The organism is Nonomuraea sp. NPDC001699 (genome assembly GCF_053596455.1).
This window is the reverse complement of record NZ_JBSFGF010000009.1, coordinates 54,795-277,688: the sequence shown is the minus strand read 5'-3', so window position 1 is coordinate 277,688 and position 222,894 is coordinate 54,795. Positions and strand designations below refer to the sequence as shown.

Sequence of the window (222,894 nt, the reverse complement as noted above, 5' to 3'; positions counted from 1 at the left end):
CTGCGGCTACGACCCCGCCGCCACCCGCGTGGCCCCCCAGTGCACGCCGCTGGCCACCCAGACGATCCACGCGGTCGGCATGGCCGACGCCCTGCGCCGCAAGGGCGAGGACGGCGTCGTCATGGCCTTCATCGGCGACGGCGGCACCAGCGAGGGCGACTTCCACGAGGCGCTCAACTACGCCGCGGTCCTGCGCGCCCCCGTCGTGTTCCTCGTCCAGAACAACAAGTACGCCATCTCGGTGCCGCTGGCCAAGCAGAGCGCGGCCCCGGCGCTGGCCTACAAGGGCATCGGCTACGGCATCCCCTCCGAGCAGGTGGACGGCAACGACCTCGTCGCCGTGCTGTCGGTCCTGGACGCCGCCGTCGCGCACGCCAGGACCGGCGGCGGCCCCTTCCTCGTCGAGGCGCACACCTACCGCATGGACCCCCACACCAACGCCGACGACCCCACCCGCTACCGGGAGAGCCAGGAGGTCGAGCAGTGGGAGTCGGCCGACCCGCTGGCCCGGCTGGAGACGTACCTGCGCGGGCGCGGCCTGCTCGGCGCCGAGGACGTCGCCGCCGCGCACAAGGCCGCCGAGGAGTACGCCGCCCGCCTCCGCGACGCGATGAACGCCGACCCCGAGGCCGACCCCTTCGAGCTGTTCGACCACGTCTTCGCCGAGCCGACGCCCCAGCTGAACGAGCAGCGGGCCCTGCTGGCGTCCGAGCTGACCGCGCGGGAGGACTGAGATGACCGCGACCACCCCCAACGCCTCCATGAGCATGGCCCAGGCGCTGAACGCCGCCCTCCGGGACGCCCTGCGCGAGGACGAGCGCGTCCTCGTCTTCGGCGAGGACGTCGGCCCGCTCGGCGGCGTCTTCCGCGTCACCGACGGGCTCACCAAGGAGTTCGGCGAGGAGCGGTGCTTCGACACGCCGCTGGCCGAGGCGGGGATCGTGGGCCTGGCCGTGGGCCTGGCCATGGGCGGCTTCCGTCCGGTGATCGAGATGCAGTTCGACGCCTTCGCCTACCCGGCCTTCGAGCAGATCGCCTCGCACGTGGCCAAACTGCGCAACCGCACCCGCGGGCGGCTGTCGCTGCCGATCGTGATCCGGATCCCGTACGCGGGGGGCATCGGCGGCGTCGAGCACCACTGCGACTCCAGCGAGGCGTACTACGCCCACACACCGGGGCTGAAGGTCGTGACGCCCGCGACGGCCGACGACGCGTACTGGCTGCTGCGCGACGCCATCGCCGACCCCGACCCGGTGATCTTCATGGAGCCCAAGCGGCTGTACTGGTCGAAGGAGGAGACGTCCACCGCGGACCGGCGCGCCGCCGGGTTCGGCCGCGCGGCCGTCCGCCGCGAGGGACGCGACGCCACGCTCGTCGCCTACGGGCCCAGCGTGCCCGTGGCGCTCCAGGCCGCCGAGGCCGCGGCCCAGGACGGGCTCTCGCTGGAGGTGGTCGACCTGCGGACGATCGTCCCGTTCGACGACGAGACCGTGGTGGCCTCGGTGCGCAGGACCGGGCGCTGCGTGGTGATCCAGGAGGCGCAGGGGTTCGCCGGGGTGGGGGCGGAGATCGCCGCCCGCGTGCAGGAGCGGTGCTTCCACTCGCTGGCCGCTCCGGTGCTGCGCGTCACCGGGTTCGACATCCCGTACCCGCCGCCGATCCTGGAACACTCCCACCTGCCGGACGTGGACCGCGTCCTGGACGCCGTGGACCGGCTCCAGTTCGACGACGAGCCCGACCTCCTGCACCTCACCCGGGAGGCGTCATGACGGCGACCGCCGCGCGGCAGGTGTTCCGGCTGCCCGACCTGGGCGAGGGCCTGACGGAGGCCGAGATCGTCGAGTGGAAGGTGACCGTGGGGGACACGGTCGAGATCGACCAGATCGTGGTGGAGGTGGAGACGGCCAAGGCGGCGGTGGAGGTGCCGGTGCCGTACGCGGGGACCGTACTGCGGCTGCACGCCGAGGCGGGCGCGGTCGTGGCGGTGGGGGAGCCCCTCATCGAGGTCGGGGCCGGGTCGGACGGCCGTGCGGCCGGCCCGGCGGAGGACCCGGCGGCGGCGCGGTACCGGGAGGAGGAACGTGCCGGTTCGGGCAACGTCCTGATCGGCTACGGCACCACCGACACCCCGCCCAGGAGCCGCCGCCGCCCCCGCCCTGCCAAGCCCCTTCCCTTCCACCCCTCCACCCCGACCTCCAGGCCCGCACCCGTGCCCGCGCCTGGGCCCGGGCCCGCTTCCGGGCGTGTCCCGGCGCCCGTGGTCGCGGCCGGGCCTTCGTCGTCGGGCGGGGCGGAGGGCGCGCCTCGGGTGATCTCGCCGCTGGTCCGCCGGATGGCTCGCGATCATGATGTGGACCTCACCGCCGTCGTCCCCACCGGCCCCCACGGCGTGATCCTCCGCCGCGACGTCGAACAAGCCATCGCCGCCCCCATCCCCACCCCCGCACCCGCCCCTGACACCCCGTCCGCCGGGGCCGCGACGGGGCTGGTGGCCGAGCGCATCCCGCTGCGTGGCCTGCGCCGTACGGTGGCCGACAAGCTCACCCGCAGCCGCACCGAGATCCCCGACGCCACCACCTGGGTGGACGTGGACGCCACCGACCTGATCACCGTCCGCGACACCCTGCGGCGGACCAGCCCGGACCTGGGCGTCGGCCTGCTGGCACTCCTGGCCCGCGCCTGCGTTGCCGGCCTGCTGCGCTTCCCCGAGCTGAACGCCTCGGTCGACACCGACCGGGCCGAGATAGTCCGCCATGGCCACATCAACCTGGGCTTCGCCGCCCAGACCGACCGCGGCCTCGTCGTGCCGGTGGTCCGCGACGCGCACCTCATGACCACCGCCGGCCTGGCCGCCGAACTGACCCGGCTGACCGGCCTGGCCCGCTCGGGCGGCCTGCCTCCGGCCGCGCTGACGGGAGGCACGTTCACCCTCAACAACTACGGCGTCTTCGGCGTGGACGGCTCCACCCCCATCATCAACCACCCGGAGGCGGCGCTCCTGGGGGTGGGCCGCGTCATCGACCGCCCCTGGGTGCACGACGGCGCGGTCGTGCCCCGCAAGATCACTCAGCTGTCCCTCACCTTCGACCACCGCGTCTGCGACGGCGGCGCGGCGGGCGGCTTCCTGCGCTTCGTCGCCGACTGCGTGGAGAACCCTGCCGTGCTGCTGGCCCACGTCTAGCGGCACGCTCCCCACACCGGCGAACGCCACCCGGTGGACCCGAGGGCGACGCCCCTCGGGCCCACCGCACGCCGGGCACCCGGCGAGGAGCGCGAGCTGTCGCCTGCCACGGCCCCGTCAGAGGCGACGCGGACGACGGCAACCCTGCTTGGTGTACGCGCCGGTACCGCGCCCTCTCAGAGGCCGGCATGGAGGGAAGAGCCCGATGCCTGATCCCACCTCGACAGACCTGTGGTCCACGATCGGCGAGCTGGTGGCGTGGCTGGACCGTAACAACGGCCGGGACCCGCACGAACTCACGCTGCGTGTCATGAAGATCGGCGAGGAGTTCGGCGAGGGCGCTCGCCGCGCACGATGCAGGCGCCGACCGCGGATCGCTCCTCACCGCCGTGTCCAGCGGCTGCCTTCGCCGACATCCCGCGAGCCGAGGCACAGGCTTGCGCCTGCGTCTGCGCCTGGCTGTCACGCGCCAGGAGCCCGGTAAGCCACATTCATCCGCGTGGCTTCGTCGACCTCCTCCGCCGTCAGCAGGGCGACCGTTGTCGTCCGCACCGCCCCGGACGCCGACACCGCCAACCCCAACGCCGCCGACGCCGCATTGCTCGGCAGGTCGACGACCACGAACGTGTCCGTCTCGCCGAACGCGAAGTACATCTGCTCGACCCGCCCGCCCAGGCTTTCCACCAGGCGATCCACCGCTTGTCGGCGTCCGGTGCCACCGTCCCGCAGCACCCCGCGGAGACCCTCTGTGGTGTACGTGGACTGGATCAGATATTTGGGCATGGGCGAGTTCCTCTTCTCGTGCCGCCGCCCCGGTGCGAGGTGGCTGTCGCAGGTCACGAGGTCGGAATTCTCGGCCCGGGATGAAGGTAATCCCACCGGTGGTGCTGGGTTTTCCCTGCGGCCTCTCGACGCCGGCCGACGCCGCCGTCTAGGCCGAGACCGTCAGCGCCACGATCACCATCCCGAGCGTCAGGTCGAGTGCGGCGCAGAACTCGGCCATCGACCGGGCCACCACCTTGTTCCTGCGCCAGAGGACCACGTCCAGAACGGCATGCCCCACCAAGGCCGCGGCGACCAGGTAGCCCCCGGCCGCAGGCGACAGGGACAGCGCGGTCACCGACACCGCCCCGAAGACCAGCATCGCCGGAACCTGCGCCGCGACGAGCGTCGGCCTCCTCACCAGCCCGTCCGTCAGGCCGACGACGGCGACGCACACCGCACCCCCGACCAGCCCCGGCCACGGCTCCAGCGCGAGCAGCCGCAGCACCGCCACCGCCACCACGGACGCCCCGAACAACGGCCAGGCCACCCCCGGCCTGCCGGTCACCGCCGTGGCGAGGTAGACGAGCGCGGCGAGGAACACCACAAGGGCCGCGTCCCGCCCGTCCTCCAGCCCCAGGACGTTGAAGACCATGAAAGCCACGCCCAGCCCCGTGGGCCAGCGACGTGCCACGGCCATGAGCACCCGGCCGGTGGGGGAGCGCTTCTGCGAGCCGCCTTGCGCGGACGACATCTCAACCATGCCCCGACTCTCCCGCGCCACCTCCGCCCACCTTGTGGCCGAACACCCTGAACGTCCAGAATCCTGCGATCCCGGTCCACCCACCCCATGTTCACCGCCACCACGTGCGTGAAGCAGACGGCCCCGGGGTGACGGACGCCTGTGAGGGGGAGGCGGTCCGCCGTCAGGCCGGCGCGACCGACCGCAGCCAGACCGCCGCCGAGTACGGGCTGGTGAAGCGGAGCACGCGCAAGGGAGCGAAACGCGGATCACGGGTGCGCCGCCGGATCTCCGCCTGCCGCGCCGCGTGCTGCGACCAGGCCCACCACGCCGGATGATCACTCTGGAACCATCCGGCGACCGTCTCCCGATTGCCGTTGAAGACGGGTTCGCGCAGAACCGTCCTGCGCAGCGAACGCCGCAGGACCCGCGGCATGACGACCCGGCGCGGATAGTCGAGCCAGACGATGGTGTCGGCGCGTTCCCACAGCAGGTCGCGCACCTCCGGGTAGCCGAAGGAGTCGAAGATCCACGCCGGGGTCCCGGCGATCTCGGCGACCCGCTCCGGGAACGCCTCGTCCACGGCCCAACCTGGCCCCGCGAAGTACAGGCCGTCCATCTCGTGACAGGGCACGGCAAGCCGGTTGCTCAGTGCGCGCGCGAGCGTCGACTTGCCCGCCCCGCTGATGCCCGCCACCAGAATCCGCCGCATCCCCGGCAGGCTAGCGCAACCGTACCCGGCGAGCCCGCGACGCTGCCAGTCCATTCCAACGCCCCCCGCCCCTGCCTGGCGACCAACCGGAAGCCCCGCCAAACAGACCCGACCCGCCCCTCACCGAGCGTCCTGACCGGACAGACTCCTCGGCGGAGAGGTGACGAGACAGCCTGCACGAGCAGTAACACGGGCTCCAGATCGCGCGTGACTTCGGCTGGACCATGGGCCGTGCGTGACACCGGCTGGACTACGGATCGTGCGGGACACCGGCTGGACTACGGATCGTGCGGGACACCGGCCAGACCACGGGCCGTGCGGGACACCGGCTGGACCACGGGCCGTGCGTGACACCGGCCAGACCACAGAGCGTGCGTGACACCGGCCAGACCACGGTCTGACAACCCGTGGTAGGACTTCGCCGCTCCAAGATCAGACCCTGGTCCGACGCGTTCCCGACCCCCGCGCCGCAATCATGACCGCATGCTGAAACCCCTCGCCACGATCCTGGCCGCCCTGCTGGCGATCACCGGCCAACCCGCCATGGCCACCGCCACCCCAAGCGCCGAGACCCGACCCGGCAGCGAGAACACGGTCCGTCCCTCCTCGGCCACCCGATCCGCCATGACGGCCGGTTCCACATTGACCTGGCAGCCCTGCCCCAACGACAAGATCGGCATGGAGTGCGCCGACCTCCAGGTCCCGGTCGACTGGCGCAAGCCCGACGACCGCAAGATCACACTGAAGCTGGGCAGGCTGAAAGCGACCGGCACCTCCGAAGGGTCGGTCCTGGTCGCCTATGGCGGCCCAGGAGGCCCCGGCATCGCCACCACCGCAGCCGTCCCCGACTGGTGGGCCCGGCTGCGCGAGCGCATGGACATCGTCACCTGGGACACTCGCGGCTACGGCGAGCAGTTCGGCGGCCTGAGCACCGGCCTCGCGTGCGTCTGGACCCGCATCCCCATCCCGGAAGCCCCACGTGACGACGCCGGCTTCGGCCGACTGTCCGACACCAACCGCGGCTTCGCCGAGGCATGCCGCCACCAAGACCCCCAACTGTTCGCCAACATGAGCTCGGCCGACCAGGCCAGAGACATGGAGGCGATCAGAAAGGCCCTGGGCGGCGCGAAGCTCAACTACTACGGCGCCTCCTACGCGGGCTTCTACGGCCAGGACTACGCCCGCCTCTTCCCCGACCAGATCCGCACGATGGTCCTCGACGGCACCTGGAACCACAGTCCCGCCGACTGGTCGCGCGAACTGGAGGAGATGGCGAAATCCAACGAGCAGTCCATGCGGCGCTTCTTCACCTGGTGTGCCACCCATGACTGCCAAGACATACCCGGCCTCTGGCACAAGCTGACCGAACGAGCCCGCCGCAAGCCCATCGCCACCACGACGGTCAACATGGCCTACGACGCCCGCGACCTGCAGTCCCTCGCCGTCTTCATGGCCCGCCAAGGAGCCCCCGGCTGGCCCGCCCTGGCACGCGCGATCCGCAAGGCGGCCGGCCAGGGCGACGCCTCCGACTTCGTCCCAGCCCGCGGGGCCCGCTACCCCGACCAGACCACCCCCGTCACCGAATGCCTCGACTGGCCGCGCCCCGCGACCCTCAAGGAACTGGCCGGCACCGACGCCCGCCTCCGCAAGATCGCTCCTCTCACCGGCACCGCCAACACTCTGGCCTCGGCGACCCTCACCTGCATCGGCTGGCCCGTCCCGGTCACCAACCCACCCGCTCCCCTCCCGAAGGGCGTGCCTCCCGTCCTGGGAGCAGGCGCCTGGGGCGAGTCGGACGCGGTCGAACGTGCCCTGGCCGACGTCCCCGGCAGCTCCACCATCCGCCACGACGGCCCGGGTCACACCCTCTACGGCTTCAACCCCTGCGCCCGCGACCTGATGAACCGCTACTTCACCGACCTGACTCTGCCACCGCCGAACACCCAGTGCTGACCACCTCGACCCCTCCGGCAGCCAGCCATCCGGGCGAACGGGAACGTCCTCGTCCCACGCTTGCGCCGGAGCCGTTCGGCTCCCGAGCACGAGAAGCCGGAGCACGAGAGGAAGAACCCAGTCGTGCTGGGCTAGTACGCCAGGTGCAGTCGGCGATCTTCAACTCGGCCGGAGGGGGCTCTGCGGCGCCCGGTGGAACCCGATGCTCACGAATCGGCCGTCGGCGAAGCCGAGGCGCGCACCGTCGCAGTGCGCGAACGGCGTCCCCCAGGAGTCATGTGAAGCGTCCGGAAAGCACGCCGCCAACGCCAGCTCGATCGCCCCTCCATGCCTGACCAGGAGCGCCGAGCAGCCGTCAGCGACGTCGCGGACCGTGTCCACCCAGATCGCTCGGTGGGTCTCGGCCACGGTCGCCGCCTCCCGACCCTCCCGGATGATCTCCGCGAGACGCCGGTAGGGCTCGGTCCAGCCCGCGTGCCGAGCGATTTTTCCCGGCACATGACCTGACGGCATCTCCATGGCGTCGTCGACGGCGAAACCCATCGCAACAGCGGTCTCGACGGCCCGAGGAGACGAACTGGTGACCACACGCTCGTAAGGGCCGACTCCGGAGCCGACGAAGCGGGCGAGGGCCATCCCGTCAGCCGACAGGTGTGACCCACGGCCACGTGCCGCGCCCTTCTTGGTCAAGCTGTGTCGGCGCACGTCGAGCCGGCGCACTTGGCGTCCTCCTGCGACGGTGTTCCGGTGGGCAAGGGCAGAGACGCGTACGGCCACCGCGATGATCGAGCGGTGTGCCGACAACCAAAGATCACTTGGTGGCCGCAGGCCGAAGCGTAGCCGTGCTCTTCCGAGCAATCGACGGTGAAGACCCACCAGCGAAGGGCGTAGGGGAGATGGTGAGGGGCGGCTGTCACGCCGATCTCGGCCCGGCCCCGGCATGCCGACCAGGGGTGGACTCTGGCTGCCGCGGAAGTCGCACAAGGAGGCGCCGACCTCGTGCGGCCACGGTCTTGACTGGGCGGGTCAGATCGACTAGACCACAGGAAGCCCGGCGATCATCACGCAGTGGAGGACACGATGTCCGGCAGAGCGTTGGTACGACTCGCGGCCCGCGCCGCGTTATCCGCAGTCACGACGGGCGCGCTGGTCGCGGCCGCCGCCATGCCGGCCGCCGCGACGGCCCTGGACCGGCCGCCGCGGACGACCAAGGGGCCGTGCGCGTACACCGAGACCCCCGACGACCCGGCCGTGCGCAAGGTGCCGCTGCCGCCGGACCCTCGCCGCACCCCCGACCGTCCGGTCTCCGCGGTGCTCAGGACCAACCACGGCGACATCGGGCTCACCCTCGACCCGGCCAAGGCGCCGTGCACCGTGCAGAGCTTCGTGCACCTGATCCGTCACCGCTTCTACGACGTCACCTCCTGCCACCGGCTCACCGCGTACGACCGGCTGAAGGTGCTGCAGTGCGGCGACCCCAGCTTCACCGGCGAGGGCGGGCCGGGCTACCGCTACAAGGACGAGCTGCCGACCGACCTGCCGCCGTGGCCCGGCGACACGACCGGGGTGCGCAAGACGTACGCGCGGGGCGTGCTGGCCATGGCCAACGCCGGGCCCGACACCAACGGCAGCCAGTTCTTCTTGGTCTACGGTGACTCGGGTTTGGCGCCCAACTACACGGTCTTCGGTACGGTCGACGCCGCCGGGCTCGCCGCGCTCGACCGCATCGCCGCCGGCGGCATCCAGCCGGAGCCCGACGGGCCCACGCCGCCCGTCGACGGCAAGCCCGTCCTGCCGGTCGACATCCGGGACGCCAAGGTCTGCCGCAGGTAGGCGCCACTCTTGCCCCCGTCCCACCTGCCGGTGGAACGGGGGCGGGTTCAGCCGGGGGTGTCGGCGCCGCGCCGCGCCTGCCAGGGCAGGCGGTTCTCCAGCTCGATCTCCAGCGAGAAGCTGAGGAAGGTCCGTACGAGCACGATGAGCGCGAGCACGCCGACGCTCACGAACGTCGGCGCCACCGCCACGGTACGGATGATGTCCCCGGCCACCAGGAATTCGAGCCCCAGCAGGATCGCCCGCCCGAGGCCCTGCCGGTAGGCGCGGTAGACGTCGTTCGGGGACCGTCCCTCGCGCAGTCGCAGGACGAAGGACACGGTGGCGGCCAGCGCACCCAGCACGATGATCGCCACGCCCGCGAGATCGACAGCCTGGCCGATCGCCTCCACGATCCGCGCGAAGTTCATGACCACCCTCTTTGCCCCGCCTTCAGCAAGGATCGGCGGCCTCCGCCCGGCCCGCCTCCCCGACACGCCGCACCAGCCAGGCTCTTTGCCGGAGCCACCCGGCGGGATCTCGCCGGGTGGCCCCGGACGAGGGTCAGGACTCCTGTCCGCCGGTGGGGAGGGAGTCGAGCCACTGGGCCAGGCGGGCGCCCTGACGGGTCATGATCTCGGGATCGCGCAGGGCGTTGGCCAGCAGCGACATGCCCTGGTAGGCGCCGACGAAGGTGAGCGCGAGATCGTCGGCGTCGGGCAGGCCGAGGGCCCGGAACTGGCGTTCCGACCAGTCGAGGAGCAGCCGCATGACCCGGCCCGCCTCGACGTCGAGGCCGCCCTCGGCGCGTTTGTCCAGTTCGGCGGCGAGGGTGCCGGTGGGGCAGCCGTACCGGGCGGCGACGTCGCGCCGGCTCACCCAGGCGTCCACCATGGCCTTGAGCCGGGCGCGCGGGTCGGGTAGCCGGTCGAGTTCGGCGGTGAGCTCGGCCAGGTGCCCGGCGTGCTCGGACAGCGCGGCCAGGATCAGTTCGTCCTTGGTCTTGAAGTAGTAGTACACGTTCCCCACGGGCACGCCGGCGGCCTCGGCGATGTCGGCGATGGTCGTCCGCTCGACGCCCTGCTCGTGCAGGACGCGGGCGGCGGCGGCCATCAGCCTGCGCCGCTTGTCGGCCCCCCGGGACCGGGTCCTCGTTGAGTCAGTCACCCAACTCACTATACGTCCGGGACGGCTGTGACGAGCGCTCATCCGTCCGGACGACACCGGGCGCGGTTGTGGTGGCTGGGCCACATCGTGCTCACCTCGCGCGGTTGGAGGAGCGAGGACGCCGCCGAGGGGTAGGAGCGGCCGATGTCCGATGTCGCCGAGCTCTGGATTCTCCGTCATGACAGAGTTAGCGATCAACGTCCAGCGTCTGCCGGGCTGCCACGTCGTGCACCTCGACGGCGAGCTGGACCGCGTGACCCGGATGCCCCTGGCCCGTACGCTCGCCGCACTCCTCGAAGCGGACCGTCCGAAGGTCGTGATCGACGTCACCGACCTGGCCTTCTGCGACTCGTGCGGCCTCTGGGCCCTGCTCGTCGGCCAGCGGCAGGCCGAGCGGCGCGGCGGCACGGTCCGGCTGGTCGGGGTGCACGGGCCGCTGGCGCGCCTGCTGGACATCACCCGGCTGTCACGCCTGTTCCCGCCGGACGACGGCCCGGCCGAGGCCGCGACCTGGACCAGGCCGCGCGGCTGGCCGTCCTGAGGCCGCGGGAACGCGTGCCCCCCAGGACGGCCCGCGGACGCGCCCGTGGGGGCGCGCCCTCCTAGGACTCCAAGGACGGAGGCGAGGGTGCCGGGTCGGGGCCGTGGGGATGGGACTCGCCGACCACCTCGTAAAGCTGATCGTCGGGCCCCAGACGCCAGCCGAGCAGCGCCAGCAGTTCGCGCACCGTGGGCGAGGCGTTCTGGAGCACCAGCCGTCGCGGCGGCGGCAGGCCGGTGGCCGCGCTCATGATCAGCCGCAGCCCGCCGGCGTCGATGAAGGTAAGCTCGGACAGGTCCAGATGGAGGTCGGTCTCGCCGATGCGTAACGCCCACGCCAGCGCTCGGGCCAGCGCGGACCGTCCATGGTGGTCGATCTCGCCGCGCACGCGCAGGCCGAAGGGGTGCACCATGGGCAGCACGTCAGCAGGGCCGCCGGTTTGGTCGGTCATCGAAATCACACCTATTTGCGGTCGTCTCAGGGCAGAGCCGAGCCGCGCCACGTCCTCGATCACGGGAGGGTACGGGCGCCCCTGACAGATCGCCGAAAACAAGATCGCCCGGCGCGCCGCGCGTCCACACAGCGTCGGCACATCGGGCAGAGGGAGAAGCAGATGTCGGGCGATCAACCCTTTCCGCCAGGCACCGGCCAGGTCACCGCGGCGCGGGCCGCCGGTGAGCTGGACGGGGGCGCAGCCAGCGCGCCCGGCTCGGCTCGTTTACTCGGTCATCTCAGTCCCTGCCCTCGATCGAGCGCCTTACGCCGTCGCCACCCCCGCACGCGGTAGGGGCGGGCCATGCACGCCCCCTTCCACCTGCGGTGCACCATCACCAACAATCTCGCGCTCATCCGTGACCTGGTCCGCGTCTACGCCCGCCACGCGGGGCTGTCCGGCGCGCGGCTCGACCACCTGGTGCTCGCCGTCAACGAGGCCGCCGCGAACGTCCTGGAGCACGGCGGCGGGCGCGGCACGGTGACGGCCTACACCGACGCCGCCGTCCTCACGGTCGACGTCTGCGACACCGCCGGGCGTCTTCGGGCCGAGCATCTGGCCGACGCCCGCCTCACGCGTCCCACGGGCACGGGACGGCAGCTCGGCCTGTGGCTGATCCACCGGCTGTGCGACGAGGTCGGCATCGACCATCCGCAAGGAGGCAGCAGGCTGCGGCTGCGCATGCGCCTGCCCCTCGCCACCCATCTGCGCCCCTGGCAGGGCGGCGACTCCTCGCCCGCCGCGAGCTAGGCACGACGACCCGCCCCGACGGCGGTGAGCCGGCGGTGAGTACGCGGTGAGCCGCCCCCGCCACTGTTGACCTGTCTCCGCGACCGCGGAGCACAGGCCACACACGTGGGGAGCGAACAATGGGCATGCTGACGGGCAGGACGGCGCTGGTGACGGGCGGCTCTCGAGGCATCGGCCGGGCGGTGGCGCTGCGGCTGGCCGCCGAGGGCGCGCTGGTGGCCGTGCACTATGGCGGCGACGACGAGGCGGCCAAGCAGACCGTGGCCCTGATCGAGGACGCCGGCGGCCAGGCGTTCACCGTCCGCGCCCGCTTCGGCGCCGAGGGTGTCGAGGGGGCGGTGGACAGGCTGTTCGAGGGCCTGACGGCCGAGCTGGGCGGACGCGGGCTGGACATCCTGGTCAACAACGCGGGCATCGCCTCGACGGCCCCGATCGCCCACCTGACCCCGGAGGAGTTCGAGCGGGTGATGACCATCAACGTCACCACCCCGTTCTTCGTGATCCAGCGCGCCCTGCCGCTGCTCAACGACGGCGGACGCATCATCAACATGGGCTCGACGGCCAGCAGGTTCGCCGTCACCACGCAGATCGGCTACACGATCAGCAAGGCGGCGCTGGAGGCGATGGCCCCGACGCTCGCCAACGAGCTGGGCAGGCGCGGCATCACCGTGAACACGGTCGCCCCCGGCGCCGTGCGGACCGACATGACGGCGGGCTACACCTCCATCCCCGAGGTGGTGGCCGGGCTGGAGTCCATCACCGCGCTCGGCCGGCTCGGCGAGCCCGAGGACGTCGCCGACGTGGTCGGGTTCCTGGCCGGCCCCGCGGCGCGGTGGGTGACCGGTCAGACCATCGACGTCTCGGGCGGGACGTACCTCGGCCCGCTCGCCTGAGCAAGCGGCGGAACACTTTGCTCATCCCTTACGGAGAGTAAATATTTCCGGACATAGAGCTTGCATAGCCTGATTTCATGGGAGATATCCCCCACCAGCCGCCACCTCCCGACCCGCCGCACGGCCACGGCGCCGACGGCGGAGACGGTGAAGGCGGCGGCAGCAGCGACGGTGACGGTGGCAGTGGCGGTGGCGGCCTGATCCGCGACGCGCACCAGGACAGGCTGCTGCTCGGCGCGGCCATCAGCACGCAGGCGCACGTGTGCGTGCTCTTCGCCCTGGCCGAGGACGGGCGCCTGCTGATGATGGAGGCCGAGTCGGGGCTCCCCGAGCCCTTCTCGCGCTCGTGGGTCCTGATCAGATCCACCGACCAGTCGCCGATCGCGCTGGCGGTCCGGCAGCGGCGGCTGGTGTGGGTGCCCGACCGGGAGTCCATGGCCCGCGAGTTCCCGCTCGTGGCGCTGGCCTTCCCGTACGGGTTCGCGCTGGCCGCCGCGCCCCTGGTCGACCGCGACGGCGAGGTGCGGGGGGCCATGATGCTGCTCTGGCCGCCCGCCCCGGCGGGCCGGCCCACCCGGCGGCACCTCGACGTCCTGACCGCCACCTGCGCCGACCTGGCCGAGATCGTCCCACGCGGGGACCGGCCGGTGCCGCCGGGGCACCAGCCGCGCGTGCTGACCAGGGAGCCGCCCGGCGGCGACGACCTCCTGCTGACCTGCCTCAACCGGCTGCCCGAGGGCTACTGCATGCTCGACGTCGAGGGCCGGCTCGTCCTGCTCACCGCCCCCGCCGAGGAGCTGCTGCAGGCCGAGGCCGGCGAGCTGATCGGCAAGCGGCCCTGGGACGCCCTGACCTGGCTGGACGACCCTGCCTACGAGGACCGCTACCGCGCCGCGGTGGTCAGCCAGGAGGTCACCTACTTCACCACCCGCAACCCGGGCGGCCAGTGGCTGGCCTTCCACCTCTATCCGGGCCTGGCCGGCGTCACCGTGCGCGTCACGCCGAGCACGATGGCCCGCGACCCGCGTCCCGTCATGCCCGACCAGCTCGCCGCCGCCGACCGGCCGCCGCGCCTGGTCGCGCTGCACGAGATGCTGCACCTGGCCACCACCCTGGCGCGGGCCGTCACCGCCCAGGAGGTGATCAACCTGGTCGCCGACCACGTGATGCCCGCCTACCACGTGCAGGCCCTGGCCATCCTCACGTCAAGGGGCGGGCGCACGCACGTGGCCGCCTCCCGCGGATACAGCGAGCAGGCGGTCGAGGAGTACGAGGGACGGCCCATCGGGCAGCTCGCGCCCGATCACCCCCTCGCCGCCGGGGCGCCGGCCTTCTTCGGCACCTGGGCCGAGCTGCGCGCGACGTACCCGGACGCGATCAGGTCGGACGACCTGTCGGCCTGGGCGTTCCTGCCGCTGACCGTCGGCGGGCGTACGGCCGGCATGTGCATCCTGGCCTACGACCGTCCCCACCGGTTCACCACCGACGAGCGGGCCAGCCTGACGGCCCTCGGGGGGCTCATCGCCCAGGCGTTCGAGCGTGCCCGCCTCTACGACGTCAAGCACCAGTTCGCGCAGTCCCTGCAGGCGAGCCTGCTGCCGCGCACCCTGCCCGGCGTCCCCGGGCTGGAGGTGGTCGCCCGCTATCTGCCCGCCACGCCCGGCATGGACATCGGCGGCGACTTCTACGACCTCATCCGGCTGGAGGAGAGGGTGGCCGCCGCCGTCATCGGGGACGTCCAGGGGCACGACGTCACCGCCGCCGCGCTGATGGGCCAGGTGCGTACCGCCATCCACGCCCACGCGACGGCGGGCGCCAACCCCGGCGAGGTGCTCGCGCACACCAACCGCCTGCTCAACGAGCTGGCCCCCGACCGGTTCACGAGCTGCCTCTACATCAGCATCGACCTGGGCCGGGGGACGGCCTGCGTGGCCGGCGCGGGCCACCTGCCGGCGCTGCTGCGCCGGCCCGGGGAGCCCGCCCAGGTGGTGGAGACCGCCCCCGGGGTGCTGCTCGGCATCGACCCCGGCGCCGAGTACGCCACCACCCAGCTCGACCTGCCGCCCGGCTCGGTGCTGGCCCTCTACACCGACGGGCTCGTCGAGGTGCCCGGACGCGACCTCGGCGAGGCCATCGGCGGCCTGGCCGCAGGGTTCGCCCCGTCGCCGGACCAGCCGCTCACCGACGTGGCCGAGACCATGATCGGAACGGCGGCGTCCGTCGGCCACCGTGCCGACGACATCGCCATGATGCTGCTGCGCATCGGCCGCCCCTGACGCCGGCCCCTGACGCCGGCCCCTCACACCGGCTCCGGTCAGGCGCGCCACTCCGGGGTGCGTTCCTGCCGGGCCTGGGCCAGGGCCTCCCTGACGCCTTCGGCGTCCTTGTCGGTGGTGTAGACGGGGCTGCCCGGCTGCTGCCGCCACGACTCGTCGAGCCCGCCGGCGTCGACCGGGTCGAAGCCGAGCGCGTCCACCAGGGCCATCACGATCTTCTTGCCGCGCTCGTCGTCGGCGGCCACGGGCAGGGCGATGCGTCCGGGGCTGCCGGAGGGGCGGCCGCCGTGGCCCAGGTGGTCGGCGTAGATGTTGTTGAACGCCTTCACCACCGGGTGACCGAGCTGCTGCTCGACCCATCGGCTCTCCGGCATCCCGGCCTCGATCTCGTCGATCCTGCCGTCGCGCTGGGGGTAGTAGTTGCCGGTGTCCACGACGGTCAGGCCGCCGGTGACGTCGCCGAACAGGTCGTCGGGCAGCTCGGGCACCTTGCCCTGGGGGATCGTGACCACGACCACGTCGGCTCCCCGGGGCGCCTCCTCGACGGTCACCGGTGTGGCGCCGGTCTCGGCGGCCAGGTCGGCCAGGGTCTGCGGGCCGCGCGAGTTGGCCACCGCCACCTCGTGTCCCAGCTCGGTCAGGCGCCGGGTGAGCGTGCCGCCGATGTTCCCCGCGCCGATGATGCCGATCTTCATGCCCTGCCCCCGGATTGTCCGCCAGCTACTGTTCGCCAGGGTATCGTCACCTGCTGTTATCGCTGGTCAGAGGCCCGGTCGGCGCGCCGGAGCGCCCGGCGACCGGATTGCGGGCGGTAATTCCATCGGCGCCGTTGACATCAAGTGGTCAGCGGTACGCAACTTCCTGGTCGTTCCGTGGCGGAATCCGCGCACGGTGAACCCGCACACTGGATGCCATAGGCAGGCAAACGGACGTTGGAGGGCCGAATGGGAAATTCAGCATTACGATCCGTCTCGCGCGACGCCGAGCGGCGTGAATTCGTCAATCACGCGGGCGGGAATCGTCCGCATATCCAGCTGATATCCGACGAGCCCGGCATCCGGGGGTTGTTCCGCTACCGGCCCGAGGCGGCCGAACCGCTGACCCTGCTCTCCGAGGTGCTGCTGTGCGGGGAGAGCCCGTTGACCCGCGGCGAGCGCGAGCTGATCGCCGCGTACGTGTCGTCGCTGAACCGGTGCCGGTTCTGCTTCCACACCCACGCGGCCTTCGCCGCCGTGCGCGCGCCGGACGGCATGACGCTGGTCGACGAGACGTGCGCCGATCCGGCGGCGGCCCCCCTTTCCGGCAAGCTCAAGGCCCTGCTGGCCATCGCCGGCGCGGTCCAGCGGAGCGGGCGGGAGGTCGGCGACGAGCACGTGCGCGCGGCCCGCGAGGAGGGCGCCACGGACCTGGAGATCCACGACACGGTGCTGATCGCGGCGGCCTTCTGCATGTACAACCGGTACGTGGACGGCCTGGCCACGCTGGCCACCGACGACCCCGGCCACTACGCCGACAGGGCCCGCCTGACCAGCGGATACGTGAAGGTGTGGAACGACGAGTCGCTGGCGGAGGCACTGGACGAGGCCGGCTGAGCGGCCCCGTCCGGCGCCGTCGGGCGTCGTGCGGTCAGCCGAAGAACTCGTCCACCGAATAGGGGTCGAGCGGGAAGCTCCAGCGCTCGCTGATCTTCCCGTCGGTGATCCTGAACAACTGCATGCCGCGGTCGTTCAGCGAACGGCCTTCGCGCTCGCCGCGGATGCGCAGGACCGCGGCGACCTGGTCGCCGCCGACGAGATAGGACTCCGGCTCCAGGCGCAACGTGCCGGTGGTGGACTGCAGCAGCTCGGCCAGGTAGCCGAGCACGGCTTCCTTGCCGGAGTAGTCGCGGGCCATCGGGCCGCGACCGGGGACATGGAAGATCACGTCGTCGGCGAGCAGCCGGCGAAGGTCCTCCAGGTCGCCCTTGGCAATGGCGTCGTAGGTATTGCTGGCAACGGTGATGTGGGGATGCTCATCCATGACGACCGCCCAGTCACAAACGGGGTTTAGGTGGCGTCCGTGACATTACGCGCGTCAGTTGCAGGAGACAAGAAGGAGGCGGATTAAAGGAGATCTTGCGCAATTTGCAGGAGTGTGCAGACTAGGAGAAAACCGCATCGCTGGGAGCTTGCATGCCCCATATCGCCCTCGATTCCGACGAGCCAGGGATCCGCGGACTTTTCCAGTTCAGCCCGGAGACGGCCGCACCGATGAACGCGCTGGCCGAGGTCCTCCTGCGGGGCGACAGCACGCTGAGCCGCGGCGAACGGGAACTGATCGCGGCCTACGTGTCGGGGCTCAACGAGTGCCGGTTCTGCACGGCCTCGCACGCCGCGTTCGCCGCCGCCCAGCTCCCCGAAGGGATGACCCTGGTCGACCAGGTCCGCGCCGACCCCGACACGGCCCCCGTCCCGCCCAAGCTCCGCGCCCTGCTCGCCATCGCCGCCGCCGTGCAGCAGAGCGGCAGGGACGTCACCGACAAGCTGGTGGCCGCGGCCAGGGCCGAAGGGGCCACCGACAAGGAACTGCACCACACCGTGCTGATCGCGGCCGCGTTCTGCATGTTCAACCGGTACGTCGACGGCCTGGGCACGCGCGCCCCCGACGACCCCGCCGGCTACGACCTGGCCGCACAGCGCATCCTCGAACACGGCTACACGACCGTCCCACCGGCGGCGGGACAGCAGGGCTGATGACCGAGGAACACCACCGGTTCGTGATCATCGGCGCGGGACCCGGCGGGCTGCAGCTCAGCTACTTCCTGCAGCGCGCCGGGGCCGACTACCTCACCCTGGAACGCGAGGACGCGCCCGGCGGCTTCTTCCGCCGCTACCCGCGCCACCGGCGGCTCATCTCGCTGAACAAGGTGCACACCGGCGAGAAGGAGCGGGAGATCCAGCTCCGCTGGGACTGGAACTCCCTGCTCAACGACGAGCCCGACCTGATGTTCCCGCAGTACTCCCAGGAGTACTTCCCGCACGCCGACGACCTGGTCCGCTACCTGGCCGACTTCCAGCGCGTCCACGGGCTGCGGGTGCGGTACTCGACGGCCGTCGAGCGCGTGGAGAAGGACGGCGAGGGCTTCGTCGTCCGCGCCGGCGGGCAGGTCGTCCGCGCCGACTGCCTGATCGTCGCGACCGGCTGGGGTGGCCCTCACATCCCCGACATCCCGGGCATCGAGCTGGCCACCGGCTACGAGGACGTCCCCGTCGACGGCGAGGAGTTCGCCGACCGGCGCGTCCTGGTCATCGGCAAGGGCAACTCGGCCTTCGAGACCGCCCAGGCGCTGCTCCCGCACGCCGCGGTCATCCACCTGGCCAGCCCGAGCCCCGTACGGCTGGCCTGGACGAGCAAGCACCCCGGCCACGTCCGCGGCCAGTACGGCGCCTTCCTGGACAGCTACTGGTTCAAGACCCTGCACGGCGTGCTGGAGTGCACCGTGGACCGCCTCTGGCGCGAGGGCGGCGCGATCAGGGCCGCGATCACGTACACGCTGGCCGACGGCGAGCAGGCGCTGCTCGACTACGACGCCGTCCTGCGCTGCACCGGCTTCACCATGGACACCGGCCTGTTCGGCGACTCCTGCCGTCCCGCGCTGACGCCCAACGGCCGGATGCCGGCGATCCGTCCCGATTTCCAGTCGGCCGACGTCGAGGGCCTGTACTTCGCCGGCACCCTCATGCAGGCCCGCGACTTCAAACGGGCCTCCTCCGCGTTCATCGACGGCTTCCGCTACAACCTGCGCTCCCTGACCGCCCTGCTCCTCGAACGCTACGAGGGCAGGCCGCTGCCGGTCCGCGAGCTGCCCGCCGACGCCGGCGCGCTGACCACGTCGATGCTCGACCGGGTCAACCACAGCTCGGCGCTGTGGACCCAGTTCGAGTACCTGTCCGACGCGTACGTGCTGGGCCCCGGCGGCGTCGTGCGCCACTACGAGGACCTGCCGGAGGACTACGCCCGCGAACGCTTCGCCGCCGACGAGCTGTGCCTCACGCTGACCCTGCGCTGGGGGCCGCGCGACCGCGCCGACGTGTTCGCCATCCAGCGCCACCCCACCCCCGAGCGGGCCGACGAGTGCGCCTTCCTGCATCCCGTCGTCCGGGCCTGGCGGCACGGCGAGCCGGTCGCCGAGCAGCACCTCCTGGAGGACCTCCAGGCCCGCTGGCGCGACCCGGCCCGCCACGCCGAGCCCCTGCGCGCGTTCCTGGCCGCCCGGCTCCAGCCGTAGGCCGCCCGGCCTCAGGCGTCGGGGGAGAAGCGGGTCACGAGATCGTCGACCACGTCGGCGAGCGCCCCGCGCCGGGCGTGCGCGGCCCGCTGGCGGTCGGCGCCGCCCCCGCCCTCGCGCAGCGACCGCCATCCCCGCGCGGCCGCCTCCAGGTCGCCGGCGGCCGCCAGCGCGGGCCCGACGTGCTCCAGCAGCCCCTCCACCAGCTCGGCGACCGGCCGCGCCGCCCCCGTGAACGGATCGACGCCGGCCCCGCCGAGCCCGTCCCTGGCGGCCCGCCAGTAGGCCACGCGCAGCAGCTCGCCGGGCACCTCGGGGCCCGGGTCGCCGTCCTCCACCTTGCGCAGCGACACCGTGACCAGCGCCCGCACCACCAGCGCGAGGAACACCGACTCCTCGGTGGAGGCGGGCACGTCGGCCACCCGCACCTCCACCGTGGGCAGCCGGGCCGACGGGCGCACGTCCCAGAAGAGCGTCCCGGGGTCGACCAGGGCGCCGCTGTCGGTCAGCGCCGCGACCGTGCGCTCGAAGTGCTCCAGCGACCCGAAGTACGGCGGCGGCCCGGCCACCGGCCACTTGCCCCAGGCCAGCACCCGCCAGCCCGCGTAACCGGTGTCGCGACCGGCCCAGAAGGGCGAGTTGGCCATGAGCGCGAGCAGCACCGGCAGCCACGGCCGCACGTGGTTGCAGACCAGCACGGCCTGCTCCCGGTCCGGCACGTGGATGTGCACGTGACCGGCGCAGATGGCCTGCTCGTCGTGCAGGGCGCGGTAGTTGTCGATGCCGACGCCGTACCGGGGGTGCTCGGTGATCGGCGGCGGGACGACGTCGCCGATCACCGGTGTGCCGGAGGCGACCACGGCCAGGCCCTCGGCGCGCGCGGCGGCGGCCACGACCTCGCGCATCCGCCGCAGCTCGCCGTCCAGCTCGGTCCGGCTCGCGCAGGGCGCCGTCTTGGCCTCCACCTGGAACTGCGTGATCTCCGTGCAGACCCGGTCGCCCAGACCGGTCGCGGCGCGCTCGACGACGGCCGCCGCCCCCGGCGCCACCGCCCGGGTGGCCGGATCGACGACCAGGTACTCCTCCTCGACGCCCATCAGCCGGGCGGTCGCGCCGCCGGAGGCCTGCCGTAACGACTCGGCGGTAGCCGTCATGTCCACTCCACTCCACTGCTGCACTCGACTGCGGGGACGCTGCGTCCGATCTTGCCCTGCCGGGCCCGGCAGGAGGGCCGAATGACGCACTCGCTCCGGGGGAATGGCTCTCCTGGCCGCACTACCCCCGCATCGAGAGGAGGGCCCGCCCGTGACCGCGACCATGTCCGTGGAGGAGGCCGGGCACGTGTTCGCCACGCCCGCCGCGTACGCCGACGAGACCCGGCTGCACGAGGCCCTGGCACTGCTGCGCCGCGAGTCGCCCGTGCACCGCGTGGAGGTGCCCGGCTACAACCCCTTCTGGGCCGTCACCCGGCACGCGGACCTGCTGGAGATCGAGCGGAACCAGGCCCTGTGGCTGAGCGCCCCGCGTCCCGTGCTGAGAAGCGCGGAGATCGACGCGCGCCTGGCCGAGCAGCGGGCGCGCGGCACCGGCCTCAAGACGCTCGTCCACATGGACGAGCCCGAGCACCGCGTCGTGCGGGCCGTCGCCGCCGACTGGTTCAGGCCCAGGGCCATGCGCTCCCTGGAGGTGCGCGTGCGCGACCTGGCCCGCCGCTACGTCGACCGCATGACCGCCCACGGCGGCTCCTGCGACTTCGCCCGGCAGGTCGCCGTGCACTACCCGCTCTACGTCATCCTGTCGCTGCTGGGCCTGCCCGAGTCCGACTTCCCGCGCATGCTGCGGCTCACCCAGGAGCTGTTCGGCCAGGACGACAGCGACAACCGGCGCGGCGGCACCGCCCAGGACCACACCGCCGTGCTGGCCGACCTGCTGGCCTACTTCCGCGAACTGACCGCCGCCCGCCGGGCCAGGCCCACCGGCGACCTCGCCTCGGAGATCGCCAACGCCCGCGTGGACGGCCGCCCGCTGAGCGACCTCGACGCCGCCTCCTACTACGTGATCATCGCCACCGCCGGGCACGACACCACCAGCTCCACCATCGCCGGCGGCCTGGAGGCGCTCATCCGGCACCCCGGCGAGCTGCGGCGGCTGCGCCGCGACCCCGGGCTGCTGCCGCTGGCGGCCGAGGAGATGATCCGGTGGGTGAGCCCGGTGAAGGAGTTCATGCGCACCGCCGCCGCCGACACGGACGTGCGCGGCACGCCGGTCAGGCGGGGCGAGTCGGTGCTGCTGTCGTACCCGTCGGCCAACCGGGACGAGGACGTGTTCGCCGAGCCGTTCCGGTTCGACGCCGGCCGCGACCCCAACCGGCACCTGGCCTTCGGCTCCGGCGTGCACTTCTGCCTCGGGGCCGCGCTCGCCCGCATGGAGATCCGGGCCCTGTTCGCCGAGCTGCTGCCGCGGCTGGAGAGCGTCGAGTTCGACGGCGAGCCCGCCTGGGTGGCCACCACGTTCGTGGGCGGGCTCAAGCACCTGCCGATCCGCTACACGCTGCGCGAGCGGCCGGGCGGCCGGTGAGCGCGGCGGCCGGTCAGAACAGCGTGGGCGGCTCGGCGGGCATCGGCTCGGGCAGCGGCCGGAGCTCGGGCACCAGGGCGCGCACCTCGTCGTGGAAGCGGCGGGCGAGCATCGGCGCGTCGGCGTTGTCGGGCGTGTGGACGAACACGGTGGGGGAACGGCCCTCGCGCAGCCACCCGGCGACCGTGGCCACCCATCCCCGCCAGCCCTCCACCGTGGCCTCGACGGAGTCGCGGCCCAGGTAGCGGACGATCGGGTGGCCGGTGAGCGCGCGGGTGCGGCGCGGCACGCGCGGCTTCTTCGTCCACGCGTCACGCTCGGCGTCGCTGGTCGGCGGGCTGCGGAACAGCGTCACGGTGTCGAACGGCACCCACTCGGCGCCGGCCGCGGCCAGGACCCGCTCCAGTAGCCCGGCCTGGCGGGCGTCCTCGAAGAAGGCGCGGTGGCGCACCTCCACGGCGTAGCGGTGGGAGCGGGGGAGCCGCCGCAGGAAGGCCGCCAGCGTGCCGAGGTCGGCCGGTCCGAAGGCGGGCGGTAACTGCGCCCACAGGGCGTGCGCGCGCGGGCCGAGCGGCTCGATGGCGTCGAGGAAGGCGTGGAGGTCCTGCTCGGCGCCGGTCAGCCGGTGGTGGTGGGTGATGGACTTGGGCAGCTTGACCACGAAGCGGAAGTCGGGGTCGATCTGCCGGGCCCACGACTCCACCGTGGCGCGGGCGGGGGTGGCGTAGAACGTGGTGTTGCCCTCGACCGCGTCGCACCAGGTGGCGTAGGCGCGCAGGCGCTCTCCCGGCGGGAGCGGATGGGGCAGGAAACGTCCGTTCCACGGTGTGTGCGTCCACATCGCGCATCCCACATGAAGCCGCATGCCTCCGACGTTAGCGGAGCCGCCGGGTGCTCAGGGCCCGCCTGCGATGTACTGGAACGTCACCGTTTAGGCTGGTCGCATGGGCATGGTCGGGACGGTCGGGCTGGTGCTGCATCCCCAGCGCGACTCCAAGAAGGCGATCGACACCATCCTGCGCTGGGCCGCGGACAAGGGGGCCACCGTGCTCGGGCTGCCCGAGGAGGTCGGGCGCATCGACTGCAGCGCGGTGCCGGTCGACGCGGTCACCCTGGTCGAGCGGGCCGACCTGCTGGTGGGGCTCGGCGGCGACGGCACGATGCTGCGCACCATGCGGCTGCTGGCCGGCCGGCCCACGCCCATCCTGGGGGTGAACCTGGGCAAGCTCGGGTTCCTGGCCGAGATCGACGTCGACGAGCTGGCCGGCACGCTGTCGGCCATCGACCGCCACGAGTACACGATCGAGCCCCGGATGGCCATCAGGAGCGAGGTCGCCGGGGTCGGGGTGACGGCGTTCAACGACATCGCGCTGGTGCGCATCCCCGGCGAGGGGCTGGCCGGCGTGTCGGTGACGCCGTCGGGCAGCCCGTTCGTGAGCCTGTCCGCCGACGCCGTGATCGTGGCCACCTCCACCGGCTCCACCGCCTACAGCTTCTCGGCCGGCGGCCCGATCGTCTCGCCCCGGGTGGAGGCGATCCTCGTGGTGCCCGCCGCCGCCCACTCCTCCTTCAACCGGGCCCTGGTGCTGCCCGCCGACGAGGAGGTGACGCTGGAGGTGCTGCCCACCAGCGGCAGGCTCGCCGTCGAGGTGGACGGCCGGGTCGTCGGCCACCTGTGCCCCGGCGACACCGTGACGGTCACGGCCTGGCCCGGGGCGGCCAAGGTGGTCCGCGTCGGCACGACCTTCTACGAACGCGCCCGCCGCAAGCTGCGCGTGGACGGCAGCGCCGAGGTCGGCTGAGCCTCGATTCCGGCTCCAGCTCGGAGGAGGCCGCGCGGCCCGTTCAGCGGCGGTGCCGGGCGGGCCGGGTGAGCGGGCCCCCGGTGCGTACGGGCCTGGTGAACTGGTCGGCCGGCGGCGCCCCCTCCCGCCGCGCCCCGCGGGCGGCCACCAGGGCCGACAGCGCGGTCGTGATGGGCACGGCGGCGATCAGCCCGAGCGTGCCCACGACGCTGCGGACGATCTCCTGGGCCACGACCGGCGTGGTCAGCACGTCGCCGAGCGGCTGCCCGCCGATGCTGAACAACAGCAGCAGCGGCAGCGACGCCCCCGCGTACGCCAGGATGATCGTGTTGATCACCGAGGCGATGTGGGCCCGGCCGACGCGCCCCGCGGCCCGGTACAGGCGGGCGAAGCCGTAGGAGGGGTTGGCCGCGGCCAGCTCGCCCACCGTCACCGCCTGCGTGACGGTGACGTCGTCGAGCACGCCCAGCGCCCCGATGATGATGCTGGCCAGCAGCAGCCCCTCGGTGTCGATCGACAGGCTCATGCCCAGGGTCAGCGCGCTGTCGTCGGTGACGCCGTTGAGCCGGGCCAGGCCGAGCGCCCCGTACGACAGCAGCCCGGTCAGCAGGAGGCTGGCCAGCGTGCCGAGCACGGCCATCGACGTGGTCAGGGAGAAGCCGTGGGTGAGGTAGAGCACGGTCAGCATGATCGCGGCCGAGCCCACGACGGCGACCAGCATCGGCGGCTCGCCCGCCAGGATGGCCGGGATGACGAACGTCAGCAGCAGCCCGAACGTCACCGCCAGCCCCACCAACGCCGTCACCCCGCGCCACCGCCCGAACGCGATCACCGCCAGCGCGAACGCGCCCCCCAGCAGCCACAACGTCGTGGACCTGTCGTGGTCGGAGAGCTGGTAGGCCCCGTCGCCGGCCCGCAGCAGCAGCACGTCGTCGCCCGCGGTGAACCGCTGCGCCCCCGGCCCGCCCGGCAGCCGCAGGGTGACGTCGCGGCCGACGTCGGGCCCCGAGCCGACCCGCACGACGGCGTTGCCGCAGGTGGCCGGGTCGGGCACGGGCATCCCTTCCTGGACGGCCGGGCAGCGCCTGAGCGTGACCGACGTGACCGTGCCCTCGACCCGCTCGACCGCCCGCCCCTCCTGGCCGTCCCGGCCGTCCGGCGCGGCCTGCGCGGCGGGCCAGAGCCACACCAGGCAGGCCAGCGTCGCCAGGGCCAGCGGCACCAGCACGGCCAGGCTCGCCACGACCGCCCGGCGCGACGGCGGCGCGGCGGGCGGGCCGTGGGAGTGGCCGTGGCCGTGGGCGTGGAAATGATCGGCGCCCATCGCGTGAAAGATCCTCCTCGGCTTCCGGGACTGCGACAGTAACGCACCCGGCCCGGGGTAGGAGCCGGGTGTGGCGACGCTGGTGGGCACCTCCGGATGGCAGTACAAGGACTGGCGCGGCGTGCTGTACCCGGAGGGGGTGCCGCAGCGGCTGTGGCTGGAGACGTACGCGGCCGAGTTCCCCACCGTCGAGAGCAACAACGCCTTCTACCGCCTGCCCGCGCCGGAGACGTTCGCCGCCTGGCGGGAGCGCACGCCCGCCGGGTTCGTGATGGCCGTCAAGGCCAGCCGCTTCCTCACCCACATCAAGCGGCTGTCCGAGCCCGAGGAGCCGGTCGCCCGCCTGATGAGGGCCGCCGGGGAGCTCAAGGAGAAGCTGGGCCCGGTGCTGCTGCAACTGCCGCCCACGCTGCGGGCCGACCCCGCCCTGCTCGACCGCTGCCTGGCGTGCTTCCCCGGCGGCGTGCGGGTGGCGGTGGAGCCGCGGCACGACTCCTGGTGGACCGGCGAGGTGCGCGAGGTGCTGCTCGCCCGGGGCGCCGCGCTGTGCTGGGCCGACCGGCTCGGCCGGCCGCTGACGCCGCTGTGGCGCACCGCCGACTGGGGGTACGTGCGCCTGCACGAGGGCCTGGCCGCGCCCCGCCCCTCCTACGGCGACGCGGCGCTGCGGAGCTGGGCGAGAAGGGTGGCGGAGGCCGGATGGCGGGACGTCCACGTCTACTTCAACAACGATCCGGGGGGAGCGGCCGTGCGTGATGCCCGGCGATTTGCCACACTCGCCTGATGCGCACGCGTCTGTACAGGAACGGCGTCCTCGAAAAGGAGGGCTTCCCCGTCGAGGAGGTCTCCGACCACGTCGGCGACCCCGAGGCCACCGTCTGGTTCGATCTGTGCTCGCCCACCCCCGAACAGCTCAACCTGGTCGGCGAGGAGCTCGGCCTGCACGAGCTGGCCGTCGAGGACGTGCTCAGCGACCACCAGCGCCCCAAGGTGGACGTCTACGACAACCACCTGTTCATCACCGTGTACGGCATCCACCTCGACGAGGACCGTCTCGTCCCCGTCGAGGTGAACGTCTTCGTCACGCGCAACGCCCTGGTGACCGTTCGCGAGAACGACCGCTTCGACATCGACGAGGTGCTCAGGCGCTGGGACGCGTCCTCCCGCCTGGCCTCGCACGGCGTCCCCTTCCTGCTGCACGGCCTGCTCGACTACGTCGTGGACAGCCAGTTCGACCTGGTCCAGGACCTCGACGCGCAGGCCGAGGCCATGGAGGAGTCGCTGTTCGACGACGCGCCGCGCGACGGCAGGAAGCTCCAGCGCGCCATGTACGTCCTGCGCAAGAACACCGCCAGGCTCCGCAAGATCTCGATGCCGATGCGGGAGGTGCTCGGCACCCTGCTCCGCCGCGACCAGGAGCTCGTCGCCGACCCGGTGATGGCCCCCTACTACGAGGACGTCTACGACCACGTCCAGCGCGTCGCCGAGTGGGTGGAGGCGATCCGCGACATGCTCGCCAACGTCCGGGAGACCCGGCTGGCCCAGCAGGGCTTCCGCCTCAACGAGATCATGAAGCGGGTGACGAGCTGGGCCGCCATCATCGCGGTGCCCACCGCCATCACCGGCTTCTACGGCCAGAACGTGCCCTACCCCGGGGCCGGGGACATCTCGGGGTTCTGGGTGTCGTCGGTGCTGGTGGCGGTGGCGTCCGTGGCGCTGTACGTGATCTTCAAGAAGAAGGACTGGCTCTGAGCGGCAGGGCTCAGAAGCGCGGCCGGCAGTCCTCGGCCAGTCTCTCGACCGGCACCGGGCCCATCTGGCGGCCGTCCCTCGACCGGACGGCCGGCACGCCGTCGGCCACCTCGCGCGGCCCCACCACGAGCTGGTACGGCACCAGCCGGTGCGCCCTGATCCTGGCCCCCAGGCTGCCCCGGTCCGCCGGCGCCAGCTCGGCCCGCAGCCCGGCGGCCACGGCCCGTCGCAGCACGTCCCCGGCCGCCGGCAGCTCGGCGTCCGACAGCGGCAGCACGACCGCCTGAACGGGCGCCAGCCACGCGGGGAACGCGCCGCCGTGCACCTCGATCAGGTGCGCGACCAGCCGTTCGAGCCCGCCGACCACGCTGCGGTGCACCATGACGGGACGCCGCCCGCCCGCGTACGCCAGGTCGAAGCGCTCGGGCTGGTACAGGTCCACCTGGACGGTCGACAGGGTGCTCTCGCGGCCCGCCGGGTCGGCGATCTGGATGTCGATCTTCGGGCCGTAGAAGGCGCCCTCGCCGCGTTCCTCGTCATAGGCGCGGCCGCGCTCCCCGAGCACGTCACGCAGGATCGCCTCCGAGCGGGCCCACATCTCGGGGTGGTCCACGAACTTGTCGCCGTCGCCGCGCAGCGAGAGCCGGTAGCGGGCGGCCTCGATGCCGAGCTGGGCGTGCGCGGCCTCGATCAGGTCGAGCGCGGCCGACACCTCGGCCGCCGCCTGCTCCGGCGCGCAGAACACGTGACCGTCGTTGAGCTGGATGGCGCGCACCCGGGTCAGGCCGCCGAGCACGCCCGACAGCTCCGAGCGGTACATGCCGCCGAGCTCGGCCACGCGCAGCGGCAGGTCGCGGTGGCTGCGCCCGCGTGAGCGGTAGATCAGCGCGTGGTGCGGGCACAGGCTGGGACGCAGCACGAACTCCTCGCCGCCCACGTTCATGGGCGGGAACATGTCCTCGGCGTAGTGCGCCCAGTGGCCCGAACGTTCGTACAGCTCGCGTTTGCCGAGCACGGGGGAGTTGACGTGCAGGTAGCCGTGACGGCGTTCGAGCTCGTGGACGTAGTCCTCCACGGCCTTGCGCACGGCGGCCCCGGCGGGCAGCCAGTAGGGGAGGCCGGAGCCGATCAGCGGGTCGGTGCCGAAGATCTCCAGCTCGCGGCCGAGCCTGCGGTGGTCGTTCATGATCGTCCTTTTCGCGGAAAGGGCGAACGACCAGCTCCCGGGCGTCCGCCCGGGATGCATGGAATCAGCGCGCCGGGACCGTGTCCGGCGTCGTCGTGACGAGAGCGCGCTGCATGCCGGAGACTCTAACACCGCGGGCGGCGTGAAGAAAATCTTCAACAGCCGGTCAAGGAATGGCAAATGATATAAAAGAGCCGTGGCTGAGATCACCTTGAGTGTCCGCCAGTTGCAGGCGTTCGCCGAGGTCGGCTACCAGGTCGCGGGCGGTGGCGGCGCGCACGCGGCGATGGCGGCGCTGCGCCGGGTGGTCCCGCTCGACGCCTACGAGTTCGTCGCCTTCGACCCCGCCACCGGGCGTCACCACAGCGTCGTCTCCGACGGCCACCGGCGCATCGACCGCGACGCCGCCGAGGAGTACGCCGCCCTCGACGCCTGCCGCGCGGCCATCGCCGGACGGCGGCCGGTGCCCATGCCGCAGCCGGGCACCGAACGGTACTTCCGCCGCCACCTGGCCCCCTACGGCTGGCGGGCCGGGCTCACCGCGCCGCTGTTCCTCGCCGACGACGGCCGCTACACCGGCCTGCTGCACCTGGCCGCCAAGGACGCCTTCCCGCTGCTCACCAGCGCCCTGGTCGCCGCCGTGAGCCCGATGCTCGCGCACGTCACCGACCTCACCAGGTGCGTGATCGACCCCGCCGGGCTGCCGCCCGACTTCCGCGCGGTCGCCTTCGACCGGCTCGGCGAGCGCCGCGCGGTGCCCGGCCACGAGGTCTCGCGCGAGCTGTGGGACGACCCCGCCATGGCGGCCTTCGCGCGGGCGTTCATCGACTCGCGCGAGCTGAGCCGGCGCGGCCTGTGGCTCGACGGCGGCGGACGCTGGCACGAGGTGCGGCTGCTGCGGGCCGGCGTCGGCTACCAGGGGTCGTTGCAGGGCGCGGTCGCCGCCGAACGGCCCTGCCCGCTGCCCTACGACCTGACCGGCCGCGAGGTCGACGTGCTCACCCGGGTCGCGGCCGGCGACTCCAACCCGCAGATCGCGGCCTGCCTGGTGCTGAGCGTGCGGACGGTGACCACCCATCTGGAGCACATCTTCGCCAAGCTGGGCTGCGACAGCCGTACCCGGCTCACGACCAAGGCGCTGGCCGAAGGGTTGTGCCGGCTCGACCTCTGACGCCGCCCGCCCCGGCCCCCCCTCAGCGGGCCATCCCGGCGGGCACCCGTTCCCGCGTCAGCTCGAACCAGACGGTCGTCGAGCCCCCCTCGCGGACGAACCCCCAGCGGTGGCTGAGCGCCTCGATCAGCGGCAGCCCCCGGCCGCTGGTCGCCTGGGGAGCCGTCCGGCACACGCACGGAGGGCCGTCCGTGCCGCCGTCGGCGACGCACACCCGGACGGTCGTGTCCGAGCTGGACACCGACACCGTGAACGAGCCGCCGTCCCCGGACCTGGTGTGCAGGATCGCGTTCGTGGCCAGCTCGCTGGTGAGCAGCACCACGTCGTCATGGAAGGGATGATCGCGGCCGAGCGCGGCCGTCACGAGCCCCCTGGCCCGCGAGACCTGCGACGGAACCCCCGGGAGCCGCACCGCGAGGTCGCGGGCCCCGGGCGGTTCACCCCCGTCGGCATGGTGCGAGTCCGGTGACGCCACGGCGACCTCCCCCGAATCAGGTGACGTCATGAGACGCCCGAGAGGGGGCCCGGAGATTATCGCGAAAAGGTAGGAATGCTCTTTCCCAAGGTCGCCTGCACGACCGGGCGCGGCGACCGAGTACGCTGCGATCGACGAGTCGTCTAGGCCCGTGGGGGAGCAAAGCGTGCACAGCAGCCTACTCGCCCGGCCGTCGGAGGAGGTCGCGTGAGCAGCCTGGAGGCCGTCTGGGTGGAGCCGTACGACGGGCCCGGGGCGGCGGTCGTGACCGGCGTCTTCGACATCCTGCACGTGGGCCATGTGCGCTACCTGGGCGCCGTGGCCGCCCGCGGGCTGCCTCTGGTGGTCGGCGTGGAGGACGATCCGCGCGTGCGGGCGTGGAAGGGGCCCAGCCGGCCGTTCAACCCGGCGGCGGAGCGGGCCGAGGTGCTGGCCGCGCTGCGCTGCGTGTCCGGCGTCTTCGTGGTGACCGGGCCGCCCGACGCCCATGGCCCCGAGGACTACATCGACCTGCTCGCGCCGATGCGTCCCGGGGCGCTGGCCCACACGGCGGGCGACCCGCACGCGGGCGCGCGGGCCACGGCGGCGGCCATCCTGGGCGCGGAGTGCTGGGAGATGGCGGCCATCCCCGACCGGTCCACGACCCGCATCGTGAACGCGGCGGGCAAGGGCTGAGACACCCCGGCTCTCCGGGAACGGCCGGGGGCGTCGCTGAAACGGGCAGGCGCCATGATCGCGTAATCTTTCCTCTCATGATGGCCGACCTGGTGGCGAAGCGGGTGACGAACCTGCTGGCACCACAAGTGCTGGTGATCGTCATGCCGCCCGCCGTGGGCCTGCTCGCCCAGGGATGGGCCGGGGCCGCCTGGGGGCTGATGGCCTCGGCGTTCTGCGGCGGCGTGCCGGCGGCGGTGATCGCGATCGGCGTGCGTTCGGGGCGGCTCGACTCCCACCACATCGTCGACCGCGCCCGGCGCACCGGCCCGCTGCTGGCCGCCGTGGCCGCCGTGCTGGTCGCGCTCGCGCTGCTCGTCGTGCTGGGCGCGCCGCGGCTGCTGGTGGCCACCGTGACCGCGATGCTGGTCGCCCTGGCGGTGACCGTGCCGATCACCACCCGCTGGAAGATCTCCTTCCACGCCGCCGTCTCGGCGGGCACGGTGGTGGTGCTGGCGCACGTGCTGCCCGCCCTGCCCGTCGCGCTCGCCGGCGCGGCCGTGGTGGCGCTGGTGTGCTGGGCCAGGGTCCGCCTCGCCCATCACACGTGGGCGCAGGTCGCGGCGGGGGCGTTCACCGGCACGCTCACCACGTGGGCGACGCTGGCGCTGTTCGGGGTCTGAGGGGCCGGAACAGCCCGGAACAGTCCAGAACAGTCCAGAACAGTCCAGAACAGTCCAGAACAGTCCAGAATGGCCCGGAATAGCCCCGCCGCCGCGCGGGTTGGCGCGAACATGGATGCCACGAACCGGGGCCGGGTCCGCGTCGAGCGGTCGGCCAAGCGCGTGCGGACCTATCTGGGCGGCCGGCTGGTCGCCGACACGACCCGGGCCCTGCTGGTGTGGGAAGGCCCCTTCTACCCCACCTACTACTTCCCCCTCCAGGACGTCGAGGAGGCGGCGCTCAAGCCGACCGGCACGTCCAGGCACTCCCCGAGCAGGGGGGACGCCGCCGTCCACACGGTCACCTCGGGCACCGGCGAGGCTCCGGAGGCGGCGCTGGTCTACGACGACTCGCCGCTGGAGGAGATCCGCGGGCACGTCCGCTTCGACTGGGACGCGATGGACGCCTGGTTCGAGGAGGACGAGGAGGTCTACGTGCACGCGCGCGACCCGTACACGCGGGTGGACATCCTGCCGAGCTCGCGGCACATCCGGGTCGAGGTCGACGGGGTCACCGTGGCCGACTCGCGCAACGCCCGCATCCTGTTCGAGACGGGCCTGCCCGCCCGCTACTACCTGCCGAAGACGGACGTACGGCTCGACCTGCTGGAGCACACCGACACCGCGACGCACTGCCCGTACAAGGGGACGGCGGAGTACTGGACGGTCAACGGGAAGAAGGACCTGGCCTGGTCCTACCGCACGCCGCTGCCCGAGAGCGAGCGCGTGGCGGGGCTGATCGCCTTCTACAACGAGAAGCTGGACATCTTCGTCGACGGCGAGCGCGAGGAGCGTCCGGCGACCAAGTTCTCCTGAGCCCGTCGGGCGCCCCGCCGGGTGGCGGGGCGCCCGGGGATCAGGCGGCCGGGGTCCAGTGCGGGTCGCGGCCGAGGTAGCGCAGCAGGGCGGCGGCCGTGTCGCCGGAGGGGTCGCCGGAGGGGGCGTCCGGCAGGGCCTCGGCGTAGGCGCCCCACGGGCGCAGCGGGTCGACGATCTGCCGGGCGACCTCCAGCAGCGGCCCGGCCAGCTCGGGCGTCAGCGGCGAGGGCTGCCCGGTGGCCACGGCGAGGTCCCAGGCGTGCACGGCCGCGTCGAGCGCGCAGGCCGTCGAGCCCATCCACGGCGACATCCTGTTCGGCGGCACCGGCGTCGGCACCTCGGCGGCGTCGCGGTCGACCGCGGCCCACGCCCTGGCCGCGCGCGTCAGCGCGTCCTCAAGCTCGGCCGACGGGTCCGCGCCCGGCTCGGCGGGCGGGTCGAACGGGTTGAACGCCGGCCCGCCCTCGCCCGTGAGCGTGGCGGCGAAGCCGAGCTGGTCGCCGACCGCGTGCTTGAAGACCTTGGTGACGCTCCACTCCGAGCAGGGGGTGGGCAGGTCCCAGCCGCCGGCCGGGATGCCGCTGACGGCCTTGCGCAGCGCCTCGTGCGCGGCGTCCAGAACGTCCCAGCCGCTGATGTCGTCGCCCATGTGGAGCTCCTTTCGGTATGTCTCCACTATAGCAGAACGGAATAGTTTGTTCCACTAGTTGGCGACGGCCTTCTCGAGTCCGTCGATCAGCAGGTCCAGGGCCTGCTCGAAGTCGGCGGCCGGGTCGACGCCGCCGCGCGTCCAGCGCAGCAGCCTGGCGAAGTGCGGCAGGCGGTCGGGGGCGAGGGCGCGGATGTAGACGCCCACCTGCTCCTCGCCGGCGTGCCGGCCGGGGGCGCCGTCGAAGCCGCCGGTGGACAGCAGCAGGGTACCGAACACCAGGGCGTTCACGGCGGTCAGCGCCCGCCAGACGCCGAGGTCGTCGAAGCCCGCCGCGTACAGCGTGCCGACCAGGTCGTCGAGGGTCCTCAGGGCGTGCGGCGAGGTCGGGTTGGACCGGTCGGTCGCCAGCGCCAGCGGGACCACGGGATGGCGGCTGAACGCCCGGTGCATGTTGCGCGCCATGACGCGCAGCCGCTCCTGCCACGGCAGCTCCGGGTCGGCCGGCGCCACCTGGCCGAACACCCGCTCCACGATGCCGTCGACCAGGTCGGCCTTGTTCGAGACGTGGTTGTAGAGCGACATCGCCTCCACGCCGAGCGCCTTGGCCAGCCGCCGCATGGACAGCCCCTCCAGGCCCTCTCTGTCCGCCAGCTCCAGGGCCGCGTCGAGGACTTTCTCGCGGTTCAGCGGCTCGCGCCGTGCCATCGGCTCTCCCTTCGTGCTTGACGGAGCTTACGGTGTACGTGCTCTACTTACGACGTAAGCATACGCCGTAAGTAAGGAGCCGGGATGACCGACGTGATCATCGTGGGCGGCGGGCCGGTCGGGCTGCTGCTGGCCTGCGAGCTCAAACTGGGCGGCGCCGAGCCGCTGGTCCTGGAGGCGGCCACCGGCGGGGAACGCGTGACCCGCAGTTTGGGCCTGCGCTCGCTCAACGCGCGCACCCTGCACTCGCTGGAGTTGCGCGGGCTGGTGGAGCCGCTGACCGAGGCCCAGTGGAGGCTGCTCGAGGAGCTGGCCACCGGCTCGGCGCCCGACCGTTCGGACATGGTCGGCATGATGACCGAGCTGCTCAAGAAGGGCATGATGCGCGGCCACTTCGCCGGGCTGCCGCTGCTGGAGGAGCACGGCGGCGCCGAGTACGCCATGCTCAAGCAGCACCAGATCGAGGCCGTGCTCGCCGCGCGGGCCGCCGCGCTCGGCGTACCGGTCCGGCAGGGCCGCGCCGTCGTGGACGTCGCCCAGGACGCCGGCCACGCGGTGGCCACGCTGGCGGACGGCGAGCGCGTCGAGGCCCCCTACCTGGTGGGCTGCGACGGCGGCCGGAGCGTGGTGCGCAAGCGGTCCGGGTTCGCCTTCTCCGGCACGCCGGCGACCATGACCGGCAGGACGGCCGTGGCCACGCTGACCGGGCCGGGGTCGGTCACCTCGTCCCTGCGCTCACCCGGCGGGCTCGTCAACCTGTCGCTGGTGCCCGGGGAGATCGCGACCATCGAGTTCGACGGCGGCCCCGGCGACGGTTCCCCCGACAGGGACGCGCCGGTCACGGCCGAAGAACTGGCCGGCAGCCTGCGCCGGGTGACGGGGGAGGACGTCGGGGTCGCGCGGCTGGAGGCGGGCATCCGCTACAGCGACAACACCCGGCACGCCGACTCCTACCGCAAGGGACGCGTCCTGCTGGCCGGGGACGCCGCCCACGTGCACTCGCCCATCGGCGGCCAGGGGCTCAACCTGGGCCTCCAGGACGCCGTCAACCTGGGGTGGAAGCTGGCGCTGGTGGCCCGGGGCGCGGCTCCGGAGAGCCTGCTCGACACCTACACCGCCGAGCGTCACCCGGTGGCGGCCCGCGTGCTGCGCAACACCCGGGCCCAGGTGGCGGCGATGCGTCCGGGGGCGCAGGTGGACGCGCTGCGGGAGGTGCTGTCGGAGGTGATGGCGCTGCCGGACGCCGAGCGGCACTTCACCGGCATGGTCGAGGGCACCGACGTCGACTACGCGCCCACCGCCCCCGACCCCCGCACCGGCCGCTTCACCCCACCCCTGACCGCCACCCCGCCCGAGGGCCCGCGCCATCCCGGCTCTCAGGTTGCGGGGGCGGCGGATTCCGGTGTTCCCGGCGGCGGTCGGCGGGGGAGCGAGAGCCCGGCGGCGGACGGGACCGGGCGGCCGGTCGCGGAGTTGCTGCGGGACGGGCGGGGGTTGCTGCTCGACCTGTCCGGCGGCGCGGACGCGGCCGAACTGACGGCCGCCCTGGCGGGCCACCACGACCGCGTGAGCCTGGCCGTGGCCGCCCCGCCCCAGGCAGGCGGTGGTGCGCTGCTCGTCCGGCCCGACGGGTACGTGGCCTGGGCGGGCGCGCCAGGAGGGGCGCTCATGGACGCGCTCACCACCTGGTTCGGCCCGGCGTCATGAACGTCCCCCGGACACGGGCCCGGGGGACGGCCGGGACGGTCAGGTGAGCAGGCGGGTCAGGACGCGGGTGCCGAACTCCAGCCCCTCCACCGGAACCCGCTCGTCCTTGCCGTGGAACATGCCGAAGTAGTCCAGGTCGGGCCGGAGCATGAGCGGGGCGAAGCCGTACCCCTGGATGCCGATGGTGGCGAAGGACTTGGCGTCGGTGCCGCCGCTCATCACGTACGGCACCGGCCGCGCCAGCGGGTCCTCGGCCACCAGCGCCCCCGCCAGCTCGTCGAAGAACGCCGACGGGTACGGCGCGGCGGGCGCCTCCTCCAGGTTCACGAACTCGCGGGTGATCTTCGGGCCCAGCAGCTCGTCGATCGTCGCGAGGAACTCCTCCTGAAGGCCCGGCAGGTACCGGCCGTCCACGTGCGCCGAGGCGGTCGAGGGCACCACGTTGACCTTGTAGCCGGCCTCCAGCATCGTCGGGTTCGCCGAGTTGCGGATCTGGCCGTGGAACAGCTCGCCGAGCGCGCCCAGCCGGTCGGCCTCGGCGTCCAGCCGGTCCAGGTCGATCGGCTGCCCGGTGATCTCCGACAGGCTCTCCAGGAGCGCGGCGACCGACGGCGTCAGGCGTACCGGCCACTGGTGGGCGGCCACCCGCGACAGCGCGTGGGCCAGCGTGGCGACCGGGTTGTCCACGGCGGGCCGCGAGCCGTGGCCCGCCACGCCGTGGGCGGTCACCTTCATCCACGCGGTGCCGCGCTCGCCGACGGCGATCGGGTAGACACGCCGCCCGCCGGAGTCGACGCTGAAGCCGCCCGACTCGCTGATGGCCTCGGTGACGCCGTCGAACAGGTGCCGGTGCTCGGTCACCGCGTGCCGGGAGCCGTAGTCGCCGGTCGCCTCCTCGTCGGCCAGGAAGGCCAGCACCAGGTCCCGCTTCGGCCGCACGCCGTCCGCCGCCATGCCGAGCACGGCCGCGAGGGTCATCGCGCACGAGCCCTTCATGTCCACCGCGCCCCGGCCGTACACGCAGCCGTCGGTGATCTCGCCGGAGAACGGGTGCATCCGCCACTCGGCGGGGTCGGCGGGCACGACGTCCAGATGGCCGTGGACGAGCAGCGCGTCGGGGGAGTCGCCGTCGATCCTGGCCACGACGGTGGTGCGCCGGGGCGCCGACTCGAACACCACCGGCTCCAGCCCCGCGTCGGCCAGCAGCGTGGCCACGTATTCGGCCGCCGGGCGCTCGCCCGAGCCCGGATTGGTGGTGTCGAACCTGATCAGGTCCGAGCAGATCTCGGCGACGCTCTTCACGCTCTCCCCTTCAGCGTCAGCGGCGGCACGCCGGGCGTCTCCAGGTCGAAGATCAGCCCGTAGAAGGCCAGCTCGGCCTCCAGCGCCGCCACGATGGTCTCTTCCCTGCGCCAGCCGTGCTGCTCACCGGCGAAGGTGAGCAGAGCCCACTGTTTGCCGTGCTTGTCCAGTTCGGCGGTGAATCGCTCAGCCTGGCTGACGTCCACGATCGCGTCCTCCAGACCGTGCAACATGAGGCACGGGCCCGATGCCCGGGCCGCGTTCAGGAGCGGCGAGCGGTCGGTGTACCGCTGCCGCGTCTCGGGCAGCGGGCCCACCAGACCGTCGAGGTAGCGCGACTCGAAGTCGTGCGTCTCGGCCGCCCAGCTCTCCGGGTCGGTGATCGCGTAATGCGCGACGCCGCCCGCGAACACGTCGCTGTGCACCAGCGCGGCCACCGTCGTCCAGCCGCCGGCGCTGCCGCCCCGGATCGCGATCCTGGCCGCGTCCGCCCGGCCGAGCTGCACCAGCCCGCGCGCCACCTTGGCGCAGTCCTGGACGTCCACCACGCCCCACTGGTGCCGCAGCCGCTCGCGGTAGGCCCTGCCGTAGCCGGTCGAGCCGCCGTAGTTCACCACGGCCACGCCGATCCCTCTGCTGGTGAAGTAGGCGATCTCCAGGTCGAGCACGACCGGCGAGTTCCCGGTCGGCCCGCCGTGTACGAAGATCACGTACGGCGCCGGGCCCGCGACCCCGGCCGGCGGGTAGAGGTGGGCGTGCACGCCCTCGACCGTCACCGCCTCCGGCGTGGGCAGCAGCGCCCGGTCGGGCAGGGGCTTGGGGGCCGAGACGACCTCGTGCCCGCCGGTGGCCAGATCGACCAGCGTGACCTCCAGCGGCGTGTACGGCGTCGCCCCCACCGCCGCCGCCTTGCCCCCGGCCGCCGACACCGTCGAGGCCCAGTACGTGTGCTCCGCCCCGCCGATCTCCCGCAGGCCGCCCGTCGCCGGGTCGAGCACGCCCAGGCGTCGGTGGTCGGCGGTGCCGTACACGACGACCAGGTGCTCGCCCGCCGGGGCCAGGCAGGCCAGGCCCGGCTTCCAGGCCGCCGCGCCGAACTCCAGCTCCACGGGGGTGAGGTTGCGCGAGGGGGAACCGTCGAGGTGCACGACGTGCACGTTCCACCAGCCGGTCGGGTCGGTGACGGCGTACAGGGACTCCGCGTCGCGCCACTCTGCCTGGGCCACCGACTCCTCGGGGCCGCCGGCCACGACCTGGTGGGGGCCCGCGACGCCGTCCGGCGACAGGGGGGCCACGCACAGTTCGGTGCCGTCCCAGGGCATGTCGGGGTGGTTCCAGCCGATCCAGGCGATCCGGGCGCCGTCGGGGGAGAGGCGGGGGTTCATGAGGAAGTGGTGCGTCCGGGCCACGACCCTGACCGGGCCGCCGTCCAGGGGGACCGCCACCAGGTCCCGCACGTCGTCGATCTCGCGGACCGCCCACACCTCGTCACGGCCGGGCGGCAGGTAGAGGTCGCCGTAGCGCGCCGGGCCCTCGGGCGTGAGGGCGACCGGGTCGGCGGCCTTCCCCGGGGAGGCGTCCAGGCGGTAGAGCCGCTGGTCGGACCAATTGGTGAAGACCAGGCCGCCGCCCGGCAGCGGACGCCAGGAGCGGCCGCCGTACTCGATCAGGCGGTTGCGGGCGTTCCAGCCGGGAGGCAGCGCGTCGGCGCGGGAGCCGTCGGGCAGGCGGCGCACCACGCAGCGCCGGCCGCCCTCGTGCGGGCGTGGCTCGTCCCACCACACCTCCACGCCCTCGGGCGTGGCGACGGCCTCCACCCACTGGGGGCCGCCGTCGGTACGCGCCACATCGATCGGTCGAATGCTCATGAAAAATCACCAATTGCCGTTGGTACAGGGAGGCAGGGGATGCCCAGGCGGGTGGAGGACGTACACGATGCCGCCGCTGCCCGAGCTCCTCAGCCACACGTTCTCGAACGCTGCCCGCGGGTACACCCGGCGAACCTCGCCGTCCGCGGGCGCGGCGGGGTCGTTCACGACGACGTCGCCCCCGGCGGTGAAGCCGGTGACGACGAGGATGTGGCCGTTCGTGGAGTAGCCGGAGCCGGGCAGCTCGTGGGCCTTGAACGACAGCGAGGCGATCACCGGGATGCCCGCCAGGACGAACGCCTCCAGCTCGGCCGCCGACAGCAGCCTGGTCACGAAGCCGGTCAGCCCGTAACGCCCCGCGTAGGCCACGTTGAACGGCCAGTTCCCGGTGCCCTGGTAGCCGTCGTCGTAGGTGCCCATGGCGGCGTGGTCCACCGCCGGGGCGGGGTCGTCCGCGCCCACCCAGGCCAGCTCGCCGGGCTCGGGGCCGCGGCCCCAGAAGGCCAGCACCATCGCCACCGAGGCGGGGCTGCACCAGTTCGCGCCGCCGCCGTCCCAGCGCGGGTGGTGCCCGGCGTGCGCGTACTGGGAGTGGCCGGGCACGTCGAGCTCGACCCGCCCGGCCACCCCGGACGTGCTCACCGCGACCGGACGCTGCGGCAGGGACGAGGCCAGCACGCCGAGAGAGGTCATCCGCGCGCCCTCGCCACGCGCGGTGACCCTCGTCTGGAACGCCACGACCGGCCGCCTGGCCACGAACGTGTCCACGGCCACGTCGCCGTCCTCGTCACCCTGGCCGGGCACCGAGGTACGCGGCCCGTGCTCGGACCAGTGGCCCATGACGTACCACTTGGTCAGCGTGCCGGCTTCGGTCCTGGCCCGCAGCTCCACCTCGACCCAGGCGCCCGGCGGGGTACGCGCGGTCCACGAGGGGACGAGCTGGGTGGCCGCGAAGCCGACCCGGTGTTCCTCGCTGGTCCACGTGCCTCCGGGCACGGTGAGACGGGTGAAGGCGACGCGCGCCAGATCGACGGTGAGCACCAGCCATATTGTGGTTTCACACCGGGTGTCGCACATCGGTTGGTTTACGTACCGGCCCGGCCCCGCTCCCGGCGGGCTCGCTCACCAGGAGGGGCCGGTGGGCTCGGTCAGAGGTAGAGGCCGGTGGACTCGTCGGGGCCCGCCGGGCTGATCGCGCGGCCCGCGCGCAGGGCGTACAGCTCCGCGAGGGTCGCCCCCGAGGCGCCGACCCCCTGCGGCGAGCCGAGCCAGGCGACGGCCTCGTCCCGGGTCAGCGGGCCGACCTCGATCTGGGCCAGGCAGCGGCCCGGACGGATCACCGCCGGGTGCAGCCGGGTCAGGTCCTCGTTCGTGGTGATGGCCACCAGCACGTCGCGGCCCTGGCCGAGCAGGCCGTCGGTGAGGTTGAGCAGCCGCGACAGCCCCTGGCCCGCCTGGGCCTTGGCGCCCGAGCTGATCAGCTCGTCGCAGTCCTCCAGCACCAGCAGCCGCCACCGCTGCGTGTCGTCGTCGGTGTCGTAGCCGACCGCCACCTCCATCAGGTAGCCCGGGTCGTTGAACAGCCGTTCGGGGTCGAGCACGCAGTCGACCTGGCACCAGTCGTGCCACTGCTTGGCCAGCGTGCGCAGCAGCGTGGTCTTGCCGGTGCCGGGCTGGCCGTGCAGCAGGATCAGCCGGCCGTTGACGTCGGCGGGCGTGGTCGCCATCAGGCGGCCGAGCGCCGGGCGCACCTGCGCCGAGTAGTTCGTTCCGATCTCGTCCCACGGCTGGGCGGTGATCGGCTTCTCCGACCGGTTGCCGCCGTGGGAGCCGCGCCACCAGAAGCCCATCTCGACGTGGTCGGCGTCGGGCATCGGCTCCTCGGCGCCGTCGATGCTCTCCTTCATCACCGAGGTGGCCAGCTCTTCGCTCACCGCCGTCACGCTCACCGTGGCGGTGCGGTTGCGGTGCCGGATGACCCGCAGCGTCCACCCCTCGCCGCAGATGAGCCGCGACTCCGAACCGTCCTCCACCTGCGCGGTGCGCAGCACCCGCCCCTCGGCCGGCTGCAGCCGGGCGTCCGGGCGCACACGCTCCAGGTTGGCCAGCCTTGACCAGGGCTGAACGCCGGTCGCGAACGGCGACAACGCCAGGGCGTCGATGACGTCGATCGCCGAGTCGGCGTCGTCGATCCAGATGTTCATCGGCAGTTCGGACGAGGAGTCCGGGCTGGGGAACGGCACCTCCCTGATCACAGACATAGGTAAAGGATCTCCTTCGTGGGCTCGGATGTCGAAGGGTTATGCGAGCGGATCGTTCACTTCTTGCCGAGATCGCCGGTCTGGGTGACCATTCCCAGGCCGGGCACGTCTCGCCAGGTGTAGGTGAGAGTGTCGCCTTTAAGCTCCAGCCAGACAGTACCCGGGATGCAGCCGCCCGTGGTCGCACCGAGGGAGAAAGTCAGCCGGTCGGGGCGCACCTCGGTCAGGGTGATGGTGGCGGTGCAGTCGACCTGGGAGTCCTTCTCCTGCCAGGCCGCCTCCGGCCGGCCAGCCTTCAGTTCGACCGTGTTGTCGGCGCCGTCGGGGTCGAGCGGGTTGGTGGTGTCGGTGTGGCCCGTCCAGGTGCCGGCGAAGGCCGCGGGGATCTTCAGAGCCCCGGTCCCGCCGGTGGTCCGCGCCGTGGCCGTACGGGCGGCGACGGGCGTTTCGGGAGCGGCGGTCGTGGACGGCGGGTCGGACGGCGAGTCGGACGGGGCGGCGGTCGCGGACGGCGGCGAGGTGGACCGGGTGGCGGTCGAGCCGGGCGCACGGGCGGTCAGCAGGACCACGCCGCCGACCACGGCCAGGGCCACCACGACCGCCACGGCCCCGGCGAGGGCGCCGCGCCCCCTGTTCCGGCCCTCCCGACTCTCGCGCGTGTCGGCCACCCCCGGACCGAGGCCGTGCGGGCCACCCGGAGGCCCGCCCGAGGCGGTGCCGGCAGGCGAGCCGGGGGTGGGGCCGGGTGTGGGGCCGGTAGGCGCGCCCGACGCGGGGCCGGAGGCAGGGAGCGGCGGGGTGCCCGGGGCGACCAGGGCCAGCATGAGGGCGCCGGCCGTCGGGCGGCGGGCGGGGTCCTTGGCCAGGGCGGTGGAGATCAGCCCGCGCAGCCGGGACGGCAGCGGCGACAGGTCCGGCTCGGCGTGCAGCACCCGGTGCAGCACCGCCGGCACGGTGTCCGCCCCGAACGGGCTGACCCCCGTGGCCGCGTGGACGATCGTCGCCGCCCACGCGAACACGTCGGAGGCCGCCGAGGCGGGCGAGCCCGCGATCTGCTCCGGCGACAGGTAGGCGGGCGTGCCGACCAGCCCCGAGGTGTGCGTCGCCGCGCCCTCGGCCCTGGCGATGCCGAAGTCCACCACGCGCGGCCCGTCCGGCCCGAGCAGCACGTTGGACGGCTTGAAGTCGCGGTGGACGACCCCGGCCGCGTGGATGGCCGCCAGCGCGGTGGCCGTGCCGACCGCCAGGCGTTCCAGCTCGCCGCCGCGCAGCGGCCCGCGCCCGGCCACCCGCTCGGCCAGCGACGGCCCGTCGACGAACTCGCTCACCACGTACGGCCGCGAGCCCCGGGTCGAGACGTCGAGCACGCGGGCCGTGCAGAAGGAGGCGATCGACTCCAGCGCGTCGAGCTCGCGCGCCAGCCTGGCCCGCGTCTCCTGGTCGCCAGCGTTGAGCAGCTTGACCGCGACCTGCTCCCCGGCGGGGGAGTGGGCCAGGTAGACCACGCCCTGCCCACCCTCGCCGAGCCGCCCGGCAAGGCGGAAATCGCCCAGGGACGCCGGATCGTCCGGTGTGAGGGGGGTCACCATGGCGGCTACGTTACCGCTCGCCATGCGGAAGCCAAGATCGCCCGGTACCTTGTGTCGTCGGTCTAAATCACTCCTTACACGGAGGTATCGGGGAAGTGTCGAGGGTCACGGTCCGCGAACGGGCGCGGTACTGGTTCGACAACACCATGTCCAGGGGGACGGCGTCGCTCATCGGCTGGCTCGCGGTGGTGTCGGTCGCGCTCATCCTCGTGGTGGCCGCGTTCACGCTCTGGCTCGCGCCGGACGAGCCCGACGGCGTCGGCGGCGCGGGGCAGGTGCTGTGGATCGCCCTCATGCACGCCCTCACCCCCAGCAAGGTCGCCAGCGACAAGGGCTCGCTCGGCTACATGACCGTGATGTTCGCCGGGTCGCTCGGCGGCATCTTCATCGTCAGCATGCTCGTCGGCCTGCTGTCCAACGGCCTCAAGCAGAAGGTGGACCGCCTGCGCAGAGGCCGTTCGCGCATCGTCGAGTCCGGCCACACGGTGGTGCTCGGCTGGTCGGACCAGGTGTTCACGATCGTCACCGAGCTGGTCAAGGCGCACGCCAGCCAGAAGAACTCGGTCATCGCCATCCTGGCCGACCGCGACAAGCTGGCCATGGAGGAGGACATCCGCGAGCACGTCGGCGACCTCGGCAGGACCCGCCTGGTCTGCCGCACCGGCCGTCCCACCGAGCCGCGCGACCTCGGCCTGATGAACCTCACCGCCGCCAGGTCCGTCGTCGTGCTCTCACCCGAGGGCGAGGACCCCGACGCGCACGTCATCAAGATCCTGCTGGCCCTGGCCAAGCGTGACGGCTCCCACCCGCCCGTGGTCGCCGCCCTGGCCTCCGCGCGCAACCTCGCCGCCGCCCGGCTGGCCGGCGGCGAGGACGTGCACCTGGTCGACTCCGACGACACCGCCGCCCGGCTGATCGTGCAGTCCTCCCGCCAGTCCGGCATGTCCGTCGTCTGCATGGACCTGCTCAACTTCGACGGCGGCGAGATCTACCTGCGCGCCGACGAGGAACTGGTCGGCGCCACCTACGGCCAGGCGCTGCACGCCTACGAGACCGCCGCCGTCATCGGCTTACGCGGGCCGGCCGGAGTCGTGCTCAACCCGCCCCTGGACACCGTCGTCACCGCCAAGGACCAGGTCGTCGTCATCGCCCACGACGACTCCCATATCGAACTCGCCACCGGCGAGCCCCCGGTGGACGAGCAGGCCGTCACCGCCACCGGCGCCGCGCCGCCGGAGCCCGAGCGCACCCTCCTGCTCAACTGGAACGGCCGCGCCGAGCAGATCGTGCGCTACCTGGACGGCTACGTCTCCCCGGGCTCGGTCCTGGACATCGCCGCCGACCACCCCGACGCCGGCACCGGCCTGACCGGGCTGCGCACCCTCACCGTCAACGTCAAGGACTGCGACACCACCGACCGGTACGCGCTCGAATCCCTCGGCGTCGGCCTCTACCAGCACGTCATCGTGCTCTCCGACGACCGCTTCAAGCCCCACCACGCCGACACCCGCACGCTCATGACCCTGCTCCAGCTCCGCGACATGCAGAGCACGCTCGGCGAGCACTACTCGATCGTCAGCGAGATGCACGACGAGGGCAACCGGGCGCTGGCCGAGGTCACCGAGGCCGACGACATCGTCATCAGCGACACCGTCATCGGCCTCCTGCTGGCCCAGCTCGCCGAGAACCGCCACCTCGCCGACGTGTTCGGCTACCTGTTCGACTCGCACGGCTCGGAGATCTACCCCAGGCCCGCCGCCTCGTACGTGAAGACCGGCTCCGAGGTCACCTTCGCCACCATCGTCGAGGCGGCCCGGCGCAGGGGCGAGACCGCGATCGGCTACCGCGACAACGTCTCCAGGAACGTCCCGCCGCACTACGGCATCGTGCTCAACCCCGCCAAGAGCGACACCGTCGTCCTCGGCCGGCAGGACTCGGTGATCGTCCTGGCCGAACGCTGATCCCGGGCACGGGCCCGGCCCCGGGCCCGTGGGTTAGCGTGTGCGGCGTGAGGACCATCGACTGGGCCGGCGACGCCGTCGAGCTCGTGGACCAGACGCTGCTGCCCGACCGGTGTGTGCGGCTGCGCGTCGAGACCGTGGCCGAGCTCGTCGCGGCGATCCGGCGGCTGGCCGTGCGCGGCGCCCCCGCGCTCGGCGTGGCCGGCGCGCTCGGCGTCGTGCTCGCCGACGGCGACCTCGGCCAGATCGCCGAGCTGCGCGCCGCCCGTCCGACCGCCGCCAACCTCGCCTGGGGCGTCGACCAGGCCGCCGCCCACCTGGGCAGGGGCCGCCAGGCGGTGCTGGCGGCCGCGCTGCGCGTCCGCGACGACGACATCGCCGCCTGCCTGGCCATGGGCGAGCGCGGCGCCGGCCTGCTGGAGGGTGACCGGCTGCGGATCATGACCGTCTGCAACACCGGCGGCCTGGCCGCCGTCGAACGCGGCACCGCCCTCGGCGTCGTCCAGACCCTGCACGAACGCGGCCGCCTGGCCGAGGTGCTCGCACTGGAGACCCGCCCGCTGCTCCAGGGTGCCCGGCTCACCACCTGGGAGCTGGCCAGGATGGGCGCGCCGCACCGGCTGGTGGCCGACTCGGCGGGGCCGTACCTGCTGGCCAAGGGGGAGGTGGACGCCGTGCTCATCGGCGCCGACCGCATCGCCGCCAACGGCGACACCGCCAACAAGATCGGCTCGTACGCGCTCGCGCTCGGCGCGGAACGGGCCGGGGTGCCGTTCGTCGTGGTCGCGCCCGAGTCCACCATCGACCCCGCCACCCCGACCGGCGACCACATCCACATCGAGGACCGCGACCCCGAGGAGATCCTGTCCGTCCGAGGTGTACGCGTCGCGCCCGAGGGCACTCAGGCGCTGAACCCCGCGTTCGACGTGACGCCGCACGATCTGATCACCGCGATCGTGACCGAACGGCGGGTGATCAGGCCGTGAAATAGCGCGATCCGCCGACCTGCTCACCTCGCTCGCGTTACGCTCGGTCGTCCCGATATCTACTCTCGGAGAGCAGCCGTGGACATAGATCTGGTGTTAAGGCGCGATTGGCAGGCGCGCACGCCCCGCGGCGCCTACACCCAGCTCGACTCGACCAGGGGCGTCAAGGTCCACTACACCGGCGGCAGGGTCGAGCCCGGCATCGTCTCCGACCACGCCGCCTGCGTGTCCCTCGTGCGATCGATCCAGGCGTACCACATGGACGGGAACGGCTGGATCGACATCGGCTACTCCTTCGTGGCCTGCCCGCACCGGAAGGTGTTCGAGGGGCGGGGGCTGCACCACCTGCCCGCCGCCAACGGCCCCGGGCTCAACGCCGGTCACTACGCCGTGCTCGGGCTGGTCGGCAACGCCGGGCTCGTGCAGCCGCCCGACACGATGCTGGAGGCGATCGTCGACGCCGTCCAGTACGTGCGCGACCACGGCGGCGCCGGCAAGGAGATCAAGGGCCACCGCGACGGCTACTCCACCGACTGCCCCGGCGACCCCCTGTACGCCTGGATCAAGCGCGGCGCCCCCCGTCCGGGCGGCGGCCCCACCACGCCGCCCCCGGCCACGCCGCCCTTCCCCGGCCGGCTGCTGAAGTACCCGCCGGTCATGGAGGGCGAGGACGTGCGCACCTGGCAGCGGCAGATGAAGAAGCGCGGCTGGGACCTGACCGTCGACGGCGCGTACGGTGCCGCCTCCCGCGACGTGTGCCGCAGGTTCCAGCGCGAGCAGGGCGTCGAGGACGACGGGATCGTGGGCCCGCTCACATGGAGGCTGGCATGGGAGGCGCCGCCCGCCGACGGGTAACCCCCGGATTACTGCGGCGGCCCGGCAGCGCCTACTATCCGTTGCATGGAACTGGCAGCGGGGTTTCCTCCCACCACTCGCGACGACTGGCGGAGACTGGCGGTCGAGGTCCTGCGCAAGTCGGGGGTCGAGGCGGGCTCGCCCGAGGAGGCGCTGTCCACCCCCACCTACGACGGCGTGACCGTCGCGCCGCTCTACGACGCGGGCGACCTGCCGGGCGATCCCGGGGCGCCGGGCGCGCCGCCGTTCACGCGGGGGGCGCGGGCGCTGCCCGGATGGGACGTCCGGCAGCGGCACGCCGTGGCCGACCCCGAGGCGGTCCTGGCCGACCTGGAGAACGGCGTCACCTCGCTCTGGCTGGTCGTCGGCGACGACGCGATCCCGGTCGACGCGCTGCCCGCCGTGCTGAAGGACGTCTATCTCGACCTGGCGCCGATCGTCCTGGAGGCGGGGGAGCGTACGCAGGAGGCCGCCGAGGTGCTGTTCGGCCTGGCCGCCGAGCGAGGCGTCCCGCTCAGCGGGAACCTGGGCGCGAGCGGCGGCGAGGCGGCCGCGCTGGCCGGGCGCTGCGCCGCGTACCCGGGGTTGCGGGCGGTCATGGTCGACGCCACGCCCTACCACGACGCGGGCGCCTCCGACGCCGAGGAACTGGGCTGCTCGATCGCGCGGGGCGTGGCCGAGCTGCGGACGCTGACCGGCGCCGGCCTCTCCGTTGAGCAAGCGCTAGGCCAGATAGACTTCCGGTACGCCGCCACCGCCGACCAGTTCGCCACCATCGCCAAGCTCCGGGCGGCGCGCCGCCTGTGGGCCAGGGTCGCCGAGGTGTGCGGCGCGGCCGAGCACGGCGGGCAGCGCCAGCACGCCGTCACCAGCGCCGCCATGATGACCGCCCGCGACCCCTGGGTGAACATGCTGCGCACCACCCTGGCCTGCTTCGCGGCGGGCGTCGGCGGGGCGGAGGCGGTCACCGTGCAGCCGTTCGACGCCGCGCTCGGCCTGCCCGACGCCTTCTCCCGGCGCATCGCCCGCAACACGCAGTCGCTGCTGCTGGAGGAGTCGGGGATCGGGCGGGTGACCGACCCCGCCGGCGGCTCCTGGTACGTCGAGCGCCGCACCGCCGACCTGGCCGAGCGGGCCTGGGCCTGGTTCCAGGAGATCGAGGCCGCCGGAGGCGTGGAGGCCGCGGGCGAGCTGATCGAGCGGCGCGTCGCCGCCACCCGCGCCCGCCGCGACGACGACATCGCCCACCGCCGCTTCCCGATCACCGGCGTCAGCGAGTTCCCCGACCCCGGCGAGAAGCCGCTGCGCCGCCCGCCCGCCCCCGCCGGGCGGCCCGTGGCCCGCCACGCCCAGGAGTTCGAGGCGTTGCGCGACGTCGCCGACGCACTGCCCGAGCGTCCCAAGGTGTTCCTGGCCACCATCGGGCCGGTCGCCGCGCACACCGCGCGGGCCTCCTTCGCCGCCAACCTCTTCCACTCCGGCGGCCTGGCCACCGAGACCGCCGGGCCGGGCGCCGACCCCGAGCAGATCGCCACCGCCTTCGCCGTGAGCGGCGCCGCCGTCGCCTGCCTGTGCTCCACCGACAAGCTGTACGCCCAGCACGCCCGCGCCGTGGCCACCGCCCTGCGGCACGCGGGGGCGAGACGCGTCTGGATGGCGGGGAAGGGAGACTACGAGGGCGTGGACGCCTGCCTCTACGCGGGGTGCGACGCGCTCGCCGTGCTCCGTCAGACGTTCGAGGACCTGGAGGTGCTGCGATGATCCCCGACTTCTCCGGCGTCCCGCTCGACGGGGGCCCTGGCCCCGGCGCGAGCGCCGCTCCCGAGGGCGAGGTGTGGGAGACGCCCGAGGGCATCGAGGTCAAGCCTCTCTACACGGCCGCCGACCTCGACGGGCTCGACTTCCTGCGCACCTACCCCGGCGCGGCCCCGTACCTGCGCGGGCCCTACCCGACGATGTACGTCAACCAGCCCTGGACGGTCCGCCAGTACGCGGGCTTCTCCACCGCCGAGGACTCCAACGCCTTCTACCGGCGCAACCTGGCGGCCGGGCAGAAGGGCCTGTCGGTCGCCTTCGACCTGGCCACGCACCGGGGCTACGACTCCGACCATCCGCGTGTGGCCGGCGACGTGGGCATGGCGGGGGTGGCGATCGATTCCATCTACGACATGCGGCAGCTCTTCGACGGCATCCCGCTCGACCGCATGTCGGTGTCGATGACCATGAACGGCGCGGTGCTGCCCGTCCTCGCGATGTACATCGTGGCGGCCGAGGAGCAGGGCGTCGCGCCGGAGGAGCTGGCCGGGACCATCCAGAACGACATCCTCAAGGAGTTCATGGTCCGCAACACCTACATCTATCCGCCGGGCCCCTCGATGCGCATAATCTCGGATATTTTCGCTTATACGAGCGAAAAGATGCCGAAATTCAACTCGATCAGCATTTCTGGCTATCACATCCAGGAAGCCGGGGCGACCTGCGACCTCGAACTCGCCTACACCCTCGCCGACGGCGTCGAGTACCTGCGTGCCGGCATCGCCGCCGGGATGGACGTCGACCGGTTCGCCCCCCGGCTGTCGTTCTTCTGGTGCATCGGCATGAACTTCTTCATGGAGGTCGCCAAGCTGCGCGCCGCCCGGCTGCTGTGGGCCAGGCTGGTGTCGCGGTTCGGGGCGGCCAACCCCAAGTCGCTGAGCCTGCGTACGCACAGCCAGACCTCCGGCTGGTCCCTCACCGCCCAGGACGTCTTCAACAACGTCGCCCGCACCTGCGTCGAGGCCATGGCCGCCACCCAGGGCCACACCCAGTCGCTGCACACCAACGCCCTCGACGAGGCGCTCGCGCTGCCCACCGACTTCTCCGCCCGCATCGCCCGCAACACCCAGCTCCTCCTCCAGCAGGAGTCGGGCACCACGCAGGTGATCGACCCGTGGGGCGGCTCCTACTACGTCGAGCGCCTCACCCACGACCTCGCCGAGCGCGCCTGGGCCCACATCGAGGAGGTCGAGGCCGCCGGCGGCATGGCCAGGGCCATCGAGGCCGGCCTGCCCAAGCTCCGCATCGAGGAGGCCGCGGCCCGTACCCAGGCGCGCATCGACTCCGGCCGCCAGCCGGTCATCGGGGTCAACAAGTACCGCGCCGCCGACGACGAGCCCATCGAGGTGCTCAAGGTCGACAACAGCGCCGTACGCGCCCAGCAGCTCGACAAGCTGGCCCGCCTGCGGGCCGAACGCGACGGCGAGGCCGTGCAGCGCGCCCTCGACGCGCTCACCAAGGCCGCCGACAACCCCGCGCCCGGCCTCGACGCCAACCTGCTCAAGCTGGCCGTCGACGCCGCCCGCGCCAAGGCCACCGTCGGCGAGATCTCCGACGCCCTGGAGCGGGTGTTCGGCCGGCACGCCGAGCAGGTGCGTACCATCTCCGGTGTGTACCGCGACGAGTCCGGCCCCGCCGAGGCCATCGAGCGCGTCCGCCTGGCCTGCGCCGACTTCGAGCGGCACGAGGGCCGCCGCCCGCGCATCCTGGTCGCCAAGATGGGCCAGGACGGCCACGACCGCGGCCAGAAGGTGATCGCCACCGCCTTCGCCGACCTCGGCTTCGACGTCGACGTCGGCCCGCTGTTCCAGACGCCGGAAGAGGTGGCCAGGCAGGCGGTCGAGGCCGACGTGCACATCGTGGGCGTCTCGTCGCTGGCGGCCGGGCACCTGACGCTGGTGCCCGCGCTCCGGCGCGCCCTGGCCGACCTCGACGCCGAGGACATCATGATCGTGGTCGGCGGCGTCATCCCGCCGGGCGACCACGACGAGCTCCGCGCCGCCGGCGCCGCCGCCATCTTCCCGCCGGGAACGGTGATCGCCGACGCCGCCCTCGACCTCCTCCAGACCCTCGGCAACCGCCACTAGCCTTCCGGCGACGTACGGCCGGGGGCCTTGGCGGGCGTCGGAGGGCTGGGCGGGCGTCAGCCGGTGGTGTCGTCGCAGACGGTGACGGCGACGGTGCGCTGGCGGGCGACGGGCGCGGTGATCCGGAGCGTGACGCTGTGGGAGCCCGAGCCCGTCACGGCGGTCGGCGAGGTCAGGTACCGGGGGCCGGACTCGGCGACCGTGGCCGATGAGCGGGCGGTGACCGTGCCGTCGACGATCCAGGCGTACCGGAGGGTGACGGGGTCGCCGGTTCTGGTCACGGCGGCCTGGAGCCGTACCGCGCCGTCCCAGCAGTCGCCGTTCCTCGTGCCGCCGGACGGGCGCAGGGAGGCCAGGGTGAGGCGGCTGGTCGTGGGGGTCGTGCTGGGCGTGCTCTCCGCGCCGGGCCCGGGGCCGGGCGTGCGGGTGTGCTGAGGGCGCCGCTTGGGGGTGGGGGTGGAGGCGGGTGTGGGGGCGCCGGTGACGTCCGTCACGTGGGTGGCCTTGGGCGTGGGCGTCGAAGGTGTGAGCCACACGATCGCGCCCGCCAGTACCAGCACGGTCACCCCGGAGACCCCGGCCACCACCGCCGTCTTCACCCGCCGCCGCACCCTGACCTTGGGCTGGGGGGTCCGGGGGGCCGAACTGACGTCGGGCGCGGGCGTGTGGTGGGCCGAAGTGACGTCGGGCGCGGGCGCGTGGTGGGCCGGACCGGCGTCGGGCACGGGCGCCTGCGCGGTCTGTCCGACGTGGGGCGCGGGCGCCTGCGGGGTCGGACCGTCGTAGGGCGCGGGGGCCGCCAGGGGGGTTGGCCGGGCCTCGGGGGCGGGGCCCGGCTGGGGCAGGGGTTCCGGGTGCGGCGTTCCGCCGTGGGGGTGGGGCGGGGTGCCCGCGACCAGGCGCAGGCCGGTGGTCCCCGACGCGGCGTCCGGCGTCCCGGACGGCGCCGGGCGGGACGGCGGGGGGAAGGCGTCCTGCGGGCCGGACCGCGCCGGGCGGGACGGTGAGGGGGAGGTGTCCGGCGTCCCGGACGGCGCCGGGCGAGGCGGTGAGGGGGAGGTGTCCTGTGGGCCGCCGAGCAGGTGGCGGAGGACGTCGCCCATGGCCGGACGGCGGTCCGGATCCTTGGCCAGGCAGGCGAGGACCACGCCGAGCAGCGGCTGGGGCAGGTCGCCGGTGCGGGGCTCGTCGTGCAGGATGCGGTTGATCACGGCGGGCAGCGAGTCGTCGCCGAACGGCGGCGTCCCCGTCGCCGCGAACACGATCACCGACGCCCACGCGAACACGTCCGCCGGCGCGCCCGCCTCCCGCCCGGAGAGCTGCTCGGGCGCCATGTACGCGGGCGTCCCGGTGATGTTGCCGGTCGCGCTCACCCCCGTCCCGAACGCCGCCGAGACGCCGAAGTCGGTCACCCGCGGCCCGTCCGACCCGAGCAGCACGTTGGCCGGCTTGAAGTCGCGGTGCGCGACGCCCGCCCGGTGCGCGGCGGCCAGCGCCGTGGCGGTCGCCGCCGCCAGCCGCCGCAGCTCGTCCGCGCCGCGCAGCGCGCCGGTCTCCTGCAGGGAGGGCCCGTCCACGTACTCGGTCACGATGTACGGCCGCCCCCGGGCCGAGGCGTCGAGCACCCTCGCGACGCAGGACGGCTCCAGGGCGTGCGCGGCGGTGACCTCCCTGACGAACGGCTCACCCGCGGTGACGCCCTCGGCGAGCACCTTGACGGCCACCGGACCGCCGTCGCGCCCGCGCGCGAGGTAGACGACACCATGGCCGCCCGCGCCGAGCCGCCCGGCCAGCCGGTAGGGTCCCACCGCTGCCGGGTCGCCCTCGCGGAGGGGTTCGACGTTGGGCATGAGGGGAGTGACTCCTGTGACGGCTGTGATCAGAACTCCAGCACCTTACTGGCAAATGTCGGGACTTGTCAGAAGTTAGGCTGATCAGAGCGAAGAAAGGAGCCAACCGGGTGCGCTCGCTGGAGGACTACGCCGAAGGCGTACGGGCAGGCTCCCGTACGTGGATCGCCCGCGCGATCACCCTGGTCGAGTCGACCAGGCCGGACCACATGGCGCTGGCCCAGCGGCTGCTCGTCGAGCTCACCCCGCTGTCCGGCCGGGCCCGCCGGATCGGCGTCTCGGGCGTGCCCGGTGTGGGGAAGTCCACGTTCATCGACGCGCTCGGCACGTACCTCACCGGCCAGGGGCACCGGGTGGCCGTCCTGGCCGTCGATCCGTCCTCGACCCGGACGGGCGGCAGCATCCTCGGCGACAAGACCCGGATGGCCAGGCTGTCGGCCGACCCCGCCGCGTTCATCCGCCCGTCGCCGACCTCCGGCACGCTCGGCGGCGTGACGAAGGCGACCAGGGAGGCCATGGTCGTGGTGGAGGCGGCCGGGTTCGACGTGGTGCTGGTCGAGACCGTCGGGGTCGGGCAGTCGGAGACCGCCGTGGCCGACATGGTGGACACGTTTCTGCTGCTCACGCTGGCCCGTACCGGTGACCAGCTCCAGGGGATCAAGAAGGGCGTGCTGGAGCTGGCCGACGTGATCGCGGTCAACAAGGCCGACGGCGAGCACGAGCTCGCGGCCAGGAAGGCGGCCAGGGAGCTGGCCGGGGCGCTGCGCATGTTGCGCTCGGACCCGCGTTCGGGGCCGCCGCCCGTCCTGACCTGCAGCGGGCTCACCGGGGACGGTCTGGAGGAGCTGTGGCGGCGGATCCTGGCCCATCAGGACTCGCTCGACCTGCCCGCCAAGCGCCGCAGCCAGCAGGTCCAGTGGACCTGGACGCTGGTCCGCGACCGCCTGCTCGCCGAGCTGCGCCACGACCCCGAGGTGGCGGCGATCAGGGCGGAGGTCGAGCGGGAGGTGCTGGCGGGGGAACTGACCCCGTCGCTCGCCGCCGACCGCCTGCTGTCGGTGTTCAAACGGCCCTGACCCGCCCCGGCGGCCGGCCCCTCGGCGGCGGCCCTGACATCTGGCGGCCCTGACATCTGGCGGCGCCGCCCCTCGGTGGCGGTCGGACCCCTGTGGTGGTCGCCGGGAGTCTGCACCCCGGAGGAACAGACTTGCGCCCGCGGGAGAAATATCAGTATCCGCAGCGTCATCGCCGATCCGACGGCCTGAGCGGGACATGCCACGATGTCGCGCAACCGACGTGGGGAGAAGCGCAGATGTGTGCGGAACCGATGCTGCCCGAAACGGTCGCGGGGGCCCTGGAGGAGTACGGTCGTCTGCTGGCCGAGCACGGCATCACCTGGGGTGAGCCGGAGATCCACTACGTGAAGTTCTTCGCCAGGCGCAGGGTGCTGCCGCCCTCGTTGTTCGGTACGTTCTGGCGCCTGGCCTTCGAGGAGGTCGCACGCCTGCACCGGGGACAGCCGATCGACCGGCTGGCCGCCCACCTCGCCGAGCCCGACTACGACCGGGTGCTGCGCGACACCCTGGGCGGCGAGCTGCCACCGCACCTCACCGCGCTGCGGATCGGCCCGGACGGGATCGAGCTGCGGGGTGCCCCGAGAACGATCCTGACCCCGGGCACCCCCGGCACGGGCCCGCGCTGGGTGGGCCAGGTACCGGTCGCCTCCGTGACCGACCCCCCGCAGCCCGCGAAGGCGTCCGCCGTGACCGGCGGCGGTCACCCTGCAGAGGCGGCCGCGGTGACAGACGTCCCCCAGCCCGCGAAGGCGTTCGCCGTGACCGGCGGCGGTCGGGCCGGGCGTGGTGAGGAGGGGATCTTCCTGCTCGTCGACTCCGCCCGCGACGCCCCCTGCCCGGTCACCGTGGACGACGCGCACCGCGAGCTGGCTCCCCGCGGCGCCTGGCTGGTCGAGGTCGACGCCGACAGCGTGATCACGGTCGACGGGCGGCGCGTCCGGCTGGAACCCCTGCTCCGCCAGGTGCCGGCCGCCCGGCTCACCCTGGTGGCGGGGGAGCCGTGCCGGTGGAGCGTCGCCTCGGCGGACGGCCGCGGCTGGTACCCGCCGGGCGTCCCGAGCCGCCACGACTACCACGGCAGGCCGTACTTCCACGGTGACGGCCTCACCCTCGACGTCCCGGCCGAGCCGCTGACGATCACCGTCACCAGGGGCATGGAGTACGCCGAGTCCGCCTTGGAGATCACCCCGGACCCGGGCGGGGAACGCGTGGTCCGGCTCTCCCCGAAGCGGCTCTACGACGCCGCCGCCCGCGGCTGGTACGGCGGCGACCTGCACGTCCACCTCAACTGGGCCGGCGACCTGGTGGGCCTGCCCGCCGACGCGGCCGCCGCCCAGCACGGCGAGGACCTGCACGTGCTCAACCTGCTCGCCGGGAACGTCTCCGGGCCGCGCGTCTACGACCGGGAGGCCCTCGACCACTGGGCGGGGAAGGACCTGCCCTGGTCAGACGCCACCCACCTGGCCCGGATGGGCGTCGAGTACCGCAACGACCTGCTCGGCCACGTCTACGCCTTCGCCCCGGAGCGCGCGCCCGGCCGCTTCCACACCGGGTTCGCCGGGGACGCCGACTGGCCGCCGAACGCCGAGGGGCTGCGGGAGCTGCGCGGCCTCGGCGCGGTCCTCGGCTACAGCCATCCCTTCGCCACGCCGCTCGCCGACGGCGATCCGCCCAAGGCCGTCGTCTCGCCGGTGCCGCGCAACTGCGCCGCCCGCGAGCTGGTCGCCGACGCCGCGCTCGGCCTGGTGGACAGTCTCGACGTGCTCACCCACGCCTCGATCGCGTCCACGGCGGCCGTCTACCGGCGGCTGATCGGCGCGGGCAACCGGCTCGCCGTCACCGCCGGGACCGACTCGATGATCTCCTTCACGCGGTCGGACAACCAGTCCAACCCGCCCGGCTGGGCCCGCGTCTACGCCCGGGTGGAGGGCGAGCTGACCGCCCGCGCGTTCGCCGACGCGGTACGGGCGGGCCGCACGTTCGCCACCACCGGCCCCTGGCTGGAGCTGGCGGTGGACGGGCACGGCCCCGGCCACGTCATCGACGCCCGCCCCGGCGACCATGTCCGCGTCACCGCCACCGCGATCGGCCCGGAGGTGGCCGCGGTGCGCATCCGTACGGCCGAAGGCGTGCGCGCGGGCGCGGAACGCCTCCCGGACGTCGACCGGCTCCCGGACGTCGAACACCGCCCGGACGGCGATCAGCGGCTGACCGTGACGGCCGACCTTCGTGTGGACGAGCCGACGTACGTGGTGGCCGAGGTCGTGTGCCACCCGCACGTGCGCACCATGACCGGCACCGGCTACGCCCTCACCAGCCCCGTCTACGTGGACATGGCCGGCCGCCGGGTCGCCCGGCGGGACGACGTGCGCTGGTGCCTGGAGTGGCTGGACCTGCTGGAGGAGCTGATCAGGTCCCACGCCCGCCTGACCGACCCCGCCCAGCTCGCCGACCACGTCGCCCTGCTGGACCAGGCCAGAGAGGTCTACCGGGCCCGCCTGTCCTGACGCCGTCCGCCCTGACGCCGTCCGCCCTGACGCCGTCCGCCCTGACGCCGTCCGCCCTGACGCCGCCTGCCTTGAGGCTCGTCTTGAGGGCCGTCTTGAGGGCCGTGTGCATCGCGATTCTGGCCGTGTGTGCTAGGTTTTGGCCATGCGGTCAGAAAATCAGCCGGGCGGCCAGAAGGCGCGCTCGTTCATCGAGGAGGCCAGGCGGGCGCAGATCATCGCCTCAGCCGTGGAGGTGATCGCCGACGTCGGCTTCGCCCAGGCGTCGCTGGCGCGCATCGCCCAGCACGCGGGCATCAGCAAGGGCGTCATCTCCTACCACTTCACCGGCAAGGAAGAGCTGATGGAGGAGGTGGTCAACAGCGTCTACGGCGAGATCGCCGCGCACGTCATGGCGCGCATCGAGGGCGTCGAAGGCCCCACCGCGATGTTGCGGACGCACATCCTCGCGGTCGCCGAGCACATGCGCGACCACCGCACGCGGCTCAAGGCGCTCGGCGAGATCTTCTACAACCTGCGCACCGCCGACGGGGAGCCACGTTACGGCGTCAAGGCCAACGAGGAGCTCTACCAGGCGATGGAGCAGATCTACGCCTACGGCCAGACCACCGGCGAGTTCCGCGACTTCGACCGGCGGGTCATGGCCATCACCCACTCCTCCGCCATCGACAACATGTTCGCCTACTGGGTGGCGAACCCCGACCACGACCTCGACGCGCACGCCGCGGAGCTGGCCGACCTGTTCGAGAGGGCATGCAGGCGATGAGGACCGAGACCGGCACCAGGCTTGTCGCGATCGACAACCTGCGCGTGTCACTGACCGCGCTGGTGGTCGTCTATCACGTCGCCGTCACGTACGGCAACATCCCGATCTGGTACTACAGCGAACCGGCCACCGACCCCTCCGGGGTGGCGCTCGACCTCCTGGTGGTCTTCAACCAGGCGTTCTTCATGGGGTTCTTCTTCCTCATCTCCGGCTTCTTCACCCCCGGCTCCCACGACCGCAAGGGCGGGCGGGCGTTCGTCCGTGACCGGCTGGTCCGGCTCGGGGTGCCGCTGCTGATCTTCGTCGTGCTGCTGCGGCCGCTGCTGACGCTCGGGGACCACGGCATGCCGTTCTGGAAGTGGTACCTCGTCTCGTGGGACCCGGGGCCGATGTGGTTCGTCGAGGTGCTGATCGTCTTCGCGCTGCTCTACGCGTGGTGGCGGCGTGCGGGCAGGTCCGACGGGCGGGGAGCCGGCGCGCCGAGCCTCAAGGGGGTCGTGCTGTTCACCCTGGGGCTGGCGGCCGTCACGGTCCTGTGGCGCGTGCCGGTGCCGCAGGGCACGTACGTGCCGGTGCTGGGGCTGCCCACGCCCTACTTCCTGCCGCAGTACGCGGCCATGTTCGCGGCCGGCGTGGTCGCCTTCCGGCGCGGCTGGTTCGAGGCGCTGCCCAGGCGGGCCGCCCGCGCCGGGTTCGCCGTCACGGGCGTGGCGAGCCTGGTGCTGCTCCCGGTGTCGAGCCTGACCACGGGCCTGGTGGCGTCGGCGGCCATGGCCCTGTGGGAGTCCGTGGTCGCGGTCGGCATGATCGTCGGGCTGGCGGTGCTGTTCCGGGAGCGGTTCGCCGGGCAGGGGGCGCGCGGCAGGTTCCTGTCCGAGCACGCCTACGCGGTCTACGTCATCCATCCGCTGGTGCTGGTGGCCGTGGCCTGGGCGGTACGGGAGCTGCACGCGGCGGCGGTCGTCAAGTTCGCCCTGGTGGTGGCGGTGTCGCTGCCGTTGTGCTGGGCGCTGGCGTACGCGGTCCGGTCGGTGCCGGGGGCCAGGCGGATCCTCTGACTCTCCGGGCTTGACTTTGGGCCTTGCCGGGTCACCGGCGGCGTGTCACCATCGCGCTAACTCTTAGGAAACTTTCCTAAGGGATTCCGTGAAGGGAAGTGATCGGGTGCGACGGAGCCTGACGCTGTCCGCCGCCGCGCTGCTGGTGGCGGGCGTCCTCTCGGTCGTCGTGACGGCCTCGCCGGCCGGGGCGGCGGCCTGCGCGACGGCGTGGAACGCCGCGACGGTCTACAACGGCGGCGCGCTGGTGTCCCGCGGCGGGCACAACTGGTCGGCCCGGTGGTGGACCCTGAACGAGACCCCCGGCACCGCGGAGGTCTGGGCGGACAAGGGCGCCTGCGGTGGCGGCGGCCCGACCGACCCGCCGACCGACCCGCCGACCCCGGGAGGCTTCGTGGTGAGCCAGGCGCAGTTCGACCAGATGTTCCCCAGCCGTAACTCCTTCTACAGCTACAGCGGCCTGACCACGGCGATCGCCGCCTTCCCCGCCTTCGCCGGGACCGGCTCCGATACCGTCAGGAAACAGGAGGCCGCCGCCTTCCTCGCCAACGTCAACCACGAGACCGGCGGGCTGGTCTACATCGTCGAGCAGAACACCGCGAACTACCCGCACTACTGCGACACGAGCCAGCCCTACGGCTGCCCGGCCGGGCAGGCCGCCTACTACGGCCGCGGGCCCATCCAGCTGAGCTGGAACTTCAACTACAAGGCGGCCGGCGACGCCCTCGGCATCAACCTGCTGAACGACCCCTGGCAGGTGGAACGGAACGCGTCCGTGGCCTGGAAGACCGCGCTGTGGTACTGGATGACCCAGAACGGCCCCGGCACCATGACCCCGCACAACGCCATGGTCAACGGCCGCGGGTTCGGCGAGACCATCCGCAGCATCAACGGCAGCCTGGAGTGCAACGGCGGCAACCCGGGCCAGGTCCAGAGCCGGGTCAACGCCTACCAGCGCTTCACCCAGATCCTCGGCGTCGCCCCCGGAGGCAACCTGTCCTGCTGACCGCCCTTCCCGGCAGGTGATCAGGCCGGCGCGCGCCGTTCGGCAGGCGCGTGCCGTTCGGTGGTCTCCAGGTAGCCGCGCAGGGCGCGGCGGGAGCGGGCGAGCGTGTCGATCTGCTCGTCGAGGCCGCGCAGCCGGGCACGCAGGGTGTCCAGCAGCTCGGGGCAGGGCACGAGGTCGGGGTCGGGGCCCGTGACGCAGGGCAGCAGGTACGCGATCTCGTCGGTCGACAGCCCGGCGTCGAGCAGCTTCCTGATCTGGGCGACGGTCAGCACGGCCTCGTCGTCGTACTCGCGGTAGCCGCTGGCGCGGCGGTTGGGCTCCAGCAGGCCCTGGGCCTCGTAATAGCGCAGCTGGTGGGGGCGGACCCCGGTCCGCCGGCTCAGGTCCCCGATCAGCATGGCCGTCCCCCTTGACCTTCATACCGGTCTGAACGTTGACGATTCTCCCATAGCTGCTGAACAACCTCTTTTGGGAGAGCGACTGTGATGACGAAGGATCGCCGTACCCCCGTGACCGTCGTGGGCCTGGGCCTGATGGGGGAGGCGCTGGCCGGGGCCTTCCTGCGCGACGGGCGGCCGACGACCGTGTGGAACCGTACGGCGGCCAGGGCCGACCGGCTCGTCGAGCGCGGGGCCGTCCGGGCCGGTTCGGCCAGGGAGGCCGTGGCCGCCGCCCCGCTCGTGGTCGTCTGCCTGACCGGGTACGACGCCGTGCGCGAGGTCCTCGACCCGCTGGCCGACGTCCTGGAGGGCCGGGTGCTGGTCAACCTCACCTCGGGCACCTCCGCCGAGGCCCGCGACACGGCCGGGTGGGTCGCCCGGCACGGCGGCGCCTACCTCGACGGCGCGATCATGACCACCCCCGCCGCCGTCGGGAGCCCGGAGGCCGCCCTCCTCTACAGCGGCCCGCGTTCGGCCTTCGACCCGCACGAACCGGCCCTGCGCAGCCTCGGCGGCGCGACGACGTACCTCGGCGCGGACCACGGCCTGTCGGCGCTCTACGACGTCGGCGTGCTGAGCCTGATGTGGAACATCCTGAACGGCTTCCTCCAGGGCGTCGCGCTGCTCGGGGCCGCCGGGGTGGAGGCGGCGGCGTTCGCCCCGGTGGCGAAGAACGGCGTCGAGACCGTGGCCGGCTGGCTGGCCGACTACGCCCGGCAGATCGACGAGGGCGCCCACCCGGCCACCGACTCGACCCTCGACACCCATGTGGCCGCCATGGACCACCTGGTCCACGAGAGCGAGTCGCACGGCGTGGACGCCGAGCTGCCGCGCTTCATCAGGGCCCTGGCCGGCCGGGCCGTCGCGGCGGGCCACGGAGACCAGGGCTACACGGCCCTGATCGAGCAGTTCCGCAAGCCCTCCGGCCAGTGACGGGACGGCGGCGGCGAGGGGCCCGTCGCCGCCGCCCGGGAACTCGCCGTCGTCAGCCGGCGTAGAAGCCGCCAGGAAGCCCGTCGAGAAGTGCGCCAGGAAGCCCGTCGAGAAGTGCGTCGAGAAGTGCGTCGAGAAGTGCGTCGTCGTCAGTCGGTGTAGAAGCCGTCGAGGAGGTCGGCGTGGCGTTCCTCGACGGCCTTGCGCCTGATCTTCAGGCTGGCCGTCAGCTCGCCCGTCTCCACGGTGAAGTCGTCGGCCAGGATCGCGAACTTCTTGATCGTGGAGTAACTGGCCTGGTCGGCGTTGACCTGTTCGATCGCCCTGCCGACCTCCTCGCGCATGCGCGGGTGCCCGCACAGCGCCTCGGGGTCGGCCGGCAGCGACTCGGCCTCGGCCCACGGGCGCACGACGTCCATGTCGAGGGTGACGAGCGCCGTCACGTAGTTGCGGCGGTCGCCGTGCACGAACACGTGCGAGGCGAACGGGCAGGCGGCCTTGACCCGGCCCTCCAGGTAGGTGGGCGCGACGTACTTGCCGCCCGAGGTCTTGATCAGCTCCTTCTTGCGGTCGGTGATCAGCAGCCGCCCGGCCTCGTCCAGCTCGCCGATGTCGCCGGTGCGCAGCCAGCCGTCCTCCAGCGCCTCCGACGTCTCCCGGGGCAGGCCGTGGTAGCCGCGCATCACGCCGCGCCCGCCGATGAGGATCTCGCCGTCGTCCGCGACGCGGACCTCGGTGCCGGGCAGTGGCGGGCCGACCGTCCCGAACCGCACCGATTCGGGACGGTTGAGGAAGCTGCCCGCCGACGACTCGGTCAGGCCGTACCCCTCCAGGATCGTCAGGCCGGCGCCATCGAAGAACTCGGCCACGTCCCGTGACAGGGGCGCGGCCCCGGAGATGAAGAAGCGGATCCGGCCGCCGAAGCGCGCCCGCAGCTTGGCGAAGACCAGCCGGTCGGCCAGCGCGTGCTCGACCCGGGTGGTGAGCGGGACGGACGCCTCCCGCTGCTGCGCCCTGCTGACCCTGATGCCGGTCTCCCTTGCCCACTCGAAGATCCGCAGCTTGATCCCGCCCTCGCGGCGCACGGTGGCGACGACCGTGTTGTGGATCTTCTCGAAGATGCGCGGCGCCGCGGCCATCACGGTCGGCCGCAGCGCGCCGAGGTTGTCGGCGATGCGGTCGAGACGGCCGTCGATCGCGGTGGGCACGCCGATGTCGATCATCACGACCTCCAGCAGCTTGCCGAACGAGTGGGACAGCGGCAGCCACAGGAAGTGCAGGTCGCCGGGGGAGATGAGGTCGATCTCGCGGACCGAGCCGGCCGCGAACAGCCAGTTGTCGTGGGTGAGCTCGACGCCCTTGGGACGTCCGGTGGTGCCGGAGGTGTAGATGAGCGTGGCCAGGTCGTCCTGGGCGATGGCGTCCACCAGGGCGTCGTAGTCGCCCTCGCCGCGGCTGACCGAGTCGAGGGTGACCACCCAGCCGTCGTCGCTCGCCGAGCCGTCGACGACGACCACGCCGGTGACGTCGGGCAGCTCCTTCTGCACGGACCTGAGCTTGGCCACCTGCTCGTCGTTCTCGGCGATGACGATCGTGCTGCCGGAGTCGGTGATGACGAAGGCGCACTCGGCGGCCGTGTTGGACGGGTAGATCGTGGTGGTGGCCGCGCCCGTGGAGAGCACGGCCAGGTCGGCGAGGATCCATTCGAGCCTGGTCGAGCAGAGGATCGACACGCGCCTGCCGGGCCCGGCGCCGAGCCCGGACAGCCCCAGTGCCAGCCCGCGGACCCGCTCGCCGACCTCGCGCCACGACAGGGACGTCCACGCGTCGCCCGACGGCACCCGGTAGGCCTCGGCGTCGGGGGTGGCCGCGATCCGGTCGCGCAGCAGGGAGGGAATGCTGGACATGCCTGACCTCCTGAGGGGTGTGCCGCCGACTCTAGGACGAGTGCGCCGGGTCAGTCGATGCCCGTGATCGACCTGCCGCCGACCGGGGGCGGGCCGGCGCAGGCGACCGTCCGGGACGTGCGCACCTCCCACGCGCCGCAGGCGCAGCGCAGATAGGAGACCAGGCCCTCGGAGGTGCGGTGCGAGGAGACGAGGGTCAGGGCGAAGGGGTCGTGCGGCTCTCCGTGATGCATGACTCCAACCTGATGTAATGGCCTTGTGCATTTCAACACTTACGGCGGCAACGGCGCCGAGCTCGCGGCGGCCCTCGTCAACGCGGACGACTTCAGCCCGGCCGCCGTGCGGGAGACGCTCACCGCCAACGCCATGTGGCGCACGGACGTCACCCCTGCCCAGGCCGCCGAGCTGGCCGCCTGGGCGCGCCGGCTGGCCCCCGTCTTCGGCGAGCCCGACCTGGGCGTCCAGGTCGCGCTGATCAACGAGCTCCTGGAGATCACCGCCTCCAAGCCGCACATCAGCACCCACGACGGCCTGGAGCCCCACCTGCACTTCTTCTCCACCGAGGCCGACATCGTCTCCAGGGCCAAGGACACCACCGCGGGCGGGCTGGCCATGGCCGTGTGCTTCTCCGACGGGCGGCGGCTCGGGCGCTGCGACCGGACGGGGTGTGCGACCGTCTACGTGGACACCTCGCGCAACGGCCGCCGCCGGTTCTGTTCGCTGACCTGCGCGAACCGGGTCAACGTGGCGGCCCATCGGGCGCGGGGCGTTGCCCGTTCGGCGTGAAGTGGGTAGTATGTCCGGGTCGTATCGCCGACCCATGGGGGCAGTTGACGTGAGGATCTGAGGCCGCGGGCACCGCGCCTATCCGCCCGGTCACGGGCTCTGTCGCGCGCACACCTCGACCTCGGCGACCTCGGCGACCTCTTCGCCCCAGTCTTCCCAGCTTTGGCTGCCTGGTTGTCGCGCGCGCAGCGGTGTTCCCGCCAAGTCACGAAATTTCGGGTTTTGTGATGGGAGCCGCCTGATGTCTTTTTCCATTGTCGTCGATCACGTGTCCTTCGGCTGGCCCGACGGGACCATGGTGCTCGACGGCCTCGACGCCGCCTTCCCCACCGGACGTACCGGGCTCATCGGGACGAACGGGTCGGGCAAGTCCACCCTGCTCAAGATCATCGCCGGCGAGCTGACCCCGGGCTCGGGTTCCGTCTCGGTCACCGGCGAGGTGGGGTACCTGCCGCAGAACGTGCCGCTCGAAGGCAGCCGTACCGTGTCCGACCTGCTGGAGATCAGCGGGAAGCGGGCCGCGCTGCACGCCGTCGAGAGCGGCGACGTCGCCGAGGAGCACTTCACCGTCATCGGGGACGACTGGGACGTCGAGGAACGCGCGCGCGCCGAGCTCGACCGGCTCGGGCTCGGCCACGTCGGGCTCGACCGCACGGTGGCGACGCTGTCGGGCGGCGAGGCCGTCATGGTCGCGCTGGCCGCGCAGATCCTCAAGCGCCCCGCCGTGCTGCTGCTCGACGAGCCCACCAACAACCTCGACCTGGACGCCCGGCGGCGGCTCTACGCCGCGGTCTCGGCGTACCCGGGGGTGCTGGTCGTGGTCAGCCATGACCGGGCGCTGCTCGGCCTCGTCGACCAGATCGCCGAGCTCCGCGACGCCGCCGTCCACCTGTACGGCGGCAACCTGAGCGACTACGAGGAGCAGGTCGCCGCCGAGCAGGAGGCGGCCGAGCGCACGGTCAGGACCGCCGAGGGCGAGGTACGGCGGCAGCAGCGCGAGCTGATCGAGGCCAGGACCAAGCTCGACCGGCGCAGGCGCAACGCGAGGAAGGCGTTCGAGAACAAGAAGGTGCCCAAGATCGTGGCCGGTGGGCTCAAGATGAAGGCCCAGGTGTCGGCGGGCAAGCACCGCGCGCTGCACCAGGAGCGGCTGGAGGAGGCCAGGGGAAGGCTCACCGAGGCCGAGCAGGCCGTGCGGGACGACGCCGAGATCCGCGTCGAGCTGCCCGGCACCGCCGTCCCGGCCGGCCGGACGCTCCTGACGCTGCCCCTCGACCCCCCGGCCACCTCAGCCGGAGGCGAAGGGCTCAAGGCGCTCGACCGGCTGGTGATCCGGGGGCCGGAACGCATCGCGCTCCTCGGGCCCAACGGATCGGGCAAGACGACCCTGCTCGGAAGGATCGTCGAGCACGGCGCGCACGTCCCGGTACGGTACCTGCCGCAGCGGCTCGACGTGCTCGACGACGCCCTGAGCGTGGTGGACAACGTCCGGGCCGTGGCTCCGGCGGCCTCGGTCAACGAGGTGCGCGCCCGGCTGGCCCGCTTCCTGTTCCGCGGCGGGCGGGCCGACCAGCCGGTGGGCACGCTCTCGGGCGGCGAGCGTTTCCGCGCGACCCTGGCCGCCCTGCTGTCGGCCGATCCGCCGCCGCAGCTGCTCCTGCTGGACGAGCCGACCAACAACCTGGACATGTCCAGCGTGCGGCAGCTGTCCCAGGCGCTGGCGGCCTATCGGGGCGCGCTCATCGTGGCCAGCCACGACGTGCCGTTCCTGGAGACGCTGGGGATCACCCGGTGGCTGCGACAGGATCGGGATGAGGGTCTGGCCGAATCGTAATTGACGTTTGGGGATCAACCGGGCAATAGTGTGGCGGGTGGCTTCACCCCGGTTGATCTCCTGCGTTCTCGCCCTGGCGACGGTGACGCTCGCCGCCTGCTCCTCGCCCCCACCGCTGACCGGCGGTGAGCCGAAGGTCAGCGGCGTGGCGGACGGCAAGGGCGGATCTCCCGGCGGCGACCCCACCTCGGGGGCCGGTCCCAGTGTCAGCGCCCTGACGCCGGAGGCGTACAAGGGCGAGCTCGACAACAGGCACAAGGCGATGCTCGGCGCGATCAACGGACTGGCCGGCGCGCGCGGGGTCCAGTCGCTCAACCAGCGCGTGGACAAGGCCGAGCAGGCGCTGAGCGGCGCCGCCGACGCCCTGTCCGCGATCAGCCCGCCCGCGGACGTACAGGCCCAGCACGACGCGTACGTCACCAGCCTGCGCGACTTCGCCACCGAGCTCGGCTCCACGGCGGGCAAGGTCGGCAGCCGCGAGCTGTGCACCTCCTCGGCCGTGCTGAGCGACCTCGGCACCAAGCTCACCGCCCTGAACAAGGCGGGCGAGGCCCTGCAGAGCGCCGGCGACTACCCGGCCGACATCGTCACCGTCAAGGCCGGCGGCAAGCAGAACAGGCGGCTGAAGAACGGCGCGTTCATCCGCAGGGCCTCCCTCGGCGGACGCAGCTCCCTGGAGGTCGACAACGGCGGCAGCCGCGACGCCGTCGTCACGGTGGTCAGGGGCGGCAGCAAGACGTTCAGCGTGTATGTGCGCAAGAGGGCCAAGTTCAAGGTCAGGGGCGTGCCCGACGGCACGTACAAGATCTATTTCACCCACGGCGTGGACTGGGACGGCAAGAGCAAGTCCTTCACCCGTCAGTGCAGCTTCGAGCGTTTCCAGAAGTCGGTGAAGTTCAAGACCACGGTCACCGCCACCCAGATCCTCTGGCACGACTGGAGAGTCACCCTGCACGCCATCACCGGCGGCAACGCCCGCACCGCGACCGTCAACCCCGACGACTTCCCGAGCTGACCCGCCGACAGGGGCGGAACACGCGAAAGGGCCGCGCGAAAGCGCGGCCCTTTTCCGCCTGTCGGGGCGATCAGGTCGAGAACAGCATGCCCACCCAGCTGCGCTGACGGTGGTGGCCGTAGTGGTGGCCGCCGCCGTGGTGGGGAGCGCCCCAGGCCGGCCCGGGGGCGGGAGGCGGGGGAGCGGAGTGGTACTGCGACTCCATGCGCGTCAGGGTCTCCAGCTCGCCGAAGTCGAGGAAGATCCCACGGCAGTTGTCGCACTGCTCGATGTGGACGCCATTGCGCTCATAGGTCCGCATGTTGCCGCGGCACTTCGGGCACTGCATCTAAGTCGCTCTCCTTGGATCCGGGGTCTCAGGCTGAAACCTACCGCGTGCGGCCCCCGTCACGCTCTGACGATTCTGCTGCACGATTCGATTAACGAATGCTCGACCTCGTCCAGTTCCCGGTTCTCGCGCTCGGCGTTGAGGACGGCCACGGCGGCCAGCTGCACGGTCAGCGCCCTGGCCGGCAGGTCGAGCCGTTGCCAGGGATCGTCGCCCTGGCCGAGCGCGGGGCCGCCGGAGGCCAGGTAGGCGCCGAGGAACCGCTCCCAGACGGCCGGTTCGAGCAGGCCCGCCGCGTACCAGGCGGCCGGTCGCGCCAGGTCCCAGGCCGGGTCGCCGACGCCCAGGTCGTCGACGTCGATGAGCAGCCACCGGTCGCGGCAGACGAGCTGGCCCAGGTGCCAGTCGCCGTGCGTGAGCAGGCCCGGCACGGGGACGGGCTCCGGCAGCTCCTTGAACGCGTGCCTGACCAGCTGCTCGACCGGGCCGTCCCCGCTCATCCTGGACACCGCGCGGGCGGCCCGCGCCGGGCCTCCGGCGGGCGGCATCGGCGGCACCAGCGTCAGGGGGACGGCGTGCAGCCGGGCCAGCAGCCGCGCGCCCTCCTCCCAGGGGGCGGACCCGGGATCGTCGTGGGGGACCGGCCGGCCGGCCGGCCAGACGGTGACCGCGCGGCCCGCCGCCGTCAGCACCTCGCCCTCCAGCGGGGCCAGCAGCACGCCGTTGACCGCGGCCGCGGCGGCGGCCCTGAGACGGGCGCGCAGCGGCTCCACCTCGTCGCGGGCCGAGTGGGCCTTGACCACCACCTCGCCCATCCGTAACACGACCACGTCGGTGCGCGTCTGGTGTCGCACGGGTTCGCCCGTGCCGCCGTACGCCGCGGCGATACCCGCAAGCTCCTCCTCTAGACCCACTCGTACAGACTAGGGGGCATGAGAATCGGTTTCGCCGTACCCCAGTCAGGGCCGTGGGCCACGCCGGAGAACATGCGTCGCGTCGCCGCGCGGGCCGAGGAGCTGGGCTACCACGAGCTCTGGACGTTCCAGCGCCTGCTCTACCCGGTCGGGCATCCCATGGGGCCGACCTACCGGAGCGTCCACGACCCGCTGATCACCCTGGCGCACCTGTCCGGCGTGACCGGGACGATCCGGCTCGGCGTGGCCGTGATCAACGCCTACGTGCAGCCGGTCGTGCTGGCCAAGCAGCTCGCCACCCTGCAGACCGTCTCCGGCGGCCGGCTGAGCGCCGGGATCGGGCTCGGCTGGGTGCCCGAGGAGTTCGAGGCCGCCGGCATCGGCATGGAGCGGCGCGGGCGCAGGGGTGAGGAGTTCGTCGAGCTGCTGCACAAGGCGTGGGCGGACGACGTCGTCGAGCACGACGGCGAGTTCTACCGGGTGCCGGCCTCGTACATCGACCCCAAACCGGCGCCCGGCCCGCCGCAGGTGCTGCTCGGCGGCACCGCCGAGGTCGCGCTGCGCCGGGCCGGGCGGCTGGCCGACGGCTGGATCAGCTCCAGCAGGGAGGACCTGTCGGCGGTCGCGGGCCGGATCGGGCTGATCAAGGAGACGATCGCCGGCGCCGGGCGGGACGCGGCCGCGTTCCGCTTCGTGTGCCGCGGCGTCACGCAGGTGCGGCCGGAGGGCCCCGAGGACGGACGCCGGCCGCTGACCGGCACGTACGAGCAGATCCGGCGGGACGTGGACGCCCTGGCCGCCGCGGGCGTCACGGACGTCTTCCACGACCTCAACTTCGACCAGGAGTTCGTCACCGCCGACGCGCGGGAGGCGATGCGCCGCGCCGAGGAGGCCCTGGAGGCGCTGGCGCCCTAACCGCCGTAGGGGACGGTGATGATCTCCAGGTTGTGCCCGTCGGGGGCCGACCAGTAGAGCCCGCGACCGCCGTCGTGGGTGTTGATCTCGCCGGGCCTGCCGTGTCCGGGATCGGCCCAGAACGTCAGGCCCCGGCTCCTGATCCGGCCCCAGATCTGGTCGAACTCCTCCTCGCCGACCAGGAAGGCGTAGTGCTGGGGAGTCACCTCCCCAGGCGCCTGCATCACGTCGAGCGAGACGTCGTTGGCCAGCGTCACGACGCGGAACGGGCCGTAGACCGGCGCGGGCTCCAGGCCGAGGACGTCGACCAGGAAGGCGGCCGTGGCGTCCCGGTCGGTGGCGGCGACGATGGTGTGGTTCAGCTGGACGGGCATGCACTCACGCTACGTGCCGCAGCGCCTCGGCGGCCACCGCGCACCGCAGCTCGCGCATCCCGGGCCGCCCGCGCACGGGGTGGACGGCGTTGGTCAGCAGCACCACGGTCAGCCCGCGCGCCGGATCGACCACCAGCGACGTCCCGGTGAACCCGGAGTGGCCGTACGCGCCGCTCAGCGGGCCCACGATGCCGGGGTCGCCGATCCGCACGCCGAGCCCGTGCCGGAACGCGGCTCCCTCGGCCCCCTGGTCGCGGGTCATCTCGGCCACGCTCGACGGGCTCAGCATGGCGCCCCCGCCCAGCCGCAAAGCCTCCCCGAAGGCCAGCAGGTCGTCCGCCGGGGCGAACAGGCCCGCGTGCCCGGCCACCCCGCCCAGGGCGTGGGCCGTCTCGTCGTGCACCTCGCCGCGCACGCAGCCGGGGCCGGGACGTTCGGGCTTGAACTCGGTCGCCGCGACCCGCTCGACCGGGATCCCGGGGGCGGCTCCCCGCTCGGGCTGCCCCTGGCCTGGCGCCCGTTCGGTGCGTCCGTGGCCGGGGAGCGGGCGGTAGGCGGTGTCCGCGAGGCCGAGCACGTCCGTGATCCGGGCGCGGACCAGGGCGTCGAGGGAGGCGGACGCGGCCAGCTCGGCGATCCGGCCGGCCATCACCATGCCGACGTCGCTGTAGAGGTAGGGGCCGCCGACCGGGCCGGTGACCGGCGTGGTGAGCATCGCGGCCATGCGCTCGTCCGGCGCGGCGTGCGGCAGTTCCAGGTCGACGCGGCGGGTCGGGGTCAGGCCCGCCGTGTGCGTGAGCAGGCGGCGCAACGTGATCCGCGGGTCGGCCCCGGGGATCCACGCCGCGACCGGCTCGTCCAGGTCGAGCAGGCCCTCCTCGGTGAGCGAGAGCACCACCGCGGTGGTGCACAGCTTGCTGACCGAGGCCAGGTCGAACACCGAGTCCCGGCGCGCGGGCGGCCGCTCGGCGGCGAGCCTTCCCGGCTCACCGCCCCCGCCGCCCTGCCCGCCTGCAGAGACGCCGTCCGAGACGCCGTCCGGCCCACCGCCTGAGAAGCCGGTCGGCTCGGCGTCGGCGTATCTGACCAGTTCGCCGGCCGCCGCGGCGGCGGTCACCGTGCCGTGGGCCGCGATCAGCGCGACCGCCGCCGGGCACACCTCGGGCACCGCGGCGGCCAGCAGCCGCTCCAGCCGGTCCGACATCCCCGTTCCCCCCTCGTGAGTCCTCGTGAGGACCTTGTGAGTCCTTGTGACTCCTCGCGCGTCCCGCCCCGGACGTCAGCCGCTGAGCGCGTCGCTGAGCCGCTCTCCGTGCGACTCCAGCAGCGCGCGGGCGGCGTCGGCGTCCAGCCCGTGCTGGATCATCACCACGGCCGTCTTCGCCTGCCCGCCGGACGCCTCCAGCGCCGCGCCCGCCGTCGCGGCGTCGGCCCCGGTGATCTCGCTCACCATACGCAGCGCGCGGGAGGCGAGCTTGCTGTTCATGGCCGACATCTCGATCATCCTGTTCCCGTAGGTCCGGCCCAGCCTGACCATGGAGATCGTCGAGATCATGTTGAGCACGAGCTTCTGCGCCGTGCCCGCTTTGAGCCTGGTCGAGCCCGCCACCACCTCGGGCCCCACCACGACCTCGATCCCGTGCTCGGCGGCGGCCGACAGCGGCGCGCCCGTGTTGCACGACAGCGCGGCCGTCAGCGCCCCCCGGCCGGCGGCCTCGGCCAGCGCGCCCAGCACGAACGGGGCCCGCCCGCTGGCCGACACGCCCACCACCGAGTCGAGCGCGCCCACCTCCAGGTCCTTGATGGCCGCCGCGCCCGCCTCGGCGTCGTCCTCCGCGCCCTCGACTGACCGGGTCAGCGCCTCGTGCCCGCCCGCGATGACGCCCTGCACCAGCGAGGGGTCGGTGCCGAACGTGGGCGGGCACTCGCTGGCGTCGAGCACGGCCAGCCGTCCCGAGGTGCCGGCGCCGACGTACAGCAGCCTGCCTCCCTCGGCCATCCGGGCGGCGATCGCGTCGATGGCCGCCGAGATGGCCGGGACGGCCGCGGCCACGGCCTCGGGAACCCCGGCGTCGGCCTGGTTCATCAGTCGGGCGATCTGCTCCGTCGGCAGCCGGTCGATCTGGCTGTAGCGGGGATCGCTCTGCTCGGTGGACAGCTCGGGCAGCGGATCAATCATGACGCTAATTTCCACCCTTTACTTCTCAGTTGTAAATATCTTTCAGAGAATGGATCCATGTCATACGTACGCACCGGAGCCGAACGGCTGGCCGCGGACCCCGCGCTCGCCGGAGGCGCCCGTCTCGGCCTGATCACCAATCCCACCGGCGTCCTGCCCGACCTGACCCCCACGACCGACGCCCTGCTGGCCGCGGGCGTGCCGCTGACCGCGCTGTTCGGCCCCGAGCACGGCCTGCGCGGCACGGCCCAGGCGGGGTCGAGCGAGCGGGACGCGGTGGACCCCGGGACGGGACTGCCGGTCCACGACACCCACGAGCTGTCGGGCGACGACCTCGACCGGGTGGTCTCCGCCTCCGGCGTGGACACCCTGGTCTTCGACATCGCCGACGTGGGAACCCGCTTCTACACCTTCGTGTGGACCATGTACGACCTGCTGGCCTCGGCCGCCCGGCTGGGCCTGCGGTTCGTGGTGCTGGACCGGCCCAACCCCCTGGGCGGGACCGTCGAGGAGGGCCCGCTGCTGGACCCGGCGTTCGCCAGCTTCGTGGGCCGCTTCCCGCTGCCCGTGCGCCACGGCAGGACCGCGGGGGAGCTGGCCACGCTGTTCGGCTTCGACGCCGACCTGCGGGTGGTCACGATGGAGGGCTGGCGGCGGGACATGGGCTGGGCGGAGACCGGCCTGCCCTGGGTGATGCCCTCGGTCAACATGCCCACCCCCGACACCGCGCTGGTCTACCCGGGCACCGGGCTGTTCGAGGGCACGAACTTCTCCGAGGGACGCGGCACCACCCGGCCGTTCGAACTGGTCGGGGCGCCGTACGCGGACGAACGCTACGCGGCCGTCCTGAACGGGCTGGACCTGCCGGGCGTACGGTTCAGGGACACCTGGTTCACGCCGACGTTCCACAAGCACGCGGGCGTCCCCGTACGCGGGGTGCAGCTCCACGTGCACGACCCGCGGGCCTTCCGGCCGGTGCTGACCGGGTTGTCGATGCTGCACACGGCCCGCGTCCTCTACCCGGACGACCTGGTCTGGAAGGGCGATGACCTCTTCCTGGACCTGCTGTGGGGCTCCGACGCGCTCACGCGCTGTCTGGAGGCCGGGGACGACCCGCGCGGGCTGTGCCCGCCGCCCGGCCGTCCCGAAGGACATCTGCTCTACAGCTGACATCAGGCCAGATCGCGCCGATAGAGCCAGAAGACGCGTTCGGCTCGCGCGCCCACGGCGCGCGAGTAGAACCGCAACGGCCCCACCCATCCGATCTGGGCGCTCTCCTGGCCGGCGGCCCGCTGGTCGGCCAGGCAGCGGCGCAGCAGCACCCCGCCGAGGCCCAGCCCGCGGGCGTCCGGGGCGGTGCCCATCGGGCCGAACCAGGCCGGCCGGGCCCCCCAGGCGGCGAAGGCCAGGACGCGCCCGTCGCGCTCGGCGTAGTGCAGGCCGGTCGCGTTGGCCGCCTCCCAGGCCCACCGCTCGTTCCAGTGCTCCTCGACGAACGCGGCCACGGCCGACCGGTCGGCGTCCGCCGCCCTGACCGTCACCCCCGCCTGCTCCAGCCGCCGCAGGTCGTCCTCGACGGACAGGTCGGCCCGCAGGTCGGCGGTCATGTTCCAGGCGACGTGGTAGCGCTCGTAGCCGAGGCTCTCGGCCAGGCAGGCGGCGGCGGTGTACCGCACGTCGACGCCGGGCCAGGCGTAGCAGGGCGGGTTCCCGGCGAAGCGGGCCTGCCGCACGCCGTGCCCGCGCAGCCATTCCTCGGCCGCCCGCACCAGCGCCCGCCCGTGCCCGCGACCCTGGGCCGAGGGATGCACGGCCAGCAGGTCGACGTGCCCGACCTCGGGGTCCTTCGACGAGACGGACGTCATCACCACCCCGCCGTCGGTCGCCAGCGCCGTCCAGCGGCGCTCGGCCGGTGGCTCGGCCAGGCGCCGGACCAGGTCGGGAGCCTCGGGGGCGTCCAGCGTCAGCGCGGCCTCGGCCACCCGGGCGGCCTCGGCCAGGTCCGCGTCGCGGACGGTGGGCGACATCACACCTCGCTCATCGGGCGCGCGATCACGTCGCGCCGCTCGGGGTAGAAGCACGCGTGCTGTTGCGGCACGCCCTCGGTGATCTGCAGCAGCGGCCGCTCGCCCGCGCACCGCTCGCCGCGGAAGGGGCAGCGGCGGGCGAACAGGCAGCCCTCGTCGGTCTTGCTCTCGTCCAGCGACTCCAGCGGCGACACCGGCTGCGCGCCGGGCTCCTCCAGGCCGTGCAGCACGGGGATGGCCGACAGCAGCGACTGCGTGTACGGGTGCACCGGGTCGGCGATGACCGTGTCCACCGGGCCGCGCTCGACGACCTGGCCGCGGTAGATGACGTAGAGCTCGCCGTCGTCGCCGATGTAGCGGGCGGTGGCGACGTCGTGGGTGATGAACAGCACGCTCACGCCCAGCCGCTCGCGCAGGTCCTTCAGCAGCGCCAGGATGCCCAGCCGGAGCGAGACGTCGATCATCGAGACGGCCTCGTCGGCGACCAGCATCTCCGGGTCGACGGTCAGCGCGCGGGCGATGACCACCCGCTGCCGCATGCCGCCCGAGAGCTGGTGCGGGTAGCGGGCCAGCACCGAGCCCGGGTCGAGGCCCACCATCGACAGCACCTCGGCGGCCCGCTCCTCGATCCACTCCTTCGACCGTCCGGTCTGCCCGGCCCGCAGGCTGAGCGGCGCGTACAGCGTCTGGTGGATGGTCCGGGTCGGGTTGAGCGCCGAGTACGGGTCCTGGTGGATCATCTGGATCTTGCGGAAGTACGGCTGGCGCTTCTTCTGCTTGAGCCCCGACATGGACACGTCGCCGATGACGATCTCGCCCTCGTCGTAGGTCTCCAGCCCGGCGATGATCCGGCCCAGCGTGGTCTTGCCGCAACCGGATTCGCCGATGAAGGAGGCCGCGCCGCCCTTGGGGATGGTGAAGTCCACCCCGCGCAGCGCCCGCACCTCCCGCCCGGCCAGCACGTTGCCGCGCTGCTTGTACGTCTTGACGATGCCGGTCCCGGTGATCACGCGTGCTCCTTCACGGTCACGGCGTGGCAGGCCACGACCCTCGATCCATGTGCCGCGGCCTGCGGGTCGACGGTGTCGCACACGTCCATGCGCAGCGCGCAGCGCTCCCTGAACACGCAGCCCTCCTTCGGCACCGTGGCCAGCGTCGGCGGCCGGCCGGGCAGCGCCTGAGCCTCGGCGATGTCGCCCACGAGGCGCGGGATGGCCCTGATCAGCCCCTTGGTGTAGGGGTGGCTGGGGGCGCCGAGCACCTCGCGGGTCGGGCCCTGCTCGACCAGGCGGCCGCCGTACATGACGACCAGGCGGTCGGCGACCTCGGCCACGACGCCGATGTCGTGCGTGATGACCAGCGTGGTCAGGCCGCGCTCGGCGTGCACCTCGCGGACGATCTTCAGGATGTTCGCCTGGGTGATCATGTCCAGGGCGGTCGTCGGCTCGTCGAGCACCACCAGGTGGGCGTTGAGCACCAGCGCCAGCATGATGCCGACCCGCTGCCGCATGCCGCCCGACAGCTCGTGCTGGTGCGAGTCGAGCACGCGCGCGCCGTCCAGGCCCATCCGGCCCAGCAGCTCCTTGGCCTCGCGGACCAGGCCGGGCAGGTCCTCCACACCGTGCGAACGGCCCAGGTCGAGGAGCTGCTTGCCGACCGTCTTGAGCGGGTTGAGCGAGTTCTGGGCCGCCTGGAAGACGTACCCGATGTGCCGGCCGCGGGCCTTGCGCAGCTCCTCGCCGGCGAAACCGGTGACGTCGCCGAGGCCGTCGATCTCGACGCTGCCCGCGGCGATCCTGCCCGGCGGCTGCACCGCGTTGAGCAGCGACAGCGCCAGCGTGGACTTGCCCGAGCCGGACTCGCCGACGATGCCGGTGATCGTGCCGGGCTCCAGCGTCAGCGTGACGTCCCGGACGGCGGGCAACTCGCCCGCGGGGGTCTTGTAGACGACCGTCAGGCCGTCGATGCGCACTCCCGGCGCTTGTTCGGCCACTTGTTACTCCTCGCGCAGCCGGGGGTTGAAGATCTCGTCCATGGCGTCCACCACGAGCACGATGCCGAGCGTGAGCAGCAGGATCGCCAGCAGTGGCGCCAGCAGGTAGCCCAGCGCGTTCGGCGTGATCATCGCGCCCGCCTGGAACACGGCGAGGTTGAGCATCACGCCCCAGTTGTCGGACTCGTACGGCAGCACGCCCAGGAAGAACAGGCCCACCTGCGAGTAGACCGCGCCGGTGACCGCGATGAGCATGTTCATCGCGATGTAGGGCGCCATGCTCGGCAGCAGTTCCCTGCCGATGATGTGCGTGGTGGACAGCCCCAGCCCGCGGGCCGCCTCGATGAACCCGCGCTCGCGCAGCGACAACGTCTGCGAGCGCACCGCGCGCGCCACGCCGCCCCAGCCGAGCAGGCCGAGCACCAGGCCCATCTGGAAGGGGTTGCCGAACTTCCACACGGTCGCCAGCACCAGCAGCAGCGGCAGGCCGGGGATGGTGAGCTTCATGTCGGTCAGCCGCATGAGCACGGTGTCCCAGCGGCCCCGCTTGAAGCCGGAGAACAGGCCGATCGCGGTGCCGGCGACGACCGTGATGATCGCGGTGACCAGGGCGGTGAGCAGGACGTAACGCGAGCCCTTGATCACCAGCGAGGTCACGTCCCGGCCCTGCGGGTCGGTGCCGAACCAGTGGTCCCAGCTCGGCGGCTGGGTGATCGCGCTCGCGTTGCCCGGCAGGTGCTCGGGCAGCAGGATCGGCCCGATCACCGCCATGACGATGAAGCCGGCGATGATGACGACCCCGGCCATGCGGCTGGGCTTGCGCTTCATCACCCGCCACACGCCGTTCCAGAAGTTGCGGCGCATGGCCGACGCGGCCGGCGCGGCCTCAGGGATGAGCGTGGCGCTCACGAGCCCTCCTCTCCGCTGCGCACCCGCGGGTCGATGACCGTGTAGAACAGGTCCGCCACGATGTTGGCGATGATCGTGCCGACCGTGATCAGCAGGAACGCCCCGCCCATCAGGCCGTAGTCGCGGTCCTGCACGCCGCTGATCAGCAGCCAGCCGAGCCCCGGGTAGTTGAAGATCTTCTCGATGAAGACCGCGCCGCCCAGCAGCAGGCCGAGCGAGAGCGCGAGCATGGTGAACAGCGGCAGGATCGCGTTGCGCGCGATGTAGCGGAACACGATCGAGCGCTTCATGCCGCGCAGCTCGGCGGCCAGGATGAAGTCGTCGCCCAGCACGGTGACCACGCTCGACTTCATGGCCAGGATCCAGCCGCCGTAGGCCGACAGCGCGTACGTGGCCACCGGCAGCACCGCGTGCTCGACCAGCGAGCCGAGGTAGCCGGCGTTGAAGCCGGGCTCGAACAGGATGTCCACCGAGCCGTCGGCCGGCAGGATCGGGAGCAGCGTCGCGAAGATCACCACGAGCAGCATCGCCAGCACGTACTGCGGGATGCCGTGCAGCAGCGAGCCGGAGATGGCCAGGGCGTCGCCCAGCTTTCCGGTGCGCTTGATGGCGGCGTACACGCCGAGCAGGATCCCGACGAGGAAGCTCAGCAGCGTGCCGGCCAGCACCGGTAGAACGGTCCACTTGGCCGCGTCGGTGAGCACGTCGACCACGGAGGTGCCGGGCCGGCTGACCGACATGCCGAGGTCGAGGTGGAGCAGGCCGGTCATGTAGTCGGTGTACTGCTGCCACAGCGTGCCGTCGGGCAGGAAGCCGTACAGGACCTTGACGGCCTGGGCGGCGGCCTCGGGCGACATGCCCTGCTCGACCAGCTTCTCGTAGCGGGCGGCCATCGGGTCGCCGGGGATGTTGTTGATGATGAAGAAGCTGATCGTCGCGACTACGAGGATCATGACGAACCCGCGGGCCAGGTGGCCCGCGAGTCGTCGTGCGATGAGCGCCATGAACTACGACTTCGCCTTGATCATGCCGAGCTGGATCCAGACGCCCGAAGGCAGGACGCCGGCGCCCATGCGCAGGATCTCGTCGTCGTGCGGCCAGCCGGTGAAGCGGCTGTTGTTGACGAACTGGGTGTTGACGTAGTCCCAGAGCTGGATGACCGGGAGGTCCTGGTTGGCCGCCTTGGCGAGCTGGGCCATGATCGGCTTGGCCTCGTCCTCGGTGGCCGAGTTCAGCTTGCCGGTCAGCTCACCGGGGTTGATCTTGGTGCCGTCGACCTCGATCTCCTCGGGGCCGCCCATCCAGTTGCCGGCCTTGCCGGGCTCGGAGTGCTTGACCTTGCCCGCGACGTTGGTCCAGCCGTTGGAGGCGCCGTACAGGCGCTGGTAGATGTCGTACGGCGCGGGGCCGAGCGCCATCAGCCAGAAGCCCACGTCGTACTTGCCGGCCGCCAGCTCCTCCAGGTAGAGGGGGTAGTCGGCGGTCGTGACGACCTCGGCGTCCACGCCGCCCTTGACGAGCTGGCTCTTGATGTTCTCCTGCGCCGACAGCCAGTCGGAGAAGCCGGCGGGCGCGTGCATGGAGACCTTCCACGCCGAGCCGTCGGCCAGCGTCCACTTGCCGTCCTTCTTGGTGAGGCCGGCCTGCTTGAACTCCTCCTCGGCCTTGGCCACGTCGGGCGCGTACGGCTCCAGCTTGGGCAGCTCGTCGGGGATCCACGCCTGCGCGGCCTTCTGGTGGATGCCGCTGGTGGTGACCGCCGCGGTGCCGCCCTCGGGGGAGGCGACCTTGGTGACCTCCTCGCGGTTGATCAGGTAGGCCAGGCCGCGGCGCACGTGCACGTTGTCGTACGGCTTCTTGGACTGGTTGAAGGCCATGCTGACCGCGACCGGCGAGTAGCCCTTGATGACCTCGTTGCCGGCGGCCGCCTTGATCCGGTTCATCACGTCGGACGGCGCGGCGGTGAAGCCGGCGTGGTCGAGCTTGCCCGCGGTGAGGTAGTTCCAGATCTGCTCGTTGCCGGTGTAGTTGAGGAACTTCACCTGAGCCGGCGCCACGTTCGCGGCGTTGTAGAAGTACTTGTTCTTGACCAGCAGCGCCTCGGACGGGTTCACCCGCTCCAGCACGAACGGGCCGGCCGAGGTGTCCTTCGGCGGGGCGAAGGTGAGCACCTTCTCACCGAGGCCGGTGATCGTCTCGCGCGCCTTGTCGGCGTCGGCGCCCTCGCCCCTGGAGGCCTTGAGCTGGTCCCAGAAGTCCGCGGGGAGCACACTGCTCCACACGTGGGAGGGCAGGACGAACGTGTCGAGCACGCCGCGGGCGAACTTCGGGCTCGGGTTCGCCATGTCCTGGGTGATCTTCAGGGTGTGGGGGTCGACCACGGTCACGTCCGCCGCCGCGCCCGCGGCGCCCGGCGTGATGGAGAACGCCGTGCTGCCCTGGGTGTAGGCGATGCCGATGGACATCTTGACGTCGTCGGCGGTGACCGGCTTGCCGTCGGACCACTTGGCGTTCGGCTGGAGCTTGAGGGTGATCGCCGAGTTGTCCGGCGCGATCTCCCAGCTCTCCGCGATGCCGGGGAGGGCCTGGTTGGGGTCGGTCAGGTGGTTCTTCACCCAGCCCAGCTTCATCGCCGTGTAGCCGGGGAAGGAGTTGCCCTTGGGGTTGTACGGGTTGGCCGGGGCCGTGGCCTCCAGGCCCGGCCTGTTGACGTCGATCGTGGTGAAGAGCCCGCCACCACCACCGCTCGAGCCGCCGGACTTGTTGTTAGTACCACCGCTGCACGCCGCTGTGGCGGTGGCGAGGCCCAGCAACGCCACTACCGCTGCCAGTCGCTTCATCTGCCGCTCCGGGGGATGTCGGACCTGTTGAGGATCTGTAGGGAATTGACCGGACCCTACGGTCGCCAGCAGGCAGCGTCAATAATCTCCAGATGTTGTGAGTGTAATGTAACTTTCCTTCATAGAGGTCCGGCATGGCGCCAATCTCCATCGCGCGACCTCGGGCGACGGGCCCAGGGGCCTCAGTCCACGACCAGCACGGCGGCGCCGCTGAGCCGGTCGGCGGCCAGATCGGCCAGCGCCCGATCGGCCGCGGCCAGCGGGTAGAGCGTGGTCGCCACCCGCGGCGGATGGGCCAGCGCCAGCTCCAGGTAGGCCCGCCCGTCGGCCCTGGTGTTGGCGGTCACGCTGCGCAGCGTGCGCTCCTGGAACAGGTGCCGCTCGTAGTTCAGCGGGGGCACGTCGGTCAGGTGGATGCCGGCGATCGCCAGCGTCCCGCCGCGGTCGAGGGCCTCCAGCGCGGGCGGCACCAGGTCGCCGACCGGCGCGAACAGGATCGCCGCGTCCAGCGGCTCGGGCGGCCGGTCGCCCGCCGAGGCCGCGCCCAGCTCCAGCGCCAGCGCCCTGGAGGCGGCCGACCTGGTCACGGCGTGCACCGTGGCGCCCTGCGCGACGGCCGCCTGCGCGGTGAGGTGGGCCGACGAGCCGAAGCCGTAGATGCCGAGCCGGCCGCCCGGCGGCAGGTCGCAGCGCGCCAGCGCCCGGTAGCCGATGATGCCCGCGCACAGCAGCGGCGCCAGCCGCTCGGCCGGCACGTCGCCGGGCAGCGGATAGACGTAGGCGGCGGGGGCCACGACGTACTCGGCGTAGCCGCCGTCGGCGTCCCAGCCCGTATATGTGGAGTCCGGGCAGAGGTTCTCCGTGCCGCGCAGGCAGTAGCGGCACCGGCCGCACGTCGAGCGCAGCCAGGCCACCCCCACCCGCTCGCCGGAGCCCTCGACCCGGCCCACCACCTGGTGCCCCGGGGTGGTCCGCGGCCGCCGCGGCGCGAGGTCGCCCTCGGCCAGGTGCAGGTCGGTCCGGCACACGCCGCACGCCTCCACCTTGACCAGCACCTCGCCGGGGCCGGGCTCGGGGACGTCCCGCTCGACCGGTACGAGCGGGCCGGACGCCATCGGCCCCGGCCGGTCCACCACCCAGGCGCGCATCACGAACCCGACAGGCGCTCGTAGGCCAGCGAGGCGTACAGCGCGGCGCCGTCGGACAGCACGGAGTCGTCGAAGAGGGCGTCCGGCGAGTGGTTGTAGGGCGCCGTGGCCGGGTCGCGGTCGGGCGGGCAGGCCCCCAGGAAGACGAACGCGCCCGGCACCTCCTCCAGCACGTACGAGAAGTCCTCCGACCCCATCACCGGCTGCGGCGCCACGAAATAGCGGCCGGGGCCGAACAGCTCGTCGGCGGTCGCCGAGACGAACCCGGCCTCGCCCTGGTCGTTGACCGTCACCGGGTAGCCCATGCCGAACGACGTCTCGACCCGGAGCCCGTGGGCGGCCGCGATGCCCTCGACCACCTCCACCAGCCGCCGCTTGACCAGCACCCGGTGCTCCTTGCTGAACGTGCGCACGGTCGCCTCGAAGCGCGCCTCGTCGGGGATCACGTTGTCGGCCGAGCCGCCGTGGAAGGTGCCCACGGTGATCACCACGGGGTCGAACACGTCGAACGTGCGGGTCACCATCGTCTGCAGCGCCGTCACCATCTCGCAGCCGGCCGCGATCGGGTCCTTGGCGCGGTGGGGGCTCGACCCGTGCCCGCCGCTGCCCTTCACCGTCACGCAGAACACGTCGGCCGCCGCCATCATCGGGCCCGGCCGGGAGGCGAACAGCCCCGGCGGCAGCATGGCCGACACCACGTGCATCCCGTACGCCGCCACCGGCCGCGTGCCGGCCGCGTCGAGCACGCCCTCGCCGATCATGTGCTTGGCGCCCTCGTGCCCCTCCTCGCCCGGCTGGAACATGAAGATCACGTCACCGGCGACGTCCTCGCGCCGCGCGCTGAGCAGCCGGGCCGCGCCGACCAGCATGGCGGTGTGCAGGTCGTGGCCGCAGGCGTGCATCTGGCCCGGCGTCTGGGAGATGTAGGGCAGGTCGTTGCGCTCGGCGACCGGCAGGGCGTCCATGTCCCCGCGCAGCAGCACCGCGGGACCGGGACGGCCGCCGCGCAGCACCGCGGTGACCGAGCTGAGCGTCTTGCCGGTCGTGATCTCCAGGGGGAGCCCGTCGAGCGCGGCCAGCACCTTCTCCTGCGTCCTCGGCAGATGCAGTCCGAGCTCGGGGGTGGTGTGCAGGGAGTGGCGGAGCTGGATGAGTTCGTCCCGCATGTCCAGGGCGGATTCAGTGAACGACATGATGAACATTGTTCATGTGTGCGGCGAGAAGTCGACAAGGCTCGCTCGATACCATGAACGGGTGACTCAGCGTAAGCGGATCGACTCCTGGTTGTCCGACATGGACGGCGTCCTCGTCCACGAGGGGCGGCCGATCCCCGGTGCGGACGAATTCATCAAACGGCTCAAGGAGTCCGACAAGAAATTCCGGGTCCTGACCAACAACTCCATCTACACCCAGCGCGACCTGTCCGTACGGCTGGCCGGCGCCGGGCTCGACGTGCCCGCCGAGTCCATCTGGACCTCCGCCCTGGCCACCGCCCAGTTCCTCGACGACCAGCGCCCCGGCGGCTCGGCGTACGTGATGGGCGAGGCCGGCCTGACCACGGCCCTGCACGAGGTCGGCTACGTCCTGACCGACCTCGACCCCGACTACGTCGTGCTCGGCGAGACCCGCACCTACAGCTTCACCCAGATCACCCGCGCGATCCGCCTCATCGAGGCCGGCGCCCGCTTCATCGCCACCAACCCCGACCCGATCGGCCCCTCCACCGAGGGCTCGCTGCCGGCCTGCGGCGCGGTGGCCGCGATGATCACCAAGGCGACCGGCGTCGAGCCCTACTTCGTGGGCAAGCCCAACCCCCGCATGATGCGCAGCGCGCTCAACGCCATCGAGGGCCACAGCGAGACCACCGCCATGATCGGCGACCGGATGGACACCGACATCGTCTCCGGCATGGAGGCGGGGCTGTTCACGATCCTGGTGCTGACCGGCGTCACCCAGCGCGACCAGATCGACCGCTTCCCCTACCGTCCCTCCCTGGTCGTGGAGTCGGTCGCCGACCTCGTCGACCTGATCTGAGCCCGGCGGGGAGCGCGAGCAGGGTGACAACTCTTCTCCCGGGGCGCGAAGGATCGCGGCGCGGGAGAAGAAAACCACTCCCGGCGTCCGCCGTCCGGCGACGCGGTGCCCGTCCGGCTGAGATCCTTGGTAGCGGAAGGTGACTTACCGATTTCGGGGAGGCAGCGATGTGGCGTGACGAGCCCGGGGAGAAGGACGCGCAGGCCGCGCAGGAGCTGGCGACACTGCGCATCGAGGTGACCGAGGAGCTCAGGTTCGTCCGGACGGCGATGGCCGAGGAGTTCAACTCGCTGCGCTCGGAGATCCTCGATCTGAACATCAAGCTGGACCGCTTGTTGCAACGCGTTGGCATTTAGGACAACCAGGTAGACACCGCATCACATGTCCTTCGGGTAGCCTAACCTACGGTCCCGTAACCTGAAGGAGAAGATCTTTATGGCGATGTCTCAGACGGAACTGCTGCACGAGCTTGAGCCTGTTGTCGGCGTGGAGCTCGATCGCCACAACTCCATGGCCAAGGAGTGGTTCCCGCACGAGTACATCCCGTGGAGCGAAGGACGCGACTTCGACGGCATCTACGGCGGCAAGGCGTGGGAGGAGGGCGACTCGAAGATCCCCGAGGCCGCCCGCATCTCGCTCATCGTCAACCTGCTCACCGAGGACAACCTGCCCAGCTACCACCACGAGATCGCCACCACGTTCGGCCGCGACGGCGCGTGGGGCACCTGGGTGCACCGCTGGACCGCCGAGGAGGACCGCCACGGCACCGCTCTGCGCGACTACCTCACCGTCACCCGGGCGGTCGACCCGGTCGCGCTGGAGCGGGCCCGCATGCACCACATGGAGCAGGGCTTCACCACCGCGTACGGCACCATGCTCCAGCAGCTCGCCTACGTCTCCTTCCAGGAGCTGGCCACCCGCATCTCCCACCGCAACACCGGCAGGGCCTCCGGCGACGAGGGCTGCGAGCGCCTGCTCGCCCGCATCGCCGCCGACGAGAACCTGCACATGCTCTTCTACCGCAACCTGCTCAAGGCGGCCTTCGAGCTCGACCCCAACCAGACCATGCGCGCGGTGACCGAGGTCGTCACCACCTTCCAGATGCCCGGCACGGGCATGGAGGGCTTCGCCCGCAAGGCCATGATCATCGCCAATGAGGGCATCTACGACCTGCGCCTGCACCTCGACGACGTGCTCATGCCCGTGCTGCGGCAGTGGGCGGTCTTCGACAAGACCGGGCTCGACGCCGAGGGCGAGCAGGCCCGCGAGGAGCTGTCGGCGTTCCTGGCCAAGACCGAGGTGACCGCGGCCCGCTTCGTCGAGCGCCGCGACGAGCGCCGCGCCCGCGCCGCCGCCAAGGGCTGACGCCAGGGGCCGGCACCGGGGCCGGCGCGCCGCCGCCACCCACGCGGCGTGGCATGATCCCTCCTCATGGAGCTCCTGGGCACGCTGTTCGTCTCGCTCGCCATCCTGGTGATGATCCTGCTGCTGGCGACGGCGGCCCAACGCCTGCTCGGGGTCAGGTTCGGCGCGTTACGCACCTTCCTGGCCGCGATGGTGGCCTGGGGCCTGGCCCAGCCGATGCTGACGCCGGTGATCGCCTCGTTCGGGCCGGTCGACCCGCAGACCACGCCCGACGCGGGCGCGCTCGGGATGCTGCTCCTGGTCGCCATGTGCATGGTGCTCATCCCGATGGTGATCCTGGTGCTCGCCGAGGCGCTGGTGCCGCCCGGCTCGGTGCCGGGGCCGCTGGAGGTGCTGCGCTCGCTGCGCGGACGGATCCGCCGGGCCAGGCGCTACTCGCAGATCACCAGGATCGCGTTCCGGCACGGCCTCGGCCCCTACCTGCGGGGCCGCGGCGACAGCCTGGACGACAGGTCGGGCAAGGTGCGCCTGGCCAGGTCGCTGCGCCAGGCGCTCGACGACGGCGGCGTCACCTTCGTCAAGCTCGGCCAGGTCCTGTCCACCCGGCGCGACCTGCTGCCGGCCGAGTTCATCGACGAGCTGGGCCGCCTTCAGGACCACGTCGCCCCCGCGCCGTGGGAGCGGATCGAGCCGGTGCTCGCCGCCGAGCTGGGCGGGCCGGTCGAGGAGGTGTTCGCCGCCTTCGACCGTACGCCGCTGGCCGCCGCCTCCATCGGCCAGGCCCACACCGCGCGCCTGCACACCGGCGAGAGCGTCGTGGTCAAGGTCCGCAGGCCGGGCATCGAGCGCGTGGTGGCCCAGGACCTCGACATCGTCCGCCGGCTGGCCGCCACGCTGGAGTCCAGGACGCGGTGGGGGCGTTCGCTGGGGCTGCGCGACCTGGCCGAGGGGTTCGCCACCGCCATCCGCGAGGAGCTGGACTTCCGCGTCGAGGCCGCCAACATGGCCGCCGTGGCCGCCTCCGGCAGCGGCGGCGTCACCTACCCCGAGCCGTTCCCCGCGCTCTGCACCGAACAGGTGCTGGTCATGCGGCGCCTGTCAGGCGGCCCGGTCACCGCCGCCGCCCCCGAGCAGGGCCCCGCGCTGGCCCGCGACCTGCTCGACTGCCTGCTCAGGCAGATCCTCGTCGAGGGCGTCTTCCACGCCGACCCCCACCCCGGCAACCTCATGCTGCTCGACGACGGCACGCTCGGCCTGCTCGACTTCGGCTCGGTCGGCCGCCTGGACGCCTCCGTCCGCTCGGCCCTGCAACGTTTCCTGTTCGCGATGAACCGGCAGGACCCGCTCGGCGTCACCGACGCGCTGCTGGAGGTGGTGCCGCGGCCGGAGGAGATCGACGAGGCCGCGCTGGAGAGGGCGCTCGGCCAGTTCATGGCCCGGCACCTCGGGCCCGGCATGGACAGCGCGCAGATGTTCACCGACCTGTTCAGGATCGTCTCGGAGTACGGGCTGTCCATCCCGCCCGAGGTGGCCGCCGTCTTCCGCGCCCTGGCCACGCTGGAAGGCACGCTCGTGCGCCTGTCGCCCGGCTTCAACCTGATCGGCGAGGCCCGCGCGTTCGCCGGCCGTTACCTGGCCGAGCGGGCCGGGCCCGAGTCGGTCAAGGAGGCCGTCGGGCAGGAGCTGGCCGCGCTGCTGCCGATGTTGCGCCGCCTGCCCCGCCGGGTCGAGCGCATCGCCAGCGCCGCCGAGCACGGCAGGTTCAGCCTGAACGTCCGGCTGCTGGCCGACGACCGCGATCGCCGCTACGTCACCGGGCTGGTCCACCAGGTGCTGCTCACCGTGCTCGGCGCCACGGCCGGGCTCATGGCGGTGCTGCTGCTCGGCATCGAGGGCGGCCCCGTCGTGATCGGCACCACGAGCCTGTACCAGCTCCTCGGCTACAACCTGCTGGTGATCGCGGCGATCATGGTGCTGCGGGTGCTCGCGTTGATCTTCCGGCGCCCGCCTGACCAGGAGCGTCACCGGCGCTGAGCCGAAGACAGAGCCGCTTTTGACCTTGAGCTGGTCTTGGACATCCCAGGCATCGGGAAGTTTCCAGGTGACACCGGAACGCCTGGGGAGCATAGGTGAAAATCATCGGGATCGCCGCCAGTCTCCACGCGGGGTCATTCATCAACAGATTGCTGGACGCAGCGGGCGGCGAACTGCCGGAGGGCGTCCGGTTCGAGATCTGGACGGGGATGGGCGACGTCCCGCCGTACCAGCCGGGCAAGGTGCCGGTGGCGGCCAGGGAACTGCTCGGGCTGGTCGCCGGGGCCGACGCGGTGCTGCTGACGGCTCCCGAGCACAGCCTGCTGCCGATGGAGCTGACGTACACGCTGGAGTGGTTGTCGGCCGGGGACGTGCTGTCCGGCAAGCACGTGGCGGTGATGAGCGCGAGCGCGCGGGCGTGCGGCGCGATGTGGGCGCAGGCGGAGCTCTACAAGCGGCTCCAGGGCGCGGACGCGGTCGTGATGGGCGCCGAGCTGGTCATCTCGCCGGCCTGCCCGCACTTCGACGACGACGGCCACCTCACCGACCCCGTGCTGCGCGGCCAGGTGCGCGCGGTGATCGGGCAGCTCTGCCCGGCGGGCGTCAGGGAGCCGGCGTTCTCCCTCTGAGCCCGCGCGGGTTCAGTGCGGGTCGCGGCGCAGGCGCTTGACGTCGGAACGGAGCTTCTTGCCCGCGATGCGGCGTTCGACGGAGCCGCGGCTGGGCTTGGTCGGACGGCGGCGCTTGGGCGGCGGCGCGACGGCCTCCCTGAGGCGCTGGGCCAGCCGGTGACCGGCGGCCTCCCTGTTGCGCAACTGGGAACGGTACTCCGAGGCCACGACGGTGATCGTGCCGGCGCCCAGGCGGTCGAGCGCGCGGGCCTTGAGCGCGGGCGGGATCGCGGTGCTCGCGGCCACGTCGAAGACCAGCTCCACACGGCTGTCGGTGGTGTTGACACCCTGGCCGCCCGGACCTGAGGAACGGGAGAAACGCCAGACGAGCTCGGCGTCGGGGATGACGATCGAGTCGTTGACGATCAGCGGGCCGGGCATGGGTGGGGCTCCTGTTCCAGGTGGATGCGCCTTGTCGAGGTCATTGTCACCGTATATGAGCGACGTATACCGTACGCAACGGCATTTTCAATGTTTGCCCTCACTGCGAATATGGAGAGAACATTCCGCGGGAGGGGCTAATTCCATGGACCCGAAGTGGGTCGCCCAGGCGGCGCTCACCGTTGGACTCGCGGTGGTCTCCGCCGTCGTCTTCCTGCTGCTGCGGTGCCAGGGGAAGGGGCGGCCGTTCGGGCCCGCCGGGCGGCGGCTCGCGGTCGCCATCAGCCTGCTCACCGGCGGCCTGTCGGCCACCGTCGCGCTGGCCGGGCACGCGCTGCTGAACGACTCCCTCGCCACCGTCCTGGGCGCGGTCGCGCCGAGCGGCCTGTGGCTCAGCCAGATGCGGGCCAGGCAGGACGAGCGGCGCTCGCTGGCCCGGGAGGCGGCCACGTTCTGGCTGGTGTCGCTGCTGGCCCGGCTCGACCAGGCGATGGCCGAGGACGAGCGCGTCTGGTGCGAGAAGCGGGTGGACCCGTCGTGGAACGTCTACGAGCTGAGCCTGGCCGCGGCGCGCTACCACGAGCGCATGCGCGACCGCCTGTCGGCCGACGACCGGCGGCGCGAACGGGTGCACGCCCGGCTGGACGCCGTCGAGCGCAGGCTGGACGTGGCCGCCCTGATCGAGGACGGCGCCGCCCGCTCGAAGGTGGCCACCGCGCTCACCCTCTCCCGCCACACCAGGACCCCCAGGTACGAGCGCTATCTCGGCAACCTCAACCGCCTGCACGGCGTGCTGCGGCACGACGCCGAGAACGACGTGCTGCGCCTGCTGGCCGCGGCCTACCGGGCCGGCTACCGCTCCCTGCCGGGGTACGTGCCGCCGTCACGGGCCCGCGCCGGCGAGCACATCATGCGAGCACGCTGAACGGGCGCGCTGAACGGGCTCAGGTGAGTGCCGTGGGGGAGCCTTCGGCGTCGCCGAGCGTGAGCTCCAGGCGGGCGCCGAGCGCGTCGACGACCGCGCCGAGCGTGCGCAACGTGAGGTTCTCGTCGCCGGAGAGTATCTGGCTCACCCGGCCGGGCGAGACGCCCAGCGACGCGGCGAGATCGGCCCGGGTGATCTTGTGCTCCCGCATGTACCAGGTGATCTCGTCGACGACCTCCTGGGCGAGACCGCCCACCTCGTCACGGGAGTTCCGGCGGAAGGCCATCTCGGTCTCGCTCTCGACGCTGTCCGTCCTCGTGACTCCACTTTAGCTCTACCTAAACCTTTAGGCAAGCCTAAACCCCGACCGCTCTTGACGCGCGTGGACGAGCGGCGTATGCCAATATCCGCGGAAGATCGAGCGGTCAGGGGTGGGGGAGGCGCTGTGACGGCCATCGTGGGCGTGCACGGGATCGGCAAGTACAACTATTTCCTGGAGGCCGGCGGGTCGGCCGCCGGGGCCGCCGAGGCCATGCGCCTCAAATGGGACCGCTACCTGCACGCGGCGCTCGGCGGCGGGACCGGCGCCTACTTCAGCGAGGTCGCCTACTTCTCCCACCTCCTGCGCGACCCCAAACCGGGGGAGAGCTCCCCGCAGGCGGCCGCGCGGGTGGAGGCCGCCACGCAGCAGGTGCTCGTCGAATGGGCCAAGGACCTCGGGCTCGGCGAGCACGTCACCGGCGCGCTCAAGTCGTTCACCGGGTGGCTGCTCGGCAGGCTCGACACCAGGTCCGCGGCGTTCGCCAAGCTGTTCGCGCCCGAGGTCGCGGTCTACCTCACCGACCAGGAGAGGCGCGAGCGGTGCCGGCGGGCCGTGGCCGACGCCATCCGCAGAAACCGGCCCAGGGTGGTGATCGCCCACTCGCTCGGCAGCGTCGTGGCGTACGAGGCCCTGTGGGCCAACCCCGACCTGCCCGTGGACCTGCTCCTGACGCTCGGCAGCCCGCTCGGCATGCGCAACGTCGTCTTCGAGCGCCTCCTGCCCGCCCCCGTCAACGGCCTCGGCGAGCGCCCGAAGAACGTCGCCCGCTGGGTGAACATCGCCGACAAGGACGACATCGCCGCCATCCCGCCCGCGCTGCGCGCGAGTTTCACCGGCGTGGACGTGGAAGAGCTGGTCAACCTGGACTGGATCGACTTCCACACGGCCGAGAAGTACCTGGGTTGCCCGGCGCTCGACCCGCATCTGCGACCATTCCTTGCATGACGTGGATTGTGTTCGACTACGGCAGCGTCCTGTCCCTTCCCCAGTCCGAGTCCGACAACGAGGCCATGGCGCGGGCCGTCGGGGCCGAGCCGGAAGGGTTCGCACGCGGCTACTGGGAGCACCGCCTGGAGTTCGACCGGGCGAGCCTGAGCCCCGTCGCCTACTGGTCGGCCGTGCTGGGCCGGGCCGCCACCCCGTCCGAGGTCGCCCGCCTGGTGGCCATGGACGTCGCGAGCTGGGCCTACCCCGACGAGGGCACGGTCGCCGTCCTCGGGGAGATCCTCGACGCGGGCGGCGGCGTGGCGTTGCTGTCCAACATGCCCGTCTGCATGGCCGACGGCCTGGACGAGCTGCCCTGGATCGCCGCCATCGGCCACCGCTTCTACAGCGGCAGGATGGGCCTGGTGAAACCCGACCGGGAGATCTTCGACGAGGTCGCCCGCGAGCTGGCCGCCGACCCGTCCGAGATCGTCTTCGTCGACGACCGCGCAGAGAACGTCGAGGGCGCCGAGCGCGCGGGCATGACCGGCGTGCTGTTCACCGGCGCCGCCGCGCTCCGCAAGTCCCTGCGCGAGCTGCCCCGCTGACCGCCCGCCGGGACGACCGCCGCTGTTCACCCACGCTTGACTCGCCTGTCACGACGGGGTCAGCGCGGGCGGACATACCTGGAGCGTGGACCGCAGAACGTTCCTGACAGCGGCGGCGGCCGGCCTCCTCGCGCCCGGCGCCGTCACCCCGCCCGCCTCCGCCACGACACTCAAGTCCGACCCGTTCACCCTCGGCGTGGCCTCCGGCGACCCCTCCGCCGACGGCTTCGTCCTGTGGACCCGGCTGGCCGTCGACCCGCTGAGCGGCGACGGCCGCGGCGGCATGCCCACGCGCGACGTGGAGGTCGACTGGCAGGTCGCCACCGACGAGCGCTTCTCCACGGTCGTGCGGTCGGGCACCGCGACCGCCCGGCCGCGCGACGCCCACAGCGTGCACGTCGAGCTGGAGGGCCTGGAGCCCGGCCGCGACTACTTCTACCGGTTCAGGAGCCAGGGCCGGCTCTCGCCCGCCGCCCGCACCAGGACGACGCCCGCCGGGGAGAGCCCGCTCACCTTCGCCGTGGCCGCCTGCGCGCACTACGAGCACGGCTACTACACCGCCTACCGCCGCCTGGCCGAGCAGGAGCCCGACCTGGTCGTCTTCCTCGGCGACTACATGTACGAGTACGGCCCCAGCGGCTACACCGCCCTGGCCGGACGGGTGCGCACGCACACGCCGGGCAAGTGCGCCACGCTCGCCGACTACCGGCTGCGGCACGCCCAGTACAAGAGCGACCACGACCTCCAGGCCGCCCACGCGGTCGCGCCCTGGCTGGTGGCCTTCGACGACCACGAGGTGGAGAACAACTGGGCCGGCCCCGTCTCCAGCACCGGCGCGCCCGGCTTCGCCCGCCGCCGCGCCGACGCCTTCCGCGCGTACTACGAGAACATGCCGCTGCGCCGGGCCAGCCTCCAGGGAGCCGTGCTGCGCATCAACCGGCGCGTCTCCTGGGGGACGCTGGCCCGCTTCCACCTGCTGGACACCCGCCAGTTCCGCGACGACCAGGCATGCCTGGACGGGGTGCGGGCCGGTTGTGACGAACGGCTGTCCGACCGGCGCACGCTGCTCGGCTCGGCCCAGTGGCGGTGGCTGGAGGAGGGGCTGAGCGGGTCCGGAACCCGGTGGAACCTGCTGGGGCAGCAGATCCTGATGGCCCAGCGCGACTACAAGATCGGGCCCGGCCGCGAGGTGAACCTCGACTCCTGGGACGGCTACGCCGCCGAGCGCACCCGCCTGCTCGGGTCGCTGTCCACCACCTCCAACCCCGTCGTGCTGACCGGGGACGCCCACATGCACCACCTGGCCGACCTCAAGGCCGACTTCGACGACCCGGACTCGCCGGTGGTGGCGAGGGAACTGGTGACGTCGTCGATCGCCAGCGACGGCGACGGCTACCGGGACCGGACGTGGATCGCCGAGGCCCTCCAGGAGAACCCGCACATCTCCTTCATCGACCAGCGGCGGGGATACCTCATGGCCCGGCTGACCCGGGACGAGCTGTCGGTGGACTTCCGCACGCTCGACCACATCTCCCGCCGCGGCGCGCAGGCCCGCACCGCGCACCGGCTCACCGTCCCGGCCGAACCGGCCCGCTCGGCGGCGGGGCGGGCCGCCGTCCGTCGCGTGCCGCGCCACGGCTGAGGGACGGCGGGGGCTTCGTGAGGGGCGGCTGAAGGTTTGCTGGGAGCGGGCTGGGGATCGGCTGGGAACCGCCGGTGCCGGATGGTCGGACGGTCGCTCAGGCGCCCGGCCAGGTGGCGTCGGGGAACTCGCCGGTGGCGGTGCCGGACATGACGACCTGGTCGCGCTCGTCGAGACCTGAGGTGATCTCGACGTACTGGTCGCCGCGGACGCCGGTGGCGACGACCTTCGCGGCGTCCTGCCCGCCCGAGCGTACGGTGACGACCTGGGCGCCGTCGGAACGGCTGCGGACGGCGGCGGCCGGGACGTAGATCGCGTCCTTGGTCTCGGCCGTCGTCACCGAGACCGTGGCGGTCTGGCCGAGCATGAGGCCCGTGGGCGGCTCGTCGAAGGCCAGGGTGACGGAGTAGCGGACGAGCCGGTCCTCGACGGTGGCGGTCGGGGCGATGGCGGTGACCGTCCCGCTGTGGTGCTCGCCGGGGCGGGTGGCCAGGGTGACGGTGGCCTTCTGGCCGAGTTTGAGGCGGTTGACGTCCGATTCGGTGACCATGGCCTGGACCTGGAGTTCGTTCAGGTTGCCGAGGCTGATGAAGGCGCCCGTGCCGGCCGTGTCGCCGACCGCGCCCGCCACCGACAGGACGGTGCCCGAGGCGGGGGCCACGATGCGGGTCGCGCGTACGGCGTCGGCGGCCTGCTCCAGGGCGGCTTCGGCGCGGTCCACGTTCGCGGCGGCCTGGTCCTCGGTGATCCCGCCCTTGGCGCCGGTGCCGGGGTTCGTGCCGGTGCCGGGGTTCGTGCCGGTGGTGGCGGTTCGGGCGGTGGTGCCCCGGGAGGTCGTGGCCCGGGAGGTCGTGCCGGGGGAGCAGGAGCCGGTGGGGCGGGGGGAGGACGTCCTGGGGGTGGCCTTCGCCGTGGGTCTGGCGCTCTGGTACGGGGTCTGGGTGGTCGTCGGCCTGGTCGTGGCGGGGGGTGTGGGGGTGGACGGCGTGCCGGGGGAGGAGGTGTGGCCGCCTCCCGGGGTGCCGTCGCCGGGCGGGGTCGCCGTCACGGTCACGGTGGCCGTCACGGTGGCGGTCACCGTGGCGGTCACGGTGGCCGTCGCCGTGGGATGGGGCTCGGGGGTGTTCTCGGTGGGGGTGGGCGTCGGCGTCCTGCCGGGGGTGGGGGACGTGGTGGGGGTCCTGGTGTTGGCGAGAGGCCCGCCGGGGGTGGGGGTCGCGGCGGTGTTGTGAGCAGTGGCCTCGCCGGGGCTGGTGGGGGTGGCCGGGGTGGCGGGAGGGGTGGTCGGGCCGAGGACGCCCTCGCCCTTGAAGCTTCCGCTGCTCGGGGTGGGCTTCTGGGAGGCCGACGGGGTGGGGCAGGCGGCGGAGTTCGGCGACCCAGGGGTCCCGGGGGTGCCGGTGGCGGCCGGGTTCGGTGAGCCGGGGGTGGCGGCGGTGCGGGGGGACGGGGTGGACGGGGTGCCGGTGGTGGTGGACGTGTCGAGGGCTTCCTGGGCGGCGGCCAGGTCGGCCTTGGCGGCCGCGTACGCCTCCCGCGCCGCCCGCCCGTCGATCCTGGCCAGCACCTGCCCCTTGGACACCTTGGCCCCGACCTTGACGTACACCTTGGTCAGCGGGCCGGACGAACCGAACGCCAGGTCCCGGCGGGCCCCGTCCACGGTGTTGCCGGCGGCGCTGACCAGGGCCGTGACCTGGCCCCGCTGAGCGGCGGCGAGCCGTACCCGCACGGCGGGAGGGGCGTCGTCGCGGAGTGCCAGCGCCAGGCCCGACCCGGCGACGAGCACGGCCAGGGCGAGCCCGCCCAGCGCGATAGTCGGTCTCATGACCGCCCATCCTGGCCGACCAGGTTCGCGGCAGCCTGCGAGCAGCCTGAGAGTTCCCTGTGTGGCCCGGCGCGGGCCCAGGTTGTCAGCGAACGTTCAGCTCCGTCACGGCTGCGGCGCAGGCTGGTGTGCAAGGGTCACCGGCTGTGAAGGTGTCGACAACGCGCAGAGCGCTGATGACCAACGGAGCACTGGGCGTGCTCCTGCTGGGCGGTGCCGCGCTCGCCTACGTCCAGCTCGGCACGGACCGTGCGGCGGGCGAGACGGTCGTGCGCACGGTGAGCGCGAGCCGCGGCTCGGTGACCGCGTCGGTGTCCGCGTCGGGCGCGGTGGCCAGTTCCAAGACCAGGGCCCTGTCGTTCGGCACGAGCGGCACGGTCGAGCGGATCTACGTCAAGGCCGGGGACAAGGTCGACAAGGGCGACATCCTGGCCAGGCTCGACGACTCCGCGGCCCAGGAGAGCCTGTCGGCGGCCAAGGCCACGTACCAGAGCGCGATCGACGAGGGCACCGGCACGGCCGCCCTGTACGCCTCCTACGTCAAGGCGCGCAACGCCTACCGCGAGGCCGAGCGCACGGTCGCGGCCACCGTCCTGCGGGCGCCGTTCAAGGGCACGGTCACGGCGGTGAACGGATCCGTCGGAGGCACCGCCTCCGGCTCGGGCGGAAGCGGAAGCGGGAGTGGGAGTGGGAGTACGAGCGGCCAGAGCCAGTCGCAGGGCCAGTCGCAGAGCGGCGGCACGGGGACGGGCGGGTTCGTCGACCTGGCCGACACCGGACGCCTCCAGCTCGTGGGCACCTTCACCGAGTCCGACGTCGGCAAGCTCAAGCTGAGCCAGAAGGCCACCGTCACCTTCGACGCCCTGCCGGGGGTGACCGCGGACGGCAAGGTCACACAGATCCAGCCGGTCGCCACCACCAGCAACAACGTCGTCCAGTACCCGGTCACGGTCACCTTCACCAAGGTGCCGTCCCAGGTCAGGCTGGGCCAGACCGCCACCGTCGAGGTGGTCGTCGGCCAGGCGGACGACGTCGTCACCGTCCCCTCCACCGCGGTCTCCACCAGCGGCGGCCAGACCACGGTCACCCTGCTCAGGAACGGCCGCCAGGTCAGGACCGCGGTCGAGGTCGGCGTCCAGGGCACGGCGCTCACCGAGATCAGGTCGGGGGTGTCGGAGGGCGACCAGCTCGTGCCTCCGGCGACCGGCACGCAGAGCGGCACCAACCAGCGCGGCGGGTTCGGCGGCGGGTTCCCCGGCGGCGGCATGCCGGGAGGCGGGCGATGACGGCCCCGGCCACCGCGACGGCGGCCCCCGTCCTGCGGGTGAAGGACCTCGTCAAGGAGTACGGCGAGGGCGACGCCAAGGTGCGCGCCCTGCGCGGCATCAGCCTGGACGTCGAGCGCGGCGACTACCTCGCCATCATGGGCGCCTCCGGCTCCGGCAAGTCCACCCTGATGAACATCCTCGGCTGCCTCGACGTGCCCACCTCGGGCACGTACCAGATCGACGGCTCGGACGTGGGGCGGCTGGCCGAGCACCAGCTCGCGATCCTGCGCAACCGCAGGGTGGGGTTCGTCTTCCAGTCCTTCAACCTGATCCCGCGCATGAGCGCGCTGGCCAACGTCGAGCTGCCGCTCGTGTACGGCGGCGTCGCCCCGGCCGAGCGGCGCTCCCGCGCCCTGGCCGCGCTGGAGCAGGTCGGGCTGACCGACCGGGTGCGGCACGAGCCGAACCAGCTCTCCGGCGGCCAGCAGCAGCGCGTGGCCGTGGCCAGGGCGCTGGTCACCGCGCCCGCGCTGCTGCTCGCCGACGAGCCCACCGGCAACCTGGACACCGCCTCCACCCGCGACGTGCTGCAGATCCTCGACCGGCTCAGCCAGTCGGGACGCACGATCGTGCTCATCACCCACGAGGACGACGTGGCCGCGCACGCCAAACGGGTGATCCGGCTGGTGGACGGCGAGATCGTGGAGGACCGCCGCCAGGCGCCGGTCGACGGACAGCCCCCGAGGACGGCGGCCAGTGAACCAGCTTGAGATCCTCCGCTTCGCGCTGCGCGGCCTGCTGGCCAACAAGATGCGCAGCGCCCTGACCACGCTGGGCATCCTCATCGGCGTCGCCGCGGTCATCCTGCTGGTGGCGGTCGGCGAGGGCTCCTCGCAGAGCATCCAGAAGAACATCCAGCGCCTCGGCGCCAACACGCTGACGATCTCCCCGTCCTTCTCCGGCGGAGGCGGCGGAGGGGGCTTCGGCGGGCGCGGGCCGGGCGGTGGCGCCGGCAACACCGGGCCGCGCACCCAGGCCAGGCAGCTCAGCCTGGCCGACGCCAAGGCGCTGACCGACCGGACGCTCGCGCCGTCGGTCAGGTCCGTCTCGCCGGTGGTCGACGCCTCCTCCTCCACCGCCGCGTACGGCGCCGCCAGCCACACGATCGCGCAGTTCGTCGGCACCTACCCCAGCTACTTCGAGGCCATGAACAAGCCGGTGGCCAAGGGCACGTACTTCTTCAACGACGACGTGCTGGCCGCCAGGAAGGTCGTGGTGCTCGGGCAGACGGTGGTGGAGGAGCTGTTCGGCACGGTGGACCCGATCGGCCGGCAGGTCAGCGTGTCCGGGGTGCCGTTCACGGTGGTGGGGGTGCTCAAGGAGAGCGGCTCCACCGGCATGCAGGACGCCGACGACGTGGCCGTCGCGCCGCTGCCGGCCGTGCAGCAGAGCCTGAGCGGGTTCGGCTCGCTCGGCTCGATCGTCGTGCAGGCCACCGGCGCGGAGGCCACCACGGCGGCGCAGTCGGAGGTGACCGCCATCCTCAACCAGCGGCACGGCATCACCGACGGCAACGCCGACTACCGCATACTCAACCAGGCCACGCTGCAGGAGACGGTGAGCGAGGCGACCGGCACGTTCACCGTGCTGCTCGGGGCCGTGGCGGCGATCTCGCTGCTGGTGGGCGGCATCGGCATCACCAACATCATGCTGGTCACCGTGACCGAGCGGACCCGCGAGATCGGCATCCGCAAGGCGATCGGCGCGCCGCGCGGCGCGATCCTCGGCCAGTTCCTGATGGAGGCCACGCTGCTCAGCCTGGTCGGCGGGCTGCTGGGGGTGCTGGTGGCCTTCCTCGGCACCAGGTTCACCGTGGCCGGCATCGAACCGGTCCTCGTGCCCTCGTCCGTCGCGCTGGCGCTGGGCGTGTCGGTGGGGATCGGGCTGTTCTTCGGCAGTTATCCCGCCAACAGGGCGGCCAAGCTCCGGCCGATCCAGGCCCTGCGGCATGAGTAAGGAGAATGACATGGACAGGCTCGACTCCTCGCCCTTCCCCGACGACCTGGGGGAGGAGCTCGCCGTCCAGCCGCGCAAGGGCGTCTCGAAGCTGACGCTCGGGCTGGCCGCCGGGGTCCTGCTGGTGGCGGGCGTCCTCATCGGGATCCAGGCGGGCAAGCTGTTCGGCACGTCCACCGGGACGCCGGCCGCCGCGCAGCTCCAACGTCAGAACGGCCAGTTCCCCGGCGGCGGCTACGGCCAGCGCGGCTACGGCGGCCAGCCCGGCGGAGGACAGCCGGGCGGCGGCCAGAACGGCGGCTTCGGGCAGCGCGTGGGCGGCGGCACGATCGGCACCGTCGAGAAGGTCGACGGCGACAAGCTCTACGTCAAGACCATGGACGGCTCCACGGTGACGGTCACCACCAGCGACCAGACCACGGTCCAGATCTCCAAGCCCGGCAAGGTCGCCGACCTGGCCGCAGGCACCACGATCGTGGTGCGCGGCCAGCAGTCCGGCGACGGCTCGGTCACCGCGACCACGATCACGCAGGGCACGCAGGGAGGGGGCCCGCGATGAGCGGACCCGAGGCCAGGCTGCTGGTGGTCGACGACGAACCCAACATCAGGGAGCTGTTCTCGGCCAGCCTGCGCATGGCCGGGTTCGAGGTGCTGACCGCCGCCGACGGGCGGGAGGCGCTGCGGGTGGCCGAGGAGAGCACGCCCGATCTGGTGATGCTCGACGTGATGCTGCCCGACATCGACGGCCTGGCGGTCGCGGGAAGGCTGCGGTCCCGCGGCCGCCGGGTCCCGGTGCTGTTCGTCACCGCCAAGGACACGCCGGAGGACCGGATCGCGGGCCTCGGCCTCGGCGAGGACTACGTGACCAAGCCGTTCAGCCTGGAGGAGGTCATCGCCCGGATCCGGGCCGTGCTGCGCAGGACCCGCAGGGGCGCGCCGCCGCCCAACCGGCTGAGCGTCGCCGACCTGGAACTGGACGAGGAGAGCCACGAAGTCTGGCGCGACGGCGTCCCGGTGCGGCTGTCGCCGACGGAGTTCCGGCTGCTGCGGTACTTCATGCTGAACGTGGGCCGGGTGCTGTCCAAGACGCAGATCCTCGACCACGTCTGGAACGGCGACTGGCGCACCGACGTGGGCCTGGTCGAGTCGTACGTGTCCTACCTGCGCCGCAAGATCGACAACGGCGACCGCAAGTACCTGCACACGCTGCGCGGGGTCGGCTACATCCTGCGTCCGCCCCGCATATGAGGAAGCACCTCGCCCGCGCCCCGCTCTGGCTGCGCCTGGTCTCGGCCACGTTGCTGCTGGTCACCCTCGCCATCACGCTGACCGGCCTGTTCGCCGTGCGACTGCTGCGCGGGTACCTGGTCGAGCGGGTGGACCGGCAACTGGTGGCGGCCGGCGCGCCGCGCGACATGCCGCCGCCGCCCGAGGCCTGGCCGGTCGGACGGCAGCCGCAGCGCTTCTTCGGGCTGTTCCACTCGGTGCTGGTGGACGCGGGCGGCGCCACCGTACGGGTGATGAGCGAGTCCACCGAGGAGCACACGCCCAGGCTGCCCCGGCTGACCGGCGCGGACGTCGCCGCGCGCGGCGGGCGGCCGTTCACCGTCGAGTCGACGGCGCCCGGCGGGCCGGACTGGCGGGTGGTCGCCGTGCCCGGCCGCGACGGCGGCAGCCGGATCATCGCCATCAGCCTCGGCGACGTCGAGGGCACGGTACGCCGGCTCGCCCTCATCGTGGCCTTCGCCGGCGGCGGCACGCTGGTCGTGCTCGGCGTCGCCTGCTACTGGCTGGTCCGGCGGAGCCTGCGCCCGCTGCGCGAGATCGGCAGCACCGCCAGGGACATCGCGGGCGGCGACCTGTCGCGCCGGGTGCCGATGTGGGCGAGCACCACCGAGGTCGGCAAGCTCGGCCGTTCGCTCAACGGCATGCTGGCCCAGATCGAGGCGGCGGTGCGCGAGCGGGAGGCGGCGGCGGAGTCGGCGCGCGAGTCGGCCACGGCGGCGCGGCGTTCGGAGGAGGTCATGCGCCGGTTCATGGCCGACGCCTCGCACGAGCTGCGCACGCCGCTGACCTCGATCAGGGGGTTCGCCGAGCTGTTCCGGCTGGGCCAGGAGAAGGACCTGGCCGAGGCCGTGCGGCTGCTGAGCAGGATCGAGGGACAGGCCGCGCGCATGGGGCTGCTGGTGGAGGACATGCTGCTGCTGGCCAGGCTGGACCAGCGGCGGGAGCTGGCCCGGCGGCCGGTGGACCTGCTCAGCCTGGCCGCGACCGCGGTGATCGACGCCCAGACGCTCGCCCCGGACCGGCGGATCGAGCTGGTCCGCCTGGACGGCGGCGAGGGCGAGGTGCTGGTGACCGGCGACGAGTCGCGGCTCGGCCAGGTGCTCGGGAACCTGGTGAGCAACGCGTTGCAGCACACGCCGCCGGGGACGCCGTTCGAGGTGCGCGTCGGCGTGGACGGTGAGCGGGCCGTGGTGGAGGTGGCCGACGAGGGGCCGGGGTTCCCGCCGGAGGTGGCCGAGCGGGTGTTCGAGCGGTTCTACCGGGCCGACCCGGCGCGCGGGGTGGGCGGGGCCGGGCTGGGGCTGTCGATCGCGGCGACGCTGGTGGAGGCGCACGGCGGCGTCGTCATGGCGGAGGGGGAGCCGGGCAAGGGCGCCCTGTTCCGCGTGCTCCTGCCGTCCGAGCCGCCGCCGGGGCGGGCCGCCGCGGGGTCCGGGGGTCAGCCGAAGGCGTAGCCGTACAGGCCGGTGCCCTGGGAGACCTGGCGCAGCGGGCCCAGGCGCAGGCCGGGCTCGCGGACGCCGGGGGCGTACATGACCAGGCCCTGGTCGGGGGCGGCGACCAGCACCCCGTCCAAGGGGCGTCCGGCTGCCAGCGCGCGGAAGCGGCCGCCGCGCCCGCCGGGGAGCGTGGCCAGCGAGGCGCCGAAGTCGCGGCCCCTGCCCTTGATCAGCAGGTTCCCCACCCGGGTCAGGCCGCCCGACGCGCGCCCCTGGAGCACCTGGACGGCGTGCTCGCCCGGCACGCCGACGGCCAGCTCGTCCCTGCCGTCGCCGGTGAAGTCCCCGGCGGCCAGCGCCGCGCCGAACCGGTCGTAGTAGCGCGGCTCGCCCTTCAGCGAGCGTTGCGACCACGCCTCGCTCCCGTGGGTGCGCAGGCCGGCGCGCGAGCCGTACAGGACGTCCACGGTGCCGTCGCCGTAGTCCATGGCCCGCTGGTTCGCGCTGAGGCCCTCGCCGGGGACGCCGATCGCCAGGTCGTCGCGGCCGTCGCCGTCGAAGTCGCCGGTGGCCAGGGCCGCGCCGAAGGCGTCCCACTTCTCCGCGGCGCCGGCGATGCCGGGCGAGCTCTGCGTGAGCAGCCGGGCCCGGCGGGCGCGCGGGTCGAGCACGGTCACCGAGCCCTGGCCGTCCAGGCGCACGCTGTCGGCGGGCGCGCCGACGGCCAGCTCGTCCCGGCCGTCGCCGTCGAAATCGCCGGCCGCCAGCGCCGCCCCCCACTGGTCGGTGACGTTCGCCGTCTGCCGCACCCACGACGTCTGCTGGGTGACCCGGTACGTCCCGCGCCCCTTCGTCCAGTAGACGGTGACCGCGCCGCCCGAGGAGTGGCTGGGGGAGCCCACGGCCAGCTCGTCGCGGCCGTCGCCGTCGAAGTCGCCGGCCGCCAGCGCCGCGCCGAACCGGTCGCTGCCCCGCCCGGCCGGCGCCAGCTCCTCGCCGGCGACCAGGCCGCCGGGGGAGCCGTCGAAGATCTGCACGACGCCGTTGCCGTCCGCGCCGGGCACCCGTGCCCCGTCGAACTCCTCCGACACCCCGACCGCCAGGTCGGCGCAGCGGTCGCCGTTGAAGTCGCCGACGGCCAGCGCCGAGCCGAAGGCGTCCCCGGGTTCCGCGCCGGGCTGGGTGAGCTTGACGGTCCGGCCCGAGCCGTACATGACGGTGACCGAACCGGCCCTGGAGTCGTCGTAGGGGGCGGCGACGGCGATGTCGGCGCGGCCGTCGCCGTCGAAGTCGAGGGGGTGCCCACCGCACGCGCGGGCGGCGGCGGGGCCGGTGCCGGAGACGAGGGGGACGACCAGGCAGGCGGCGAGCAACGCGTTCATACGGACAGTCATCTCCGTTGTGGTCGAACCCGGACTTAACGCCACGAGAACGGGCCAGGAGGGCACGATGCACATCCGCTTCGGAAGGGACTTTCGGCCCGTCCGGCCGGGGGTGGGAGCGTGCCAGGATAGACGGGTGGACATCGACCTCGCTGATCTGGACTTCTGGCGCAAACCGCTTAAAGAGCGGAATGAGGCATTCGCCCGGCTCCGGCAACTGGAGCACCCGGTGTTCTTCCCGGAGAAGAAGGTGCCCCTCCTCCGCTCCGGCAAGGGCTTCTACGCCCTCGTCCGGCACGCCGACGTGGTCGAGGCCAGCCGCAACGCCAAGATCTTCTCCAGCGAGCCCGCGGTGACCAACCCCGAGCCGCCCGGCTGGGTCAAGCAGGTGTTCGGCGAGTCCATGGTCAACATGGACGACCCCCGCCATGCCCGTCTGCGCCGCATCGTGACGCGCTCGTTCAGCCCGAAGATGCTGGCCGGGCTCCAGAGCGACATCGAGGCCGCCTGCGCCCGCATCGTCGACGACGTCGTCGCCGACGGCCCGCGTGACTTCGTCACGCAGGTGGCCGCCAAGCTCCCCATCCACGTCATCTGCGACATGCTCGACATCCCGCAGGAGCTGCGCGCCAAGGTCCACCAGCACGTCGACGTCTCCACCGCCTACACCGGCGTGCGTCCCAGCCTGGCCCGCAGCGTCCAGATGGCCGGCCAGAACATGCTGGCCCTGCTGGCCCTGCAGCGCATGGTCATCAAGCTCGGCCACGAGCGCGTCGCCGAGCCCAAGGGCGACCTGGTCTCGCTGCTGGTCAACGCCAACCCCGACGGCGAGAAGCTGACCGACAAGGAGCTCGGCTCGTTCTTCTCGCTGCTGCTGGTGGCGGGCAACGAGACCGCCCGCAACACGATGGCCCACGGCATCCGGCTGCTGACCGAGAACCCGGCCCAGCGCGAGCTGCTGACCTCCGACTTCGACGCCCACATCAACGGCGCCATCGAGGAGATGGTCCGCTACGTCTCGCCCATCATGCAGTTCCGCCGCACGGTCACCGAGGACTACACGCTGCGCGGGCTGGAGCTGAAGCAGGGCGACAAGGTCGTGCTGTTCTACGGCTCGGCCAACCGCGACGAGTCGGTCTTCCCCGACCCCGACACCTTCGACATCACCCGCGACACCAAGCCCCACGTCGGGTTCGGCGGGCCGGGCCCGCACTTCTGCCTCGGCGCCAACCTGGCCAGGCAGGAGATGCGCACGATGTTCAGGGAGCTGCTGACCAGGCTGCCCGGCATCCGCTCGGTCGGCGAGCCCGACCTGCTGCTGTCGAACTTCGACAACAGCGTGCGCGGTCAGGCGTTCACGTACTGACGGCCTCGGGCTCCCCGGCCAGCACGTTCGTCCTGATGGTGAAGAAGGTGATGGCCGCGGCGACCGCCATCATGCCGCCACTGATCAGCATGGCCGTCCGGAACCCGGCGTTGAACACCGGCGGGTTCTGGAACGCGTCGCCCACCAGGCCGACCAGCGGCGGCACGGCGGCCACCGCCAGCAGGCTCCCGGTGCGGGCCACCGCGTTGTTGACGCCGCTGGCCGTGCCGGCGTAGCGCTCGTCGGCCGTGGCCAGCACCGTCGCCGTCAGCGGCGCGACCGCCGCCGACAGGCCGAGCCCGAAGACGGTCACCGCGGGCAGCACCAGCAGCGGGTAGGAGGCGTGCGGGCCGATCATGCTCATCAGCACGAACCCGGCCCCCGCCAGCAGGATGCCGATCGTCATCGGCCAGCGCGGCCCGAACCGCCGGGCCGTCTCCCCGGCCCGCGACGACAGCAGCATCATGAGGATCGTGGTCGGCAACATCGCCAGCCCCGCCGCGATCGGCGAGAACCCGGACACCACCTGAAGCTGGATCACCAGCAGGAAGAACACCACGCCCATGGCGGCGTACATGATCAGCGTGACGACGTTGACCGCCGTGAAGACGTGGTTCCTGAAGATGGCGACCGGCACCAGCGCCTGGGGCGACCGGCGCCGCTCGGTCACCACGAACGCCGCTCCGAGCAGCACCCCCGCGATCAGCGGCACCGGCGCGCCCTTCTCGATCAGCCCGTACGTGATCCCGGCCAGCGCCAGCGCCGCCAGCAGCGACCCCAGGACGTCGAAGCGCCCGGCCGCCTCCTCGTCGCGGCTCTCCGGCACGTGGCGCAGCGTCACCAGCACCACGACCAGCGCGAACGGCAGGTTGATCAGGAACGCCCACCGCCAGCCCGCCGTCTGCACCAGCCAGCCGCCGAGCAGCGGCCCGATCGCGCTGGCCACGCCGCCCAGCCCGGACCAGACGCCGACGGCCCGCGGCCGGTCCTGCTTGACGAACGACGCCTGGATGATGGCCAGCGACCCCGGGGTGAGCAGCGCGCCGCCGACGCCCTGCAACGCCCGGGCCCCCACCAGGAACTCGATGTTCGGCGACAGGCCGCACAGCGCCGAGGCCACGGCGAACCACACCGTGCCGATGAGGAAGATCTTGCGCCGCCCGTAGCGGTCACCCAGCGAGCCGCCCAGCAGGATCAGGCCCGCCAGGGTGAGGGTGTAGGCGTTGACGGTCCACTGCAGGCCGTCCATGGCCGCGTGCAGCTCCTTGCCGAGGAACGGCAGCGCGACGTTGACGACGGTGCTGTCGAGCAGGGCCAGCCCGGAGCCGAGCACGGTCGCGCCGAGGATCCACCGCCCCCGCGCCGACCTGACCTGGACGTGCCCGTTCTGTCCCATCTGACAATCTTGTCACCGGCTCCGGCGGCCCGCGACGGCCACCCCGGTGTCGCGGTCCTACGGGCGCGCCCCGAGGGCCCGGAGCACGAAGCCCGCCACCGCCTGCTCGGCCGTTTCGACCGTGACCTCGCCGCTGATCAGCGGCACCCGCTCGGCCCCGATGACGGCCAGCACCATGCGTGCCGTCGCCCCCACCTCCGGCACCTGGAAGTCGCCGGACCGCACGCCGTCGTCGAGGATCTCCACCAGCACCCGCTGCATGGGCGCGACGTGCTCGGCGAGCTGCTGGTAGGCGTCGGGCCCGAGCGCCGCGCCGAGGTCGGCCGCGCCCGGGTGGGGGTGGGCGAGCAGCCCCGCGAGCTGGAGCCGGACGAAGGCCCGCAACCGGTCGGCGGGCGAGGCCTCCTCGGGCAGCTCCCGCTCGTAGCTCTCGATGAAGTAGCTGGTCACGCGCTCGGTGAAGGCCAGCAGCAGCGCGGCCTTGTCGGGGAAGTAGTTGTACAGGACCGTGCGGGTGATGCCGGCCTCGTGGGCCACGTCCGTCAGGGAGATGGCGTCGATGCCCTGGGCCCTGGACAGGCGTGAGACGGCCTGCAGGATGCGGTCGCGCGTCTGGGCGCGATGCTCGCCGATCGTGGCGGCCGAGATGCGGGGCATAGGCCCATGGTAGGCCGGATCGCCCCCGGCGCACCCGGGACGGTCCCTGGGGGCCGGGTCAGCCCCCTTCTCGGGACCGGCTCAGGGTTTGCGGCGGTCCGGGGCCGGGTCGCCGGTGACGGCGCGCCGGGCCAGGTCCCACAGGCGTTCCAGGGTGGCCAGGACGGGCGGCGACTCCGGGCCGAGCAGCCTCGCCCAGGCGCCCGCCCCGTTGGGCAGCGTGCTGGCCCCGCCCGCCAGCCCGCTGCCCGTCGCCGTCTCGTGCAGCGCCCCGGCCAGCTGGTCCGCGGGCACGGCGGAGGTGATCACGTACAGGGTGGACAGGACGCCGTGGTCGCCGAACATCGCCGGGCCGGTGACCGGCGCGCGGCCGGGCACGAGCCTGATCGGGTCGGCGAACAGCAGCCGCCCGCCGGCGTCGTGGACGTCCAGGTCGTTGCAGTACGCGGTGTAGGCGTGCCGCTCGCCCCGGGCCAGCCGCCCGGCCAGCACGGTCTCGCCGAGGATCACCGTGGCGCCGGGCCCGGCGTTCACCAGGGTGCGCTGGTAGAAGCGGGACCCGGCGAAGGGGATCACCGGGTCCGGCAGGTACTCCAGGTAGCCGTCCGGCCCCACGGTGAGCGTGAGGAGCTGGGTGGCGTAGTCCTGCTCCATCCGGTAGATCTTGGTGGCCGCCTGCGTGGTGACGTGCACGGACGCGCCCGCGCCGCAGGTCACGTCGATTCGGTGGCGGTCCCCCTGGAGCACGCCGCCGCCGGTGGACATCACCATCAGGTACGGCAGGTCCGGCCGGGCCGGGTCGTAGTAGTGCGGTCGCATGATCTGCAGCGGCGCCTTCTGGTAGTGGCCGGTCAGCTCGGTACGCCCGCCGCGCCGCTCGAACGCCAGGTCCAGCACGCCGACCTTGCCGGGGCTGCCGACGGGCAGGGTGTCGGGCACGTCGGCGTACCGGGCCACGTCCGCCGGGACCGAGTCGATCGTGTAGTGGCCGGCGGCCAGCCGGTCTACCGGGCCGGCGAGCATGCCGTCGCGCCGCTGAGGACGAAGTCGGCCACCTCGGCCACGCCGGTGCCGCGCAGGGCGTCGGTGAGCACGACCGGCCGCCCGTCGCGGACCCGGTCGGCGTCGCGGGACATGACCTCCAGGTCGGCCCGCACGTACGGCGCGATGTCGATCTTGTTGATGACCAGCAGGTCCGAGTCGGTGATGCCGGGCCCCCGCTTGCGCGGCATCTTGTCCCCCTCGCCGGTGTCCAGGACGAAGACGTAGACGTCGGCCAGGACGGGACTGAAAGTGAGGGTCAGGTTGTCGCCGCCGCTCTCGAACAGCAGCGTGTCGATGTCGGGGAAGCGCTCCAGCAGCTCGGCCCCGGCGGCCAGGTTCATCGTCGGGTCGTCGCGCACGGCGGTGTGCGGGCAGGAGCCGGTCTCGACGCCCACCACCCGCGCGGGGTCCAGCACGCCGTCGAGGGTGCGCCGGACGTGCTGGGCGTCCTCCTGGGTGTAGATGTCGTTGGTGACGACGGCCACGTTGCGTCCCCGTTCGAGCAGGACGGGCACCAGCGCCTCGATGAGGGCGGTCTTGCCGGAGCCGACCGGCCCGCCGATCCCGATCTTGAAGACGTGGTCCATGGCGGTGCCCGAGGGCACCTCGACGGCGGGGTGCGGGTGGTGGTGATGCATGTGCGCGGCCTCTTTCTCAGGTGGCTGTCATCAGTGGCGCTCCGGCGGCTCTCCGCCGGTTCTGGGCGTGGGGCTCTCGGCCGGGCCTGTCAGGTGGCGAAGAGGCGGGCCTCGGCGCGTTCGTGGGCGGCGCTCATCGTGTCCGCGAGCGGGGTGGCGGCGTGCAGGTCGAGCGGGCCGCGGGCGGCCAGGGCGTGCGCGGCGGCCCGCCCGATCGCGCCGGCCGCGCCGTACAGGACGGCCTGGGCCTGCCGGAAGTCCAGCCGGCGCAGCCGTACGGCGGCGCCGACCCAGCTCGCGGCGAAGGCGTACAGGTCGCCGGTCACCGCGTCGGCCTCCCGGACGCCGAGCCCGGCGTAGGCCGTGCCCAGCACCACGGCGTGGTTGCCCGGTGTGACCCTGGCGTCGGCCAGCCCCGACAGGCGGGCCAGCTCCGGCGTCGCGAAGACCAGCGCCGCCGTGCGCAGGACCTGGTTGCCGGTCCTGGTGGCGGCGGCCCGGATCTCCCGGCCGAGCTTGACGGCGTGCAGCCGCCGGTCGATCTCGACCACCGCGTCCCAGTCGCCCGCCGTCACCGCCCGGTGGGTGAGAACCAGCGCGGTGGCGTCGCCCGGCCCCGCCGCGTGCAGCAGCAGGTCCTCCAGCAGGGCGGCGACGTCCACCGGCCCGGCCTGCGCGTACGCCTCCAGCCCGTGCGAGAGCGTGTACAGGCCGCCGGGGAAGGCCGAGTCGGTGAGCTGGAGCTGGGCGAGCAGGCTCATGCCAGGAAGAACAGGTGGTTCAGCGGCAGCTCCTGCGCCGGCGCGATCGTCGCGTGCTCGCCGTCCACGGTGACCTTGAACGTCTCCGGGTCCACGGTGATCTTCGGCAGCGCGTTGTTGCGGATCATGTGCCGTTTGTCCACCGTCCGGGTGTGGCGCACCTTGGCGATCAGCCGTTGCAGGCCGAGCCGCTCGGGCACCCCGGCGGCGATGGCGGCGTCCGGCAGGAACGTCACGTTGCTCTTGCGCTGCGCCATCCCCATCGCGCCGTACATCGGCCGGTAGTAGACGGGCTGCGGCGTGGGCAGCGAGGCGTTCGGGTCGCCCATCTGCGCCCAGTTGATCAGGCCGCCCTTGACCACCAGCGCGGGCTTGGCCCCGAACGACGTGAACGGCCACAGCACGATGTCGGCCAGCTTGCCGTCCTCCAGCGAGCCGACGGTCTCGGCGATGCCGGTCGTACGGGCCGGGTTGATGGTCAGCTTGGCCAGGTAGCGCAGCACCCGGGCGTTGTCGTTGCGCTCGGAGTCCTCCGGCAGCCGGCCGCGCTGGTCCTTGCAGTGGTGGGCGGTCTGGAAGGCGCGGGTGAAGGTCTCCCCGACCCGGCCCATCGCCTGGGAGTCGGAGGAGAACATGCTGATCACGCCCATGTCCTGCAACACGGTCTCGGCGGCGATGGTCTCCACCCGCACCCGGCTGTCGGCGAAGGAGACGTCCTCGGGGATGTCGTGGTTGAGGTGGTGGCAGACCATCACCATGTCCAGCAGCTCGTCCGCCGAGTTGATCGTGTACGGCAGCGTCGGGTTCGTCGAGGACGGCAGCGCGTTCGGCTCGCCGGCGATGCGGATCATGTCCGGCGCGTGCCCGCCGCCCGCGCCCTCGGTGTGGAAGGTGTGGATCGCGCGGCCGTTGATGGCGCTGATCGTGTCCTCCAGGTAGCCGGCCTCGTTGAGGCTGTCGGCGTGCAGCGCCACCTGGACGTCGTACTCGTCGGCCATCCGCAGCGCGCAGTCCACCACCGCCGGGGTGGAGCCCCAGTCCTCGTGCACCTTCAGCGCGCACGCCCCGGCCTCGATCTGCTCGGCGAGCGCGGCGGGCAGGCTGCCGTTGCCCTTGGCCATGATGCCGATGTTGACCGGCAGCGCCTCGACGGCCTGCAACATGCGGCCGATGTTCCACGGGCCGGGCGTGCAGGTGGTGCCGCGGGTGCCGTCGGTGGGGCCGGTGCCGCCGCCGATCAGCGTCGTGATGCCGTTGGTGAGCGCGGTCTGGGCCTGCTGCGGCGCGATCAGGTGCACGTGCGGGTCGATGGCCCCCGGAGTGGCGATCATGTTCTCGCCCGCCAGCACCTCGGTCCCGGCGCCGATGACCAGCCGGCGGTCCACGCCGTTCTGGGTGTGCGGGTTGCCCGCCTTGCCGATCCCGACGATCCGGCCGTCCTTGATGCCGATGTCGCCCTTGACGACGCCGAGCACCGGGTCCAGGACGACCGCGTTGGTGATCACCAGGTCGAGCGCGATCGTGGCGTTCTGGGAGCCGGGGTCGGACGCCATGCCGTCGCGGGCGGTCTTGCCGCCGCCGTAGACGGCCTCGTCGCCGTAGTAGCCGGCCGTGTGGTCCTTCTCGATCTCGATCACCAGGTTGGTGTCGGCCAGCCGGACCCGGTCGCCCACGGTGGGGCCGAACATGGAGACGTACTGCTTGCGGTTCATGGTGCTCATCGGCTCAGGCCTTCTTCTTCCCGGCGGCCGGCTTCTTGGCGGCGGCCTTCCTGGCGGGCGCCTTCCGCGCCGGCTTCTCCTCGCCCGCCGCCTTCCGCGCCGGCTTCTCCTCGCCCGCCGCGCGGACGGTGGCCCCGGGCTCCGGCTGGTCGGCGTACCCCAGCTCGGCCAGGCGGCGCAGGGCGTGCGTGCGGCTGTCCCTGGCCCGCAGTCCGCCGTCCACCAGGCCCGCGAAGCCGACGACGCGCATGCCGCCGGCGAACTCGACCAGCGTGACCTGGTGGGTGTCACCCGGCTCGATGCGGACGGCGGTCCCGGCCGGGATGTCGAGATGCATGCCGTACGCCTTCTCGCGGTCGAAGCTGAGCGCCCGGTTGGCCTCGAAGAAGTGGAAGTGCGAGCCGACCTGGATGGCCCGGTCGCCCGTGTTGCGCACGGTCAGGGTGACCGAGGCGCGACCGGCGTTGATCTCGATCGGGTCGTCCCCGTACATGATCCGGTCCGTGTCCGTCATGGCGAACCGCTCCTTTCTGGTCGCGGCGGGTGTCAGCCGCCGATGGGGTCGTGGCAGGAAACGAGCTTGGAACCGTCCTTGAACGACGCCTCGACCTGCATCAGCTTGAGCATTTCGCGCACCCCGGGCATGACGTCCCCGGCGCCGAGCACCTGCTTGCCGAGCTCCATGCACTCGGCCACGGTCCTGCCGTCCCGCGCGGCCTCCAGGACCGCGACGCTGATCAGCGCCACCGCCTCGCTGTAGTTCAGCTTCACGCCGCGGTCGCGGCGCCTGGTGGCCAGGTCGGCGACCACGTAGATCAGCAGCTTGTCGATTTCGCGCGGTGCGAGGTTCATGAGCTCTCCTTAGGTGGAAGCGCGCCGGACGCCGGAGAACGCCGGGACCGCCGCCAGGAAGATCCAGGTGACCAGGACGAACGGCCAGGTCAGGGTGTGCCCGCCGACCGGCGCGAACAGGTGGCCGACGAACGCCGTCAGCACGGTCGCCGACACCACGCCGGCCAGGGCGTACAGCAGGCCGAGCACGGTCGGCACGACGAACGCGCAGCACAGCGCGATGCCGGTGAGCACCGCGTTGTAGCCGTACAGGCCGGCGCCGATGTCGGCCGCGGGCGCGCCGAGCAGCACGGCCACCACGATCCCGACGGCGCTGGCGGCCAGCGCGGCCACCGCGACCCGCCATCCGGCGAGCGCCAGGCCGATCAGGAAGATCAGCCCGACGTACCACTTGCCCTGGAAGAACACCTGGCCGACGCCGTTGAGCAGGCCCTGCCACAGGTCCGCGAACGTCACCGTGGTCCCCGGGGACGTGGCCGACGGCGGCGCCGCGAGAGTGTGCCTGCGCCAGACCCGCTCGTAGGACGGGCCGCCGACCACCATGATCGTGGCGACCACGCAGAACGGCGCGGTGAGCCCCGGCAGGCCATGCGGCCCGAGCAGTGTCTTGAGCGCCGCCGTCAGGACGCTGCCCATGATCGCCCCGACGACGACCAGCAGCAGCGTGATCCACCGGGCCTGGAAGTAAAGCACCAGCGCGACGCCGATCAGCGTGCCGTTGAAGCCTTCGAGCCCCGCGGTCACGCTCTCCCGCGCCGCGCCGAGGAACCAGGCGGTGAGCGTGCCCACGGCGGCGCCGATCAGGCCGAAGAGCGCGAACCGCCATCCGGCGGCGAGCAACGCTACGACGAAGCAGATCGCGGTCGCCAGGTTGTTCTGCAGGTCCACCTGGCTGAAGCCGCGGAGCGTGGCGAGCGGCAGGTCGGGCATCTCGGCACGCATGTACGCCTGCCTCTCTCGCCACTCGCCGGAACCGGGTCAACGAGCGGCAACATTCCCCGGCGTCCGGCGGGCCACGCGGCGGCGGTGATTCGATGGACATTCTTTGCAAAGGCCGTCGAAAACGAGTCGAGACCTAAGAGCACCTCAACAATGGACAGGCCCGGCAAAGGCCCTTGACCAGGGCGTTTTACGTCTACTCCGGCCGATCATCCTGTCTGGGGACAGGAAGCGAGGTCGAGCGATGCCGCCAGGGCTCAACACCGGGGATTCGGCCTGGGTGCTCGTGAGCGCCGCCATGGTGCTGCTCATGACGCCCGGCCTGGCCTTCTTCTACGGCGGCATGGTCCGCGCCCAGAACGTGCTCAGCATGCTCTTCATGAGCTTCGTCTCGATAGCCCTGGTCACGATCCTGTGGTTCGGCTACGGGTACGGCCTCGTCTTCGGCCCCGACGTGGGCGGCGCCGGAGTGATCGGCTTCGGCGACCTGCGTTTCGCCGACATCACGCCCACCATGCTGCACGGCCGCGTCCCCACCTACGCCTTCGCGCTGTTCCAGCTCACCTTCGCCATCATCACGGTGGCCCTGATCAGCGGATCGGTCGCCGGCCGGACCCGGCTCGGGCCGTGGATCGTCTTCTCGATCGTCTGGGTGACGCTGGTGTACTTCCCGATCGCGCACTGGGTGTTCGACCGGCAGGGCTGGATCAGCCGGTGGGGCGTGCTCGACTTCGCCGGCGGCCTGGTCGTCGAGCTGAACTCCGGCATGGCCGGCCTGGCCCTGGCCCTCGCGCTCGGTCCAGGCGTGCGTTTCCGCAGGAAGGAGCCGCCCCGGCCGAGCAACATCCCGTTCGTCATGCTCGGCCTGGGCCTGCTGTGGTTCGGCTGGTTCGGCTTCAACGCCGGCTCGGCCATGGCCGACGGGAGCATCGCCGTCAACGCCTTCCTGACCACCATGATCGCCGGTTCGGCCGGGATGCTCACGTGGCTCGTCATCGAATGGTTCCGGTACCGGCACTTCACCCGGCTCGGCTCGGCCACCGGCGCGCTGGCCGGACTGGTGGCCATCACGCCGTCCTGCGCGTACGTCAACTCCGAGGGCGCCCTGATCATCGGCATCGTGGCCGCCGTCGTGGTGTCGTTCGCCGTGACCTGGAAGCTCGTCCTCGGCTACGACGACACCCTGGACGTCGTCGGTGTGCACGGCGCGGGCGGCATCGTCGGCACGGCCCTCATCGGCCTGCTCGCCACCGGCGTCGGCGCCAGCACGACCAAGGGCCTGTTCTACGGCGGCTCGATCCAGGTGCTGCTCAAGCAGCTCGCCGCGATCATCGTGGTCGCGCTCTACTCCTTCATCGTCACTTACCTGATCGGCCGGGTCGTGGACCGGGTCTGCCGGATGCGCGAGACCGAGGCCGAACAGCTCGCCGGCACCGACGCGCAACTCGGGACGGAGGACTGATGGCCGCCACCCGGCATCCGGCCCGCGCCCTCGCCCTGGTGGCGGTGGGCGGCGGCGTCGGCGCGGTCGTCCGCCACCTGCTCACCCAGACGCTGATGGGCGCCGACCATCCGCTGCCCTGGCCCACGCTGGTGGTCAACGTCGTCGGCTGCCTGCTGATGGGCCTGCTCACCGGCGAGCTGACCCGGCACCCGCTGCACCGCATGCCGGTCAAGGCGCTGCTCGGCACGGGCTTCCTGGGCGGCTTCACCACCTTCTCGCACCTGGTGGACGGCGTCCGCGAGCTGACCGTGGACGGCGCGGCCGGCTGGGCGGCGGTCTACCTCGTGCTCAGCGTCGTCCTGGGCCTGGTGGCCGTCTGGGCGGGCCTGAAGCTGGGCGGCCGGCGGTGATCCTCGTCCTGGTGGTCTTCGTCGGCGGCCTGATCGGCGCGCCCGCCCGATACCTCGTGGACGCCGGGGTCACCAAGGCGGCCGGCAAGGCGATGCCCTGGGGCACGCTGGCCGTCAACGTCATCGGCTCGGCCGTGCTCGGCGTCCTGATGGGCATCGCCTCGCGCGACTCCCTGCCGCCGGCCGTGCTGTCGCTGGTCGGCACCGGGTTCTGCGGCGCGCTCACCACGTTCAGCACCTTCAGCACCGACACCTGGAAGCTGCTGGCCGCCGGGTCCACCGGCCGGGCGCTGGCCAACATCGCCATGAACGTGGTGCTCGGCCTGGCCGTCGTCAGCCTCGGCTACCTGCTCGGCAGGGCGCTGGCCGGCTGACCGGAAGGAGGCGGGAACGCCCATGACCGTCCCGTCCCCGTGGGAGCGGGCCAAACGGGCCCTGGTCGGCCGCCCGCTGCGGACCAAGCACCTGGAGCGGCAGCTCCTGCCCAAGCGGCTGGCGCTGCCCGTCTTCTGCAGCGACCCGATCTCGTCGGTGGCGTACGCGACCGAGCAGATCATCATGGCCCTCACCCTGGGCGGCCTCGTCCTGCTGCACCTGACCGGCTGGATCGCGGCGGCCATCGTGGCCATGCTGGTGATCATCATCGTGTCCTACCGGCAGACCTGCTACGCCTACCCGGGCGGCGGCGGCGCGTACGTCGTCAGCCGGGAGAACCTGGGCGTCAACGCCAGCCTGGTCGCCGCCAGCGCGCTGCTGGTCGACTACGTGCTGACCGTGGCCGTCTCCGTCGCCGCGGGGGTGGACGCCATCACCTCCTACGCGCCCGGCCTGAACCGCTGGTCGGCGCCCCTGAGCGTGGCCTGCGTCGCGCTGCTCACCCTGGTCAACCTGCGCGGCACCCGCGAGTCCGGCCGCGGGTTCGCGGTGCCCACCTACGCCTTCATCGCCACGGTCTACCTGATGTTCCTGGTCGCCGCCTGGCGGCTGCTGACCGGCGAGCATCCCCGCGCGGTCAGCGCCGACTTCACCATCGAACCGCTCTACCAGCCTGTCGGCTTCGTCGCGGTCTTCCTGGTGCTGCGCGCGTTCGCCTCCGGCTGCACGGCGCTGACCGGGGTGGAGGCGGTCAGCAACGGCGTGCCCGCCTTCCGCCGGCCCAAGAGCAGGAACGCGGCGAACACCCTGGCGATCATGGGCGTGCTGTCGGTCACCATGTTCACCGGCATCACCGTGCTGGCCCTGCTCACCCACGTGCGGATGACCGACCCCGACCACCCCGGAAGGCTCGCCGGGATGCCCGCCGGGTACGTCGAGCCCACCGCCCTGGCCCAGATCGGCGACGCCGTCCTCGGCCGCGGCGTCCTGTACGCCCTCCTCCAGGCCAGCACCGCGGCGATCCTGATCATGGCCGCCAACACCGCCTACAACGGCTTCCCCATGCTGGCCTCGATCCTGTCCGCCGACTCCTACCTGTCCAGGCAGCTCCACAAGCGCGGCGACCGGCTGGTGTTCAGCAACGGCATCCTGCTGCTCGCGACGGCCGCGGCCGTGCTGCTCGTCGTCTTCGACGCCAACAGCTCCCGGCTCATCCAGCTCTACATCATCGGCGTCTTCATCTCCTTCACGCTGAGCCAGGCCGGCATGGTCCGGCACTGGCGGCGCACCGGCTCGGGTCTGCCCGGCGTACGCCGGCGGCAGGCCGTCAACGCGACCGGCGCGACGGTGACCGCCGCCGTCCTGGTGATCGTCCTGGTGACCAAGTTCATGAACGGCGCCTGGCTCGTCTGCCTGGCCATCCCCGGGCTGTTCGCGCTCATGAAGGGCATCAGGCGGCACTACGACCAGGTACAGGCGGCCACCACGCCCGACACGCCCGTCGAGCTGCCCGCCGGCGCCCACGCCATGGTGCTGGTCTCCCGGCTGGGCAGCCCCGCGCTCCAGGCGGTCGCCTACGCCGCGGCCACCCGTCCGGCCGGGCTGGAGGCCGTGCACGTGTGCACCGACGAGGAGACGACCCGCGAGCTGCGCGAAGGATGGGAGCGGTACGCCCCCTCCTCCGTGCCGCTGACGATGATCGACGCGCCCTACCGGACGACTGTGGGCCCGATCCTGCGGCACGTGCGCGACCGGCTGGCCCTGCACCCCGGCCACATCGTGACCGTCTACATCGTGGACTACGTGACCGGCCACTGGTGGGAGCCGGCCCTGCACAACCGGCTGACCGCCCGGCTGCGCGACCAGCTGCTGCTGGTCCCCGGGGTGATGGTCACGCTGGTGCCCTACCGGCTGGCCTCGGGCGAACGCCGCGCCGAGCGCCGCCCGCGCCTGCCCACGCGCCTGGCCGTCCTGGCCATGCAGCCGGCCGACGACGCCTCCGCCTCCGCCTCCGACGCCGACGACGGTTAGGCGGCGGCCCTGACGACGTGCATGAGCTCGGCCAGGACCTCGGTGTTGAGCTGGTAGGCCAGCCGCACCTCGCCGATGATCCGCCGCTGCTCGCGCTCGTCGAGCTCCGCGCCGAGGGCGTCGAGCCGCGCCCGGTACTCGGTCTTGAACCGCGGCAGGCTGCCCACCTCGTCGAAGATGTAGAAGTCGACGCCTCCGCCGGCCTGGTAGCCGAAGATCTTCTGCAGTTCCATGCGGATGAACTGGCCGCCCGACAGGTCGCCGAGGTAGCGGGTGTAGTGGTGGGCGACGTACCCGCCGGGCCAGTCGGCCATCTGCTCGATGCGGGCCTGGAGGGTGCGGGTGGCCTTGGAGGGGGTGACGCGCTCGCGCCAGGCGGGGCCGTAGATCGTGGCCAGGTCGCGTTCCAGGGCGGGCTCGCGGTAGAGCTCGGGGAAGACGAAGCGGCCGGCGACCGGGTGGTCGGCCAGCTCCTTCGAGACGCCGTCCAGGGCGAGGTAGGCGAAGTAGTGCTGGGCGACCATCTCGCCGTACTCGTGCTCGCTCAACCGGCCGCCCATCAGCTCGGCGAGGTAGCCCTCGGACTCGGCCGACTCGTGGTCGCCCCAGGTGGCGGCCCTCAAGATCTCGGAGAACGACGTCGTCACAGCACTTCCTCAACTCGCGCGACTGTTTCTGACACAGTGTCACAAACCCTCGGAGGCTCCGTCAAGGCGATGACGACAGCATGTCAGCAAAACTCGCCTCGCCGTTCCTCTACCCAGGAAGAACGAGCTCAAGAGGGCACACCCCGCAAGGCCCCCGTCGCGTACAGTGGTGGACGCCAAACGGTCCGCTACCTGGAAAAATCGCTCTAACATACGGTGACACCGTCAGCCGCCAGCCGACCCAGGAGTGATCTTGACCGTCCAAGCCGATGTCGCCAGGCGACGCATTGAGGACCTGCTCCGGCAGCACGAGGAGCAGATCCTCGCCCGCTGGGCGCAGCTCGCCAAGGCCCCGTCGGACGAGCTCCTCGACATATACCGGGCCCTGCGGTCCGCGCTCGACCAGGGCAAGGGAGACCTCGCCGACGTCCGCGGCCTGCTCGCGGAGCTCTCCCGCACCCGCGCCCGCGCGGGCCACGCGCCGGCCGACACCGCCCGCGCCGTCTTCGGCCTCAAGGAGGCCCTGTACGAGGTCGTCGAGGCCGACGGCGAGGCCGAGGCCCTGCGCGGCTTCATCTGGTTCTCCCGGCTCATCGACGACCTGGGCCTGCTCACCTTCGAGACCTTCTCCGACGCCCGCGAGAAGATCATCCTGGACCAGGCCGAGCAGCTGCTCGAACTGTCCACCCCGGTGGTCAAGCTCTGGGAGGGCATCGTCGCCGTCCCGCTGATCGGCACCCTCGACTCCGCCAGGACCCAGGTCGTGATGGAGAAGCTGCTGCAGACCCTGGTCGACACCGGGGCCGAGCACGCTGTGATCGACATCACCGGCGTGCCCGCCGTGGACACCCAGGTGGCCCAGCACCTGCTCAAGACCGTGGTGGCCGCCAGGCTGATGGGCGCCGAGTGCGTCATCTCCGGCATCCGCCCGCAGATCGCGCACACCATCGTCACGCTCGGCATCGAGTTCGGCGACATCGTCACCAAGGCGTCGCTGGCCGACGCGCTCGCCCACGCCTTCAGGCGCAGCGGCGTGCAGGTGATCCGGTCGCACAACGCCCGGATCGCCGTGCGGGCGGAGGACGCCTGATGCAGCGGGTGCCCGTACTCAAGCTCGGCGACATCCTGATCGTCTCCATCCAGATCGACCTGGAGGACCAGAGCGTGCTGGCCCTCCAGGAGGACCTGGCCGATCGGGTCGTCGCCACCGGGGCCAGAGGCGTGATCATCGACATCACCGCGGTGGAGATCGTCGACTCCTTCATCGGCCGCATGCTGGCCACCATCGCCACCATGTGCCGCATGCTGGACGCCCAGACGGTCGTCGTCGGCATGCGTCCCGCGGTGGCGATCACCCTGGTCGAGCTGGGCCTGTCGCTGGGCGGTGTGCGTACGGCGCTGAACCTGGAGAAGGGAGTGGCGCTCCTTGACCACGTCAGGGGCGCCGACAGGTGACCGAGACGATGACGATCGCGGGCAGCGCGGACGTCGTGATGGTCCGGCAGGTCGTACGGACCCTCGCGATCGAGGCGGGGTTGTCCCTCGTCGACCAGACCAAGATCGTCACTGCGGCCAGTGAGCTGGCCCGCAACGCGCTCGTCTACGCCGGCGGCGGCGACGTGCGCATCGACCTCGTCGAGAACGGCAGGAAACGCGGCCTCAAGCTGATCTTCAGCGACGAGGGCCCCGGCATCCCCGACCTCGACAAGGCGCTCACCGACGGTTTCACCACCGGCGGCGGGATGGGCCTCGGCCTCGGCGGCTCGCGCCGGCTGGTCGACGAGTTCGACCTGATCTCCGCCCCCGGCGAGGGCACGACCGTGACGGTGACCAAGTGGGCCAGGTGACCCCGGCCTGGGTGCGCGCCGAGGACCCGAGCGCCGTCGGCGCCGTCCGGCGGCAGGCGGTCGCGCTGGCCGAGGTGGCCGGCTTCGACACCACCCGCACCGGGCAGATCGCCGTGGCCGTCAGCGAGGCCGTGTCCAACCTGGTCAAGCACGCCGTGGAGGGCGTCGTCCTGGTCCGGCCGCACCCCGAGGCCCCGCTCGGGGTGGAACTCGTCGCGGTGGACAAGGGCCCCGGCATGGCCGACGTGGCCCGCGCCCTGCGCGACGGCTACTCCACCTCCGGCACGCTCGGCATCGGCATGGGCGCGATCGCCCGCATCGCCACCGGATACGACGTTCACTCGGTGCCCGGTATGGGCACTGTGCTCGTCATGCATTTCACCGCTGAGGGCACGCCCGGCCCGCCGTTGCGCGCCAGCGGCCTGACCCGGCCGATCGGCGACGAGGTGAGCTGCGGGGACGGCTACGCCATCGCCGAGAACGGAGAGACGACGACGGTGCTGCTGTGCGACGGGCTGGGCCACGGCCACATCGCCGCCGTCGCCGCGGAGACCGCCGTCGAGCTGTTCGCGCAGGTCAACGACCAGGAGCCGCTGTCGATCCTGGAACACCTGCACCGCGGGCTGCACGGGACCCGCGGCGGCGCCGTCGCGGTGGCGAGGGTCGGGCCGGACACCGTCACCTACGCCGGGCTCGGCAACGTCTCCGGCTGGGTGGCCGACGCGACCGGCCGGCAGGGCATGATCTCGCTGCCCGGCATCGCCGGCCACCAGGGACGCACCCTGCGCCAGTACGAGTACCGCATCGCCCCGTACGCCACCGTCGTCATGCACTCCGACGGCCTGACCGACCGATGGGACCCCGGGAACGTGCCGGGGCTGTTCGCGCGCACCCCCGCGGTCATCGCGGCGGGCCTGCTGCGCGAGGCCGGCAGCAGGCGTGACGACGCCTGCGTGGTGACGGTGAGGCCCGGCAATGGCGGGAACTGAGCTCGTCAGGATCGGCCTCGACACCGACCAGGACGTCTTCGTCCTGCGCCGGCTCGGCCGGGCCGCCGCCGAGCTGGTCGGGCTGGAGTCGCAGGACCAGACCAGGGTCGCCACCGCCCTCAGCGAGGTGGGCAGGGAGGCGTTCGGCAAGGGCGCCGCCGCCGTGATCACGCTCGGCCGCGACGTGCTGCTGATCACCATCCGGCACACCAGGCCATCCGGTTTGGACCGCTCCGAAGGCGTGACACTGGCCGGTCGGCTCGTGGACGACATCACCCTCGGCGACGGCCACGTCACGATCACCAAGCGGCTGCGGCCACGGGCGGCCGCCGTCCCGCTGGAGTCCATCCGCGCCGCCCTCGCCAAGCTGGCCCCGGTCAGCGCGCTGGAGGAGCTGCGCGAGCAGAACAGGGAGCTCGCCGAGACCCTGGAGGACGTGCTGCGGCTCAACTCCGAGCTGCAGGAGACCAACACCGGCGTGCTGGCCATGTACAACCAGCTCTCGGCCGAGCTGGAGGAGACCAACAGGGGAGTCGTCGCCCTGTACGCCGAGCTGGACGAGAAGTCCACCCAGCTCCGCGAGACGATCGAGGCGCGCAACCGCTTCTGGGCCACCGTCAGCCACGAGCTGCGCACCCCCCTGAACTCCGTCATCGGCCTGGTCCGGCTGCTGACCGGCCAGGGGGGCGAGCCGCTGACCGAGGAGCAGACCCACCAGATCGGGCTGATCGGCGACTCGGCGCAGACGCTGCTCGAACTCGTCAGCGAGCTGCTCGACATGGCCAAGGCCGAGTCCGGCCGCCTGGATCCCCAGCCCACGCTGGTCAACCTGTCCCGGATGGCCGGGCAGCTGCACGTCACCATGCGTCCCACCAGCGAGCGCGCCGGGGTGACGCTGAGTCACGAGATCGCTCCGGAGGCCACCGAGCTGTACGCCGACGAGAGCATGTTGATCAGAATTCTGCGTAATTTGCTCTCGAACGCGCTCAAATTCACGCAAAGCGGGCAGATAGTGCTGGCCGCGCATGCCGACGAAGCCAATGGCGAGATCGTCATCACGGTCACCGACAGCGGCATCGGCATCTCGGAGGAACATTTGAGGCGCGTGTTCGAGGACTTCTACCAGGTTCCCGGATCGCTGCAGGTCAGGGCGAGGGGCACCGGCCTCGGCCTCCCGTACGCGCGCAGGCTCGCCGAGGCGCTGGGCGGCACGCTGGAGCTCACCAGCACCCAGGGCGAGGGCACCGTCGCCACCCTGCGGCTGCCGCACCAGATCGGCACGCCCGAGCTGGAACGCGTGCTGATCGCCGACGACGACGAGGTGTTCCGCGCCAGTGCCCGCCGCATGCTCTACGGCTTCACCGTCCACGTGGACGAGGCCGCCGACGGCGCCGCCGCGCTCGACGTCATGGCCGCCTCCCCGCCCGACGTGATCCTCGTCGACCTGCTCATGCCCCGCGTCGACGGCAACGTCCTGCTGCACCAGATGGCCGAGGACGAGCGGCTGAGCGGCATCCCCGTCGTCATCGTGACCATCGCTCCGCAGCACGCCCCCGGCAATCGGCCGGTACTGTCCAAGCACGGGCTGCGCAGGGAACACCTCCTGCAGGCCATCCGCAGCGCCCGCCAGGGCGAGAACGGCGGTGCTGGAGAGGACCAGGATGTCTGAGTCCGCACGCGTGCTGGTGGTGGACGACACGCCCACCAAGCGCTACATCCTGTCGAGCTGGCTGCGCCGCTCCGGGCACCAGGTGCTGGAGGCGAGAGGCGGCGAGGAGGCACTCGGCATGCTCGCCGCCAACCAGATCGACCTGGTCGTCCTCGACGTCCGCCTGCCCGACATCGGCGGCTACGAGGTCTGCGAGCTGATCAAGGCCAACCCGGCCACCGCCTCCATCCCCGTCATCCAGGTGTCGGCCAACGCGATCACCCCCGCCGACCGCACCGAGGGCCTGGAACGCGGCGCCGACGCCTACCTGAGCGAGCCCATCGAGCCCACCGAGTTCGCCGCCACCGTCGAGGCCATGCTGCGTTACTACCGGGCGCGCTGGCGGGCCGAGCTGATGGCCGAACGCCTGGCCAAGCTGGCCGAGGTGACCCTGCGGATGAACGAGGCCGAGACGTTCGACGAGCTGCTGACCGTGGCCGTGGAGGGCACGGCCGAGGTGCTCGGCCGCTACTGCGGCACGCTCGCCGTGCTGCCCGACGGGCGGCTGCGGCGCTACCGTGCCCGGCCCGGCGAGCCCGCCGCCGCCCAGGCCGCCGCCCCCGACGTGCTGGACCGCCTGTCGAAGCTGGCGCTCAAGGACGCCGCCAGGGCCCGGGTGTTCACCCTGGACAGCACCGAGTGGCAGGGCCTGCTGCCCGACGTGCGCGCCGAGGGCTCCACCACCGGCGTGCTCTGCCGTACCAAGAACTCCCCGTCGCCGGTCTACCTCGGGGTCGAGGCCGTCTCGCCGCTCGACGCCGACGAGGTCAACCTGCTGCGCCAGCTCGGCCAGGAGCTGGCGCTGGCCCTGGGCGCGCTGCGCGCCTACACCGAGGAGCACGACATCGCGCTGACCCTGCAGCGCAGCCTGCTGCCCAGCCGCATCCCCGAGGTGCCGGGCCTGCAGGTCGCGCTGCGCTACCAGCCCGCCGTGGACAACGTCGAGGTCGGCGGCGACTTCTACGAGGTGCTGCAGGTCGACGGACGCGTGCTGGTCGCCGTCGGCGACGTGGAGGGCCACTCCCTGCACGCCGCGACCGTCATGGCCGAGGTGCGCCACGCCCTGCGCGCCTCGCTCATCGCCCAGGTGGACCTGAGCGCCTCCCTCGACCTGCTCAACCAGATGATGCGGCGCTACCACCGGGGCCTGACCGCCACCGTGTGCCTGATGCTCATCGACCCGGCCACCGGCGAGATCGAGCTGGCCAACGCCGGGCACATGCCGCCGCTGTTCGCCGGGCCCGGCAGCTCCTACCACACCCTGGGGAACCTGCTGCTCGGCGCGGTGCCCGAGCGGTACCAGGTGGACCGGCTCAAACTGCCGCCCGGCGGCACGATGATGTTGTTCACCGACGGGCTGCTGGAGGACCGGCACGTCCTGCTCGACGACAGCATGGAGAAGGCCAGGCAGCTCGCCGAGACCGTCGAGGACGACCTGGAGGACTTCGCCGAGCGCATGCTGGCGGCGTTCGGGGCGCGCGAGGACGACGTGGCGCTGGTCGTCGTCCGCCGCACGCCCGACGCGGACTCCGCCGGAACCTGACCGCGCAGTCCCGGCGGCCTCTTGGGGGCCTCCTGGGGGCGCGTCAGCGGGTGTAGCGGTGCTTGGCTCCCGGCGGGAAGTACTCGGCGTCCCCGGCCTCGCGCAATCGGATGAACGGCATCTGCTGCGCCACCGGCACGTAGTTCGCGAACTCGCTGTTCAGCCGCAAAAGCTGGGCCAGGATCGAGGCGCCCACCGCCTGGGCGACCTCGTCGGAGGGCTTCTCGCCGGGCATCAGCTCCACCGTGACCGTCAGATGCCGGTCGTGGTCGGCGTCCTCCGCCACCTCCATCACGAACTTGCCCGTCACCGACCCGCTGACCTCGGGCTGCTCCAGCCCCACCGCGATGTTCTCGGGGTAGACGTTCGCGCCGTAGTAGGACAGCGTGAAGTGGCTGCGGCCGAACACGTAGACGAACGGGTGGCGCGGGCCGGAGGCGGCGGCCCTGAAACCGTGCCGCTCGGCGAACTCCAGCATGCGCTCGTACGGGATCACCCCGCCCTCGTCGGCGATGTGGTACCGGATCAGGGGGACGCCGTTGTCGCCGGAGAACAGCAGCGTGCCCTCGTGCTCCTCGAAGAAGCGCACCCGAGGGTCGTACTGCACCAGGGTCGGCAGGCGGGACTCCCCGAACAACTTCCTGGCCGTGTCCGGACGTCCGGCCAGGAATCGGCGCAGCTCGACCGAGAGCGGGGTCTCGTTGCCGAGCACCCCGGCGTCGGCGGTGCCGTACAGGGAGGCGATCCCGCGCACGGGGTCGGCGATCCCGGCCCGTTCGGCCACCAGCGTGCGCCACTCCTCGCTGAACACCTCGCCCGCCGTGACCAGCTTGACGTTCCAGTCGGCCCAGGGGAGCGGCTCGGTGTCGATGACGTTCTTCAGGAACGGCGGATAGCCCAGCAGGACCACCTGGTCGAAGTGCGGCGCCAGCTCCGGCAGCACCCGGGCGATCTCCCTGCGGTCGGTGCCCGGCGCGACGACGGTGATCGGGTAGCCGCGCTCGGCCAGGTGACGGCAGCACTCGATGGTGAACAGGCCGCCCACCCAGGTGCCGAGGGCGAAGCAGACCACGGCCAGCGTACGGCGTTCGCGGGCGTCGAAGGAGTCCCGGAAGACCTCCTCGAAACGGGCGGCGATCACTCGCTCGTCGGCGACCGAACGCGGCCAGAACGACGGCGTACCCGTCGAACCGGACGACACGGCGATCATGTCCCCGATCACGCCGTCCCGGCAGAGGTCGGGGAGGGGGTGACGGCGGATGTAGGCGTCCTTGGACGTCATCGGCAGCCGCCTGAAGTGCTCCGGAGCGGTCACGCTCGCGGGCTCGACCCCGTGCTCGGCCAGGAACGAGCGATAGGCCGGCACGGTCGCGGCCACCTGATGAAAGAGCTCAAGGGGATCCATGGGGTACGCGCGGCCGTCCGCCCAGAACCCCGGCCCTGAACGCCCACCACGCCTCCTCCCTCCACTGATTGATCGTCTCCACCCCCATGGTGACACCACCCTCTACGCCCCACACCCCTCCACCCCCCGCCCCCTCCGCGCTCGGCACTGCCGGTTGCAGCTGAAGCTGTCGGTGTTCAGGGTGAGCTGTCGGATTCCGCCTTCGGCTCCGATCTTGGTGAGGGAATGCTCAGCCATGACGGCGCGGGGACAGAGAGTTCACGGAATTCCTGCGCGCGGCGTTCGACTTCGCCGGCGACGTGGCGCACGACCTCGCCCACAGCGTGATCAACATGCTGGAGGGCGCGGAGCTGTCGGCGCAGGTGTCCCAGAGCGAGGCGCCGCTGGAGATCGCCGGCAGGCACCTCGCACGGCTCATCGACGCCTACCGATGAGCTGAGCCGGCTTACGGCTGTCGCGCCGGCTTCCTGAGCACCTCGGTGAGGGCCGAGATGTTCTGATCGCCGTAGCCCGCCTCGACCGCCCGCCTCACCAGGTCATGGAGCGGGGCGAGCCAGGTCGTGTCGACGTTCGTCTCCCTGGCCAGGTCCTCGTTGTGGGCCGCCGCCGCCAGGAACAGGTTCACCGAGGAGGCGGCGTCGGTGTAGTCGCCGCTGTCGATCTCCTTGGCGTAGATCGGCAGCAGGGACTTGATCATGTCCAGCCACTTGCCGGCGAAGCGCACCATCGTGTTCACCTCCAGCCCGCGCGCCTGGACCGCGGCGGCGCCCTGGAAGAAGCCGACGAGTGCCGGCAGCAGCATGGCGCCCACCGCCATCTCGTACAGCGCGGCCAGGTCGGCCTCGTCGCCGAGGTGGACGGTGTCGCCACCCAGCACCTTCAGGGTCGTCTCGAACTCCTCGAAGACCGCCTTGGCGCCGCTGTAGTACAGCAGGGTGTCCGGCGCTCCCACGGCCGAGGGCACGTTCTTGACCGCGCCGGCCAGGACCCGGGCGCCATGGCCGATGGCCCAGGCGGCCGTCTCTCGGGCGCCGGCCGGGGAACCGCTGTTGAGGGTGACCAGGGCTCGTCCGCGCAGCGACGCGCCGGCGGGCCGCAGTGCCACCCGGGTGTCCTCGAAGGTGGTCAGGCAGGTGATGACCAAGGGACTTGCCGCCACCGCGTCCTCAATGGCCTCCGCATGTCTGGCGCCCATGGCGATGAGGGGCGCGGCTTTGGCGGCGGTCCTGTTCCAGACGGTGGTCGGGTGTCCGGCCTTGACGAAGGCCTCGGCCAGTGCTGTGCCCATGGAGCCCAGTCCGATGACGGTCACAGGTGTCAGGTTCTTCGCGGTCATTTGCATGCTCCAGCCACAGAGATGAGGAGATGGGCGCGCTGTAGTGGAGACCGTTGTGGTCTGGCGCGGGCCTGTTTCCATGCTGGCTGGAGCGCCTGCATTCTCTCAAGTACCTACATTTTTGCCGGGTACTGACATAAATGTAAGCATAGGTCGGTGAAGGAGACGAAGAAGCGGACGTTCACCTGCGGTCTCGACGCCGCCATCGCTGTCATGGGAGGCAAGTGGAAGGGACTGATCCTTTTCGCGCTCCAGGATGGTCCCCTGCGCTTCGGGGAGTTGCGGCGCGCGGTGCCTGGCATCAGCGAGCGGGTGCTGATCCTGCAGTTGCGGGAGATGCAGACCGCCGGGCTGCTGCATCGCGAGGTCTATCACCAGGTCCCGCCGAAGGTGGAGTACTCGCTCACCGAGTTCGGTCATTCACTGAACACCGCGATGGCGCCGCTCGGGGAGTGGGGCGAGGAGCACGTCGAGCGCATCGAGGCCATTCCGTGGGACCAGGTGGGGTGAACGTGAGCGGATGGATCGGCAGGCCTCATCACCCCCTGCTTCACACTCCCGCCGCCCGCCCCTCTCCCCTCCGCGCCCGCGTGCGCCCACTTCCGCGCCATGGACCTTCGCGTTCGCGCACACCTGTCTTCGCGCAGCTCCGCCTCGACGTGCGCATGCGTTGGCATCCCGCGTCAGCGCCCGCTCGCGGGGCCTGCCGTACCCTGTGCCCGCCGTACCCCCGCCCGTGGGGCGCTGTACGGCCGGTGTCGCTCGGCGGCTTCCGTCCGCAAGGGGCGGTGGGGTTACTCGCCTGGGCGGACGAGGCCGGTCTCGTAGGCGAAGACGATGGCCTGGGCGCGGTCGCGCAGCCCGAGTTTCGTCAGCACCCGCCCCACATGCGTCTTGACCGTCTGCTCGGCCACGAACAGCTTCTGGGCGATCTCCTGGTTGGACATGGCCTGGGCGACCAGGATGAGCACCTCGGTCTCGCGCTCGGTCAGCTCCTCCGGCCGCCGGCCCGACGGCGGACGGGGACCGCCCAGCCGGGCGAACTCGTGGATCAGCCGCTTGGTGATGGCCGGCGCGATGAGCGCGTCGCCGGCCGCGACCACGCGGACGGCCTCCGCGAGCTGGGCCGCCGACGCGTCCTTGAGGAGGAAGCCGCTGGCGCCCGCCCGCAGCGCCTCGTAGACGTAGTCGTCGAGGTCGAACGTGGTCAGGATGAGCACCTTCGACGCCGGGCACGCCGCCAGCAACTCCCGGGTCGCCTCCAGTCCGTTCATGACCGGCATGCGCACGTCCATCAGCACCACGTCGGGGCTCAGCGCGACGGCCCGCGTCACCGCCTCGCGGCCGTCGGCGGCCTCGCCCACGACCTCGATGTCCGGCTGGCCGCTCAGGAACACGGTGAACCCCGTGCGGACCATCCCCTGGTCGTCGGCGATCAGCACGCGGATCACGCGGCACCCTCCCTCTTCCCGATCGGCGACCCGATCGCTGACTTGATCGGCGACTCGGTCGGCGGTTCGATCGGCAGCTCGGCGCTCACCTGGTAGCCGCCGCCCCGCGCGGGCCCGGCGTCGAGCGTGCCGCCGAGCAGCGCCGCGCGTTCGCGCATGCCGGCCAGCCCCTGCCCGGCTCCGGGAGCGGCGGCGGGGGACCGGCCGGGGCCGTTGGCGACGCGCAGGCGCAGCGTGCCGTCGTCGTGGGTGATCTCCACGGTGACGCTCGACCCCGGCGCGTGCCGCATCGCGTTGCTGAGCGACTCCTGGACGATCCGGTACGCCGACAACCCCACCGCCTGCGGCAGCGGCCCGATCGGCCGCCGCAGGCCGACCTCCACGGTCAGCCCCGCGTTGCGGGCGTTGCCCACCAGCTCCTCCAGCCGGTCGAGGCCGGGTTGCGGCGCGGTGTCGGTGCGGCCGTCGGGGTCGCGCAGCACGCCGAGGACCTGGCGCAGCTCGGTGATGGCCTCCAGGGACAGCGCGCGGATCTCGGCCAGCCCGGCCTCCAGCTGCGACGGGTCGCCCGCGGCCCTCAGCGGCACGGCCTCCGCCTGGATGGCGATCACCGACATGTGGTGGGCCACCACGTCGTGCAGCTCGCGGGCGATGCGGGCGCGCTCCTCCAGCACCGCGTGCGCGCCCTCGGCCTGCCGGGTGCGCCGCTCCTCCTCGATGAGCCTGGCCGTGGCGTTGCGCCGGGCGCGGACGTTGTAGCCGAACAGCAGGACGATCCCGGCCGCGCCCGCCACCACGGGCGCCGAGTCGGCGTCGACGGCCAGGCACAGCAGGACCGTGATGATCCCGGCCCCCAGCGTGATGCGCCGCTCGCAGCGCACGCCCACGGAGTAGAGCGCCAGCAGGTACGCCAGCCCCACCGTCATCGGGTAGGGGGCGTAGCCTTCGTCCCGCCCGATCGTGACCTGGGCGCAGACGGCGACGGGGGTCAGCACGACCGCCGCCCGCCAGGCCGCCAGCGGCCACCGGTTGCGCAACGCCACGGGCAGGCCGGCGGCCAGGGCCGCGAGCACGACGACGCCGCCCCAGAGCGGCAGGGGAGCGCCCGGCGTGGCGGCGGCCTGCTCGTTCCAGTCCGTGACCGTGGACAGCGTGACGCCGAACAGCTCAACGGCGATCAGCAGCTCGGCCACCTGCAGCAGGCTGAACGTCTGGACCGGGACCAGCGGCGCCAGCCACCGCGGCACCGGCATCCGCAGCCACCGGGAACGGGGCCGCGGCGGAGGATCGGCGCTGCCCGTGAGCAGCGCGAGCGTGAACGGCCGCAGCACGGCCGCCGACACCCGGCCCAGCGCGATCACGAACCGCACGGCCGCCCCTCCGGACGATGCCGCGGGCTCACCGGGCGGGCCGCCGGGAGCCGGGGACGCGCCGGCGCGCGCGTCGCCCGGGAGGGCGGGAGGCGCGGAGCGGCGGTCACGGTGATTCACCTGGTCAAGGATACGGACGGCCGGGCGGCACGGCATCAGACCCAGGTTTGATAGCGGTGTCACTCTCAGGTATCGCTTACATCATTACGATCGCCGTGAGCGAACATCGGCAAGGTTGGGAACAACAGCGCGCTCTGATGAATTGAGTCGGTATAACTCAACCCTTTGGAGTTCGTATGAGTGAGAGCTTGATCCTCCCGGTGCTGCCGCTCGACGACGAGGTCGTCCTGCCGGGCATGGTGGTTCCGCTGGACCTGTCCGACTCCGAGGTGCGTGCTGCGATCGACGCGGCCCGCGCGTCCGGTGGTAACAAGCCGCGGGTCCTCCTCGTTCCCCGGATCGACGGCCGTTACGGCGCCGTCGGCGTCCAGGCCGTGGTCGAGCAGGTCGGGAGGCTGCCCGGCGGTGAGCCCGCCGCCGTGGTCCGCGGTGTCGACCGCGTCCGCGTGGGCACCGGCACCACCGGCCCCGGCGCCGCACTCTGGGTCGAGGCGGACACGGTCGACACGGTTCCGGCCGGCGAGCGCGCCCAGGAGCTGGCCAAGGAGTACAAGGCCCTGGCCACCACCATCCTGCAGAAGCGCGGCGCCTGGCAGGTCGTCGACCAGGTCAACCAGATCGACGACCCCTCCGTGCTGGCCGACAGCTCCGGCTACACCCCGTGGCTGACCACCGCCCAGAAGGTCGAGCTGCTGGAGGCCGCCGACCCGGCCGACCGCCTGGCCAGGCTGATCGAGTGGTCCCGCGAGCACCTCGCCGAGCTCGACGTCGCCGAGACGATCCGCAAGGACGTCCAGGAGGGCATGGAGAAGCAGCAGCGCGAGTTCCTGCTGCGCCAGCAGCTCGCCGCCGTCCGCAAGGAGCTGAAGGAGCTCAACGGCGACACGGCCGAGAGCGAGGAAGAGGACTACCGGGCCCGCGTCGAGGCCGCCGACCTGCCGGAGAAGGTGCGCGAGGCCGCGCTCAAGGAGGTCGACAAGCTGGAGCGGACCTCCGACCAGTCGCCGGAGGGCGGCTGGATCCGCACCTGGCTCGACACGGTGCTCGACATCCCGTGGAACGAGCGTACCGAGGACAACTACGACATCGCGGGCGCGCGGGCCGTGCTCGACGCCGACCACACGGGCCTCGACGACGTCAAGGACCGCATCATCGAGCACCTGGCCGTGCGCAAGCGCCGCCAGGACAAGGGCGTCGGCGTGGTGGGCGGCCGGCGCAGCGGCGCCGTCCTGGCCCTCGCCGGCCCTCCCGGGGTCGGCAAGACGTCGCTGGGCGAGTCGGTGGCCCGCGCCATGGGCCGCAAGTTCGTCCGGGTCGCCCTCGGCGGCGTGCGCGACGAGGCCGAGATCCGCGGACACCGGCGCACCTACGTCGGCGCCCTGCCGGGCCGCGTCGTCCGGGCCATCCGCGAGGCCGGCTCGATGAACCCGGTCGTCCTGCTCGACGAGGTCGACAAGGTCGGCGCCGACTACCGCGGCGACCCCACGGCGGCGCTGCTGGAGGTGCTCGACCCGGCCCAGAACCACACCTTCCGCGACCACTACCTGGAGGTCGAGCTCGACCTGTCCGACGTGCTGTTCCTGGCCACGGCCAACGTGCTGGAGGCCATCCCCGGCCCGCTCCTCGACCGCATGGAGGTCGTCACCCTCGACGGCTACACCGAGGACGAGAAGGTCTCGATCGCCCGCGACCACCTGCTGCCCCGGCAGCTGGAGCTCGCCGGGCTGACCCCCGAGGAGGTCAAGGTCGACGACGCCGCGCTGCGGCGGCTGGCCGGCGAGTACACCCGCGAGGCCGGGGTCCGCTCGCTGGAGCGGGCGGTCGCCCGGATCCTGCGCAAGGTGGCGGCCAAGGACGAGCTGCCCGTCACGGTCGGCGCCGACGACCTGGTCGGCTACATCGGCCGGCCGCGGTTCGTGCCGGAGTCGTCGCTGCCCGAGTCCACCCAGCGCACCTCGGTGCCGGGCGTGGCCACGGGCCTGGCGGTGACCGGGGCCGGCGGCGACGTGCTCTACGTGGAGGCGTCGCTGGCCGACCCGGAGACCGGCGAGACCGGCCTGACCCTGACCGGCCAGCTCGGCGACGTGATGAAGGAGTCGGCCCGGATCGCGCTGTCCTACCTGCGCTCGCACGGCGCGGAGCTGGAGCTGCCGGTCACCGCGCTGAAGGACCGGTCGGTGCACGTGCACTTCCCGGCGGGCGCCGTCCCCAAGGACGGTCCCTCGGCGGGCGTGACGCTGACGACCGCGCTGGCCTCGCTGCTGTCCGGCCGCCAGGTCCGCTCCGACGTGGCCATGACCGGTGAGATCTCGCTGACCGGGCGGGTCCTGCCGATCGGCGGCGTCAAGCAGAAGCTGCTGGCCGCCCACCGGGCGGGCATCACCACGGTGCTCATTCCGGCGCGCAACGAGCCCGACCTGGACGACGTGCCCGAGGAGGTCCGCAACGAGCTGACCATCCACGCGGTCAGCGACGTGCGCGAGGTGCTCGACATCGCGCTCACCCCGGCCGAGGTCGCCACCACGGTCGCGGCCTGACCCCGGCCCGCTCCCTCCGACACCGCCCCGCCGCACCCGGTTCCTTCCGGGGGCGGCGGGGCGGTCCCATGTGCGGGAGGTGGAGCGGCGCCTCAGTCTGCGACCAGCAGCGTCTCCAGCTCCTCCAGCAGCGCCACGACCCGGGCGGCCCGCTCGGGGTCGTCGCCCACCGCCGCCCGCACCGCCTCCGCCACCGGCCTGGCCGCCCGGCGGTGGACCGCGTTCAGCGCCGGCTCCGTGACCGTGACCTGGGTGCGCCGCCCGTCGTCCGGGTCGGGCGCGGTCCGGACGAGGCCCCGCTCGCGCATCCTGGCCACCGACGCCGACACGTGGCTCTGGACGAAGCCCGTCCTGGCCTGGATCTCGCCGACGGTGCTGCCCGGGTGGCGCAGCGCGTCCTCGAAGACGGCCTCCTCGCCGGGGGTGAGGGGCGGGCCCTTGGTCTCGCCGGCCGCCGTCTTCGACAGCTCCACGAGCCGCCGTCCGAGCCTTCGCATCCGTGCCACGTTCATGGTCGCCGATTGTATCGCTGGAGATGTATCGTCAGCGATATGAATGGGGTGGCGAGGACGGCGGTGGGCGCGGCGTGGTTGCGGGCGCGCGAGAGCGAGCGGCCCGACCGGCTGTTCGACGACCCGTACGCGGCGGCCTTCGTGGCGGCGGCCGAGACCGAGCGGGCGAATGCGGGGCGGAGGAGCGGGGCCGCTGACTTCTTCGGTGACCACCTGGTGTTCAGGACCAGGTTCTTCGACGACTACCTGACCGAGTCCGGCTGCGGCCAGGTCGTGCTGGTGGCCGCCGGGCTCGACAGCCGCGCCTGCCGGCTCGACTGGCCGCCCGGCGTGCGGCTGTTCGAGCTCGACCTGCCCGAACTGCTGGCGTTCAAGGACGGCGTGCTGCGCGGGCTGGGCGCGACGGCGCGGTGCGAGCGCGTCCCGGTGCCGGTGGACCTGCGCGAGGACTGGCAGGGAAGCCTGCGCGCGGCCGGGTTCGACCCGGCGCGGCCGACGGCCTGGCTGGCCGAGGGCCTGCTGATCTACCTGAGCCCGGCCGAGGCCGCACGGCTGCTCGACGGCATCGGCGCGCTGTCGGCGGCGGGCAGCGGGCTGGCCTTCGAGCACGACCCGGCCGCCTCCGCCGCACTGGCCGAACGGGCGCGGACGATGCCCGAGCTGCGCCGGATCGCCACGCTGTGGAAGGGCGGCCTGGGCGAGGACGCCGTCGCCCGGCTGAACGCCCGCGGCTGGCGGGCGCGTACCGTCGACGCGTCCGCCCTGGCCGTCCGCTACGGCCGCCGCGCCCCGGGCGGCGCCTTCCTCACCGCCACCCGCAGTGACGCAGATCACCACAATTCCCCGGAATAGGAGTATGTAAAAGCGGTGTTAGCAACGGCGTGAACGAGGCATACGCGAACGACCACCGCGCCCACCGGGACGCCATGTGTTGTCGCCTGCGTATGGGGCGAATGCCGGCCCGTTAGAGACCAGATCCCGCCCGTTCTCCTCGAAGGTCACCATGATCCACACCTTTTGCTTCGTGCTGCGCAGGCTGAGTCACCTGCCGTTCCCTCCGGGCAGCCACTAGATCCCACCGTTTCGACGGTGATGTTCGTGTCAGGAAGCGGCCCGCCACCGGCCGCTCTCAGTCGTGGGGAATTTTTCGTGATCCAGGCTTCCGGCCTGCGCAAGCAGTACGGCCAGACCGTCGCGCTCGACGGCGTCGACCTGCATGTGCGCGAGGGCGAGATCTACGGCGTGCTCGGCCAGAGCGGCGCCGGCAAGAGCACGCTGCTGCGCTGCGTCAACCTGCTCGAACGCCCCACCGCGGGCACGGTCACCGTCGCCGGGCAGGACCTGACCGCGCTGCCCGGCCGCGAGCTCAACCGCGCCAGGCAGCGCATCGGCATGATCCACCAGCATTTCGCGCTGCTGTCCTCGCGCACGGTGGCCGGCAACGTCGCCTTCCCGCTGGAGGTCATGGGCGTGCCCAGGGCCGAACGGCAGCGGCGCGTGGCCGAGCTGCTCGAACTCGTCGGCCTCCAGGGACGCGGCGGCGACCGCCCCCACCAGCTCTCCGGCGGCCAGAAGCAGCGCGTCGGCATCGCCAGGGCGCTGGCGGGCAACCCGTCGGTGCTGCTGTCGGACGAGGCCACCTCCGCGCTCGACCCGGCCACCACCCAGTCGATCCTCGCCCTGCTCAAGCGGCTCAACGCCGAGCTCGGCCTGACGATCCTGCTCATCACCCACGAGATGAACGTGGTCAAGAGCGTCTGCGACTCGGTCGCCATCATGTCCGGCGGACGCGTCGAGGAGTCGGGCGCGATCGCCGACCTCATCAGGACCCCCGGATCCCGTCTGACCAAGGAGATCTTCCCGCTGCCCGAGCCCGCCCCGGCCGGCGCGGTCACGCTCACCTTCACCGGCGACCCGGGCCGCCCGCTGGTCTCGGAGATGGTGCGCAAGTTCGACGTGGACGTCAACATCCTCGGCGGCTCGATCGAGGACCTGGCCGGCGGCTCGGTCGGGCGCCTGCGGGTGTCGCTGACCGGCGCGGAGTCGTCCTCGGCGCTGTCGTTCCTGCGGGCTTCCGGGCTGATCGTCGAAGTCGCGGGGGAGGCCGCATGACCTGGGAAGAGATCGTTCCGCTGCTGTGGCCGGCCACCTGGGAGACCGCCCAGATGGTGGGGTGGGCCACGCTGTTCACCGTGCTGTTCGGGCTGCCGCTCGGCGTGGCACTGGTGGCCTTCGACCGGGACGGGCTGCGTCCGCTGCCCGCGTTGAAGTCCGCGCTGGGGATCGTCGTCAACGTCGGGCGGTCGCTGCCGTTCATCGTGCTGATGATCGCGATCATCCCGTTCACCCGGTTCGTCATCGGCACCACGATCGGCACCGCGGCCGTGGTGGTGCCGCTGACCGTGGGGGCCGTGCCGTTCTTCGCCCGGCTGGTCGAGACGGCGTTGCGCGAGGTCGGCACCGACGTCGTGCAGGCGGCGCAGGCCATGGGCGCGAGCCGGACCGCCGTCGTGCGCAAGGTCCTGCTGCCCGAGGCGCTGCCGGGCCTGGTGTCGGGGCTGACCGTCACGATCGTCGCGCTCATCGGGTACTCGGCCATGGCCGGCACCGTCGGCGGCGGCGGGCTCGGGGACCTGGCCGTGCGCTACGGCTACCAGCGGTTCGAGACGCTCGTGATGATCGTGACCGTCGTCCTGCTCATCGTCATCGTGCAAATTCTGCAGAGTCTGGGCGACTGGGTCGCTCGGCGCATTTCACATAAGTAAGGAAAAAACATGAAGATCCGTTCGATCTTGGGTGCTGCCGCGCTGTCCCTGTTGCTCGCCGCATGCGGTACGTCGCAGTCCGCGACCAGCACCCCCGCCGCCGAGTCGGCCGACACGGTGCTGAAGGTGGGCGCGAGCCCCGTCCCGCACGGCGAGATCCTGAAGTTCGTCAAGGACAACCTGGCCCCGGCCGCCGGGCTGAAGCTGGAGATCGTCGAGTTCACCGACTACGTCCAGCCGAACGTGCAGCTCGACGAGGGCCAGCTGAACGCCAACTTCTTCCAGCACAAGCCCTACCTGGACGACTTCAACGCCTCCAAGGGCACCAAGCTGAGCTTCGTCACCCCGGTGCACCTGGAGCCGCTCGGCCTGTACTCCAAGAAGATCACCTCGCTGTCGGCGCTGGCCGACGGGGCCACCGTGGCCGTCCCCAACGACGCCACCAACCTCGGCCGCTCGCTCAAGCTGCTCGCCGACAACGGCCTGGTCAAGCTCAAGGACGGCGCGGGCACCGCGGCCACCGAGCGCGACGTCACGGACAACCCGAAGAAGCTGCAGTTCAAGCCCCTTGAGGCGGCCCAGCTCCCGCGCGCGCTGGACGACGTGGACGCCGCGGTGATCAACGGCAACTACGCCATCGAGGCCGGGCTCAAGCCGGCGAGCCAGGCGCTCGTGCTGGAGAAGACCGAGGGCAACCCGTACGTCAACGGGCTGGTCGTGCAGGCCGGCCACGAGAAGGACGCCGGCATCGTCACCCTCGGCAAGCTGCTGCAGGACCCGAAGGTCAAGGACTTCATCAAGCAGAAGTACGAGGGCTCGGTGATCCCCGCCGAGTGACCTCCGGCGTCGATCGGCGCCGAAGCCGCGGCCCTCCACCGGGGAGCCGCGGCTTCGGCGTGCCCTAGCGCCGCCGCCGACGGACCGAATACTGTTCTAATATGTACCCGGGAGCCATCGCAGCCGTCACCCCCGACAAGCCCGCTGTGATCATGGCGGGCTCCGGGCAGGTCCTCACCTACCGCGAGCTCGAAGAGGAGTCCAACCGCCTGGCCCACGCCTTCCGCGAGGCCGGGCTCAAGCCCGGCGACCACGTCGCCTTCATGCTCGCCAACCACCCGCTCTTCCTGGCCGTCGCCTGGGCCGCGCACCGCGCGGGCCTGTACTACACGCCGATCAGCTCCCGCCTGCGGACCGACGAGCTCGCCTACATCGTGGACAACTGCGGCGCCCGGGTCTTCATCTCCAGCGCGGACCTGGCCGAGGTGGCCACCTCGATCACCGCCGCCACGCCGGGCGTGGAGCTGCGGCTCATGCTCGACGGCGTCGCCGAGGGTTTCGTCTCCTACGAGGAGACCGTGGCCGGCCGCCCGGTCACCCCGATCGCCGACGAGTGCCAGGGCGCCGACATGCTCTACTCCTCCGGCACGACCGGCCGTCCGAAGGGCGTCAAGGTGGCCGCCTCGCTGGCCCCGCTGACCGAGTCGAACACGCTGGTCCGGCTCATCCAGGGGCTGTTCGCGCCGTCGGCGGACAGCGTCTACCTCTCGCCCGCGCCGCTGTACCACGCCGCGCCGCTGCGCTACTGCCTGTCCTTCCAGCGGCTCGGCGCCACGGTGGTGGTGATGGAGCGCTTCGACCCCGAGGAGTACCTGCGGCTGGTCGAGCGGTACGGGGTGACGCACTCGCAGCTCGTGCCGACGATGTTCATCAAGATGCTCAAGCTGCCCGAAGAAACCCGGAAGAAGTACGACCTGTCGTCGCTGGTCTGTGCCATCCACGCCGCCGCGCCGTGTCCCGTGCCGGTCAAGGAGCAGATGATCGACTGGTGGGGCCCGGTGATCCACGAGTACTACGCGGGCACCGAGGGCAACGGCTTCCTCTACGTCGGCTCCCAGGACTGGCTGGCGCACAGGGGCACGGTCGGCCGTTCGCTGCTCGGCGTCGTGCACATCTGCGACGAGGAGGGCGAGGACCTGCCGCCCGGCGAGCACGGCACGGTCTACTTCGAGAACGGCGCCCGCTTCGAGTACCACGGCGACCCCGACAAGACCCGCTCGGCGCAGGACCCGAAGGGCCGCGGCTGGACCACCCTCGGCGACATCGGCTACCTCGACGCCGACGGCTTCCTGTACCTCACGGACCGCCGCTCGTACATGATCATCTCCGGTGGGGTGAACATCTACCCGCAGGAGGCCGAGAACGTGCTCGCGGTCCATCCCAAGGTGGCCGATGTGGCCGTGTTCGGCGTACCGGACGAGGAGATGGGGGAGCAGGTCAAGGCCGTGGTCCAGCCGATGACGGCGGCCGAGGCGGGACCGGCGCTGGAGGCGGAGCTGATCGCGTACTGCCGGGACCGCCTGGCGCACTACAAGTGCCCGAAGTCGGTCGACTTCCGCGACGAGCTCCCACGCCACCCGACCGGCAAACTCTACAAGCGCCTCCTGAGGGACGAATACTGGCCCGCCCGCACCTGACCACCCCCTGCGACGGGCCGATACGCACGTATTTCACCTTTTTTTGCCCGTTCTCGGCGCGGCGGCATGGCCTGCGAGCAGCGCAGATAAGGCGTGAGTGAGTCGTCTCACAGAGTTCCGATCAACGCCTTAACCAGCTCTTACGCCGTCCTTGGCACCCTTGAGCCATAGGGACTTGAGGGAGATGACAGATGGACGCGAACGAGCCTCGCGAGCAGGGCACCGGTGGTTGGAGCCAGTTCGGCGCCACGCCACCGGCCGCCGGGGGCTTCCCCCGGCGGGACACGATCGTCATGGAGCAGCCGCCTCCTCCTCCGCCGTCCGCCCTGGTCAAGGCGCGCTTCAGCGCCGGGCAGAAGGCCGTCGCGGGCCTGGCGCTGGCCGCGATGGCCATCGGCGGCGGGGTCGTGGGAGCGGCCGTCGCCACCGCCTTCCAGCCGCAGCCGCAGCAGGTGGTCAGCGCGCCCAGCCCGGTGCTGCGGTCGGCCTCCAACCAGCTCTCCACCGCTGAGGTGGCCGAGCGGGTGCAGCCGTCGGTGGTCATGATCCAGGGGCAGACGGGCGAGGGTTCGGGGGTCGTGCTCTCCGAGGACGGTCTCATCCTCACCAACAACCACGTGGTCGTCGGCGCCTCGCAGGGCGGGGGGCAGATGACGGTCAAGTTCAGCGACGGCAGGACGGCCAAGGCCAGCGTCGTGGGCACCGACCCGGCCACCGACCTCGCGGTCATCAAGGCCCAGGACGTCTCGGGGCTGACCAAGGTCACGCTGGGCGACAGCGACCAGCTCAAGGTCGGCGACGACGTGCTGGCCATCGGCAGCCCGCTCGGCCTGGACGGATCGGTCACCCGGGGCATCATCAGCGCCCTGAACCGTACCCTCAACCTGGGCGGCGAGCAGCGCCAGCAGCTTCCGCCCGGTTTCGGCGGCGAGCAGCAGCAGCAGAGCCAGGCGCCGAGCGCCACCATCGGCGACGTCATCCAGACCGACGCCGCCATCAACCCCGGCAACTCCGGCGGCGCGCTGGTGAACGCGGCCGGTGCCCTCGTCGGCATCAACACCGCCATCGCCTCCGACGCGGCCGGCGGCGGCGTCGGATTCGCGATCCCCGTCAACACCGCCAAGCAGGTCGCCGAGCAGCTCATCAAGAGCGGCAAGGTCAGCCACGCCTTCCTCGGCGTGAGCGTCACCGACGCCACCGGCGACGTGCCCGGCGCGCTTATCCGTCAGGTGACCGCGGAAAGCCCGGCTGCCAAGGCCGGGCTGAAGGAGGGGGACCTGATCACCAAGATTGGGGACACACCTGTTGACTCAGGCGATACCGTTGTTGGACAGGTCAGAGGTTTCAAACCGGGCCAACAGGTCAAGATCACATATATGAGGGGCGGACAGTCCGGCGAGGTCACCGTCACCCTCCAAGAGAAGAAGTAAACACCAGGACCCCCTCCCGGAGACGGGTGTGCCGTTGAGATCGCTGCGGACTCGGCGGCACACCCCCCCCATCAGGCGAAACGGCGGCCCTCGTCACGGCGGTAGGCCCACGTGGCGGCGGCCGCCGCGAGCACCGTCCAGACGCCCAGCATGATGAGCGCGATCCCGTCCGGCCGCGCCCCCGCGATGGCCGCCCAGATCAGCTCGGCCGCGCCCCTGGACGGCACGTACGGCGAGATGGTCTCCACGATGTCCGGCAGGATCTGCGGCGGCAGGATCAGCCCGCCCACGATCGCCACGGGGAAGAAGACGATCTGGGCCACCGCGAGCGCCGCCTTCGACGGCAGCGTCAGGCCGAGGAACAGCCCGATCAGCATGAACGGCACCCCCGCGCCGACCAGCGCCGCCAGCCCCAGGGCCAGCCGCACCGGCGTGATGACCGCCTCCGTCAGCAGCGCCGCCACCACCAGCACCGGGACCACCGACAGCAGCATGAGGACCACCGTCGACAACATCCGCCCGGCCAGGCGCGGGAACGGCCCGGCGGGCAGCGTGCGCGTGTAGGGGTCCCACGGCTGCTCGCGGTCCTGGGAGACCGAGGCGCTGAGCCCGATCACCGCCGAGGACATGGCGCCGAAGAACATCAGCGCCCCCGTCGCCGTCGTCGCCGCCGCCGGGTCACCGCCCGCGAACGGCACCACGAACGCCAGCATCGAGATGGCCGGGAACATGGAGCTGGCCAGGATCCCGATGGGCACCCTGAACTGCTCGACGAGCTGCAGCCGGGTGTGGGCCGCGATCAGGCTAGACATTCGCGTCCTCCTTGGAAGCGGTCGAGGGGTCCGAGGTGGCGGTGATGGTGAGGAAGGCCTCCTCCAGCGTGGTCGGCCTGACCTCCAGCCCCGAGAACGGCGTGCCGCTGCGCACCAGCTCGACCACCAGCCGGTCGGGATCGGTGGTCAGCAGGCTGATCCGGCCGTCCTGGCGTTCGGTGCTGAGCACGCCGGGCAGCTCGGGCAGGTCCTCGGCGTCGAGCGAGACGCGCCGCACCCCCACCATGTCGCGCACGGCCCGTACGGTGTCGTCGGCCAGCACCCGCCCCTGGCCGACCACGACCACGCGCTGGGCCAGCGCCTCGATCTCCTCCAGGTAGTGGCTGGTCAGGACGACCGTGCCGCCTTCGGCGTGGAAGGCCTGGATGCCGTCCCAGAGCGTGCGCCTGGCCTCGACGTCGAGGCCGGTCGTCGGCTCGTCCAGGAACACCAGGCGCGGCCGGCCGGCGAAGGCCAGCGCCACGGCCAGACGCCGCTTCTGCCCGCCGGACAGCCCGCCCACCTGGCGCTTGACCAGGTCGCTCAGGCCGAAGCGGTCGAGCAGCTCGTCCTTGCCGAGCGCGTCGGGGAAGTGGGCGCGCACGAAGTCGGTGATCTCGCCGACCCGCAGCGACTCCGGCAGGCCGGTCTCCTGCGGAGTCACGCCGATGCCGCGGCGCGTCACCGGGTCCTGGGGCGAGCCGCCGAACAGCTCGACCGTGCCGGAGGTCGGGCGGCGCAGCCCGACGAACAGGTTGATCAGGGTGGACTTGCCCGCCCCGTTCGGGCCGAGCAGGCCGACCAGCTCGCCCGCCCGGATGTCGAGTGAGACGCGGTCGAGCGCGAGCACGTCCCCGTAGCGGCGGGTGACCTCCACCGTTCTGGCGAGGGCCGTCATGGGGTTCCTCCAGCGTTGTCGAGCAAGGCGCGGATCGCCTTGGTGTAGTCCTCGAAGGCCAGCCGTCCGCGCTGGGTGAGCGCGACGTACGTGACGGGGGTGCGGCCCTTGTGGGTCTTGGTGATGCGGACGTAACCGGCGTCCTCCAGCTTGGTCAGATGCACCGAGAGGTTGCCGGCCGTCATCCCGAGCAGGTCCTTCAGCGAGGGGAAGGCGATCTCGTCGCGCCCGCCGAGGGTGTTGAGCGTGGCGACCACCCGCAGCCGGGCCTGCGCGTGGATGACCGGGTCGAGCTCGGGGACGCCCCCGCCCTGGCTCACGTCCGCCGCCGCAGCACGATCCCGGTCACGATGTAGCCGCCGCCGGTCAGCACGGCCGTCAGCAGCGCGTGCCAGCCGGCCCCGAGCATGACGCCCACCCCGTTGACGACCGCCGTCCACACGCCGACGAAGAACATCGGCCAGTACGTCCAGATCGCGCCGCCGGCCATGTAGAGCAGGGCGACGAGCATCATGAAGCCGCCGCCCCACAGCAGGCCGCTCTCGGTGGCGGAGAGCTGGGGGCTCAGGCGGACGGCGAGCACCGTCATGGAGATCATGCCGGCCATCCAGGCGTAGCCGTACATCATGCCCTTGGCCGAGGTCTCGCCGCGGACCTGCGCCCCCATCTTCACCATGCCGAAGACGGCGATCGCCCCGGCCAGCGACATGCCCGCGAACAGCACCGTGAGCGCCAGCGGGCGGGAGATCGGCGCGTAGGGCACGCCGTCGAGGCCGTAGTGCAGGAACAGCGCCGTGAAGCCGAGCAGCCAGGCCACGCCCCAGGGCACGTAGAGCAGCACGGGGTCGCCGTGCAGGCGCCTGACCGTGGCGGTCCGCTGCTGCTCGATCAGCCGCAGCGTCTCCTCCGGAGTACGCGCGTGATCGTCGTCCACCATGCCAGCCCCTCTTATCCGCAAACAGGTTTGTATCTTAAACCTGATGACGGCGCAAACTCTACAGCAGGGCGGGCGGGACGGCTACCGCCTGGTCAGGGCCTCGGACTCCCACAGGTCGCGGTAATAGCCGGGCACGGCCACCAGCTCGTCGTGCCGCCCGCGCTGGACGACGCGGCCCTCGTCGAGCACCACGACCTCGTCGACGGACTCCAGGCCCTTGAGCCGGTGGGTCACCAGCACGGTGGTGCGGTCCCGGATGACGTCCAGCAGGTCGGCCATCAGGCGGTCGGCGGTCTCCTCGTCGAGCGCCTCGGCGGGCTCGTCCAGCAGCAGGACGGGCGGGTCGTACAGCAGCGCCCTGGCCAGGGCCAGGCGCTGGAGCTGGCCGCCGGAGACGGTCCTGCCGTCCTCGCCGAGCTCGGCGTCCCAGCCGGTGCGCTCGACCCACGGGCCGAGCCTGGCCTCCCGTACGGCCGCCGCCAGCCGCTCGTCATCGGCGTCCGGCCCGGCCAGGCGCAGGTTGTCGCGCAGCGTGGTGCGGAAGATGTACGGGTCCTGGGTGAGCCCGGTCATCAGCGTGCGGACGTCGTCGCCGGACAGGTCGCGCAGGTCGGCCCCGTTGACGCGGACGCTTCCCGACTCGGGCTCGACCAGGCGCATCAGCGCGGCCAGCAACGTGCTCTTGCCCGCGCCGCTCGGGCCCACGATCGCCACCCGGCGGCCCGGCGTGAGGCGCAGGGAGACGCCGTCGAGGGCCGGCCTGGTGGCGCCGGGGTGGCGTACGACGAGGCCCTCGACCTCGACCGTCAGGGGAGCGGACGGCACGGGCGCGGGCGCGGCGGGCTCGGTGACGGCCGGGGCGGCGGCGCGGACCTCGCGCAGCCGCCGGATCGCGGCGGTGATCCCGGCCATGCGCTCACCCGCCGCGGCCAGCGGCAGCACCGGCTCGAACGACACCAGTGCGGTCAGCGCGAGCACCGCCGTGGCGACCGAGCCGGCGCCCGCGCCCTGGGCGAGCAGCACGATGGCCGCCACCGTCAGGCCCTGGGCCAGCGTGCCGACCGCCAGGGCGGCGGCGTGCACGCGCGACTGGCGGCGCTCCAGCGCGGCCAGCGACTCGTCGGCGACCAGCGCGCCGGACAGCGCCCGCTCACCCGCGCCGTAGGCGGCCAGGTCGGCCGAGCCGTGCACGAGGTCGGCCACGCGGGCCGCGAGCGCGGCCCTGGCCGGGGCGATCCGCGCCGACCAGCGGCGCGCGGCGGCGGCGGTCGCTGCGGGCAGCAGCACGCCCGCCACCACCAGCCCGGCCACCAGCACCAGCGCGGTCACCGGCAGCACGAACAGCCCGATGACGACCGCGGCCAGGCCGGTCAGGAGGGCGGCGGCGGCCGGGAGCAGCGCGCGGACCAGCAGGTCCTGGACGGCCTCGGTGTCGTCCACCATGCGGCTGAGCAGGTCGGCGCCGCCGTGGCGGGGGCGCTGGGGCGGGACGAGCGCCTCGTAGAGCCGCTCGCGGGTGCCGGCCTGGGCGCGCAGGGCCACGTCGTGGCCGGTGAGCCGTTCGGCGTAGCGGAAGACGCCCTTGCCGGTCGCGAACGCCCTGGTAGCCACGATGGCCACGCTCAACGCGGCCAGGGACGGCTGCTGCGCGGCCCGGGTGATCAGCCAGGCGGCGGCCGCGATCAGCCCCAGCCCGGCCAGGTCGGCGGCCGCCCCGGCCAGCACGGCCCAGGCCAGCCGGGTGCCCATGCGCCGGTTCATCGCGCGCTCCCCTCGGGAAGGGGGGCCACGCCCTGCGGCTCCCTGTGATCGTCGCCTCCTGGGCGGGCCGGACGGTCGCGGGTGGTGTCGGAGACGACGCGGCCCTCGTGCACCCGGACGATCCGGTCGGCCAGGTCGATCATCGCGGGCCGGTGCGCGACGATGACGGCGGTCCGCCCCCGCGCCAGCTCGGCCGTGGCGGCCACGACGGCGGCCTCGCTGCGGCCGTCGAGGCGGGCGGTGGGCTCGTCGAGCAGCAGCGCCGTGGCGCCGGGGCGGCAGAAGCCCCGGGCCAGCGCCACGCGCTGCCGCTGGCCCGCCGACAGGTTCGCGCCGCGCTCGCCGACGACGGTGTCGAACCCCTCGGGCAGGCCGTCCACGAAATCGGCGTGCGCGGCGGCCGCGGCCCGGCGGACCTCCTCCAGGGTGGCGCCGGGCGCGCCGAGCCGGATGTTGTCGGCCACGGAGGTGGTGAACAGGTGGGGGCGCTGCGGCACGTACGCCAGGGCCGCCCGCCAGCTGTCCAGGTCCAGCTCGGTCAGGTCGGCACCGTCGACCAGGACGCGCCCCTCGGACGGGCGCAGGAAGCCGAGGACCAGGTGCAGCAGCGTGCTCTTGCCGCCGCCGCTCTCGCCGACCAGCGCCACCCGCTCGCCGGACGCGATGGTGAGCGTCACGTTCTCCAGGGCGGCCTCGTCGCGGCCGGGGTAGCGGACGGTCACGTTCTCCAGGCGGATCTCCGGCGCGCCGTGCCCGGCGTACGGGCGGGTCGCGCCGGGCGGGTCGCCGGCGGCGTCGTCCAGGACGGCGAAGGCCGCGTCGGCGGCGGCCACCCCCTCCATGGAGGCGTGGAACCGGGTCCCCATGGCCCGCAGCGGCAGGTATGCCTCGGGCGCCAGCAGCAGCACCAGCAGCGCCGTCGTCAGGTCCAGCGACCCGCCGAGCAGCCGCAGCCCGATCGGCACCGCCACCAGCGCCAGCGACAACGACGCGCACAGCTCCAGCACCAGCGACGACAGGAACGCCACCCGCAACGTGCGCATGGTCGCGCTCCGGTGGGCGTCGGCGACCTGCCGGATGACCGTCGCCTGGTAGCGGGCCCGCCCGAAGGCGCGCAGCGTGGGCAGCCCGCGCACGACGTCGAGGAAGTGCCCGCCGAGCCGCGACAGGGCGTGGAACTGCCGCTCGGTGACGGCCTTGGTCGTCATGCCGACCAGCGCGCCGAAGACGGGGATCAGCGGCAGCGTGATCAGGACGATCACCGCGCTGCCCAGGTCGGCGGCGAACAACCGGACCAGCACGGCCACCGGCACCACGGCCGCCACCGCGATCGAGGGCAGGTAGCCGGTCAGGTAGGCGTCGAGGCCGTCCAGGCCCCGGCCGGTCAGCGTGACCAGCTCGCCCGACCGGTGACCGGTCAGCCTGGACGGGCCCAGCTCGCCCAGGCGGGCCAGCAGCCGGTGGCGCAACGCGGACTTCACCCCCGTCGCCGTGCGCCCGGCGAAGACGCCCTGCGTCCAGGCCAGCAGCGCCCGTACGCCCACGACGGCGGCCAGCGCGCCCAGCGCGGCGGCGGTGAACCGGCCGGACAGCACCCCGGCCAGCAACTCGGCCTGCGCGAGCACGAGCAGCCCGGCCAGCACGGCCGCGACCATGGTGACGGTCAGATGGCGGCGCACCGAGCGCTCGGCCCGCATGAGCCGCAGAAGATCCTTATGCACGTGGCCTTCAGAAGAACGAGGGGAGTGGGACGGCGCCCTTACCTGGCCGGAAAGTCCGCCATACCCATACTTGCGCGCCCAGCATAATCGGCGCGAACGGCAACGCCATGACACTGAGCACATTCAACGTAGCCGCCGGCGCGCTGTGCTCCAGCAAGAACGGCATCGCCCCCACGAGCAGGCCGATCACCGGCAGCGCCGAGACCAGCCCCGAGACCACCAGCGCCCGCCCCGACCGCACGCCCCCGAACGCGCCCGGCTCCCGCCAGGCCAGGAACGTCCACCCGTGGAAGGCGAACAGCAGGGTCGTCAGCACGCCCAGCAGCACCCCGACCGGATGCACCGGCGAGGAGGTGAACCCGGTGGCGGCGGCGTGCAGCGCCATGCCCCAGCCGAACGACAGCCCCAGCGACCCGAACGCGATCATCGCGTCCCAGAAGCCGCGCCACCGGGCGCCGTCCAGCCGCCGCCGGAACCACAGCCCGGCGTCGCGCAGGATCCAGCTCAGCAGCATGGCCACCACCAGCGGATACAGCCCGAACAGCACCTCGCCCTCCAGGCGCGGGTACACGCCGAACAGCGTCCCGGCCACCGCGACCAGCCACACCTCGTTGGCCAGCACGAACGGCGCCATGGCGGCCACCATGCGGTCGCGGTTGGCGCGCGTCCTGCCCAGCACCGGCAGCAGCAGGCCGACGCCGAGGTCGAAGCCCTCCAGTGCGAAGTACCCGGCCAGCAGCACCGCGAAGAACAGGAACCAGATCACTTCCATGTCAGCACTCCTAGAAGGTCATCGCCGGGGCGGGCCGGGCGTCGGCGGCGACCGCGCCGAGGTCGAGGTCGCGCGGACCCCGCCGGACGATCCGGGCGATGAGGACGTAGTCGACGACCGCCAGCAGCCCCAGCACCCCGGCGAACCCGATGAGCGAGGCCGTGACCATGCCCGAGGTCAGCCCCGGCGTCAGGGCGTCGGCGACGGTGAGCTTCTGCCACACCATCCACGGCTGGCGGCCGATCTCCCTGGCCATCCAGCCCAGGATCGCCAGCGCGAACGGCACCGGGGTCATGAGCATCAGCACCACGTGCGTCCACCGCCAGCGCGGCAGCCAGTAGATGAGCGGCAGGAGGATGAAGAGCAGCACGAACGCCAGGAGCTGGCCGATCTCGATCATGAACCCGAGCGGCACCGCGGCGCCCGTGTTCCCGTCGAACTTGCCCTCCTGGACGCCGCCGAACTGCGCGTAGCCGAACCCCAGGGCCAGGAAGGCGCCGACGGACGCCACGCCGACCCCCATGCGCAGGGACCTGCCGAAGAACACCGACTCCCGCGTGCGGCGCCGCAACTGGTACGCGCTCGCCCCGGCCAGCACCAGGCCGCCGGTCAGCAACCCCGCGCCGATGACGTGGGGGAAGGAGAACACCAGCGTCTTGTTCGTGAGCAGGGCGCCGAAGTCGACCAGCTCCAGCCGGCCGTCCCTGAGCACCGAGCCCGCCGGGTTCTGCAGGAAGGAGTTGGCGACCATGATGAAGAACGCGCTGGCGTACGCGGTCAGCGTCACCAGCCAGATGCAGGCCAGGTGCAGCCACTTGGGCAGCCGCCCCCAACCGAAGATCCACAGTCCGAGGAACGTGGACTCCAGGAAGAAAGCCACCAGGGTCTCCATGGCCAGCGGCGCGCCGAACACGCCTCCGGCGTAGTCGGACAGCCCGCTCCACGACAGCCCGAACTGGAACTCCATCACCAGGCCGGTGACGATGCCCAGGGCGTAGTTGACGACGTAGATCTGACCCCAGAACCGGGTCATGCCTCCGTGCAGCGCGCTGCCGGAGATCACGTGGCGGGTGTGCATGAGCGCCACGATCGGCGCCAGCCCGAGCGTGAGCACGACGAACAGGAAGTGCAGGCTTCCCGTCACCGCGAACTGCGTGCGGGCGAGTTCGAGTACGTCCATTCCCTCGACTCCGTTGTTGTGTCTACCTACATATAGGCAGCCTACATGTAGACTGCCTACATGCGAAACGGTTGTCTAGGATCTAGGACATGAATCCAGACGCGCTGCGCGGGCACATGGACGCGTTGCTGCTCTCGGTGCTGGAGCGGGAGCCGCTGCACGGCTACGCGATCATCGAGGCGCTCCAGGAGCGCAGCGGAGGCGCGCTCAGCGTGCCCACCGGCACCGTCTATCCGGCGCTGCGGCGGCTGGAGCGCATCGGCTACCTGGCCAGCGAATGGGCGACCGTGGGCGGGCGCAAGCGGCGCACGTACCGGCTGACCGACTCGGGCAGGAAGCAGCTCGAAGGGGAGCGGTCGGCCTGGCGGGAGTTCACCAGCGTGATCGGCAGCGTGCTCCAGGCCGACACGCGGGCCTCAGGCTGACGGTTCCGCGGTGGTCCGGCCGGCGCGGGTGACCCGCAGGCAGCGCGTCGCGCCGTAGATCTGCAGGCCCCAGAACGCGGTCGTGACCAGGTTCGCCAGGAACGCGGGCAGGTAGTCGGTCATCGTGCCCGGCCCGGAGGAACTGTAGGACAGCACGAGGCTCATGGCGCCCGCGACCGGCAGCATGCCCCACACGAGGATGCCCAGCGACCTGGTCACCAGGCGCGGGCGGCGGATCCAGCGGGCGCCCCGGCCCAGCGCCAGCAGGGCGAGGCCGCCGTACAGGCCGGTCGCGAGCTGGCAGATGTCCAGCAGCCGCGAGAGCAGGTGGTACCAGGCGGGCCTGCCCACCCACAGCGCCGGGTCGGCGGGATAGATCCGCCACACCAGCGACCACATGAGCGCGGTCAGCGGGACGCTGATGAACAGCAGCAGGCCCAGGCGCCGCCCGGCCACGGCGGTCAGCTCGCTCTGGTAGCCCGGGGCGATCTCGGTGACCGGGCCGAACTCCGCGACCGCCAGCCGCTCGGCCTCGGCGCGTTCGAGCCCGTCGGCCTCCAGAGCGTCGGCGGTGTCGGACAGGCTGTCGCGCGCCTCGACGACCAGGTCGCGCTTCGCGCCGGCGGGGCCGGACAGCACGCGATCGAGGTCGGCCACGTAGTCGTCGATCCGCATGATCCCAGTCTACGGAGTAGGTCGCCGTCGGCCTATCAGGGAAGTCCCCGATATTTCGCGCCCCTGCTTGATGTGTCGGAAAAATCCTACGTATAGTGGCCCACATGCTGATTTCCGGGATTCTGACCGTCACCGTGCCCGTCGCCGACCAGGCGCGGGCGCTCGACTTCTACACCGGCGTGCTCGACTTCGAGGTGCGCACCGACAATCCGTTCCCGATGGGCCGCTGGCTCACCGTCGCGCCCAAGGGCACGGCGACCACGCTCCTGCTGGCCTCCTGGTTCCCCGCCATGGCCCCCGTCGGCGGGCTCGTGCTGGCCGCACCCGACCTCGACGCGCTCGCCGCCCGGCTCGCCGCCCACGAGATCGCCTTCGAAGGACCGAGCGACGAGGCGTGGGGACGCCAGCTGCTCTTCGCCGACCCCTTCGGCAACGGGTTCGTGGTCAGCCAGGCATGACCGCCGACCACGTCTTCACCGCGCTGGCCAGCCCGGCCAGGCGCGAGCTGCTGCGCCTGCTGCTCCAGGAGGGGCCGCAGCCCGCCGGGCGGCTGGCCGAGCGGTTCGACCTGAGCCGGCCCAGCGTCTCGGAGCATCTCAAGGTGCTCAAGGACGCCGGGCTCGTCGCCGAGGCCCGCAAGGGGCGGGAACGGCACTACCAGCTGGAGCCGGAGCCGCTCATGGAGATCCGCGACTGGCTCACCCCGTACGAGAGGTTCTGGCGCGGGAAGCTGGCCGGACTCTCCGCACTGCTCGACGAGATGGAAGAAGAAGATGGCTGACGACCGGACCGCGATCCGGCTGGACGAGTTCCTCGCGCACCCGCCGCGCAAGGTGTGGCGGGCGCTGACCGACCCTGAGCTGATGGCCCGCTGGCTCATGCCCAACGACTTCCGGCTGGAGGTGGGCCACCGGTTCACCTTCACCACCCAGCCCAGGAAGGCGGTGGGGTTCGACGGCGTCGTCCACTGCGAGGTGCTGGAGTTCGAGGAGGAGAAGCTGCTGCGGATCAGCTGGAGCGACCGCAAGCAGGCCGACTGGACGGTCACCTGGCGGCTGGTGCCCGAGGGGCGGGGGACCCGGCTGTTCCTCGACCACGAGGGCTTCGACCCCGACGACCCCACCCAGCAGCTCTCCCGCCGGATCATGGGCGGCGGTTGGCCCCGGCACTTCACCACGATCGAGTCCCTCGCCGCCACCCTCTGATCCCGGCCGCCCGGCTCGGCGCCTCACCACGATCTCGCCCGGCTCCGTCACCGGAGCGGGCTCGGGCCCGGTGGTGGCAGGTGGGCCAGGGCCTGTGAGGCCAGCTCGTCCGGGGCGCGGCCGTCGGTGTCCAGGCGCACGTCACCCGCCCCGGCCCGCTCCAGGGCCGCGGCCTCCCGCGCCGCCCGCGCGGCCACGGCCCGCAGGGCGTCCGCGCCCAGCCCCCTCAGCTCGTCGCCGGGGATCGCCGGGCCGCCTCCCCGGCCGCGCAGCAGGACGCGTTCGAGCAGCGTGGCGGGGGAGGCGTGCAGCCGGAACACGGTCGGCGCCAGGCCGGGCAGCAGGCGGGTGCAGCCGCGGACGGTCTCGTCGGAGTCCGCCTCGCCGGAGACGACCAGGCAGGCGGCCCCGGCCGCCCGGTACCCGTCCCAGAGCGCGGCGAGGTTGTGCGCCTTGAGCCGGCGGCGTTCGTCCTCACTGGACGGGCGCAGCGCGGCGATCTGCCGGAGATCGACGTAGGCGGCCCGCACGCCCGACCGGTGCACCCGCCCGAAGACCTCGTAGCCGACCGTCGACTTCCCGGCCGCCGTCGCGCCCGAGAACCACAGCAGGGGAACCTCGCCGGAGGGCGCGGTCGGCGGACAACCAGCGGGTACGGTCGCCGGACAAGCAGCGGGCACGGTCGGCGGCCACCCGCCGAGCCGGTCGAGCACCAGCCGGGCCGTCTCCGGAGCCGTCAGCCCGCCGGTGTCCACCCACAGGTCGGCGTACCGGCTGCGGTCCTGTGCCACGGCCTCGGCCACGGCCTCCTCCACCAGGTCCGGACGCCAGCCCCGCCCCAGGAACCGCGCCCTCAGCTCCGCGTGGGGGACCCGCAGCCGGCACACGGTGAACGCCGCCCCAGGAAGCAGCGACGTGTACTGGCCGACCTCCTCGGACGTGTCCACGAAACCGGCCAGGACCAGGCAGTCCATCCCCTCGCGCCGGAACCCCGGCCACAGGGCCGCCAGGTTGCGCGCCCGCAGGCGATGCGTGCCGCCCTCCGGCGCCGGATGACAGAGGCTGATCTGGTCGGCGTCGAGGAAGGCCGCCTTGACGCCGACGCGGCCGAGCCGGGCGAAGATCTCCCACCCGGCCGACGACTTCCCGGCGCCCGTGGGGCCCGACAACCACAGCAGCGGCAGTGGATCGATGCTCACCGGCGCGACCCTAGCGAGCCCGATCCGCCGCCTGCCACCGCATTTCCGCCCGGCTACTGGTGGATGACCGGGTTGTGGTGGACCGCCTGGCGGGCCGCGTGCGAGGTGGAGCTCCACAACACCGCCGCCGCCGTCAGCGCCGCGAGCAGCGTGCACCAGGCCACCGCGCGGCCGAGGCGCATGCCGTACCCCCACAGCAGCCACGACAGCGACAGCCACCAGTGCTCGCCGGCCTGGCGGCGCATCTCCATGGCGGCGAAGGCGAAGTCCGCCGAGGTGTCGCGGTCCTCGACCCGGCCGCGGAGCTCGGCGTAGAGGGCGGCCAGCCGGTCGGGCGTGGTGGGCGAGCCGCCGGAGGCGTCCCAGCCGCGCAGGGCGTGCTCGTCGGCCAGCGCGCTGCGCCGCGAGAACCAGCGCAGCATCGGACGGCGCAGGCTGACCCGCACGCCGCGCGGCGTGAGCGCGAACGTGCAGTTCCTGACCCGCACCCCGGCCGGACGCATGAGCCCGGTGAAGCCGCACCCCGACAGGTCGAGGCCGGTCAGCGTGAGGCTGTCGGCGTCCACCTGGCGCAGCGAGCTGAGCATCGACAGGCCCTTGCCGGTCACCGAGGCGGGCCCGTGCAGCACGGCGCCCTCCAGGTCGGCGCTGGAGTCGGTCAGCCGTACGGTGGCGGCCCCCGAGACCTCGACCCGCCGCAGGTCCACCCCGCAGCGCGCGACCGTCACGTCGAGCAGGCCGTCGGCGCGGGCGCGGGCGGCCGACAGCCTGCCGGTGGCCGACAGGTACGCGTCGCCGGCGAAGTGCGCGTACTCGAACCCCGCCTGCCCGCGCACCTTGCGGAAGGAGAGGGTACGGCCGAACCTGGCGCCGCGGAACGTGCCGCCGGTGCCCAGGCGGGCATCGTCGAAGGTGGCGTACCCGTCGAACCGGGCGCCCTCGCAGGAGAGCCCGTGCTCGAAGACGGCCTGGCCGAACAGCGCGTCGCGGGACATCACGGCCCGGTCGAGCGAGACGTGCCCCCGGACGCGTACGCCGTGGAAGGACAGCTCGCGCGTGAACCTGGCCGCGGCCAGCGACACGTTCCCCTCGAAGCACGCCCCGAAGAAGGAGGCCAGCCTTTCGAACCTGGCCCCGTCGAGTGACACGTCACCGGCGAACGTCACGCCCGACAGCCTGACGTCGCCGGTGAACCTGGCCCGGTCGAGCCGGGCGCGGCCCGGTCTGCGACTCGTCGCCTCCAGGACCCGCGAGAGCAGGTCGGCGGTGACGGTGGTGCCGCGGAGGTCGAGCAGCCTGCCGGGGGACAGCCGGGCGAGGACGGCGGGCAGGTCCTCGGCCGGCAGATGCGCCAGGCACAGGCCGGACGGCTGGTGGGCGATTCCGGGGCAGGCAGCAGAAAACGCGCAGGTGACCCAGTCCATGCACTGGTCATACCCGCAGTGCGCCAATGTCAAGGTTCGATGATTTAATGTTCTATCCACTTTTGTGTGGAAATATGCGGACAATAATCCCTCTAAAGTGCCGGTCATGCGCGTTTTATCCCGAGCAGCACTCGCTGCCCTTGTGGCGGGCACCCTGACCGCCACCCCGGCCCTCGCCGAGACGGCGGCGGCGCCCTGCGACACCCCGGCCGACCGCCGCGTCGCCGAGGTGCAGGGCAGCGGCGACGCCAGTCCTCTGGCCGGCCAGACCGTACGGGTCGAAGGCGTCGTGACCGGCGACTTCCAGCGGACCGACCAGCTCAGCGGCTTCTTCCTGCAGGACCCGCAGCCCGACTCCGACCCGAGGACCTCCGAGGGCCTGTTCGTCTTCGCCCGCGAGTCCTTCAAGGACGTCAAGGTCGGCGACCGCGTCCTGGTCACCGGCAAGGCCACCGAGTACAACGGCTGGACCGAGCTGTCCCCGGTCACCGCCGTGGACGTCTGCGGCGCCGGCAACGTGGCGGCTCAGCCGTACACCCTGCCCCCGGCCACGGGTGGGGCGGGGCTGGAGTCCGTCGAGAACATGCTGCTCACCTTCCCGCAGCCGCTCACCGTGGACGACAACTACAACCTGGGCCGCTTCGGCGAGGTCACGGTGTCGGCGCACGGGCGCCTGTACCAGCCCACCGACCGGCGCGGCGTGGACCCCGCCCACGACCTGAGCCGCTCGCTGCTCGTCGACGACGGCTCCAACCGGGAGAACCCGGCGACCCTGCCGCCCGTCACGCGGGCGGGGACCGTGGCCGCGGGCATCACCGGCGTGCTCGGGTACGGGTTCGGCGAGTACCGCCTCCAGCCCACCAAGCCGATCGCCTACCTGGACGCCAATCCGCGCACGCCGCGCCCGTTCCCGGTGGTCGGCAACGTGAAGGTGGCCTCGTTCAACACCCTGAACTGGTTCACCACCATCGGCTCACGCGGCGCGAGCAACGCCAACGAGCAGCAGCGGCAGCTCGCCAAGCTGGTGGCCGCGCTGAAGGGCCTGGACGCCGACGCGGTCGCCCTCATGGAGGTCGAGAACAACGGCCAGACCGCGCTGCAGGCGCTCGTGGACGCCGTCAACGCCGAGGTCGGCGCCGGCACGTACGCGGCGCTCACCCACCCCTACCCCGGCACGGACCTCATCCAGGTCGGGCTCATCTACAAGCCGGGCAAGCTGACCCCGGTCGGCGAGACCAGGGCCTCCCAGGACCCCGTCTTCAGCCGCCCGCCGCTGATCCAGACCTTCCGCAGGAAGGGCGGCGGCCAGCCGTTCACCATGATCGTCAACCACCTCAAGTCGAAGGGCTCCTGCCCGGCCGACGGCCCCGACACCGACCAGGGCGACGGCCAGAGCTGCTGGAACCCCACCCGCGTCAAGCAGGCCCAGACGCTGCTGGGCATCATCGATGACCAGGACCTGCCCAACCCGCTCGTGCTCGGCGACCTCAACGCCTACGGCGAGGAGGACCCGATCGACACGCTGGAGGCCGGCGGCCTGACCAGCCTCACCAAGCGGTTCGTGCCCGAGCCGCAGCGCTACAGCTACCTGTTCGACGGCCTGGCCGGCGAGCTCGACCACGCCTTCGCCGGCAAGCAGCTGCTCAAGCGGGTGACCAGCACCACCATCTGGCACATCAACTCCGACGAGCCGCGCATCCGCGACTACAACACCGAGTTCAACCCGCCCGGCCTCTACCAGCCGGACGCCTACCGCTCCTCCGACCACGACCCGCTGGTCATCGGCCTGACCCTGCCCGGCGGCCACTGAACGCACGCGTCGCCCGAGCCGAAGGCGCGGCCCCGCGGGCCGCGCCTTCGGCGTTCCAGATCGCCCGCCGTATCGGGCTTGAGGGCCGCCGCGGCATGGAATGCTGGTGGGGGGTACGTGGTTGACACGGTTGCAATTTCACCGAAGAGCGAGGAGCCACTTGTGGCGACCATCGAAGTAACAGAGAAGAACTTCAACGACATCGCTGACAAGGGCATCGTGCTGCTCGACTTCTGGGCGACGTGGTGCCCGCCGTGCAAGAAGTTCGGGCCGATCTTCGAGGCGGCCTCCGACAAGCACGACGACATCACCTTCGGCAAGATCGACACCGACGCGGAGCAGGCGCTCGCCCAGGGCTTCGACATCACCTCGATCCCCACGCTGATGGCGATCCGCGACGGCATCGTGGTCTTCGCCCAGGCCGGCGCGATCCCGGCCCCGGCCCTCGAAGACCTCATCCGCCAGGTCCGGGCCCTCGACATGGACGCGATCAGGACCGAGCTCAGCGAGGAGCTGAAGAACGCCGAGCAGAACTGACTCCGGCGGGCCCCGCCTGCACGGCGGGGCCCTCGCGTCCCCCGGCCCGCGTCAGGGCGGCGGCCAGCGGGAACACCGCGAGCACCACGAGCGTGCCGGGCAGCCCGAGCACGCGTGACAGCGCCCCCGCCACGCCCAGCCCGATCCCGCCGCCGACGAAGAACGTCAGGTTCAGCAGGCCCATCGCGCCGCCGCGCCGCTCCAACGGGAAGCTCGCCGACATCCGGCCCGTGATCACCACCTGGGCCAGCGAGAACGCCGGGAACCCGAGCGAGGCGGCCACCACCACCAGCACCGCGCCCGTCCGTCCGCCGCCGAGCATCTCGGCGAGCCCGGCCGCGACCAGGCAGGCGGCGAAGGCGGCGGCCACGGCGGGCAGCAGCCAGGCCCGGCCGCCCGCGATCCTGGCCAGCACCACGCCCACCAGCGCGCCCGGCAGCAGCCAGGCCCCGATCGTCAGCACGTTCCACCCGTGCACGCCGGCCAGGAGCTGCGGGGCGGCCCACATGGTGGCGAACAGGCCGCCGTACACGCCGACGCCGATCAGCGCGGCCCGGCGGAAGACCCGGTCGGCGGGCAGGTCGGGCGGGACGAACCCGGCGGCGACCGTACGGGTGCGCCGGACCAGCGCGGCCCCCGCGAGCGCCGCCACCGCCCCGGCCAGCGCCGCCACCGGCCACGTCAGCCCCAGATTGGCCGACTGGACGAGCACGAGGAACGCCGACACCGCTGCCGCCAGCAGTCCGGCGCCCACGACGTCCACCCGTCCGCCCGACCCCGCCCGCCGCGCCAGTGGCAGGCAGAACGGCACCGCCACCAGCGCCAGCGCGGGCAAGGCGAGCGTGAGCCGCCACGACAACGCCTGGGTGACCAGCCCTCCGGCCAGCGTCGCGCCCGCCGAGAAGACCGCCATCGCGCTGCCGAACCAGGCCAGCACCGCATGACGCCGCTTCGGCTCGGTCGTGGCCGCCAGGTTCAGCGCGACCGCCGACAGCGCGCCCGATCCGGCCGCCAGCACCGCCCGCGCCGCCACGAGCGTGCCCAGCGACGGCGCCACCAGGCAGGCCAGCGCCCCCGATGCCAGCACCGCCGAGCCGAGCAGCAGCGTGCGGCGCACCCCCCACGCGTCCGACAGGCGTCCGAACAGCGCTGTCCCGATGCCCAGCGCCAGGGCGTGCGCGGTCAGCACCCACACCACCGCGCCCGGACGCGCCCCCAGCGCGGCGGCGACGTCCGGCAGGGCGACCCCGGCCGCCGTGACGCCGAACACGGCCGGGCCGAACAGCGCGCCCAGCCTGATCCCGATCAATCCACTCCCGTTCATGCGGGCCAGTCCATCGCGGGAAGAGCGGGCGAACCAGAAGACGTTCTCCTGGACAGCCATCACGGATCATGATGAATGGAGCCCCAGTGGAGCTGCGCCAGCTCGCCTACTTCGTCGCCGTCGCCGACGAGGGCGGCTTCGGCCGGGCGGCCGAGCGGCTGCACATCGTGCAGCCCGCCGTCAGCCAGCAGGTGAGCCGGCTCGAACGCGAACTGGGCGCGCGCCTGTTCGACCGCTCGACCCGGCACGTACGGCTGACGGAGGCGGGGGAGCGGCTGCTGCCCGAGGCCCGCGAAGTGCTCGCCGCGGCCGAACGCGCCCGCCGGGCGGTCACCGGCCACCTGGAGGGAGCCACCCTGCGGCTCGGCGTGTCGCGGGCGCCCGGCACCCGCCTGTACCCGATGCTCGACCGGCTCGACCCCGGCCTGCGGGTCCGGCTCAGCAAACAGGGGCTCGCCGAGCGGCTGGCGGCGGTCCGCTCGGGCGACCTGGACGCCGCCCTCGTCCGGCTGGTGGACAGCGCGCCCGGTCTGGAGTTCTTCCCCGCCTGGACCGAGCCGCTGGTCGTGGCGCTGCCCGCCGGCCACCCGCTGGCCACGGCCGGCACGCTCGGCCTCGCCCAGCTGGGCGACCTGCCCGTACGGCTCGCCCCTCGCGAGCGCAACCCGTCCTTCCATGACCTGGTCACCGGGGCGCTGGCCCGGGCGGGCGTGGACCCGCCGCGGGGCCCGGCCTTCACCGGGCTGCACGACACGCTCATCGACCTGGCCTCGGGGCCGCCGTCGTGGACGCTGTTCTACCCGGTCTTCGACGAGCTGCCGCCGATCCGCGGCGTCGCCTACGCCGGCCTGGACGAGCCCGAGGTGCTCACCCACCTCGCCGTGCCGTCCGGGCCGCCGACGGCCAAGGTGCGGCAGCTCCTGGCGGCCCTGCCCTGACCACGGAGGCCGCGACCCGGGCGGTCCGGTGGGTTCGTCAGAGTTTGCGGGCGACGCCGACGTAGCCGACGTCCGTGCCGCTCGTCAGGGCGGGCGGCTCGGTGGGCCGCCAGTCCTGGGGGAACACCAGGCCCGGGTCGACCAGCTCGTAACCGTCGAAGAAGCTCAGGATCTCCTTGTCGGTCCTGAGGCTCAGCGCGGCCGTGGCCTGGTTGTAGACCTGGTGGGCCTGCGGGGTGGTGTCGGGCCTGGCGTCGATGGCGTGGCTGATCACCAGGTGGCTGCCGGGGACACTGGCCTCGCGCAGCCCGGCCACGATCGGGTGGGCCTGCTCGTCGGGGATGAAGTGCAGGATCGCCAGCATGAGGAAGGCGACCGGCTGGTCGAAGTCCACCAGGGCGCCCAGCTTGTCCAGCAGGAGGTCGACCTCGCGGATGTCGGCCTGGAGGAAGTCGACGTTGTCCGTACGGGCCAGCAGCGCCCGGCCGTGGACGCACACGACCGAGTCGTAGTCGACGTAGACCACGCGCGCCTCGGGAGCGATCTCGTGGGTGTTGCCCTGCGTGGGCAGCCCGGCCCCGAGGTCGATGATCTGCCGCACGCCCGAGTCCACCAGGTGCCGGACGGCCCGCTGCAGGAACGCGCGATTGGCGCGGGCGGCCTCCTTGGTGTTGGGGAACACCTTGAGGATCTGCTCCGCCGCGGCGCGGTCGGCCGCGAAGTTGTCCTTGCCGTCGAGGTAGTAGTCGTACATCCGCGCGACGTTGGGGACGTTGGGGTCGACCCCCTCGGGGGCACTGTCCACGTTTTCTCCCGAAATTTCGGTCTTTCGCGTGATCATAGCCGTGTCGACCCCGCCCGCACCGGAATTCGGTTCGGTTGCCCGCGCGGCGCGCCCCGGAGAGACACGCCGCGCGGGACCCGGCAGGAGACCGCGGTCAGCCTCGGGAGGAGACCGCGGTCAGCCCCGGGAAGGCGTCGTGCTCAGCCCCGGTACAGCTCGGCCACGCGGAAGGCGAGGTCGAGCGACTGGCCGCGGTTGAGCCGCGGGTCGCAGGCGGTCTCGTAACGGGTGGCGAGGTCGCCCTCGACGATCTCGTGGCCGCCGCCCACGCACTCGGTGACGTCGTCGCCGGTGAACTCGATGTGGATGCCGCCCGGGTGCGTGCCGAGCTCGCGGTGGACCTCGAAGAACCCGGCCACCTCGTCGAGCACGTCGTCGAAGTGGCGCGTCTTGTGCCCGCTCGGCGCCTCGAACGTGTTGCCGTGCATCGGGTCGCAGATCCAGGCCACCTGGGCGCCGGCGGCCGTGACCTCCTTGACCAGCGCGGGCAGGTGCTCGCGGATCTTCGAGGCGCCCATCCGGGTGATGAACGTGAGCCGGCCCGGCTCGTTGTCCGGGTTGAGCTTCTCGATCAGCGCCAGCGCCTCTTTCGGCGAGGTCGTCGGGCCGAGCTTGACGCCGATCGGGTTGCGGATGCCGGCGAAGAAGTCGACGTGCGCGCCGTCGAGCTGGCGGGTGCGCTCGCCGATCCAGACCATGTGCGCCGAGACGTCGTAGGGCAGGCCCGTGCGCGAGTCGATGCGGGTGAGCGCCCGGTCGTAGTCGAGGATGAGGGCCTCGTGGGAGGCGTAGAACTCGACCGTGTGGAACTCCTCGGGCTCGGCCCCGCAGGCCCGCATGAAGGCCAGCGCCTGGTCGATCTCCCGGGCGAGCTGCTCGTAGCGGCGCCCGGCGGGCGACTCGCCCACGAAGTCCTGGTTCCAGGCGTGGACCTGGCGCAGGTCGGCGTAGCCGCCCTTGGTGAAGGCACGCGCCAGGTTGAGCGTCACGGCCGAGGAGTGGTACGCCTTGAGCAGCCGCCACGGGTCGGGCTGACGCGACTCGGGCGTGAACTCGAAGCCGTTGACCATGTCGCCGCGGTAGGCCGGCAGCTCCACGCCGTCGCGGACCTCCGTGCCCTTGGAGCGCGGCTTGGCGAACTGGCCCGCCACCCGGCCGATCTTCACGACCGGCACCTTCGCCGCGTAGGTCAGCACGATCGCCATCTGCAGCAACGTCTTGAGCTTGTTGCGGACGTTGTCGGCGGTCGCGCCGGAGAAGGTCTCGGCGCAGTCGCCGCCCTGCAGGACGAACGCCTCCCCGCGCGAGACGGCCGCCAGCTGCCTCTTGAGCTGGTCGCACTCGCCGGCGAAGACGAGCGGGGGCAGGCCGCCGAGCTCGGCGACGACCTTGTCGAGCTCACCGCGATCGGGCCAGTCGGGCTGCTGGGCCGCGGGAAGGGCTCGCCAGGAATCGAGATCCACGAGATTGCTGCTCACGAGATACGAGGGTATTCCACTGACCCGGCCCCACTGACCCCCTTGTCCACGTTGTGAGAATGCATTTATCAGCTTTCGGGAGACTTTACGTGCTCAGGGAGTACGCCCAACCCGATGAAACGCCGCGGCAGCCGGTTGAGCAGCGGGATCCTGGTCACGTCGCGCGGCAGCCCGGCCGGGTCGAACCGCCGCCCCAGCGCGGCGCTGATCACCCGGTTCTGCACCACCCGCTGGGCCGCCTGCGTGATCCGCGTGGGCAGCATGCGCCGGCGCTGCAGCCGGTGCAGCATGGCCTCCGTGATCGGCCGGCCCGCGGCGAGCGGCGCGGCGAGCAGGTTGGCCGCGGCCACCGCGTCCTGGACGGCCAGGTTGATGCCCACCCCGAAGACCGGCGACATGGCGTGCGCCGCGTCACCGATGCACAGGAACCCCGGGCGGTGCCAGCGGCGCAGCCGGTTGAGCGCGACCGTGAGCACGCTGACGTCGTCGAAGCCCTCGATCTGGCCCACCCGGTCCGCCAGGTACGGCAGCAGCGTGGCCACCGGACGCCTGAGGGCGTCGATGCCCTGCTCGGTCAGTGGCCCGTAGCCGCCCTTGGGGATCAGGTAGGCGAGCTGCCAGTAGGTCTCGCGGTTGATGGCGACCATCATGTGGCCGCTGGAGACACGCAGGAACGTGTCGTCGGGGTCGGTGTCGTGCCGGGGCAGCCTGAACCAGAGCACGTCCATCGGCGCCTTCAGGTCCTGGGGGACCAGGCCGGCGCGTTCGCGCAGCACCGAGCGCCGTCCGTCGGCCGCCACGGTCAGGGTCGCCCTCAGCTCGTGCTCGCCGGACGGGTCGCGGTAGCGCACCCCGCGCACCGCGCCGTCCTCGCGGATCAGGTCGTAGGCCTCGGCGTTCATCAGCAGCCGGAAGTTCGGGTACGCGCTCGCGGCCTTCGTGACCAGCGTGAGGAAGTCCCACTGGGGAACGAACGCGATGTAGTCGTAGCCGCCCGGCAGGCCGCGCAGGCTCGCGAGCCTGATGTCACCGGCGTCGGTCGCCAGCCTCAGCTCGTGCGCCTTGCGGTGGGGCAGTTTGAGGAACTCCTCCGCCAGCCCGAGCTCGCCGAGCACGCGCAGGGTGGAGGGATGGATCGTGTCGCCTCGGAAGTCACGCAGGAAGTCGGCGTGCTTCTCCAGCAGCGTCACCTCGACGCCGGCCCTGGCCAGCAGCAGTGCGAGCACGGCCCCGGCGGGACCGCCTCCGGCTATTACACACGTCATAATTCATCACCCAATGAGATTGTCTCCCTCTCCGGGGAAATGGGCAAGCCCTCCGCCCCTCCGGCGTGCCGAAGGGTGGAGGGCACCGCGCGTCAGGAGCGGCTCAGGAGGTGAGGGGCGGGCGGCCGTAGCGGGCGGTCCAGGCGGTGTACGCCGTGCTGCGGGCAGCGACGGCGGCGTGCGCGGCGCGGGCGCTCTCCAGCAGGGCCGGCGCGTGCGCCGCGAACGACGACCGCCAGATGAGCACCTGCCGCATCCACAGCGGGTTCCCGCGCAGCGGCAGCACCGCCACCCGCTCACCCGGGTCGTAGAGCGCCTGGCAGGCCGACACCGCGTGCCCGGCCGCGATCAGCTCCCGCCGCACCCCGGCCTCCACGAGCTGGTACCGCCCGCGCGGTGTGAACCCGGCCCGCCCGCACGCCTCCAGCAGGTGCTCCGGCCACCCCATGCCGTCGGGCGGCGGCAGCACCCACGGCTCGCCCGCCAGCTCGGCCAGTTCCACCTCCGTCCGCCCGGCCAGCGGATGGGCGGCGGGCAGCGCCACGAACACCGGCTCGACCGCCACCACCCCCATGCCCATGGCCGGGCTGGGCCGCAGCTCGTGGTCGGGGTAGTCGGCCACCAGGGCCACGTCGAGCCGCCCGTTGGCCACCATGTCCACCAGCACCCGGACGAAGTGCTCGGTCTGCAGCGTGATGCGCGCCTCGGGCAGCGCGCCCGCCAGGTTCGCGACGAGGGGCACGACGACGGGGTTCTCGAAGCTGCCCACCCGGATCGACTGCCCGGCCAGCTCGTACGGCCCCGCCGCCAGCAGATCGTCCACCCCGGCGAGCACCACCCGAGCCCTGGCCAGCACGAACTCCCCGAACGCGGTGGCCGCCACGCCGCGGTGGTCCCGGGTGAAGACCGCGCCGCCGAGCAGGCGCTCGATCCGCCCCAGCTGGGCGGTGAGCGCGGGCTGGGAGACGCCGAGCGCCGCCGCGGCCCTGGTCACGCTGCCCTGGTCGGCGATGGCGCGCAGCGTCCTGAGATGTCTCAGTTCGAGCTGCATCCCGCAGAAGCTATCACTCCGGAGTTATGCCCTTATGGGATGAGACTCCTGCACCTTTCGGGCCGATAGTGCATGACATGCGTAAATTCGCGGCCCTGGTGCTGGCCGCCGCCGTCTTATATGTCCCATCCGCCCACGCGTCCGCGGCCGCCGACGGGCCCGGAGCGGCCACGGTCGTGCCGGTCCAGGTCACCGGCGCCCCCGCCAAGCGGTTCAACCTGATCGTCATGGGCGACGGCTACACCGAGGCCGAGCAGGCGAAGTTCCGGGCCGACGTGGACCGGCACCTCAACGTGATGTGGTCGATCGAGCCCTTCAAGACCTACCGCGACTACATCAACGTCTACCGGATCGACATCGTCTCGGGCGAGTCCGGCGTGAGCTGCGACCCCGGCCTGGACGCGCCCCGCCGTACGACCCCGCTGAGCATGGGCTTCTGGGGAGGGTGCAACCCGGGCAGCGTGCAGCGCCTGATCACCATGGACAACTCCGCCGCCACCCGCTTCGCCAACCTGGTCACCGGGACGACGTCGGGCAACCGGCAGATCCTCGCCCTGGCCAACAGCGGCACCTACGGCGGCGCGGGCGGCAGCTACGCCACCGCCTCCGGCAGCAACTCCATGTCCGCCCTGATCAGCCCGCACGAGCTCGGCCACTCCCTGGGCGGCCTCCAGGACGAGTACGACTACTACCAGCGCGGCGTCCCCGGCGGGACCTACGGCGGCTCCGAGCCGTCCAGCGCGCACCACAGCCTGCTGACCGAGCAGCAGATGCTCGACCAGCGCAGGAAGTGGTGGCGGTGGCTGGGCGAGGACAGCGAGTCCGGCGGCCCGATCGCCCGCTTCGAGGGCGGCATGTACTACACGAGCGGCGTGTGGCGGCCGAGCAGGCATTCCATGATGAAGACCCTCGGCTACTACTTCGACCAGGTCAGCCGCGAGGTCATGACCCAGCGCATCACCGCCAAGACCATGCTGATCCAGGACTCCGCGCCCACGTCCGCGCCCGTCGGGGCCGACCGGGTGCTCTGGATCGAGCCGATGCGCCCGGCCGGGCACTCGCTGACCACCACCTGGGCCGTGGACGGCAAGAACCTGCCCGGCGACGCCGACGTCCTCGACCTGCGCACCCTGGGCCTGGCACCCGGCACGCACACGGTCACCGCCACCGTCGCCGACCCCACGGAGTTCGTCCGGGACCCGGCGGTCAGGGCCGCCATGACCAGGACGCGCACCTGGACCGTGGACACCACGCTCACCACGCCGCCCGACGGCGTCCAGGCGGGCATCGTGTCGTCCACGCCGACGGACCGCCCGGCCGGGCGCGCCGCCGTCGTCTACGTGGAGACCACCCACCCGGCGGCGGCCGTCCCCGCCGTCACCTGGACGCTGGACGGTGACAGGCAGGCGGGCACCGGCGCCGAGTTCGACCTGGGCGCGGCCGGCCTGACGCCCGGCGCGCACACCCTCACGGCCACCCTCGGCGGCACGACGCTGACCTGGCAGGTCGACGCCGCCGATCCCACCACCGGGTACGAGCTGTCCGAGCCGCTCGCCCGCTCCGGCGACACCTACGTCTACAACGCCCCGTTCACGATGAAGCTCACCGGCGACGACGACCGCGACGGGTACGTGGTCTCGGAGTCCCGGGTGGACGGCGACGGCTGGTTCAACTACTTCGGCTGGCCCACCTCCTCCGAACTGCCCTGGACGTTCACCGAGGAGGGCACGGTCATCGACTCCCTCGTCTACGGCAAGCTGCCGCGCGGCCGGCACACCGTCGAATACCGCTCGATCGACGCCGCCGGCAACTACGGGCAGGCCAAGAGCTTCACCGTCACCACCATCGCCCCGCCGCCCGCCTGCGACCGCACGGTCACCGGCACGCACCGGGGCCCGCTCACCGTGGCCGACGGCGTCACCTGCCTGAAGGACGCCCAGGTCACCGGCCCGGTCACGGTCAAGGCGGGCGCCTCGCTGGTGACCGACGGCGGCCGGATCAGCGGCACCCTCACCGCCGCCGGGCCCGCCGCCGTGCACCTGATCAGGACCCGCGTGGACGGCGCGCTCAGCGTCACGGGCGCGCGGCAGCTCACCGTCGTGGGCGGCGAACTGCGCGGCGCGGCCGTGCTCACCGGCAACACCGCGCCGATCCTGTCGGGCGTCACGGTCAAGGGCGCGCTCGCCTGCACCGGCAACACCCCGGCGCCGGCCGACCTCGGCGTGCCGAACCAGGTGAACGGCGCGGGCGGCGGTCAGTGCGGCAAGCTGTCAGCGGGCGTCAAGGGGAAGCCGTACGAGGCGGTCCAGGACCTCCGCCAGTGAGCTGACGGCCAGATCACGGACCCTGGCGTACTCGGCTTCCGGGTACTGCCGGGGTCCGTTCTCCACCAGCAGGATCAGGTAGAGGTAGGCGCGGTAGAGGTCGAGCCGGGCGCGGGCCGAGGCGGTCAGCTCCAGCGGCGTCACCTCGCGGTAGCCGGCCAGCAGCGGGTCGTCCTCGCGCAGCTCGTCGAAGATCGTCGGGGTGACGAACTCGGCGATCGGGTCGCCCCAGAACGCCCGCTCGTGGTCGATGATCGCCTGGATGCGCGGTTCGCCGGTCAGGTCGAGGAACACGTTCCCGGCCCACACATCGAAGTGCACCAGGCAGGGCGTGGTCACCTCGTCCAGCACCGGCGCGGCCCGCTCGAAGGCCGCCATGATCTCGGCGGCCGGGCGGGGCAGCGGCGTCGGGTAGCGCTCGGTGTCGGCCAGCAGCGCGCCCACCATGGCCAGGAACGCCTCCCGCCAGGTCGAGCCGACGATCCCGGCGTGCGGGTAGCCGAACACCTCGCCGGTCACCGCGTTGAACGCGGCCAGGTGGCGGCCGAGCTCCCGGCGCAGCGCCCGCTCGCCCTCGGGCTTGACGTCGTTCCAGGAGACGCCGTCGAGGGCGCTCAGCATCAGGTAGTCGCCGCCCAGCACCGGGTCGTCGAACCCGGCCACCAGCAGCTCCGCCATCGGCACGCCCGCGGCGGCGGCCAGCTCGTAGGCGGCGGCCTCCATGCGCAGCAGGTTGCGCTCGTAGCTGAGCTGGTCGAGATCGGGCGAGGGCGACAGCTTGAGCACCACCTCGCGGCCGTCCTCCAGGGTCAGCCGCCACACCGCGTTGGCGTAGCCGTCGGTCAGCTCGGTGGCCGTGAAGACGCCCGCCCCCACGGCCCGCCGGGCCAGCGCGTCGAGCTCGGCGGGCGATAAGCGGCGCTTGGTCCTACTGTCCACGTGGGCCCCTTCCGGGTTCAGGCGGCGCTGATCGTCCAGCTCGCCACGTGTTCGTCGCCCGGCCGCAGCACGACCAGGTCGGTGCCGGAGTTGAAGGCGTCGGGCGGGCAGGTCATCGGCTCGACCGCGACGCCCTCGTAACCCAGCTGCCGGCTCGTGCAGACCTGCACCCAGGGCAGCACGGCCGGGTCCCAGGCGAGCCGCACCCCGCCGACCCGCACCTCCCCGCGGTCGAGCCCGGTGAAGGCGTGGTCGATCACGGTGTCGCCGACCGGGCGCGGCTTGCCGAAGTCGTACGGGGTGCCGGCGACGTCGGCCAGGCCGGCCGGCAGCAGCCGGTCGTCGGTCTCCAGGTAGCGGGCGGCGGGCAGTTCCAGCTCCTCGCCCAGCAGCCACGGGTGGGGCCCGCAGCCGTAGGGGGCGTCGGCCTCGCCGGCGTTGCGGGCCGTGACCGTCGTGGTCAGGCCGCCCTGGCCGAGCCGGTGCTCGACCGACAGCGCCAGCGTGAACGGGTAGCCGGGGGCCCCGGCCAGCTCGTACGTCAGGCGCGCGCGATCGGCCTCGGCCTCGGCCACCTTCCAGTCGACGACGGCGACCAGGCCGTGCAGCGCGTGACCGCGGTCGGCCTCGGTCACCTCCAGCTGGTACGGGCGGCCCTGGAAGGTGTAGCGGGCGCCGCCCACCCGGTTGGGCCAGGGAGCAAGGACGGTGCCCGCGAAGTACGGGACCGGGCCCTGCTCGGGCCAGGTCGTCACCAGGTCGCGCCCGCCGTGCCTGAGCGTCCTGACCGCGGCGCCACGCGGGCTGATCTGCGCGGTGTAGCCGCCGCCTTCGAGCTGGGGCACGGAGAAGGTCCTTTCGTCGGGCCTGCGAGCAGCCGGGCCAGGATATCCCCTGGTCAGGCCGACTCTCGGCGAACCAGGTGCGTGTCGAGGATCACCACGGGCTGGCGCAGCTCCTCGCCGTTGATGCGGGCCACGAGGAGCTGGGCCATCTGCCGGCCCATGGCCTCGGTCGGCTGGTGGACGGTGGTCAGCGGCGGGTCGGCGTGCAGCGCGGCCTTGGAGTCGTCGAACCCGATCACCGCCACGTCGCCCGGGATCGCCTTGCCCGCGGCCTTGAGCACGCGCATCGCGCCCAGGGCCATCGGGTCGGAGGCGGCGAAGACGGCGTCGAGATCGGGATGGCTCTCCAGCAGCTCCTGCATGGCGGTGGCGCCGCTCTCCTCGGAGAAGTCGCCGAAGGCCACGATCTCCGGCAGCCCCGAGGGCAGCAGGGCGTCGCGGTAGCCGGCCAGACGGTCGACGCCCACGCCCATGTCCTGGGAGCCGGCGATCGTGGCGATCGCGGCCCGGCCGAGGCCCAGCAGGTGTTTGACCGCCTGCCTGGCCCCCGCCCGGTTGTCCATGTCCACGAAGCTGTAGGGGTCGAGGCCGACGGGCCTGCCGCCGAGCACGGTCGGTACGCCCATCTCCTCCAGCCTGCCCGGCAGCGGGTCGGCGCCGTGCAGCGACAGCAGCAGCACGCCGTCGACGTGCTGCCCCGTCAGGTAGGTCTCCAGCCGCTCGTGCTCCTCGGGGGAGCGCGCCATCGCCAGGATCAGCTGCAGCCCGGTCTCGGCCAGCGCCGAGCCGATGCCGCGGATGGTGCCCGCGAAGTACGGCTCGTCGAAGACCCGGAACTGGGACTCGGACACCACCAGGGCGACCGTGTCCGTGCGGCGCGTGACGAGAGCACGCGCCGCCCTGTTGGGCACGTAGCCCAGCTCGCGGATGGCCAGCTCGACGGCCTCGCGGGCCTTGGCGCTGACGTTCGGCGAGCCGTTGATGACTCTCGACACCGTGCCCCGGCCCACACCGGCCCGGGCCGCGACTGCCTCAAGAGTCGGTCGGTTCATGTCGCCTATTGTGCCGGATGATCTCCGAGTACCAGTGCGCGCTGTCCTTCAGCAGCCGCTCCTGGGTGTCGAAGTCCACGTGGACCAGGCCGAAGCGCTTGCCGTAGCCCCAGGCCCACTCGAAGTTGTCCATCAGCGACCAGGCGAAGTAGCCCTGCAGGGGCACGCCCGCGTCGATCGCCTCCCGGCACGCGCCGAGGTGCGCCTCCACGTACGCCTGCCGCTGCGCGTCGTGGATGCGGCCGTCGGCCAGCACGTCGTCGAAGGCGGCGCCGTTCTCGGAGACCACCATCGGGATCGGCGGGTAGTCCCGCGCCACCCGGGTGAGCACCTCCACCAGGCCGCCCTCGTCGATCTCCCAGCCCATCGCGGTGACCGGCCGGCCGCCGTTGACGAACGAGACGTGCTCGCTGCCCACCCACGGCGAGGCCGTGTCCGTGGGGGCCGCCGCCGCCGACGCCTTGCCGCCGGGCGCGCCGGAGACGGTGAAGCGGCTGTAGTAGTTCACCAGCAGCACGTCGATCGGAGCGTTGATGATCTTCATGTCGCCCGGCTGCACGAGGTCGTCGTCGATCGGGATGTCGTTCAGGACGTCCTCGGGGTAGCGGCCGGTCAGCAGCGCGTCCAGGAAGAACCTGTTCTGCAGGCCGTCGATGCGGCGGGCCGCCTCCAGGTCGGCCTCGCTGCCGGTCTCGGGGGAGATCGCGTACAGGTTGACGCAGCCGCCGACGCGGCGCGCGTCCATCGCCTGGACGGCCAGGCCGTGGGCGAGGTTGAGGTGGTGCGCGCCCCTGATCGCGTTGCGCGGCTCACGCCGGCCCGGGGCGTGCTCGCCCGAGGCGTAGCCGAGGAACGCGGCGCACCATGGCTCGTTGACCGTGCTGAACGTGTGGACGTGGTCCTTCAGCGCCTCGTGGACGATCGAGGCGTACTCGGCGAAACGGTAGGCCGTGTCGCGGTTGGGCCAGCCGCCCTTGTCCTCCAGCTCCTGGGGCAGGTCCCAGTGGTAGAGCGTCAGCCAGGGGTCGATGCCGTTCTGCCGGAGCTCGTCCGTGAGCCGCTTGTAGAAGTCCAGGCCCTTCTGGTTGACCGCGCCCGAGCCGGTCGGCTGCACCCGGGGCCAGGACACCGAGAAGCGGTAGGCCGTCAGGCCCAGCTCCGCCATGATGGCGACGTCCTGCCGGTAGCGGTGGTAGTGGTCCATGGCCACGTCCCCGTGGTGCCCGTTGAGCACCCGGCCCGGCGTCTTGGTGAAGGTGTCCCAGATGGACGGGCCGCGCCCGTCCTCGGTGACCGCGCCCTCGATCTGGTACGCCGAGGTCGCCGCGCCGAACGCGAAGCCGGCGGGGAAGCGCAGCCCGGGACGAATCTGTTCCTCTTGTGTCGTCACGCCTTGACCGCACCTTCCATGAGTCCGCCGACGATCTGGCGGCCGAATGCGACGAATACCGCGATGAGCGGAATGATGGACAGCGCGGTACCCGCGAAGATCAGCGAGTAGCTGGTCGAGTAGCGCGCGTTGAGCGAATTGATGGCGATCTGCACGGTCGGGTTGTCCGGGGTCAGCACGATCAGCGGCCACATGTAGTCGTTCCACATGAGCATGAAGGTGTTGATGCCCAGCACCGCCATGCCCGGACGCACGGCCGGCAGCACGACGTTCCACCAGATCCGCAGCGTCGCCGCGCCGTCCACCCTGGCCGCCTCGACCAGCTCGTTCGGCACGGCCTGACGCGTGTACTGCGTCATCAGGAACACGCCGAACCCGTTGAGCAGGTACGGCAGGATGATCGCCTTGAGCGTGCCGGTCCACTCCAGGCTCACCATCATGCGGTAGAGCGGGACCACGCCCATCTGCTGCAACGGCACCGCCATCGTCAGCAGCACGAGCAGCAGCAGGATGTTGCGGCCCTTGAAGTGCAGGCTGGCGAAGGCGAACCCGGCCAGGGTCGAGATGATCACCACGGAGACCGTGACGATCGCCGCGCTGATGAAGGAGTTGGTCAGGCCGAGGAGGAAGTGCGCGTCCTCGTTGTTGAGCACCGCCACGATGTTCTCGCCCAGGTTGCCCCCGGGCAGGAACTTCGGCGGCACCGCCACGGCGTCGGAGTTCGTGCGCGAGGCGATGACCAGCATCCAGTACAGCGGGAACGCCGACAGGAAGATGGCCACCCCCAGCATGACCCGCGTCATGACGGTCGGTTTCCAGGCGGTCACTTGGCGCCTCCGATCCGCCGGACGAACAGGAAGTTGACGGCCGCGCCGATGAGGATCAGCAGGAACAGCAGCCAGGCGGCGGCCGCGGCGTAGCCGTAGTCGAACTCGCGGAAGCCCTGCTTGACGACGAACATCGCCACCGTCTGGAACTGGCCCTGGGAGCCGCCGTCCACGTTGCCGTTGTAGAAGGTGGTCGGCTCGGAGAACAGCGTCAGGCCGCCGATCGTGGAGTTGAGCACCACGAAGATCATCGTCGGGCGCAGCATCGGCAGCGTGATCTGCCAGAACTGCCGCCGCCGGGACGCGCCGTCGATGGAGGCCGCCTCGTACAGGTCCTTGGGGATCGTCTGCATGCCGGCCAGGAAGATGATGGCGTTGTAGCCCGTCCAGCGCCAGTCGACCATCGCGGCGATGGCCAGCCAGGACGGGAAGCGCTCGGCCCGCCAGTTGATCTTCTCGCCGCCGAACATGCCCAGGACCCAGTTCACCAGGCCCCAGTCGCGGGCGAACAGCTGCGTGAACACCACCGCGACCGCGACCACCGAGGTGACCAGCGGCAGCAGCACGCTCATGCGGATCGGCAGGCGCCAGCGGAGCTTCTTGTTCAGCGCGTTGGCCAGGAACAGGGCCATCAGCATCTGCGGGATCGTGGCCAGCAGGAAGATGCCGACGGTGTTGGTGACGGCGTTCCAGAAGTCCTCGTCGGTCAGCAGCGCGGCGTAGTTGCCCAGCCCGGCCCACTTGGTGTCGCCGGCCAGGTCGTAGTCGTAGAGCGAGTAGTAGAGCGTGAAGGCCAGCGGGAACAGCCCGAAGGCGGCGAACAGCAGGAAGTAGGGGGAGACCAGGGCGTACGGCATGGCCTTGACGTCAAGTCGTGAACGCCAGAGGCGGCCGGGAGGGCGGGCACGGCGGCGGTTCGTCCGCACCGGCCGCGGATGGGAGTCGAAGCTCATGAACAGACCTTTCGGCGGCAAGCCCGGCCCGCGGATCGCGGGCCGGGCGGAGCAAGATCAGCCCGCGGCCTTCACCGCGTCGTCGACCAGCTGCTGCCAGGCCTTGTCGTAGGCCACCGAGCCGTCGTCCATGCCCTGGATGACCGACTCGACCGCGTTCTTGACCTGCGCGTGCTTCACACCGAGGAAGACCGGCTGCAGGCTCTCCGCCGACTTGGCGAAGATCTCACCGATCGGGGCGTCGCTGAAGAACTCGTTCTTCGCGCCCTGCACGGCGGTGTCGGCCTGGGCCTTGCTGTTGCTCGGCATGTTGCCGAAGTCGGTGAAGATGCTCGCCTCGGTCTGCGCGCTGGTCAGGTAGTCGGCGACCTGCGCGGCCTCCTTCGGGTGCTTGGACTGCTTGGGCACGGCCACCCACGAGCCGCCCCAGTTGCCGCCGCCGCCGGGCACCGAGGCGACGTCCCACTTGCCCTTCATGCCGTCACCGGCGTTGCCCGACACCACGCCGAGCATCCAGGACGGGCAGCCGACCGTGGCGAAGGCGCCCTTCTGGGTGCCCGCCGCCCACTCGTCGGTGAAGTTGCGCAGCTTGGCCGTCAGGCCGGACTGGCTGAGCTTGGAGGCGAAGTCGAAGCCCGCCTTGACCGCCGGGTTCTTGTCGACGATGAGGTTGTTGTCCTTGTCGAAGTAGGCGACGTTGCCGTTCTTGGCCGCCTCCTGGTACAGCACCACGTTGTAGAGCGTGTTCGTGCCGTCGGTGAACTTGGTGTCCTTCACCTTCGCCTGGAACTGCTGGCCGACCTTCATGAAGTCGTCCCACGTCGGCCACAGCGCCGCGACCTTCTCGCGGTCCGTGGGCAGCCCGGCCTTCTTGAACAGGTCCGCGCGGTAGCAGAGGCTCATGCCGCCGATGTCGGTGCCGAGGCCGAAGACCTTCCCGTCGGCGGTGACGCCGTTCTCCCACTTCCAGGCGGGGTAGTCGGCCTTGCGGCCCTCAAGTCCGTACTCCTTCAGGTCGGCCCACCACTCGGGGTGCGCCTTGGCCAGGCCCATGCCGCCCTCGTCGATGCCGACGACGTCACCGGCGCCGTTGCCGGACTGCAGCCACTGGATCATCTGGGGCCAGTACTGCTGCTCGAACTGGTCGGTCAGGTGCTCTTCCTTGATCTGGATGTCCTTGTGCTCGGCGTTCCACTTCTCGATGGCGTTCTTGTAGCCGAAGTTGGAGCCGCCGCCGAAGGTCTGCACCCGGATGGTGACGGGCTCGGCCGCCGCCGCGGAGGAGGCGGGGGAGCCGCCGGCGGCCGGCGTGTCGCCGCTGCCGCACGACGCGACGGTCAGCGCCGCCGCGGCCAGGGCTGAGGCCGCGGCCAGACCGCGACGCTTGCTGATCATCATGGGAGACCCCTTCTCGGGTGAATGGTGGGGGAGGTGCACCGCGGCACGCGCTCCGCCGCGGTGGGAGTTTTTGGGAGCGCTCCCACAAAGGGTGCACTTACCGGCTGTGTCCGTCAATCCACCGAAACGGAACCGTTACCAATGGTGCGTTTTGCGCCCCAAAATCAGGATTCAAGGGCATGAAGGGCGCGAAAGGCCGTTTGGGAGCGCTCCCACCTCAAGAGACATCTTTCGTGCCGCATCAAGGGCATGTCGCCCGGACCTTCCGTGCTTGCTCCGGGTCAGGCCCGGCTGTCACGGAGCGTGACGGCCGCCCGGCACGTTCCAACGTCCGCCCTCCGCAGAGGGGATCGCCGTTCCTCAGCAGGCGGCGGCGCGCTCGCGCAGCAGGGCCCGCTCGCGGGAGTTGCGGGTCATCGAGGCCGCCCGCTCGAACTCCGCCCGCGCCTCGCCGCGCCGGCCCAGCTTGAACAGCAGGTCGCCGCGGACGCTCGGCAGCAGGTGGTAACCCTTCAGCGACGGCTCGTCCACGATCTGGTCGAGCAGGTCCAGGCCCACCGCCGGGCCGTAGGCCATCGACAGCGCCACCGCCCGGTTCAGCTCGACGACGGGGGAGCGGGCCAGCCGGGCCAGCGACTCGTACAGGCTCGCGATGCGCACCCAGTCGGTGTCGCCGGGATCGAGCGCGCGGGCGTGGCAGGCCGCGATGGCGGCCTGGAGCGTGTACGGCCCGGCCGCGCCCCCCGGCTTCTCGGCCCGCGCCAGCGCCGCCAGCCCGCGCCCGATGAGCAGCCGGTCCCACAGGGTGCGGTCCTGCTCCAGCAGCAGCACCGGCTCGCCGGACGGCCCCACCCGGGCCGCCGCCCTGGACGCCTGGATCTCCATGAGCGCGACCAGCCCGTGCACCTCGGGTTCGGCGGGCATCAGCCCCGCCAGCACCCGGCCCAGCCGCAGCGCGTCCTCGCACAGGCCGGGGCGCATCCAGTCGTCGCCCGCCGTCGCCGAGTACCCCTCGTTGAAGATCAGGTAGATGACCTCCAGCACGGACGAGAGCCGTCCCGCCAGTTCGGCGCCCTGCGGCACCTCGAACGGGACCTCCCGGTCGGCCAGGGTGCGCTTGGCCCGCACGATCCGCTGGGCGGCGGTCGGCTCGGGCACCAGGAACGCGCGGGCGATCTCGTCGGTGCTCAGGCCGCCGAGCACCCGCAGGGTCAGGGCCACCCGCGCCTCCATCGACAGCACCGGATGGCAGGCGGTGAAGACCAGCCGGAGCAGGTCGTCCTCGATCTCGTCGGGCTCGGGCGGCTCCTCGGCGCTCTCCAGCCGGTGGCCCAGCTCGGCCAGGTTGCGGGACATGCGCTCGTTCCTGCGGATCAGGTCGACGGCGCGGCGCTTGGAGACCGTCATCAGCCAGGCGCCCGGGTTGCGTGGCACGCCCGACTCCGGCCACTGCTCCAGGGCCGCGACCAGCGCGTCCTGGGCCAGCTCCTCGGCCAGGCCGACGTCGCGGACCAGTCCGGCGAGGCCGGCGATGAGCCGCGCGGCCTCGATCCGCCAGACGGCCTCGACCGCCCGGTGGGCGTCGGAGGCCGTCACCGCCTCGATCGTCCGGGGTGCCTCGGAAGCCGTCATCGGCACATGACACCAGCCGCCGCCCGGGGTCCGCAAGCCTCGGTCAGGGCTCCCACGTGCCCAGGCGCCGGCGCATGGCCCGCTCCCGCTCGACGTCCACCGGGTCGGACGAGGCCGCGTCCGGCGCGTCGGAGGCGTCGTAGACCCGCCACACGTCCAGCGCGATCCCGTCGCAGCCCTCGGGGACGGGCACGCGCAGGGCCCACTCGACGGCCTCCTCCCTGGACTTCACCTGGATCAGCCAGAACCCCGCGATCAGCTCCTTGGCCTCGGCGAACGGGCCGTCGATCACCTTCGCCCGGCCGCCGCTGTAGGCGATCTGCGCGCCCTGCGAGCTCGGGTAGAGGCCCTCGGCGGCCAGCAGCACCCCCGCCCTGGTCAGCGCCTCGTTGTAGGCGTGCATGTTGTCGACGACCTCCTGGCTGGGCACCGCCCCCGCCTCGGTCTCCGCGTTGGCCTTGCCGACGATCATGAACTTCACTCTGCCGTCCCTTCCCCCCGCGATCGCGCCGCGGAGCCGGTCTCACCCGAGCGTCGAACGGGCGCCCGCCGGATCGACACGCGGGGGCGGATCGTTCGTTGTCCAGGGCACGGTACCGGTCGTGCGACCGCGTGGCCGATGTGCCATCCTCGGCCCATGCCCCAACCCGCAGCAGCCGGCCTCCCCGCCAACCGGGCCCTCTGGGACGAGCGCGCCCGCGTCCACGGCTCCACGCCCGCCGACAGGTTCTACGACGTGGACGCCTTCCTCGCCGGCCGGCAGACCCTCTACGCGCTCGAACGCGGCCTGGCCGGCGACGTCGCCGGGAAGGACCTGCTCCACCTGCAGTGCCACTTCGGCATGGACACGCTGAGCTGGGCGCGGCTCGGAGCGCGGGTGACCGGCGTCGACTTCTCCCCGGTGGCGGTCGCGCGCGCCCGCGACCTGGCGGCCGAGGCAGGGCTGGCGGCCACGTTCGTGGAGGCCGACACGCAGCGGCTGCCCGAGTCGCTGGCCGGGGGCTTCGACCTGGCCGTGGCCACGTACGGCGTGTTGTGCTGGATCGGCGACCTGGCCGCCTGGATGCGCGGCGCGGCCATGGCGCTGCGGCCCGGCGGGCGGCTGGTGCTGGTCGACCTGCATCCGGCCTACCAGACGGTGGCCTCGCTCGACCCGCTGGTGGCCGACTGGCCCTACGGCGGCGGCCAGGCCCACCGCGAGACGGTGACCGGCACGTACGCCGACGCCGGCGTGGTGACCGAGGCCCAGGAGACCGTCCAGTACCCGTACTCGGTGGGCGAGATCGTCACGGCGGCGGCGCGCGCCGGGCTCACGGTGGCCGAGCTGGGCGAGCACGTCGCCGCCGAGCTGGACCCGCGCGGGCTGCTGACCGAGGGCGAGGACGGCCGCTACCGGCTGCCGTTCGGGGACTCGCACCTGCCGGTGCTGTACTCGCTGGTGGCGGTCCGGCCCTGAGACGCGGCGAGCGCGCGTCCCTCGTGCGGGACGCGCGCTCGAAGCCGCGCTCGAAGCCGGGGAGGTCAGCCCGCGTACTGCGGGTAGCCGTAGCCGACGACCTGCGACTTCGGCCGGACGCGCTCCTCCACCTTGCCGTTGCCGGTGTTGCCCTCGACCGTGGAGATCGTGCCGTTGCCGTTGTCCTTGACGACGAAGCCGACGTGCTGGATGGCGTCCAGGCTCTTGCTGCCGCCCCAGGAGAAGAAGACGACGGCGCCGGGCTTGGCCTCGGTGCCCCAGCGCTTGTTGGCGGCGAACCACTTGGCGTGGGCCACGGTCCAGGCGTCCCAGCCGACCTGCGGGCGGGCGCCGGTCTGCTCGCCGACCCAGGAGACGAACATCGAGCACCAGGCGGCGTTCACGTAGTCCTGGCGGCTGCCGCCGTCGCGGGCGACGGTCTCGGCGGCGCGCTGGGAGTCGGCGTACCACTTCTGGAACTTGGTGCCGCCGCCGTAGGCGTTCTCGGAGATGCCGACCTGGGCCTTGGCCACGGCCAGGACCTGTGCGGCGGTGACGTTGACCTGGGTCTCCCCGGCCCTGCCGGTCTGGGCGGCGGCCTGCGGCGCGACGGCCGAGTGGCCGGTGGAGGCGGCCGGGTCGACGCTGTCGGCGCCGGCGGCGGTGGCGTGGGCGCCGATCGCGGTGGCGATGATGGTCGCGCCGAGCGCGGCGCGGAGGTGGTTGATCTTCGGGGCACGGATGGGACGGTGCTTGGCCATCGAGGGCATTACTCCTTGCTTCCATGCCGCTTACCGGGTTAGCTGACGGGTTCGGACGTGGAAGCTGCCCTACGGCACCGAAGTGCCGATTCACCCCAAAGGACGTGGGTCCCCGGTTCCGCCCGGAGGCGGATTCAGCGGTCACAGGACGATCCTGTGAAATGTCTTGCGATGGTTGGACAAAGCCGGACAAACCGGACGTCTGCCGCGAGATGCCCCACAAGGTAATACATCGGGCAAGAAGAAGGCAAATGCCTAAAGGCGCAGCTAGGAGAGTTGCCCCCGCGCGTCGGCCAGAAGCCCCATCATGGCAAGGGATTCGTCAAGCGGCATGACGGCGCTCTCGGTCCGGCCCTCGGCCGTGGCGGCGCGCACCTCGCGCAGCTCCCCGGCGTACCCGTTGTCGGCCGGGTCGAGCACCAGCTCCTCCGTCTCCATCGACGGCCCCGACAGCAGCACCCGCTGCGGCGCCCAGAACGGCGCCAGGATGTCGGCCCGCATCGACGTGCCCACCACGCTCGCGTCGTTGGCGTGATGGGCGAGCAGGGACACGTCCACCAGCGCCCGCCGCCCGTCCGGGTAGAGCAGCACCCCGCCCGCCTCCGCGTCGACCCCGCTCGGCGCCAGCGAGCCGGTGATCCGCAGCTCACGCGGCATGCCGAGCAGGAGCTGCGCCAGCCCGAACGGGTAGATCCCCAGGTCGAGCAGGGCCCCGCCGCCCAGCTCCGGCGCCCACAGCCGATGGGCGGGGTCGTAGGGCAGCGCGAACCCGAACGAGGCCCGCACCGAGCGGATCTCCCCGAAACGCGGATCGGCCGCCACCCGCTGGATGAGCGGGTTGAACCGCATCCACATGGCCTCCATGAGGAAGACCCCGGCCGCGCGGGCCAGCGCCACCATGCGCTCGGCGTCGGCCACGCCGGCCGCCAGCGGCTTCTCGCACAGCACGGACTTGCCCGCCGCGATGGCCGCCTCGGCCACCTCCAGGTGCTGGGCGTGCGGCGTGGCCACGTAGACCGCGTCGACGGCCGGATCGGCGCACAGGGCCTCGTAGGAGCCGTAGGCCGACTCCGCGCCCAGCTCGTCGGCCAGGGCCCGCGCCCTGACCAGGCTCCGCGAGCCGACGGCGGCCACCCGCATGCCGGGCTCGGCCACGATGGCCGCCCCCACGGTACGCGCGATGCCGCCGGTCGCCGCTATTCCCCAGGTGAAATCTCGCACGCCCGAGATCGTAGAGCGCTCAGGTCAGGTTGAACGAGTCGGGGTCGGGCCCGATGCGCCGCCCAGAGTTCATCGCGCCGATGGCCACCAGGTCCTCGGAGTCGAGGATGAAGTCGAACACGTCGATGTTCTCCTCGATCCGCGCCGGGGTGACCGACTTGGGGATCACCACGTTGCCGAGCTGGAGATGCCAGCGGAGCACGATCTGCGCGGGCGTCTTGCCGTACTTCTCCGACAGCACGCGCAGCGCCGGGTCGGCCAGCAGCCCCTTGCCCTGCCCGAGCGGGCTCCACGCCTCGGTCAGGATGCCGTTGGCCTCGTGGAAGGCCCGCATCTCGCGCTGCTGGAAGTACGGGTGCAGCTCGATCTGGTTGATCGAGGGCGTGATGTCGGTCTCGTTCATCAGCCGGGTCAGGGTGGCGACCGTGAAGTTGGAGACCCCGATGGCCTTGGCCCGGCCGTCACGGTAGATCTTCTCCAGCGCCCGCCAGGCCTGCACGTACTTGTCCTGCTCCGGAACCGGCCAGTGGATCAGGAAAAGATCTACGTAGTCGAGGCCCAGGCGGGCCAGGCTCTCGTCGAAGGCCTGCTCGGCCCGCCCGTGGTCGCCGTTCCACAGCTTGGTGGTGACGAACACCTTCTCCCGTGGCACCCCGGCGGCGCGCACGGCCCGGCCGACGCCCTCCTCGTTCTCGTAGGCGGCGGCGGTGTCGACATGCCGGTATCCGGCGCGCAGCGCGGTCGTCACGGCGTGCTCGGCGTCGTCGGCAGAGACCTGCCAGACGCCGAAGCCGAGCTGTGGTATCTGCACACCGTCGGTGTTGAGCATAAGCGAGTTCATACCCTCCATTGTTCACGTGTCGTTTCTTGCGGCTTAAGCAGGCCGGGTTAGCTTGTGACGGGTCGTGCAAGGCGCTCCACCGGCTGGGGGAAACAGAGTGGTCAGACAGGCGTCGGCCTGGGTGGAGTCTCCGCTCCAGATGCTGTGCGCCGTCGAGGCCCACCATGCCGGGCTGCTCGGCCCGGACACCGTGGTCGTGCCGCGCGCCGGCCTGCGCCCGCTGCGCGCCACCCGCAAGGAGCTGCGCCGCCTCGACCTGCCTCCCGGCCTGGTGCTGGACGAGCCGCGCGAGCGCATGCCGCGCCGCGTCCAGGCCGTGGGCGACGCGTTCTCCGGCAAGGTCCAGGTGCGCTGGCTGACCTCCGACCCCGGCCGCATCGTCGTCGTGGACGACGGCCTGGCCACGCTCAGGCTGCTCGAACTGCTGGCCGCCGGGCCGTACCGGCCGCTGCTGCGGGCGCGGGCGACGCCGTCGCGGGCGCGGGCCCTGCTCGGCCTGGCCGCCGCGCTGCGGCTGCGGATGAGCCGGGTCTCGGTCTTCACCGCGCTGCCCGTCCCCGAGAAGCTGGCCGACGCCGTCCGCGAGGCGGGCGTCGACCTCGTGCACCACGACTTCGCCTGGCTGCGCGCCCAGCCGCCGAGCACGCAGGGCCCCGCCGAGCGCACGGTCGTCCTCGGCACCTCCCTGGTCCGCAACGGCCTGGTGCACCGCGACCGCTACCTGCGCTGGCTGACCGACCTGGCCGGCCGCGAGCCGCTGGCCTACTACCCGCACCGCCGCGAGGACCCCGTCGACCTCGCGCTGATCAGGGAGCGTCCCGGCATCACCGTGCACGACGCGGGCGTGCCGGCCGAGCTGACGCTGCGCGGCCTCGACGCGGGGCAGCGCGTGCTCAGCCTTCCCTCGACCGCGATCACCTCGCTGCGGGTGCTGCTCGGCCCGCGCGGTGTCGAGGTCGAGCCGGTGGACGTTCCCGACGACTGGTGGACGAGCAGGGCGGCCCCCGACCTGCGATCGCATTTGACAGGAGCGTCCAGGTGAGGGTGCTGGCGGTAGCCGACTCCGACTCGTATCTGAAGTGGGCGGCCTGCCTGCTCGACGACCTGCCCCCGGGCTGCGACACGGAGCTGGTGGTGGTGCGTACCCCGATCGCGCCCTCGGCCGAGCAGATCGCGGCGGCGGTGGGCGGGCGCGCGGCGCCCCCGGTGCTCTCGGCGCGGTCCCTGCGCCGCCTGGCCGAGCGCACCAGGCCCGACGCGATCCTGGTCGGCTGCACGGGCCCGGTCGTGGACGTGCTGGTGGCCGACGTGCTGGCCGGGCTGCGGCCGAGGCCGGTGTTCGTCAGCGGGCTGCCCGGCATCTCGGTCCCGGCCACGGAGAAGGCGTGGCTGTTCCGCAGCGGCTGCGACCTGTTCGTGGTCCACAGCGAGCGCGAGGTGGCCGAGTTCTCCGAGATCGCCGGGCGGCTCGGCGGAGGCGGGGCGGTCGGGCTGGCCCGGCTGCCGTTCCTGCGGCCCGGCGCGGCGGCCGGCGGCGGCGACCGGGTGGTGTTCGCCACCCAGGCCAAGGTGCCGCGGGCGCGGGAGGAGCGCGAGCGGGTGCTGCGGGCCCTGGCCGAGCTGGCCGGACGCCGCCCCGGCCTGGAGGTCGTGGTCAAGCTGCGCGCCCTGGAGCACGAGCGCCAGACCCACAACGAACGCCACCACTACCAGCGGCTCTGGCGCGAGATGGGCGAGCCGGGCCGGCTGACGTTCGCGGCCGGGTCGATGCACGAGCAGCTCTCGCGGGCGGCCGGGTTCGTCACGGTCAGCTCGACGGCCGCGCTGGAGGCCGTCGCCATGGGCGTGCCGTCGCTGGTGCTGAGCGACTTCGGCGTCAGCGCCGAGATGATCAACCTGGTGTTCGAGGGCAGCGGCCTGCTCGGCACGCTCGACGACCTGGCCCTGGGCGACTTCCGCCCGGCCGAGCCGCGGTGGTGCGAGGCCAACTACTTCCACCCCGCCGGGCGCGACGACTGGGCGGACCTGCTGGCCGGACTGGCCGCGGAAGGGGGGCGGCCGCCCGCCCGCTCGCTGCTGGACGGCCCCGAGCACGCCGCGGCCCGCCGCCGGGCCAGGTTGCGGGTGGAGGTGCCGCCCACGATGTTGCGGGCGGGCTACCGGGCCAGGCGGCGGGTGCGCCGCTACCTCAGATCGCTGACCTGATCTTCCTACGCAGCCTGGAGAGCGCCGAGGGCGGCTCGGCCAGCCCCAGCGTCTCCAGGCGCTTGCGCTTGAAGTATCGCGGGTCGAACGCGACCCCCGACGGGCGCAGCTCGGGATAGGCGTCGGCCTGCATGCAGTAGCCGACCGCGCGCACCAGCGCAGGCAGGTCCGTGCGCGGCGGCCGGTCGATCACTCCGTCGGCGCCCAGCCGGGGCAGCAGGGCGTCCACGATCGTGGCAGGGATCCTGTTGCTGTTCTCGTACGGCGTGAGCCGGTCCAGCACCAGGCCGGTGCCGAAGGTGGCGACCGGCAGGCCGAAGTAGCGCATGGCGGTCACCAGTCCGGTGGAGAAGCAGCCCACGACCAGCTCGGGCCGCAGCGCCGCGAAGCACACCTCGGCCGGCACGCTCTCCCCGGCCACCGTCAGCCCTACCCCCAGGGGCTCGGCCGCCGCGCGCAGCAGTTGCGCGTGCCGGCGTCCGGCGGCCGGGTGCGGCTTGAACACCACGCTGGTGCAGCCGCGGGCGACCAGCGCGCCCAGCATCGAGGCGTGCAGCCCGGCCTCTTCCTCCGGCGTGACGATCTCCAGGGCCGACAGGTACTGGCCGAGGATGACCGCCTGCCCGGAGGGCATGTCCGGCGCGGTGGCGGCCACCTCGCGCACGACCGCGAGGAAACGCTCCTCGGGCAGCACCACGGGCGGCACGCCGTACTCGCTGAGCAGCAGCGGGGTCAGGCCGGGCACCAGGTCCAGGTGCAGCAGCCGCTCGATGCGGCGGGAGATCTCGGCCGGCAGCGGGTCGCGGGTCGGGCCGTAGCTCATCAGGCCGTCGGAGTAGACGGTGATCGGGCAGTCGCGCACCAGACCGGCGATCGTGCGCGCGGGCGGCACCGCGATCGACTCCAGCACCAGCTCCTCGACGTCGTCCAGGGCCAGGTGGGAGCGGATCAGCCGCTCGAACATCGGCACCTCGATGACCCGCGCCCGCCAGTCGGAGGGGTGCAGCGGGGCGATCAGGTCGTTCCAGGAGTGCACCTCGTCGAAGCGCGAGCGCAGGACGGCGAAGCCGGGCGCGCCGTCGAGCGGCACCGACACCTCGGGGATCGCCGCGTTGTTCGACACGATCAGCACGCGCCGGCCCGTGCCGAAGCGGCCGTCGTCGATCGCGGCGGCCAGCGACATGGCGCCGAACAGCGTCGAGGCGTAGAAGACCTTCATCAGGAGTCCTCCCGATCCCGGCGGATCCGGACGTGGGGGCTGGGGGGAATGTCGGGCACCAGGGCGCGCAGCAGGGCCTCCCGCTCGACGGCCATCCGCGACACCGCGTCGGCCACCAGCGCGGACGGCAGCCCGCGGACCATCTGCGCGCCGCGTTCCTCGAAGCGGGCCCGCAGCGCGGGCGTGAACCGGCCCGCGAGCTCCAGGTGGTGGGCCAGCAGCGCGCAGAAGTTGCGCGCCGCCTTGGGCAGGAACTCCGGCTCCAGGTCCTTGAGGACCAGCTCGAAGGCGTCGAAGAAGTGCAGTTGCCGCTCGTCGCCGATCTGCGTCAGCGAGCCGGACACCAGGCGCCGGTAGAACACCCCGGCCATCGACACCACCGCGAACGTGGCCGCCTCCCGGTGCAGCCGCCAGATCCACGGCCGGTCCTCGGCGGTGTGCAGCGAGCCGGGGAAGTGCAGCAGGTCCCGCAGCGAACGCCGGTAGACCCCGGCCCACGCGTACGGGTAGTCCACCATGGTCCGCACCCCCGCCGGCAGGATCGCCGCACGGGGGTCGAGCACCACGCCGCGGCGCGACAGCGGGGCCCGGTGCACCACCCGCTTGCGCCCCTCCACCTGGACGTGGTCCACCCGGACGAAGTCGCAGCCGAGCCCGTCGATGGCCGCCACCAGCCCGGCCAGGTAGCCGGGCGCCAGCCAGTCGTCGCCGTCCATGAACGTGACGAACCGCCCCGAGGCGGCCGACAGCCCGGTGTTGCGGGCGTCGGCCAGCCCCACGGGGGCGGGGTTGCGCAGCACGGCCAGGCCGGGCAGGTCGCGGGCGAAGTCGGCGATGATGTCCGGGGTGGCGTCCACGGAGCCGTCGTCCACGACGATGAACTCGAAGTCGTGCCGGGCGTTGCGGGCGAGCGAGGCGAGCGCGTCGGCGATGAAGCGCTCGCCGTCACGCACCGGCACGACGACGGAGAGAGTGGTCGGCGTCATGACTCAGACGGTCACCCGGCGCAGCCGGGCCTTGGGCGCCTCCTCGCCGGGGAAGACGCGCTTGACGCCGTCGCCCATGGCCTGCTCGATGATGCGGATGTCGCGGACGAGGTGCTCCAGCCCGGACGGCTCCAGCGAGGCGGCGTGGTCGGAGCCCCACATGGTGCGGTCGAGCGTGATGTGCCGCTCGACGCAGACCGCGCCCAGGGTGACCGCGGCCAGGGAGATCTGCAGGCCGCGCTCGTGCCCGGAGTAGCCGACCGGCACGCCGTAGCGCTCCTTGAGCGTGGTGATCGTGCGCAGGTTGGCCTCCTCCGGCGGCAGCGGGTACGTGGAGGTGGCGTGCATCATGATCAGCTGGTCGGTGCCGAGGATCTCGACGGCCTGGTCGATCTCCGACAGCGTGGACATGCCGGTGGACAGGATGAGCGGCTTGCCGGTGGCCGCCAGGGCGCGCAGCAGCTCGTGGTCGGCGACGCTGGCCGAGGCGATCTTGTGGGTCAGCACGTCCATGTTCTCCAGGAACTCCACGGACGGCACGTCCCACGGCGAGGCGAACCAGTGCAGGCCACGCTCGTCGCAGTACTTCGCGATCTGCCGGTACTCGTCGTAGCCGAACTCGGTGCGCTCCTTGTACTCCAGGTACGTCATCTCGCCCCACGGAGTCTGCCTGATCTGGCCCTTTTGCTCCTCGGGCACGCAGATCGCGGGGGTGCGCTTCTGGAACTTGACCGCCTGGCAGCCCGCCTCGGCCGCCACGTCGATGAGCCGGCGGGCGAGGTCGAGGTCGCCGTTGTGGTTGATGCCGATCTCGCCGATCATGTACACCGGCTCGCCGTCGCCGACCAGCACGTCGCCGATCGCGACCGGGCCGAGCCGCGGACGGGCCTTGGCCTCGGCGACCGGCGGCTCGGGCCGGGCCGCCACCACCAGGTCGCACAGCTCGCGCACCGCGCCGGAGCCGCCGGGCCTGGTCAGCACCACGCGGGCGGCGGCGCGCACGCGCGGGTGCGCGTCGGGGGTGGCGATCGGCCAGCCGACCTCGGCCATCGGGCCCAGGTCGTTGACGTCGTTGCCGACATAGGCCACGCGCGCCGGGTCCAGGCCCTCGATGGCCAGCCAGTCGCGCAGCACGATGCGCTTCTCGGCCAGGCCCTGCAGCACGGGCACGCCCAGCTTGCGGGCGCGGGCGGCCACGACCGGGTTCTGCTCGGTGGACATCACCAGCACCTTGACCCCGGAGCGGCGCAGCAGCGAGACGCCCATCCCGTCCGAGCGGCTGACCAGGACCATCTCCCGGCCGTCGGAGTCGATGTAGGCGCGGTCGTCGGTGTGCACGCCGTCGAAGTCGGTGATGACCGCGTCCACGTCGATCGGCTCGGGCTGGTCGATGAACGGCGCGAGGGCGCGTACCAGCTCCAGGTCCCCGGGGTCGTCGACCTCGATGGCGTGCTGCGGCGGCACCGGCTGCACGGCGACCTCGCCGAAGAAGCGGTGGCCGTGCTCGCGCAGGCCGGCGGTGCGCATGACGTAGAACGCGCCGTTCTCGCGGAACTGCGGCTCGCGGTCCTGCCTGCGCTGCCGTACGGCCGGGTCGTGGTTGACGCCCGCGCCCGCGGCCGTCCACAGGAACTCGTGGGTGGGCAGCCCGGACACGACCGAGTCGGCCTCGCCGTCCAGGACCCTGCGCACGGCGGCCGACAGGTCGGCCGGGTCGATGAACGCGCTGGTGCACTGCACGAGCACGACCACCTCGGGGTCCTCGCCCAGGGCGTCGAGGGCGTGCAGCACGGCCGACTCGCTGGAGGCGGTCGCGCCGCTCAGCTCCTCGGGCCGCTGCACCACGACCGCCCCCGCCGCGCGGGCGGTCTCGGCGATCTGCGGGTGGTCGGTGCTGACCACGACCTGGTCCACGAGCTCGGCCCGCAGGCACGCCCGTACCGCGCGGGTGACCAGCGGGACGCCCCCGACCAGGGCGAGGTTCTTCAGGGGTACGCCCGCCGAACCTCCGCGGGCGGGAACAACGGCCAAGACTCGCAAGTGTCTTCTCCTCAGTGCGTGGGATCGCACCCAGAAGCTAGAGGCCGGGATTGAACGGGCAGCGTCACCGCCATTAACTTTCCATGGGGATCCGGTAGAGCAACTCTGGCCGGCCGACCCCGCCGTACTGCGGCACGCGCACCGCCATCCCCAGCTCGACCAGGTGTTCCAGGTAGCGGCGGGCGGTCACCCGCGACACCCCCACGGCCTCGGCGACGCTCTGCGCGGAGCTGCCGCCGGGCCGCTCGCGCAGCCGGGCCGACACGGCGTCGAGGGTGTCGCGGGCCAGCCCTTTGGGCAGCTCGGAGGGGCCGCGCAGGGTGCCGAGCACCCGGTCCACGTCGCCCTGGGCGACGATCACGCCGGTGTCCTGCCTGAACCGGGCGTAACGCGTCAGCTTCTCGGCCAGGGTCGCGTAGGTGAACGGCTTGAGAAGGTACTGCGAGACGCCCAGCGACACCGCCGAACGGACCATGGCCAGGTCGCGCGCGGAGGTGACGGCGATGACGTCGCACAGCAGCCCGCCGGCCCGCACCGCGCGGCACACCTCCAGGCCGTGCATGTCGGGCAGGTACAGGTCGAGCAGGATGAGGTCGACGGGCCGTCCGCGCAGGAACCGCAGCGCCTCGCCGCCCGAGCGGGCCACCCCGGCCACCTCGAAGCCGGCCACCCGCTCGACGTAGACCCGGTTGGCCTCGGCCGTGATCCCCTCGTCCTCCACGATCAGCACGGAGACCGCCCCGCCCGGCCCGCTCGTCGTGCCCGTTCCGCCACCGGCGCCCGGCCCGCTCATCGCACCCGCTCCGGGACCGGCAGGCGCACGGTGAACGCCGATCCGGCCACGTCGATCGTGCCGCCGAGGCGGCGCACCGCCTGCCCGACCAGCGCCAGCCCGAGCCCGTGGCCGTCGCCCTTGGTGGTCCAGCCCTTCGCGAACGCCTCCGGCGCGGTCAGCCCCGGCCCGTCGTCGGCCACCCTGATCACCACCCCGTCCCGGTCCGCGCTCAGGCGCACCTCGACCCTGGTGGCCGCGTCGAGGGCGTTGTCGACCAGGTTGCCGACGATCGTCACCAGGTCGCGCGGGTCCAGGCCCAGGTCGTCCAGGTCGCTGTCCGGCGTCAGCACCAGCTCGCCGCCGCGCTCGGCCGCCTCGGCGCTCTTGCCGAGCAGCAGCGCGGCCAGCACCGGCTCGCGCACCGCGCCCACCACCCGGTCGGTCAGCTCCTGCGCCGCGCGCAGCTCCGCCGTGCCCAGCGCGACCGCCTGCTCGGTGCGTCCCAGCTCGACCAGCGTGATCACGGTGTGCAGCCGGTTGGCGGCCTCGTGCGCGGCCGAGCGCAGCGAGTCGGCGAAGCCGCGCTCGGCGTCGAGCTGCCCGGCCAGCGCCTGCAGCTCGGTGTGGTCGCGTACGGTCACCACCGTGCCGAGCCTGCTGGCCGCGATGTTGACGGCCAGCACCCGGTCGCCGGCCAGGTGCACGCGTTCCTCGTGGCCCTCCAGCAGCGCCGACAGGCCCAGCTCGGCCACGTGCCGGCCCTCGGCGTCCGGCGGCAGGTCCAGGAGCTGCCGGGCGGCGTCGTTGCAGAGCGTCAGCGTGCCGTCGCCGCCGACCAGCAGCAGGCCCTCCCGCACGGCGTGCAGGACGGCGTCGTGGTGGTCATGGATGCGGCCCAGCTCCACCGGGCCGAGCCCGTGGGTCTGGCGGCGCAGCCGTACGGTGACCAGCCACGTCCCGGCCGCGCCCAGGCCGAGCGCCAGCGCGGCGACCAGGCCGCTCCAGGCGAGCTGGTCGCGCAGCCTGGCGCTGATCCGGTCGATCGTGATGCCCGCGCTGACCAGGGCCCGCACCCGGCCCCCGGACCACACGGGCGTCACGGCCCGCTTGGAGGGGCCGAGCGTGCCGGTGTAGGTCTCGACGAAGGTCTCACCGGCCAGCGCCCGCCCGGTGTGGCCGAGGAAACGTCTGCCGATCTCGGCCGGGTTCGGGTGGGTGTAGCGGGTGCCGTCCGGCTTCATGATGGTGACGAAGTCGACGCCCGTCTGCTCGCGCACCCGTTCGGCGTACGGCTGCAGCGCCAGGGTCGGTTCCGGGTCGTCCAGGGCGGCGGCCACGCCCGGCGCGGCGGCCACGCTGACCGCCACGGCCCTGGCCGTGGCGCCCGCCTCCTCGGTGAGCAGGCGATGGGCCTGCACCAGCGCGAGCACCGCGCAGCCGGTGACGGCGACCGCGACCACGAGCAACTGCAGGACCAGCATCTGGCCCGCCAGGCTCCAGCGGCGCATGAGCCTCCCCTCGCGTGAACGAAACTTACTCAATCGTGACGTGGGTCACAGTGAGGCGCATAGTCGCACGGCCAGCCCCTTTTTCCAAAGCGGTGGAGAGACCCCCCATGCGTGATCGAACTCGTTACCTGTACCTGGCCGTCGTCGTGGCGGTCCTGCTCGGCATCCTGGTCGGATTCGTCTGGCCGGAGGCGGGCAAGGAGCTCAAGCCCCTCGGCACCGGCTTCGTGGCGCTGATCAAGATGCTGATCAGCCCCATCATCTTCTGCACGATCGTGCTCGGCATCGGCTCGGTACGCCAGGCCGCCAAGGTCGGCAAGGTCGGCGGCCTGGCGCTCGGCTACTTCATGGTGATGTCCACCGTGGCCCTGGTCATCGGCCTGCTGGTCGGCAACGTCATCGACCCCGGCTCCGGGCTGCACCTGACCGACGCCGCCAAGCAGGCCGCCGAGGCCGAGGCGGCCAAGGGCGAGGCCACCGGCGGGGTCGACTTCCTGCTCGGCATCATCCCCGTCACCCTGGTGTCGGCCTTCACCGAGGGCTCGGTCCTGCAGACGCTGCTGGTGGCGCTGCTGGCCGGGTTCGCGCTGCAGGCGATGGGGGAGCGGGGCGCGCCGATCCTGCGCGGCGTCGAGCACGTCCAGCGGCTGGTGTTCCGCATCCTGGCCATGGTCATGTGGGCCGCGCCGGTCGGCGCTTTCGGGGCCATCGCGGCCGTCGTCGGCGCCACCGGGATCGAGGCGCTCAAGAGCCTGGCCATCATCATGATCGCCTTCTACGTCACCTGCCTGCTGTTCGTGGGCGTGGTGCTGGGCGCGCTGCTGTGGCTGGTCGCCCGGATCAACCTGTGGTCGCTGCTGCGCTACCTCGGCCGGGAGTTCCTGCTGATCCTGTCCACGTCGTCGTCGGAGACGGCGCTGCCGCGGCTGATCGCCAAGATGGAGCACTTCGGGGTGAGCCGGACGGTGGCCGGCATCACCGTCCCGACCGGCTACTCCTTCAACCTCGACGGCACCGCCATCTACCTCACCATGGCCACGCTGTTCATCGCCTCGGCCACCGGCGCGCCGCTGCAGGTCGGCGAGCAGATCTCGCTGCTGCTGTTCATGATGGTCGCCTCCAAGGGCGCCGCGGGCGTGACCGGCGCCGGCCTGGCCACGCTCGCCGGCGGCCTGCAGTCGCACCGCCCCGAACTGGTGGACGGCGTCGGCCTCATCGTCGGCATCGACCGGTTCATGTCCGAGGCCAGGGCGCTGACCAACTTCGCGGGCAACGCCGTGGCCACCGTCGTGGTCGGCACCTGGACCGGCGAGTTCGACCGGGAACGCGCCGCCGAGGTGCTGGCCGGGCGGGCGCCGTTCGACGAGTCCACGCTGCTCGACGAGGCGGACGACCGCCCCGGGCCGGAGGCGGAACGCGAGGTCGTGCGCGTCTAGGGCCCGCGTGCGAAGCGTCTAGGGTTTGCGGCCGATGCCCGCGTAGCCCATGCGGGCGAAGTCGTCGTCGTAGAAGGGCGGGTTCTGGGGGTCGGTGAACGGGAAACCGAGCTCCGGCCCCTTGCCCGTGGCCAGACCGGGCGGGATCAGCTCGAAGTCGCCGAAGAAGGCCGCGATCTCCTTGCCCGGCCGCGGGCAGAAGGGCGCGTTGGCCCGCCGGTAGAACTGGCTGACGCGGGCCACGCGCTGCGGCGCGTGGTCGGTGCCCACGTGCGACAGGGCCAGGTAGCTGCCGGGGGCGAGCGCGTCGCGGTAGGCGGCCACGAAGCCCTGCGGGTCGTCCTTGTCGGGGATCAGGTGCAGCACGAACATCATGAGCACGGCGACGGGCTTGCCGAAGTCCAGCAGCCCGCGCACCTCGGGGCTGTCCAGCACCTCCCGCGGGCGCCGGATGTCGCCGTGCAGCATGGCCACCTGCCCGGGGTCGGCCAGCAGCGCCCGGCCGTGCGCGGCCACCACCGGGTCGCTGTCCACGTAGACCACGCGGGCCTCCGGCGCGAGCCGCAACGCCACCTCGTGCACGTTCTCGGCGGCCGGCAGACCGGAGCCGAGGTCGAGGAACTGGGTGACACCCCGGTCGCACAGGTACTTCACCATCCGGCCGATCAGCAGCCGGTTCTCCCGCGTGCCGTCCCTGACCTCCGGCATCGCGCTCAGCACCAGCTCGGCCAGCTCCCGGTCGGCCGGGAAATTGTTCTTTCCGCCCAGGAAGTAGTCGTACATGCGCGCGGTGTTGGGGATGTGAGGATCCACGCCCTGGGGGACTTCTTGCGTCATGAGGGCATGATCCACTAACCGGCTGCCGGAAATCTACGCTTTCGACATCAGATGGCCGGAAGCCTCAGGACGAACCGCGCCCCGCCCCGGCGGTCCTCCACCCGCACGCTGCCCCGGTGGGCCATCGCCACGTCCCTGGCGATCGCCAGGCCGAGGCCGGTGCCGCCGGAGTCGCGGCTGCGGGCGGCGTCCAGGCGGGTGAACCGCTCGAAGATGCGCTCGCGGTCGGCCTCGGCGATCTCCTGGCCGTCGTTCTCCACCGCCAGCACGGCCGTGCCGCCCCTGGCCGGGCCCGCCTCCCTGGCGACCACGACCAGCACCAGGGTCTCGGCGTGCCGCTGGGCGTTGTCCAGCAGGTTCGTCAGCACCCGGGCCAGTTGCAGGCGCACGCCCTCGACGACCACGCCCTCGGTCAGCTCCAGCCGCGTGGGCAGCTTGTCGCTGCGCACGGCCAGCTCCTGCCGTACGAGGTCGGCCAGGTCCACCGGCTCCCTGGCCATGTCCACCCGGGAGCCGATCCTGGCCAGCAGCAGCAGGTCGGTGATGATCGCCTCCAGCCGGTCGGTGTCGCGCAGGGCGCTGTCCACCAGCGCCTCCACGTCGGTGTCCTCCGGGTAGAGCTGGGCGCTCTCCAGCTGCGCGCGCAGCCCGGCGATCGGGGTGCGCAGCTCGTGGGAGGCGTCGGAGGCGAACTGGCGTTGTTGCAGCGCGGAACGTTCCAAGCGGGCCAGTGTGTTGTTGACGGCCTTGGCCAGCATGGCGACCTCGTCCTCGCCGCCCGGCTGGGTGACCCGGTGGCTCAGGTCGCCGGCGCTGACCGCGTCCAGTTCGGCGCGCATGGTCGCCACCGGGCGCAGCGCGCGGCCGGTGACCAGCCAGGTCGCCCAGGCGGTGAGCGCGATCAGCACCGCCACCTGGGAGAACACGATCACCTCCAGCGTCTGCGAGGCCAGCACCTCCGGGGTGCTGCGGCCGGCGTAGACGATGGGGGAGTCCTCCGACATGCCGGCCTTGACCGCCGACAGGTGCACGCACTCGGTCGGCAGGCAGTTGGTGGTGTTGACGACGCGGCTCTCGGCGGTGGGCCGCACGTCGCTGAGCGGCGGCAGGTTCCTGGCCGCGTCGCTGCTGGCCAGGACGCGGCCGTCGGTCCCGACCACCTGGATCAGGTCGATGGACGGATTGGGCACCGGGATCGTGGCGCCCTGCGGCAGCCCGCCCGCGCGCATCTCGGAGGCCACCCGCTCGGCGGTGTCCCGCGTGTCCCGGTAGACGGCGGCCGTCACCAGGGACCGCGAGACGATGCACCCGGCGATGCCCACGGGGATCAGCACGAGGGCGGCTACGGCCGTCGCGATGAGGGTGACGCGTCCGCGCAGGGAGCGGGCCCACATGGGTGGCACTCCCCGAGACTACTAACCGTCATTGCCGCCAAATGCCGCGTTCAGGGAGCGTTGAGGGAAAGGTTCCGCCAACGTCAGCGCTGGATCCAGACCGTGGTGTCCGGCGGGACCGAGCCGTCGGCCGCCAGCGGACCGCTGGCCAGCAGCACCGTGCCGGGCACGACCGGGGCGACCGGCTCCTCGCCGGTGTTCAGCATCACGACCAGGCCCGGGTCGCGCTGGACGGCCAGCACGTCCTCGGAGGTCTCCAGCCACCTCAGCGTGCCGCCGCCGAGCGCCGGGTGCTCCTTGCGCAGCCTGAGCGCGGCCCGGTAGAGGTGCAGCGTGGAGTCCGGGTCGTGCTCCTGGGCCGCGGCCGACAGCAGCGTCCACGAGGCGGGGATCGGCAGCCACGGGTCGGTCCAGCCGCAGCCCGGCTCGCTCGTCCACGGGATCGGCACCCGGCAGCCGTCGCGGCTCTCGCCGGTGCGCCGGAAGGCCGGGTCCTGGCGCAGCTCGTCGGGCAGGTCGAGGACCTCGGGCAGGCCCAGCTCCTCGCCGTTGTAGAGGTAGGCCGAGCCGGGCAGGGCCAGCATGAGCAGCGTCGCCGCGCGGGCGCGGGCCAGGCCGCCGTGCCGGGTGACGTGGCGGGGCTTGTCGTGGTTGGACAGCACCCAGGTGGTGGGCGCGCCGACCAGCTCGGCCTCGGCCAGCGACTTCTCGATCACCGAACGGAACGACTTGGCGTGGAAGTCGGCCATCATGAACTCGAAGTTGAACGCCTGGTGCAGCTCGTCCGGCCCCACGTACCGGGCCAGCCGCTCGGGCGAGGACACCCACGCCTCGGCGACGGCCATCCGCCCGCCGGGGTAGGAGTCGAGGATCGGCCGCCACTCCCGGTAGATGTCGTGCACGCCGTCCTGGTCGAAGTAGGGCACCCGCTCGTCGCCCAGCATCTCGGCCTGGCGGCCCTCCTTGGGGCCGACGTCGGGCAGCCCCTCGGCCTTGACCATGCCGTGGGCCACGTCCACCCGGAAGCCGTCCACGCCGCGGTCCAGCCAGAAGCGCAGGACGTCGCGGAACTCGGCGCGTACCTCGGGATTGTCCCAGTTGAGGTCGGGCTGCTCGGGCGCGAACAGGTGCAGGTACCACTGGCCGTCCTCGACCTGGGTCCAGGCCGGACCGCCGAAGATCGACTCCCAGTCGTTGGGCCGGTCGCGGAAGATGTAACGGTCGCGCAGGCCGGCCTGGAACCAAGGGTGGCGGTCGGAGGAGTGGTTGGGGACGAGGTCCACGATCACCCGGATGCCGTGCCCGTGGGCCTGCGTGACCAGGGCGTCGAAGTCGGCCAGCGTGCCGAACATCGGGTCCACGTCCCGGTAGTCGGCCACGTCGTAGCCGCCGTCGGCCATGGGGGAGGTGTAGAAGGGGCTCAGCCAGATCGCGTCCACGCCCAGCCTGGCCAGGTAGTCCAGGCGCGCCCGCACGCCCTTCAGGTCGCCGGTGCCGTCGCCGTCGGCGTCGGCGAAGCTCCGGGGGTAGACCTGATACACGACGGCGTCCCGCCACCAGTCGTCGTTGCCGAGCATGGCTTTCCTTCCCCCGGATGTCCGTGATGTCTGGTGCAGGATGTCGCGCGTTCTTGCGACAGGTCAAGTGCAAGTTTCGGAAAGTTGCAGATTGGGCGTCAAGGCGTTCTCGCGGGCGGGGACGAGGTCAGCGGGCGACGGGTCGGATGTGGTTCCGGTAACGCTCTTTCGCAAGTTCTTCCAATTCTTGCAAAGAGCCGCTAACGTCCCGGAAACGTAAGCCGTGAACAGCGGCGGATAACGATCTTTTGACGGCGGCGCACGCAGGCGCCGCCGCTCCTCCATGACCTCGGGAGGTCTCATGCGTGTACGGGTCCTGGGAGTGGCCGCCCTCTCCACCCTCGCGTTCGCCGCTACGGCTTGTGGTGACTCCGGCGCGCCCGCCTCGTCGGCGCAGCCCAGCGGTTCGGCCTCGGCCTCGGCTCCGGCCCCGGCGGCGGGCGGCACGCTGGTCATCTGGGCCGACCCGAGCCGGGTCAAGCCGCTCAAGCCCTTCGCCGACCAGTTCGGTACCGAGAACGGCGTGACCGTCGAGGTGAAGGAGATCAGCAAGGACAACCAGATGACCTTCCTGACCGCCTCCCAGCAGGGCAGCGGTCCGGACATCATGATCGGCGCGCACGACTGGATCGGCAACCTCGTCCAGAACGGCGCCATCGACCCCGTCACGCTGACCGACGAGCAGAAGGCGGCCTTCTCGGAGATCGCCATGAAGGCGGTCACCTTCAACGGCCAGGTGTACGGCGCCCCGTACGCGGTGGAGAACATCGCCCTGATCCGCAACACCAAGCTCGCCCCCGACGCCCCCGCCACGCTCGACGAGATGATCGACAAGGGCAAGGAGCTGAAGAAGGCCGGCAAGGTCAAGGAGGTGCTCTGCCTGCCCGTCGGCGTCAAGGGCGACGCCTTCCACGCCTACCCGCTGTTCGCCTCCGCGGGCGGCGCGCTGTTCGGCCAGACCGCCTCCGGCGACCCCGACCCCAAGCAGGTGCTGCTCGGCTCCGAGGGCTCGGTCAAGGCGTTCGGCAAGCTGAAGGAGCTCGGCGAGAAGGGTGACGGCGCGCTCAAGACGTCGGTCACCAACGAGAACTACATCGTCAACTTCGCCGCCGGCAAGTGCGCCTACCTGATCTCCGGCCCGTGGGCCATGAGCGAGGTCAAGAAGGGCGGCGTCTCCTACGACATCACGCCCGTCCCGGCGTTCAAGGACGGCAAGCCGGCCACGCCGTTCGTCGGCGTCCAGACGTTCTTCGTGGCCGCCAAGGGCAAGAGCAAGGCCCTGGCCCAGGAGTTCGTCGCCAACTACGTCACCAACAAGGACGTCGCCAAGGCCCTGTACGAGGCCGACCCCCGGCCCCCGGCGCTGACCGCCGCGCTGCAGGAGGTCCAGGCCGCCGACCCCGACGCCGCCAAGTTCATGGACGCCGGCAAGAGCGGCATGCCGATGCCCGCCATCCCCGAGATGGCCGCCATCTGGGAGCCGTTCGGCATCGCGGAGACGGCCGTGGTCAAGGGCGGCGACGCCGCCAAGGCCGCCGCCGCCGCGCAGAAGGCCATCGACGGCGCGCTCAAGAACTGACATGACCCAGGACGTGCACGAGGCCGTGGGGACCGACCGGTCCCCGCGGCCTCGCCGGGAACTCACCACGGCGTTCGTGGTGAGCAGGATCGCGGTGCTCGCCGTGGCCGCCGCGATCCTGCTCTACGCCGTGCCGCCGCTGGTCGCCGCCGAGTCGTGGGTCTCGCTCACGCTGCTGGGGCTGGCCGCCGGGGCCATCGCCTACCTCTACCTGACCCGCCGCTTCATCCCGGCCAAGTACCTCGTCCCCGGCACCCTGTTCCTGATCGCCTTCCAGGTGCTGCCCGTGCTCTACACGGTGACCACCGCGTTCACGAACTTCGGCGACGGGCACCGCGGCGACAAGGCCGACGCCGTCACCGCCATCGAGACCGGCTCGGTCCGCCAGGCCCCCGGCTCGCCCGAGTACGGCCTGACCACCGCCCTGCGCGGCGACGAGCTGGTGTTCCTGCTGGTCGACCTCAAGACCAAGCAGGTACGGCTGGGCACCGGCGAAGGGCTGACCCCGCTGGAGGGCGCCCAGGTCGGCCTCACCGGCAAGGTCCTGTCGGCCCCCGGCGTGACCGTGCTCAAGGCGCCCGAGGCCGCCGCCCGCGGCCAGGAGATCTCGGCGCTGTCCGTGCCGACGCCGGGCGGCGTGATCAAGGCCAACGGCCTGAGCCGGGCCGTGGAGGGCAGGGCCGCGCTCGTCTATGAGGCCGCCTGCGATTGCGTCAAGGGCAACGGCGACACCTGGACGGCCGACGAGGACCAGGGCTACTTCGTCAACGCCAAGGGCGAGCACCTGGCCCAGGGCTGGCAGGTGAACGTCGGCCTGGACAACTTCGCCCGCGTCCTGACCAACCCCACCATCTCCGGCTACTTCGTCGGCGTGCTGGGCTGGAACCTGGTGTTCGCGCTGGTCTCCGTGGCCGGCACGTTCGGGCTGGGCATGGCCGTGGCGCTGGCGCTGCACCATCCGCGCATGCGCGGCACGAAGGCGTACCGGATCGCGCTGATCCTGCCGTACGCCATGCCGGCCTTCGCCATGCTGCTGGTCTGGCGCGACATGTTCAACCGCGACTTCGGCCTGATCAACCAGTTCTTCGGGCTGAACGTCGACTGGCTCGGCGAGCCGCTCACCGCCCGGTTCGCGGTCATCCTGGTCAACCTGTGGCTCGGCTTCCCGTACATGTTCCTGGTCACCACCGGCGCGCTCCAGGCGATCCCGCGCGAGCTGACCGAGGCGGCCTCCATCGACGGCGCCACGCCGTCCAAGGCGTTCCGCCGGGTGACGCTGCCGCTGCTGCTGGTCGCGCTGACGCCGCTGCTGATCTCGTCGTTCGCGTTCAACTTCAACAACTTCAACGCCATCGCGCTCACCACCGAGGGCGGGCCGTTCCCGGCCGAGAGCCCGCAGGTGGGCGCCACCGACCTGCTGATCACCTACACCTTCCGGCTGGCGTTCGGCGCGGGCGGGGCGCAGTTCGGGTTCGCGGCGGCGATCTCGGTGTTCATCTTCGCGATCGTGGCGGTCATCTCGGCCGTGGCCTTCCGCCGTACCCGCAAGCAGGAGGAGGTCTACGCATGAGGATCGCGCTCAGGCACGTGTTCGTGCTGCTGGTGTGCGCGTTCGCGCTGTTCCCGATCCTGTTCGTGGTCTCGGCCGCGATCAACCCGATGGGCACGCTGGCCTCTACCGACCTGCTGCCGTCGGGGGCGAGCCTGAACAACTTCGTCAACCTGCTCACCTCCGACAGCTATCCGTTCGGCCGGTGGTTCTTCAACTCGGTGTTCATCGCGCTGGCCTCGTCGTTCGCGAGCCTGCTGCTGTCGATGCTGGCCGCCTACGCCTTCAGCCGCATGCGCTTCGCCGGACGCCGGGTCGGGCTGCTGGCCCTGCTGCTCATCCAGATGTTCCCGCAGTTCCTGGCCATCGTGACGATCTTCATGATCTTCACCAGGGTGACCGAGCTGTACCCGGCGTTCGGCTTCAACACCGTCTGGGGCCTGCTGCTGCTCTACCTGGGCGGCGCGCTCGGCGTGAACACCTGGCTGATGAAGGGCTTCCTCGACACCGTGCCCAAGGAGCTCGACGAGGCCGCCACCGTGGACGGCGCCACCCACGCGCAGATCTTCTGGCGGGTCATCATGCCGCTGGTCACGCCGATCCTGGCGGTCACCGCGCTGCTGGCCTTCATCGGCGTCATGAGCGAGTTCCTCATGGCCAACGTGTTCCTGCGCGACCCCGAGAGCAAGACCCTGGCCGTCGGCATGTACGGCATGATCGCCGGCGACCACCGCAACGCCAACTTCGGCATGTTCGCCGCGGCGACGTTGCTCACCGCCGTACCCACGGTGAGCGTGTTCCTATGGCTGCAGAAGTACATCGTCTCCGGCCTCACGGCCGGGGCTGTCAAGGGATAGTTCATTGCGCTATGTCGGCGAGCCGCATCACGACGGCTCAGCTCTCTACGTCTCCAGCCAGGAACCGGTGCTCGGCTCGCGGGTGACCCTCTGGCTGCGGGCCCCGCGGGCCGCCGGGATCACCGGCGTGCACGTGCGCACCGTCTGCGACGGCGAGCCCCGCTACGCCGAGGCCCGCGTCGACGACTCCAGGACCGGCACGCCGGTGGCCGGCTACGGCGCGGACGACGTCTGGTGGCAGGCGGAGATCACCGCGGTCAACCCGGTCACCCCGTACCGGTTCCTGCTGCACACCCGCCGCGGCCAGCGGTGGCTGACCGCGGCCGGCCCGGTCGCGCACGACCTGACCGACGCGAGCGACTTCCGCCTGGTCTGCCACCAGGCGCCGCCCTCGTGGATGTCGGACGCGATCGTCTACCAGATCTTCCCCGACCGCTTCGACCGCTCCGGCCCGATGCCGGACCTGCCCGACTGGGCGCTGCCGCGCGACTGGGACCGCGACCCGGTGATCCCCAGCGGCCCCGGCACCGCCCAGCAGTTCTACGGCGGCGACCTCGACGGGATCACCCGGCGCCTGGACCACATCCAGGGGCTCGGCGCCGACACCGTCTACCTGACGCCGGTCTTCCCGGCCCGCTCCAACCATCGCTACGACGCCGCGAGCTTCGAGCACGTCGACCCGCTGCTCGGCGGCGACGAGGCCCTGCACCGGCTGTCGGGCGCGCTGCACGCCCGCGGCATGCGCCTGCTCGGCGACATCACCACCAACCACTGCGGCGACGCCCACGAATGGTTCACCGCCGCCGTGTCCGACGTGAACGCCCTCGAACGGGAGATGTTCTACTTCGACCCCGACACCGGCGACTACGAGTCGTGGTGGGGCGTCAAGTCGCTGCCCAAGCTCAACTGGGACAGCGAGCTGGTGCGCTCCAGCATGCGCGCGGTGCTGAAGAAGTGGCTCGGCCCCCTGGACGGCTGGCGCGTGGACGTCGCCAACATGACCGCCAGGCTCGGCCCCGAAGACCGCAACCACGAGGTCGCCGCCATGCTGCGCCGCCAGCTCGGCCCCGAGGCGGCCTTCATCGCCGAGCACAACCACGACGCCTCGCTCGACCTCGACCGCGACGGCTGGCACGGCACCATGAACTACGGCGGCTTCACCCGCCCGGTCTGGGCCTGGCTGCGCGGCCCCGACCTGGACCTGCCGCACTTCCTCGGCGTGCCGGGCGGCGTGCCCGAGCGCGACGGCGCCGACACCCTGGCCACGTTCAGGTCGTTCGCCTCGCACATGTCCTGGCGCTCGCTCACGCACTCCTGGCAGCTCCTGGACTCCCACGACTCGCCGCGCATCCGTACGGTGACCGGCTCACGCGAACGCCACCTGCTCGCCCTGGGCCTGCAGGCCACGCTGCCCGGCACGCCCATGGTCTTCGCCGGCAGCGAGTTCGGCCTGACCGGGATCAACGGGGAGCACTCGCGCACCCCGATGCCCTGGAACCGGCCGCACGACCAGGACCCGGCGACCCTGGCGGCCTACCGCGAGCTGCTCGGGCTGCGCCGTGCCGAGCCCGCCCTGCGTCACGGAGGGTTGCGCTGGCTGCATGCCGACGCCGACTGCCTGGTTTTCGCGCGCGAGACGTTCGAGGAGTCGCTGCTGGTGTCCGTCCGCCGGGCGCCCGGCGCGGCGCTGCCCATCGGAGCGCAGGCCCAGGGCGTCTACAACGCTCCGGACGGCGACGAGATCCCGGGAGAAGGACCTGCGGTGTGTGTGTGGCGCATCACACACTGATCACGCTACGGTAGGGCTCCGCCCCGTACCGTTCTCAATTAGATAGTGGTGTGCGCGCATGAGGTTGCTCTCCGTAGCCGTCGCGGCTTCGCTTCTGACCGCCGTACCGACCGCCGCGGAGGCCAGGGCGGGCACCACCTACTACGTCGATTCCAGGGCCGGCGACGACTCCGCCGCCGGCACCAGCCCCGACAAGCCGTGGAAGTCGCTGGACAAGGTCAACTCCGTCGCCCTCAAGCCGGGCGACACCGTCAGCTTCAAGCGGGGCGGCAGCTTCACCGGCCCGCTGCGGCTCACGGCCTCGGGCACCGCCGCCCGGCCCATCGTCATCCGCTCCCACGGCACCGGCGCCCTGCCCAGGATCAGCGGCGAAGAGCGCGACTGCGTGGTCGTCAAGGGCGCCTACTGGCAGATCGGCGGCCTGCGCGCCACCGGCTGCCGGTTCGCCGGGTTCCAGCTCGGCGGCCACCACATCGAGCTGGCCGGCGTCCAGGCCGACGCCAATGTCGCGGGCGTGTGGATCACGCCGTCCGGCTCGCACAACACCGTCCGCGACAGCACGCTCACCGGCAACAACCGCATGAGCGTCAACGACGAGGGCGGCGACAACGACTCCGGCGCCTTCGGCGTGCTGCTCAACGGCGACGACAACCTGGTGACCCGCAACACCATCACCGGCAGCTACGCCAGGAGCCACGACTACGGCACCGACGGGTCCGCCGTCGAGATCTTCAACGGCGACCGCAACCGCGTCACCCACAACACCGCGCGCGACAACGAGACCTTCACCGAGCTCGGCGCCCAGAAGGGCAAGACCGCCACCGGCAACATCTTCGCCTTCAACGTCGTCACCTCCGGCCGCAGCCGCGGCTCCTTCCTCATCACCCGCGGCCCCGGCCACGTCGTCGGCCCGGTCAAGGGCACGATCGCCGTCCAGAACTCGGTCTACCTGCCGGCCAAGGACACCATCGGCTGGTCCTGCCACGACGGCTGCTCGCCCGCCATCCTCAGGTTGCGCAACAACGTGATCCAGGTCGGCGGCGAGGCGGGCTGGGCCGACGGCAAGGGCGTCGACGACGGCGGCAGCGTCTACTCCGGCCGCAAGATGACCTTCAAGCTGGGGCCGAAGTCGGTCAAGGCCGACCCGCTGTTCGTCTCCCGCACCGACCTGCGGCTGCGTCCGGGCTCCCCGGCGCTGGGCCGCGGCCTGCCGCTGTCGCCCACGTGGTACGGCGGCGCCGCCTTCGGCAAGGACATGCTGGGCAGGGCGCTGACGGGGGCGCCGGACGCCGGGGCCTACCAGCAGTAGCGGTGTAGCCTACCGAGCATGGTTCCGGATCTTCGCCTGCCGCTGGTCAAGCAGCTCGCCGAGGCCGACGTGCCCCACCGCTTCTGGCACGACGCCGGTCCCGGCGGGCGCGTCTGGCTGTTCGAGAGCGTCGAGGGCGACGGCGAGCACTGGGCGATCAGGCAGATCGAGGTCGACACCGACCGGGTCGCCCACCGCTACTGGTGGGGCCGGCTCCAGGACGAGCGCGGCTTCCTCACCGACCAGCCGCTGGAGATCTGGGAACTGACGGAGATCACCCAGGCGGCGTTCGAGGCCGTCTGGGACGCCGCCTGAGCCCTAGCTCGGGCTTTCCAGGACGAGCGCGTTGGCCAGGCCGCCCGCCTCGCACATGGTCTGCAGGGCGTAGCGCGCGCCGCGTGAGCGCATGGCGTGCACGAGCGTGGTGGTGATCCGGGCGCCGCTGGCGCCGAGCGGATGGCCGAGGGCGATGGCGCCGCCGTTGACGTTGACCTTCGCCGGGTCGGCCCCCGTCTCCCGCAGCCAGGCCAGTACGACGCTCGCGAACGCCTCGTTCACCTCGAACAGCTCGATGTCGGACAGCGAGAGCCCGGCGCGGCGCAGCACCTTCTCCGTTGCCGGGATCACGCCGGTGAGCATGAGCAGCGGGTCGGAGCCCGTGACGGCGAAGCTGTGCAGCCGGGCCAGCGGGCGCAGGCCCAGCCGGGCGGCCGTCTCGGAGCTGGTGATCAGGACGGCCGCCGCGCCGTCGTTGATCGGGCTGGTGTTGCCGGCGGTGACCGACCAGGTGATCTGCGGGAATCGCGCGGCGTAGCCGGGGTCGGCGAAGGCGGGCCGCAGCCCGGCCAGGATCTCGGGCGTGGTGGCGGGCCGGACCGACTCGTCCCGGTCCAGGCCGGCGATCGGGGCGATCTCGGCGCCGAAGTCGGCGGCGGCGGCCTTGGCGTGGGAGCCGGCGGAGAAGGCGTCCATCTCCTCGCGGCTCAGCGACCATTTCGCGGCGATCAGCTCGGCGCTGATGCCCTGTGGGACGAGCCCCCCGGGGAAGCGGGCGGCCACCGAGGGCCCGAACGGGTCGGCGCCCGGCGGCACGTTCGACCACATCGGCACCCGGCTCATCGACTCCACGCCGCAGGCCACGACCAGGTCGTACGCGCCGGACATGACGCCCTGCGCGGCGAAGTGCACGGCCTGCTGGGACGAGCCGCACTGCCGGTCGACCGTGACCGCGGGCACCGAGTCGGGGAAACCGGCGGCCAGCCAGGCATAGCGGGTGGTGTTCATGGCCTGCTCGCCCACCTGGTCGACGCAGCCGCCGATCACGTCGTCGACCAGCGACGGGTCCACGCCGCTGCGCTCGATCAGGGCGCGCAGGGCGTGCGCGAGCAGGTCGACGGGGTGCGTCCCGTGCAGCCCGCCGCCGGGTTTGCCCTTGCCGATCGGGGTGCGTACGGCTTGCACGATGACGGCGTCGCGCATCGCGGCCTCCTGTTCGTTGGAAAGTCCAACTCACCCTAACGCGAGTGCGTTGGATTTTCCAACGTAGGGGTCACCGGGCGGCCAGGCCGTGGATGATCATGTTCAGGGCGACGTCGAAGCTGCGCTCGACCTCCTCGGGCTCGCCCGTCAGGTGGCCTCGCGTCTCGGCGAAGACGAACCCCGAGACGAACGCGTGCAGCACCTCGCTCGTCCGCCGCAGCTCCTCCTCGGGCACCCCGGACGCGCGCAGGATCCGGTAGAGCGCCTGCCACAGCGGCAGCCGCCGGTCCTCCACGAACTCGGGATGGTTGTGCAGATAGGTCCACATCGCCGGATGTTGCCGGGCGTGCCGGTGGTAGGCCAGGGCCAGGGTCCGGAGCTGGTCCGGCCACGGGGTGCCGTCGTCGGGCGGCAGCGGAAGCCGGACGCTGATCGTCTCGCAGATGCGGGCCAGCAGCGCCTCCTTGCTCGCGACGTGGTGGTAGACCGACATGGGGTTGACGTCCAGCTCGGCGGCCAGTTTCCGCATCGACAGCCCCTCGACGCCGCCCTCGTCGATCAGGCGCAGCGCCGTGGAACAGATCTCACCGAGACTCAGGGGCGCTCCCCTGCGCGCGCTCACTGCCATACAGCGTATGGTAGCGTCAGCCATACGGTGTATGGCTACCGAAGGGAGCACTCATGAGGCGTATCCCCGCCCCGCAGGGCCTGCCGATCCTGGGCAACACGCTGCAGATCCCGGCCCACTCGCCGGTGGAGCACTTCGTCAAGGTCGCCGAGCGGTACGACGAGGGCATCTTCCGGCTGGAGGTCGCCGGGCGCACGATCGTCCTCGTCTACGACCCCGACCTGGTGGCGGAGGTGTGCGACGAGAGCAGGTTCGTCAAGCGCATCACCCCGCCGCTGTCGATCGTGCGCGACTTCGGCGGCGACGGCCTGTTCACCGCCGAGCTGCACGAGCCGGTGTGGGGGCAGGCGCACCGCATCCTGCTGCCCGCCTTCAGCCAGCGCTCGATGAAGGCGTACTACCCGCAGATGCTGGAGGTCGCCGAGCAGCTCGTCGCCTCATGGGCCGGCCGCCAGGGGCAGGACCTGCCCGTGGCCGACGACATGACCCGGCTCACGCTGGACACCATCTCGCTGACCGGCTTCGGCTTCCGCTTCGACTCCTTCGCCTCGCCCGAGCTGCACCCGTTCCTGAAGGCCATGGGCGGCGCGCTGACCGAGGCCATGCTGCGCAACCAGCAGCTCCCGTTCGTCACCCGGCTGAAGCGCGGCCACGAGGAGACCTACCGGCGCGACATCGAGACCATGCGCGTCCTGGTCGACGACGTGATCAGGCGGCGCCGCACCGAGGGCGCCGGCGACACCAAGGACCTGCTCGGCCTCATGCTGGAGGCCGCCGACCCGCAGACCGGCGGCCGCCTGTCCGACGAGAACATCCGCAACCAGGTGCTCACCTTCCTGATCGCCGGGCACGAGACCACCAGCGGCCTGCTCTCCTTCGCCCTGTACAACCTGCTGCGCGACCCGCACACCCTGGCCAGGGCCTACGACGAGGTCGACCGCCTGCTGCCCGGCGACGAACCGCCCAGCTACGAGACGATCATGAAGCTCGACGTCATCCCCCGGATCCTGGAGGAGACGCTGCGGGTCTGGTCGCCGATCCCCGCCTTCGCCGTCAGCGCCATCGAGCCCACCACCATCGGCGGCTACGAGATCGAGGCCGGCCAGGGCGTCGCCGTGCTGCTGCCGTCGCTGCACCGCCACCCCAAGGCGTGGGAGCGGCCGGAGGAGTTCGACATCGACCGCTGGCTGCCGGAGAACAAGAAGGACCACCACCCGGCGGCGTACAAGCCGTTCGGCAACGGTGAGCGGGCCTGCATCGGCCGCCAGTTCGCGCTGACCGAGGCCCGGCTCGCCCTGGCCATGATCCTGCGCCGCTTCGCCGTCTCCGACCCGGACGCCTACCGGATGAAGATCAAGCAGACGCTGACCATCAAGCCCGACGGGTTCACCCTGCGGGTGCGCGAGCGCCGCGCCCATGAGCGCACCGCCGCCGCCAAGGTCGTCCAGGCCGCCGGGGCGGGCGAGGAGCGCGACCTCGCGGTCACCGGCGTGCCGCTCACCGTCGCCTACGGCTCCAACCTGGGCACCGCCGCCGACATCGCCGAGCGGCTGGCCGAGCGGGCCGGCCGGTCCGGCTTCGCCACCACCCTGACCACCCTGGACGACCTCACTCCGCCGTCGGAGGGCCTGCTCGTCGTGGTCGCCTCCTCCTACAACGGCAAGGCGCCCGACAACGCCCAGCGCTTCGACGCCCTGGCGGAGCTGCCCGACCTGTCCGGCGTGCGCCTGGCGGTGCTCGGCTGCGGCAACTCCCAGTGGCCGACGTACCAGGACTTCCCGCGCCGGGCAGGGGAGAAGCTGACCGCCGCCGGGGCGGTGCCGCTGATCGAGCGCGGCGAGGCCGACGCCGACGGCGACTTCGACGGCGACGTCTCGGCGTGGACGGCCCGGCTCTGGGCCGCGCTGGCCGAGGAGTACAGCGCCCCGGCGGGCGCGGCCGGGCCGCGCTACGAGATGGACGTGCTCGGCGAGAGCGAGGTCAGGCCGGCCGTCGTGTCCGAGCGGGCCGTGCCGCTGACCGTCGTGTCCAACGAGGAGCTCACCGGCGACCCCACCGGCCTGTGGGACTTCTCGGCCGAGGCCCCGCGGCCCGGTGTGCGCTCCATCGTGGCCCGCCTGCCCGAGGGCGTGACGTACACGGCGGGCGACCACGTCGCCGTCTTCGCCAAGAACGATCCCGAGCTGGTCGAGTGGGCCCTGCGCTGCCTGCGCGTCCCGCGCGAGCAGGTGGTGCGGCTGCGCGCCGCCGGCGCCACCCACCTGCCCGTGGACACGCCGGTGACGGCCGGGCTGCTGCTGACCGAGTTCGCCGAGCTGCAGGAGGTGGCCACCAGGTCCGACCTGGAGGCCCTGGCCGCGCACACCGGCTGCCCCTGGACGCGCGGCCAGCTCGCCGAGCTGACCGCGAACTACGCCGACGAGATCCTGGCCAAGCGGGTCTCGCCGCTGACCCTGCTGGAGCGTTTCCCGGCCGTCGAGCTGCCGCTGCCGGTGTTCCTGGAGATGGCCGGGCCGATCCGGCCGCGCTACTACTCGGTCTCCTCCTCGCCGCTGGCCGACCCCGGCCTGGTGCGGCTCACCGTCGGGCTGGTCGAGGGGCCCGCCTGGTCCGGCAGCGGCACCTACCAGGGCATGTGCTCGGCGTACCTGGCCGCGCTGCGGCCCGGAGAGGTGTTCTACGGGTACGTACGCGTGCCCGCCCCGCCGTTCCGGCTGCCGGAGGACCCGGCCACGCCGGTCATCCTGGTCGGCCCCGGCACGGGGTTCGCGCCGCTGCGCGGCTTCCTGGAGGAGCGGGCGCTGGGCGGGGCGGGCGGCCGGGCCGAGGTCTTCACCGGCTGCCGCCACCCCGACCACGACTGGCTGTACCGGGACGAGGTGACCGCCTGGGCCGCCCGCGAGGAGGTCACCGTGCACACCGCGTTCTCGGCCGTGGCCGGGCATCCGTACCGCTACGTCCAGGACGCCGTCGCCGGTCACGCCGAGGAGGTGTGGGAGCTGCTGGAACAGGGCGCGTACGTCTACGTCTGCGGCGACGGCCTGCGCATGGCCCCCGCGGTGCGTCAGGCGCTGCTGGACGTGCACCTGCGGCGCACCGGCGGGGACGGCGCGGACGGCGCGGACGGCGCGGCCTGGCTGGCCGCCCTGGAGGCGGACGGCCGCTACCAGCAGGACGTGTTCGCCTGATCCCGACGTGCGGGCGTGCGCCCGCCTGATCGTGACGTGCGGGCGTGCGCCCGCCTGATCGTGACGTGCGGGGCTGCGTCCGCCCGAACCCGACGTGCGGGGCTGCGTCCGCCCGAACCCCACGTGCGGGGCTGCGTCCGCCTGATCCTTGAACGATCCTTGGTCGGTTTTGGGAAAACACCTGCTCAAACCGCCATTCAGGTTCGACAATCCGGACTTAGCGCTAGATCCTGGGATATAAGCGCAGCATGCGCGACATATCCGTGGAACATGTGAGAAACCTGTCCACGGCACTGTGAGAGCCTCTGGAAAGGGGGCGGGCAATGCTGCTGCGACTGAGGGTGTCCCTGCCGGACAGGCCGGGCGGCCTTGGCCAGGTCGCGAAGGCGCTGGGGACGCTCGGCGCCGACATCCTGCAGGTCACCGTGCTCGAACGGGAGACCGGCCGGGCCGTGGACGACTTCATCGTGTCCTGGCCGGGACCGATCAGCGCGACGGAGGTCTGCGAACGCCTGGCGGCGACGCCGGGCGTACGCGTCGAGGGCGTCTGGCCCACCCGCGACGTGCCCGGCTCCGCCCCCGACTACGACCTGCTCATGCACGTCGCGACGGAACCGGCGCGCGGCCTGGCCACACTGGTGGACGCCCTGCCCGGGCTGTGCGGCGCTGAGTGGTCGGTCGCGGTCGAGGACGGAGCCGTACGGCACGCCTCGATGGCGGCGCCGGAGGTCGTGAACCTGCCCGACCCGCCCCCGCGCGCGATCGCCCTGGACTCGGCGGACCTGCGGCTGATGCTGCTGCCCATGGTCCCGCAGCGCCTGCACGTCGTGGTCGCCCGCGCCGGAGGGCCGGTCTTCCACCGCGCCGAGCTGGAACGCGCGGTCCGCATCGTGGACGTCGTCGCCAAGCTGGCCGCCCGCGCCTAGAACGATTGACCGGCCAAACATCAGACGAATAACGTGAGCCTCGACCGTCCCTCCCGCGCAGAGGACCTGAGGCCATGGATTTCGAGCTGACCGACGAGCAGAGGGCCTTCCGGGAGACCCTGCGCGCCTTCGTGGAGAAGGAGATCCTGCCCGTGGCCACCGAGTGGGAGCACTCGGGCCGCTACCCCACCGAGATCGTCGAGAAGATGAAGCAGATGGGGCTGTTCGGGCTGACCGTCCCCGAGGAGTACGGCGGGCTGGGCGCCGACATGGTCTCCTTCGCGCTGGTCTTCGAGGAGATCGCGCGCGGCTGGATGGGCGTGGCCGGCACGATCGGCTCCCACTCGCTGGCCTGCTGGATGATCGCCAGGCACGGCACCGACGAGCAGAAACGCCTCCACCTCGCCGACCTGGCGAGCGGCGACCGCCGTACCGCCATCGCGCTCACCGAGCCCGGCGCCGGCACCGACCTGCAGGGCATCCAGACCCGCGCGGTCCGCGACGGCGACCACTACGTGGTGACCGGCACCAAGACGTGGATCACCAACGCCCGGCACGCCGACCCGCTGCCCGTGCTGGTCAAGACCTCGATCACCGAGCCCGCCCACAAGGGCATGTCCGTGCTGCTCGTCGATCCGGCCTCGCCCGGCTTCGGCGTCAGCCGCGACCTGCCCAAGCTCGGCTACAAGGGCACCGAGACGTGCGAGGTCGTGCTCGACGAGGTGCGCGTGCCGGTCTCGGCGCTGCTCGGCGGCGTCGAGGGACGCGGCATGCAGCAGGTGCTCGGCGGGCTGGAGATCGGCCGGGTCAACATCGCCGCCCGGGCCGTCGGCGTCGCCCAGGCGGCCTACGACGCCGCCCTGGAGTACGCCCGGGGGCGCACCGCGTTCGGGCAGCCCATCGCCGACTTCCAGGCCATCCAGCTCAAGCTCGCCGACCTGGCCACCGAGATCCAGGCGGCCCGGCTGCTCACGTACTGGGCGGCGTCCCAGGCCGACGGAGGCAAGCGGGTGGACATGGAGGCGGGCATGGCCAAGTACTTCGCCTCCGAGGTGGCGCTGAAGGCGTCGCTGGAGGCGATGCGCATCCACGGCGGCTACGGCTACTCCCAGGAGTTCGTGGTCGAACGGCTCTACCGGGACGCCCCGCTGATGGCGATCGGCGAGGGCACCAACGACGTGCAGCGGCTGGTGATCGCCCGTGCCCTCGTCTCCGGCAAGGGCCGGGTGGGCTGGTAGCTAGTCGTGCCGGGGCAGCCCTGAGACCTCGTGGTCGGCGTGGGACAGCGCCTCGGCGATGAGCGCCCGCACGTGCCCGTCGCGGGCGCGGTAGAGCACCCGGCGGCCGTCCCTGCGGGTGTCCACCAGGCCCGCCAGCCTGAGCTTGGCCAGGTGTTGCGACACCGACGGGCGCGCCGCGCCGACCGCCTGGGCCAGGGAGTTCACGTCCAGCTCACCGGCGGACAACTCCCACATCAGCCGGAGCCGGGTGGCGTCGCTGAGCATGCGGAACGCGTCGACGGCGGCGTTGACCTGGTCGGGAGTGGGTTGCTCCTGCGAGTGGTCCGCACCTGAGACGTTGTCGCGTGCGTACATGACTACATATCCTGGTCGGAGCGGACGAGATGTGCAAGCAGGAGGGCGCCCATGTCTGATTCCGACACCCACCCGCACGGTCACGGACACGGCCACGGACACGGTCACGGACACGGACATGAGGTGGGGGAGCGGCGGGGGTTCAGGGCGCTGGCCGCCAGGGCCGCGCACGTGTTCACGCCGCACAGCCACGACAGCGCCGCCAGGACCGACAGCGCCTTGGAGTCCAGCCGCCGGGGCATGCGCGTGCTGGCCGTCTCCTTCGCGGTCCTCATGCTCACCGCCGTCGTCCAGGCCGTGATCGTCGTGGCGTCCGGGTCGGTCGCGCTGCTCGGCGACACGCTGCACAACCTGGCCGACGCGCTCACCGCCGTCCCGCTGGCCATCGCGTTCTCGCTCGGACGCCGCGCCGCCACCCGCCGCTTCACCTACGGCTACGGCAGGGCCGAGGACCTCGCGGGCATCGTCATCGTCGTGCTCATAGCCGCCTCGGCGGCCCTGGCCGGGTACGAGGCCGTCCGGCGGCTCGTCGAGCCCCAGGACGTCCGGGCGCTCGGCTGGGTGGCCGCCGCCGCGCTGGCCGGCTTCGTCGGCAACGAGTGGGTGGCGCGCTACCGCATCACCGTGGGCCGCCAGATCGGCTCGGCCGCGCTCGTGGCCGACGGCCTGCACGCCAGGACCGACGGCTTCACCTCCCTCGCCGTGCTCCTCGGCGCGGGAGGCGCGGCCCTCGGCTTCCCGATCGCCGACCCGATCGTCGGCCTGCTGATCACCGTCGCCATCTGCTTCGTCCTGCGCGACGCCGCCCGCGAGATCTACCACCGCCTCATGGACGCCGTCGACCCCGCCCTGCTGGACGACGCCGAACGCATCCTGGCCGCCGTCCCGGGCGTCGAGCACGTCGGCTCGGTGCGCCTGCGCTGGATCGGGCACGCCCTGCGCGCCGAGGTCGAGATCCTGGTGAACCACGACATATCGGTCGTGGACGCCCATGCCGTCGCGGTCGAGGCCGAGCACCGCCTCATCCACGACCTTCCCCGCCTGCGCGCCGCCACCGTCCACACCGACCCGTACGGCCCGGACGGCGCCGACCACCACGCGTCCCTGGCGACCCACCGCATCACCTAGCCCGCTCCGGGTAAGTTGGGGCGGGTGCCGACCGCCGCGACCCCCGACACGACCACGCCCGGCGCGCCGTCCAGGCTCGCCTGGCTCGACGCCCTGCGCGGCATCGGCGCGCTCGCGGTGGTCGCCGAGCACCTGCTGCCGTGGTTCCTGCCCGCGCTGCGGCCCTACTGGTTCAACCTCGGCGTCTACGGCATCCTGGTGTTCTTCCTGGTCAGCGGGTACATCATCCCGACCTCGCTGGAGCGCCACGGCGACGTCCGGGCCTTCTGGGCCAGTCGCGCCTTCCGCCTCTACCCCCTCTACCTGGCCGTGATCGCGCTGGTGCTGGCGGCGTCCTGGTGGGTGCCGGTGCGCGAGGGCGTGCCGCGTGACGGGAGCGCGGTGGCGGCCCACGCGACCATGCTGCTCGACGTCGTGAGCGTGGGCGGCGTGGCCGACACCATGTGGACGCTGTCGTACGAGATGGTGTTCTACCTGCTGGTCACGGCGCTGTTCCTGATGAGGGCGCACGAGCGCAGCGGGCTGGTGTCCGTGCTGTTCGCCGGCGCGTCCGTCGTGGTGGGGCTGGTGGTGTCGGGGGCGGTGCTGCGGGGCGGGTGGCCGGCGTACGTGTCGTGCGCGGTGTTCGCCGCCGGGCTCGCCTGCGTGGTCGGCGGCTGGTTCCGCAGGACCGCGGCGTGCGTGCTCGGGCTGATGGCGCTGGCGTTGCTGCTGCTGAGCAGCCGGGTGCCGTGGCTGGGCGCGGCCGTGGTCGCGGTCATGTTCGCCGGCACGGCGATCCATCGGTGGGAACGCGGGCGCGGCGGTCTGTGGCCGGTCGCGGTGACGGCGGCGCTGGTGGCCGTCGCCCCGCTGTGGGCGATCGAGAGCGGCTGGTGGTGGGTCGAGGCCGACGTGTGGCTGACCACGATCGCGCTGGCGGCGGCGACGTTCGCGGGCGCGATGGCGCTGCGCGGGCGGCGGCTGCCCGCCGTGCTCACCTGGCTCGGGCTGATCAGCTACTCGCTCTACCTGGTGCACCATCCGCTGCTGAAGTACTTCGTGGAGGTCAGCGGCGACCTGCGGTGGGCGCCGCTGCCGTACCAGCTGGCGATGGCCGGGCTGGCGCTGGCGCTGATCCTGGCCGTCAGCGCGCTCTCCTACCGGTACGTCGAGCGTCCCATGCAGGCGCTGGGCCGGCGCCTGTCCCGGCGGGCCGCCCCCGGCGCGCGCGCCGACCGGCGGCAGGCGGGCCGCGACGCGCGGGTGGGCCTCCAGGGCGCGGGCAGCCAGGGCGACGGGCCGGGGCACACCGCGTAGATCGGCACGATCTCGTCGCCGGGCTCGTGCCGCCGGTCCGTGGAGTGCAAGATGGTGTGCGGGTCATCGGCGCGAACCCCGCCCGGCCGTCGCGCGGCCTCGTCGGGGCTCTCCCGGGACCGGTCCGGTCAGGGTGCGCAGGCAGCCGCCCGCGGTCGCCCGCGGGTGGGAGAAGGGCCGAGGTCATGCCGGGTTCGCTGGTGCTCATGGGGTCGGGGGAGACGAGCCCGACCATGGTCGAGGTCCACCGGACGGTGACGCGCGGGCTGCGCGCCGGGGCCCGCGCGGTGCTGCTCGACACCCCCTACGCCTTCCAGGAGAACGCCGCCGACATCTCCGCCCGCGCCCGCCGCTACTTCGCCCGCAGCGTCGGGCTGGAGGTCGAGGTGGCCGCCGGCGTCACGGGGGCGGACTGGGTGTTCTCCGGGCCGGGCAGCCCCACGTACGCGCTGGACCGGTGGGCCGCCTCCGGCGTGGCCGGCGACCTGCGGGCCCGCGTACGCGCGCGGCAGGGGGTGACCGTGCTCGCCTCGGCCGCCGCCTGCACCGCGGGCCTGGCCACCGTGCCCGTCTACGAGATCTACAAGGTGGGCGCCGAGCCCCACTGGCGCGAGGGCGTCGACCTGCTGGCGCCGCTGGGCCTGCGGGCCGTGCTGATCCCGCACTTCGACAACGCCGAGGGCGGCACCCACGACACCCGCTACTGCTACTTAGGTGAGCGGCGGTTGTCGCGGATGGAGCGGGAGCTGCCGCCGGAGACCGCCGTCCTGGGGCTCGACGAGCACACGGCGCTGATCATCGACCTGGAGTCGGAGGCGGTGGAGGTGGCCGGGCGCGGCGGGCTGACCGTACGGCGTCCCGGGGCGGTGAGCGTGCTGCCGGCCGGCACCCGTACGAGTCTGGCGGCCGTCCGCGGCCTGGCGGAGGGGGCCGCGCCCGGGACGGTCGCTCCGCCGGGGCCCGCCGTGGTCGCCGCGGAACCCGCCGTCACTCTGGAGGAGACGATCCGGTCCTGCGAGGAGCTGTTCAAGGACGCGGTCGGCAGGCCGGACATGGTGGCGGCGGCGCAGCTCGTGCTGGACCTGGAGGCGGAGATCGTCAAGTGGGCGGCCGACACCGAGGAGGACTCCGGCGGGGTCGAGCAGGCCCGGGAGCTGCTGCGGCTGCTGATCGCCCGCCTGGGCGAGGCCGCCGCGACCGCCAACCTGCGCACGCTGGCCGAACCCCTGCTCGACCTGCGCACGGAGCTGCGAAAAGCGGGGCGGTACGAGGTGGCGGACGCGCTGCGGAAGGCCATGGCACGCGGCGGCGTGATCGTGGAGGACACCCCGGCCGGCCCCCGCTGGAGCCCCGCCTCCTCGTGAGGCGTGACGCGTCGGGCTCTCGGCCGTGGGGTCAGCGGCGGGGCGGGTCGATGCGGGCGCCGTCCAGCGTGAAGATCATGAGGCGGGACAGGTCCACCGCGACCTTCGCCGCGTCGCCCGCCCGCCACATCGGCCGGTTGCCCAGCCGGACGATCAGGTCCGAGCGGCGGTGGAAGCCGCTGCCCACGTTCTGGCCGACCTGCTCCTGCTCCTCGTGCTCCGGCGCGCGCTGCGAGAAGAGCCGCCGCACCATCCCGCTCAGCCCGCCCGCGCCGTCGCGCTCGGCGTTGACGCGGGCGCGCGGGTCCGGCGGCTCGGGCACCGGCACGGCCGGCATGCCGCACTCCAGGTACGCCAGCCACTCGTGCCCGTGGTACTCCAGCGCCCGCACCCGCCCGTAGAAGGACGGCCCGTCGTACGACTCCGGCACCGGCGCCAGGCCGTCGGGACGCATGCCGACCAGCACCTGCCCGCCCGTGTGCTGAGAGATCGCGTACGCCCTGGGATCGCTCCAGGGCATCGTGAGCCGGTGCGGGCCGAAGTCGAGCATGACGTACTGGTTCTGCGGCGTCCTGACACCGGCCGCCAGCAGGTTCAACTGCTGGGAGTTGAGGAAGGCCGCCACGAACGCCGTCGCTGGATCGTTGTAAATCTGGGCCGGAGTGCCCACGTCCTGCAGGACGCCGCGGTTCAGGATCGCGATCCGGTCGGCCAGCGTGAGCGCCTCGACCTGGTCGTGCGTGACGTAGATCGTGGTGACCCCGAGCGACCTGACCAGCGCGGAGATCTCCATGCGCAGTTCGGTGCGCATGCCGGCGTCGAGGTTCGACAGCGGCTCGTCCATGAGGAACAGCTTCGGCTGCCGGACGATCGCCCGGCCCATCGCCACGCGCTGCCGCTGACCGCCCGACAGGGTGCCGGGACGGCGTTCGAGCGTCTCCTCGATGTGCAGCGCCTTCGACAGCTCGGTGACGCGGTCGCGCACCATCGCCGGGTCCGACTTGGCGATCTCCAGGGGGAAGGCGATGTTCCCGCGCACGGTCCGGTGGGGGTAGAGCGCGCCGTTCTGGAACACCATGGCCACATCGCGGTCGCGCGGCGGCAGGTGGTTGGCGAGCTGGCCGTCCAGCCAGAGATCACCGTCAGTGATCTCCTCCAGGCCGGCGATCATCCGCAACAGCGTGGACTTGCCGCAACCGGAAGGACCAAGGAGGACGAGGAACTCGCCGTCCTCGGCCTGCAGGCTCAACCGGTCGACTGCCAGGTAGTCGCCCGGATACACCTTGGTCACTTTGTCGAGTACGACCGAGCTCATGGGCCCACACCTTGCACGCGTGTCACCTGTGACGATGCTGATTGATGAGGTAGTACATCGCGCCTTAACGCTGCATGTCCACCCTTGACATAAAGAATCTCACTGGCGGGGGTTTCGGCCAAGGGTTTTGAACGCCCGTATACCCATAAATCGGGATACGAGGTGCATGGAAGGGCTTGCGTAAACTTGCCGCAAGGGCTTTCATGGTCCGGACACTCGGGGGGAGATCCATGAGCATGTGGTGGCGTGACGCCGTGATCTACCAGGTCTACGTGCGCAGTTTCGCCGACGGCAACGGCGACGGCGTGGGCGACCTGATCGGCGTGCGCGATCGCCTGCCGTACCTGGTCGAGCTAGGGGTGGACGCCGTCTGGCTGACGCCCTTCTACACCTCGCCGATGGCCGACTTCGGCTACGACGTGGCCGACTACCGGGACGTCGACCCGCTGTTCGGCTCCCTGGCCGACGCCAAGGCGCTCATCGACGAGGCCCACGGGCACGGCCTGCGCGTCATCGTGGACGTCGTACCGAACCACACCTCGTCGGCGCACCCCTGGTTCCAGGCCGCGCTGCGCGGCGAGCGACGCGATCGTTACATCTTCCGCGATCAGCCCAACGACTGGGAGTCGATCTTCGGTGGCCCGGCCTGGACCCAGGTCGAGGACGGCCAGTGGTACCTCCACCTGTTCGACCCCGCCCAGCCGGACCTCAACTGGGACGACGACGAGGTGCGCGGCGAGTTCGAGTCCATCCTGCGCTTCTGGCTCGACCTGGGCGTGGACGGCTTCCGCGTGGACGTGGCCCACGGGATGATCAAACCGCACGGCCTGCCCGACATCGGTCATCCGAACCAGACCAGGATGATCGGCCGCGAACCGGTGCCGTACTTCGACAACGACGGCGTGCACGAGATCCACCGGGCATGGCGCCGCGTGCTCGACTCCTACCCCGGCGAACGCGTCGGCGTCGCCGAGGCGTGGGCGCCCACCGCCGAACGCCTGGCCATGTACGTCCGGCCTGACGAGCTCCACCAGGCCTTCAACTTCCACTACCTGTTCACCCCGTGGGACGCCGCCGAACTGCGCGACGTGATCGACTCCTCACTCGCCACGGCCGGCTCCGTGGGCGCGCCCACCACCTGGGTGCTGTCGAACCACGACGTCAAGCGGCACGTCACCCGCTACGGCAGCCTGGCCAGGGCCCGCGCCGCCGCGCTGCTGACGCTCGCGCTGCCCGGCTCGGCCTACGTCTACCAGGGCGAGGAACTGGGCCTTCCCGAGGTGCTCGACCTGCCGGACGAGGTCTGCCAGGACCCGCAGCGGCTGCGCGACCCCGACAGCGGGCGCGACGGCTGCCGCGTGCCGCTGCCGTGGACCCGCGACCTCGGCTGGCGCGACCCGTGGCTGCCGATCCCCGCCGACTGGTCCGAGCTCAGCGTCCAGGCCCAGGACGGCGCCACCGGCTCCACCCTGGAGCTCTACCGCGCCGCGCTGCGCCTGCGCCGCACCCTGAACGGCGACCTGACCTGGCACGACTCGCCCGAGGGCACACTGGTCTTCTCCCGCGGGGACGTGCTGTGCACCGTCAACCTGACCGGCGCGCCCGTCGACTTCGGCGTCGAGGGAGAACTGCTGCTCGCCTCCGATGTCCCGGGAGCAGCCGATTCGGCCGCCTGGTGGAAAGTAAAGTGTGTTCCATGAACGGTCACGCTCGCCTAGCCGACATCGCCGCCCAGGCCGGGGTGAGTGAGGCCACGGTCAGCCGGGTGCTCAACGGCAAGCCCGGCGTCTCGGCCGGCACCCGCCAGTCCGTGATGACGGCCCTCGACCTCATGGGCTACGAGCGGCCGCCCCGGCTCAGGCAGCGCAGCAACGGGCTCATCGGGCTCGTGACGCCCGAGCTGGACAACCCGATCTTCCCGGCGTTCGCCCAGGCCATCGAGAAGGCGCTGACCCAGCACGGCTACACGCCCGTGCTGTGCACCCAGCTGCCCGGCGGCGCCCCCGAGGACGAGTTCACCGAGCTGCTGGTCGACCGCGGCGTCAGCGGCATCGTCTTCGTCTCCGGCCTGCACGCCGACACCACCGCCCGGATGGACCGCTACACCCGCCTGATCGACCGCGGCCTGCCGATCGTGCTGGTCGACGGCTACAGCGAGCACATCGACGCGCCCTTCATCTCGCCCGACGACCGCCTCGCGGCCCGGCTGGCCGTCCAGCACCTGGTCGACCTCGGCCACGAACGCGTCGGGCTCGCGCTCGGGCCGCGCCGGTTCGTCCCGGTGATCAGGAAGATCGAGGGATACAAGCAGGCGATGGCCCACCTGCTCGGCGCCACCGACGTCGACGACCTGATCTCCCACTCGCTGTTCTCGGTCGAGGGCGGGCAGGCGGCCGCCGCGCAGCTCCTGGCCCGCGGGTGCACCGGGATCGTGTGCGCGAGCGACCTGATGGCGCTGGGGGCGATCCGGGCGTGCCGGCAGAAGGGGTTGTCGGTGCCGGGCGACGTGTCGGTGGTCGGGTTCGACGACTCGCCGCTGATCGCGTTCACCGACCCGCCGCTGACCACCGTGCGCAAGCCGATCGGGGCGATGGCCTCGGCCGCCGTCCAGACGCTGCTGGAAGAGGTCGGCGGCGCACCGGCCAAGCACGTCGAGCTGATCTTCCAACCGGAACTCGTCGTCCGCGGCTCCACAGGCTCCGGACCGCTGGTGAACCGCTGATCCCGGGCGATGGCCTCGGCCGCCGTCCAGACGCTGCTGGAAGAGGTCGGCGGCGCACCGGCCAAGCACGTCGAGCTGATCTTCCAACCGGAACTCGTCGTCCGCGGCTCCACAGGCTCCGGACCACTGGTCCGGGCGCATTCCGGACGTGTGCTGGACCGGTGGGCCCGGTGTATTTCGAACGGGTTCCGGGTCGGTGGTGAACCGCTGATCCCGGCGTATCTCGAAAGGCTGATCGAACGTTGACGCGTGACGTGCTGGTCCTCGGCGGCGCCGGGGTGGACACCACTGTCTATGTGCCCACACTGCCCCTGCCGTACAAGGACACCTACCATGTGCCGCCCGTCGTCGACCGCATCGGGAACACCGGGGCCGGAGTCGCCCTCGGCTGCCACGCGCTGGGGCTCGACGTCGCGTTCGCCGACCTCATCGGCGACGACCCGCAGGGCACGCTGATCAGGCACGCCCTGCGGGACGTCGACTGCAGATGGGGGCCGGCCGAGGCGGGCACCAGGCGCAGCGTCCTGCTCGTCGGCCCCGACGGGCGGCGCACTTCCCTGCACGACCCCAAGGTCACGCCAGGGGAGCGACTGCCCCGCGACCTGTACGCCGGTCTGCGCCCCAGACATGTGCACGTCTCGATCATGGACTTCTGCCGCCACGTCTACCCGGACCTCGCCGGCATCCCCACCTCCACCGACCTGCACGACTGGGACGGCGCCGCCGACTACCAGAAGGACTTCGCCCACGACTCCGACCTGGTGTTCCTCTCGGCCACCGCCCTCGCGGACCCGGCTGCGACGATGCGCGACATCCTGGCGAACGGACGCGCCCACACGGTCGTCTGCACGCGGGGCGCGGACGGCTGCCTCGTCCTCACCCGCGACTCGGCCTCCGTACGCGCCTTCCCCGCCGCACCGCTGCCCGGCCCGGTGGCCGACAGCAACGGCGCGGGCGACGCCTTCGTCTCAGGCTTCCTGTACGGCGTTCTGAACGGCCGTCCGGTGGACGAATGCGTCAAGCTGGGCGCCGTGGCAGGGGCACACGCTTGCACAACCGAGGGCACCCACGAATCCCCAATAACAGAAACCCTCCTCCTCACAAGAACACCCGCCCTCTGACCCAGCGCCCTCTGGCCAGCGCCTTCTGGCCCAGCGCCTTCTGACCCAGCGCCTTCTGACCCAGCGCCTTCTGACCAGCGCCCTCCGCCCGGCCCCCTGCCTGGCCGCTCCGCCCGGCCCCCCTGCCCGGCCCCCCTGCCCGGCCCCCCTGCCCGGCCGCTCCGCCCGGCCACTCCGCCTCCGATCGTCCGGCTCCACGTCCCGGCCCCGCTGCGGCCCTTGCGGCCCGCCCTGAGCGTGGGGACCGCCCGCTCGCCCGGCCCTGCTGCGGCCGCTCTGGCCCTGCCCCGAGCCACGGCGGTCGCGGCGCCGCAGCCCGAGCGAGGCGAGCACCAGCGCGCCGCCGTCCCCGGCGACCATCCTGTGCCCTTGCCCCGACCGTCCATGTCCTTGCCCCGACCGTCCCGTGTCCTTGCCCCGACCGGGTCAGGCTCGCTTCGGCCGACTTGGCCTCGTCCCGAGCGCCCCGGCGCCCCCGAGCGCCTTGGCCGTCCTGGCCTCGCCGAGGCCGCCTGCGCCCCCGTCGCCCAGGTGGTCAGCCGCAGGGGAACGTTGCCTCGTCCACCTGGCCGGTGCTCCACACTGCCCGGAAATCGCCCGGCGTGCTGCCACGGCAGGTGTAGACGGCGGTGACGATGCCCACTCCGTTGCCGCCGCTGAAGACCACCGTCCCGTTGCGGAAGATCTTGACGAACAGCCCGTGATCCAAGGTCTCAGGGACGCACTCGCCCTGGGCGACCACCCGCGCGGGCGCGGCACCCGTGTACGACAGGTCGTGAGTGGCGAACCCGCACTTGAGCCCCGCGGCAGAGACGGCGGTCCGAGCAGGCACGCCTTGGCTTACGGCGGAGGCGGCGGCGTGGGCAGGTACGGTCTGGCCTGCGGCGAGCAGCCCCACCGCCCCGGCGGCGGCGAGCACGAGGGCCGCGCGGTGGTACCGTCCACGGCCTGGTCGACGTTCTGACATACGCGTTCCTTCCATCGTCCGAACCGGAACCGGCATGTCGCCGGCGCCGATCTGGAAGGCGTTCCAAGCCGTTCCACGCGCGGGAGCGAGCGTGGCCACGACGAAGGTTCGGTAGATTTCGGGGCGAGAAGCCAGGGATTGTGAGGCAAGAGTGTCAGACGAACGCGGCCCGCAGACGACGAGTCGAGGAGGGCGTCCTCGTGCGTGGATGATCGTGCTAGCCGTGATGGTGCTCGTGGTCGATCAGGCGTCCAAGTTCTGGGCGTTGTCGGCGCTGTCCGGCGGTGAGGAGATCATGGTGATCCCACGGCTGCTCTCCTTGCGGCTGCTGCTCAACCCCGGTGCCGCGTTCTCCCTGGGGGAGGGCGTGACCTGGGTGTTCACCCTGGCTGCCGCCGGGGCGGTCGCCGGGATCCTGTACATGGCCCGACGGCTGAGCTCGCCGGCCTGGGCCGTCGTGCTGGGCGCCCTGCTCGGCGGGGCCACCTCCCACCTGCTCGACCGCCTCTTCCGCCCGCCCGCGTTCGCCCAGGGTCACGTGGTGGACTTCATCGACTACGGTGGCCTGTTCGTCGGCAACGTCGCCGACATCGCCCTGACCGGCGGGTGCGCCCTCCTGTTCCTGCTCAGCCTCCGTGGCATCCCCCTTGCGGGCGTAGCCGGCGAAGGACGCCTGTCCTCGACAGAAGGCCCCGCCTGACCGAACGCCTGGAGGATGGATGGGGACCCGCCGCCCATCCTCCCGCCACCGCACGTTCTTCACCCGCCACCGGTCCTCTGCCTGCCACCCACCTCCGCCTTCCATCGCGTGTCGGCCGCCCGTTCAGTTTCCGTCGGTCGTCGCGTCGGTCGTCGCGTCGGTCGTCGCGTCGGTCGTCCGGAGAAGGACAGCGAATGGCGCGGATGCGGTCCGGGACGAGGCCCGGGGTCACGGTCGCGGCGTGATGTGCCAGATCGTGTTCCCGGCGTCGTCGGCGACCAATAAGCGGCCGTTCTTGCCCGTGATCACGCCCACCGGCCGGCCGTAGGTGGCGCTGTCGTCCGGTGCCGGTTTGAAGCCGGTCAGGAAGTCTTGGGGTTTGGCGCTGGGCATGCCGTCTTTGAAGGGCACGTACACCACCTTGTAGCCCACCGGATCGCCCCGGTTCCACGAGCCGTGTTCGGTGATGAAGGCGCCGCCGCGGTAGCGCTCGGGGAACGTGGCGCTGTCGGAGAAGGTCAGGCCGAGCGGGGCCGTGTGGGCGCCGAGGGCATAGTCGGGACGGAGGGCGCGGGCCACCATGTCCGGACGCTGAGGCTGGACCCGGTCGTCCACGTGACGACCCCAATAACTCCAGGGCCAGCCGTAGAAGTCGCCGGGGCGTACGCGCGTGAGGTAGTCGGGTGAGGCGTCGTCGCCCAGGAGGTCGCGTTCGTTGACGACTGTCCAGAGTGTCTTGGAGTGGGGTTCGAGGCCCAGGCCGTTGGGGTTTCTGAGGCCGGAGGCCAGGATGCGCTCGCCGGTGCCGTCAGGGTTGATCTCCAGGACCGCGGCGCGCCGTTTCTCGGCCTCCAGACCGTGTTCGCCCGCGTTGCTCGACGAACCGACCGTGACATAGAGCTTGGTGCCGTCGGGCGCGGCGAAGAGGTTGCGGGTCCAGTGGTTGTTGTAGCCGCCGGCCGGCAGGTCGAGAATCTTCTTGCCGGGCTCGGTGACGCGGGTCTCGCCCAGCTTGTACGGGAAGCGCCAAACACCGTCGGTGCCCGCGACGTAGAAGGCCGCCTGGGTGCCGTCCGGAGCCGCCGGACCGAGCGTGTACGGCGCGGACGCGGCCAGCAGCGCCATCCCGAACGGCTGGTTGAGGTTGTCCAGGAACACGCTGCGGAAGTCGGCCACCCCGTCACCGTCGGTGTCGCGCAGCAGCGTGATCCGGTTGGCGCTGCGTTCGGTGGTCGAGCCGTCGTTGCGGCGCAGCCAGTAGAACAGCCCCATGATGGGGGACTCCGGGTCTTTGGGCAGCGTGGCCGACTCGGCCACGAGAACGTCGCCGTTGGGCAACTCGTAGAGCCATCGGGGATGCTCCAGCTCACCCGCGAACCGGGTGACCGTGAACCCGGCCGGTGCCGTCGGCGTCCTGCCGGAGGGCCAGCCGACCACGTCGGGGGCGTTGACCTTGGGGATGGGGAACGTCTCGCGCTCCCCGAGCTCGGGCTCGGAGCCCAGCTGAGCGGCTGTCTGCGGGGCTCCGCCACGGTTCACCGCGTAGACGGCGCCTGCCACCGCGAGGACAACGAGCAGGAGCAGCACGAGCAGAGCTCGAAGCAGGATCCGGCGTCGTGGGCGGCGCGGGGTCGCCGCCGGCGCTGTCACTTCGGAGGTCGTGGACACCGGATCGTCTCCCCGTGAGCGGATGATCGTTGATGGATGACGGGACGGCACGTGAGAACGGCAGCCAAGGATCCCTCTCCCCTCGGATAAGCTGTCCGGAGTTAACGGCCGTTAGATTTCTAACATGTGTTAAGCGCGAGGTCAATTCAGATGCTCACCCGTCACAAGATCCTGGAAGCCGGCCTGGAGGTCCTCGAGGCGGACGGCGCCCACGGCATCAGCATGCGTAAGCTGGCCAAACGTCTCGATGTGACGGCGACGGCGATCTACCACTACTTCGACGGGCGCGAGTCGCTGCTGGAGGCCATCGTGGACGAGGTGTGCAGCAACATCGTCTCGCAGGCCCCCCGCGAAGGGGGGTGGAAGGACCAGCTGCGCGGGCTCATGGGTTCGATGGTCAGGCAGTCGCTGGAGCATCCCAGGGCCTCGGTGTGGTCCATCACCACCTACGCCCGGCGCGCGCCCGTGATGAGCCTCCACGAAGCCATCTTCGGCATCCTGCTGGACGCGGGCTTCCCTCCTGACCAGGCCGATCACGTGAAGGGGGCGGTCCTGCGCGTGTGCGTCGGGCATCTGGTCCTGCACGAGGCCGCCGCGAGGGACTGGACCGAGCTCCCCGCCGACAAGTATCCGCACTATCACGCGGTAGAGGCCGCGCGTCGGCGGGCCGACCAGGTCGAACACTTCAGGTTCGCGCTCGACGCGGTCCTCGCCGGTTTGCCCGACCCGAACCCTGGGGGCGAACCCGCTGCCTGACGCCCTCCCGGGGGGCCTCCGCCCGATCTGGGCACCAGGCGACGCCGGCGGCGGGACGGGTTAACGAGTGTTAGAGTTCTGCCCGGCGCCGCTTCCAGCCGGGCGGAGCCGGGGGCCGTCCCCATGAGAGGAGGCGCGACGATGGCCGGAGGTTTCCCGCGAGGGGAGAAGGCCGAAGGTGGTTCGTGGCACGGGTGCGGGGTAGGGCAACCGTTGGCGCGGACGCGGCCCAGGAACGCCTTCGAGGTGCAGCGTGACCGAGACCGGCAGCGGATTAACGACCGCCGAACACAGAGCCCAGGTGCGCAAGGCCGCCACGGCGAGTGTGGTCGGCACCGCCATCGAGTGGTACGACTTCTTCCTCTACAACACGGCCGCCGCCGTGGTCTTCGCCGAGGTCTTCTTCCCGAAGTCCACGCCGTACGCGGGCACGCTGGCGGCCTTCGCGACCAACGCCGTGGGCTTCGCCGCCCGGCCCGTGGGAGCGGCGATCTTCGGCCACTGGGGCGACCGCATCGGCAGGAAGGCGACGCTCATCGTGACCCTGCTGACGATGGGCGTGGCCAGCGCGCTCATCGGCGTGTTGCCGGGCACCGACAGCATCGGCGTGGCAGCGCCGATCATCCTGGTGGTCCTGCGTGTTCTGCAGGGCATCGCGGTGGGCGGCGAGTGGAGCGGGTCGGTGCTGCTGTCGATGGAGTGGGGCGACCAGCGCAGGCGTGGGCTGATGGCGAGCTGGCCGCAGGTGGGCGTGCCCATCGGGCTGATCCTAGGCACCGGCGCGATGTCACTGCTGGCCACCACGACCGGCGACACGTTCAAGGACTGGGGATGGCGGGTGCCGTTCCTGGCCAGCTTGGTCCTGGTGGCCATCGGGATGTGGGTGCGGCTGAGGGTGCTGGAGACCCCGATGTTCGCGCGGGTGCTGGAACGGCGGCAGGTGGTCAGGCTGCCGGTGGTCGAGGTGCTGCGCAGGCACCCCAAAGAGGTGGTGCTCAGCGCGTTGCTGCGCGTGTCGGAGCAGATGCCGTTCTACCTCTACACGACGTTCGCCATCACGTACGTCACCCAGCAGCTCGGCCTGTCCCGGACGATCGCGCTGTCGGCGGTGACCTGTGCGGCGGCGGTGGAACTCGTCGCGATCCCGTTCTTCGGGCACCTGAGCGACCGTGTCGGCCGCCGGCTCGTGTACGCGGTCGGCGCCGCGCTGCTGGCGGTGGTGGCGTTCCCGTACTTCGCGCTGCTCAACACCGGCATCGTGCCGGTGGTCTTCCTCACGATCATGGTCACGCAGATCCAGCACGCCATGGAGTACGGCCCGCAGGCCTCGCTCATCGCCGAGAGCTTCCCGACCAGACTCAGGTACGGCGGCGCAGGCCTCGGGTACCAGCTCGCGTCGATCATCGCCGGCGGTCCGGCGCCGCTGATCGCGACGTGGCTGCTGCACGACTACGGCTGGCAGGCCATCGCGATCTTCATGGTCGTGGGGGCGGTGGTCGGGTTCGTCGCCACGATGGCCCTGCCCGATCGATCCAGGATCGACATCTCCCAGCCTTCCGCCTACAAGACGACCTGAGCGACTCTTCTCGTGCCTTTCATGATTTGATAGCACCATTGAATGCGGGGCGACGAGGGATGGGCGAGTCATGAGTGTCGTGGTGTGCGGTGAGGCGATGCTCCTGATGCTGGCCGAGCCCGGCATCCCGCTGGAGCGGGCCACGGTCTTCCGCCGCTCGATCGCGGGCGCGGAGTCGAACGTGGCCGCCGGGTTGGCCAGGCTCGGCCACGACGTGCGCTGGCTCGGCCGGGTCGGCGCGGATCCGGCGGGCCGGGCGGTCCTGTCCATGCTCCGGGCCGAGGGCGTCGACACCAGGCATGCCGTCATCGACCCGGGTGCGCCGACCGGTCTGCTCGTCCGCGACAGCCATCCCTTCCGGGCCATCGACGTGCAGTACTACCGTGCGGGGGCGGCCGCGTCCAGGCTCGCTCCCGACGAGCTGACACCGGAGATGGTGAGTGGTGCGAAGATCGTCCATGTCACGGGGATCACTCCGATGTTGTCCGAGACCGCGCACCTGGCGACCCTGCGGCTGCTGGAGCTGGCAGGGCAGGCCGGGGCGCTGATCTCCATCGACCCCAACATCCGACACAAGCTGGGCGAGCCCGCAGCGTGGCGCGAGCGGGTGGCGCCGCTGCTGGCCAGGGCGGACGTGGTGCTGGCCGGCGAGGACGAGCTCGACCTGCTCCAGATAGACCCGGCGACGCTGTCCGGGTTGACCGTGATCAAGCACCGCGACAAGTCCGCCACATGCGCGGGGCTGCGGCAGGAGGCGTTCACGGTGCCGGTGACCGACCCCGTGGGAGCGGGGGACGGGTTCGCCGCGGGGTTCCTGTCGGGGATGCTGCGCGGCGAGCCTTACGAGGTGTGTCTGCGCGAGGCGGCGGCGGTGGCGGCGCTCGTCGTCCAGTGCGCCGCGGACACCGACGGTCTGCCGGACCGGGCGGGGCTGGAGCGCGCTTTGGCTGCCTTCACCGGACACACCGAAACGGTCCACCGATAGTCGAAACCAGTCGAAGATGCTTCGCCGTCATGAGTGACCTCGTTGCCGCAGAGGGGCCGTTACTGATCATGAGTGTGTCGAATGACTCTGCTGTCGGCCTGCTCCTGGTGTGTGCGGTGACGGGGAGCCTGCGGCGCCTGGCCCCTGCGCCGCAAGAGGCCGGCGAGGACGATCGAACGCGGATCGCGAGTCCGCAAATCGGGCGAAGGCGATTCGTGAAAACGCGGTCAGGGGCGGGTAGGCGGGGGATCGTCCGTCACCACGGAGGGCGGCTCGCCGTAGCCGTGCGTTGATGAGGGAAACCGGAGAAGGGACGTCATGTACCGCTGGGAGATCGTCCAGGCCGTCACGGAGCAACGCGTGTTCGGCATCGTCCGGGCCGCCGCGCCCGAGGCGGCGCTGACGGCGGCCGAGGCCGTGCTGGACGCCGGGCTGCGTGCCGTCGAGGTCGCGCTCACCACGCCCCGCGCCCTCAGCGCCGTGGCCCGGCTCACCGAGCAGCGCCCCGACGCGCTGGTCGGAGCGGGGACGGTACTCGACGAGGCCGCCGCCAGGGCCGCCGTGGAGGCGGGCGCGCGGTTCCTGGTCTCGCCCGGCCTGCGCACCGACGTGATCCGCGCCGCGCACCGCTACGGCGTGCCGGTCTTCCCGGGCGTGACCACCCCGACGGAGATCGTCCGCGCCCTGGAAGAGGGGGCGGACGCGGTCAAGATCTTCCCGGCGTCGGCGGTGTCGCCGTCCTGGCTGCGGGACGTGCGGGCCGCTCTGCCGCAGCTGCCCGCGATCCCCACCGGCGGCGTGACCATCGACGACGCTCCCGAGTGGATCGCGGCCGGTGCCGTGGCCTGTGGCATGGGCTCGGCGCTGACCTCGGGCGGCCCGCGTGCCGCGAGCGAGCGGGTGGCGGCGCTGCTGGCGGGGCTTGGACGGGCCCGATGAGTGTGGAGACGCTACGGGGCCTGCACGGGCAGGTGCTCGACGCGGTCGGCAGGTCACTGGCGGGCGGGGAGATCCGCGCGGGGGAGGTGCTGCGACTGGAGGACGTCCAGGAGCGGTACGGAGTCTCCCGGACCGTCGCACGGGAGGCCGTCCGCGTGCTGGAGTCGAAACGCCTGGTCACCAGCCGTCCTCGTGTCGGCGTCACCGTGCGGCCGATGAGCGCCTGGAACCTTTATGACCCCCAGGTGATCCGCTGGCGGCTGGCCTCGCCGGGGCGTGAGGTGCAGCTGCGTGAGCTGGCCGAGCTGCGCGCCGCCATCGAGCCCGCCGCCGCCGCGCTGGCCGCGGCGAAACCCGACCCCCGCGTGCGGGACGAACTGGCCGCCCACGCCCACGCCATGGACGCCGCCGCCCGCGCCGGTGACAGCCCGGCCTACGTCACGGCCGACGCGGCCTTCCACCGGGTGCTGCTGACCGCGTCGGGCAACGGCATGTTCGCTCAGCTCGCCGAGGTGACCGAGGTGCTGCTCGAAGCCAGGCGAGAGCTGCTGCTCCTGCCCGAGCGCCTGGAGACGACCGCCATCGGCCTCCACCACGAGATCGCCGAGGCGGTCGCCGCCGGGCGGGCGGCCGAGGCCGCACAGGCCGCGGCGGACATCGTCGGACGTGCCCGCGCCGAGGTCGAGCAGATCCTGGAGAACAGCAGAGAGCACGTCACGGAGGTTCCCCGATGAGCGTCGCCGTCCATGTCGGCCCTGAGCCGGTGCCTGTGCTGGTCGACGCCGTACGGCGGTCGGGTGGCAGTGTCGTGCCGCTGGAGGAGGCGGAGGCGATCGTCTACTACGGGCGCGGCGGCCCCGAGGAGCTGCGATCCATGATCCATGACGGCATCCGGTGGGTGCAGCTGCCGGCGGCGGGTGTCGAGCGGTACGCCGCGGCGGGAGTGATCACCGAGGCGCCCGTCTTCACCGCCGCCACCGGCTCCTATGGCGTGCCCGTCGCCGAGCACGCACTGGCCCTCATGCTGGCCGCGGCCCGCAACCTGCCCCGACTGGCCAGGGCCACCGAGTGGGGGAGGAACGAGTCGAAGGAGTTCGCCGGCTCGACGGTCGCGATCATCGGCTGTGGGGGTATCGGGCGGGCGCTCATCAGGATGCTGGAGCCGTTCGGCTGCCCGGTGGTCGCGGTCACCGACAGTGGCTGGGCGCCCGGTGCACACCGCATCCTGCCCCGTGCCCGATATCGGGAGGCGCTGCCGGAGGCGGCGTACGTCGTCCTCGCGGCGGCCACCACGCCGAGCACCAAGGGCATGATCGGCGCTCCCGAGCTTGACCTGATGCGTACGGACGCCTGGCTGGTCAACATCGCACGCGGCGCGCTCGTCGTGACCGATGACCTGGTGGCGGCGCTGCGCGATGGGCGGATCGGTGGTGCCGCGCTGGACGTCACCGATCCCGAGCCGCTGCCGTCCGGGCACCCGTTGTGGCACATGGAGAACGTCCTGATCACGCCGCACACCGCGAACCCGCCGTCGTCCTACTGGCGTGGCCTGGCCGAACGGGTGGCCGCGAACGTGCGCCACCTCGCCGACGGCGCTCCGCTGGAGGGTGTGGTCTCGGCGGAGCAGGGGTTCTGAGGTGGCGGCGACCTGACCCTCACCAGAACGGGTCACGCCCGTGGTCGAAAGCCCGATGTCCTCAATCGCGCCGCCATCCCACCACCAATCGCTCAACCTTTTAGGCAGGCGAAGGTTGGCGGGGGTCTCTCCGGCGCGGCTGACGGTGTCACCGCTGGTCGCTGGCTTCTGTTCGTACGATGGGCAGGTCTCTGCAGGCCGTCAGGAACGTTTCGAGATACCAGCCCAGGTCGACGAACTCCGGCATGTGCGCGATGGTGCGGTAGTCCAGCAGAGGGAGCAGGGAGGCCGATGTCCTTTCCTCGTGGAACAGCACGTTCGCGAAGGTCTTCCCGTCGGGCAGCCTGCTGGTGATGCCTACCGCCTCCCCGGCCTCGTAGGAGGTGCGCATGTCGCGTTTCACCTCGTCCAGGCCGTCCAGCGGCAGGATTTTCCAGTCGTAGTCGGTCATGTACCAGATGGCGTCTTCTTCGCGCAGCAGCTCCCACCCCATCCGGGTGAGCCGATCGAGGACGTCCATGAAATCGATGTCGTGTGCGAGCTCCAGGTGGATGGCGACGTCGCGGCTCATGTCTCTTCGTGCCGGATCGATGGAAGGGGGCGCTTCTGGCGAGCGATCCATCGGCGGATCGCTGAGCCTTCCAGCCGGATGGCGTCGGTCGGCATGGGTAGTCGCTGGAAGGTCGACGTCGAGGCCTTTCCGTCGAAATCATGCGGCGCGGCGGCAGAGAGCGGTCGCCCCGGGGGTTTCTGGCTCAGTCCAGGGCTACTCGGGCTCCGGCGCTCTGTCCCGAGTCGTGTACCTCAAGGCCCGCCGGCTCGGCGCTCTTCGGCAGGTCGAACTCCAGCGTGCCGGTGAAGGACTGGCCGGGGGCGATGCGGACCGGGGTGATCTCGGTGCCGCTCTTGTCGAGGAGTTTGCTCCCGCCGTGCAGGGCCTCGTCCGCGTCGATCAGCTTCTGCTGGCCGGGTTGGAGGACGCGGGCGTCGGGGCCGACGTTGTTCACCTTCACCGTGATCTGGCAGGTCCGGCGGGAGGCCGACTTCGCGGGTTTGGGGCACTTTGTGCCGGTTACCGCGAACTTCAGCTTGCCGTCCTGTACCGGGCCGTCCGCGCCCATGGCGGGGGAGCGGAAGATCCAGGCGAGGGCGGCCAGCAGCACCACGAGCAGGACGATCGCGATCACCAGGACGGTCACGCAGCCGGTGAACATGCCGCGTTTGGGGCGCGGGGGCACGTACCCGGGGAGCGGGCCCTGGCCCGTGGTGTGCGGCGGTAGAGGGCCCTGGCCGGTGGTCTGGTGGTGGGGGAGCGGGATGTTGCCGGTCCGGTCCACGGGGGGCGGCATCTGTGGCGCGCGTGGACCGGGATGCTCCGTCGGGGCGGGCATGGGCGGGCGCGGACCGGTGCGTTCCGCCGCGGAGGGCATCTGCGGCGGGCGGGGGCCCGTGCGCTCGGCTGCGGAGGGCATCTGGGGCGGGCGGGGGCCGGTGCGTTCTGCCGGGGAAGGCATCTGGGGCGGCCGCGGGCCCGTGAGCTCGGCCGGAGAGGGCATCTGGGCAGCGTGGGGCGCCCCGGCGTGGTCGGCGGCGGACGGCGTCTGAGGTGCGCCCGGCCCCTGGTAGTCCGCTGGGGCGGGCATCGGCGGACGCGGGCCGGTGCGCTCGGCGGGCGGCACCGGCCCCCCGAACGCCGCACGTTCGGCCGCAGGCGGCATCGGGCCGCCGGACGCCGTGCGTTCAGGCATGGGCGGCATGGGAGCGCCGGATGCTGTGCGTTCGGCGGCAGGTGGCATCGGGGCGCGGGAGCCTGTGCGCTCGGTGGAGGGGGGCATCGGCGGGCGGGGGCCCGTGCGTTCGGCCGGGGGCGGCATCGGGGGGCGGGAGCCGGTCGCCGGGGGAATCGGGGGCCGGGGGCCGGTGCGTTCGGCGGGTGGGGTCATGGGGCCGAGCGGCCGGAACTCCGAGGGGTTCCACGCGTTGGTCAGGTGTTCGGTGGCCGCCAGTTGGGCCGCGGGCTCGTCGGCCGCCCCCACCAGTTCCAGCAGGAGCTGCTTGGCCGCGGGCCGGCGCGCCGGGTCGGGGTGGATGGCCGCCGCGACCAGCCGGTCGAGGGGCGCGGGCAGCCCGCGCAGGTCCGGCGGCGCGGTACGGGCCCGCGCCGCCATCACGTACGCGTCCCCCTCGCCGAACGGGTGCCCGCCGAGCCCCGCGTACGCGATCAGCGACCCCCAGGCGAACACGTCGCCGGCCGGGCTCGTGTGCCCCTCGAAGACCTGCTCGGGAGCGATCCACCCGGGCGTGCCCATCACCATGCCGGCGTTCGTGTGCCGGGACGCGACGTGCGTGGAACGCGCCAGGCCGAAGTCGATCACCCGCGGCCCGGCCAGCGTCAGCATGACGTTGGCCGGCTTGAGGTCGCGGTGGACCAGCCCCGCGGCGTGGATGGCGGTCAGCGCCGCCGCCACGCCCACGGCCGCCGAGTGCAGCACGGACGGCGGCAGCGCGCCGTGCTCGATCAGCTGGTTCTCCAGCGAGATGCCGTCGATGTACTCGGTGACCAGGTAGAGCACCCCGCGGTCCTCGCCGTGGTCGAGCACCCGCGCGGTGCAGAACGAGGCCACCTTGCGCGCGTTGGACACCTCTTCGTGGAAGCGCGCCCGGTAGACCGGGTCGGCCGTGAAATCCCGCCTGATGGCCTTGAGCGCGACCTTGACCCCGTCGGCGCCCCTGGCGAGGTAGACGGTGCCCATGCCACCCGAGCCGAGACGGCTCACCAGCTCGTAGGGGCCGATCGCCGGCGGATCCTCAGGCTCCAGCGGAGTGCCTGCCGAGCGCCCCACGGTCGCCGTCCTCTCGCCGTCGTCATCCCGTCGCAAACCGAACCGTTTCTCCCGCCGGTACGCCTTTTTCTCCCCCAGACTCTAACGGAGAAGCCGAGGCCCGGTGGCGACGAAGACCGGTCAGCTCTGGCCCGCACGCCGCGTCAGCGGACGCATCGTCACCCGCAGTCGCGCGGCGTTGAGCGCCGGGGGCAGCGGGCGGTGCGGCGACAGCGGCCGGCCGGACGCCTTGGGGCGTGCCGCGGCCAGGATTCCGCCCAGGAAGGCCGTGCCGACGCCGAGCATCAGGTGCACGCCGTCGCAGCGCGGCAGGGCCCACCATTCGTCGGCGGCGGTGCCGTCGAGCCAGATCTCGGGGGCGAAGGAGTCGGCGTAGTGGAGGCGGGGGCTGCGCTGGTGGGGGGCGAAGGGGAGGATGACGTGGGTGCCGGCGGGCACCGGGACGCCGTACCAGTCGGTCTCCTCGGTGGTGACCCGGGACAGGGCCGGGACCGGCGGCCACAGGCGCAGGCCCTCGCGCAGGCAGGCGCGCAGGTAGTCGGGGTCGGCGCGGGCGCACTTGCGCTGGGCGGGGTAGGTGGCC

The 222,894-nt window shown here is 72.2% G+C and carries 209 protein-coding genes and 1 riboswitch (2 of these 210 running past the window's edge); of the genes, 107 read left to right on the top strand and 102 right to left on the bottom strand.

Annotation, left to right across the window (positions count from 1 at the left end; translation table 11 throughout):
• The 3 genes in view from pdhA to ACWCSU_RS27730 are tightly spaced (at most 1 nt apart) and all read left to right on the top strand, a layout consistent with a single transcriptional unit that may run on beyond the window.
• On the top strand, nt 1-733 hold the 3' portion of the coding sequence (gene pdhA, locus ACWCSU_RS27740) for a pyruvate dehydrogenase (acetyl-transferring) E1 component subunit alpha (RefSeq protein WP_449938738.1). Its footprint begins 374 nt before the window's first position; only the last 733 of its 1,107 coding nucleotides appear in the window; its start codon lies off the left edge, out of view; its stop codon occupies nt 731-733.
• Nucleotide 734: 1 nt separating this feature from the next.
• Complete coding sequence (locus ACWCSU_RS27735; RefSeq protein WP_357695556.1) at nt 735-1,769, top strand: alpha-ketoacid dehydrogenase subunit beta; 1,035 nt, start codon at nt 735-737, stop codon at nt 1,767-1,769.
• On the top strand, nt 1,766-3,181 hold the full coding sequence (locus ACWCSU_RS27730) for a dihydrolipoamide acetyltransferase family protein (RefSeq protein ID WP_449938737.1): 1,416 nt from the start codon (nt 1,766-1,768) through the stop codon (nt 3,179-3,181). The genes ACWCSU_RS27735 and ACWCSU_RS27730 overlap by 4 nt, the downstream gene beginning before the upstream one ends.
• A gap of 462 nt (nt 3,182-3,643) precedes the next feature.
• Here ACWCSU_RS27730 and ACWCSU_RS27725 read toward each other — a convergent pair whose 3' ends face one another.
• From ACWCSU_RS27725 to ACWCSU_RS27715, 3 genes are all read right to left on the bottom strand, one after another.
• Nucleotides 3,644-3,964, bottom strand: coding sequence for a GYD domain-containing protein (locus ACWCSU_RS27725; protein ID WP_357695560.1), 321 nt, complete (start codon nt 3,962-3,964; stop codon nt 3,644-3,646).
• A 148-nt stretch (nt 3,965-4,112) separates the two neighbouring features.
• A complete protein-coding gene (locus ACWCSU_RS27720) occupies nt 4,113-4,706 on the bottom strand; it encodes a hypothetical protein (RefSeq protein WP_449938735.1) in 594 nt (197 codons plus the stop codon).
• Between the two features lie 163 nt (nt 4,707-4,869).
• Nucleotides 4,870-5,397: a P-loop NTPase family protein gene (locus ACWCSU_RS27715; protein WP_357695564.1), complete on the bottom strand. Its 528-nt coding sequence runs from the start codon at nt 5,395-5,397 to the stop codon at nt 4,870-4,872.
• A 483-nt stretch (nt 5,398-5,880) separates the two neighbouring features.
• Between ACWCSU_RS27715 and ACWCSU_RS27710 the strand changes: the two genes are divergently transcribed.
• Complete coding sequence (locus ACWCSU_RS27710; RefSeq protein WP_449938732.1) at nt 5,881-7,350, top strand: alpha/beta fold hydrolase; 1,470 nt, start codon at nt 5,881-5,883, stop codon at nt 7,348-7,350.
• A 159-nt stretch (nt 7,351-7,509) separates the two neighbouring features.
• Here ACWCSU_RS27710 and ACWCSU_RS27705 read toward each other — a convergent pair whose 3' ends face one another.
• Nucleotides 7,510-8,070, bottom strand: coding sequence for a histidine phosphatase family protein (locus ACWCSU_RS27705; protein ID WP_449938731.1), 561 nt, complete (start codon nt 8,068-8,070; stop codon nt 7,510-7,512).
• 360 nt (nt 8,071-8,430) lie between these two features.
• On the opposite strand from ACWCSU_RS27705, the gene ACWCSU_RS27700 reads away from it, so the two are divergent.
• Nucleotides 8,431-9,183, top strand: a complete 753-nt coding sequence (locus ACWCSU_RS27700) for a peptidylprolyl isomerase (protein WP_357695570.1) — start codon at nt 8,431-8,433, stop codon at nt 9,181-9,183.
• Nucleotides 9,184-9,230: 47 nt separating this feature from the next.
• Here the strand turns inward: ACWCSU_RS27700 and ACWCSU_RS27695 are convergent, their stop codons facing one another.
• Nucleotides 9,231-9,593, bottom strand: coding sequence for a DUF1622 domain-containing protein (locus ACWCSU_RS27695; protein ID WP_357695572.1), 363 nt, complete (start codon nt 9,591-9,593; stop codon nt 9,231-9,233).
• Between the two features lie 133 nt (nt 9,594-9,726).
• On the bottom strand, nt 9,727-10,329 hold the full coding sequence (locus tag ACWCSU_RS27690; RefSeq protein ID WP_397044526.1) for a TetR/AcrR family transcriptional regulator: 603 nt from the start codon (nt 10,327-10,329) through the stop codon (nt 9,727-9,729).
• A 178-nt stretch (nt 10,330-10,507) separates the two neighbouring features.
• Here ACWCSU_RS27690 and ACWCSU_RS27685 point away from each other — a divergent pair, with 178 nt between their 5' ends.
• Complete coding sequence (locus tag ACWCSU_RS27685; RefSeq protein ID WP_449938728.1) at nt 10,508-10,870, top strand: STAS domain-containing protein; 363 nt, start codon at nt 10,508-10,510, stop codon at nt 10,868-10,870.
• A gap of 61 nt (nt 10,871-10,931) precedes the next feature.
• Here the strand turns inward: ACWCSU_RS27685 and ACWCSU_RS27680 are convergent, their stop codons facing one another.
• Complete coding sequence (locus ACWCSU_RS27680) at nt 10,932-11,321, bottom strand: STAS domain-containing protein (RefSeq protein ID WP_449938727.1); 390 nt, start codon at nt 11,319-11,321, stop codon at nt 10,932-10,934.
• 345 nt (nt 11,322-11,666) lie between these two features.
• Between ACWCSU_RS27680 and ACWCSU_RS27675 the strand changes: the two genes are divergently transcribed.
• From ACWCSU_RS27675 to ACWCSU_RS27665, 3 genes are all read left to right on the top strand, one after another.
• A complete protein-coding gene (locus ACWCSU_RS27675) occupies nt 11,667-12,113 on the top strand; it encodes an ATP-binding protein (RefSeq protein ID WP_364096642.1) in 447 nt (148 codons plus the stop codon).
• 119 nt (nt 12,114-12,232) lie between these two features.
• A complete protein-coding gene (locus ACWCSU_RS27670; RefSeq protein ID WP_449938726.1) occupies nt 12,233-13,006 on the top strand; it encodes an SDR family NAD(P)-dependent oxidoreductase in 774 nt (257 codons plus the stop codon).
• 77 nt (nt 13,007-13,083) lie between these two features.
• Nucleotides 13,084-15,282, top strand: a complete 2,199-nt coding sequence (locus ACWCSU_RS27665) for a SpoIIE family protein phosphatase (protein ID WP_449938724.1) — start codon at nt 13,084-13,086, stop codon at nt 15,280-15,282.
• 38 nt (nt 15,283-15,320) lie between these two features.
• Here the strand turns inward: ACWCSU_RS27665 and ACWCSU_RS27660 are convergent, their stop codons facing one another.
• Nucleotides 15,321-16,016, bottom strand: a complete 696-nt coding sequence (locus tag ACWCSU_RS27660) for an NADPH-dependent F420 reductase (protein ID WP_449938891.1) — start codon at nt 16,014-16,016, stop codon at nt 15,321-15,323.
• A 330-nt stretch (nt 16,017-16,346) separates the two neighbouring features.
• Between ACWCSU_RS27660 and ACWCSU_RS27655 the strand changes: the two genes are divergently transcribed.
• A complete protein-coding gene (locus ACWCSU_RS27655) occupies nt 16,347-16,874 on the top strand; it encodes a carboxymuconolactone decarboxylase family protein (protein WP_364096637.1) in 528 nt (175 codons plus the stop codon).
• A 34-nt stretch (nt 16,875-16,908) separates the two neighbouring features.
• On the opposite strand, the gene ACWCSU_RS27650 is transcribed toward ACWCSU_RS27655, so the two are convergent.
• Nucleotides 16,909-17,301, bottom strand: coding sequence for a nuclear transport factor 2 family protein (locus tag ACWCSU_RS27650; RefSeq protein ID WP_357695590.1), 393 nt, complete (start codon nt 17,299-17,301; stop codon nt 16,909-16,911).
• Nucleotides 17,302-17,453: 152 nt separating this feature from the next.
• Here ACWCSU_RS27650 and ACWCSU_RS27645 point away from each other — a divergent pair, with 152 nt between their 5' ends.
• Together ACWCSU_RS27645 and ACWCSU_RS27640 are read left to right on the top strand one after the other, a co-directional pair.
• A complete protein-coding gene (locus ACWCSU_RS27645; RefSeq protein WP_449938721.1) occupies nt 17,454-18,014 on the top strand; it encodes a carboxymuconolactone decarboxylase family protein in 561 nt (186 codons plus the stop codon).
• Nucleotides 18,014-19,549, top strand: a complete 1,536-nt coding sequence (locus ACWCSU_RS27640; protein ID WP_449938719.1) for an NAD(P)-binding domain-containing protein — start codon at nt 18,014-18,016, stop codon at nt 19,547-19,549. Before ACWCSU_RS27645 ends, ACWCSU_RS27640 begins: the two co-directional genes overlap by 1 nt.
• A gap of 11 nt (nt 19,550-19,560) precedes the next feature.
• On the opposite strand, the gene ACWCSU_RS27635 is transcribed toward ACWCSU_RS27640, so the two are convergent.
• Nucleotides 19,561-20,703: a carboxylate-amine ligase gene (locus ACWCSU_RS27635; protein WP_449938716.1), complete on the bottom strand. Its 1,143-nt coding sequence runs from the start codon at nt 20,701-20,703 to the stop codon at nt 19,561-19,563.
• A gap of 151 nt (nt 20,704-20,854) precedes the next feature.
• Between ACWCSU_RS27635 and ACWCSU_RS27630 the strand changes: the two genes are divergently transcribed.
• Nucleotides 20,855-22,126 (top strand): cytochrome P450, encoded by a 1,272-nt coding sequence (locus ACWCSU_RS27630; RefSeq protein WP_357695599.1) that lies wholly within the window; start codon nt 20,855-20,857, stop codon nt 22,124-22,126.
• A gap of 13 nt (nt 22,127-22,139) precedes the next feature.
• Here ACWCSU_RS27630 and ACWCSU_RS27625 read toward each other — a convergent pair whose 3' ends face one another.
• Nucleotides 22,140-22,991 (bottom strand): DUF72 domain-containing protein, encoded by an 852-nt coding sequence (locus ACWCSU_RS27625; protein WP_397042545.1) that lies wholly within the window; start codon nt 22,989-22,991, stop codon nt 22,140-22,142.
• Between the two features lie 79 nt (nt 22,992-23,070).
• Here ACWCSU_RS27625 and ACWCSU_RS27620 point away from each other — a divergent pair, with 79 nt between their 5' ends.
• Nucleotides 23,071-23,928, top strand: a complete 858-nt coding sequence (locus ACWCSU_RS27620; RefSeq protein WP_449938712.1) for an NAD(+)/NADH kinase — start codon at nt 23,071-23,073, stop codon at nt 23,926-23,928.
• A 43-nt stretch (nt 23,929-23,971) separates the two neighbouring features.
• Here the strand turns inward: ACWCSU_RS27620 and ACWCSU_RS27615 are convergent, their stop codons facing one another.
• Nucleotides 23,972-25,255 carry a YibE/F family protein gene (locus tag ACWCSU_RS27615; RefSeq protein ID WP_449938709.1) on the bottom strand — a complete coding sequence of 428 codons (1,284 nt, stop codon included), beginning with the start codon at nt 25,253-25,255 and terminating at the stop codon, nt 23,972-23,974.
• Nucleotides 25,256-25,325: 70 nt separating this feature from the next.
• On the opposite strand from ACWCSU_RS27615, the gene ACWCSU_RS27610 reads away from it, so the two are divergent.
• Nucleotides 25,326-26,039, top strand: coding sequence for a DUF72 domain-containing protein (locus ACWCSU_RS27610; RefSeq protein WP_357695605.1), 714 nt, complete (start codon nt 25,326-25,328; stop codon nt 26,037-26,039).
• Nucleotides 26,039-27,007 carry a magnesium transporter CorA family protein gene (locus ACWCSU_RS27605; protein WP_357695607.1) on the top strand — a complete coding sequence of 323 codons (969 nt, stop codon included), beginning with the start codon at nt 26,039-26,041 and terminating at the stop codon, nt 27,005-27,007. Before ACWCSU_RS27610 ends, ACWCSU_RS27605 begins: the two co-directional genes overlap by 1 nt.
• Before the next feature lie 10 nt (nt 27,008-27,017).
• Here the strand turns inward: ACWCSU_RS27605 and thrS are convergent, their stop codons facing one another.
• The gene (gene thrS / locus ACWCSU_RS27600) at nt 27,018-28,253 is read right to left on the bottom strand and encodes a threonine--tRNA ligase (protein WP_449938706.1); all 1,236 of its coding nucleotides are present in this window, start codon (nt 28,251-28,253) and stop codon (nt 27,018-27,020) included.
• A 136-nt stretch (nt 28,254-28,389) separates the two neighbouring features.
• On the opposite strand from thrS, the gene ACWCSU_RS27595 reads away from it, so the two are divergent.
• Nucleotides 28,390-29,364, top strand: a complete 975-nt coding sequence (locus ACWCSU_RS27595) for a helix-turn-helix transcriptional regulator (protein WP_357695611.1) — start codon at nt 28,390-28,392, stop codon at nt 29,362-29,364.
• 22 nt (nt 29,365-29,386) lie between these two features.
• Here the strand turns inward: ACWCSU_RS27595 and ACWCSU_RS27590 are convergent, their stop codons facing one another.
• Nucleotides 29,387-29,839, bottom strand: a complete 453-nt coding sequence (locus tag ACWCSU_RS27590) for an ATP-binding protein (RefSeq protein ID WP_357695613.1) — start codon at nt 29,837-29,839, stop codon at nt 29,387-29,389.
• Nucleotides 29,840-30,046: 207 nt separating this feature from the next.
• Here ACWCSU_RS27590 and ACWCSU_RS27585 point away from each other — a divergent pair, with 207 nt between their 5' ends.
• The 3 genes from ACWCSU_RS27585 (at nt 30,047) to ACWCSU_RS27575 (ending at nt 32,031) form a co-directional block, all read left to right on the top strand.
• Complete coding sequence (locus ACWCSU_RS27585) at nt 30,047-30,514, top strand: adenylyltransferase/cytidyltransferase family protein (protein ID WP_357695615.1); 468 nt, start codon at nt 30,047-30,049, stop codon at nt 30,512-30,514.
• A 77-nt stretch (nt 30,515-30,591) separates the two neighbouring features.
• Entirely contained in the window at nt 30,592-31,176 is a 585-nt protein-coding gene (locus ACWCSU_RS27580) for a hypothetical protein (RefSeq protein WP_357695617.1), read from the top strand.
• A 111-nt stretch (nt 31,177-31,287) separates the two neighbouring features.
• Complete coding sequence (locus ACWCSU_RS27575; RefSeq protein ID WP_397042540.1) at nt 31,288-32,031, top strand: DUF427 domain-containing protein; 744 nt, start codon at nt 31,288-31,290, stop codon at nt 32,029-32,031.
• 40 nt (nt 32,032-32,071) lie between these two features.
• Here the strand turns inward: ACWCSU_RS27575 and ACWCSU_RS27570 are convergent, their stop codons facing one another.
• Both ACWCSU_RS27570 and ACWCSU_RS27565 read right to left on the bottom strand, forming a co-directional pair.
• Entirely contained in the window at nt 32,072-32,683 is a 612-nt protein-coding gene (locus ACWCSU_RS27570) for a TIGR03086 family metal-binding protein (RefSeq protein WP_449938701.1), read from the bottom strand.
• Between the two features lie 54 nt (nt 32,684-32,737).
• Nucleotides 32,738-33,391 (bottom strand): TetR/AcrR family transcriptional regulator C-terminal domain-containing protein, encoded by a 654-nt coding sequence (locus tag ACWCSU_RS27565; RefSeq protein ID WP_449938698.1) that lies wholly within the window; start codon nt 33,389-33,391, stop codon nt 32,738-32,740.
• 84 nt (nt 33,392-33,475) lie between these two features.
• Here ACWCSU_RS27565 and ACWCSU_RS27560 point away from each other — a divergent pair, with 84 nt between their 5' ends.
• Nucleotides 33,476-35,098 carry an FAD-dependent monooxygenase gene (locus ACWCSU_RS27560; RefSeq protein WP_449938695.1) on the top strand — a complete coding sequence of 541 codons (1,623 nt, stop codon included), beginning with the start codon at nt 33,476-33,478 and terminating at the stop codon, nt 35,096-35,098.
• A gap of 39 nt (nt 35,099-35,137) precedes the next feature.
• On the opposite strand, the gene ACWCSU_RS27555 is transcribed toward ACWCSU_RS27560, so the two are convergent.
• The 5 genes from ACWCSU_RS27555 to ACWCSU_RS27535 all read right to left on the bottom strand — a co-directional run bounded on the left by ACWCSU_RS27555 (nt 35,138) and on the right by ACWCSU_RS27535 (nt 42,118).
• Entirely contained in the window at nt 35,138-36,400 is a 1,263-nt protein-coding gene (locus ACWCSU_RS27555) for a M20/M25/M40 family metallo-hydrolase (protein WP_357695628.1), read from the bottom strand.
• Nucleotides 36,397-38,268: a dipeptidyl-peptidase 5 gene (locus ACWCSU_RS27550; RefSeq protein ID WP_449938692.1), complete on the bottom strand. Its 1,872-nt coding sequence runs from the start codon at nt 38,266-38,268 to the stop codon at nt 36,397-36,399. The genes ACWCSU_RS27555 and ACWCSU_RS27550 overlap by 4 nt, the downstream gene beginning before the upstream one ends.
• 6 nt (nt 38,269-38,274) lie before the next feature.
• Nucleotides 38,275-39,309 carry a C39 family peptidase gene (locus ACWCSU_RS27545; protein ID WP_449938690.1) on the bottom strand — a complete coding sequence of 345 codons (1,035 nt, stop codon included), beginning with the start codon at nt 39,307-39,309 and terminating at the stop codon, nt 38,275-38,277.
• A gap of 107 nt (nt 39,310-39,416) precedes the next feature.
• Nucleotides 39,417-40,529 carry a DUF5925 domain-containing protein gene (locus ACWCSU_RS27540; protein ID WP_364094756.1) on the bottom strand — a complete coding sequence of 371 codons (1,113 nt, stop codon included), beginning with the start codon at nt 40,527-40,529 and terminating at the stop codon, nt 39,417-39,419.
• Nucleotides 40,530-40,585: 56 nt separating this feature from the next.
• Nucleotides 40,586-42,118 (bottom strand): serine/threonine-protein kinase, encoded by a 1,533-nt coding sequence (locus ACWCSU_RS27535; RefSeq protein WP_449938687.1) that lies wholly within the window; start codon nt 42,116-42,118, stop codon nt 40,586-40,588.
• 95 nt (nt 42,119-42,213) lie between these two features.
• Here ACWCSU_RS27535 and ACWCSU_RS27530 point away from each other — a divergent pair, with 95 nt between their 5' ends.
• The 5 genes from ACWCSU_RS27530 to scpA all read left to right on the top strand — a co-directional run bounded on the left by ACWCSU_RS27530 (nt 42,214) and on the right by scpA (nt 49,822).
• A complete protein-coding gene (locus ACWCSU_RS27530; RefSeq protein ID WP_449938684.1) occupies nt 42,214-44,079 on the top strand; it encodes a CASTOR/POLLUX-related putative ion channel in 1,866 nt (621 codons plus the stop codon).
• A gap of 47 nt (nt 44,080-44,126) precedes the next feature.
• Nucleotides 44,127-45,065, top strand: a complete 939-nt coding sequence (mtnA, locus tag ACWCSU_RS27525) for an S-methyl-5-thioribose-1-phosphate isomerase (protein WP_357695640.1) — start codon at nt 44,127-44,129, stop codon at nt 45,063-45,065.
• Between the two features lie 93 nt (nt 45,066-45,158).
• Nucleotides 45,159-45,920: a peptidoglycan recognition protein family protein gene (locus ACWCSU_RS27520; protein WP_449938681.1), complete on the top strand. Its 762-nt coding sequence runs from the start codon at nt 45,159-45,161 to the stop codon at nt 45,918-45,920.
• A gap of 45 nt (nt 45,921-45,965) precedes the next feature.
• The gene (locus tag ACWCSU_RS27515; protein ID WP_449938677.1) at nt 45,966-47,681 is read left to right on the top strand and encodes a methylmalonyl-CoA mutase family protein; all 1,716 of its coding nucleotides are present in this window, start codon (nt 45,966-45,968) and stop codon (nt 47,679-47,681) included.
• Nucleotides 47,678-49,822, top strand: a complete 2,145-nt coding sequence (scpA, locus tag ACWCSU_RS27510) for a methylmalonyl-CoA mutase (protein WP_449938676.1) — start codon at nt 47,678-47,680, stop codon at nt 49,820-49,822. Before ACWCSU_RS27515 ends, scpA begins: the two co-directional genes overlap by 4 nt.
• A gap of 56 nt (nt 49,823-49,878) precedes the next feature.
• On the opposite strand, the gene ACWCSU_RS27505 is transcribed toward scpA, so the two are convergent.
• Nucleotides 49,879-51,672: a protein kinase domain-containing protein gene (locus tag ACWCSU_RS27505; protein WP_449938673.1), complete on the bottom strand. Its 1,794-nt coding sequence runs from the start codon at nt 51,670-51,672 to the stop codon at nt 49,879-49,881.
• 110 nt (nt 51,673-51,782) lie between these two features.
• On the opposite strand from ACWCSU_RS27505, the gene meaB reads away from it, so the two are divergent.
• The 5 genes from meaB (at nt 51,783) to ACWCSU_RS27480 (ending at nt 58,085) form a co-directional block, all read left to right on the top strand.
• On the top strand, nt 51,783-52,748 hold the full coding sequence (gene meaB, locus ACWCSU_RS27500; RefSeq protein WP_364094735.1) for a methylmalonyl Co-A mutase-associated GTPase MeaB: 966 nt from the start codon (nt 51,783-51,785) through the stop codon (nt 52,746-52,748).
• A gap of 236 nt (nt 52,749-52,984) precedes the next feature.
• Entirely contained in the window at nt 52,985-55,255 is a 2,271-nt protein-coding gene (locus ACWCSU_RS27495) for a CehA/McbA family metallohydrolase (protein ID WP_449938670.1), read from the top strand.
• Nucleotides 55,256-55,400: 145 nt separating this feature from the next.
• Nucleotides 55,401-56,021 (top strand): TetR/AcrR family transcriptional regulator, encoded by a 621-nt coding sequence (locus ACWCSU_RS27490; RefSeq protein WP_397042529.1) that lies wholly within the window; start codon nt 55,401-55,403, stop codon nt 56,019-56,021.
• Nucleotides 56,018-57,079, top strand: coding sequence for an acyltransferase family protein (locus ACWCSU_RS27485; RefSeq protein WP_449938668.1), 1,062 nt, complete (start codon nt 56,018-56,020; stop codon nt 57,077-57,079). Before ACWCSU_RS27490 ends, ACWCSU_RS27485 begins: the two co-directional genes overlap by 4 nt.
• 106 nt (nt 57,080-57,185) lie before the next feature.
• Complete coding sequence (locus ACWCSU_RS27480) at nt 57,186-58,085, top strand: glycoside hydrolase family 19 protein (protein WP_364094723.1); 900 nt, start codon at nt 57,186-57,188, stop codon at nt 58,083-58,085.
• 20 nt (nt 58,086-58,105) lie between these two features.
• On the opposite strand, the gene ACWCSU_RS27475 is transcribed toward ACWCSU_RS27480, so the two are convergent.
• Nucleotides 58,106-58,486 (bottom strand): MerR family transcriptional regulator, encoded by a 381-nt coding sequence (locus ACWCSU_RS27475; protein WP_449938666.1) that lies wholly within the window; start codon nt 58,484-58,486, stop codon nt 58,106-58,108.
• An 87-nt stretch (nt 58,487-58,573) separates the two neighbouring features.
• Here ACWCSU_RS27475 and ACWCSU_RS27470 point away from each other — a divergent pair, with 87 nt between their 5' ends.
• On the top strand, nt 58,574-59,461 hold the full coding sequence (locus ACWCSU_RS27470; protein WP_449938664.1) for an NAD(P)-dependent oxidoreductase: 888 nt from the start codon (nt 58,574-58,576) through the stop codon (nt 59,459-59,461).
• Nucleotides 59,462-59,610: 149 nt separating this feature from the next.
• On the opposite strand, the gene ACWCSU_RS27465 is transcribed toward ACWCSU_RS27470, so the two are convergent.
• Together ACWCSU_RS27465 and ACWCSU_RS27460 are read right to left on the bottom strand one after the other, a co-directional pair.
• Complete coding sequence (locus ACWCSU_RS27465; protein WP_449938663.1) at nt 59,611-61,368, bottom strand: AMP-dependent synthetase/ligase; 1,758 nt, start codon at nt 61,366-61,368, stop codon at nt 59,611-59,613.
• Between the two features lie 50 nt (nt 61,369-61,418).
• Nucleotides 61,419-61,601: a hypothetical protein gene (locus ACWCSU_RS27460; RefSeq protein ID WP_357695674.1), complete on the bottom strand. Its 183-nt coding sequence runs from the start codon at nt 61,599-61,601 to the stop codon at nt 61,419-61,421.
• Nucleotides 61,602-61,626: 25 nt separating this feature from the next.
• Between ACWCSU_RS27460 and ACWCSU_RS27455 the strand changes: the two genes are divergently transcribed.
• The 3 genes from ACWCSU_RS27455 to ACWCSU_RS27445 all read left to right on the top strand — a co-directional run bounded on the left by ACWCSU_RS27455 (nt 61,627) and on the right by ACWCSU_RS27445 (nt 65,003).
• On the top strand, nt 61,627-62,154 hold the full coding sequence (locus ACWCSU_RS27455) for a CGNR zinc finger domain-containing protein (protein WP_357695677.1): 528 nt from the start codon (nt 61,627-61,629) through the stop codon (nt 62,152-62,154).
• Nucleotides 62,155-62,395: 241 nt separating this feature from the next.
• On the top strand, nt 62,396-63,988 hold the full coding sequence (locus ACWCSU_RS27450; protein WP_449938661.1) for an ABC-F family ATP-binding cassette domain-containing protein: 1,593 nt from the start codon (nt 62,396-62,398) through the stop codon (nt 63,986-63,988).
• A gap of 37 nt (nt 63,989-64,025) precedes the next feature.
• Nucleotides 64,026-65,003 carry a hypothetical protein gene (locus ACWCSU_RS27445; RefSeq protein ID WP_357695681.1) on the top strand — a complete coding sequence of 326 codons (978 nt, stop codon included), beginning with the start codon at nt 64,026-64,028 and terminating at the stop codon, nt 65,001-65,003.
• Nucleotides 65,004-65,073: 70 nt separating this feature from the next.
• On the opposite strand, the gene ACWCSU_RS27440 is transcribed toward ACWCSU_RS27445, so the two are convergent.
• Both ACWCSU_RS27440 and ACWCSU_RS27435 read right to left on the bottom strand, forming a co-directional pair.
• Entirely contained in the window at nt 65,074-65,331 is a 258-nt protein-coding gene (locus ACWCSU_RS27440; RefSeq protein WP_357695683.1) for a TFIIB-type zinc ribbon-containing protein, read from the bottom strand.
• Between the two features lie 59 nt (nt 65,332-65,390).
• Nucleotides 65,391-66,245: a phosphotransferase gene (locus ACWCSU_RS27435; RefSeq protein ID WP_364094706.1), complete on the bottom strand. Its 855-nt coding sequence runs from the start codon at nt 66,243-66,245 to the stop codon at nt 65,391-65,393.
• A gap of 18 nt (nt 66,246-66,263) precedes the next feature.
• Between ACWCSU_RS27435 and ACWCSU_RS27430 the strand changes: the two genes are divergently transcribed.
• Complete coding sequence (locus tag ACWCSU_RS27430; protein ID WP_449938659.1) at nt 66,264-67,160, top strand: TIGR03619 family F420-dependent LLM class oxidoreductase; 897 nt, start codon at nt 66,264-66,266, stop codon at nt 67,158-67,160.
• Here ACWCSU_RS27430 and ACWCSU_RS27425 read toward each other — a convergent pair.
• The 3 genes from ACWCSU_RS27425 to murQ form a co-directional block, all read right to left on the bottom strand.
• Nucleotides 67,157-67,534, bottom strand: a complete 378-nt coding sequence (locus tag ACWCSU_RS27425; protein WP_357695689.1) for a VOC family protein — start codon at nt 67,532-67,534, stop codon at nt 67,157-67,159. The genes ACWCSU_RS27430 and ACWCSU_RS27425 overlap by 4 nt on opposite strands.
• Nucleotides 67,535-67,538: 4 nt before the next feature.
• Nucleotides 67,539-68,738 carry a serine hydrolase domain-containing protein gene (locus tag ACWCSU_RS27420; RefSeq protein WP_449938658.1) on the bottom strand — a complete coding sequence of 400 codons (1,200 nt, stop codon included), beginning with the start codon at nt 68,736-68,738 and terminating at the stop codon, nt 67,539-67,541.
• Nucleotides 68,739-68,813: 75 nt separating this feature from the next.
• Nucleotides 68,814-69,713 (bottom strand): N-acetylmuramic acid 6-phosphate etherase, encoded by a 900-nt coding sequence (gene murQ / locus ACWCSU_RS27415; RefSeq protein ID WP_357695693.1) that lies wholly within the window; start codon nt 69,711-69,713, stop codon nt 68,814-68,816.
• Between the two features lie 57 nt (nt 69,714-69,770).
• On the opposite strand from murQ, the gene ACWCSU_RS27410 reads away from it, so the two are divergent.
• Nucleotides 69,771-70,883 carry an exo-beta-N-acetylmuramidase NamZ family protein gene (locus ACWCSU_RS27410; RefSeq protein ID WP_449938657.1) on the top strand — a complete coding sequence of 371 codons (1,113 nt, stop codon included), beginning with the start codon at nt 69,771-69,773 and terminating at the stop codon, nt 70,881-70,883.
• 2 nt (nt 70,884-70,885) lie between these two features.
• Here ACWCSU_RS27410 and ACWCSU_RS27405 read toward each other — a convergent pair whose 3' ends face one another.
• From ACWCSU_RS27405 to ACWCSU_RS27370, 8 genes are all read right to left on the bottom strand, one after another.
• On the bottom strand, nt 70,886-71,740 hold the full coding sequence (locus ACWCSU_RS27405; RefSeq protein WP_357695697.1) for a GNAT family N-acetyltransferase: 855 nt from the start codon (nt 71,738-71,740) through the stop codon (nt 70,886-70,888).
• Complete coding sequence (locus ACWCSU_RS27400; RefSeq protein WP_357695699.1) at nt 71,740-72,750, bottom strand: ABC transporter ATP-binding protein; 1,011 nt, start codon at nt 72,748-72,750, stop codon at nt 71,740-71,742. The genes ACWCSU_RS27405 and ACWCSU_RS27400 overlap by 1 nt, the downstream gene beginning before the upstream one ends.
• Nucleotides 72,747-73,733 carry an ABC transporter ATP-binding protein gene (locus tag ACWCSU_RS27395; RefSeq protein ID WP_357695701.1) on the bottom strand — a complete coding sequence of 329 codons (987 nt, stop codon included), beginning with the start codon at nt 73,731-73,733 and terminating at the stop codon, nt 72,747-72,749. Before ACWCSU_RS27395 ends, ACWCSU_RS27400 begins: the two co-directional genes overlap by 4 nt.
• A 3-nt stretch (nt 73,734-73,736) precedes the next feature.
• Nucleotides 73,737-74,642: an ABC transporter permease gene (locus ACWCSU_RS27390; RefSeq protein ID WP_357695703.1), complete on the bottom strand. Its 906-nt coding sequence runs from the start codon at nt 74,640-74,642 to the stop codon at nt 73,737-73,739.
• On the bottom strand, nt 74,639-75,646 hold the full coding sequence (locus tag ACWCSU_RS27385) for an ABC transporter permease (protein ID WP_449938654.1): 1,008 nt from the start codon (nt 75,644-75,646) through the stop codon (nt 74,639-74,641). Before ACWCSU_RS27385 ends, ACWCSU_RS27390 begins: the two co-directional genes overlap by 4 nt.
• A gap of 3 nt (nt 75,647-75,649) precedes the next feature.
• A complete protein-coding gene (locus ACWCSU_RS27380) occupies nt 75,650-77,482 on the bottom strand; it encodes an ABC transporter substrate-binding protein (RefSeq protein ID WP_357695707.1) in 1,833 nt (610 codons plus the stop codon).
• 182 nt (nt 77,483-77,664) lie between these two features.
• Nucleotides 77,665-78,630, bottom strand: coding sequence for a zinc-dependent alcohol dehydrogenase family protein (locus ACWCSU_RS27375; RefSeq protein ID WP_449938652.1), 966 nt, complete (start codon nt 78,628-78,630; stop codon nt 77,665-77,667).
• Entirely contained in the window at nt 78,630-79,823 is a 1,194-nt protein-coding gene (locus ACWCSU_RS27370) for a M20 metallopeptidase family protein (protein WP_364094670.1), read from the bottom strand. Before ACWCSU_RS27370 ends, ACWCSU_RS27375 begins: the two co-directional genes overlap by 1 nt.
• Before the next feature lie 100 nt (nt 79,824-79,923).
• Between ACWCSU_RS27370 and ACWCSU_RS27365 the strand changes: the two genes are divergently transcribed.
• The 5 genes from ACWCSU_RS27365 to ACWCSU_RS27345 all read left to right on the top strand — a co-directional run bounded on the left by ACWCSU_RS27365 (nt 79,924) and on the right by ACWCSU_RS27345 (nt 84,692).
• A complete protein-coding gene (locus ACWCSU_RS27365; RefSeq protein WP_357696073.1) occupies nt 79,924-80,664 on the top strand; it encodes an HAD-IIA family hydrolase in 741 nt (246 codons plus the stop codon).
• 167 nt (nt 80,665-80,831) lie between these two features.
• The gene (locus ACWCSU_RS27360) at nt 80,832-81,020 is read left to right on the top strand and encodes a hypothetical protein (RefSeq protein ID WP_357695712.1); all 189 of its coding nucleotides are present in this window, start codon (nt 80,832-80,834) and stop codon (nt 81,018-81,020) included.
• Nucleotides 81,021-81,105: 85 nt separating this feature from the next.
• Nucleotides 81,106-82,029, top strand: a complete 924-nt coding sequence (locus tag ACWCSU_RS27355; RefSeq protein ID WP_449938649.1) for an acyl-ACP desaturase — start codon at nt 81,106-81,108, stop codon at nt 82,027-82,029.
• 66 nt (nt 82,030-82,095) lie between these two features.
• Nucleotides 82,096-84,063, top strand: coding sequence for an ABC1 kinase family protein (locus tag ACWCSU_RS27350; RefSeq protein WP_449938648.1), 1,968 nt, complete (start codon nt 82,096-82,098; stop codon nt 84,061-84,063).
• Between the two features lie 95 nt (nt 84,064-84,158).
• Nucleotides 84,159-84,692, top strand: a complete 534-nt coding sequence (locus tag ACWCSU_RS27345; protein WP_357695718.1) for an NADPH-dependent FMN reductase — start codon at nt 84,159-84,161, stop codon at nt 84,690-84,692.
• A gap of 12 nt (nt 84,693-84,704) precedes the next feature.
• On the opposite strand, the gene arfB is transcribed toward ACWCSU_RS27345, so the two are convergent.
• Entirely contained in the window at nt 84,705-85,115 is a 411-nt protein-coding gene (gene arfB / locus ACWCSU_RS27340) for an alternative ribosome rescue aminoacyl-tRNA hydrolase ArfB (protein WP_357695720.1), read from the bottom strand.
• Nucleotides 85,116-85,260: 145 nt separating this feature from the next.
• On the opposite strand from arfB, the gene ACWCSU_RS27335 reads away from it, so the two are divergent.
• The gene (locus ACWCSU_RS27335) at nt 85,261-86,040 is read left to right on the top strand and encodes a hypothetical protein (protein WP_449938646.1); all 780 of its coding nucleotides are present in this window, start codon (nt 85,261-85,263) and stop codon (nt 86,038-86,040) included.
• Nucleotides 86,041-86,059: 19 nt separating this feature from the next.
• Here the strand turns inward: ACWCSU_RS27335 and ACWCSU_RS27330 are convergent, their stop codons facing one another.
• Nucleotides 86,060-86,326, bottom strand: coding sequence for a helix-turn-helix domain-containing protein (locus ACWCSU_RS27330; protein WP_357695724.1), 267 nt, complete (start codon nt 86,324-86,326; stop codon nt 86,060-86,062).
• A gap of 159 nt (nt 86,327-86,485) precedes the next feature.
• Between ACWCSU_RS27330 and ACWCSU_RS27325 the strand changes: the two genes are divergently transcribed.
• From ACWCSU_RS27325 to ACWCSU_RS27315, 3 genes are all read left to right on the top strand, one after another.
• Nucleotides 86,486-87,307 carry a hypothetical protein gene (locus tag ACWCSU_RS27325; RefSeq protein ID WP_357695726.1) on the top strand — a complete coding sequence of 274 codons (822 nt, stop codon included), beginning with the start codon at nt 86,486-86,488 and terminating at the stop codon, nt 87,305-87,307.
• Nucleotides 87,304-87,894 carry an HAD family hydrolase gene (locus tag ACWCSU_RS27320; RefSeq protein ID WP_357695728.1) on the top strand — a complete coding sequence of 197 codons (591 nt, stop codon included), beginning with the start codon at nt 87,304-87,306 and terminating at the stop codon, nt 87,892-87,894. Before ACWCSU_RS27325 ends, ACWCSU_RS27320 begins: the two co-directional genes overlap by 4 nt.
• Nucleotides 87,895-87,979: 85 nt before the next feature.
• The gene (locus ACWCSU_RS27315) at nt 87,980-89,536 is read left to right on the top strand and encodes an alkaline phosphatase D family protein (protein WP_449938644.1); all 1,557 of its coding nucleotides are present in this window, start codon (nt 87,980-87,982) and stop codon (nt 89,534-89,536) included.
• Nucleotides 89,537-89,633: 97 nt separating this feature from the next.
• Here the strand turns inward: ACWCSU_RS27315 and ACWCSU_RS27310 are convergent, their stop codons facing one another.
• Nucleotides 89,634-91,361, bottom strand: coding sequence for an efflux RND transporter periplasmic adaptor subunit (locus ACWCSU_RS27310; protein ID WP_449938642.1), 1,728 nt, complete (start codon nt 91,359-91,361; stop codon nt 89,634-89,636).
• 176 nt (nt 91,362-91,537) lie between these two features.
• Here ACWCSU_RS27310 and ACWCSU_RS27305 point away from each other — a divergent pair, with 176 nt between their 5' ends.
• Genes ACWCSU_RS27305 through ACWCSU_RS27280 form a run of 6 tightly spaced genes read left to right on the top strand, consistent with a single transcriptional unit; the run spans nt 91,538 to nt 97,386 of the window.
• The gene (locus ACWCSU_RS27305) at nt 91,538-92,647 is read left to right on the top strand and encodes an efflux RND transporter periplasmic adaptor subunit (protein ID WP_449938640.1); all 1,110 of its coding nucleotides are present in this window, start codon (nt 91,538-91,540) and stop codon (nt 92,645-92,647) included.
• Nucleotides 92,644-93,399, top strand: a complete 756-nt coding sequence (locus ACWCSU_RS27300) for an ABC transporter ATP-binding protein (protein ID WP_357695736.1) — start codon at nt 92,644-92,646, stop codon at nt 93,397-93,399. Before ACWCSU_RS27305 ends, ACWCSU_RS27300 begins: the two co-directional genes overlap by 4 nt.
• Entirely contained in the window at nt 93,386-94,645 is a 1,260-nt protein-coding gene (locus ACWCSU_RS27295) for an ABC transporter permease (RefSeq protein ID WP_449938636.1), read from the top strand. The genes ACWCSU_RS27300 and ACWCSU_RS27295 overlap by 14 nt, the downstream gene beginning before the upstream one ends.
• A gap of 10 nt (nt 94,646-94,655) precedes the next feature.
• Nucleotides 94,656-95,204 carry a hypothetical protein gene (locus ACWCSU_RS27290; RefSeq protein ID WP_449938634.1) on the top strand — a complete coding sequence of 183 codons (549 nt, stop codon included), beginning with the start codon at nt 94,656-94,658 and terminating at the stop codon, nt 95,202-95,204.
• The gene (locus ACWCSU_RS27285) at nt 95,201-95,893 is read left to right on the top strand and encodes a response regulator transcription factor (protein WP_357695739.1); all 693 of its coding nucleotides are present in this window, start codon (nt 95,201-95,203) and stop codon (nt 95,891-95,893) included. The genes ACWCSU_RS27290 and ACWCSU_RS27285 overlap by 4 nt, the downstream gene beginning before the upstream one ends.
• Complete coding sequence (locus ACWCSU_RS27280) at nt 95,890-97,386, top strand: sensor histidine kinase (RefSeq protein WP_357695741.1); 1,497 nt, start codon at nt 95,890-95,892, stop codon at nt 97,384-97,386. The genes ACWCSU_RS27285 and ACWCSU_RS27280 overlap by 4 nt, the downstream gene beginning before the upstream one ends.
• Here the strand turns inward: ACWCSU_RS27280 and ACWCSU_RS27275 are convergent.
• Nucleotides 97,371-98,765, bottom strand: coding sequence for an FG-GAP and VCBS repeat-containing protein (locus ACWCSU_RS27275; RefSeq protein WP_449938631.1), 1,395 nt, complete (start codon nt 98,763-98,765; stop codon nt 97,371-97,373). The two genes, ACWCSU_RS27280 and ACWCSU_RS27275, sit on opposite strands and share 16 nt — an antisense overlap.
• Before the next feature lie 124 nt (nt 98,766-98,889).
• On the opposite strand from ACWCSU_RS27275, the gene ACWCSU_RS27270 reads away from it, so the two are divergent.
• Nucleotides 98,890-100,119, top strand: a complete 1,230-nt coding sequence (locus ACWCSU_RS27270) for a cytochrome P450 (RefSeq protein ID WP_357695745.1) — start codon at nt 98,890-98,892, stop codon at nt 100,117-100,119.
• Here ACWCSU_RS27270 and ACWCSU_RS27265 read toward each other — a convergent pair.
• The 9 genes from ACWCSU_RS27265 to ACWCSU_RS27225 form a co-directional block, all read right to left on the bottom strand.
• The gene (locus ACWCSU_RS27265) at nt 100,109-101,515 is read right to left on the bottom strand and encodes an MFS transporter (RefSeq protein ID WP_449938627.1); all 1,407 of its coding nucleotides are present in this window, start codon (nt 101,513-101,515) and stop codon (nt 100,109-100,111) included. The genes ACWCSU_RS27270 and ACWCSU_RS27265 overlap by 11 nt on opposite strands.
• A 57-nt stretch (nt 101,516-101,572) precedes the next feature.
• Nucleotides 101,573-102,172, bottom strand: coding sequence for a TetR/AcrR family transcriptional regulator (locus ACWCSU_RS27260; protein WP_357695749.1), 600 nt, complete (start codon nt 102,170-102,172; stop codon nt 101,573-101,575).
• An 81-nt stretch (nt 102,173-102,253) separates the two neighbouring features.
• Complete coding sequence (locus tag ACWCSU_RS27255; protein WP_449938624.1) at nt 102,254-103,195, bottom strand: urease accessory protein UreD; 942 nt, start codon at nt 103,193-103,195, stop codon at nt 102,254-102,256.
• Nucleotides 103,177-103,854: an urease accessory protein UreG gene (ureG, locus tag ACWCSU_RS27250; protein ID WP_357695752.1), complete on the bottom strand. Its 678-nt coding sequence runs from the start codon at nt 103,852-103,854 to the stop codon at nt 103,177-103,179. The genes ACWCSU_RS27255 and ureG overlap by 19 nt, the downstream gene beginning before the upstream one ends.
• A gap of 89 nt (nt 103,855-103,943) precedes the next feature.
• Nucleotides 103,944-104,615, bottom strand: coding sequence for an urease accessory protein UreF (locus tag ACWCSU_RS27245; protein WP_449938622.1), 672 nt, complete (start codon nt 104,613-104,615; stop codon nt 103,944-103,946).
• Nucleotides 104,612-106,336, bottom strand: a complete 1,725-nt coding sequence (ureC, locus tag ACWCSU_RS27240) for an urease subunit alpha (RefSeq protein WP_357695756.1) — start codon at nt 106,334-106,336, stop codon at nt 104,612-104,614. Before ureC ends, ACWCSU_RS27245 begins: the two co-directional genes overlap by 4 nt.
• Nucleotides 106,337-106,340: 4 nt before the next feature.
• A complete protein-coding gene (locus tag ACWCSU_RS27235) occupies nt 106,341-106,850 on the bottom strand; it encodes an urease subunit beta (protein WP_449938619.1) in 510 nt (169 codons plus the stop codon).
• A 32-nt stretch (nt 106,851-106,882) separates the two neighbouring features.
• Complete coding sequence (locus tag ACWCSU_RS27230) at nt 106,883-107,188, bottom strand: urease subunit gamma (protein ID WP_357695758.1); 306 nt, start codon at nt 107,186-107,188, stop codon at nt 106,883-106,885.
• Between the two features lie 9 nt (nt 107,189-107,197).
• A complete protein-coding gene (locus tag ACWCSU_RS27225) occupies nt 107,198-108,130 on the bottom strand; it encodes an urea transporter (protein WP_357695760.1) in 933 nt (310 codons plus the stop codon).
• Between the two features lie 241 nt (nt 108,131-108,371).
• On the opposite strand from ACWCSU_RS27225, the gene ACWCSU_RS27220 reads away from it, so the two are divergent.
• From ACWCSU_RS27220 to ACWCSU_RS27205, 4 genes are read left to right on the top strand one after another with little or no spacing between them, the layout of a single operon-like run.
• On the top strand, nt 108,372-109,589 hold the full coding sequence (locus ACWCSU_RS27220) for an ammonium transporter (protein WP_449938616.1): 1,218 nt from the start codon (nt 108,372-108,374) through the stop codon (nt 109,587-109,589).
• Nucleotides 109,589-109,981, top strand: a complete 393-nt coding sequence (locus ACWCSU_RS27215; RefSeq protein ID WP_357695764.1) for a fluoride efflux transporter FluC — start codon at nt 109,589-109,591, stop codon at nt 109,979-109,981. Before ACWCSU_RS27220 ends, ACWCSU_RS27215 begins: the two co-directional genes overlap by 1 nt.
• A complete protein-coding gene (gene crcB, locus ACWCSU_RS27210) occupies nt 109,978-110,355 on the top strand; it encodes a fluoride efflux transporter CrcB (protein ID WP_449938615.1) in 378 nt (125 codons plus the stop codon). Before ACWCSU_RS27215 ends, crcB begins: the two co-directional genes overlap by 4 nt.
• A gap of 22 nt (nt 110,356-110,377) precedes the next feature.
• Nucleotides 110,378-112,387 (top strand): APC family permease, encoded by a 2,010-nt coding sequence (locus ACWCSU_RS27205; protein ID WP_449938613.1) that lies wholly within the window; start codon nt 110,378-110,380, stop codon nt 112,385-112,387.
• On the opposite strand, the gene ACWCSU_RS27200 is transcribed toward ACWCSU_RS27205, so the two are convergent.
• Nucleotides 112,384-113,034, bottom strand: coding sequence for a biliverdin-producing heme oxygenase (locus ACWCSU_RS27200; protein ID WP_449938611.1), 651 nt, complete (start codon nt 113,032-113,034; stop codon nt 112,384-112,386). The two genes, ACWCSU_RS27205 and ACWCSU_RS27200, sit on opposite strands and share 4 nt — an antisense overlap.
• A 247-nt stretch (nt 113,035-113,281) precedes the next feature.
• Between ACWCSU_RS27200 and ACWCSU_RS27195 the strand changes: the two genes are divergently transcribed.
• Genes ACWCSU_RS27195 through ACWCSU_RS27170 form a run of 6 tightly spaced genes read left to right on the top strand, consistent with a single transcriptional unit; the run spans nt 113,282 to nt 119,121 of the window.
• On the top strand, nt 113,282-114,124 hold the full coding sequence (locus ACWCSU_RS27195; RefSeq protein WP_449938608.1) for an STAS domain-containing protein: 843 nt from the start codon (nt 113,282-113,284) through the stop codon (nt 114,122-114,124).
• Nucleotides 114,124-114,489, top strand: a complete 366-nt coding sequence (locus ACWCSU_RS27190) for an STAS domain-containing protein (RefSeq protein ID WP_357695774.1) — start codon at nt 114,124-114,126, stop codon at nt 114,487-114,489. Before ACWCSU_RS27195 ends, ACWCSU_RS27190 begins: the two co-directional genes overlap by 1 nt.
• Before the next feature lie 8 nt (nt 114,490-114,497).
• A complete protein-coding gene (locus ACWCSU_RS27185) occupies nt 114,498-114,881 on the top strand; it encodes an anti-sigma regulatory factor (protein ID WP_449938888.1) in 384 nt (127 codons plus the stop codon).
• Nucleotides 114,869-115,870 carry an anti-sigma regulatory factor gene (locus ACWCSU_RS27180; protein WP_357695776.1) on the top strand — a complete coding sequence of 334 codons (1,002 nt, stop codon included), beginning with the start codon at nt 114,869-114,871 and terminating at the stop codon, nt 115,868-115,870. Before ACWCSU_RS27185 ends, ACWCSU_RS27180 begins: the two co-directional genes overlap by 13 nt.
• Complete coding sequence (locus ACWCSU_RS27175; RefSeq protein WP_449938605.1) at nt 115,857-117,539, top strand: ATP-binding response regulator; 1,683 nt, start codon at nt 115,857-115,859, stop codon at nt 117,537-117,539. The genes ACWCSU_RS27180 and ACWCSU_RS27175 overlap by 14 nt, the downstream gene beginning before the upstream one ends.
• Nucleotides 117,532-119,121: a fused response regulator/phosphatase gene (locus ACWCSU_RS27170; RefSeq protein ID WP_357695780.1), complete on the top strand. Its 1,590-nt coding sequence runs from the start codon at nt 117,532-117,534 to the stop codon at nt 119,119-119,121. Before ACWCSU_RS27175 ends, ACWCSU_RS27170 begins: the two co-directional genes overlap by 8 nt.
• Nucleotides 119,122-119,164: 43 nt before the next feature.
• On the opposite strand, the gene ACWCSU_RS27165 is transcribed toward ACWCSU_RS27170, so the two are convergent.
• Nucleotides 119,165-120,487, bottom strand: a complete 1,323-nt coding sequence (locus tag ACWCSU_RS27165; RefSeq protein WP_364094581.1) for a phenylacetate--CoA ligase family protein — start codon at nt 120,485-120,487, stop codon at nt 119,165-119,167.
• A 308-nt stretch (nt 120,488-120,795) separates the two neighbouring features.
• Here ACWCSU_RS27165 and ACWCSU_RS27160 point away from each other — a divergent pair, with 308 nt between their 5' ends.
• Nucleotides 120,796-120,960: an LmrA/YxaF family transcription factor gene (locus tag ACWCSU_RS27160; protein WP_449938885.1), complete on the top strand. Its 165-nt coding sequence runs from the start codon at nt 120,796-120,798 to the stop codon at nt 120,958-120,960.
• Nucleotides 120,961-120,971: 11 nt separating this feature from the next.
• On the opposite strand, the gene ACWCSU_RS27155 is transcribed toward ACWCSU_RS27160, so the two are convergent.
• A complete protein-coding gene (locus tag ACWCSU_RS27155) occupies nt 120,972-121,862 on the bottom strand; it encodes an NAD(P)-dependent oxidoreductase (RefSeq protein WP_449938602.1) in 891 nt (296 codons plus the stop codon).
• Between the two features lie 156 nt (nt 121,863-122,018).
• Here ACWCSU_RS27155 and ACWCSU_RS27150 point away from each other — a divergent pair, with 156 nt between their 5' ends.
• The gene (locus ACWCSU_RS27150) at nt 122,019-122,372 is read left to right on the top strand and encodes a winged helix-turn-helix transcriptional regulator (protein ID WP_352359473.1); all 354 of its coding nucleotides are present in this window, start codon (nt 122,019-122,021) and stop codon (nt 122,370-122,372) included.
• A gap of 284 nt (nt 122,373-122,656) precedes the next feature.
• On the opposite strand, the gene ACWCSU_RS27145 is transcribed toward ACWCSU_RS27150, so the two are convergent.
• Nucleotides 122,657-123,313, bottom strand: a complete 657-nt coding sequence (locus ACWCSU_RS27145) for a response regulator transcription factor (RefSeq protein WP_357695788.1) — start codon at nt 123,311-123,313, stop codon at nt 122,657-122,659.
• On the bottom strand, nt 123,310-124,803 hold the full coding sequence (locus ACWCSU_RS27140) for a sensor histidine kinase (protein WP_449938599.1): 1,494 nt from the start codon (nt 124,801-124,803) through the stop codon (nt 123,310-123,312). Before ACWCSU_RS27140 ends, ACWCSU_RS27145 begins: the two co-directional genes overlap by 4 nt.
• 176 nt (nt 124,804-124,979) lie before the next feature.
• On the opposite strand from ACWCSU_RS27140, the gene lon reads away from it, so the two are divergent.
• Nucleotides 124,980-127,340 (top strand): endopeptidase La, encoded by a 2,361-nt coding sequence (gene lon / locus ACWCSU_RS27135; protein WP_357695792.1) that lies wholly within the window; start codon nt 124,980-124,982, stop codon nt 127,338-127,340.
• Nucleotides 127,341-127,432: 92 nt separating this feature from the next.
• Here the strand turns inward: lon and ACWCSU_RS27130 are convergent, their stop codons facing one another.
• Nucleotides 127,433-127,852 carry a MarR family winged helix-turn-helix transcriptional regulator gene (locus ACWCSU_RS27130; protein ID WP_364094569.1) on the bottom strand — a complete coding sequence of 140 codons (420 nt, stop codon included), beginning with the start codon at nt 127,850-127,852 and terminating at the stop codon, nt 127,433-127,435.
• Between the two features lie 39 nt (nt 127,853-127,891).
• Between ACWCSU_RS27130 and ACWCSU_RS27125 the strand changes: the two genes are divergently transcribed.
• The 6 genes from ACWCSU_RS27125 (at nt 127,892) to ACWCSU_RS27100 (ending at nt 134,521) form a co-directional block, all read left to right on the top strand.
• Nucleotides 127,892-128,704: an SAM-dependent methyltransferase gene (locus ACWCSU_RS27125; protein ID WP_449938597.1), complete on the top strand. Its 813-nt coding sequence runs from the start codon at nt 127,892-127,894 to the stop codon at nt 128,702-128,704.
• Between the two features lie 297 nt (nt 128,705-129,001).
• Complete coding sequence (locus ACWCSU_RS27120) at nt 129,002-129,964, top strand: methionine ABC transporter ATP-binding protein (RefSeq protein WP_449938596.1); 963 nt, start codon at nt 129,002-129,004, stop codon at nt 129,962-129,964.
• Nucleotides 129,961-130,617 carry a methionine ABC transporter permease gene (locus tag ACWCSU_RS27115; protein WP_364094562.1) on the top strand — a complete coding sequence of 219 codons (657 nt, stop codon included), beginning with the start codon at nt 129,961-129,963 and terminating at the stop codon, nt 130,615-130,617. The genes ACWCSU_RS27120 and ACWCSU_RS27115 overlap by 4 nt, the downstream gene beginning before the upstream one ends.
• Before the next feature lie 9 nt (nt 130,618-130,626).
• On the top strand, nt 130,627-131,454 hold the full coding sequence (locus ACWCSU_RS27110; protein WP_357695802.1) for a MetQ/NlpA family ABC transporter substrate-binding protein: 828 nt from the start codon (nt 130,627-130,629) through the stop codon (nt 131,452-131,454).
• A gap of 101 nt (nt 131,455-131,555) precedes the next feature.
• Nucleotides 131,556-133,091, top strand: coding sequence for an AMP-binding protein (locus ACWCSU_RS27105; protein ID WP_449938593.1), 1,536 nt, complete (start codon nt 131,556-131,558; stop codon nt 133,089-133,091).
• A 191-nt stretch (nt 133,092-133,282) separates the two neighbouring features.
• Nucleotides 133,283-134,521, top strand: coding sequence for a S1C family serine protease (locus tag ACWCSU_RS27100; protein ID WP_357695806.1), 1,239 nt, complete (start codon nt 133,283-133,285; stop codon nt 134,519-134,521).
• A gap of 71 nt (nt 134,522-134,592) precedes the next feature.
• Here the strand turns inward: ACWCSU_RS27100 and ACWCSU_RS27095 are convergent, their stop codons facing one another.
• The 8 genes from ACWCSU_RS27095 to ACWCSU_RS27060 all read right to left on the bottom strand — a co-directional run bounded on the left by ACWCSU_RS27095 (nt 134,593) and on the right by ACWCSU_RS27060 (nt 142,602).
• The gene (locus ACWCSU_RS27095; RefSeq protein ID WP_357695808.1) at nt 134,593-135,333 is read right to left on the bottom strand and encodes an ABC transporter permease; all 741 of its coding nucleotides are present in this window, start codon (nt 135,331-135,333) and stop codon (nt 134,593-134,595) included.
• Complete coding sequence (locus tag ACWCSU_RS27090) at nt 135,326-136,231, bottom strand: ABC transporter ATP-binding protein (RefSeq protein ID WP_449938591.1); 906 nt, start codon at nt 136,229-136,231, stop codon at nt 135,326-135,328. The genes ACWCSU_RS27095 and ACWCSU_RS27090 overlap by 8 nt, the downstream gene beginning before the upstream one ends.
• Nucleotides 136,228-136,551, bottom strand: a complete 324-nt coding sequence (locus tag ACWCSU_RS27085) for a winged helix-turn-helix domain-containing protein (RefSeq protein WP_449938589.1) — start codon at nt 136,549-136,551, stop codon at nt 136,228-136,230. The genes ACWCSU_RS27090 and ACWCSU_RS27085 overlap by 4 nt, the downstream gene beginning before the upstream one ends.
• A complete protein-coding gene (locus ACWCSU_RS27080) occupies nt 136,548-137,168 on the bottom strand; it encodes a hypothetical protein (protein WP_449938587.1) in 621 nt (206 codons plus the stop codon). Before ACWCSU_RS27080 ends, ACWCSU_RS27085 begins: the two co-directional genes overlap by 4 nt.
• An 81-nt stretch (nt 137,169-137,249) precedes the next feature.
• Nucleotides 137,250-138,929 carry a thiol reductant ABC exporter subunit CydC gene (gene cydC, locus ACWCSU_RS27075; RefSeq protein WP_449938585.1) on the bottom strand — a complete coding sequence of 560 codons (1,680 nt, stop codon included), beginning with the start codon at nt 138,927-138,929 and terminating at the stop codon, nt 137,250-137,252.
• Nucleotides 138,926-140,650, bottom strand: a complete 1,725-nt coding sequence (cydD, locus tag ACWCSU_RS27070) for a thiol reductant ABC exporter subunit CydD (RefSeq protein WP_449938583.1) — start codon at nt 140,648-140,650, stop codon at nt 138,926-138,928. The genes cydC and cydD overlap by 4 nt, the downstream gene beginning before the upstream one ends.
• 7 nt (nt 140,651-140,657) lie before the next feature.
• Nucleotides 140,658-141,422 (bottom strand): cytochrome d ubiquinol oxidase subunit II, encoded by a 765-nt coding sequence (locus tag ACWCSU_RS27065; RefSeq protein ID WP_364094542.1) that lies wholly within the window; start codon nt 141,420-141,422, stop codon nt 140,658-140,660.
• 10 nt (nt 141,423-141,432) lie between these two features.
• On the bottom strand, nt 141,433-142,602 hold the full coding sequence (locus ACWCSU_RS27060; protein ID WP_449938579.1) for a cytochrome ubiquinol oxidase subunit I: 1,170 nt from the start codon (nt 142,600-142,602) through the stop codon (nt 141,433-141,435).
• Between the two features lie 89 nt (nt 142,603-142,691).
• Between ACWCSU_RS27060 and ACWCSU_RS27055 the strand changes: the two genes are divergently transcribed.
• On the top strand, nt 142,692-143,027 hold the full coding sequence (locus ACWCSU_RS27055; protein WP_357695823.1) for a helix-turn-helix transcriptional regulator: 336 nt from the start codon (nt 142,692-142,694) through the stop codon (nt 143,025-143,027).
• Here ACWCSU_RS27055 and ACWCSU_RS27050 read toward each other — a convergent pair.
• On the bottom strand, nt 143,019-143,702 hold the full coding sequence (locus ACWCSU_RS27050) for a permease prefix domain 1-containing protein (RefSeq protein ID WP_449938576.1): 684 nt from the start codon (nt 143,700-143,702) through the stop codon (nt 143,019-143,021). The genes ACWCSU_RS27055 and ACWCSU_RS27050 overlap by 9 nt on opposite strands.
• Nucleotides 143,703-143,806: 104 nt before the next feature.
• Between ACWCSU_RS27050 and ACWCSU_RS27045 the strand changes: the two genes are divergently transcribed.
• From ACWCSU_RS27045 to ACWCSU_RS27035, 3 genes are read left to right on the top strand one after another with little or no spacing between them, the layout of a single operon-like run.
• Entirely contained in the window at nt 143,807-144,160 is a 354-nt protein-coding gene (locus tag ACWCSU_RS27045) for a VOC family protein (RefSeq protein WP_449938575.1), read from the top strand.
• On the top strand, nt 144,157-144,483 hold the full coding sequence (locus ACWCSU_RS27040; protein ID WP_357695829.1) for an ArsR/SmtB family transcription factor: 327 nt from the start codon (nt 144,157-144,159) through the stop codon (nt 144,481-144,483). The genes ACWCSU_RS27045 and ACWCSU_RS27040 overlap by 4 nt, the downstream gene beginning before the upstream one ends.
• Nucleotides 144,476-144,907 carry an SRPBCC family protein gene (locus ACWCSU_RS27035; protein WP_357695831.1) on the top strand — a complete coding sequence of 144 codons (432 nt, stop codon included), beginning with the start codon at nt 144,476-144,478 and terminating at the stop codon, nt 144,905-144,907. Before ACWCSU_RS27040 ends, ACWCSU_RS27035 begins: the two co-directional genes overlap by 8 nt.
• A 47-nt stretch (nt 144,908-144,954) precedes the next feature.
• Here the strand turns inward: ACWCSU_RS27035 and ACWCSU_RS27030 are convergent, their stop codons facing one another.
• Together ACWCSU_RS27030 and ACWCSU_RS27025 are read right to left on the bottom strand one after the other, a co-directional pair.
• Nucleotides 144,955-146,106, bottom strand: a complete 1,152-nt coding sequence (locus tag ACWCSU_RS27030; protein WP_449938574.1) for a hypothetical protein — start codon at nt 146,104-146,106, stop codon at nt 144,955-144,957.
• A gap of 53 nt (nt 146,107-146,159) precedes the next feature.
• On the bottom strand, nt 146,160-147,530 hold the full coding sequence (locus tag ACWCSU_RS27025; RefSeq protein WP_357695835.1) for a pentapeptide repeat-containing protein: 1,371 nt from the start codon (nt 147,528-147,530) through the stop codon (nt 146,160-146,162).
• Nucleotides 147,531-147,636: 106 nt separating this feature from the next.
• On the opposite strand from ACWCSU_RS27025, the gene ACWCSU_RS27020 reads away from it, so the two are divergent.
• The gene (locus ACWCSU_RS27020) at nt 147,637-149,340 is read left to right on the top strand and encodes an ExeM/NucH family extracellular endonuclease (RefSeq protein ID WP_449938572.1); all 1,704 of its coding nucleotides are present in this window, start codon (nt 147,637-147,639) and stop codon (nt 149,338-149,340) included.
• A 162-nt stretch (nt 149,341-149,502) separates the two neighbouring features.
• Complete coding sequence (locus tag ACWCSU_RS27015) at nt 149,503-149,877, top strand: thioredoxin family protein (protein ID WP_357695838.1); 375 nt, start codon at nt 149,503-149,505, stop codon at nt 149,875-149,877.
• Here the strand turns inward: ACWCSU_RS27015 and ACWCSU_RS27010 are convergent.
• Nucleotides 149,843-151,261: an MFS transporter gene (locus tag ACWCSU_RS27010; RefSeq protein ID WP_449938570.1), complete on the bottom strand. Its 1,419-nt coding sequence runs from the start codon at nt 151,259-151,261 to the stop codon at nt 149,843-149,845. The two genes, ACWCSU_RS27015 and ACWCSU_RS27010, sit on opposite strands and share 35 nt — an antisense overlap.
• A 26-nt stretch (nt 151,262-151,287) precedes the next feature.
• Between ACWCSU_RS27010 and ACWCSU_RS27005 the strand changes: the two genes are divergently transcribed.
• Nucleotides 151,288-152,139 carry a LysR family transcriptional regulator gene (locus ACWCSU_RS27005; protein ID WP_449938569.1) on the top strand — a complete coding sequence of 284 codons (852 nt, stop codon included), beginning with the start codon at nt 151,288-151,290 and terminating at the stop codon, nt 152,137-152,139.
• A 37-nt stretch (nt 152,140-152,176) separates the two neighbouring features.
• On the opposite strand, the gene ACWCSU_RS27000 is transcribed toward ACWCSU_RS27005, so the two are convergent.
• The 4 genes from ACWCSU_RS27000 to ACWCSU_RS26985 form a co-directional block, all read right to left on the bottom strand.
• Nucleotides 152,177-152,944, bottom strand: coding sequence for an SAM-dependent methyltransferase (locus tag ACWCSU_RS27000; RefSeq protein WP_449938567.1), 768 nt, complete (start codon nt 152,942-152,944; stop codon nt 152,177-152,179).
• A 179-nt stretch (nt 152,945-153,123) separates the two neighbouring features.
• The gene (locus ACWCSU_RS26995) at nt 153,124-154,461 is read right to left on the bottom strand and encodes a class II 3-deoxy-7-phosphoheptulonate synthase (protein ID WP_357695846.1); all 1,338 of its coding nucleotides are present in this window, start codon (nt 154,459-154,461) and stop codon (nt 153,124-153,126) included.
• A gap of 68 nt (nt 154,462-154,529) precedes the next feature.
• The gene (locus tag ACWCSU_RS26990) at nt 154,530-155,726 is read right to left on the bottom strand and encodes an FAD-dependent oxidoreductase (protein WP_449938564.1); all 1,197 of its coding nucleotides are present in this window, start codon (nt 155,724-155,726) and stop codon (nt 154,530-154,532) included.
• Nucleotides 155,727-155,829: 103 nt separating this feature from the next.
• Nucleotides 155,830-156,777 carry a LysR family transcriptional regulator gene (locus ACWCSU_RS26985; RefSeq protein ID WP_357695850.1) on the bottom strand — a complete coding sequence of 316 codons (948 nt, stop codon included), beginning with the start codon at nt 156,775-156,777 and terminating at the stop codon, nt 155,830-155,832.
• 77 nt (nt 156,778-156,854) lie between these two features.
• Here ACWCSU_RS26985 and ACWCSU_RS26980 point away from each other — a divergent pair, with 77 nt between their 5' ends.
• On the top strand, nt 156,855-159,101 hold the full coding sequence (locus tag ACWCSU_RS26980; protein ID WP_449938561.1) for a M64 family metallopeptidase: 2,247 nt from the start codon (nt 156,855-156,857) through the stop codon (nt 159,099-159,101).
• Here the strand turns inward: ACWCSU_RS26980 and ACWCSU_RS26975 are convergent.
• The 9 genes from ACWCSU_RS26975 to ACWCSU_RS26935 all read right to left on the bottom strand — a co-directional run bounded on the left by ACWCSU_RS26975 (nt 159,048) and on the right by ACWCSU_RS26935 (nt 168,609).
• Complete coding sequence (locus ACWCSU_RS26975) at nt 159,048-160,040, bottom strand: phosphotransferase family protein (protein ID WP_357695855.1); 993 nt, start codon at nt 160,038-160,040, stop codon at nt 159,048-159,050. The genes ACWCSU_RS26980 and ACWCSU_RS26975 overlap by 54 nt on opposite strands.
• A gap of 17 nt (nt 160,041-160,057) precedes the next feature.
• Nucleotides 160,058-160,885, bottom strand: a complete 828-nt coding sequence (locus ACWCSU_RS26970; RefSeq protein ID WP_449938560.1) for an aldose 1-epimerase family protein — start codon at nt 160,883-160,885, stop codon at nt 160,058-160,060.
• A gap of 53 nt (nt 160,886-160,938) precedes the next feature.
• Nucleotides 160,939-161,937 (bottom strand): LacI family DNA-binding transcriptional regulator, encoded by a 999-nt coding sequence (locus ACWCSU_RS26965; RefSeq protein ID WP_357695859.1) that lies wholly within the window; start codon nt 161,935-161,937, stop codon nt 160,939-160,941.
• Nucleotides 161,918-163,327, bottom strand: a complete 1,410-nt coding sequence (locus ACWCSU_RS26960) for a GH1 family beta-glucosidase (protein WP_397042488.1) — start codon at nt 163,325-163,327, stop codon at nt 161,918-161,920. Before ACWCSU_RS26960 ends, ACWCSU_RS26965 begins: the two co-directional genes overlap by 20 nt.
• The gene (locus ACWCSU_RS26955; protein ID WP_357695863.1) at nt 163,324-164,154 is read right to left on the bottom strand and encodes a carbohydrate ABC transporter permease; all 831 of its coding nucleotides are present in this window, start codon (nt 164,152-164,154) and stop codon (nt 163,324-163,326) included. Before ACWCSU_RS26955 ends, ACWCSU_RS26960 begins: the two co-directional genes overlap by 4 nt.
• Entirely contained in the window at nt 164,151-165,107 is a 957-nt protein-coding gene (locus tag ACWCSU_RS26950; RefSeq protein ID WP_449938558.1) for a carbohydrate ABC transporter permease, read from the bottom strand. Before ACWCSU_RS26950 ends, ACWCSU_RS26955 begins: the two co-directional genes overlap by 4 nt.
• A 57-nt stretch (nt 165,108-165,164) precedes the next feature.
• A complete protein-coding gene (locus ACWCSU_RS26945; RefSeq protein WP_449938556.1) occupies nt 165,165-166,505 on the bottom strand; it encodes an ABC transporter substrate-binding protein in 1,341 nt (446 codons plus the stop codon).
• Between the two features lie 360 nt (nt 166,506-166,865).
• Complete coding sequence (locus tag ACWCSU_RS26940) at nt 166,866-168,137, bottom strand: RNA polymerase sigma factor (protein ID WP_357695869.1); 1,272 nt, start codon at nt 168,135-168,137, stop codon at nt 166,866-166,868.
• 43 nt (nt 168,138-168,180) lie between these two features.
• Complete coding sequence (locus ACWCSU_RS26935; RefSeq protein WP_357696077.1) at nt 168,181-168,609, bottom strand: YciI family protein; 429 nt, start codon at nt 168,607-168,609, stop codon at nt 168,181-168,183.
• A gap of 165 nt (nt 168,610-168,774) precedes the next feature.
• Here ACWCSU_RS26935 and ACWCSU_RS26930 point away from each other — a divergent pair, with 165 nt between their 5' ends.
• Nucleotides 168,775-169,593, top strand: a complete 819-nt coding sequence (locus tag ACWCSU_RS26930; RefSeq protein WP_357695871.1) for a class I SAM-dependent methyltransferase — start codon at nt 168,775-168,777, stop codon at nt 169,591-169,593.
• A 65-nt stretch (nt 169,594-169,658) separates the two neighbouring features.
• Here the strand turns inward: ACWCSU_RS26930 and ACWCSU_RS26925 are convergent, their stop codons facing one another.
• The 3 genes from ACWCSU_RS26925 to ACWCSU_RS26915 all read right to left on the bottom strand — a co-directional run bounded on the left by ACWCSU_RS26925 (nt 169,659) and on the right by ACWCSU_RS26915 (nt 172,416).
• The gene (locus tag ACWCSU_RS26925) at nt 169,659-170,354 is read right to left on the bottom strand and encodes a CHAP domain-containing protein (RefSeq protein ID WP_397042484.1); all 696 of its coding nucleotides are present in this window, start codon (nt 170,352-170,354) and stop codon (nt 169,659-169,661) included.
• Nucleotides 170,355-170,366: 12 nt separating this feature from the next.
• Nucleotides 170,367-170,504, bottom strand: a riboswitch (cyclic di-AMP (ydaO/yuaA leader).
• Nucleotides 170,505-170,621: 117 nt separating this feature from the next.
• A complete protein-coding gene (locus ACWCSU_RS26920) occupies nt 170,622-171,575 on the bottom strand; it encodes a Gfo/Idh/MocA family protein (RefSeq protein ID WP_357695875.1) in 954 nt (317 codons plus the stop codon).
• A gap of 19 nt (nt 171,576-171,594) precedes the next feature.
• On the bottom strand, nt 171,595-172,416 hold the full coding sequence (locus ACWCSU_RS26915) for an aldo/keto reductase (RefSeq protein WP_449938552.1): 822 nt from the start codon (nt 172,414-172,416) through the stop codon (nt 171,595-171,597).
• A gap of 97 nt (nt 172,417-172,513) precedes the next feature.
• Between ACWCSU_RS26915 and ACWCSU_RS26910 the strand changes: the two genes are divergently transcribed.
• Both ACWCSU_RS26910 and ACWCSU_RS26905 read left to right on the top strand, forming a co-directional pair.
• Nucleotides 172,514-173,458 (top strand): hypothetical protein, encoded by a 945-nt coding sequence (locus ACWCSU_RS26910; RefSeq protein ID WP_357695879.1) that lies wholly within the window; start codon nt 172,514-172,516, stop codon nt 173,456-173,458.
• Nucleotides 173,455-174,621, top strand: coding sequence for a DUF6716 putative glycosyltransferase (locus ACWCSU_RS26905; RefSeq protein WP_449938548.1), 1,167 nt, complete (start codon nt 173,455-173,457; stop codon nt 174,619-174,621). Before ACWCSU_RS26910 ends, ACWCSU_RS26905 begins: the two co-directional genes overlap by 4 nt.
• Here ACWCSU_RS26905 and ACWCSU_RS26900 read toward each other — a convergent pair.
• From ACWCSU_RS26900 to ACWCSU_RS26880, 5 genes are all read right to left on the bottom strand, one after another.
• A complete protein-coding gene (locus ACWCSU_RS26900) occupies nt 174,605-175,840 on the bottom strand; it encodes a polysialyltransferase family glycosyltransferase (RefSeq protein WP_449938545.1) in 1,236 nt (411 codons plus the stop codon). The two genes, ACWCSU_RS26905 and ACWCSU_RS26900, sit on opposite strands and share 17 nt — an antisense overlap.
• Entirely contained in the window at nt 175,840-176,826 is a 987-nt protein-coding gene (locus ACWCSU_RS26895) for a glycosyltransferase family 2 protein (RefSeq protein WP_357695885.1), read from the bottom strand. The genes ACWCSU_RS26900 and ACWCSU_RS26895 overlap by 1 nt, the downstream gene beginning before the upstream one ends.
• 3 nt (nt 176,827-176,829) lie before the next feature.
• Nucleotides 176,830-178,857 carry an N-acetylneuraminate synthase family protein gene (locus ACWCSU_RS26890; protein WP_449938543.1) on the bottom strand — a complete coding sequence of 676 codons (2,028 nt, stop codon included), beginning with the start codon at nt 178,855-178,857 and terminating at the stop codon, nt 176,830-176,832.
• An 82-nt stretch (nt 178,858-178,939) separates the two neighbouring features.
• Complete coding sequence (locus ACWCSU_RS26885; RefSeq protein WP_449938540.1) at nt 178,940-179,659, bottom strand: response regulator; 720 nt, start codon at nt 179,657-179,659, stop codon at nt 178,940-178,942.
• The gene (locus ACWCSU_RS26880; RefSeq protein WP_449938537.1) at nt 179,656-181,149 is read right to left on the bottom strand and encodes a sensor histidine kinase; all 1,494 of its coding nucleotides are present in this window, start codon (nt 181,147-181,149) and stop codon (nt 179,656-179,658) included. The genes ACWCSU_RS26885 and ACWCSU_RS26880 overlap by 4 nt, the downstream gene beginning before the upstream one ends.
• 107 nt (nt 181,150-181,256) lie before the next feature.
• Here ACWCSU_RS26880 and ACWCSU_RS26875 point away from each other — a divergent pair, with 107 nt between their 5' ends.
• Nucleotides 181,257-182,585 (top strand): cation:dicarboxylate symporter family transporter, encoded by a 1,329-nt coding sequence (locus ACWCSU_RS26875; RefSeq protein ID WP_357695893.1) that lies wholly within the window; start codon nt 181,257-181,259, stop codon nt 182,583-182,585.
• 18 nt (nt 182,586-182,603) lie between these two features.
• On the opposite strand, the gene ACWCSU_RS26870 is transcribed toward ACWCSU_RS26875, so the two are convergent.
• The 3 genes from ACWCSU_RS26870 to ACWCSU_RS26860 form a co-directional block, all read right to left on the bottom strand.
• Nucleotides 182,604-183,422: an SAM-dependent methyltransferase gene (locus ACWCSU_RS26870; protein ID WP_449938534.1), complete on the bottom strand. Its 819-nt coding sequence runs from the start codon at nt 183,420-183,422 to the stop codon at nt 182,604-182,606.
• Between the two features lie 47 nt (nt 183,423-183,469).
• The gene (locus tag ACWCSU_RS26865; RefSeq protein ID WP_357695897.1) at nt 183,470-184,816 is read right to left on the bottom strand and encodes a sensor histidine kinase; all 1,347 of its coding nucleotides are present in this window, start codon (nt 184,814-184,816) and stop codon (nt 183,470-183,472) included.
• Nucleotides 184,817-184,899: 83 nt separating this feature from the next.
• Nucleotides 184,900-186,393, bottom strand: coding sequence for a glycoside hydrolase family 13 protein (locus tag ACWCSU_RS26860; RefSeq protein WP_449938531.1), 1,494 nt, complete (start codon nt 186,391-186,393; stop codon nt 184,900-184,902).
• A gap of 301 nt (nt 186,394-186,694) precedes the next feature.
• Here ACWCSU_RS26860 and ACWCSU_RS26855 point away from each other — a divergent pair, with 301 nt between their 5' ends.
• The 6 genes from ACWCSU_RS26855 to ACWCSU_RS26830 are packed head-to-tail and all read left to right on the top strand — an operon-like array spanning nt 186,695 to nt 193,791.
• Nucleotides 186,695-187,972, top strand: coding sequence for a sugar ABC transporter substrate-binding protein (locus tag ACWCSU_RS26855; RefSeq protein ID WP_449938528.1), 1,278 nt, complete (start codon nt 186,695-186,697; stop codon nt 187,970-187,972).
• Between the two features lies 1 nt (nt 187,973).
• Entirely contained in the window at nt 187,974-189,542 is a 1,569-nt protein-coding gene (locus ACWCSU_RS26850) for an ABC transporter permease subunit (protein WP_449938526.1), read from the top strand.
• Nucleotides 189,539-190,378: a sugar ABC transporter permease gene (locus ACWCSU_RS26845; protein ID WP_357695905.1), complete on the top strand. Its 840-nt coding sequence runs from the start codon at nt 189,539-189,541 to the stop codon at nt 190,376-190,378. Before ACWCSU_RS26850 ends, ACWCSU_RS26845 begins: the two co-directional genes overlap by 4 nt.
• 4 nt (nt 190,379-190,382) lie before the next feature.
• A complete protein-coding gene (locus tag ACWCSU_RS26840; protein ID WP_449938523.1) occupies nt 190,383-192,167 on the top strand; it encodes a glycoside hydrolase family 13 protein in 1,785 nt (594 codons plus the stop codon).
• 58 nt (nt 192,168-192,225) lie between these two features.
• Nucleotides 192,226-193,476, top strand: coding sequence for a NosD domain-containing protein (locus tag ACWCSU_RS26835; protein ID WP_449938520.1), 1,251 nt, complete (start codon nt 192,226-192,228; stop codon nt 193,474-193,476).
• 18 nt (nt 193,477-193,494) lie between these two features.
• On the top strand, nt 193,495-193,791 hold the full coding sequence (locus ACWCSU_RS26830; protein ID WP_357695911.1) for a hypothetical protein: 297 nt from the start codon (nt 193,495-193,497) through the stop codon (nt 193,789-193,791).
• Nucleotides 193,792-193,794: 3 nt separating this feature from the next.
• Here the strand turns inward: ACWCSU_RS26830 and ACWCSU_RS26825 are convergent, their stop codons facing one another.
• Both ACWCSU_RS26825 and ACWCSU_RS26820 read right to left on the bottom strand, forming a co-directional pair.
• Entirely contained in the window at nt 193,795-194,955 is a 1,161-nt protein-coding gene (locus ACWCSU_RS26825) for a thiolase family protein (protein ID WP_357695913.1), read from the bottom strand.
• 70 nt (nt 194,956-195,025) lie between these two features.
• A complete protein-coding gene (locus ACWCSU_RS26820) occupies nt 195,026-195,583 on the bottom strand; it encodes a TetR/AcrR family transcriptional regulator (protein ID WP_357695915.1) in 558 nt (185 codons plus the stop codon).
• A 53-nt stretch (nt 195,584-195,636) separates the two neighbouring features.
• On the opposite strand from ACWCSU_RS26820, the gene ACWCSU_RS26815 reads away from it, so the two are divergent.
• The 3 genes from ACWCSU_RS26815 (at nt 195,637) to ACWCSU_RS26805 (ending at nt 200,935) form a co-directional block, all read left to right on the top strand.
• Nucleotides 195,637-198,771, top strand: a complete 3,135-nt coding sequence (locus ACWCSU_RS26815; protein ID WP_449938515.1) for a bifunctional cytochrome P450/NADPH--P450 reductase — start codon at nt 195,637-195,639, stop codon at nt 198,769-198,771.
• Between the two features lie 323 nt (nt 198,772-199,094).
• Complete coding sequence (locus tag ACWCSU_RS26810) at nt 199,095-199,697, top strand: ACT domain-containing protein (RefSeq protein WP_357695919.1); 603 nt, start codon at nt 199,095-199,097, stop codon at nt 199,695-199,697.
• 74 nt (nt 199,698-199,771) lie between these two features.
• A complete protein-coding gene (locus tag ACWCSU_RS26805) occupies nt 199,772-200,935 on the top strand; it encodes an acyl-CoA dehydrogenase family protein (protein WP_449938514.1) in 1,164 nt (387 codons plus the stop codon).
• On the opposite strand, the gene ACWCSU_RS26800 is transcribed toward ACWCSU_RS26805, so the two are convergent.
• Nucleotides 200,936-201,292, bottom strand: coding sequence for an ArsR/SmtB family transcription factor (locus ACWCSU_RS26800; protein WP_449938511.1), 357 nt, complete (start codon nt 201,290-201,292; stop codon nt 200,936-200,938).
• Between the two features lie 51 nt (nt 201,293-201,343).
• Here ACWCSU_RS26800 and ACWCSU_RS26795 point away from each other — a divergent pair, with 51 nt between their 5' ends.
• The 3 genes from ACWCSU_RS26795 (at nt 201,344) to ACWCSU_RS26785 (ending at nt 205,083) form a co-directional block, all read left to right on the top strand.
• Nucleotides 201,344-202,420 carry a cation diffusion facilitator family transporter gene (locus ACWCSU_RS26795; protein ID WP_449938509.1) on the top strand — a complete coding sequence of 359 codons (1,077 nt, stop codon included), beginning with the start codon at nt 201,344-201,346 and terminating at the stop codon, nt 202,418-202,420.
• A 24-nt stretch (nt 202,421-202,444) separates the two neighbouring features.
• Nucleotides 202,445-203,719: an acyltransferase family protein gene (locus ACWCSU_RS26790; protein ID WP_357695927.1), complete on the top strand. Its 1,275-nt coding sequence runs from the start codon at nt 202,445-202,447 to the stop codon at nt 203,717-203,719.
• A 185-nt stretch (nt 203,720-203,904) separates the two neighbouring features.
• Entirely contained in the window at nt 203,905-205,083 is a 1,179-nt protein-coding gene (locus tag ACWCSU_RS26785) for a hypothetical protein (RefSeq protein ID WP_449938507.1), read from the top strand.
• A gap of 31 nt (nt 205,084-205,114) precedes the next feature.
• Here the strand turns inward: ACWCSU_RS26785 and ACWCSU_RS26780 are convergent, their stop codons facing one another.
• Nucleotides 205,115-206,398 carry an ABC transporter ATP-binding protein gene (locus tag ACWCSU_RS26780; protein ID WP_357695931.1) on the bottom strand — a complete coding sequence of 428 codons (1,284 nt, stop codon included), beginning with the start codon at nt 206,396-206,398 and terminating at the stop codon, nt 205,115-205,117.
• Nucleotides 206,399-206,628: 230 nt separating this feature from the next.
• On the opposite strand from ACWCSU_RS26780, the gene ACWCSU_RS26775 reads away from it, so the two are divergent.
• The 4 genes from ACWCSU_RS26775 to ACWCSU_RS26760 are packed head-to-tail and all read left to right on the top strand — an operon-like array spanning nt 206,629 to nt 210,241.
• Entirely contained in the window at nt 206,629-208,098 is a 1,470-nt protein-coding gene (locus ACWCSU_RS26775; RefSeq protein ID WP_449938506.1) for a glycoside hydrolase family 13 protein, read from the top strand.
• Nucleotides 208,095-209,120 carry a LacI family DNA-binding transcriptional regulator gene (locus ACWCSU_RS26770; RefSeq protein WP_357695935.1) on the top strand — a complete coding sequence of 342 codons (1,026 nt, stop codon included), beginning with the start codon at nt 208,095-208,097 and terminating at the stop codon, nt 209,118-209,120. Before ACWCSU_RS26775 ends, ACWCSU_RS26770 begins: the two co-directional genes overlap by 4 nt.
• 9 nt (nt 209,121-209,129) lie before the next feature.
• Nucleotides 209,130-209,366, top strand: a complete 237-nt coding sequence (locus ACWCSU_RS26765; protein WP_449938505.1) for a hypothetical protein — start codon at nt 209,130-209,132, stop codon at nt 209,364-209,366.
• Entirely contained in the window at nt 209,363-210,241 is an 879-nt protein-coding gene (locus tag ACWCSU_RS26760) for a carbohydrate kinase family protein (protein WP_449938504.1), read from the top strand. Before ACWCSU_RS26765 ends, ACWCSU_RS26760 begins: the two co-directional genes overlap by 4 nt.
• Nucleotides 210,242-210,776: 535 nt before the next feature.
• On the opposite strand, the gene ACWCSU_RS26755 is transcribed toward ACWCSU_RS26760, so the two are convergent.
• Entirely contained in the window at nt 210,777-211,208 is a 432-nt protein-coding gene (locus tag ACWCSU_RS26755) for a hypothetical protein (protein WP_449938503.1), read from the bottom strand.
• A gap of 208 nt (nt 211,209-211,416) precedes the next feature.
• On the opposite strand from ACWCSU_RS26755, the gene ACWCSU_RS26750 reads away from it, so the two are divergent.
• Nucleotides 211,417-211,908 carry a signal peptidase II gene (locus tag ACWCSU_RS26750; protein ID WP_449938502.1) on the top strand — a complete coding sequence of 164 codons (492 nt, stop codon included), beginning with the start codon at nt 211,417-211,419 and terminating at the stop codon, nt 211,906-211,908.
• A gap of 228 nt (nt 211,909-212,136) precedes the next feature.
• Here ACWCSU_RS26750 and ACWCSU_RS26745 read toward each other — a convergent pair whose 3' ends face one another.
• Complete coding sequence (locus ACWCSU_RS26745) at nt 212,137-213,576, bottom strand: PQQ-dependent sugar dehydrogenase (protein WP_449938501.1); 1,440 nt, start codon at nt 213,574-213,576, stop codon at nt 212,137-212,139.
• Between the two features lie 150 nt (nt 213,577-213,726).
• On the opposite strand from ACWCSU_RS26745, the gene ACWCSU_RS26740 reads away from it, so the two are divergent.
• The 6 genes from ACWCSU_RS26740 (at nt 213,727) to ACWCSU_RS26715 (ending at nt 219,468) form a co-directional block, all read left to right on the top strand.
• A complete protein-coding gene (locus ACWCSU_RS26740) occupies nt 213,727-214,332 on the top strand; it encodes a TetR/AcrR family transcriptional regulator (RefSeq protein WP_449938500.1) in 606 nt (201 codons plus the stop codon).
• Nucleotides 214,333-214,585: 253 nt separating this feature from the next.
• Nucleotides 214,586-215,908, top strand: a complete 1,323-nt coding sequence (locus ACWCSU_RS26735; RefSeq protein WP_449938497.1) for an MFS transporter — start codon at nt 214,586-214,588, stop codon at nt 215,906-215,908.
• 70 nt (nt 215,909-215,978) lie between these two features.
• The gene (locus ACWCSU_RS26730; protein WP_449938494.1) at nt 215,979-216,893 is read left to right on the top strand and encodes a sugar kinase; all 915 of its coding nucleotides are present in this window, start codon (nt 215,979-215,981) and stop codon (nt 216,891-216,893) included.
• Between the two features lie 318 nt (nt 216,894-217,211).
• The gene (locus ACWCSU_RS26725; RefSeq protein WP_449938491.1) at nt 217,212-217,832 is read left to right on the top strand and encodes a bifunctional 4-hydroxy-2-oxoglutarate aldolase/2-dehydro-3-deoxy-phosphogluconate aldolase; all 621 of its coding nucleotides are present in this window, start codon (nt 217,212-217,214) and stop codon (nt 217,830-217,832) included.
• Nucleotides 217,829-218,566 carry a FadR/GntR family transcriptional regulator gene (locus ACWCSU_RS26720; RefSeq protein WP_449938489.1) on the top strand — a complete coding sequence of 246 codons (738 nt, stop codon included), beginning with the start codon at nt 217,829-217,831 and terminating at the stop codon, nt 218,564-218,566. Before ACWCSU_RS26725 ends, ACWCSU_RS26720 begins: the two co-directional genes overlap by 4 nt.
• Complete coding sequence (locus tag ACWCSU_RS26715; RefSeq protein ID WP_397042459.1) at nt 218,563-219,468, top strand: NAD(P)-dependent oxidoreductase; 906 nt, start codon at nt 218,563-218,565, stop codon at nt 219,466-219,468. The genes ACWCSU_RS26720 and ACWCSU_RS26715 overlap by 4 nt, the downstream gene beginning before the upstream one ends.
• 148 nt (nt 219,469-219,616) lie before the next feature.
• Here the strand turns inward: ACWCSU_RS26715 and ACWCSU_RS26710 are convergent, their stop codons facing one another.
• From ACWCSU_RS26710 to ACWCSU_RS26700, 3 genes are all read right to left on the bottom strand, one after another.
• Complete coding sequence (locus ACWCSU_RS26710; RefSeq protein ID WP_449938486.1) at nt 219,617-220,039, bottom strand: hypothetical protein; 423 nt, start codon at nt 220,037-220,039, stop codon at nt 219,617-219,619.
• A gap of 184 nt (nt 220,040-220,223) precedes the next feature.
• Nucleotides 220,224-222,311 (bottom strand): protein kinase domain-containing protein, encoded by a 2,088-nt coding sequence (locus ACWCSU_RS26705; RefSeq protein ID WP_449938484.1) that lies wholly within the window; start codon nt 222,309-222,311, stop codon nt 220,224-220,226.
• A gap of 120 nt (nt 222,312-222,431) precedes the next feature.
• Nucleotides 222,432-222,894, bottom strand: the 3' end of a protein-coding gene (locus ACWCSU_RS26700; protein WP_357695960.1) for a cytochrome P450. 674 nt of this gene lie beyond the right edge of the window; the window shows 463 of its 1,137 coding nt (coding positions 675-1,137); the start codon falls outside the window, past its right edge; the stop codon is at nt 222,432-222,434.

Excerpts from the sequence above, each read along its gene's own strand:
- ACWCSU_RS27735 (WP_357695556.1), top strand. The coding sequence starts at position 735 with ATGACCGCGACCACCCCCAACGCCTCCATGAGCATGGCCCAGGCGCTG.
- ACWCSU_RS27730 (WP_449938737.1), top strand. The coding sequence starts at position 1,766 with ATGACGGCGACCGCCGCGCGGCAGGTGTTCCGGCTGCCCGACCTGGGC.
- ACWCSU_RS27725 (WP_357695560.1), bottom strand. The coding sequence starts at position 3,964 with ATGCCCAAATATCTGATCCAGTCCACGTACACCACAGAGGGTCTCCGC.
- ACWCSU_RS27720 (WP_449938735.1), bottom strand. The coding sequence starts at position 4,706 with ATGGTTGAGATGTCGTCCGCGCAAGGCGGCTCGCAGAAGCGCTCCCCC.
- ACWCSU_RS27715 (WP_357695564.1), bottom strand. The coding sequence starts at position 5,397 with ATGCGGCGGATTCTGGTGGCGGGCATCAGCGGGGCGGGCAAGTCGACG.
- ACWCSU_RS27710 (WP_449938732.1), top strand. The coding sequence starts at position 5,881 with ATGCTGAAACCCCTCGCCACGATCCTGGCCGCCCTGCTGGCGATCACC.
- ACWCSU_RS27700 (WP_357695570.1), top strand. The coding sequence starts at position 8,431 with ATGTCCGGCAGAGCGTTGGTACGACTCGCGGCCCGCGCCGCGTTATCC.
- ACWCSU_RS27695 (WP_357695572.1), bottom strand. The coding sequence starts at position 9,593 with ATGAACTTCGCGCGGATCGTGGAGGCGATCGGCCAGGCTGTCGATCTC.
- ACWCSU_RS27685 (WP_449938728.1), top strand. The coding sequence starts at position 10,508 with ATGACAGAGTTAGCGATCAACGTCCAGCGTCTGCCGGGCTGCCACGTC.
- ACWCSU_RS27680 (WP_449938727.1), bottom strand. The coding sequence starts at position 11,321 with ATGACCGACCAAACCGGCGGCCCTGCTGACGTGCTGCCCATGGTGCAC.
- ACWCSU_RS27675 (WP_364096642.1), top strand. The coding sequence starts at position 11,667 with ATGCACGCCCCCTTCCACCTGCGGTGCACCATCACCAACAATCTCGCG.
- ACWCSU_RS27670 (WP_449938726.1), top strand. The coding sequence starts at position 12,233 with ATGGGCATGCTGACGGGCAGGACGGCGCTGGTGACGGGCGGCTCTCGA.
- ACWCSU_RS27665 (WP_449938724.1), top strand. The coding sequence starts at position 13,084 with ATGGGAGATATCCCCCACCAGCCGCCACCTCCCGACCCGCCGCACGGC.
- ACWCSU_RS27650 (WP_357695590.1), bottom strand. The coding sequence starts at position 17,301 with ATGGATGAGCATCCCCACATCACCGTTGCCAGCAATACCTACGACGCC.
- ACWCSU_RS27645 (WP_449938721.1), top strand. The coding sequence starts at position 17,454 with ATGCCCCATATCGCCCTCGATTCCGACGAGCCAGGGATCCGCGGACTT.
- ACWCSU_RS27640 (WP_449938719.1), top strand. The coding sequence starts at position 18,014 with ATGACCGAGGAACACCACCGGTTCGTGATCATCGGCGCGGGACCCGGC.
- ACWCSU_RS27635 (WP_449938716.1), bottom strand. The coding sequence starts at position 20,703 with ATGACGGCTACCGCCGAGTCGTTACGGCAGGCCTCCGGCGGCGCGACC.
- ACWCSU_RS27625 (WP_397042545.1), bottom strand. The coding sequence starts at position 22,991 with ATGCGGCTTCATGTGGGATGCGCGATGTGGACGCACACACCGTGGAAC.
- ACWCSU_RS27620 (WP_449938712.1), top strand. The coding sequence starts at position 23,071 with ATGGGCATGGTCGGGACGGTCGGGCTGGTGCTGCATCCCCAGCGCGAC.
- ACWCSU_RS27615 (WP_449938709.1), bottom strand. The coding sequence starts at position 25,255 with ATGGGCGCCGATCATTTCCACGCCCACGGCCACGGCCACTCCCACGGC.
- ACWCSU_RS27605 (WP_357695607.1), top strand. The coding sequence starts at position 26,039 with ATGCGCACGCGTCTGTACAGGAACGGCGTCCTCGAAAAGGAGGGCTTC.
- thrS (WP_449938706.1), bottom strand. The coding sequence starts at position 28,253 with ATGCATCCCGGGCGGACGCCCGGGAGCTGGTCGTTCGCCCTTTCCGCG.
- ACWCSU_RS27580 (WP_357695617.1), top strand. The coding sequence starts at position 30,592 with ATGATGGCCGACCTGGTGGCGAAGCGGGTGACGAACCTGCTGGCACCA.
- ACWCSU_RS27575 (WP_397042540.1), top strand. The coding sequence starts at position 31,288 with ATGGATGCCACGAACCGGGGCCGGGTCCGCGTCGAGCGGTCGGCCAAG.
- ACWCSU_RS27570 (WP_449938701.1), bottom strand. The coding sequence starts at position 32,683 with ATGGGCGACGACATCAGCGGCTGGGACGTTCTGGACGCCGCGCACGAG.
- ACWCSU_RS27565 (WP_449938698.1), bottom strand. The coding sequence starts at position 33,391 with ATGGCACGGCGCGAGCCGCTGAACCGCGAGAAAGTCCTCGACGCGGCC.
- ACWCSU_RS27560 (WP_449938695.1), top strand. The coding sequence starts at position 33,476 with ATGACCGACGTGATCATCGTGGGCGGCGGGCCGGTCGGGCTGCTGCTG.
- ACWCSU_RS27550 (WP_449938692.1), bottom strand. The coding sequence starts at position 38,268 with ATGAGCATTCGACCGATCGATGTGGCGCGTACCGACGGCGGCCCCCAG.
- ACWCSU_RS27540 (WP_364094756.1), bottom strand. The coding sequence starts at position 40,529 with ATGTCTGTGATCAGGGAGGTGCCGTTCCCCAGCCCGGACTCCTCGTCC.
- ACWCSU_RS27535 (WP_449938687.1), bottom strand. The coding sequence starts at position 42,118 with ATGGTGACCCCCCTCACACCGGACGATCCGGCGTCCCTGGGCGATTTC.
- ACWCSU_RS27515 (WP_449938677.1), top strand. The coding sequence starts at position 45,966 with ATGGAACTGGCAGCGGGGTTTCCTCCCACCACTCGCGACGACTGGCGG.
- scpA (WP_449938676.1), top strand. The coding sequence starts at position 47,678 with ATGATCCCCGACTTCTCCGGCGTCCCGCTCGACGGGGGCCCTGGCCCC.
- ACWCSU_RS27505 (WP_449938673.1), bottom strand. The coding sequence starts at position 51,672 with ATGCCCAACGTCGAACCCCTCCGCGAGGGCGACCCGGCAGCGGTGGGA.
- ACWCSU_RS27495 (WP_449938670.1), top strand. The coding sequence starts at position 52,985 with ATGTGTGCGGAACCGATGCTGCCCGAAACGGTCGCGGGGGCCCTGGAG.
- ACWCSU_RS27490 (WP_397042529.1), top strand. The coding sequence starts at position 55,401 with ATGCGGTCAGAAAATCAGCCGGGCGGCCAGAAGGCGCGCTCGTTCATC.
- ACWCSU_RS27485 (WP_449938668.1), top strand. The coding sequence starts at position 56,018 with ATGAGGACCGAGACCGGCACCAGGCTTGTCGCGATCGACAACCTGCGC.
- ACWCSU_RS27475 (WP_449938666.1), bottom strand. The coding sequence starts at position 58,486 with ATGCTGATCGGGGACCTGAGCCGGCGGACCGGGGTCCGCCCCCACCAG.
- ACWCSU_RS27470 (WP_449938664.1), top strand. The coding sequence starts at position 58,574 with ATGACGAAGGATCGCCGTACCCCCGTGACCGTCGTGGGCCTGGGCCTG.
- ACWCSU_RS27465 (WP_449938663.1), bottom strand. The coding sequence starts at position 61,368 with ATGTCCAGCATTCCCTCCCTGCTGCGCGACCGGATCGCGGCCACCCCC.
- ACWCSU_RS27460 (WP_357695674.1), bottom strand. The coding sequence starts at position 61,601 with ATGCATCACGGAGAGCCGCACGACCCCTTCGCCCTGACCCTCGTCTCC.
- ACWCSU_RS27450 (WP_449938661.1), top strand. The coding sequence starts at position 62,396 with ATGTCTTTTTCCATTGTCGTCGATCACGTGTCCTTCGGCTGGCCCGAC.
- ACWCSU_RS27440 (WP_357695683.1), bottom strand. The coding sequence starts at position 65,331 with ATGCAGTGCCCGAAGTGCCGCGGCAACATGCGGACCTATGAGCGCAAT.
- ACWCSU_RS27430 (WP_449938659.1), top strand. The coding sequence starts at position 66,264 with ATGAGAATCGGTTTCGCCGTACCCCAGTCAGGGCCGTGGGCCACGCCG.
- ACWCSU_RS27425 (WP_357695689.1), bottom strand. The coding sequence starts at position 67,534 with ATGCCCGTCCAGCTGAACCACACCATCGTCGCCGCCACCGACCGGGAC.
- ACWCSU_RS27420 (WP_449938658.1), bottom strand. The coding sequence starts at position 68,738 with ATGTCGGACCGGCTGGAGCGGCTGCTGGCCGCCGCGGTGCCCGAGGTG.
- murQ (WP_357695693.1), bottom strand. The coding sequence starts at position 69,713 with ATGATTGATCCGCTGCCCGAGCTGTCCACCGAGCAGAGCGATCCCCGC.
- ACWCSU_RS27410 (WP_449938657.1), top strand. The coding sequence starts at position 69,771 with ATGTCATACGTACGCACCGGAGCCGAACGGCTGGCCGCGGACCCCGCG.
- ACWCSU_RS27405 (WP_357695697.1), bottom strand. The coding sequence starts at position 71,740 with ATGTCGCCCACCGTCCGCGACGCGGACCTGGCCGAGGCCGCCCGGGTG.
- ACWCSU_RS27385 (WP_449938654.1), bottom strand. The coding sequence starts at position 75,646 with ATGGCGCTCATCGCACGACGACTCGCGGGCCACCTGGCCCGCGGGTTC.
- ACWCSU_RS27380 (WP_357695707.1), bottom strand. The coding sequence starts at position 77,482 with ATGAAGCGACTGGCAGCGGTAGTGGCGTTGCTGGGCCTCGCCACCGCC.
- ACWCSU_RS27375 (WP_449938652.1), bottom strand. The coding sequence starts at position 78,630 with ATGCGCGCCTGGGTGGTGGACCGGCCGGGGCCGATGGCGTCCGGCCCG.
- ACWCSU_RS27370 (WP_364094670.1), bottom strand. The coding sequence starts at position 79,823 with ATGTCGTTCACTGAATCCGCCCTGGACATGCGGGACGAACTCATCCAG.
- ACWCSU_RS27365 (WP_357696073.1), top strand. The coding sequence starts at position 79,924 with ATGGACGGCGTCCTCGTCCACGAGGGGCGGCCGATCCCCGGTGCGGAC.
- ACWCSU_RS27360 (WP_357695712.1), top strand. The coding sequence starts at position 80,832 with ATGTGGCGTGACGAGCCCGGGGAGAAGGACGCGCAGGCCGCGCAGGAG.
- ACWCSU_RS27355 (WP_449938649.1), top strand. The coding sequence starts at position 81,106 with ATGTCTCAGACGGAACTGCTGCACGAGCTTGAGCCTGTTGTCGGCGTG.
- ACWCSU_RS27350 (WP_449938648.1), top strand. The coding sequence starts at position 82,096 with ATGGAGCTCCTGGGCACGCTGTTCGTCTCGCTCGCCATCCTGGTGATG.
- arfB (WP_357695720.1), bottom strand. The coding sequence starts at position 85,115 with ATGCCCGGCCCGCTGATCGTCAACGACTCGATCGTCATCCCCGACGCC.
- ACWCSU_RS27335 (WP_449938646.1), top strand. The coding sequence starts at position 85,261 with ATGGACCCGAAGTGGGTCGCCCAGGCGGCGCTCACCGTTGGACTCGCG.
- ACWCSU_RS27330 (WP_357695724.1), bottom strand. The coding sequence starts at position 86,326 with ATGGCCTTCCGCCGGAACTCCCGTGACGAGGTGGGCGGTCTCGCCCAG.
- ACWCSU_RS27320 (WP_357695728.1), top strand. The coding sequence starts at position 87,304 with ATGACGTGGATTGTGTTCGACTACGGCAGCGTCCTGTCCCTTCCCCAG.
- ACWCSU_RS27310 (WP_449938642.1), bottom strand. The coding sequence starts at position 91,361 with ATGAGACCGACTATCGCGCTGGGCGGGCTCGCCCTGGCCGTGCTCGTC.
- ACWCSU_RS27305 (WP_449938640.1), top strand. The coding sequence starts at position 91,538 with ATGACCAACGGAGCACTGGGCGTGCTCCTGCTGGGCGGTGCCGCGCTC.
- ACWCSU_RS27300 (WP_357695736.1), top strand. The coding sequence starts at position 92,644 with ATGACGGCCCCGGCCACCGCGACGGCGGCCCCCGTCCTGCGGGTGAAG.
- ACWCSU_RS27290 (WP_449938634.1), top strand. The coding sequence starts at position 94,656 with ATGGACAGGCTCGACTCCTCGCCCTTCCCCGACGACCTGGGGGAGGAG.
- ACWCSU_RS27285 (WP_357695739.1), top strand. The coding sequence starts at position 95,201 with ATGAGCGGACCCGAGGCCAGGCTGCTGGTGGTCGACGACGAACCCAAC.
- ACWCSU_RS27280 (WP_357695741.1), top strand. The coding sequence starts at position 95,890 with ATGAGGAAGCACCTCGCCCGCGCCCCGCTCTGGCTGCGCCTGGTCTCG.
- ACWCSU_RS27275 (WP_449938631.1), bottom strand. The coding sequence starts at position 98,765 with ATGACTGTCCGTATGAACGCGTTGCTCGCCGCCTGCCTGGTCGTCCCC.
- ACWCSU_RS27265 (WP_449938627.1), bottom strand. The coding sequence starts at position 101,515 with ATGGGACAGAACGGGCACGTCCAGGTCAGGTCGGCGCGGGGGCGGTGG.
- ACWCSU_RS27260 (WP_357695749.1), bottom strand. The coding sequence starts at position 102,172 with ATGCCCCGCATCTCGGCCGCCACGATCGGCGAGCATCGCGCCCAGACG.
- ACWCSU_RS27255 (WP_449938624.1), bottom strand. The coding sequence starts at position 103,195 with ATGCTCGCCGGCCCGGTAGACCGGCTGGCCGCCGGCCACTACACGATC.
- ureG (WP_357695752.1), bottom strand. The coding sequence starts at position 103,854 with ATGCATCACCACCACCCGCACCCCGCCGTCGAGGTGCCCTCGGGCACC.
- ACWCSU_RS27245 (WP_449938622.1), bottom strand. The coding sequence starts at position 104,615 with ATGAGCCTGCTCGCCCAGCTCCAGCTCACCGACTCGGCCTTCCCCGGC.
- ureC (WP_357695756.1), bottom strand. The coding sequence starts at position 106,336 with ATGAGCACCATGAACCGCAAGCAGTACGTCTCCATGTTCGGCCCCACC.
- ACWCSU_RS27235 (WP_449938619.1), bottom strand. The coding sequence starts at position 106,850 with ATGACGGACACGGACCGGATCATGTACGGGGACGACCCGATCGAGATC.
- ACWCSU_RS27230 (WP_357695758.1), bottom strand. The coding sequence starts at position 107,188 with ATGAACCTCGCACCGCGCGAAATCGACAAGCTGCTGATCTACGTGGTC.
- ACWCSU_RS27225 (WP_357695760.1), bottom strand. The coding sequence starts at position 108,130 with ATGCGTGCCGAGATGCCCGACCTGCCGCTCGCCACGCTCCGCGGCTTC.
- ACWCSU_RS27220 (WP_449938616.1), top strand. The coding sequence starts at position 108,372 with ATGCCGCCAGGGCTCAACACCGGGGATTCGGCCTGGGTGCTCGTGAGC.
- ACWCSU_RS27215 (WP_357695764.1), top strand. The coding sequence starts at position 109,589 with ATGGCCGCCACCCGGCATCCGGCCCGCGCCCTCGCCCTGGTGGCGGTG.
- ACWCSU_RS27205 (WP_449938613.1), top strand. The coding sequence starts at position 110,378 with ATGACCGTCCCGTCCCCGTGGGAGCGGGCCAAACGGGCCCTGGTCGGC.
- ACWCSU_RS27190 (WP_357695774.1), top strand. The coding sequence starts at position 114,124 with ATGCAGCGGGTGCCCGTACTCAAGCTCGGCGACATCCTGATCGTCTCC.
- ACWCSU_RS27185 (WP_449938888.1), top strand. The coding sequence starts at position 114,498 with ATGACGATCGCGGGCAGCGCGGACGTCGTGATGGTCCGGCAGGTCGTA.
- ACWCSU_RS27175 (WP_449938605.1), top strand. The coding sequence starts at position 115,857 with ATGGCGGGAACTGAGCTCGTCAGGATCGGCCTCGACACCGACCAGGAC.
- ACWCSU_RS27170 (WP_357695780.1), top strand. The coding sequence starts at position 117,532 with ATGTCTGAGTCCGCACGCGTGCTGGTGGTGGACGACACGCCCACCAAG.
- ACWCSU_RS27155 (WP_449938602.1), bottom strand. The coding sequence starts at position 121,862 with ATGACCGCGAAGAACCTGACACCTGTGACCGTCATCGGACTGGGCTCC.
- lon (WP_357695792.1), top strand. The coding sequence starts at position 124,980 with ATGAGTGAGAGCTTGATCCTCCCGGTGCTGCCGCTCGACGACGAGGTC.
- ACWCSU_RS27130 (WP_364094569.1), bottom strand. The coding sequence starts at position 127,852 with ATGAACGTGGCACGGATGCGAAGGCTCGGACGGCGGCTCGTGGAGCTG.
- ACWCSU_RS27125 (WP_449938597.1), top strand. The coding sequence starts at position 127,892 with ATGAATGGGGTGGCGAGGACGGCGGTGGGCGCGGCGTGGTTGCGGGCG.
- ACWCSU_RS27115 (WP_364094562.1), top strand. The coding sequence starts at position 129,961 with ATGACCTGGGAAGAGATCGTTCCGCTGCTGTGGCCGGCCACCTGGGAG.
- ACWCSU_RS27110 (WP_357695802.1), top strand. The coding sequence starts at position 130,627 with ATGAAGATCCGTTCGATCTTGGGTGCTGCCGCGCTGTCCCTGTTGCTC.
- ACWCSU_RS27105 (WP_449938593.1), top strand. The coding sequence starts at position 131,556 with ATGTACCCGGGAGCCATCGCAGCCGTCACCCCCGACAAGCCCGCTGTG.
- ACWCSU_RS27100 (WP_357695806.1), top strand. The coding sequence starts at position 133,283 with ATGGACGCGAACGAGCCTCGCGAGCAGGGCACCGGTGGTTGGAGCCAG.
- ACWCSU_RS27095 (WP_357695808.1), bottom strand. The coding sequence starts at position 135,333 with ATGTCTAGCCTGATCGCGGCCCACACCCGGCTGCAGCTCGTCGAGCAG.
- ACWCSU_RS27090 (WP_449938591.1), bottom strand. The coding sequence starts at position 136,231 with ATGACGGCCCTCGCCAGAACGGTGGAGGTCACCCGCCGCTACGGGGAC.
- ACWCSU_RS27080 (WP_449938587.1), bottom strand. The coding sequence starts at position 137,168 with ATGGTGGACGACGATCACGCGCGTACTCCGGAGGAGACGCTGCGGCTG.
- cydC (WP_449938585.1), bottom strand. The coding sequence starts at position 138,929 with ATGAACCGGCGCATGGGCACCCGGCTGGCCTGGGCCGTGCTGGCCGGG.
- ACWCSU_RS27065 (WP_364094542.1), bottom strand. The coding sequence starts at position 141,422 with ATGGAAGTGATCTGGTTCCTGTTCTTCGCGGTGCTGCTGGCCGGGTAC.
- ACWCSU_RS27060 (WP_449938579.1), bottom strand. The coding sequence starts at position 142,602 with ATGGACGTACTCGAACTCGCCCGCACGCAGTTCGCGGTGACGGGAAGC.
- ACWCSU_RS27055 (WP_357695823.1), top strand. The coding sequence starts at position 142,692 with ATGAATCCAGACGCGCTGCGCGGGCACATGGACGCGTTGCTGCTCTCG.
- ACWCSU_RS27050 (WP_449938576.1), bottom strand. The coding sequence starts at position 143,702 with ATGCGGATCGACGACTACGTGGCCGACCTCGATCGCGTGCTGTCCGGC.
- ACWCSU_RS27045 (WP_449938575.1), top strand. The coding sequence starts at position 143,807 with ATGCTGATTTCCGGGATTCTGACCGTCACCGTGCCCGTCGCCGACCAG.
- ACWCSU_RS27040 (WP_357695829.1), top strand. The coding sequence starts at position 144,157 with ATGACCGCCGACCACGTCTTCACCGCGCTGGCCAGCCCGGCCAGGCGC.
- ACWCSU_RS27035 (WP_357695831.1), top strand. The coding sequence starts at position 144,476 with ATGGCTGACGACCGGACCGCGATCCGGCTGGACGAGTTCCTCGCGCAC.
- ACWCSU_RS27025 (WP_357695835.1), bottom strand. The coding sequence starts at position 147,530 with ATGGACTGGGTCACCTGCGCGTTTTCTGCTGCCTGCCCCGGAATCGCC.
- ACWCSU_RS27020 (WP_449938572.1), top strand. The coding sequence starts at position 147,637 with ATGCGCGTTTTATCCCGAGCAGCACTCGCTGCCCTTGTGGCGGGCACC.
- ACWCSU_RS27010 (WP_449938570.1), bottom strand. The coding sequence starts at position 151,261 with ATGGCTGTCCAGGAGAACGTCTTCTGGTTCGCCCGCTCTTCCCGCGAT.
- ACWCSU_RS26990 (WP_449938564.1), bottom strand. The coding sequence starts at position 155,726 with ATGACGTGTGTAATAGCCGGAGGCGGTCCCGCCGGGGCCGTGCTCGCA.
- ACWCSU_RS26985 (WP_357695850.1), bottom strand. The coding sequence starts at position 156,777 with ATGCAGCTCGAACTGAGACATCTCAGGACGCTGCGCGCCATCGCCGAC.
- ACWCSU_RS26980 (WP_449938561.1), top strand. The coding sequence starts at position 156,855 with ATGCGTAAATTCGCGGCCCTGGTGCTGGCCGCCGCCGTCTTATATGTC.
- ACWCSU_RS26965 (WP_357695859.1), bottom strand. The coding sequence starts at position 161,937 with ATGAACCGACCGACTCTTGAGGCAGTCGCGGCCCGGGCCGGTGTGGGC.
- ACWCSU_RS26950 (WP_449938558.1), bottom strand. The coding sequence starts at position 165,107 with ATGAGCTTCGACTCCCATCCGCGGCCGGTGCGGACGAACCGCCGCCGT.
- ACWCSU_RS26945 (WP_449938556.1), bottom strand. The coding sequence starts at position 166,505 with ATGATGATCAGCAAGCGTCGCGGTCTGGCCGCGGCCTCAGCCCTGGCC.
- ACWCSU_RS26940 (WP_357695869.1), bottom strand. The coding sequence starts at position 168,137 with ATGACGGCTTCCGAGGCACCCCGGACGATCGAGGCGGTGACGGCCTCC.
- ACWCSU_RS26935 (WP_357696077.1), bottom strand. The coding sequence starts at position 168,609 with ATGATCGTCGGCAAGGCCAACGCGGAGACCGAGGCGGGGGCGGTGCCC.
- ACWCSU_RS26930 (WP_357695871.1), top strand. The coding sequence starts at position 168,775 with ATGCCCCAACCCGCAGCAGCCGGCCTCCCCGCCAACCGGGCCCTCTGG.
- ACWCSU_RS26925 (WP_397042484.1), bottom strand. The coding sequence starts at position 170,354 with ATGGCCAAGCACCGTCCCATCCGTGCCCCGAAGATCAACCACCTCCGC.
- ACWCSU_RS26915 (WP_449938552.1), bottom strand. The coding sequence starts at position 172,416 with ATGAACTCGCTTATGCTCAACACCGACGGTGTGCAGATACCACAGCTC.
- ACWCSU_RS26900 (WP_449938545.1), bottom strand. The coding sequence starts at position 175,840 with ATGAAGGTCTTCTACGCCTCGACGCTGTTCGGCGCCATGTCGCTGGCC.
- ACWCSU_RS26895 (WP_357695885.1), bottom strand. The coding sequence starts at position 176,826 with ATGACGCCGACCACTCTCTCCGTCGTCGTGCCGGTGCGTGACGGCGAG.
- ACWCSU_RS26885 (WP_449938540.1), bottom strand. The coding sequence starts at position 179,659 with ATGAGCGGGCCGGGCGCCGGTGGCGGAACGGGCACGACGAGCGGGCCG.
- ACWCSU_RS26880 (WP_449938537.1), bottom strand. The coding sequence starts at position 181,149 with ATGCGCCGCTGGAGCCTGGCGGGCCAGATGCTGGTCCTGCAGTTGCTC.
- ACWCSU_RS26875 (WP_357695893.1), top strand. The coding sequence starts at position 181,257 with ATGCGTGATCGAACTCGTTACCTGTACCTGGCCGTCGTCGTGGCGGTC.
- ACWCSU_RS26870 (WP_449938534.1), bottom strand. The coding sequence starts at position 183,422 with ATGACGCAAGAAGTCCCCCAGGGCGTGGATCCTCACATCCCCAACACC.
- ACWCSU_RS26865 (WP_357695897.1), bottom strand. The coding sequence starts at position 184,816 with ATGTGGGCCCGCTCCCTGCGCGGACGCGTCACCCTCATCGCGACGGCC.
- ACWCSU_RS26860 (WP_449938531.1), bottom strand. The coding sequence starts at position 186,393 with ATGCTCGGCAACGACGACTGGTGGCGGGACGCCGTCGTGTATCAGGTC.
- ACWCSU_RS26855 (WP_449938528.1), top strand. The coding sequence starts at position 186,695 with ATGCGTGTACGGGTCCTGGGAGTGGCCGCCCTCTCCACCCTCGCGTTC.
- ACWCSU_RS26850 (WP_449938526.1), top strand. The coding sequence starts at position 187,974 with ATGACCCAGGACGTGCACGAGGCCGTGGGGACCGACCGGTCCCCGCGG.
- ACWCSU_RS26845 (WP_357695905.1), top strand. The coding sequence starts at position 189,539 with ATGAGGATCGCGCTCAGGCACGTGTTCGTGCTGCTGGTGTGCGCGTTC.
- ACWCSU_RS26835 (WP_449938520.1), top strand. The coding sequence starts at position 192,226 with ATGAGGTTGCTCTCCGTAGCCGTCGCGGCTTCGCTTCTGACCGCCGTA.
- ACWCSU_RS26830 (WP_357695911.1), top strand. The coding sequence starts at position 193,495 with ATGGTTCCGGATCTTCGCCTGCCGCTGGTCAAGCAGCTCGCCGAGGCC.
- ACWCSU_RS26825 (WP_357695913.1), bottom strand. The coding sequence starts at position 194,955 with ATGCGCGACGCCGTCATCGTGCAAGCCGTACGCACCCCGATCGGCAAG.
- ACWCSU_RS26820 (WP_357695915.1), bottom strand. The coding sequence starts at position 195,583 with ATGGCAGTGAGCGCGCGCAGGGGAGCGCCCCTGAGTCTCGGTGAGATC.
- ACWCSU_RS26815 (WP_449938515.1), top strand. The coding sequence starts at position 195,637 with ATGAGGCGTATCCCCGCCCCGCAGGGCCTGCCGATCCTGGGCAACACG.
- ACWCSU_RS26810 (WP_357695919.1), top strand. The coding sequence starts at position 199,095 with ATGCTGCTGCGACTGAGGGTGTCCCTGCCGGACAGGCCGGGCGGCCTT.
- ACWCSU_RS26805 (WP_449938514.1), top strand. The coding sequence starts at position 199,772 with ATGGATTTCGAGCTGACCGACGAGCAGAGGGCCTTCCGGGAGACCCTG.
- ACWCSU_RS26800 (WP_449938511.1), bottom strand. The coding sequence starts at position 201,292 with ATGTACGCACGCGACAACGTCTCAGGTGCGGACCACTCGCAGGAGCAA.
- ACWCSU_RS26795 (WP_449938509.1), top strand. The coding sequence starts at position 201,344 with ATGTCTGATTCCGACACCCACCCGCACGGTCACGGACACGGCCACGGA.
- ACWCSU_RS26785 (WP_449938507.1), top strand. The coding sequence starts at position 203,905 with ATGCCGGGTTCGCTGGTGCTCATGGGGTCGGGGGAGACGAGCCCGACC.
- ACWCSU_RS26780 (WP_357695931.1), bottom strand. The coding sequence starts at position 206,398 with ATGAGCTCGGTCGTACTCGACAAAGTGACCAAGGTGTATCCGGGCGAC.
- ACWCSU_RS26775 (WP_449938506.1), top strand. The coding sequence starts at position 206,629 with ATGAGCATGTGGTGGCGTGACGCCGTGATCTACCAGGTCTACGTGCGC.
- ACWCSU_RS26770 (WP_357695935.1), top strand. The coding sequence starts at position 208,095 with ATGAACGGTCACGCTCGCCTAGCCGACATCGCCGCCCAGGCCGGGGTG.
- ACWCSU_RS26765 (WP_449938505.1), top strand. The coding sequence starts at position 209,130 with ATGGCCTCGGCCGCCGTCCAGACGCTGCTGGAAGAGGTCGGCGGCGCA.
- ACWCSU_RS26755 (WP_449938503.1), bottom strand. The coding sequence starts at position 211,208 with ATGTCAGAACGTCGACCAGGCCGTGGACGGTACCACCGCGCGGCCCTC.
- ACWCSU_RS26750 (WP_449938502.1), top strand. The coding sequence starts at position 211,417 with ATGATCGTGCTAGCCGTGATGGTGCTCGTGGTCGATCAGGCGTCCAAG.
- ACWCSU_RS26740 (WP_449938500.1), top strand. The coding sequence starts at position 213,727 with ATGCTCACCCGTCACAAGATCCTGGAAGCCGGCCTGGAGGTCCTCGAG.
- ACWCSU_RS26730 (WP_449938494.1), top strand. The coding sequence starts at position 215,979 with ATGAGTGTCGTGGTGTGCGGTGAGGCGATGCTCCTGATGCTGGCCGAG.
- ACWCSU_RS26725 (WP_449938491.1), top strand. The coding sequence starts at position 217,212 with ATGTACCGCTGGGAGATCGTCCAGGCCGTCACGGAGCAACGCGTGTTC.
- ACWCSU_RS26720 (WP_449938489.1), top strand. The coding sequence starts at position 217,829 with ATGAGTGTGGAGACGCTACGGGGCCTGCACGGGCAGGTGCTCGACGCG.
- ACWCSU_RS26715 (WP_397042459.1), top strand. The coding sequence starts at position 218,563 with ATGAGCGTCGCCGTCCATGTCGGCCCTGAGCCGGTGCCTGTGCTGGTC.
- ACWCSU_RS26710 (WP_449938486.1), bottom strand. The coding sequence starts at position 220,039 with ATGAGCCGCGACGTCGCCATCCACCTGGAGCTCGCACACGACATCGAT.